At 73.8% G+C, this 228,008-nt stretch carries 216 protein-coding genes, 6 tRNA genes, 1 other RNA gene and 4 pseudogenes (2 of these 227 only partly in view); 120 read left to right on the top strand and 107 right to left on the bottom strand.

Annotated elements, in window-relative coordinates; all coding sequences use genetic code 11:
* The 3 genes in view from HL054_RS03165 to HL054_RS03175 are tightly spaced (at most 45 nt apart) and all read right to left on the bottom strand, a layout consistent with a single transcriptional unit that may run on beyond the window.
* On the bottom strand, positions 1 to 369 hold the 5' portion of the coding sequence (locus HL054_RS03165; protein ID WP_369137266.1) for a hypothetical protein. 372 nt of this gene lie to the left of the window's left edge; the window shows 369 of its 741 coding nt (coding positions 1–369); the start codon lies at positions 367 to 369; its stop codon lies beyond the left edge, outside the window.
* 45 nt (positions 370 to 414) lie between these two features.
* Entirely contained in the window at positions 415 to 1,086 is a 672-nt protein-coding gene (locus tag HL054_RS03170) for a response regulator (RefSeq protein WP_369137268.1), read from the bottom strand.
* On the bottom strand, positions 1,077 to 2,390 hold the full coding sequence (locus HL054_RS03175) for a sensor histidine kinase (RefSeq protein WP_369137269.1): 1,314 nt from the start codon (positions 2,388 to 2,390) through the stop codon (positions 1,077 to 1,079). The genes HL054_RS03170 and HL054_RS03175 overlap by 10 nt, the downstream gene beginning before the upstream one ends.
* Positions 2,391 to 2,624: 234 nt before the next feature.
* Between HL054_RS03175 and HL054_RS03180 the strand changes: the two genes are divergently transcribed.
* Positions 2,625 to 3,629, top strand: a complete 1,005-nt coding sequence (locus tag HL054_RS03180; protein WP_369137271.1) for a sigma-70 family RNA polymerase sigma factor — start codon at positions 2,625 to 2,627, stop codon at positions 3,627 to 3,629.
* A 7-nt stretch (positions 3,630 to 3,636) separates the two neighbouring features.
* On the opposite strand, the gene HL054_RS03185 is transcribed toward HL054_RS03180, so the two are convergent.
* Positions 3,637 to 5,073 carry an amidase family protein gene (locus HL054_RS03185; protein WP_369137272.1) on the bottom strand — a complete coding sequence of 479 codons (1,437 nt, stop codon included), beginning with the start codon at positions 5,071 to 5,073 and terminating at the stop codon, positions 3,637 to 3,639.
* Positions 5,074 to 5,168: 95 nt separating this feature from the next.
* On the opposite strand from HL054_RS03185, the gene HL054_RS03190 reads away from it, so the two are divergent.
* From HL054_RS03190 to HL054_RS03200, 3 genes are read left to right on the top strand one after another with little or no spacing between them, the layout of a single operon-like run.
* Positions 5,169 to 5,570, top strand: coding sequence for a VOC family protein (locus HL054_RS03190; protein ID WP_369137273.1), 402 nt, complete (start codon positions 5,169 to 5,171; stop codon positions 5,568 to 5,570).
* Entirely contained in the window at positions 5,570 to 6,124 is a 555-nt protein-coding gene (locus HL054_RS03195; RefSeq protein WP_369137274.1) for a dihydrofolate reductase family protein, read from the top strand. The genes HL054_RS03190 and HL054_RS03195 overlap by 1 nt, the downstream gene beginning before the upstream one ends.
* Before the next feature lie 25 nt (positions 6,125 to 6,149).
* Positions 6,150 to 7,118 carry a phosphotransferase family protein gene (locus HL054_RS03200; protein ID WP_369137275.1) on the top strand — a complete coding sequence of 323 codons (969 nt, stop codon included), beginning with the start codon at positions 6,150 to 6,152 and terminating at the stop codon, positions 7,116 to 7,118.
* Position 7,119: 1 nt separating this feature from the next.
* Here the strand turns inward: HL054_RS03200 and HL054_RS03205 are convergent.
* Positions 7,120 to 7,190, bottom strand: a tRNA-Gly gene (locus tag HL054_RS03205).
* A gap of 64 nt (positions 7,191 to 7,254) precedes the next feature.
* Between HL054_RS03205 and HL054_RS03210 the strand changes: the two genes are divergently transcribed.
* The 6 genes from HL054_RS03210 to HL054_RS03235 all read left to right on the top strand — a co-directional run bounded on the left by HL054_RS03210 (position 7,255) and on the right by HL054_RS03235 (position 13,251).
* A tRNA-Pro gene (locus tag HL054_RS03210) sits at positions 7,255 to 7,328 on the top strand.
* A 92-nt stretch (positions 7,329 to 7,420) separates the two neighbouring features.
* On the top strand, positions 7,421 to 8,935 hold the full coding sequence (tig, locus tag HL054_RS03215) for a trigger factor (protein ID WP_369137276.1): 1,515 nt from the start codon (positions 7,421 to 7,423) through the stop codon (positions 8,933 to 8,935).
* A 303-nt stretch (positions 8,936 to 9,238) separates the two neighbouring features.
* Entirely contained in the window at positions 9,239 to 9,889 is a 651-nt protein-coding gene (locus HL054_RS03220) for an ATP-dependent Clp protease proteolytic subunit (protein WP_440347911.1), read from the top strand.
* Between the two features lie 2 nt (positions 9,890 to 9,891).
* Positions 9,892 to 10,521: an ATP-dependent Clp protease proteolytic subunit gene (locus HL054_RS03225; protein ID WP_110551417.1), complete on the top strand. Its 630-nt coding sequence runs from the start codon at positions 9,892 to 9,894 to the stop codon at positions 10,519 to 10,521.
* A gap of 291 nt (positions 10,522 to 10,812) precedes the next feature.
* A complete protein-coding gene (gene clpX, locus HL054_RS03230) occupies positions 10,813 to 12,087 on the top strand; it encodes an ATP-dependent Clp protease ATP-binding subunit ClpX (protein ID WP_369137278.1) in 1,275 nt (424 codons plus the stop codon).
* Between the two features lie 318 nt (positions 12,088 to 12,405).
* Positions 12,406 to 13,251, top strand: coding sequence for a DUF559 domain-containing protein (locus HL054_RS03235; protein ID WP_369137279.1), 846 nt, complete (start codon positions 12,406 to 12,408; stop codon positions 13,249 to 13,251).
* Between the two features lie 19 nt (positions 13,252 to 13,270).
* Here HL054_RS03235 and valS read toward each other — a convergent pair whose 3' ends face one another.
* The gene (gene valS / locus HL054_RS03240) at positions 13,271 to 15,871 is read right to left on the bottom strand and encodes a valine--tRNA ligase (protein WP_369137280.1); all 2,601 of its coding nucleotides are present in this window, start codon (positions 15,869 to 15,871) and stop codon (positions 13,271 to 13,273) included.
* Between the two features lie 19 nt (positions 15,872 to 15,890).
* Between valS and HL054_RS03245 the strand changes: the two genes are divergently transcribed.
* The 3 genes from HL054_RS03245 (at position 15,891) to HL054_RS03255 (ending at position 18,098) form a co-directional block, all read left to right on the top strand.
* Positions 15,891 to 17,288: a bifunctional folylpolyglutamate synthase/dihydrofolate synthase gene (locus HL054_RS03245; protein ID WP_369137281.1), complete on the top strand. Its 1,398-nt coding sequence runs from the start codon at positions 15,891 to 15,893 to the stop codon at positions 17,286 to 17,288.
* Complete coding sequence (locus HL054_RS03250; protein WP_369137282.1) at positions 17,285 to 17,692, top strand: DUF4233 domain-containing protein; 408 nt, start codon at positions 17,285 to 17,287, stop codon at positions 17,690 to 17,692. Before HL054_RS03245 ends, HL054_RS03250 begins: the two co-directional genes overlap by 4 nt.
* 124 nt (positions 17,693 to 17,816) lie before the next feature.
* Positions 17,817 to 18,098 (top strand): hypothetical protein, encoded by a 282-nt coding sequence (locus tag HL054_RS03255; protein WP_369137284.1) that lies wholly within the window; start codon positions 17,817 to 17,819, stop codon positions 18,096 to 18,098.
* Between the two features lie 43 nt (positions 18,099 to 18,141).
* On the opposite strand, the gene HL054_RS03260 is transcribed toward HL054_RS03255, so the two are convergent.
* Together HL054_RS03260 and HL054_RS03265 are read right to left on the bottom strand one after the other, a co-directional pair.
* The gene (locus tag HL054_RS03260; protein WP_369137286.1) at positions 18,142 to 18,678 is read right to left on the bottom strand and encodes a Clp protease N-terminal domain-containing protein; all 537 of its coding nucleotides are present in this window, start codon (positions 18,676 to 18,678) and stop codon (positions 18,142 to 18,144) included.
* Position 18,679: 1 nt separating this feature from the next.
* Positions 18,680 to 18,901, bottom strand: coding sequence for a helix-turn-helix domain-containing protein (locus tag HL054_RS03265; RefSeq protein ID WP_369137287.1), 222 nt, complete (start codon positions 18,899 to 18,901; stop codon positions 18,680 to 18,682).
* 75 nt (positions 18,902 to 18,976) lie between these two features.
* Between HL054_RS03265 and ndk the strand changes: the two genes are divergently transcribed.
* From ndk to holA, 20 genes and pseudogenes are all read left to right on the top strand, one after another.
* On the top strand, positions 18,977 to 19,399 hold the full coding sequence (gene ndk / locus HL054_RS03270) for a nucleoside-diphosphate kinase (RefSeq protein WP_369137288.1): 423 nt from the start codon (positions 18,977 to 18,979) through the stop codon (positions 19,397 to 19,399).
* Between the two features lie 50 nt (positions 19,400 to 19,449).
* Positions 19,450 to 21,375: a TIGR03960 family B12-binding radical SAM protein gene (locus HL054_RS03275; protein WP_369137289.1), complete on the top strand. Its 1,926-nt coding sequence runs from the start codon at positions 19,450 to 19,452 to the stop codon at positions 21,373 to 21,375.
* Positions 21,375 to 22,142, top strand: coding sequence for a TIGR03936 family radical SAM-associated protein (locus HL054_RS03280; RefSeq protein WP_369137291.1), 768 nt, complete (start codon positions 21,375 to 21,377; stop codon positions 22,140 to 22,142). The genes HL054_RS03275 and HL054_RS03280 overlap by 1 nt, the downstream gene beginning before the upstream one ends.
* Positions 22,143 to 22,409: 267 nt before the next feature.
* Complete coding sequence (locus HL054_RS03285) at positions 22,410 to 25,727, top strand: Rne/Rng family ribonuclease (protein WP_369137292.1); 3,318 nt, start codon at positions 22,410 to 22,412, stop codon at positions 25,725 to 25,727.
* Positions 25,728 to 25,920: 193 nt separating this feature from the next.
* Entirely contained in the window at positions 25,921 to 26,244 is a 324-nt protein-coding gene (rplU, locus tag HL054_RS03290) for a 50S ribosomal protein L21 (protein WP_369137294.1), read from the top strand.
* A gap of 7 nt (positions 26,245 to 26,251) precedes the next feature.
* A complete protein-coding gene (gene rpmA / locus HL054_RS03295) occupies positions 26,252 to 26,539 on the top strand; it encodes a 50S ribosomal protein L27 (RefSeq protein ID WP_369137295.1) in 288 nt (95 codons plus the stop codon).
* A 154-nt stretch (positions 26,540 to 26,693) separates the two neighbouring features.
* Positions 26,694 to 28,181, top strand: coding sequence for a GTPase ObgE (gene obgE / locus HL054_RS03300; RefSeq protein ID WP_369137296.1), 1,488 nt, complete (start codon positions 26,694 to 26,696; stop codon positions 28,179 to 28,181).
* Positions 28,178 to 29,305 (top strand): glutamate 5-kinase, encoded by a 1,128-nt coding sequence (proB, locus tag HL054_RS03305; protein ID WP_369137297.1) that lies wholly within the window; start codon positions 28,178 to 28,180, stop codon positions 29,303 to 29,305. Before obgE ends, proB begins: the two co-directional genes overlap by 4 nt.
* A gap of 12 nt (positions 29,306 to 29,317) precedes the next feature.
* Positions 29,318 to 29,797, top strand: a complete 480-nt coding sequence (gene def / locus HL054_RS03310; RefSeq protein ID WP_369137299.1) for a peptide deformylase — start codon at positions 29,318 to 29,320, stop codon at positions 29,795 to 29,797.
* On the top strand, positions 29,797 to 30,390 hold the full coding sequence (locus HL054_RS03315) for a GNAT family N-acetyltransferase (RefSeq protein ID WP_369137301.1): 594 nt from the start codon (positions 29,797 to 29,799) through the stop codon (positions 30,388 to 30,390). Before def ends, HL054_RS03315 begins: the two co-directional genes overlap by 1 nt.
* 109 nt (positions 30,391 to 30,499) lie before the next feature.
* Positions 30,500 to 31,750: a glutamate-5-semialdehyde dehydrogenase gene (locus tag HL054_RS03320; protein WP_369137302.1), complete on the top strand. Its 1,251-nt coding sequence runs from the start codon at positions 30,500 to 30,502 to the stop codon at positions 31,748 to 31,750.
* 29 nt (positions 31,751 to 31,779) lie between these two features.
* Entirely contained in the window at positions 31,780 to 32,664 is an 885-nt protein-coding gene (locus HL054_RS03325) for an AAA family ATPase (protein ID WP_110554078.1), read from the top strand.
* A complete protein-coding gene (locus tag HL054_RS03330; RefSeq protein WP_369137303.1) occupies positions 32,664 to 34,115 on the top strand; it encodes a vWA domain-containing protein in 1,452 nt (483 codons plus the stop codon). Before HL054_RS03325 ends, HL054_RS03330 begins: the two co-directional genes overlap by 1 nt.
* A gap of 90 nt (positions 34,116 to 34,205) precedes the next feature.
* Complete coding sequence (nadD, locus tag HL054_RS03335) at positions 34,206 to 34,982, top strand: nicotinate-nucleotide adenylyltransferase (RefSeq protein ID WP_369137304.1); 777 nt, start codon at positions 34,206 to 34,208, stop codon at positions 34,980 to 34,982.
* The gene (gene rsfS, locus HL054_RS03340; protein WP_369137305.1) at positions 34,979 to 35,485 is read left to right on the top strand and encodes a ribosome silencing factor; all 507 of its coding nucleotides are present in this window, start codon (positions 34,979 to 34,981) and stop codon (positions 35,483 to 35,485) included. Before nadD ends, rsfS begins: the two co-directional genes overlap by 4 nt.
* Entirely contained in the window at positions 35,482 to 36,255 is a 774-nt protein-coding gene (locus HL054_RS03345) for a histidine phosphatase family protein (RefSeq protein WP_369137306.1), read from the top strand. The genes rsfS and HL054_RS03345 overlap by 4 nt, the downstream gene beginning before the upstream one ends.
* The gene (locus HL054_RS03350) at positions 36,242 to 37,126 is read left to right on the top strand and encodes a DegV family protein (RefSeq protein WP_369137307.1); all 885 of its coding nucleotides are present in this window, start codon (positions 36,242 to 36,244) and stop codon (positions 37,124 to 37,126) included. Before HL054_RS03345 ends, HL054_RS03350 begins: the two co-directional genes overlap by 14 nt.
* 162 nt (positions 37,127 to 37,288) lie before the next feature.
* Complete coding sequence (locus tag HL054_RS03355; protein WP_369137308.1) at positions 37,289 to 38,218, top strand: ComEA family DNA-binding protein; 930 nt, start codon at positions 37,289 to 37,291, stop codon at positions 38,216 to 38,218.
* A gap of 598 nt (positions 38,219 to 38,816) precedes the next feature.
* Positions 38,817 to 40,343: pseudogene (locus tag HL054_RS03360) on the top strand (ComEC/Rec2 family competence protein); the annotation flags it as partial.
* Positions 40,344 to 40,782: 439 nt separating this feature from the next.
* Positions 40,783 to 41,694, top strand: a complete 912-nt coding sequence (gene holA, locus HL054_RS03365) for a DNA polymerase III subunit delta (protein ID WP_369137309.1) — start codon at positions 40,783 to 40,785, stop codon at positions 41,692 to 41,694.
* Between the two features lie 51 nt (positions 41,695 to 41,745).
* Here holA and HL054_RS03370 read toward each other — a convergent pair whose 3' ends face one another.
* On the bottom strand, positions 41,746 to 42,330 hold the full coding sequence (locus HL054_RS03370) for an RBBP9/YdeN family alpha/beta hydrolase (protein ID WP_369137310.1): 585 nt from the start codon (positions 42,328 to 42,330) through the stop codon (positions 41,746 to 41,748).
* A 109-nt stretch (positions 42,331 to 42,439) separates the two neighbouring features.
* Positions 42,440 to 42,700, bottom strand: a complete 261-nt coding sequence (gene rpsT / locus HL054_RS03375; protein WP_369137311.1) for a 30S ribosomal protein S20 — start codon at positions 42,698 to 42,700, stop codon at positions 42,440 to 42,442.
* Between the two features lie 240 nt (positions 42,701 to 42,940).
* Between rpsT and lepA the strand changes: the two genes are divergently transcribed.
* The 4 genes from lepA (at position 42,941) to HL054_RS03395 (ending at position 47,897) form a co-directional block, all read left to right on the top strand.
* Positions 42,941 to 44,788 carry a translation elongation factor 4 gene (gene lepA / locus HL054_RS03380; protein WP_440347912.1) on the top strand — a complete coding sequence of 616 codons (1,848 nt, stop codon included), beginning with the start codon at positions 42,941 to 42,943 and terminating at the stop codon, positions 44,786 to 44,788.
* Positions 44,785 to 45,441, top strand: coding sequence for an MOSC domain-containing protein (locus HL054_RS03385; RefSeq protein ID WP_369137313.1), 657 nt, complete (start codon positions 44,785 to 44,787; stop codon positions 45,439 to 45,441). Before lepA ends, HL054_RS03385 begins: the two co-directional genes overlap by 4 nt.
* A 67-nt stretch (positions 45,442 to 45,508) precedes the next feature.
* Positions 45,509 to 46,210: an LppX_LprAFG lipoprotein gene (locus HL054_RS03390; protein WP_369137314.1), complete on the top strand. Its 702-nt coding sequence runs from the start codon at positions 45,509 to 45,511 to the stop codon at positions 46,208 to 46,210.
* Positions 46,179 to 47,897: an MFS transporter gene (locus tag HL054_RS03395; RefSeq protein ID WP_369137315.1), complete on the top strand. Its 1,719-nt coding sequence runs from the start codon at positions 46,179 to 46,181 to the stop codon at positions 47,895 to 47,897. The genes HL054_RS03390 and HL054_RS03395 overlap by 32 nt, the downstream gene beginning before the upstream one ends.
* Here the strand turns inward: HL054_RS03395 and HL054_RS03400 are convergent.
* The 6 genes from HL054_RS03400 to selD all read right to left on the bottom strand — a co-directional run bounded on the left by HL054_RS03400 (position 47,887) and on the right by selD (position 54,765).
* Entirely contained in the window at positions 47,887 to 48,852 is a 966-nt protein-coding gene (locus HL054_RS03400; RefSeq protein WP_369137317.1) for a zinc-binding dehydrogenase, read from the bottom strand. The two genes, HL054_RS03395 and HL054_RS03400, sit on opposite strands and share 11 nt — an antisense overlap.
* A 304-nt stretch (positions 48,853 to 49,156) precedes the next feature.
* Positions 49,157 to 50,269 (bottom strand): ABC transporter ATP-binding protein, encoded by a 1,113-nt coding sequence (locus HL054_RS03405; RefSeq protein WP_369137318.1) that lies wholly within the window; start codon positions 50,267 to 50,269, stop codon positions 49,157 to 49,159.
* 34 nt (positions 50,270 to 50,303) lie between these two features.
* On the bottom strand, positions 50,304 to 51,599 hold the full coding sequence (locus tag HL054_RS03410; protein ID WP_369137320.1) for an ABC transporter substrate-binding protein: 1,296 nt from the start codon (positions 51,597 to 51,599) through the stop codon (positions 50,304 to 50,306).
* 77 nt (positions 51,600 to 51,676) lie between these two features.
* Positions 51,677 to 52,579 (bottom strand): carbohydrate ABC transporter permease, encoded by a 903-nt coding sequence (locus HL054_RS03415; protein ID WP_369137322.1) that lies wholly within the window; start codon positions 52,577 to 52,579, stop codon positions 51,677 to 51,679.
* Positions 52,576 to 53,550, bottom strand: a complete 975-nt coding sequence (locus HL054_RS03420; RefSeq protein WP_369137323.1) for a carbohydrate ABC transporter permease — start codon at positions 53,548 to 53,550, stop codon at positions 52,576 to 52,578. Before HL054_RS03420 ends, HL054_RS03415 begins: the two co-directional genes overlap by 4 nt.
* Before the next feature lie 207 nt (positions 53,551 to 53,757).
* On the bottom strand, positions 53,758 to 54,765 hold the full coding sequence (selD, locus tag HL054_RS03425) for a selenide, water dikinase SelD (protein ID WP_369137324.1): 1,008 nt from the start codon (positions 54,763 to 54,765) through the stop codon (positions 53,758 to 53,760).
* A gap of 161 nt (positions 54,766 to 54,926) precedes the next feature.
* Here selD and HL054_RS03430 point away from each other — a divergent pair.
* The 3 genes from HL054_RS03430 (at position 54,927) to selB (ending at position 58,152) form a co-directional block, all read left to right on the top strand.
* A tRNA-OTHER gene (locus tag HL054_RS03430) sits at positions 54,927 to 55,022 on the top strand.
* Positions 55,023 to 55,105: 83 nt separating this feature from the next.
* Positions 55,106 to 56,416 carry an L-seryl-tRNA(Sec) selenium transferase gene (selA, locus tag HL054_RS03435; protein WP_369137326.1) on the top strand — a complete coding sequence of 437 codons (1,311 nt, stop codon included), beginning with the start codon at positions 55,106 to 55,108 and terminating at the stop codon, positions 56,414 to 56,416.
* Positions 56,407 to 58,152, top strand: coding sequence for a selenocysteine-specific translation elongation factor (gene selB / locus HL054_RS03440; RefSeq protein ID WP_369137327.1), 1,746 nt, complete (start codon positions 56,407 to 56,409; stop codon positions 58,150 to 58,152). The genes selA and selB overlap by 10 nt, the downstream gene beginning before the upstream one ends.
* A gap of 113 nt (positions 58,153 to 58,265) precedes the next feature.
* Here the strand turns inward: selB and HL054_RS03445 are convergent, their stop codons facing one another.
* Positions 58,266 to 58,424: a hypothetical protein gene (locus HL054_RS03445; protein ID WP_369137328.1), complete on the bottom strand. Its 159-nt coding sequence runs from the start codon at positions 58,422 to 58,424 to the stop codon at positions 58,266 to 58,268.
* 159 nt (positions 58,425 to 58,583) lie between these two features.
* Positions 58,584 to 59,369, bottom strand: a complete 786-nt coding sequence (locus HL054_RS03450) for an enoyl-CoA hydratase-related protein (RefSeq protein WP_369137329.1) — start codon at positions 59,367 to 59,369, stop codon at positions 58,584 to 58,586.
* Positions 59,370 to 59,408: 39 nt separating this feature from the next.
* Between HL054_RS03450 and hemW the strand changes: the two genes are divergently transcribed.
* On the top strand, positions 59,409 to 60,641 hold the full coding sequence (hemW, locus tag HL054_RS03455; protein WP_369137330.1) for a radical SAM family heme chaperone HemW: 1,233 nt from the start codon (positions 59,409 to 59,411) through the stop codon (positions 60,639 to 60,641).
* Between the two features lie 67 nt (positions 60,642 to 60,708).
* Here hemW and recQ read toward each other — a convergent pair whose 3' ends face one another.
* Positions 60,709 to 62,538: a DNA helicase RecQ gene (gene recQ / locus HL054_RS03460; RefSeq protein ID WP_369137331.1), complete on the bottom strand. Its 1,830-nt coding sequence runs from the start codon at positions 62,536 to 62,538 to the stop codon at positions 60,709 to 60,711.
* Positions 62,539 to 62,643: 105 nt separating this feature from the next.
* On the opposite strand from recQ, the gene HL054_RS03465 reads away from it, so the two are divergent.
* Genes HL054_RS03465 through HL054_RS03480 form a run of 4 tightly spaced genes read left to right on the top strand, consistent with a single transcriptional unit; the run spans position 62,644 to position 66,073 of the window.
* On the top strand, positions 62,644 to 63,570 hold the full coding sequence (locus HL054_RS03465) for an ATP-binding cassette domain-containing protein (protein ID WP_369137332.1): 927 nt from the start codon (positions 62,644 to 62,646) through the stop codon (positions 63,568 to 63,570).
* Positions 63,567 to 64,307 (top strand): ABC transporter permease, encoded by a 741-nt coding sequence (locus HL054_RS03470; RefSeq protein ID WP_369137333.1) that lies wholly within the window; start codon positions 63,567 to 63,569, stop codon positions 64,305 to 64,307. The genes HL054_RS03465 and HL054_RS03470 overlap by 4 nt, the downstream gene beginning before the upstream one ends.
* A 36-nt stretch (positions 64,308 to 64,343) precedes the next feature.
* The gene (locus HL054_RS03475; RefSeq protein ID WP_369137334.1) at positions 64,344 to 65,453 is read left to right on the top strand and encodes a sensor histidine kinase; all 1,110 of its coding nucleotides are present in this window, start codon (positions 64,344 to 64,346) and stop codon (positions 65,451 to 65,453) included.
* Entirely contained in the window at positions 65,450 to 66,073 is a 624-nt protein-coding gene (locus HL054_RS03480) for a response regulator (protein ID WP_369137335.1), read from the top strand. The genes HL054_RS03475 and HL054_RS03480 overlap by 4 nt, the downstream gene beginning before the upstream one ends.
* Positions 66,074 to 66,133: 60 nt before the next feature.
* On the opposite strand, the gene HL054_RS03485 is transcribed toward HL054_RS03480, so the two are convergent.
* Positions 66,134 to 66,484: a type II toxin-antitoxin system VapB family antitoxin gene (locus HL054_RS03485; protein ID WP_440347923.1), complete on the bottom strand. Its 351-nt coding sequence runs from the start codon at positions 66,482 to 66,484 to the stop codon at positions 66,134 to 66,136.
* Between the two features lie 292 nt (positions 66,485 to 66,776).
* Here HL054_RS03485 and hrcA point away from each other — a divergent pair, with 292 nt between their 5' ends.
* Genes hrcA through HL054_RS03500 form a run of 3 tightly spaced genes read left to right on the top strand, consistent with a single transcriptional unit; the run spans position 66,777 to position 69,699 of the window.
* Positions 66,777 to 67,799, top strand: a complete 1,023-nt coding sequence (gene hrcA / locus HL054_RS03490; protein WP_369137336.1) for a heat-inducible transcriptional repressor HrcA — start codon at positions 66,777 to 66,779, stop codon at positions 67,797 to 67,799.
* Positions 67,800 to 67,813: 14 nt separating this feature from the next.
* Positions 67,814 to 68,953 (top strand): molecular chaperone DnaJ, encoded by a 1,140-nt coding sequence (gene dnaJ / locus HL054_RS03495; protein ID WP_369137337.1) that lies wholly within the window; start codon positions 67,814 to 67,816, stop codon positions 68,951 to 68,953.
* Complete coding sequence (locus HL054_RS03500; RefSeq protein ID WP_369137338.1) at positions 68,950 to 69,699, top strand: 16S rRNA (uracil(1498)-N(3))-methyltransferase; 750 nt, start codon at positions 68,950 to 68,952, stop codon at positions 69,697 to 69,699. Before dnaJ ends, HL054_RS03500 begins: the two co-directional genes overlap by 4 nt.
* Before the next feature lie 94 nt (positions 69,700 to 69,793).
* On the opposite strand, the gene HL054_RS03505 is transcribed toward HL054_RS03500, so the two are convergent.
* The 4 genes from HL054_RS03505 to HL054_RS22310 form a co-directional block, all read right to left on the bottom strand.
* Positions 69,794 to 71,410 carry a PhnE/PtxC family ABC transporter permease gene (locus tag HL054_RS03505; protein WP_369137339.1) on the bottom strand — a complete coding sequence of 539 codons (1,617 nt, stop codon included), beginning with the start codon at positions 71,408 to 71,410 and terminating at the stop codon, positions 69,794 to 69,796.
* Positions 71,407 to 72,153 carry a phosphonate ABC transporter ATP-binding protein gene (locus HL054_RS03510; RefSeq protein WP_369137970.1) on the bottom strand — a complete coding sequence of 249 codons (747 nt, stop codon included), beginning with the start codon at positions 72,151 to 72,153 and terminating at the stop codon, positions 71,407 to 71,409. The genes HL054_RS03505 and HL054_RS03510 overlap by 4 nt, the downstream gene beginning before the upstream one ends.
* On the bottom strand, positions 72,150 to 73,058 hold the full coding sequence (locus HL054_RS03515) for a putative selenate ABC transporter substrate-binding protein (protein WP_369137340.1): 909 nt from the start codon (positions 73,056 to 73,058) through the stop codon (positions 72,150 to 72,152). The genes HL054_RS03510 and HL054_RS03515 overlap by 4 nt, the downstream gene beginning before the upstream one ends.
* 280 nt (positions 73,059 to 73,338) lie before the next feature.
* The gene (locus tag HL054_RS22310; RefSeq protein ID WP_440347913.1) at positions 73,339 to 73,560 is read right to left on the bottom strand and encodes a hypothetical protein; all 222 of its coding nucleotides are present in this window, start codon (positions 73,558 to 73,560) and stop codon (positions 73,339 to 73,341) included.
* Positions 73,561 to 73,680: 120 nt separating this feature from the next.
* Here HL054_RS22310 and HL054_RS03525 point away from each other — a divergent pair, with 120 nt between their 5' ends.
* From HL054_RS03525 to HL054_RS03560, 8 genes are all read left to right on the top strand, one after another.
* Positions 73,681 to 74,052 (top strand): HIT domain-containing protein, encoded by a 372-nt coding sequence (locus tag HL054_RS03525; protein ID WP_369137341.1) that lies wholly within the window; start codon positions 73,681 to 73,683, stop codon positions 74,050 to 74,052.
* A 92-nt stretch (positions 74,053 to 74,144) separates the two neighbouring features.
* Positions 74,145 to 75,272 (top strand): PhoH family protein, encoded by a 1,128-nt coding sequence (locus HL054_RS03530; RefSeq protein WP_369137342.1) that lies wholly within the window; start codon positions 74,145 to 74,147, stop codon positions 75,270 to 75,272.
* A 5-nt stretch (positions 75,273 to 75,277) separates the two neighbouring features.
* The gene (ybeY, locus tag HL054_RS03535) at positions 75,278 to 75,775 is read left to right on the top strand and encodes an rRNA maturation RNase YbeY (RefSeq protein WP_369137343.1); all 498 of its coding nucleotides are present in this window, start codon (positions 75,278 to 75,280) and stop codon (positions 75,773 to 75,775) included.
* Positions 75,772 to 77,115, top strand: coding sequence for a hemolysin family protein (locus HL054_RS03540; protein WP_369137344.1), 1,344 nt, complete (start codon positions 75,772 to 75,774; stop codon positions 77,113 to 77,115). The genes ybeY and HL054_RS03540 overlap by 4 nt, the downstream gene beginning before the upstream one ends.
* Positions 77,116 to 77,201: 86 nt before the next feature.
* Positions 77,202 to 77,534, top strand: coding sequence for a cytidine deaminase (locus HL054_RS03545; protein WP_369137345.1), 333 nt, complete (start codon positions 77,202 to 77,204; stop codon positions 77,532 to 77,534).
* A gap of 109 nt (positions 77,535 to 77,643) precedes the next feature.
* Positions 77,644 to 78,528 carry a UbiA family prenyltransferase gene (locus HL054_RS03550; RefSeq protein ID WP_369137346.1) on the top strand — a complete coding sequence of 295 codons (885 nt, stop codon included), beginning with the start codon at positions 77,644 to 77,646 and terminating at the stop codon, positions 78,526 to 78,528.
* On the top strand, positions 78,528 to 79,586 hold the full coding sequence (locus tag HL054_RS03555) for a sensor histidine kinase (RefSeq protein WP_369137347.1): 1,059 nt from the start codon (positions 78,528 to 78,530) through the stop codon (positions 79,584 to 79,586). Before HL054_RS03550 ends, HL054_RS03555 begins: the two co-directional genes overlap by 1 nt.
* Positions 79,583 to 80,242 (top strand): response regulator, encoded by a 660-nt coding sequence (locus HL054_RS03560; RefSeq protein ID WP_369137348.1) that lies wholly within the window; start codon positions 79,583 to 79,585, stop codon positions 80,240 to 80,242. The genes HL054_RS03555 and HL054_RS03560 overlap by 4 nt, the downstream gene beginning before the upstream one ends.
* A gap of 57 nt (positions 80,243 to 80,299) precedes the next feature.
* On the opposite strand, the gene HL054_RS03565 is transcribed toward HL054_RS03560, so the two are convergent.
* The gene (locus tag HL054_RS03565; RefSeq protein ID WP_369137349.1) at positions 80,300 to 80,902 is read right to left on the bottom strand and encodes a hypothetical protein; all 603 of its coding nucleotides are present in this window, start codon (positions 80,900 to 80,902) and stop codon (positions 80,300 to 80,302) included.
* A gap of 70 nt (positions 80,903 to 80,972) precedes the next feature.
* On the opposite strand from HL054_RS03565, the gene era reads away from it, so the two are divergent.
* Genes era through HL054_RS03585 form a run of 4 tightly spaced genes read left to right on the top strand, consistent with a single transcriptional unit; the run spans position 80,973 to position 83,706 of the window.
* Positions 80,973 to 81,890: a GTPase Era gene (gene era, locus HL054_RS03570; protein ID WP_369137350.1), complete on the top strand. Its 918-nt coding sequence runs from the start codon at positions 80,973 to 80,975 to the stop codon at positions 81,888 to 81,890.
* A 12-nt stretch (positions 81,891 to 81,902) separates the two neighbouring features.
* Positions 81,903 to 82,649 (top strand): DNA repair protein RecO, encoded by a 747-nt coding sequence (recO, locus tag HL054_RS03575; RefSeq protein ID WP_369137351.1) that lies wholly within the window; start codon positions 81,903 to 81,905, stop codon positions 82,647 to 82,649.
* Positions 82,646 to 83,422 (top strand): isoprenyl transferase, encoded by a 777-nt coding sequence (locus tag HL054_RS03580; RefSeq protein ID WP_369137352.1) that lies wholly within the window; start codon positions 82,646 to 82,648, stop codon positions 83,420 to 83,422. The genes recO and HL054_RS03580 overlap by 4 nt, the downstream gene beginning before the upstream one ends.
* Before the next feature lie 8 nt (positions 83,423 to 83,430).
* Positions 83,431 to 83,706 carry an antibiotic biosynthesis monooxygenase family protein gene (locus tag HL054_RS03585; protein ID WP_369137353.1) on the top strand — a complete coding sequence of 92 codons (276 nt, stop codon included), beginning with the start codon at positions 83,431 to 83,433 and terminating at the stop codon, positions 83,704 to 83,706.
* A gap of 1 nt (position 83,707) precedes the next feature.
* Here HL054_RS03585 and HL054_RS03590 read toward each other — a convergent pair whose 3' ends face one another.
* The 4 genes from HL054_RS03590 to HL054_RS03605 all read right to left on the bottom strand — a co-directional run bounded on the left by HL054_RS03590 (position 83,708) and on the right by HL054_RS03605 (position 87,551).
* A complete protein-coding gene (locus HL054_RS03590) occupies positions 83,708 to 84,286 on the bottom strand; it encodes a hypothetical protein (RefSeq protein ID WP_369137355.1) in 579 nt (192 codons plus the stop codon).
* Positions 84,287 to 84,384: 98 nt separating this feature from the next.
* Complete coding sequence (locus HL054_RS03595; protein WP_369137357.1) at positions 84,385 to 86,358, bottom strand: methyl-accepting chemotaxis protein; 1,974 nt, start codon at positions 86,356 to 86,358, stop codon at positions 84,385 to 84,387.
* Positions 86,359 to 86,475: 117 nt separating this feature from the next.
* Positions 86,476 to 87,138: a class I SAM-dependent DNA methyltransferase gene (locus HL054_RS03600; protein ID WP_369137359.1), complete on the bottom strand. Its 663-nt coding sequence runs from the start codon at positions 87,136 to 87,138 to the stop codon at positions 86,476 to 86,478.
* A gap of 59 nt (positions 87,139 to 87,197) precedes the next feature.
* On the bottom strand, positions 87,198 to 87,551 hold the full coding sequence (locus HL054_RS03605; RefSeq protein WP_369137361.1) for a hypothetical protein: 354 nt from the start codon (positions 87,549 to 87,551) through the stop codon (positions 87,198 to 87,200).
* Positions 87,552 to 87,701: 150 nt separating this feature from the next.
* Between HL054_RS03605 and HL054_RS03610 the strand changes: the two genes are divergently transcribed.
* The 7 genes from HL054_RS03610 to HL054_RS03640 all read left to right on the top strand — a co-directional run bounded on the left by HL054_RS03610 (position 87,702) and on the right by HL054_RS03640 (position 94,569).
* Complete coding sequence (locus HL054_RS03610; RefSeq protein ID WP_369137363.1) at positions 87,702 to 89,114, top strand: glycine--tRNA ligase; 1,413 nt, start codon at positions 87,702 to 87,704, stop codon at positions 89,112 to 89,114.
* Positions 89,115 to 89,319: 205 nt separating this feature from the next.
* Entirely contained in the window at positions 89,320 to 90,477 is a 1,158-nt protein-coding gene (gene dusB / locus HL054_RS03615; protein WP_369137364.1) for a tRNA dihydrouridine synthase DusB, read from the top strand.
* Positions 90,474 to 90,938, top strand: coding sequence for an Rv0361 family membrane protein (locus HL054_RS03620; RefSeq protein WP_369137366.1), 465 nt, complete (start codon positions 90,474 to 90,476; stop codon positions 90,936 to 90,938). Before dusB ends, HL054_RS03620 begins: the two co-directional genes overlap by 4 nt.
* 58 nt (positions 90,939 to 90,996) lie before the next feature.
* The gene (locus HL054_RS03625) at positions 90,997 to 91,626 is read left to right on the top strand and encodes a YdcF family protein (RefSeq protein ID WP_369137368.1); all 630 of its coding nucleotides are present in this window, start codon (positions 90,997 to 90,999) and stop codon (positions 91,624 to 91,626) included.
* A gap of 11 nt (positions 91,627 to 91,637) precedes the next feature.
* Complete coding sequence (locus tag HL054_RS03630) at positions 91,638 to 92,117, top strand: hypothetical protein (RefSeq protein ID WP_369137370.1); 480 nt, start codon at positions 91,638 to 91,640, stop codon at positions 92,115 to 92,117.
* Positions 92,117 to 94,006 carry a DNA primase gene (gene dnaG, locus HL054_RS03635; protein ID WP_369137372.1) on the top strand — a complete coding sequence of 630 codons (1,890 nt, stop codon included), beginning with the start codon at positions 92,117 to 92,119 and terminating at the stop codon, positions 94,004 to 94,006. The genes HL054_RS03630 and dnaG overlap by 1 nt, the downstream gene beginning before the upstream one ends.
* Positions 94,003 to 94,569: a hypothetical protein gene (locus tag HL054_RS03640; RefSeq protein ID WP_369137373.1), complete on the top strand. Its 567-nt coding sequence runs from the start codon at positions 94,003 to 94,005 to the stop codon at positions 94,567 to 94,569. The genes dnaG and HL054_RS03640 overlap by 4 nt, the downstream gene beginning before the upstream one ends.
* Positions 94,570 to 94,573: 4 nt before the next feature.
* On the opposite strand, the gene HL054_RS03645 is transcribed toward HL054_RS03640, so the two are convergent.
* Entirely contained in the window at positions 94,574 to 94,789 is a 216-nt protein-coding gene (locus HL054_RS03645; RefSeq protein WP_369137375.1) for a hypothetical protein, read from the bottom strand.
* Positions 94,790 to 94,922: 133 nt separating this feature from the next.
* Here HL054_RS03645 and HL054_RS03650 point away from each other — a divergent pair.
* Positions 94,923 to 94,995, top strand: a tRNA-Asn gene (locus tag HL054_RS03650).
* 97 nt (positions 94,996 to 95,092) lie between these two features.
* Here HL054_RS03650 and HL054_RS03655 read toward each other — a convergent pair.
* A complete protein-coding gene (locus tag HL054_RS03655) occupies positions 95,093 to 96,316 on the bottom strand; it encodes a site-specific integrase (RefSeq protein WP_369137376.1) in 1,224 nt (407 codons plus the stop codon).
* Positions 96,317 to 96,764: 448 nt separating this feature from the next.
* Positions 96,765 to 99,152, bottom strand: a complete 2,388-nt coding sequence (locus tag HL054_RS03660) for a protein kinase domain-containing protein (protein WP_369137378.1) — start codon at positions 99,150 to 99,152, stop codon at positions 96,765 to 96,767.
* 231 nt (positions 99,153 to 99,383) lie between these two features.
* On the opposite strand from HL054_RS03660, the pseudogene HL054_RS03665 reads away from it, so the two are divergent.
* A pseudogene (locus HL054_RS03665) lies at positions 99,384 to 100,550 on the top strand (IS3 family transposase).
* Positions 100,551 to 100,685: 135 nt separating this feature from the next.
* Here the strand turns inward: HL054_RS03665 and HL054_RS03670 are convergent.
* The 3 genes from HL054_RS03670 to HL054_RS03680 all read right to left on the bottom strand — a co-directional run bounded on the left by HL054_RS03670 (position 100,686) and on the right by HL054_RS03680 (position 102,410).
* Positions 100,686 to 100,985, bottom strand: a complete 300-nt coding sequence (locus tag HL054_RS03670; protein ID WP_369137380.1) for a hypothetical protein — start codon at positions 100,983 to 100,985, stop codon at positions 100,686 to 100,688.
* Between the two features lie 903 nt (positions 100,986 to 101,888).
* Positions 101,889 to 102,083 carry a helix-turn-helix transcriptional regulator gene (locus HL054_RS03675; protein ID WP_369137382.1) on the bottom strand — a complete coding sequence of 65 codons (195 nt, stop codon included), beginning with the start codon at positions 102,081 to 102,083 and terminating at the stop codon, positions 101,889 to 101,891.
* 144 nt (positions 102,084 to 102,227) lie between these two features.
* Positions 102,228 to 102,410, bottom strand: a complete 183-nt coding sequence (locus HL054_RS03680; RefSeq protein ID WP_369137383.1) for a hypothetical protein — start codon at positions 102,408 to 102,410, stop codon at positions 102,228 to 102,230.
* Between the two features lie 1,344 nt (positions 102,411 to 103,754).
* Here HL054_RS03680 and HL054_RS03685 point away from each other — a divergent pair.
* The 4 genes from HL054_RS03685 to HL054_RS03700 all read left to right on the top strand — a co-directional run bounded on the left by HL054_RS03685 (position 103,755) and on the right by HL054_RS03700 (position 109,940).
* Positions 103,755 to 104,462, top strand: a complete 708-nt coding sequence (locus HL054_RS03685) for a hypothetical protein (protein ID WP_369137385.1) — start codon at positions 103,755 to 103,757, stop codon at positions 104,460 to 104,462.
* A 483-nt stretch (positions 104,463 to 104,945) separates the two neighbouring features.
* Entirely contained in the window at positions 104,946 to 106,952 is a 2,007-nt protein-coding gene (locus HL054_RS03690) for a site-specific DNA-methyltransferase (protein WP_369137387.1), read from the top strand.
* A 2-nt stretch (positions 106,953 to 106,954) separates the two neighbouring features.
* Positions 106,955 to 109,645 (top strand): restriction endonuclease, encoded by a 2,691-nt coding sequence (locus tag HL054_RS03695; RefSeq protein ID WP_369137389.1) that lies wholly within the window; start codon positions 106,955 to 106,957, stop codon positions 109,643 to 109,645.
* Positions 109,646 to 109,751: 106 nt separating this feature from the next.
* Positions 109,752 to 109,940: a hypothetical protein gene (locus HL054_RS03700; RefSeq protein WP_369137391.1), complete on the top strand. Its 189-nt coding sequence runs from the start codon at positions 109,752 to 109,754 to the stop codon at positions 109,938 to 109,940.
* Here HL054_RS03700 and HL054_RS03705 read toward each other — a convergent pair.
* Entirely contained in the window at positions 109,922 to 110,185 is a 264-nt protein-coding gene (locus HL054_RS03705; protein ID WP_369137393.1) for a helix-turn-helix domain-containing protein, read from the bottom strand. The genes HL054_RS03700 and HL054_RS03705 overlap by 19 nt on opposite strands.
* Before the next feature lie 252 nt (positions 110,186 to 110,437).
* Here HL054_RS03705 and HL054_RS03710 point away from each other — a divergent pair.
* Positions 110,438 to 111,606, top strand: a protein-coding gene (locus HL054_RS03710; protein WP_369137394.1) for an IS3 family transposase whose coding sequence is annotated in 2 segments (ribosomal slippage) — positions 110,438 to 110,735 and positions 110,735 to 111,606 — 1,170 coding nt in all. Because the reading frame shifts where the segments join, the coding sequence is not laid out codon by codon here.
* 1,042 nt (positions 111,607 to 112,648) lie between these two features.
* Here HL054_RS03710 and HL054_RS03715 read toward each other — a convergent pair.
* The gene (locus tag HL054_RS03715; protein WP_369137396.1) at positions 112,649 to 113,593 is read right to left on the bottom strand and encodes a restriction endonuclease; all 945 of its coding nucleotides are present in this window, start codon (positions 113,591 to 113,593) and stop codon (positions 112,649 to 112,651) included.
* Positions 113,594 to 114,031: 438 nt separating this feature from the next.
* Complete coding sequence (locus tag HL054_RS03720; protein WP_369137397.1) at positions 114,032 to 114,535, bottom strand: MBL fold metallo-hydrolase; 504 nt, start codon at positions 114,533 to 114,535, stop codon at positions 114,032 to 114,034.
* A gap of 324 nt (positions 114,536 to 114,859) precedes the next feature.
* Here HL054_RS03720 and HL054_RS03725 point away from each other — a divergent pair, with 324 nt between their 5' ends.
* A complete protein-coding gene (locus tag HL054_RS03725; protein ID WP_369137399.1) occupies positions 114,860 to 115,831 on the top strand; it encodes an AAA family ATPase in 972 nt (323 codons plus the stop codon).
* 77 nt (positions 115,832 to 115,908) lie between these two features.
* Here HL054_RS03725 and HL054_RS03730 read toward each other — a convergent pair whose 3' ends face one another.
* On the bottom strand, positions 115,909 to 116,373 hold the full coding sequence (locus HL054_RS03730) for a MarR family winged helix-turn-helix transcriptional regulator (protein WP_369137401.1): 465 nt from the start codon (positions 116,371 to 116,373) through the stop codon (positions 115,909 to 115,911).
* Between the two features lie 211 nt (positions 116,374 to 116,584).
* On the opposite strand from HL054_RS03730, the gene HL054_RS03735 reads away from it, so the two are divergent.
* Genes HL054_RS03735 through HL054_RS03745 form a run of 3 tightly spaced genes read left to right on the top strand, consistent with a single transcriptional unit; the run spans position 116,585 to position 120,885 of the window.
* Complete coding sequence (locus tag HL054_RS03735) at positions 116,585 to 117,562, top strand: alpha/beta hydrolase (RefSeq protein ID WP_369137403.1); 978 nt, start codon at positions 116,585 to 116,587, stop codon at positions 117,560 to 117,562.
* Entirely contained in the window at positions 117,562 to 119,166 is a 1,605-nt protein-coding gene (locus HL054_RS03740; RefSeq protein ID WP_369137405.1) for a flavin-containing monooxygenase, read from the top strand. Before HL054_RS03735 ends, HL054_RS03740 begins: the two co-directional genes overlap by 1 nt.
* A 51-nt stretch (positions 119,167 to 119,217) precedes the next feature.
* Positions 119,218 to 120,885 carry a flavin-containing monooxygenase gene (locus HL054_RS03745; RefSeq protein WP_369137407.1) on the top strand — a complete coding sequence of 556 codons (1,668 nt, stop codon included), beginning with the start codon at positions 119,218 to 119,220 and terminating at the stop codon, positions 120,883 to 120,885.
* On the opposite strand, the gene HL054_RS03750 is transcribed toward HL054_RS03745, so the two are convergent.
* Entirely contained in the window at positions 120,872 to 121,528 is a 657-nt protein-coding gene (locus HL054_RS03750) for an MBL fold metallo-hydrolase (RefSeq protein WP_369137408.1), read from the bottom strand. The two genes, HL054_RS03745 and HL054_RS03750, sit on opposite strands and share 14 nt — an antisense overlap.
* Before the next feature lie 399 nt (positions 121,529 to 121,927).
* Between HL054_RS03750 and HL054_RS03755 the strand changes: the two genes are divergently transcribed.
* The gene (locus tag HL054_RS03755) at positions 121,928 to 122,794 is read left to right on the top strand and encodes a hypothetical protein (RefSeq protein WP_369137410.1); all 867 of its coding nucleotides are present in this window, start codon (positions 121,928 to 121,930) and stop codon (positions 122,792 to 122,794) included.
* 30 nt (positions 122,795 to 122,824) lie between these two features.
* Here HL054_RS03755 and HL054_RS03760 read toward each other — a convergent pair whose 3' ends face one another.
* From HL054_RS03760 to HL054_RS03770, 3 genes are all read right to left on the bottom strand, one after another.
* Positions 122,825 to 123,127 (bottom strand): VOC family protein, encoded by a 303-nt coding sequence (locus HL054_RS03760; RefSeq protein ID WP_369137412.1) that lies wholly within the window; start codon positions 123,125 to 123,127, stop codon positions 122,825 to 122,827.
* 221 nt (positions 123,128 to 123,348) lie between these two features.
* Positions 123,349 to 124,773, bottom strand: coding sequence for a rifampin monooxygenase (gene rox, locus HL054_RS03765; protein ID WP_369137413.1), 1,425 nt, complete (start codon positions 124,771 to 124,773; stop codon positions 123,349 to 123,351).
* Positions 124,774 to 125,038: 265 nt separating this feature from the next.
* The gene (locus tag HL054_RS03770; protein ID WP_369137414.1) at positions 125,039 to 125,638 is read right to left on the bottom strand and encodes a hypothetical protein; all 600 of its coding nucleotides are present in this window, start codon (positions 125,636 to 125,638) and stop codon (positions 125,039 to 125,041) included.
* A 201-nt stretch (positions 125,639 to 125,839) separates the two neighbouring features.
* On the opposite strand from HL054_RS03770, the gene HL054_RS03775 reads away from it, so the two are divergent.
* Positions 125,840 to 127,147, top strand: coding sequence for a HupE/UreJ family protein (locus HL054_RS03775; RefSeq protein WP_369137415.1), 1,308 nt, complete (start codon positions 125,840 to 125,842; stop codon positions 127,145 to 127,147).
* A gap of 22 nt (positions 127,148 to 127,169) precedes the next feature.
* Here the strand turns inward: HL054_RS03775 and HL054_RS03780 are convergent, their stop codons facing one another.
* Positions 127,170 to 129,683, bottom strand: coding sequence for an HAD-IC family P-type ATPase (locus tag HL054_RS03780; protein WP_369137416.1), 2,514 nt, complete (start codon positions 129,681 to 129,683; stop codon positions 127,170 to 127,172).
* A gap of 192 nt (positions 129,684 to 129,875) precedes the next feature.
* On the opposite strand from HL054_RS03780, the gene HL054_RS03785 reads away from it, so the two are divergent.
* The 3 genes from HL054_RS03785 to HL054_RS03795 are packed head-to-tail and all read left to right on the top strand — an operon-like array spanning position 129,876 to position 131,198.
* The gene (locus tag HL054_RS03785) at positions 129,876 to 130,244 is read left to right on the top strand and encodes an ArsR/SmtB family transcription factor (protein WP_369137418.1); all 369 of its coding nucleotides are present in this window, start codon (positions 129,876 to 129,878) and stop codon (positions 130,242 to 130,244) included.
* Positions 130,241 to 130,723: an SRPBCC family protein gene (locus HL054_RS03790; protein WP_369137419.1), complete on the top strand. Its 483-nt coding sequence runs from the start codon at positions 130,241 to 130,243 to the stop codon at positions 130,721 to 130,723. The genes HL054_RS03785 and HL054_RS03790 overlap by 4 nt, the downstream gene beginning before the upstream one ends.
* Before the next feature lies 1 nt (position 130,724).
* Positions 130,725 to 131,198 carry an SRPBCC family protein gene (locus HL054_RS03795; RefSeq protein ID WP_369137420.1) on the top strand — a complete coding sequence of 158 codons (474 nt, stop codon included), beginning with the start codon at positions 130,725 to 130,727 and terminating at the stop codon, positions 131,196 to 131,198.
* A 117-nt stretch (positions 131,199 to 131,315) separates the two neighbouring features.
* Here HL054_RS03795 and HL054_RS03800 read toward each other — a convergent pair whose 3' ends face one another.
* Complete coding sequence (locus HL054_RS03800; RefSeq protein WP_369137421.1) at positions 131,316 to 131,846, bottom strand: hypothetical protein; 531 nt, start codon at positions 131,844 to 131,846, stop codon at positions 131,316 to 131,318.
* A gap of 140 nt (positions 131,847 to 131,986) precedes the next feature.
* Between HL054_RS03800 and HL054_RS03805 the strand changes: the two genes are divergently transcribed.
* Positions 131,987 to 132,859 (top strand): helix-turn-helix transcriptional regulator, encoded by an 873-nt coding sequence (locus tag HL054_RS03805; protein ID WP_369137423.1) that lies wholly within the window; start codon positions 131,987 to 131,989, stop codon positions 132,857 to 132,859.
* Here HL054_RS03805 and HL054_RS03810 read toward each other — a convergent pair.
* The 27 genes from HL054_RS03810 to HL054_RS03945 all read right to left on the bottom strand — a co-directional run bounded on the left by HL054_RS03810 (position 132,796) and on the right by HL054_RS03945 (position 157,917).
* Complete coding sequence (locus HL054_RS03810; protein ID WP_369137425.1) at positions 132,796 to 133,716, bottom strand: alpha/beta hydrolase; 921 nt, start codon at positions 133,714 to 133,716, stop codon at positions 132,796 to 132,798. The two genes, HL054_RS03805 and HL054_RS03810, sit on opposite strands and share 64 nt — an antisense overlap.
* Positions 133,713 to 134,435, bottom strand: coding sequence for a DsbA family protein (locus HL054_RS03815; protein WP_369137426.1), 723 nt, complete (start codon positions 134,433 to 134,435; stop codon positions 133,713 to 133,715). Before HL054_RS03815 ends, HL054_RS03810 begins: the two co-directional genes overlap by 4 nt.
* On the bottom strand, positions 134,432 to 135,166 hold the full coding sequence (gene fabG / locus HL054_RS03820) for a 3-oxoacyl-[acyl-carrier-protein] reductase (protein WP_369137427.1): 735 nt from the start codon (positions 135,164 to 135,166) through the stop codon (positions 134,432 to 134,434). The genes HL054_RS03815 and fabG overlap by 4 nt, the downstream gene beginning before the upstream one ends.
* Position 135,167: 1 nt before the next feature.
* Entirely contained in the window at positions 135,168 to 136,094 is a 927-nt protein-coding gene (locus HL054_RS03825; RefSeq protein ID WP_369137428.1) for a 3-hydroxyacyl-ACP dehydratase FabZ family protein, read from the bottom strand.
* Positions 136,091 to 136,342, bottom strand: a complete 252-nt coding sequence (locus tag HL054_RS03830; protein WP_369137429.1) for an acyl carrier protein — start codon at positions 136,340 to 136,342, stop codon at positions 136,091 to 136,093. Before HL054_RS03830 ends, HL054_RS03825 begins: the two co-directional genes overlap by 4 nt.
* Before the next feature lie 5 nt (positions 136,343 to 136,347).
* Positions 136,348 to 137,763, bottom strand: coding sequence for an acetyl-CoA carboxylase biotin carboxylase subunit (locus HL054_RS03835; RefSeq protein WP_369137430.1), 1,416 nt, complete (start codon positions 137,761 to 137,763; stop codon positions 136,348 to 136,350).
* Positions 137,760 to 138,317 carry an acetyl-CoA carboxylase biotin carboxyl carrier protein gene (locus HL054_RS03840; protein ID WP_369137432.1) on the bottom strand — a complete coding sequence of 186 codons (558 nt, stop codon included), beginning with the start codon at positions 138,315 to 138,317 and terminating at the stop codon, positions 137,760 to 137,762. Before HL054_RS03840 ends, HL054_RS03835 begins: the two co-directional genes overlap by 4 nt.
* Complete coding sequence (locus tag HL054_RS03845; RefSeq protein WP_369137433.1) at positions 138,314 to 140,155, bottom strand: carboxyl transferase domain-containing protein; 1,842 nt, start codon at positions 140,153 to 140,155, stop codon at positions 138,314 to 138,316. Before HL054_RS03845 ends, HL054_RS03840 begins: the two co-directional genes overlap by 4 nt.
* On the bottom strand, positions 140,152 to 141,720 hold the full coding sequence (locus HL054_RS03850; protein ID WP_369137434.1) for an MFS transporter: 1,569 nt from the start codon (positions 141,718 to 141,720) through the stop codon (positions 140,152 to 140,154). Before HL054_RS03850 ends, HL054_RS03845 begins: the two co-directional genes overlap by 4 nt.
* The gene (locus HL054_RS03855; protein ID WP_369137435.1) at positions 141,717 to 142,883 is read right to left on the bottom strand and encodes a beta-ketoacyl synthase N-terminal-like domain-containing protein; all 1,167 of its coding nucleotides are present in this window, start codon (positions 142,881 to 142,883) and stop codon (positions 141,717 to 141,719) included. The genes HL054_RS03850 and HL054_RS03855 overlap by 4 nt, the downstream gene beginning before the upstream one ends.
* A gap of 19 nt (positions 142,884 to 142,902) precedes the next feature.
* Entirely contained in the window at positions 142,903 to 143,259 is a 357-nt protein-coding gene (locus HL054_RS03860) for a DsrE family protein (protein ID WP_369137436.1), read from the bottom strand.
* Between the two features lies 1 nt (position 143,260).
* The gene (locus HL054_RS03865; protein ID WP_369137437.1) at positions 143,261 to 143,671 is read right to left on the bottom strand and encodes a hypothetical protein; all 411 of its coding nucleotides are present in this window, start codon (positions 143,669 to 143,671) and stop codon (positions 143,261 to 143,263) included.
* The gene (locus tag HL054_RS03870) at positions 143,668 to 144,012 is read right to left on the bottom strand and encodes a hypothetical protein (protein WP_369137438.1); all 345 of its coding nucleotides are present in this window, start codon (positions 144,010 to 144,012) and stop codon (positions 143,668 to 143,670) included. The genes HL054_RS03865 and HL054_RS03870 overlap by 4 nt, the downstream gene beginning before the upstream one ends.
* Positions 144,005 to 144,961: an alpha/beta hydrolase gene (locus tag HL054_RS03875; RefSeq protein ID WP_369137439.1), complete on the bottom strand. Its 957-nt coding sequence runs from the start codon at positions 144,959 to 144,961 to the stop codon at positions 144,005 to 144,007. Before HL054_RS03875 ends, HL054_RS03870 begins: the two co-directional genes overlap by 8 nt.
* Complete coding sequence (locus HL054_RS03880) at positions 144,958 to 145,812, bottom strand: SDR family oxidoreductase (RefSeq protein WP_369137440.1); 855 nt, start codon at positions 145,810 to 145,812, stop codon at positions 144,958 to 144,960. The genes HL054_RS03875 and HL054_RS03880 overlap by 4 nt, the downstream gene beginning before the upstream one ends.
* A complete protein-coding gene (locus HL054_RS03885; protein WP_369137441.1) occupies positions 145,809 to 146,759 on the bottom strand; it encodes a beta-ketoacyl synthase N-terminal-like domain-containing protein in 951 nt (316 codons plus the stop codon). Before HL054_RS03885 ends, HL054_RS03880 begins: the two co-directional genes overlap by 4 nt.
* Positions 146,756 to 147,931 (bottom strand): beta-ketoacyl synthase N-terminal-like domain-containing protein, encoded by a 1,176-nt coding sequence (locus HL054_RS03890; protein WP_369137442.1) that lies wholly within the window; start codon positions 147,929 to 147,931, stop codon positions 146,756 to 146,758. The genes HL054_RS03885 and HL054_RS03890 overlap by 4 nt, the downstream gene beginning before the upstream one ends.
* The gene (locus HL054_RS03895) at positions 147,928 to 148,905 is read right to left on the bottom strand and encodes a hypothetical protein (RefSeq protein WP_369137444.1); all 978 of its coding nucleotides are present in this window, start codon (positions 148,903 to 148,905) and stop codon (positions 147,928 to 147,930) included. The genes HL054_RS03890 and HL054_RS03895 overlap by 4 nt, the downstream gene beginning before the upstream one ends.
* Complete coding sequence (locus tag HL054_RS03900) at positions 148,902 to 149,645, bottom strand: alpha/beta fold hydrolase (protein ID WP_369137445.1); 744 nt, start codon at positions 149,643 to 149,645, stop codon at positions 148,902 to 148,904. Before HL054_RS03900 ends, HL054_RS03895 begins: the two co-directional genes overlap by 4 nt.
* Positions 149,642 to 150,514, bottom strand: coding sequence for a beta-ketoacyl synthase N-terminal-like domain-containing protein (locus HL054_RS03905; protein WP_369137446.1), 873 nt, complete (start codon positions 150,512 to 150,514; stop codon positions 149,642 to 149,644). Before HL054_RS03905 ends, HL054_RS03900 begins: the two co-directional genes overlap by 4 nt.
* Positions 150,511 to 151,650: a beta-ketoacyl synthase N-terminal-like domain-containing protein gene (locus HL054_RS03910; RefSeq protein ID WP_369137447.1), complete on the bottom strand. Its 1,140-nt coding sequence runs from the start codon at positions 151,648 to 151,650 to the stop codon at positions 150,511 to 150,513. The genes HL054_RS03905 and HL054_RS03910 overlap by 4 nt, the downstream gene beginning before the upstream one ends.
* Positions 151,647 to 152,867, bottom strand: a complete 1,221-nt coding sequence (locus tag HL054_RS03915; protein WP_369137449.1) for a beta-ketoacyl-[acyl-carrier-protein] synthase family protein — start codon at positions 152,865 to 152,867, stop codon at positions 151,647 to 151,649. Before HL054_RS03915 ends, HL054_RS03910 begins: the two co-directional genes overlap by 4 nt.
* 12 nt (positions 152,868 to 152,879) lie before the next feature.
* Entirely contained in the window at positions 152,880 to 153,140 is a 261-nt protein-coding gene (locus HL054_RS03920) for an acyl carrier protein (protein ID WP_369137450.1), read from the bottom strand.
* Between the two features lie 466 nt (positions 153,141 to 153,606).
* Positions 153,607 to 154,794: a fumarylacetoacetase gene (fahA, locus tag HL054_RS03930; RefSeq protein ID WP_369137451.1), complete on the bottom strand. Its 1,188-nt coding sequence runs from the start codon at positions 154,792 to 154,794 to the stop codon at positions 153,607 to 153,609.
* Positions 154,791 to 155,654: a hypothetical protein gene (locus HL054_RS03935; RefSeq protein ID WP_369137452.1), complete on the bottom strand. Its 864-nt coding sequence runs from the start codon at positions 155,652 to 155,654 to the stop codon at positions 154,791 to 154,793. Before HL054_RS03935 ends, fahA begins: the two co-directional genes overlap by 4 nt.
* A complete protein-coding gene (locus HL054_RS03940) occupies positions 155,621 to 156,964 on the bottom strand; it encodes a homogentisate 1,2-dioxygenase (RefSeq protein ID WP_369137453.1) in 1,344 nt (447 codons plus the stop codon). The genes HL054_RS03935 and HL054_RS03940 overlap by 34 nt, the downstream gene beginning before the upstream one ends.
* Positions 156,965 to 156,987: 23 nt before the next feature.
* The gene (locus HL054_RS03945; protein WP_369137454.1) at positions 156,988 to 157,917 is read right to left on the bottom strand and encodes a LysR family transcriptional regulator; all 930 of its coding nucleotides are present in this window, start codon (positions 157,915 to 157,917) and stop codon (positions 156,988 to 156,990) included.
* Between the two features lie 154 nt (positions 157,918 to 158,071).
* Between HL054_RS03945 and HL054_RS03950 the strand changes: the two genes are divergently transcribed.
* Positions 158,072 to 159,277: an acyl-CoA dehydrogenase family protein gene (locus HL054_RS03950; protein ID WP_369137455.1), complete on the top strand. Its 1,206-nt coding sequence runs from the start codon at positions 158,072 to 158,074 to the stop codon at positions 159,275 to 159,277.
* A gap of 18 nt (positions 159,278 to 159,295) precedes the next feature.
* Here the strand turns inward: HL054_RS03950 and HL054_RS03955 are convergent, their stop codons facing one another.
* Entirely contained in the window at positions 159,296 to 160,927 is a 1,632-nt protein-coding gene (locus HL054_RS03955) for a glycoside hydrolase family 13 protein (RefSeq protein WP_369137456.1), read from the bottom strand.
* A gap of 158 nt (positions 160,928 to 161,085) precedes the next feature.
* Between HL054_RS03955 and HL054_RS03960 the strand changes: the two genes are divergently transcribed.
* Positions 161,086 to 161,340, top strand: a complete 255-nt coding sequence (locus tag HL054_RS03960) for a hypothetical protein (protein WP_369137457.1) — start codon at positions 161,086 to 161,088, stop codon at positions 161,338 to 161,340.
* 54 nt (positions 161,341 to 161,394) lie between these two features.
* Here HL054_RS03960 and HL054_RS03965 read toward each other — a convergent pair whose 3' ends face one another.
* Positions 161,395 to 161,601, bottom strand: a complete 207-nt coding sequence (locus tag HL054_RS03965) for a hypothetical protein (RefSeq protein WP_369137459.1) — start codon at positions 161,599 to 161,601, stop codon at positions 161,395 to 161,397.
* A gap of 175 nt (positions 161,602 to 161,776) precedes the next feature.
* Here HL054_RS03965 and HL054_RS03970 point away from each other — a divergent pair, with 175 nt between their 5' ends.
* Positions 161,777 to 162,607 carry a helix-turn-helix transcriptional regulator gene (locus HL054_RS03970; protein WP_369137460.1) on the top strand — a complete coding sequence of 277 codons (831 nt, stop codon included), beginning with the start codon at positions 161,777 to 161,779 and terminating at the stop codon, positions 162,605 to 162,607.
* On the opposite strand, the gene HL054_RS03975 is transcribed toward HL054_RS03970, so the two are convergent.
* Both HL054_RS03975 and HL054_RS03980 read right to left on the bottom strand, forming a co-directional pair.
* Entirely contained in the window at positions 162,546 to 163,766 is a 1,221-nt protein-coding gene (locus HL054_RS03975; RefSeq protein WP_369137461.1) for an acyl-CoA dehydrogenase family protein, read from the bottom strand. The genes HL054_RS03970 and HL054_RS03975 overlap by 62 nt on opposite strands.
* A gap of 40 nt (positions 163,767 to 163,806) precedes the next feature.
* Positions 163,807 to 164,316 (bottom strand): mycothiol transferase, encoded by a 510-nt coding sequence (locus HL054_RS03980; RefSeq protein ID WP_369137462.1) that lies wholly within the window; start codon positions 164,314 to 164,316, stop codon positions 163,807 to 163,809.
* A gap of 187 nt (positions 164,317 to 164,503) precedes the next feature.
* Here HL054_RS03980 and HL054_RS03985 point away from each other — a divergent pair, with 187 nt between their 5' ends.
* Positions 164,504 to 167,011, top strand: a complete 2,508-nt coding sequence (locus HL054_RS03985) for an AMP-binding protein (RefSeq protein WP_369137972.1) — start codon at positions 164,504 to 164,506, stop codon at positions 167,009 to 167,011.
* Between the two features lie 6 nt (positions 167,012 to 167,017).
* Here the strand turns inward: HL054_RS03985 and HL054_RS03990 are convergent, their stop codons facing one another.
* Positions 167,018 to 168,196 carry a serine/threonine-protein kinase gene (locus tag HL054_RS03990; RefSeq protein ID WP_369137463.1) on the bottom strand — a complete coding sequence of 393 codons (1,179 nt, stop codon included), beginning with the start codon at positions 168,194 to 168,196 and terminating at the stop codon, positions 167,018 to 167,020.
* Positions 168,197 to 168,314: 118 nt separating this feature from the next.
* On the opposite strand from HL054_RS03990, the gene HL054_RS03995 reads away from it, so the two are divergent.
* A complete protein-coding gene (locus HL054_RS03995) occupies positions 168,315 to 169,346 on the top strand; it encodes an ion channel (protein WP_369137465.1) in 1,032 nt (343 codons plus the stop codon).
* Here HL054_RS03995 and HL054_RS04000 read toward each other — a convergent pair.
* Complete coding sequence (locus HL054_RS04000; protein ID WP_369137466.1) at positions 169,295 to 169,813, bottom strand: GAF domain-containing protein; 519 nt, start codon at positions 169,811 to 169,813, stop codon at positions 169,295 to 169,297. The genes HL054_RS03995 and HL054_RS04000 overlap by 52 nt on opposite strands.
* A gap of 141 nt (positions 169,814 to 169,954) precedes the next feature.
* On the opposite strand from HL054_RS04000, the gene HL054_RS04005 reads away from it, so the two are divergent.
* Together HL054_RS04005 and HL054_RS04010 are read left to right on the top strand one after the other, a co-directional pair.
* The gene (locus tag HL054_RS04005) at positions 169,955 to 170,422 is read left to right on the top strand and encodes a MarR family winged helix-turn-helix transcriptional regulator (RefSeq protein ID WP_369137467.1); all 468 of its coding nucleotides are present in this window, start codon (positions 169,955 to 169,957) and stop codon (positions 170,420 to 170,422) included.
* Between the two features lie 59 nt (positions 170,423 to 170,481).
* Positions 170,482 to 170,952: a DUF5313 family protein gene (locus tag HL054_RS04010; RefSeq protein WP_369137468.1), complete on the top strand. Its 471-nt coding sequence runs from the start codon at positions 170,482 to 170,484 to the stop codon at positions 170,950 to 170,952.
* 4 nt (positions 170,953 to 170,956) lie between these two features.
* Here HL054_RS04010 and HL054_RS04015 read toward each other — a convergent pair whose 3' ends face one another.
* Both HL054_RS04015 and HL054_RS04020 read right to left on the bottom strand, forming a co-directional pair.
* Positions 170,957 to 171,337: a hypothetical protein gene (locus HL054_RS04015; protein WP_369137469.1), complete on the bottom strand. Its 381-nt coding sequence runs from the start codon at positions 171,335 to 171,337 to the stop codon at positions 170,957 to 170,959.
* Positions 171,338 to 171,357: 20 nt separating this feature from the next.
* Positions 171,358 to 171,834 carry a DUF2505 domain-containing protein gene (locus tag HL054_RS04020; protein ID WP_369137470.1) on the bottom strand — a complete coding sequence of 159 codons (477 nt, stop codon included), beginning with the start codon at positions 171,832 to 171,834 and terminating at the stop codon, positions 171,358 to 171,360.
* A 137-nt stretch (positions 171,835 to 171,971) separates the two neighbouring features.
* On the opposite strand from HL054_RS04020, the gene HL054_RS04025 reads away from it, so the two are divergent.
* Positions 171,972 to 172,577 carry a TasA family protein gene (locus HL054_RS04025; RefSeq protein ID WP_369137471.1) on the top strand — a complete coding sequence of 202 codons (606 nt, stop codon included), beginning with the start codon at positions 171,972 to 171,974 and terminating at the stop codon, positions 172,575 to 172,577.
* 29 nt (positions 172,578 to 172,606) lie between these two features.
* Here the strand turns inward: HL054_RS04025 and HL054_RS04030 are convergent, their stop codons facing one another.
* Both HL054_RS04030 and HL054_RS04035 read right to left on the bottom strand, forming a co-directional pair.
* Positions 172,607 to 173,998 (bottom strand): RNB domain-containing ribonuclease, encoded by a 1,392-nt coding sequence (locus HL054_RS04030; RefSeq protein WP_369137472.1) that lies wholly within the window; start codon positions 173,996 to 173,998, stop codon positions 172,607 to 172,609.
* A 68-nt stretch (positions 173,999 to 174,066) separates the two neighbouring features.
* On the bottom strand, positions 174,067 to 175,053 hold the full coding sequence (locus HL054_RS04035; protein WP_369137473.1) for an SDR family oxidoreductase: 987 nt from the start codon (positions 175,051 to 175,053) through the stop codon (positions 174,067 to 174,069).
* Positions 175,054 to 175,269: 216 nt separating this feature from the next.
* Between HL054_RS04035 and HL054_RS04040 the strand changes: the two genes are divergently transcribed.
* Positions 175,270 to 176,142, top strand: coding sequence for a helix-turn-helix transcriptional regulator (locus HL054_RS04040; RefSeq protein WP_369137474.1), 873 nt, complete (start codon positions 175,270 to 175,272; stop codon positions 176,140 to 176,142).
* Between the two features lie 12 nt (positions 176,143 to 176,154).
* Here the strand turns inward: HL054_RS04040 and chrA are convergent, their stop codons facing one another.
* The 3 genes and pseudogenes from chrA to HL054_RS04055 form a co-directional block, all read right to left on the bottom strand.
* A complete protein-coding gene (gene chrA / locus HL054_RS04045; protein ID WP_369137475.1) occupies positions 176,155 to 177,582 on the bottom strand; it encodes a chromate efflux transporter in 1,428 nt (475 codons plus the stop codon).
* 25 nt (positions 177,583 to 177,607) lie between these two features.
* Positions 177,608 to 178,038, bottom strand: a pseudogene (locus HL054_RS04050) (chromate resistance protein ChrB domain-containing protein).
* Positions 178,035 to 178,547, bottom strand: coding sequence for a Chromate resistance protein ChrB (locus tag HL054_RS04055; protein ID WP_369137476.1), 513 nt, complete (start codon positions 178,545 to 178,547; stop codon positions 178,035 to 178,037). The pseudogene HL054_RS04050 and the gene HL054_RS04055 overlap by 4 nt, the downstream one beginning before the upstream one ends.
* 97 nt (positions 178,548 to 178,644) lie before the next feature.
* On the opposite strand from HL054_RS04055, the gene HL054_RS04060 reads away from it, so the two are divergent.
* On the top strand, positions 178,645 to 179,172 hold the full coding sequence (locus HL054_RS04060; RefSeq protein ID WP_369137477.1) for a GNAT family N-acetyltransferase: 528 nt from the start codon (positions 178,645 to 178,647) through the stop codon (positions 179,170 to 179,172).
* A gap of 56 nt (positions 179,173 to 179,228) precedes the next feature.
* Here HL054_RS04060 and HL054_RS04065 read toward each other — a convergent pair whose 3' ends face one another.
* Complete coding sequence (locus tag HL054_RS04065) at positions 179,229 to 179,864, bottom strand: LysE family translocator (RefSeq protein WP_369137478.1); 636 nt, start codon at positions 179,862 to 179,864, stop codon at positions 179,229 to 179,231.
* Between the two features lie 155 nt (positions 179,865 to 180,019).
* On the opposite strand from HL054_RS04065, the gene HL054_RS04070 reads away from it, so the two are divergent.
* Positions 180,020 to 180,895 (top strand): alpha/beta fold hydrolase, encoded by an 876-nt coding sequence (locus HL054_RS04070; RefSeq protein ID WP_369137479.1) that lies wholly within the window; start codon positions 180,020 to 180,022, stop codon positions 180,893 to 180,895.
* A 106-nt stretch (positions 180,896 to 181,001) separates the two neighbouring features.
* Complete coding sequence (locus HL054_RS04075; protein ID WP_369137480.1) at positions 181,002 to 181,604, top strand: class I SAM-dependent methyltransferase; 603 nt, start codon at positions 181,002 to 181,004, stop codon at positions 181,602 to 181,604.
* A 347-nt stretch (positions 181,605 to 181,951) separates the two neighbouring features.
* On the opposite strand, the gene HL054_RS04080 is transcribed toward HL054_RS04075, so the two are convergent.
* From HL054_RS04080 to HL054_RS04090, 3 genes are all read right to left on the bottom strand, one after another.
* A complete protein-coding gene (locus tag HL054_RS04080; RefSeq protein WP_369137482.1) occupies positions 181,952 to 182,476 on the bottom strand; it encodes a DUF421 domain-containing protein in 525 nt (174 codons plus the stop codon).
* A gap of 232 nt (positions 182,477 to 182,708) precedes the next feature.
* Positions 182,709 to 183,422 carry a hypothetical protein gene (locus tag HL054_RS04085; protein ID WP_369137483.1) on the bottom strand — a complete coding sequence of 238 codons (714 nt, stop codon included), beginning with the start codon at positions 183,420 to 183,422 and terminating at the stop codon, positions 182,709 to 182,711.
* Between the two features lie 50 nt (positions 183,423 to 183,472).
* Entirely contained in the window at positions 183,473 to 184,834 is a 1,362-nt protein-coding gene (locus HL054_RS04090) for a DUF2254 domain-containing protein (protein ID WP_369137484.1), read from the bottom strand.
* Positions 184,835 to 185,283: 449 nt separating this feature from the next.
* Here HL054_RS04090 and HL054_RS04095 point away from each other — a divergent pair, with 449 nt between their 5' ends.
* Together HL054_RS04095 and HL054_RS04100 are read left to right on the top strand one after the other, a co-directional pair.
* Positions 185,284 to 185,676: a Na+/H+ antiporter NhaA gene (locus tag HL054_RS04095; protein WP_369137485.1), complete on the top strand. Its 393-nt coding sequence runs from the start codon at positions 185,284 to 185,286 to the stop codon at positions 185,674 to 185,676.
* Positions 185,652 to 186,119: pseudogene (locus tag HL054_RS04100) on the top strand (Na+/H+ antiporter NhaA); the annotation flags it as partial. The gene HL054_RS04095 and the pseudogene HL054_RS04100, both read left to right, overlap by 25 nt.
* Before the next feature lie 471 nt (positions 186,120 to 186,590).
* Here HL054_RS04100 and HL054_RS04105 read toward each other — a convergent pair.
* Positions 186,591 to 186,664, bottom strand: a tRNA-Ile gene (locus HL054_RS04105).
* A 344-nt stretch (positions 186,665 to 187,008) separates the two neighbouring features.
* On the opposite strand from HL054_RS04105, the gene HL054_RS04110 reads away from it, so the two are divergent.
* Complete coding sequence (locus HL054_RS04110) at positions 187,009 to 187,476, top strand: DUF3145 domain-containing protein (RefSeq protein ID WP_369137973.1); 468 nt, start codon at positions 187,009 to 187,011, stop codon at positions 187,474 to 187,476.
* Positions 187,477 to 187,679: 203 nt separating this feature from the next.
* Here HL054_RS04110 and HL054_RS04115 read toward each other — a convergent pair whose 3' ends face one another.
* From HL054_RS04115 to HL054_RS04140, 6 genes are all read right to left on the bottom strand, one after another.
* The gene (locus HL054_RS04115; protein WP_369137486.1) at positions 187,680 to 189,095 is read right to left on the bottom strand and encodes an acyl-CoA carboxylase subunit beta; all 1,416 of its coding nucleotides are present in this window, start codon (positions 189,093 to 189,095) and stop codon (positions 187,680 to 187,682) included.
* Positions 189,096 to 189,186: 91 nt separating this feature from the next.
* Positions 189,187 to 190,428 carry a beta-ketoacyl-[acyl-carrier-protein] synthase family protein gene (locus HL054_RS04120; protein ID WP_369137487.1) on the bottom strand — a complete coding sequence of 414 codons (1,242 nt, stop codon included), beginning with the start codon at positions 190,426 to 190,428 and terminating at the stop codon, positions 189,187 to 189,189.
* A gap of 116 nt (positions 190,429 to 190,544) precedes the next feature.
* Positions 190,545 to 190,790, bottom strand: a complete 246-nt coding sequence (locus HL054_RS04125) for an acyl carrier protein (protein ID WP_369137488.1) — start codon at positions 190,788 to 190,790, stop codon at positions 190,545 to 190,547.
* A gap of 88 nt (positions 190,791 to 190,878) precedes the next feature.
* Entirely contained in the window at positions 190,879 to 191,847 is a 969-nt protein-coding gene (locus tag HL054_RS04130; RefSeq protein ID WP_369137489.1) for a beta-ketoacyl-ACP synthase III, read from the bottom strand.
* Positions 191,844 to 193,103, bottom strand: a complete 1,260-nt coding sequence (locus tag HL054_RS04135) for an acyltransferase domain-containing protein (RefSeq protein ID WP_369137490.1) — start codon at positions 193,101 to 193,103, stop codon at positions 191,844 to 191,846. The genes HL054_RS04130 and HL054_RS04135 overlap by 4 nt, the downstream gene beginning before the upstream one ends.
* Positions 193,104 to 193,192: 89 nt before the next feature.
* Positions 193,193 to 194,359 carry a PucR family transcriptional regulator gene (locus tag HL054_RS04140; RefSeq protein WP_369137491.1) on the bottom strand — a complete coding sequence of 389 codons (1,167 nt, stop codon included), beginning with the start codon at positions 194,357 to 194,359 and terminating at the stop codon, positions 193,193 to 193,195.
* A 67-nt stretch (positions 194,360 to 194,426) separates the two neighbouring features.
* Here HL054_RS04140 and HL054_RS04145 point away from each other — a divergent pair, with 67 nt between their 5' ends.
* The 4 genes from HL054_RS04145 (at position 194,427) to HL054_RS04160 (ending at position 197,219) form a co-directional block, all read left to right on the top strand.
* Complete coding sequence (locus tag HL054_RS04145) at positions 194,427 to 195,125, top strand: phosphatase PAP2 family protein (protein WP_369137492.1); 699 nt, start codon at positions 194,427 to 194,429, stop codon at positions 195,123 to 195,125.
* Entirely contained in the window at positions 195,122 to 195,652 is a 531-nt protein-coding gene (locus HL054_RS04150; RefSeq protein ID WP_369137493.1) for a pirin family protein, read from the top strand. The genes HL054_RS04145 and HL054_RS04150 overlap by 4 nt, the downstream gene beginning before the upstream one ends.
* A 72-nt stretch (positions 195,653 to 195,724) precedes the next feature.
* Positions 195,725 to 195,970, top strand: coding sequence for a nickel-binding protein (locus tag HL054_RS04155; RefSeq protein WP_369137494.1), 246 nt, complete (start codon positions 195,725 to 195,727; stop codon positions 195,968 to 195,970).
* A gap of 43 nt (positions 195,971 to 196,013) precedes the next feature.
* The gene (locus tag HL054_RS04160; RefSeq protein WP_369137495.1) at positions 196,014 to 197,219 is read left to right on the top strand and encodes a M20 metallopeptidase family protein; all 1,206 of its coding nucleotides are present in this window, start codon (positions 196,014 to 196,016) and stop codon (positions 197,217 to 197,219) included.
* Between the two features lie 108 nt (positions 197,220 to 197,327).
* Here HL054_RS04160 and HL054_RS04165 read toward each other — a convergent pair whose 3' ends face one another.
* Positions 197,328 to 198,338, bottom strand: coding sequence for a type IV toxin-antitoxin system AbiEi family antitoxin domain-containing protein (locus HL054_RS04165; protein WP_369137496.1), 1,011 nt, complete (start codon positions 198,336 to 198,338; stop codon positions 197,328 to 197,330).
* Between the two features lie 206 nt (positions 198,339 to 198,544).
* Positions 198,545 to 201,358, bottom strand: coding sequence for a pyruvate dehydrogenase (acetyl-transferring), homodimeric type (gene aceE / locus HL054_RS04170; protein WP_369137498.1), 2,814 nt, complete (start codon positions 201,356 to 201,358; stop codon positions 198,545 to 198,547).
* A 325-nt stretch (positions 201,359 to 201,683) separates the two neighbouring features.
* On the opposite strand from aceE, the gene HL054_RS04175 reads away from it, so the two are divergent.
* The 5 genes from HL054_RS04175 to HL054_RS04195 all read left to right on the top strand — a co-directional run bounded on the left by HL054_RS04175 (position 201,684) and on the right by HL054_RS04195 (position 205,946).
* Positions 201,684 to 202,109: a DUF3052 domain-containing protein gene (locus HL054_RS04175; RefSeq protein ID WP_026845370.1), complete on the top strand. Its 426-nt coding sequence runs from the start codon at positions 201,684 to 201,686 to the stop codon at positions 202,107 to 202,109.
* Positions 202,110 to 202,162: 53 nt separating this feature from the next.
* Positions 202,163 to 202,630, top strand: coding sequence for a peroxiredoxin (locus HL054_RS04180; protein ID WP_369137499.1), 468 nt, complete (start codon positions 202,163 to 202,165; stop codon positions 202,628 to 202,630).
* Between the two features lie 61 nt (positions 202,631 to 202,691).
* Positions 202,692 to 202,763 (top strand) — tRNA-Val (locus HL054_RS04185).
* Positions 202,764 to 202,806: 43 nt separating this feature from the next.
* Positions 202,807 to 203,202 (top strand): rhodanese-like domain-containing protein, encoded by a 396-nt coding sequence (locus tag HL054_RS04190; protein ID WP_369137500.1) that lies wholly within the window; start codon positions 202,807 to 202,809, stop codon positions 203,200 to 203,202.
* Between the two features lie 89 nt (positions 203,203 to 203,291).
* Positions 203,292 to 205,946 carry a putative bifunctional diguanylate cyclase/phosphodiesterase gene (locus HL054_RS04195; protein ID WP_369137501.1) on the top strand — a complete coding sequence of 885 codons (2,655 nt, stop codon included), beginning with the start codon at positions 203,292 to 203,294 and terminating at the stop codon, positions 205,944 to 205,946.
* Between the two features lie 6 nt (positions 205,947 to 205,952).
* Here the strand turns inward: HL054_RS04195 and HL054_RS04200 are convergent, their stop codons facing one another.
* Positions 205,953 to 207,911, bottom strand: a complete 1,959-nt coding sequence (locus HL054_RS04200; RefSeq protein ID WP_369137502.1) for an FUSC family protein — start codon at positions 207,909 to 207,911, stop codon at positions 205,953 to 205,955.
* A gap of 104 nt (positions 207,912 to 208,015) precedes the next feature.
* On the opposite strand from HL054_RS04200, the gene HL054_RS04205 reads away from it, so the two are divergent.
* Positions 208,016 to 211,777: an ABC transporter ATP-binding protein gene (locus HL054_RS04205; protein ID WP_369137503.1), complete on the top strand. Its 3,762-nt coding sequence runs from the start codon at positions 208,016 to 208,018 to the stop codon at positions 211,775 to 211,777.
* 33 nt (positions 211,778 to 211,810) lie between these two features.
* Here HL054_RS04205 and HL054_RS04210 read toward each other — a convergent pair whose 3' ends face one another.
* The gene (locus HL054_RS04210) at positions 211,811 to 212,173 is read right to left on the bottom strand and encodes a hypothetical protein (RefSeq protein ID WP_369137504.1); all 363 of its coding nucleotides are present in this window, start codon (positions 212,171 to 212,173) and stop codon (positions 211,811 to 211,813) included.
* Between the two features lie 109 nt (positions 212,174 to 212,282).
* Here HL054_RS04210 and HL054_RS04215 point away from each other — a divergent pair, with 109 nt between their 5' ends.
* The 4 genes from HL054_RS04215 to HL054_RS04230 all read left to right on the top strand — a co-directional run bounded on the left by HL054_RS04215 (position 212,283) and on the right by HL054_RS04230 (position 216,235).
* On the top strand, positions 212,283 to 212,774 hold the full coding sequence (locus HL054_RS04215) for a GNAT family N-acetyltransferase (protein ID WP_369137505.1): 492 nt from the start codon (positions 212,283 to 212,285) through the stop codon (positions 212,772 to 212,774).
* 131 nt (positions 212,775 to 212,905) lie between these two features.
* Positions 212,906 to 214,279 (top strand): Nif3-like dinuclear metal center hexameric protein, encoded by a 1,374-nt coding sequence (locus HL054_RS04220; protein ID WP_369137506.1) that lies wholly within the window; start codon positions 212,906 to 212,908, stop codon positions 214,277 to 214,279.
* A 41-nt stretch (positions 214,280 to 214,320) separates the two neighbouring features.
* The gene (locus HL054_RS04225; protein WP_369137507.1) at positions 214,321 to 215,061 is read left to right on the top strand and encodes a zinc ribbon domain-containing protein; all 741 of its coding nucleotides are present in this window, start codon (positions 214,321 to 214,323) and stop codon (positions 215,059 to 215,061) included.
* Positions 215,062 to 215,140: 79 nt separating this feature from the next.
* Positions 215,141 to 216,235 (top strand): bifunctional RNase H/acid phosphatase, encoded by a 1,095-nt coding sequence (locus HL054_RS04230; RefSeq protein WP_369137509.1) that lies wholly within the window; start codon positions 215,141 to 215,143, stop codon positions 216,233 to 216,235.
* A gap of 131 nt (positions 216,236 to 216,366) precedes the next feature.
* On the opposite strand, the gene HL054_RS04235 is transcribed toward HL054_RS04230, so the two are convergent.
* The 3 genes from HL054_RS04235 to HL054_RS04245 are packed head-to-tail and all read right to left on the bottom strand — an operon-like array spanning position 216,367 to position 218,863.
* Positions 216,367 to 217,137, bottom strand: a complete 771-nt coding sequence (locus HL054_RS04235) for an amino acid ABC transporter ATP-binding protein (protein WP_369137510.1) — start codon at positions 217,135 to 217,137, stop codon at positions 216,367 to 216,369.
* Complete coding sequence (locus HL054_RS04240; protein WP_369137511.1) at positions 217,134 to 217,994, bottom strand: amino acid ABC transporter permease; 861 nt, start codon at positions 217,992 to 217,994, stop codon at positions 217,134 to 217,136. The genes HL054_RS04235 and HL054_RS04240 overlap by 4 nt, the downstream gene beginning before the upstream one ends.
* A 5-nt stretch (positions 217,995 to 217,999) precedes the next feature.
* Entirely contained in the window at positions 218,000 to 218,863 is an 864-nt protein-coding gene (locus HL054_RS04245) for an ABC transporter substrate-binding protein (RefSeq protein ID WP_369137512.1), read from the bottom strand.
* A 127-nt stretch (positions 218,864 to 218,990) separates the two neighbouring features.
* Here HL054_RS04245 and nadA point away from each other — a divergent pair, with 127 nt between their 5' ends.
* Positions 218,991 to 220,013: a quinolinate synthase NadA gene (gene nadA, locus HL054_RS04250; protein ID WP_369137513.1), complete on the top strand. Its 1,023-nt coding sequence runs from the start codon at positions 218,991 to 218,993 to the stop codon at positions 220,011 to 220,013.
* Between the two features lie 301 nt (positions 220,014 to 220,314).
* Here nadA and HL054_RS04255 read toward each other — a convergent pair whose 3' ends face one another.
* Positions 220,315 to 221,070, bottom strand: a complete 756-nt coding sequence (locus tag HL054_RS04255) for a sulfite exporter TauE/SafE family protein (protein ID WP_369137514.1) — start codon at positions 221,068 to 221,070, stop codon at positions 220,315 to 220,317.
* A gap of 24 nt (positions 221,071 to 221,094) precedes the next feature.
* Between HL054_RS04255 and HL054_RS04260 the strand changes: the two genes are divergently transcribed.
* Positions 221,095 to 221,454, top strand: a complete 360-nt coding sequence (locus tag HL054_RS04260) for a DoxX family protein (protein ID WP_369137515.1) — start codon at positions 221,095 to 221,097, stop codon at positions 221,452 to 221,454.
* Between the two features lie 111 nt (positions 221,455 to 221,565).
* On the opposite strand, the gene HL054_RS04265 is transcribed toward HL054_RS04260, so the two are convergent.
* Positions 221,566 to 222,564 (bottom strand): Lrp/AsnC family transcriptional regulator, encoded by a 999-nt coding sequence (locus HL054_RS04265; protein ID WP_369137516.1) that lies wholly within the window; start codon positions 222,562 to 222,564, stop codon positions 221,566 to 221,568.
* 99 nt (positions 222,565 to 222,663) lie between these two features.
* Here HL054_RS04265 and HL054_RS04270 point away from each other — a divergent pair, with 99 nt between their 5' ends.
* The 4 genes from HL054_RS04270 to HL054_RS04285 all read left to right on the top strand — a co-directional run bounded on the left by HL054_RS04270 (position 222,664) and on the right by HL054_RS04285 (position 225,931).
* Positions 222,664 to 224,184, top strand: a complete 1,521-nt coding sequence (locus tag HL054_RS04270) for an MFS transporter (protein WP_369137517.1) — start codon at positions 222,664 to 222,666, stop codon at positions 224,182 to 224,184.
* Positions 224,185 to 224,203: 19 nt separating this feature from the next.
* Positions 224,204 to 224,923 carry a PIG-L deacetylase family protein gene (locus HL054_RS04275; protein WP_369137518.1) on the top strand — a complete coding sequence of 240 codons (720 nt, stop codon included), beginning with the start codon at positions 224,204 to 224,206 and terminating at the stop codon, positions 224,921 to 224,923.
* 44 nt (positions 224,924 to 224,967) lie between these two features.
* Positions 224,968 to 225,378: RNase P RNA component class A (gene rnpB, locus HL054_RS04280), an RNA gene on the top strand.
* A gap of 427 nt (positions 225,379 to 225,805) precedes the next feature.
* Positions 225,806 to 225,931 (top strand): hypothetical protein, encoded by a 126-nt coding sequence (locus HL054_RS04285; protein ID WP_369137520.1) that lies wholly within the window; start codon positions 225,806 to 225,808, stop codon positions 225,929 to 225,931.
* Positions 225,932 to 226,076: 145 nt separating this feature from the next.
* On the opposite strand, the gene HL054_RS04290 is transcribed toward HL054_RS04285, so the two are convergent.
* The gene (locus HL054_RS04290; RefSeq protein WP_369137522.1) at positions 226,077 to 226,523 is read right to left on the bottom strand and encodes a MarR family winged helix-turn-helix transcriptional regulator; all 447 of its coding nucleotides are present in this window, start codon (positions 226,521 to 226,523) and stop codon (positions 226,077 to 226,079) included.
* A 65-nt stretch (positions 226,524 to 226,588) separates the two neighbouring features.
* Complete coding sequence (locus tag HL054_RS04295) at positions 226,589 to 226,795, bottom strand: hypothetical protein (RefSeq protein WP_369137523.1); 207 nt, start codon at positions 226,793 to 226,795, stop codon at positions 226,589 to 226,591.
* Between the two features lie 144 nt (positions 226,796 to 226,939).
* Here HL054_RS04295 and HL054_RS04300 point away from each other — a divergent pair, with 144 nt between their 5' ends.
* A protein-coding gene (locus tag HL054_RS04300) for a hypothetical protein (protein WP_369137524.1) crosses the window boundary here: on the top strand, positions 226,940 to 228,008 show its 5' portion. Its footprint extends 1,667 nt past the window's final position; only the first 1,069 of its 2,736 coding nucleotides appear in the window; it begins with the start codon at positions 226,940 to 226,942; the stop codon falls past the right edge of the window.

A 228,008-nucleotide genomic window follows, 5' to 3' on the forward strand; every position in this document is an offset into this window, starting at 1 on the left:
GACGTCGGCGACCAGCAGCGAGCGGGCGACCGGGCTGGCCGAGCGCAGCTCCGCCGAGAACACGCCGCCCGAGGCGGTCCGCACGCCGAACGCGACCGACCCGTCGGCCGCCGGTTGCGCGGCGATCCACTCGGTGTCGGGCCGACCGTCGCCGTCGACGTCCAGCGTCGGGGCGCTGGTGCTGCCGGCGGGCTCGGCCCCGCTGGCCGGGCAGCCCGCGGCGGCCGCGGCGGTCGTCGTCGGAGTCGGCGTGGTCGCGTCCGCCGTGGTGGCCGGGGAGGACGTGGAGCCGGCGTCGGTGGTGCCGGACGAGCACCCGGTCAGCAGGGCGAGGACCAGCAGGGCGGAGGCGAGCAGCGGACGGCGCACGTGCCCACCGTCGTCCCGGCCGTTGACCTGTGCAACCTCCGTGGCTCAGCTGCGCAGGTAGGCCAGGGTCGCGAGCACCCGGCGGTGCTGGTCCTCGTCGGGTGCGAGGTCGAGCTTGGCGAAGATGTGCTGGGTGTGCTTCTCCACCGCGCCGGGGGTCACCACCAGCCGGCGGGCGATCGCGCCGTTGGAGTGGCCCTCGGCGATCAGCTCGAGCACCTCGCGCTCCCGCGGGGACAGCGACCGCACCGGGTCGTCGCGGCGGCGGCGGGCGAACAGCTGCGCGACCACCTGCGGGTCGAGCACGGTGCCCCCGCCGACGACGTCGTCCAGGGCGCTGAGGAACTGGTCGACCTGGGCGACCCGGTCCTTGAGCAGGTAGCCGACCCCGCCGGCGCCGTCGGCGAGCAGCTCGTCGGCGTAGGCGACCTCGACGTACTGGGAGAGCACCAGCACCGCGGTGGTGGGCACGGCCCGCCGTGCCTCGACGGCGGCCCGCAGCCCCTCGTCGGTGTGCGTCGGGGGCATCCGGACGTCGACCACGGCGACGTCGGGGCGGTGCTCGACGACCGCGCGGACCAGGCTCGGCCCGTCGGCGACGGCGGCCACCACCTCGGCGCCGGCCTCGCCGAGCAGCCGGATCAGGCCCTCGCGCAGCAGCACGGAGTCCTCGGCCAGCACCACGCGGCGGGGCGCGGCCCCGGGGGTCACGGACACGGCAGTTCTCCGATCAGTCGGGTGGGGCCCCCGCGGGGGCTGTCGACGGTCAGCACGCCGTCCACGGCGAACAGCCGGTCGGCCAGGCCGGCCAGGCCGTGCCCGGGGGCGAGCACCGCCCCGCCGGGGCCGTCGTCCTCGACCTCGACCCGCAGCCGGCCGTCCTCCCGGACGACGGTGACCCGGGCGACGGTGGCGTCGGTGTGCTTGGCGACGTTGGCCAGTGCCTCGCTGACCAGGAAGTAGGCGCTGTTCTCCACCACCGGGGGCAGCCGCTGGCCGGTGGGCAGCTCGACGGCGAGCTCCACCGGCACCGGGGAGCGGGCGGCGACGGCGGCCAGCGCGGCGGCGAGCCCGCGGTCGGCGAGCACCGGTGGGGCGATCCCGCGGGACAGCGCGCGCAGCTCCTCGAGCGTCTCGCGGGTCATCGTCGCGGCCTCGGCCAGCGTGGTCCGGGCGCCGTCCGGGTCGCTGTCGATCATCCGCTGCGCGCGGTGCAGGTCCATGCTCAGCCGGACCAGCCGCTGCTGCGGGCCGTCGTGGATGTCGCGCTCCAGCCGGCGCAGCGCCACGGCCTCGGCCGCCACGGCGGCGTCCCGGCCCTCGGAGAGCCGGCCGAGCTCGGCCTGGGTGCCGGCCCGCAGGGTGAGCAGCGCCCGGGCCAGCTGGGCCTCCAGCAGCGCCGCCGCCCGGACGACGGCGGGCAGCAGCAGCGCGGAGACCAGGCCGACGGCGGTGTAGGTGAGCACACGGCTCGTCCGGGTGTCGTCCAGCCCGAGGAACTCCGGGAGCACGACGTCCTGCGCGTCGGTGCCGTAGGGGATCGACCAGTCCCAGGCGACCGACGTCAGCCCGCCGAGCGCCACGGCCCACCAGGTGACGACGACGACGAACGCCGGGATCGCGACCGCCATCCGCACCAGCGCGTGCACCACGTCCAGCCAGCACTGCGGGTCGCGCAGCGGCTCGACCAGCCGACGGGCCAGCGAGGCCTCCGGGGCCGCACGCCGGTAGACCGGCGTGGGCACGTCGTGCCGCAGCACCGCGGGGATGCGCATCCGCTCGACCGCCGCCAGACCCCGGGCCACCAGCAGGGTCAGCGTGAGCAGCGGCAACCCGACCCAGATGACCAGGGTGCCGACGCCGACGGCCAGCAGGGTGACCACCAGGACGAAGGCCGCGATCGCCAGCGGGAAGCCGACGAGCACGTAGCCGGAGTCGACGCCGAGCTGCCGCCACCAGCTGCGGTGCTGCCGGGCCGGGGCGCCGGTGGGGAGGGGGGTCTCGGCGGTGGAGGTGGTCACGCTGCCCAGCCTGGGCCGCCGCGGCGGCCGGACCCAGCCCGCAGGCTGGCGTCCACGGCGTCGGGCTGCCCCGACCTCGTCCCGGTCCGCTCGTCCATGTCGGACGGCGATGCTCCCCGGCGCGGGCGGGCGCTGTCCAGCACCGGCCACCCGGGCGAGGGGGCGGCCGCGGACTCCTTGGTTCTGTCGGTGCCCTCGGGCAGGATCGCCCTGACGTCGACGAGGGAGTCCGCGATGACCGGTCTGATCACCGAACGCCCTGCCGGGCAGGCCAGCGAGCTGGAACCGCGCCTGGCCGAGCACCGCCGTGAGCTCACCGGCTACTGCTACCGGATGCTCGGCTCCAGCTTCGACGCCGAGGACGCGGTGCAGGAGACGATGGTGCGGGCCTGGCGCTCGCTGGACCGGCTGCAGGGCGCCGGTGCGCTGCGCTCTTGGCTGTACCGGATCGCCACCAACGTCTGCCTGGACTCCCTCGACGGCCGCAAGCGCCGGGCGCTGCCGGTCGACCTCTCCGAGGACTCGTTCGCGCCGGTCGAGGCGTCGCTGGACGGCGTGCTGCCCGACGGCGCCTGGGTCGAGCCGGCGCTGGACCGGCAGCTGCTGCCGGTGGGCGGTGACCCGGCGGACCTGGCGGTGCAGAAGGAGTCGGTGCGGCTGGCCTTCGTCGCCGCGCTGCAGTTCCTGCCCCCGCGGCAGCGGGCGGTGCTCATCCTGCGCGACGTGCTGCGCTGGAAGGCCGACGAGGTGGCGGTGCTGCTGGAGACGTCGGTGGCCGCGGTCAACAGCGCGCTGCAGCGGGCCCGGGCCACCCTGGCCGCCCAGCAGTCGGCCGAACGGCCGGCCGCGCCGATGGTCGCCGAGGACCAGGCCGACCTGCTCGACCGCTACCTCGACGCCTTCACCCGCTACGACATCGAGGCGCTGGTCGAGCTGCTGCACGAGGACGCGGTGATGGACATGCCGCCCTACGCCATGTGGCTGCGCAGCTCGGCCGACATCGCCACCTGGTTCACCGGCCCGGGCGCGGAGTGCCGCGGGTCCCACGTCGTGCCGCTGGAGGTCAACGGCAACCCGGCGTTCGCGCAGTGGCGGCCCAGCGGGCCCGGCGGCACCTTCGAACCGTGGGCCATCCACGCCCTGGAGATGCACGACGGGCGGATCACCCGGATGACCGCCTTCCTCGGCCCCCGGTTGTTTGAGCAGTTCGGCCTGCCCCGCCACCCCACGCCCGGCTGACCGCCGGTCACCAGCCCGGTGGCCGGCGGAACCCGAGCAGCCCGGCCTGCTCGGCGAGCTCGGCCACCCGCAGCGGGGTGCGGTCCTCCAGGTAGGGGCCGAGCAGCTGGGCGCCGACCGGCAGGCCGCTGCGCGTCCCCGGCCCCAGCGGGACGACGGTGGCCGGCAGCCGGCCGAGGCTGGACAGCCGGCTCCAGTCCGACAGCGTGTCCACCGGCTCGGCGACGCCGTCCACCTCGACCGTCGCCGGGGTCCTGCCGTCCGGCCCGGGGGTGAGCGCGGGCCGGGACACCGCCGGGCAGAGCACCACGTCGACCCCGGCGAAGACCTGCTGCCAGCGCGCGGTGGCCGCCCGCTGCGACTCCAGGTCGTCCAGCGCGGAGCGCAGGTCCTGCCGGAAGAGCGCGGCGGCCGGGTCGCCGGCCGCGGCGCGGGCACCGGCCTCGGCCCACGCCTCGGCGTCCAGCCCGTGCACCACCTCCCCGGCCTGCAGCCGGGCGAACAGCGCCAGGTCGGCCGGCCCGCCCACCGGGGGAGCGGTCAGCTCGCCGACCCGGGCACCGGCGTCGGCCAGCCGGTCGGCGAACGCCCGGACGGCGGAGCGGGTCTCCGCGTCGACCCGGCAGGCGGGGTCGTCGGTCCACACCGCGGCCCGCAGCCCGCGCAGCGACCCCACCCGGGGCGGCGGCAGCTCCAGCCGCCAGCCCACCGCCTCGACGCCCTCCGCGCCGACCATCGACTCCAGGAACAGCGTGGTGTCGGCCGCGCTGCGGGTCATCGGGCCGACCGAGGACACCAGCGGCTCGAGCAGACCGCCCCGCGGCCAGGGCAGGTTGCCGAGCTTGGAGACGATGCCGTTGCTCGGCCGGTGCCCGAACAGCCCGCACCAGGCCGCGGGGATGCGCAGCGAGCCGGCGAGGTCGCTGCCCAGGTCGGCCACCGCCAGCCCCGCGGCGACCGCGGCCGAGGCGCCCCCCGACGACCCGCCGGAGGAGACCGCCGGGTCCCACGGGCTGACGGTGGCGCCGTCCTCGTCGTTCCAGGTGTGCAGGCTCGCCAGGTACTCCGGCACGTTGGTCTTGCCGAGCACGACGCAGCCCGCGGCGCGCAGCCGGCGGACCACCGGAGCGTCGACGTCGGCCTGCCGGGCGTCGGAGGCGCGGCCGTGCGAGCTGCGCAGCCCGGCGGCGTCGATCGAGTCCTTCACCGTGATCGGCAGCCCGGCCAGCGGGCCCAGCGGGCGCCCGGCGGCCCGGTCGGCGTCGACGGCCCGGGCCGCTGCCAGCGCGGCGTCGGCGTCCACCGTCACGACGGCGTTCAGCCCTGCGCCCGCACCGGCGATCCGGTCCAGGTGCGCGCGGGTGAGCTCCTCGGCGCCGAGCCGCCGGTCGGCCAGCGCCGCCAGCATCGCGGTGCCGGAGGACAGCAGGTCGGGGGCGGTCATGCCGCGGATCCTGGGCAGCCCGTGTTCCGCGGCCGCTCCCCGGAGGTGAACGGCGCGTTCCGATGAGTTCCGCGCCCGGGCACCGTCTGGTCTGCATGACCCAGACGACCCGACTGCTCAGCGACAGCCCGGCCTTCAGCGGCTTCTCCGTCGACGACCTCGACGCGGCGCGCACGTTCTACGAGGAGGTGCTCGGCCTGCGCACCAGCGCCGAGCCGGCGATGGGCGGGATCATGCACCTGCACCTGGGCGGCGACCGCGACGTGCTCGTCTACGCCAAGGGCGACGGGCACGCCCCGGCGACGTACACGGTGCTCAACTTCCCGGTGGCCGACGTCGACGCGGCGGTCGCCGAGCTCGCCGGCCGGGGCGTGCAGTTCCTGCACTACGACGAGCCGCCGACCGACGAGACCGGCGTGATGCGGGCCGGCGGTCCGCTGATCGCCTGGTTCGCCGACCCGGCCGGCAACGTCTTCTCGGTGATCGAGCAGAGCTGATGGCGCGGCTGCAGTACACGACCATCTGCTCGCTGGACGGCTACATCGCCGACGCCGACGGCGCGTTCGACTGGGCCGAGCCCGACCCGGAGGTGCACGCGTTCGTCAACGACCTCGAACGGCCGGTCGGCACCTACCTCTACGGCCGCCGGACCTACGAGACGATGGCGGTCTGGCAGACGATCGGCGGCCCGGAGCACCCCGCCGTGGAGAACGACTACGCCGAGGTGTGGCGGGCCGCGGACAAGGTCGTCTACTCCACCACCCTGGACGACGTCAGCACGCCGCGGACCCGGCTCGAGCGGTCCGTCGACCCGGCGGCGGTGCGGCAGCTGACCGACCAGGCCCCCCGCGACGTCGGCATCGGCGGCGCGACGCTGGCCGTCACCCTGCTGCGGGCCGGCGTGGTCGACGACCTGCGCCAGTTCCTGCACCCGGTGGTCGTCGGCGGCGGCACCCGGGCGCTCCCGGACGGCGTCCGGCTGGACCTGGAGCTGGTCGAGGAACGCCGGTTCGCGAGCGGCGTCGTGTACCTGCACCACCGCCGGCGCTGAGGCGCGGCCGCGGCAGGATGGCGTCGTGCAGGAGCCGCTGAGCCGCGCCGAGCTCGACCGGGTGGTGGGCGCCGCGGTCGGCGTGCCGTTGCACGCCGTCCGGCGGCTGACCGAGGGCACCTTCAACACCGCCTACGCGCTGACGCTCGGCGACGGCCGGGAGCTGGTGCTCAAGGTCGCCCCGCCGCCGAAGACGCCACTGCTGGGCTACGAGCACGACCTGCTCGCGACCGAGGCGATGTGCCTGGAGCGGTTCGCCGGCCGGGTGCCCGTCCCCGACCTCGTCGCGACCGGGACGACGCCCGGCGGCCGTGGCTTCCTGCTGACCTCCCTGCTGCCCGGGGCGTCGTGGCAGTCGCAGGCCGCCGCCATCGGCCCGGACGAGCGGGCGGTGCTGCGCCACCAGGTCGGCCGGCACGTCGCCGCGATGCACGGGGTGACCGGCGCGGCCGGGTTCGGCCACCCGGCCGGGCCGCTGGCGCCCAGCTGGCCCGAGGCGTACCGGCGGATCGTGGACGGGCTGCTGGCCGACGCCGAGCGGTACGCCGTGGCGCTGCCGGTGCCGGCCGGCGAGCTGCGCGACCGGGTGGCCGGGCCGGCCGTGGCGCTGCTGGGCGTCGTCACCACGCCGGTGCTGGTGCACTTCGACCTGTGGGACGGCAACGTCTTCGTCGACCTGACCGGGCCCCGGCCCGCGGTCACCGGCTTCATCGACGCGGAGCGGGCGCTGTGGGCCGACCCGGCCGCGGAGCTGGTGTCCCTCGCGCTGCTGGGCGACATCGCCGACGACGCGGACTTCCTGGCCGGCTACGCCGAGGCCGGGGGACCGGTGGTGCTGGACGACGCCACCCGGGCCCGGTTGCACCTGTACCGGGTGCTGCTGGCGCTGGTGATGGTGGTCGAGGCGGTGCCCCGCGCGACGGCGGTGCCGGCGCACGCGGAGTGGGACGCGCGGGTCGCCGACTGGCTGGTCCGGGAGCTGGGGGAGCTGTGAGAGCGGGTGACCGGGATCGAACCGGCATGGCCAGCTTGGAAGGCTGGGGCTCTACCATTGAGCTACACCCGCGGTGCACCCGACGGGTGCCCGCACAGGGTACCGGTCGCCGTCGTGCCTAGACTCGGCCCCGCCACGGGGTGTGGCGCAGCTTGGTAGCGCACCCGCTTTGGGAGCGGGGGGCCGTGGGTTCAAATCCCGCCACCCCGACACAGCAAGGACGTCTCTAGACTCGTGGGGTGCTGCGACGCCTCGAGGCGTCGCGCCCCACCGTCCGTCACCTTCCAGAGGAGCGCTGCGCAGTGAAGAGCACCATCGAGAACCTGGGCCCGACCCGGGTCCGGCTCGCGATCGAGGTGCCGTGGAGCGACCTGGACCACGCCTTCGGTGAGGTCTACAAGGAGCTGGGCAAGCAGGTCCGCGTTCCTGGTTTCCGCCCCGGCAAGGTCCCGAACCGCGTCCTCGACCAGCGGATCGGCCGTCCCGTCGTCCTCGAGCAGGTCGTCCAGCACGCCGTCCCCGAGGTCTACTCCGAGGCCGTCCGCGAGAACCAGGTCCGGGTCATCAGCCAGCCCGACGTCGAGGTCACCCGCCTCGACGACGGCGAGGCGCTGGCCTTCACCGCCGAGGTCGACGTGGCCCCCACGCTCGAGCTGCCCCCGCTGGACGCCCTCGCGGTGACCGTCGACGACGTCGAGGTCACCGACGAGGAGATCGACGCGCAGGTGACCGTCATGCGCGAGCGCTTCGCCACGCTCTCCGGGGTCGAGCGCGCGGCCGAGGACGGCGACTACGTCTCCATCGACCTGGAGGCCACGCTGGACGGCGAGGTCCTCGAGGACGGCAGCACCACCGGCATGTCCTACGAGGTCGGCTCCGGCGGTCTGATGGCCGGCCTCGACGAGGCCGTCCGCGGGCTGTCCACCGACGAGAGCGCCACCTTCTCGACCGCGCTGCTCTCCGGTGAGGACGCCGGCCGCGAGGCCGAGGTCACCGTCACGGTGCGTTCGGTCAAGGCCAAGGAGCTGCCCGAGCTCGACGACGAGTTCGCCTCGATCGCCAGCGAGTTCGACACCCTGGCCGAGCTGCGCGAGGACGTCCGCACCCGGCTGGCCCGCACCAAGGTGCTGCAGCAGGGGGCGCAGGCCCGCGACAAGCTGGTCGAGCACCTCATCGAGGCCATCGAGGTCCCGGTGCCGGAGAACATGGTCACCCAGGAGCTCGCCTGGCGCGGCCAGGCCATGGAGCGCGAGCTGGCCCAGGCCGGCATGGACTGGGACGCCTACTTCACCGCCGCCGGCGTCGAGGGTGGCCGCGAGGCCTACGACGCCGAGCTGCGCGAGAACGTGGAGAAGGCCGTCAAGACCCAGTTCATCCTGGACTCGATCGCCGACGCCCGTGAGGTCACCGTCGACAACGAGGACCTGTCCGCGCAGATCATGGCGCAGGCCCAGCGCAACCGGGTGAGCCCGGAGCAGTACGCGCAGCAGCTGCAGCAGGGCAACAACATCGCCGACTTCGTCGCCGACGTTCGCCGCACCAAGGCGCTGGCCCAGCTGCTGGAGGAGACCACGATCACCGACGAGTCGGGCAACGTGGTCGACCTCGAGGCGCTGCGCCCGCGCACGGTCGACGCCCCGGCCGCCGGTGACGGCGCCGACGACGACGAGCCGGCCGACGAGGTCGCGGCGGAGGCCGCCGCCGAGGCTGCCGACGACGCCAGCGCCGCCGCCGACGAGGCGGGCGCGGGCGACACGGTTGTCACCGACGCCGAGTCGGCCGTCGACGACGCCGAGGGCAGCACCGACAAGCCCTGACCCACCCCGGCACACCGCGCCGCCCGCACCCTCCCCGGGTGCGGGCGGCGCTGTCGTCCCCGGGGCCGTTCCCCCGGTGGCCTCCCGCGCCACGCTGCGCCCACGGCGAACACCGGCCCCGACCGGGAGGAACCGGTCGGGGGTGCGCGTTAGGGTCGACGTGACACCGAGGCGATCCCCCGGGGCCGCACCGACGACCGGCACGACGAGGCCGTCCGCGGCGTCGTCGATCGCCCCCCGACCACCGGCCAACCCGTTCCACGAGACCGACTGCACCGCAGTCCTACGGAGGTCACCGCACCCGTGAGCAACTCAGACCTGATCTCCGCCGGAGCGCCGCTGATGCGCGCCGGCGGCTCGATGATGAACCTCGGCGACTCGGTCTACGAGCGCCTGCTGCGCGAGCGGATCATCTTCCTCGGCAGCCAGGTCGACGACGTGATCGCCAACCAGCTCGCCGCCCAGATGCTGCTGCTGTCCGCCGAGGACCCCAAGCGCGACATCCACCTCTACATCAACTCGCCCGGCGGCTCGGTCACCGCGGGCATGGCGATCTACGACACGATGCAGTTCATCGACTGCGACGTCGCCACCTACGGGATGGGCCTGGCCGCCTCGATGGGCCAGTTCCTGCTCACCGCCGGCGCCAAGGGCAAGCGCTACGCCCTGCCGCACGCGCGGATCATGATGCACCAGCCCTCGGCCGGCGTCGGCGGCACCGCCTCCGACATCGCCATCCAGGCCGACCTGTTCCGGCGCACCAAGGCCGAGCTCAACGAGCTGCAGGCCTTCCACACCGGGCAGCCGGTGGAGCAGATCGCCAAGGACTCCGACCGCGACCGCTGGTTCACCGCCGCCGAGGCGCTGGAGTACGGCTTCGTCGACCACGTCGTGACCCGCGCCGACACCATGACCGCGACCGACAACCCGGTCACCGACGGACCGGAGAAGTGACCATGAGCAACTTCGAGATGCCCTCCAGCCGGTACATCCTGCCCTCCTTCGTGGAGCGCACGAGCTACGGCATGAAGGAGTCCAACCCCTACAACAAGCTCTTCGAGGAGCGCATCATCTTCCTCGGGGTGCAGATCGACGACGCGTCGGCCAACGACGTCATGGCCCAGCTGATCACGCTGGAGTCCAACGACCCCGACCGCGACATCACGATGTACATCAACAGCCCCGGTGGCTCGTTCACCGCGCTGACGGCCATCTACGACACGATGATGTTCGTCCGGCCGGACATCCAGACCGTCTGCATGGGCCAGGCCGCCTCGGCTGCCGCCGTCCTGCTGGCGGCCGGCACGCCGGGCAAGCGCCTGGCGCTGCCGTTCTCCCGGGTGCTGATCCACCAGCCCTCCGGCGAGGCCGGCGGCCAGGTCACCGACCTGGAGATCCACGCCGCGGAGATCGAGCGGGTGCGCACGCAGATGGAGAACATCCTGGCGCGGCACACCGGTCAGACCCCCGAGCAGGTCCGGGCCGACATCGACCGCGACAAGATCCTCACGGCCCAGCAGGCCAAGGACTACGGCATCGTCGACCAGGTCATCGCCAGCCGGAAGCTCAACGCGCTCCCTGCGTGATGCGCTGACGGGACGGGCCGGGGGTGCGCGTGTCGTGCTCCTGGCCCGTACCGTTCTCCCATCGCTCCCGGGTCACGGGAGGGGTGCGAGACGGGTGGTACGGGCTGGGTGACCCCGGGTGCGTCACTGCCCGGGAACGTCGGTGGAGCCGGGTAGGTTCGACGAACGCCCGATTCCCCGGTCAGCACCGCAGGGACGACGGACGCCGGACGAGCAGGCGTCGACAGGGCACAGAACGCACGTTCCAGGGGCAGCGCCAGTGCCGTCCCACTCGAGGTGGAGGTCAGCCAGGTGGCACGTATCGGTGAGAGCGGCGACCTGCTCAAGTGCTCCTTCTGCGGGAAGAGCCAGAAGCAGGTCAAGAAGCTCATCGCTGGCCCTGGGGTGTACATCTGCGATGAGTGCATCGACCTCTGCAACGAGATCATCGAGGAGGAGCTCTCGGAGTCGTCGGACCTCAAGTTCGACGAGCTGCCGAAGCCCAAGGAGATCCACGACTTCCTCGAGCAGTACGTCATCGGGCAGGACCAGGCCAAGCGCACGCTCGCGGTGGCGGTCTACAACCACTACAAGCGGATCCAGGCCGGCGGTGAGCGCGGCAGCCGGGACGACGGCGTCGAGCTCGCCAAGTCCAACATCCTGCTGATGGGCCCGACCGGCTGCGGCAAGACGCACCTGGCGCAGACGCTGGCCCGGATGCTCAACGTCCCGTTCGCGATCGCCGACGCCACGGCGCTGACCGAGGCCGGCTACGTCGGCGAGGACGTCGAGAACATCCTGCTCAAGCTGATCCAGGCGGCCGACTACGACGTCAAGCGCGCCGAGACCGGGATCATCTACATCGACGAGGTCGACAAGATCGCCCGCAAGAGCGAGAACCCGTCGATCACCCGCGACGTCTCCGGTGAGGGCGTGCAGCAGGCGCTGCTGAAGATCCTCGAGGGGACGACGGCGTCGGTGCCGCCGCAGGGCGGCCGCAAGCACCCGCACCAGGAGTTCATCCAGATCGACACCACCAACGTGCTGTTCATCGTGGGTGGCGCCTTCGCCGGGCTGGACCAGGTCATCGAGGCCCGCACCGGCAAGCAGGGCATCGGCTTCGGCGCCGAGGTGCGTGGCAAGAAGGAGATCGAGGCCGCCAACGCCTTCGCCCAGGTCATGCCCGAGGACCTGCTGAAGTTCGGCATGATCCCGGAGTTCATCGGCCGGCTGCCGGTGATCACCAGCGTGCAAAAGCTGGACCGCGAGGCGCTGATCAACATCCTCACCGAGCCGAAGAACGCCCTGGTGCGCCAGTACCGGCGGCTGTTCGAGCTCGACGGGGTGGAGCTGGAGTTCACCGACGACGCCCTCGAGGCGATCGCCGACCAGGCCATCCTGCGGGGCACCGGTGCCCGTGGGCTGCGGGCGATCATGGAGGAGGTCCTCCAGTCGGTGATGTACGACATCCCCAGCCGCGAGGATGTCGCCACCGTGGTCATCACCCAGGACGTCGTCCTGGAGCACGTGAACCCGACCATCGTGCCGCGCAAGCCCGCCCGCGCCCCCCGCGAGAAGTCCGCCTAGCCCGCACACCACCGACGGCCCGTTCCCACCTGGGAGCGGGCCGTCGCTGTTTGCCGCGGTCGGGGTCCGTGTGCGCGGACTGTTAGCCACGGCTCCGGCACCTGGCAGTCAGCGCCCGTCGTCCACAGATCGGCGACCTGGCCGCCACTCCGCGCCCCGGAGCGGCAGGCTGCTGGGGTGCGGCACGACGTCGGATCCTTGGTCGGGCCAGCCGGGTGGACGACCTGGGCGGAGCTGACGGCCCGGGTCAGCCCGACGACCGTCCGTTCGTGGGTGGCGGATGGCCGGTTGGTGCGCCTCGGTGGGGGCTGTTACGCCGTGCCGGGGCCGCTCGGCGACTGGCGGGTCCGGGTGGCCGCCGCCGTCCGGTCGCGGGACGCCGTGGTCAGCCACGCGACCGCCCTGGCGCTGTGGGAGCTGGCGCCGCCGCCCCGCGGACCGGTGCACGTCACCGTGGCGGCGGGCCGCAGCGGTCGGGGGACACCGGGCGTCGTGCTGCACCGGGTGGCCGACGCCGCGTGGCACGCGCGGTCGCTCGACGGCCTGCCGGTGACGTCGGTGGAGCGGTCGGTCGTCGACGCGTGGGGCGACCCGTCCGGGTTGGGTCGGCCGGCCGTCCGCGCGGCTGCGATCACCGCGGTCCGGCAGCGGCTGTGCTCGGCCCGGCAGCTCGCCGACGAGTTGGCTCGGCGCCCGCGGTTGCCCGGTCGGGCGGCGCTGGTCGAGTTGGTCCGCCTGCTCGCCGACGGCTGCCGGAGCGAGCTGGAGATCTGGGGTTGCCTGCAGGTGCTCAGGGCCCCGGGCCTGCCGGCCTTCGTGCAGCAGCGGCCGGTGCAGGTGGCCGGCGAGCGCTTCGTACTGGACGCAGCCTGCGATCAACTGCTCCTCGCGGTCGAGATGGACGGTGCCGCCCACCACGGGTCCCGCGAGCAGCGCGAGCGGGACATCCGGCGTGACGCACTGCTGGCCACCGTGGGCTGGCAGACGCTGCGGTTCAGCTACCAGCGCCTCACCGAGGCGCCTGCGAGCTGCCAGCGCGACATCGCCCGCACCGCCGCAGCCCGCCGCCGGCTGCTCGTCGGCGACGGCGTGCGCAAGGTGTCAGCTGCGGCCCGGGCACTTGGCACTCCGCGCACGCGGACAACCCCGGGCGGCGCTAGGTGAGGCCGGGGGAGCGCCGCGGTCACCCCTCGGCGGGCAGCTCGGCGAGCACCACGTCGACGGTCAGCGGGCCCTCGCCGGCGACCACGGTGAGCTCCTGGATCCGTCCCGCCGAGGTCAGGTCGCGCCGGGCCGACTCGACGACGGCCACCTGCGCGGCCGGCGCGGTCACCGTCGCGGTGGCGACGTCGGCCCGCATCGACTGCTTGGCCTCCGACTTCGCCTTGCGGACCGCGGCCAGCGCCTCCGCGGCCACCGCCGGCACCGCCCGGTCACCGCCGGTGGGCAGCTCGGTCGCGGTCGGCCACAGCGCCCGGTGCACCGAGCCGCCCTGCCACCACGACCAGACCTCCTCGGTGACGAAGGGCAGCACCGGCGCGAACAGCCGCAGCTGCACCGACAGGGCCACCGCCAGGGTCGCCTGCGCCGAGCGGGCCGCGTCGTCGTCGGCGTAGGCCCGGGTCTTGACCAGCTCGACGTAGTCGTCGCAGAAGGACCAGAAGAACGTCTCGGCGACCTCGAGGGCGCGGGTGTAGTTGTAGGCCTCCATCGCCGCGGTCGCCTCGTCGACGACCTGCGCGAGCTGGGCCAGCAGCCCGAGGTCGATCGGCTCGGTGACGTCCGCGGCCCCCAGCTCGGTCGAGGCGCCCAGCCCCAGCACGAACTTGCCGACGTTCAGGATCTTCATGGCCAGCCGGCGGCCGACCTTCATCTGCGCCTCGTCGAAGGGGGAGTCCGCCCCGGGACGTGCGCCGGCGGCCCGCCACCGCACCGCGTCGGTGCCGTACCGCTCCAGCACGTCGATCGGCGTCGTCGCGTTGCCCTTGGACTTCGACATCTTCTTGCGGTCGGGGTCGACCACGAAGCCGGAGATCGTGGCGTGCGTCCACGGCACCGCGCCGTGCTCGAAGTGCGCCCGGACGACGGTGGAGAACAGCCAGGTGCGGATGATGTCGTGCGCCTGCGGCCGCTGGTCCATCGGGAAGACGTGCGCGAACAGCTCCGGGTCGGTGTCCCAGCCCGACGCCACCTGCGGCGACAGCGAGGAGGTGGCCCAGGTGTCCATGACGTCGGGGTCTGCCATGAAGCCGCCGGGCACACCACGCTGGTCGGCGGTGAAGCCCTCCGGCACGTCGGAGGACGGGTCGACCGGCAGCGACGCCTCGGGCGCGAGCAGCGGCGCGGAGAAGTCCGGCTCGCCCTCGGCGTCGAGGCGGTACCAGACCGGGAACGGGACGCCGAAGAACCGCTGGCGGCTGATCAGCCAGTCGCCGTTGAGGCCCTCGACCCAGTTCTCGTAGCGGTGCCGCATGTGGTCGGGCACCCACTGGATCTCCCTACCGCGCGCCAGCAGCGCCTCGCGCAGGTCGCCGTCCCGGCCGCCGTTGCGGATGTACCACTGCCGGGTGGTGACGATCTCCAGCGGGCGCTCGCCCTTCTCGAAGAACTTCACCGGGTGGGTGATCGGCTTCGGGTCGCCGACCAGGTCACCGGACTCGCGCAGCAGCTCCACGACCCGCTGCTGCGCGCTGAACGAGGTCTTCCCGGCCAGCTCGGCGTAGACCTCGGCCGGCACCCCGGCCGGGGCGTCCGGCACGAACCGGCCGTCCCAGCCGATGACGGCGCGGGTGGGCAGCTGCAGCTCGCGCCACCAGGTGACGTCGTTGAGGTCGCCGAAGGTGCAGATCATCGCGATGCCGGAGCCCTTGTCCGGCTCGGCCAGCCGGTGCGCCACGACCGGCACCTCGACGCCGAACAGCGGCGTGCTGACCGTCTTCCCGAACAGCGGCTGGTAGCGGGCGTCGTCGGGGTGGGCCACCAGCGCGACGCAGGCCGGCAGCAGCTCGGGCCGGGTGGTCTCGATGAACACCGGGCCCTCGGGCCCGGCGAACCCGATCCGGTGGTAGGCGCCCGGGCGCTCCCGGTCCTCCAGCTCGGCCTGGGCGACCGCCGTCCGGAAGGTGACGTCCCAGAGGGTGGGCGCCTCCTGGGCGTAGGCCTCCCCGCGGGCGAGGTTGTGCAGGAACATCCGCTGCGCGGTGGCCCGCGAGGTCTCCGAGATCGTCCGGTAGACGTTGCCCCAGTCCACCGAGAGGCCGACCCGGCGCCACAGCTCCTCGAAGGCGGCCTCGTCGACGGCGGTCAGCTGCTCGCACAGCTCGACGAAGTTGCGGCGGGAGATCGGCAGCTGGTCCTTGGCCGCCTTCTCCGGCGGGGTGAACGACGGGTCGTAGGGGAGCGAGGGGTCGCAGCGCACGCCGTAGTAGTTCTGCACCCGGCGCTCGGTGGGCAGGCCGTTGTCGTCCCAGCCCATCGGGTAGAAGACGTGCTTGCCGCGCATCCGCTGGTAGCGGGCGACGATGTCGGTGTGGGTGTAGCTGAAGACGTGCCCCACGTGCAGCGACCCGCTGGCCGTCGGCGGCGGGGTGTCGATCGCGTACGTCTCGGCGCGGGGGGCGGCGAGCGCGGCGGCCCGGTCGAAGGCGTACGTGTCGCCCTCGGCCCAGCGGGCCACCCACTTCTCCTCGAGCCCGTCGATGGAGGGCTTGTCGGGTACGCCGACGAGAGCTCCCGGGGCGGTGCTGTCGGGGGCTGGTCCCAGGGTCGGGGCGTCGGCTGCCATGACTGGCATCCTAGGAGCGGTGAGCACCTCCCTTTCCCGTGACCTCGGCCGGGTCGAACAGGCGCTCCTGGCGCGGTGGCCGGAGAACCGCCTCGAGCCCTCCCTGACCCGCATCTCCGCGCTGGTCGACCTGCTGGGCTCCCCGCACCGCGCGTTCCCCGTCGTGCAGGTCACCGGCACCAACGGCAAGACGTCGACGGCGCGCATGATCGACGAGCTGCTGCGCGGCTTCGGGCTGCGGGTGGGCCGGTTCACCAGCCCGCACCTGGAGTCGATGCGCGAGCGGATCGTGCTGGACGGCGAGCCGATCGGGGCCGAGCGCTTCGTCGAGGTCTACGACGACATCGCCCCCTACGTGCAGATGGTGGACACAAGCAGCGACGCCCCGATGTCGTTCTTCGAGGTGTCCGTGGCGATGGCCTACGCCGCCTTCGCCGACGCCCCGGTCGACGTCGCGGTGGTCGAGGTCGGCATGGGCGGCACCTGGGACGCGACCAACGTCGCCGACGCCCGGGTCGCCGTCGTCACGCCGGTGTCGATGGACCACGCCGAGTACCTCGGCCCCGACGTCGCCACCATCGCCACCGAGAAGGCCGGGATCATCAAGCCCAGCACCGGTGACGGCGTGCTGCCCGACGGCCGTCCGGACGGCGGGGTCGTCGCGGTCCTCGCCCACCAGCCGGCCGGTGCCCTGGAGGCGCTGGTCCGGCGGGCGATCGAGGTCGACGCCACGGTGGCCCGCGAGGGCACCGAGTTCGGCGTGCTGGAGCGCCGGGTCGCCGTCGGCGGGCAGCAGGTGCGGCTGCAGGGCCTGGGCGGCGAGTACGACGAGGTGTTCCTGCCGCTGTTCGGCGCCCACCAGGCGCAGAACGCCGCCGTCGCGCTGGCCGCCGTCGAGGCGTTCCTCGGCGCGGGCGCGGCCACCGGGGTCATCGCCCAGGACGTCGTCCGGGAGTCCTTCGCCGCAGTCCGGTCGCCCGGGCGGCTCGAGCGGGTGCGCAGCTCGCCGACGGTGCTCGTCGACGCCGCGCACAACCCCGCGGGGATGGCCGCCACCGTCGCGGCGGTGCGCGAGTCCTTCGACTTCACCCGGCTGGTCGGCGTGGTGGGCTGCGTGCGCGGCAAGGACGTCAGCGGCATGCTCGCCGAGCTCGAGGGGCTGTGCGCGGAGCTGGTCGTCACCGAGAACAGCTCCGAGCGGGCGATGCCGGCCGACGAGCTCGGGGCGCTGGCGGTCGACGTCTTCGGCACCGACCGGGTCAGCGTCCACCCGCGGCTGACCGACGCCCTGGAGGCGGCGATCGAGCTGGCCGAGGCCGGCCCGGACGACGCGCTGGGCGGCTCGGGCGTGCTGGTCACCGGCAGCGTGATCACCGCCGGGGAGGCCCGCACCCTGCTCGCCGGCTCCCGCTCGTGACGGCGCCCGACCCGGTCCGCGCCGGGAAGGCCCTGGGCGGTGCCGCCGCGGCGATCCTGCTGCTGGAGGGGATCGCCGTGCTGTTCGTGCCGCGGGGCATCGCGCAGAGCGGCGACGGGCTCACCGGCTTCCGGCTGACCGTGCTCATCGTGCTGGCGGTGCTGCTGGTGCTGGCCAGCGGTGTGCAGCGGCGACCGCGGGGGCTGGTCATCGGCACCGCGCTGCAGGTGCCGCTGCTGCTCACCGGCTTCTTCGGCGCGGCCATGTGGCTGGTCGCCGGGTTGTTCGTGCTGATCTGGGCCTACCTGCTGCAGATCCGCAACGAGCTGCTGGGCAGCCCCTTCGGCCCGCCCCCGGCTGTCCCGCCGGCGGGGCCGACGGCGCCGTCGTCCCCTGCGGACTGACCGGCTCATCCGATCGGGTGGGCACCGGCGTGCGGCGGCTCCACCGGCGGGATGATGACGTCGACCTAGCGCAGAGTGATCGCGCGGTGACCGGGAGTTCCGGTCGCGGGGACAGGGGGACACCATGGCCAACCACGACCGCTGCTGCGGCAGCCGCCACGAGCGGCCGGAGCCGAAGCGGCGCGCCCGGGGCGACGACGCCGCGATCAGCGCGGGCGGCGCGATCAGCCAGACGATCGTGGAGTACGCCCACCGGGTCCGGCACCAGGTGCACGACGACCTGGTCGACCGGCACGCCCGCGAGCTGCACGCCCGGGCCAGCTACGACTGCTGGAACGGGCTCAGCGACACCGACCAGGAGCTGTGGCGCCACATGGCCCGGCTGGACCTGACGACCCGCTCCTGACGACCCGCTCCTGACGGCCCGCTCCTGACGACCGGAGCGGCGGTCAGGCCGCCGAGGCGCCGCCGAGCTGGTCGCGCAGCGCGGTCACCCCGGTGCCCAGCTGCTGCAGCACCCGGTCGACCACCGGGTCGGCCACGGCGAGCAGCCCGGCCAGCACCGCCGCGCTGTCGATGACCCGGGCCCGGCGGCGGCCCGCCTGCCGCAGCACGTGCCGCAGCGACTCCTCCAGCGCCCGCTTGCTGCCCGCGGCGAACGGGATGTGCCCCGGGCGGCCGTCGCCGGGCCGGTCCAGGGCGCCGGGCCCGAAGGCGGACTCCGCGGCCGCCCGCACCTGGTCCAGGTCGATGCCCACGGCGGCCAGCGCGTCGGCGTCCAGCGCGCCGCCGGAGCGGACCACCGCCGACCGCACCGACGCCGGGTCGGCGCCGGCCCCGCGCAGCACCTCGCCGCCGCGGCCGGGAGCCGCGGCCAGCGCCAGGAGCAGGTGCACCGGCTCGATCCGGTCCGCCCGCAGGGTGCGGGCCTCGTACTGCGCGAGGACGACGGCCGCGCGGGCCTCGTCGGTGAAGCGTTCGAACACGTCAACGGTCCCTTCTCGAGGTGGCGTGCTTCTTGTGGACGGCCTGCTTGCTGACGCCGAGCGCGTCGGCGATCTGCTGCCAGGACCAGCCGCGGTCCCGGGCGTTGGTCACCTGCAGGAGCTCCAGACGGTCGGCCAGGTCGCGCAGGGCGCGGACGGCGCGCAACCCGGTGTCCGGGTCGTCGGCCGCCGCGGCGGTGGTGACGTCGGTGGGGGAGGCCATGTCGTCAACATAGGTTGACACACGGTGCATGTCAACCTGGGTTGACGATCCGGCCGTCCCGTACGCTCCCGCACCGTGTCTGCACCCACTGCTGAGCGCTCCCTCGTCCTGGTCAAGCCCGACGGCGTCGCCCGTGGCCTGGTCGGCCAGGTCGTCACCCGTCTCGAGGCCAAGGGCCTGCGCCTGGTCGCCGCCGAGCTGCGCACGCTGACCGTGGAGGTCGCCGAGGAGCACTACGGCGAGCACCGCGAGCGTCCGTTCTTCGGCTCGCTGGTCGAGTTCATCACCGGCGGCCCGCTGCTGGCCCTGGTCGTCGAGGGCCCCCGCGCCATCGAGGCCTTCCGCGCGCTGGCCGGCGCCACCGACCCGGTGAAGGCGGCCCCCGGCACCATCCGCGGCGACTTCGCCCTCGAGGTGCAGAACAACATCGTGCACGGCTCCGACTCGCCCGAGTCGGCCGCGCGCGAGATCGCGCTCTTCTTCCCCGGCCTCGCGTGACGGACGGCGGGGCCCTCGCCCGGGGCCCCGCCGTCTACCCTGGGCGGGTCATGACTGTCGAGTCTCTCTACCCACGCCTCGAGCCGTTGCTCGCCCAGGTGCAGAAGCCGATCCAGTACGTGGGCGGTGAGCTGAACGCCCAGATCAAGCCGTGGGACGACGTCGCCGTCCACTGGGCGCTCATGTACCCCGACGCGTACGAGGTCGGGCTGCCCAACCAGGGCCTGATGATCCTGTACGAGGTGCTCAACGAGCGCCCCGACGCCCTGGCCGAGCGCACCTACGCCGTCTGGCCCGACCTGGCCGGGCTGATGCGCGAGCACGGCGTCGGCCAGTTCACCGTCGACGCCCACCGCCCGGTGCGCGACTTCGACCTGCTGGGCGTCAGCTTCGCCACCGAGCTGGGCTACACCAACCTGCTCGAGGCCCTCGACCTGGCCGACGTGCCGCTGCACGCCGTCGACCGGGACGAGACCCACCCGGTCGTCGTCGCCGGCGGGCACGCCGCCTTCAACCCCGAGCCGGTCAGCGACTTCGTCGACTGCGCCGTCCTCGGCGACGGGGAGCAGGTCGTCGGTGACATCACCGACGTCGTGGCCGCCTGGAAGGAGCAGGGCCGCCCCGGTGGGCGCGTCGAGCTGCTCGCCCGGCTGGCCCGCGTCGACGGGGTGTACGTGCCGCGCTTCTACGCGGTCACCTACCACGGCGACGGCACGATCGCGGAGGTCCTGCGCACCCGGGACGACGTCCCGGCGCGGATCGGCAAGCGCACGGTGATGGACCTCGACGAGTGGCCCTACCCCAAGCAGCCGCTGGTCCCGCTGGCCGAGAGCGTGCACGAGCGGATGAGCGTGGAGATCTTCCGCGGCTGCACCCGCGGCTGCCGGTTCTGCCAGGCCGGGATGATCACCCGCCCGGTGCGCGAGCGGACCATCACCGGCATCGGCTCGATGGTCGACGCGGGCCTCAAGGCCACCGGCTACGAGGAGGTCGGGCTGCTGTCGCTGTCCAGCGCCGACCACTCCGAGATCGGCCAGCTGGCCAAGGAGCTCGCCGACCGCTACGAGGGCACCAACACCGGCCTGAGCCTGCCCAGCACCCGGGTGGACGCCTTCAACGTCACGCTGGCCAACGAGCTGTCCCGCAACGGCCGCCGCTCCGGGCTCACCTTCGCCCCCGAGGGCGGCAGCGAGCGGATCCGACGGGTGATCAACAAGACCGTGTCCAAGGAGGACCTGGTCCGCACGGTCACCACCGCCTACGCCAACGGCTGGCGCCAGGTGAAGCTCTACTTCATGTGCGGTCTGCCGACCGAGACCGACGAGGACGTGCTGGAGATCGCCGAGCTGGCGGTCGAGGTGATCCGCGCCGGCCGGGAGGCCAGCGGGTCCAAGGACATCCGCTGCACCGTCTCCATCGGTGGCTTCGTGCCCAAGCCGCACACCCCGTTCCAGTGGGCCGCGCAGGCCAGCGCCGAGACGATCGACCACCGGCTGCGCATCCTCCGCGAGGCCATCAACGCCGACCGCCGGATCGGCCGCTCGATCGGGCTCCGCTACCACGACGGCAAGCCCGGCGTGATCGAGGGGCTGCTGTCCCGCGGTGACCGCCGGGTCGGCCGGGTCATCGAGCGGGTGTGGCGCGACGGCGGGCACTTCGACGGCTGGAGCGAGCACTTCAGCTTCCAGCGCTGGACGACGGCCGCCGCCGAGGAGCTGGCCACCTTCGGCCTGGACCTGGACTGGTACACCACCCGGGAGCGCACCGAGCACGAGGTGCTGCCCTGGGACCACCTGGACTCCGGGCTGGACAAGGAGTGGCTCTGGGACGACTGGCAGGACGCGATCTCCGAGGACGAGGTCGGCGACTGCCGGTGGACCGGGTGCTACGACTGCGGGGTCTGCCCGACCATGGGCACCGAGATCCAGATCGGCCCCACCGGCCGCAGCCTGATCCCGCTCACCGTGGTGCGCTGATGGCGCGGCAGCCCGACGGGCCTCCGCCGCCACCGACCGTGCAGAAGCTGCGGCTGCGCTACACCAAGCGCGGCCCGCTGCGGTTCGCCTCGCACCGGGACCTGGCGCGGGCCCTGGAGCGCGCACTGCGGCGCTCGCAGGTGCCGATGGCGTTCTCGGCCGGCTTCAGCCCGCACCCGAAGATCTCCTACATGGGCGCCGCGCCGACCGGGGCGGCGTCCGAGGCGGAGTACTTTGAGATCGGGCTGTCCGAGCGGCGTGACCCGGAGCAGGTGCGGGCCGCGCTGGACGCCTCGCTGCCCCCGGGCATCGACGTCCTGGAGTGCGTGGAGGCGGTCGAGGGCAGCGGTTCGCTCGCCGACCGGCTCGACGCCACCCGGTGGCGGATCGACCTGCCCGGGGTGGACGCCGACGAGCTGTCCGCGGCCGTGCAGGCGTTCCTCGCCCGCGACGTCGTGCTGGTGGCCAAGCGCACCAAGAACGGCACCCGGGACGTCGACGCCCGGGAGGCGGTCGTCCGCGCGGCGGTGGCCGTGGAGGCAGGTTGTGCCATACTGCAGGTGGTCGTACGGCAGCTCACGCCGACCGTTCGACCGGACGACGTGATGGCCGCGCTGGCCGCCGTCGCCGACCTGCGCCCGCCGTTGCCCCCCCGGGCCGTGCGTGAGGCGCAGGGCCGGCTCGACGCCAGTGGTGACGTCGCCGATCCGCTCGGGCCCGATCGTGCGGTGCGCTCCAGCTGCCAGGAGGAGCGCGCGCAGGTCTGAACCGGCGGGGCCGGTCGCCCGGCGTCGTCCGCGACACGTCTGCCAGCCGTGGCGCGACCCGCACCACTCGATCTTCGTGACACCGCACCACCCGCGTTCCGCACGCTGCACCACCGGGCCCCAGCCGCACCGGCCGGGGCGCGACACAGACTTCGCGGGAAGGGCAGCGCCGCCTCGGCGGTCGCCCGTCCCGCCCGAACCGCGTCCCTGCGCGGCCGCCAGTCGGAGACGATCGGCGCCCGGGGACGCACAGGAGGCGAGCCCTTCGTGGCCGACCGCATCGACGACGACACCAGCACCGCCACCACCGGGTCGGCGGGGGCTCCTGCTCCCGACGAGCAGCCCGGCCCGGCCCCGGACACCACCCCGGCCGAGAGCGGCCTCCTCCTGGACCCGGCCGAGCCGGTCGCCGAGGAGGAGGTCGAGCTCCCCGCCGCGGAGGCGGTGGCGGGCGACGACGTGCCGCTCAACCCGTCGCCCACCCCCATGCCCGACACCGGCTCCGAGCTGCCCCGGTTCGGTGCCCAGTTCAGCTCGCCCGAGCCCACCACCGTCACCGCCCGGCCCCGCCGCCGCGCGACCCGGCCGGTGCTGCCCGCCGACCCCGACTCGGTCGAGCCGGCGCCCGCCCCCGTGGCACCGGTGATCCCCGCCTTCGTGACGTTCGTGGCCCCCGAGCCCGACGCCGCACCCCCGCCGCGCCGGCGCAGCCGTCGTCCTGCGGAGTCCCCGGTCGAGGTCGACGCGACCCCCGCCGACGACGCTGACCGCGCCGAGGAGCCGGCCCCGCCGCGCCGCAGCCGGAACAGCCGCCGCCGCGAGGTCGAGCGTGAGGTCGAGGAGATGCCGGTCGAGGCCGTCGAGGCCGTCGAGGCCGTCGAGGTCGAGGACGTCGAGACCCCCGACGTCGACGACCGGGACGACGACGGCGAGGACCGCGACGGCGAGGACGGCGGTGCCTCCGGCAGCCGTCGCCGCCGCCGGGGCCGTCGTGGCCGCGGTCGTGGCCGCACCGGTGAGGACGCCGAGGGCGACGAGGACGGCGACGCGCCCGTTGCCTCCGGTGCCGACGAGGACGCCGGCGAGGACGCCGAGACCGACGCGCCCGAGGTCACCGAGGACGACGACGAGGACGACGATGCGGCCGAGGGCGGCGCGGGGTCGAGCACCCGCCGCCGGCGCCGCCGTCGCCGCCGGGGCACCAGTGGTGAGAGCGCCGTCGAGGAGCCCGTCGACGACGACGACCGGCCCGAGCGCGCCGGCCGCAACGGCCGCACCTCGAGCGACGACGACGTCCGCGGCGTGGCCGGGTCCACCCGGCTCGAGGCCAAGCGCCAGCGCCGCCGGGAGGGCCGGGACGGCGGGCGCAAGCGCGCGCCGATCCTGAGCGAGTCGGAGTTCCTGGCCCGCCGCGAGGCCGTGGACCGCGCCATGGTCATCCGCCAGCAGGGCGAGCGAACCCAGATCGCCGTCCTCGAGGACGACGTCCTGGTCGAGCACTACGTCACCCAGGCCCAGGCCACGTCCTTCGCCGGCAACGTCTACCTCGGCCGCGTGCAGAACGTGCTGCCGAGCATGGAGGCGGCGTTCGTCGACGTGGGCAAGGGCCGCAACGCCGTGCTCTACGCCGGCGAGGTGAACTGGGACGCCGCCGGGCTGTCCGGCAAGTCCCGCTCGATCGAGACCGCGCTGAAGTCCGGCGACAAGGTCCTGGTGCAGGTCACCAAGGACCCGATCGGCCACAAGGGCGCCCGGCTGACCCAGCAGATCAACCTGCCCGGCCGCTTCCTGGTCTACGTGCCCGGTGGCTCGATGACCGGCATCAGCCGCAAGCTGCCGGACAAGGAGCGCCAGCGGCTCAAGGACATCCTCAAGAAGATCGTCCCGGACGACGCCGGCGTGATCATCCGGACCGCCGCGGAGGGCGCCTCGGAGGAGGAGCTCACCCGCGACGTGGCCCGGCTGCAGGCGCAGTGGGAGGTCATCCAGACCAAGGCCTCCTCGACCTCATCTGCCCCGACGCTGCTCTACGGCGAGCCCGACCTCGCGATCCGGGTCATCCGCGACGTCTTCAACGAGGACTTCAAGCGGCTGGTCGTGCAGGGCGACGACGCCTGGGACACCGTCGAGGCCTACGTCGCGCACGTCTCCCCGGAGCTGTCCGAGCGGCTGCAGCGCTACGCCGGCACCGGCGACGTCTTCCGCGACCTGCGGATCGACGAGCAGCTGGCCAAGGCGCTGGACCGCAAGGTGTGGCTGCCCTCGGGCGGCTCGCTGGTGATCGACCGCACCGAGGCCATGACGGTCGTCGACGTCAACACCGGCAAGTTCGTCGGGTCCGGCGGGAACCTCGAGCAGACCGTCACCCGCAACAACATCGAGGCCGCCGAGGAGATCGTCCGCCAGCTCCGGCTGCGCGACATCGGCGGCATCATCGTCATCGACTTCATCGACATGGTGCTGGAGAGCAACCGCGACCTCGTGCTGCGGCGGCTCACCGAGTGCCTCGGCCGCGACCGCACCAAGCACCAGGTCGCCGAGGTCACCTCGCTGGGCCTGGTGCAGATGACCCGCAAGCGGGTCGGCCAGGGCCTGCTCGAGGTCTTCTCCGAGCCGTGCGAGCACTGCCGCGGCCGCGGGGTGCTGGTGCACACCGACCCGGTGGACGACAAGAAGCGCAACGGCGGCAACGGGAACGGCTCGGGCTCCGGCTCGGCCGGGAACGGCGGCGGGGGCAACTCCGGCAGCACCCCCGGTGGCGGGCGCAACCGCGACCGTGACCGCGGTGCCGACGCCAAGGACGCTGCGGCCAAGGACGCCGGCGGCCGGGGCGACCAGCCGCGCCGGGACGCCGCCGAGGCCCCCGACGCCGCGGTCGCCGACCCGGAGACCGGCGACACCGCCGAGCCGACGGAGCAGGCCGGGGGAGAGGGCCGCAGCGGCCGCCGCAGCCGGGGCCGTCGCGGCCGCGGCCAGTCCGGTGAGGCGCGTGCCGCCGAGGACGCCGCCGTGCTCGCCGCGGTCCGCGCGGACGAGCCCACCGAGGAGCCCGTCGAGGAGCCCGTCGAGGAGCCCGTCGAGGAGCCCGGTGACGGGCCCGCGGTGGACACCGGGGTCGCCGGCGTCGAGGTCGTCCCGGACGGTGTGCCGGACGCCGGCCCGCTGCCCGTGGGGGAGCCGGCCGCCGAGGTCGCCGACGAGCCCGCCGCGGCGGATGAGCCGGTGGCCGTGGAGCCGGCGGCCGACGCCGTCCCGGCGCCGGCCGAGCAGCCGACGCCGGACTCGTTCCTGGCCGCCGAGATCGTCGGCACGCCCGGTGACCTCGCCGAGGCGCCGATCGCCGAGCAGCTCCCCGCCGACGAGGAGCCGCCGCGCGTCGACCCCGTCCCGGCCGCGGAGCCGACCGTGGACCAGACCGTGGACCAGACGGTGGACCCGACCGTGGCCGACGTCGCGACCGCCGCCCCGGCGGTCGTCGTCGCGCCCCAGCCGGTCGCCGAGCCGGTCGCCGGGGACGCACCCCCGGTGGCCCGGCCGCGGCGCCGACGGGCCGCATCGCGGCCGGCCGGACCGCCGACCGCGTAGGACGGCACGACCCCGCCCAGTGCGGTTCGACCGGCGTACGTCGGCTCGGGTACGCTGGACGGGTTGCTCCGTGACGACGGGCCGCCTCCGGGTGTGCCGCGGGAGCGGGCAACTCGTCCAGCACTCGGCCGCGCGCCGGGATGTGCGCAGGACACAGTGCTGGATCAGCTTCAGACCGATCGAGGAGTCAGTGGTGTACGCAGTCGTCAAGGCCGGTGGAACGCAGCACAAGGTGGGTGTCGGTGACACGTTCACCATCAACCGCCTGCGCGGGGAGGCCGGTGACACCGTCACCCTCCCGGCGATCCTGCTGGTCGACGGCGACACCGTCACCACGGATGCGCAGGCGCTCGCGGGCGTGACCGTGACCGGCGAGATCGTCGAGCACGGCAAGGGCCCGAAGATCCACATCCACAAGTTCAAGAACAAGACGGGCTACCACAAGCGCCAGGGGCACCGTCAGCCCCTGACCAGCGTCGTGGTCCGGGCCATCGACACGGACATCACGAAGGGCTGACGACGACATGGCACACAAGAAGGGCGCATCGTCGTCCCGTAACGGCCGCGACTCGAACTCCCAGCGCCTGGGCGTGAAGCGCTTCGGCGGCCAGGTCGTCAAGGCCGGCGAGATCATCGTCCGCCAGCGCGGCACGCACTTCCACCCCGGCCTCGGCGTCGGCCGCGGCAAGGACGACACGCTGTTCGCCCTCGTCCCGGGCGCGGTCACCTTCGGGTTCCGCCGCGGACGTCGCGAGGTCACGATCACGACCGTCGGCGCCCCCGTGGCCGCCCGCGAGACCGTCTCCGCCTGAAGAAGGACCCCTCTGCAGGGCCCCACCACTCGCAAGCTCGCGGCGGGGCACTGCAGAGGGGCCGAACAGCTTTCCCGGGTGGTGGCGCCGATCCTGGCGCCACCACCCGTTTCCATTCCACCAAGTCCGGCCGTAGCGCAGAGAGGCGGCGACCATGGCCGCTTTCGTCGACCGTGTGACGGTCCACGTCACGGCAGGCAACGGGTCCCACGGGGTCAGCTCGGTCCACCGCGAGAAGTTCAAGCCGCTGGGCGGTCCCGACGGGGGCAACGGCGGTGACGGCGGCGACGTCGTCCTCGAGGTCGACCCCAACGTGCACACCCTGCTCGACTTCCACCACTCCCCGCACCAGAAGGCCGGCAACGGCCGGCAGGCCGCCGGGGACTACAAGAACGGTGGCCGCGGCGAGGACCGGGTGCTCCGCGTCCCGCCGGGCACCGTCGTCACGGTGGACGGCGAGGTCGTCGCCGACCTGATGGGCGCCGGCACCCGCCTGGTCCTGGCCCACGGCGGCAAGGGCGGGCTGGGCAACGCCGCGCTGGCCAACTCCCGGCGCAAGGCCCCCGGCTTCGCGCTGCTGGGCGAGCCCGGTGAGTCCGTCGACGCCGTCCTCGAGCTCAAGAGCATCGCCGACGTCGGCCTGGTCGGGTACCCCTCGGCGGGCAAGTCCTCGCTGGTCGCGGCGATGTCCGCGGCCCGGCCGAAGATCGCCGACTACCCGTTCACCACGCTCGTCCCGCAGCTCGGCGTGGTGCGGTCCGGCGACGTCACCTACACGATGGCCGACGTCCCCGGGCTGATCCCCGGTGCCTCCACCGGCAAGGGCCTCGGCCTGCAGTTCCTCCGGCACGTCGAGCGCTGCGCCGTCCTGGTGCACGTCGTCGACATGGCGACGATGGAGCCCGGCCGCGACCCCGAGAGCGACATCGTCGCCCTGGAGCACGAGCTGCGCGAGTACGGCGGCGACGAGCTCGACCTGGTCGGCCGGCTGCGGATCGCCGTGCTGAACAAGATCGACGTCCCGGACGGCCGCGAGCTGGTCGACCTGGTGCGCGACACCCTCGAGGCGCGCGGCCTGCAGGTCTTCCCGGTCAGCGTGGCCACCCACGAGGGGCTGGACCAGCTCGGGTTCGCCCTCGCCCGCGAGGTCGAGGAGCACCGCGCCGCCCAGCCCGAGGTCGAGCCGGTGCGGATCACGCTCACGCCCCGTGCGGCCAACGAGGAGGGTTTCACCGTGGAGCCCGACCCGCGCACCGGGGGCTGGCTGGTCCGGGGCACCCGGCCCGAGCGCTGGATCCGGCAGACCGACTTCACCAACGACGAGGCGGTGGGCTACCTGGCCGACCGGCTCAACCGGCTGGGCGTCGAGGAGGGGCTGGCCAAGGCCGGCGCCGTCCCCGGCGACGCCATCACCGTCGGCGACGTCACCTTCGACTGGGAGCCGACGCTGCCGGCCGGCACGCTCACCGTCGAGGAGACCGCGGGCCTGGGCGGCCGCGGTACCGACACCCGGCTGGAGGACAACACCCGGCTGTCCGCCGACGAGCGGCTGGCGGCCAAGAAGGCCCGCCGGCTGCCCTACGAGCTCGCCGGGGACGGCTGGGTCGACGCCGACCTCATCGACGACACCCGCAGCAAGTGAGCGGGCGCGGGGTGATCGCCTCCGCGCAGCGGGTGGTGGTCAAGGTCGGGTCGTCGTCGCTGACCACGATGCCCGGCGGCCTGGACGTCGACCGGCTGCGGGCCCTGGTCGACGTCCTCGGGGCGCTGCGGGCGGCGGGCCGGCAGGTCGTGCTGGTCTCCTCCGGTGCGATCGCCGCCGGGCTGGCGCCGCTGTCGCTGACCGGGAGGCCGCGTGACCTGGCCACCGCGCAGGCCGCGGCGAGCGTCGGGCAGCTGCGGCTGGTGCAGACCTACGCCGACGCCTTCGCCGACCACGGGGTGACCGTCGGGCAGGTGCTGCTCACCGCGGACGACCTCACCCGGCGCAGCCACTACCGCAACGCGCAGCAGACCATCGAGCGGCTGCTGGCGCTGGGCGTGCTGCCGATCGTGAACGAGAACGACACGGTCGCCACCGAGGAGATCCGGTTCGGCGACAACGACCGGCTCGCTGCGCTGGTCGCCCACGTCGCGGTGGCCGACGCGCTGCTCCTGCTCTCCGACGTCGACGGCGTCTACGACGGCGACCCGCGGACCGGGCCGGCCCAGCTGGTCGAGACCGTGCACGGGCCCGACGACCTGGCCGCGGTCACCCTCGGCTCGGCCAGCCGCAACGGCGTGGGCACCGGCGGCATGGCGACCAAGGTCGAGGCAGCGTTCATCGCCTCGGCCGCCGGGGTGCCGGTCGTGGTCACCTCGACCGCGCAGGCCGCGGCGGCACTGCGCGGCGAGCAGGTCGGCACGCTGTTCGCCGCCACCGGCCGCCGTCCCTCCGCCCGCCAGTTCTGGCTGCGCTACGCCAGCCGCCCGCGTGGCCGGCTGGTGCTCGACGACGGCGCGGTGCGGGCGGTGCGGGAGCGGCACGCCTCGCTGCTGGCCGCCGGGATCAGCGCGGTGACCGGCGAGTTCCTCGCCGACGACCCGGTCGAGCTGGTCGGCCTGGACGGCGTCGTGGTCGCCCGCGGGCTGGTGGCCTACGACGCCCGGGAGCTGCCGGCGCTGCTCGGCCGCAAGACCGCCGACCTGGACCCCGAGCACCGCCGCGAGGTGGTGCACCGGGACGAGATGGTGCTGGTCGGGCGACGGGCGCGTTCCGCGGGCTGAGAGACTGTCGCGGTGACCGTACGTCCCATCCGCGAGCTCGGTGACCCGGTGCTGCGCACCCCGGCCGACCCCGTCCGCGCCTTCGACAAGGACCTCGCCGCGCTCGTCCGCGACCTGGAGGAGACCGTCGACCACCCCGGCCGGGCCGGGCTGGCCGCCCCGCAGATCGGCGTGGGCCTGCGGGTCTTCTCCTACAACGTCGACGGGGTGATCGGCCACCTGGTCAACCCGACGATCACCGAGCGGTCCGCGGAGACCCAGGACGGCGACGAGGGCTGCCTGTCCATCCCGCACGTCTTCGCGCCGACCGTGCGGGCGATGCACTGCGTCGCCGAGGGCTTCGACGTGCGCGGCGAGCCGCTGCGGATCGAGGGCAGCGGGCTGATGGCGCGGTGCCTGCAGCACGAGGTCGACCACCTCGACGGGAAGCTGTTCGTCGACCGGCTGACCGGGGAGGCGCGCAAGACGGTGCTCCGCGCGCTGCGCAGCTGATGGCGCTGGAGCCGGTCACGCTGGCCGGGGAGGTGGTGACGCTGGAGCCGCTGCGCCGCGACCACGCCGGCGCGCTGGCCCTCGCGGCGGCCGACGGCCGGCTCTGGGAGCTCTGGTACACCTCCGTGCCCACCCGCGAGGGGATGGCGGCCGACGTGGAGGCCAAGCTCGCCCAGCGGGACGCCGGCACCATGCTGCCGTTCACGGTGCGCCGCAACGACACCGGCGCGGTGGTCGGCATGACCACCTACTGCAACGTCGACGCGGAGACCCCGCGGCTGGAGATCGGCTACACCTGGACGGCGGCATCCGCGCAGCGCACCGGGGTGAACAGCGAGAGCAAGCTGCTGCTGCTCGGCCACGCCTTCGACGTCCTGGGCTGCCTGGCGGTCGAGTTCCGCACGCACTGGCACAACACCCAGTCGCGGACGGCGATCGCCGCGCTCGGGGCCCGGCAGGACGGCGTGCTGCGCAACCACCGGCGCCAGCCGGACGGGTCGCTGCGGGACACCGTGGTCTTCTCGATCACCGACGCCGAGTGGCCCGCCGTCCGCAACGGCCTCCGGCACCGCCTCGCCCGCCACTCGGGGTGACGCCCCGGGATCAGGTCACCTGGTCCCGCGTGCTCCTGGCTCACCGCAGACGCTGAGCCAGGAGCACGCACGGTGAGCCAGGACGCCGTCGCCGCGTAGCCTCGTCGCCGTGTCCGCCGCTGACTTCCCGCTGATCGGAGCAGCCGCCACGCGCGCCCGCGAGGCCGCCCGCGTGCTGCGCACCCTGCCCACCGAGACCAAGGACGCCGCGCTCACCGCGATGGCCGAGGCCCTGCTCGAGCGGGCCGACGAGGTGCTGGCCGCCAACGCCGCCGACGTCGAGGCCGCCGCCGCGGACGGCACCCCGGCCGCGATGCTGGACCGGCTGCGGCTGGACCGCCCGCGGCTGGCGGGCGTGGCCGACGCGCTGCGCCACCTGGTCTCCCTGCCCGACCCGGTGGGGGACGTCGTCCGCGGCTCGACGCTGGCCAACGGGCTGCAGCTGCGCCAGGTGCGGGTGCCGCTGGGGGTCGTCGGCATCGTCTACGAGGCGCGGCCCAACGTGACCGTGGACGCCGCCGGGCTGTGCCTGAAGAGCGGCAACGCGGCGCTGCTGCGCGGCTCGGCCTCGGCGCACCGCACCAACACCGCCCTGGTCGCCGTGCTCACCGAGGCCGCGGAGAAGGCCGGGCTCCCGGCCGGGTCGGTCGCGCTGCTGCCCGCCGACCGCGCGTCGGTGGGGGAGCTGCTCAACGCCCGCGGGCTGGTCGACGTGGTCATCCCGCGGGGCGGTGCCTCGCTCATCGAGCGCGTCGTCCGGGAGTCGACGGTGCCGGTGATCGAGACCGGGGTCGGCAACTGCCACGTCTACGTCGACGCCTCCGCCGACCCGGCGACCGCCGAGGCTGTCGTCCTGAACTCCAAGACCCACCGGGTGAGCGTCTGCAACTCCGCCGAGACGCTGCTGGTGCACCGGGACGTCGCGTTCCTGCCCCGGCTGCTGTCCGCCCTGGCCGACGCCGGGGTGACGCTGCACGGCGACGAGGCGGCCGCCGGCGCCCACGACGGCGTCGTCCCGGCCACCGACGAGGACTGGGCCACCGAGTACCTGTCGCTGGACATGGCGGTGCGGGTGGTCGACGACCTGCCGCAGGCGCTGGACCACATCGCGCGCTGGGGCACCGGGCACAGCGAGGCGATCGTGGCCGACTCCGCCCGCGCCATCGCCGACTTCACCGCCGGGGTGGACGCCGCAGCCGTGCTGGTGAACGCCTCCACCCGGTTCACCGACGGCGGCGAGTTCGGGTTCGGCGCCGAGATCGGCATCTCGACGCAGAAGCTGCACGCCCGCGGACCGCTGGGGCTGCCGGAACTGACCTCCACCACCTACGTCGTCACCGGCAGCGGCCACACCCGCTGACGCCGGCCGCCGTCCCCTGAAGGAGCCGCATGTCCCGCACGCCGACCCACGCCGCCCAGTTCGCCGACGTGGCGGACGTGACGACGCGGCTGTCGGCCGCGGGGTACCTGCCCGACCACCAGATCGCCACGACGGTCTTCCTCGCCGACCGGCTGGGCAAGCCGCTGTTGGTCGAGGGTCCGGCGGGGGTGGGCAAGACCGAGCTGGCGAAGGCGATGGCGGCGGCGACCGGCGCGGAGCTGATCCGGCTGCAGTGCTACGAGGGGCTGGACGAGGCCCGGGCGCTGTACGAGTGGAACTACAAGAAGCAGCTGCTGCGGATCTCGGCGGCCGGCTCCGGCGGCGCGGACTGGGACACCGTCCACGACGACGTCTTCGGTGAGGAGTTCCTGCTCGCCCGGCCGCTGCTGACCGCGATCCGGCGCACCGAGCCCACGGTGCTGCTCATCGACGAGACCGACAAGGCCGATGTGGAGGTCGAGGGGCTGCTCTTGGAGGTGCTCAGCGACTTCCAGGTGACCATCCCCGAGCTCGGCACCATCACGGCCGTCCGCCGGCCGATGGTGGTGCTCACCTCCAACGCCACCCGCGAGCTGTCCGAGGCGCTCAAGCGGCGCTGCCTGTACCTGGCGCTGGACTACCCCAGCGCCGAGCGGGAGCGGGAGATCGTGCTGTCCCGGGTGCCGGAGCTGGCGCCGGGGCTGGCCGACCAGCTGGTCCGGACGGTGCGGGCGCTACGGGCGCTGGAGCTGAAGAAGGCGCCGTCGATCTCGGAGACGCTGGACTGGGCGCAGACGCTGCTCGCGCTCGGGCTGGACACCCTGGACGAGTCGGCGATGCGGTCGACGCTGGGCGTGGTGCTCAAGCACGCCAGCGACCAGGTCCGGGCCGCCGCCGAGCTCCGGCTGAACTGATGACCCCACCGGCGGGGCTCCCCTCGACGGTCGAGCCGGGCGGGCTCGCCGGGCACCTGGACGGCTTCGTCCGGGCGGTGCGCGAGGCCGGCGTGCCGGTCGGTATCAGCCAGGCCGTGGACGCTGCGGAGGTGCTCACCGTCATCGACCTGCTGGACCGGGAGCAGCTGCGGCACGGCCTCGCCGCGGTGCTGCTGCGCCGCGCGGCCCAGCGGCCGGCCTTCGACGTGCTGTTCGACCTGTGGTGGCCGCTCACCGACCGGCCGGTGCCCGCCGCCGACGGCGCGGACCCGGAGGGGGACGGCGACGCCGAGGGCGACCAGGCGGCCGACGGACCGCTGCCGGTCGGGGACCCCGGTGCGCTGACCGAGGCGCTGCGGGCCGAGCTCCTGCGCCTGCTGACCGAGGGCGACCAGGAGGCGCTGCGCCGGTTCGCCCGGCTCGCCGTGGACCAGCTGGGCGCCGGGGCGCCGTCGCCGTCGGGGCAGTCGTTCTTCAGCTACCGGGTGCTGCGGGCGCTCTCGCCGGACACGCTGGTCGCCCAGCTCCTCGCCGGCCTGCTCGGCGGCGCCGACCGGGGCGGGCTGGCCGAGCAGGTGGCCCGGCAGACGGCGAAGGAGCGGATCGCGGCGTTCCGGACCGCGGTCGAGGCGGAGGTGCGCCGGCGTACCGCGGCCGAGAAGGGGCGGGACAAGGTCGCCCGCAACGCCGTCCGGCCGCTGGCCGACCAGGTCGACTTCCTGCGGGCGCAGCAGTCCGACCTGGCCGAGCTCCGCCGGACCGTGGCGCCGCTGGCCCGGCGGCTCGCCGCGAAGCTGTCGGCCCGCCGCCGGTTGGGCCGGGAGGGCCGGCTGGACTTCCGCCGCACCGTCCGGGCCTCGCTGGCCACCGGCGGCATGCCGTTGGTCACCCACCACCGCCCGCGGGTGGTGCACAAGCCCGAACTGGTCGTGCTGTGCGACGTCAGCGGCTCGGTCGCCGGGTTCAGCCACTTCACGCTGATGCTCACCCAGGCGCTCCGCGAGCACTTCAGCGGCGTCCGGGCGTTCGCCTTCGTCGACTCCACCGACGAGGTGACCCGGTTCTTCACCCCGGGCGCCGACGTGGTCGACGCCATCGCCCGGATCGGCCGGGAGGCCGACGTGGTCAGCTTCGACGGGCACAGCGACTACGGCCACGCGCTGGAGGTGTTCGCCGAGAGGTGGCCGGCGGCCGTCGGCCCGAAGACCTCGCTGCTGGTGCTCGGCGACGGCCGGACCAACTTCCGGCACCCCGGCCTGCCCACCCTCGCCGACCTGGTGCGCCGGTCCCGCTCGGCGCACTGGCTCAACCCGGAGCCGCGGCGGCTGTGGGGCACCGGGGACTCCGCGGCCGACCGCTACGCCGAGGTCATCCCGATGGTCGAGGTGCGCACCGCGGCCCAGCTGGGCGCCTTCGTCACCACCCTCTGAGGCGCCGGCCGGTCTCTCTGCCGGCGCTGCCGGCGGTCGGCTGGTCGGTCCGCCGATCGGCTCCCGCGGCGCCGGGGCTAGGCTCGGTCGGTGGCAGCACGTCGACTCGGGGTGATGGGCGGCACGTTCGACCCCGTCCACCACGGCCACCTGGTGGCCGCCAGCGAGGTCGCCGGCCTCTTCGGGCTCGACGAGGTCGTGTTCGTGCCGACCGGTCAGCCGTGGCAGAAGTCCGACCGCGGGGTGAGCCCCGCCGAGGACCGGTACCTGATGACGGTGATCGCGACCGCCTCCAACCCGCGGTTCTCGGTGAGCCGGGTCGACGTCGACCGCGGCGGGCAGACCTACACCATCGACACCCTCACCGACCTGCGCCGCGAGCACCCGGACGCCGAGCTGTTCTTCATCACCGGCGCCGACGCGCTGGCCCAGATCGTGGGCTGGCGGGAGACCGACAAGCTGTTCCACCTCGCCCACTTCGTCGGGGTGACCCGGCCCGGCTACCAGCTGGCCGACGGCGACCTGCCCCGCGGCGCGGTGAGCCTGGTCGAGGTGCCGGCGCTGGCGATCAGCTCCACCGACTGCCGCGACCGGGTCCGCCGCGGGATGCCCGTCTGGTACCTCGTGCCCGACGGTGTCGTGCAGTACATCGAGAAGCGCGGCCTCTACCGCGGCGACCCCGTCCACCCGGGCGAGGTGCTCCCCGGCACCGCACTCCGGTCCCGCAGTGCCCCCGAGGCCCCGACCGCCCCCGATCACGACGGCGCCCCCCACCCGGACGGGCTGGGACCGGCCCGTCCCACCCCGACCGGCGCCCCAGCCGCCGGGGACACCCCGTCCCCCGACCTGCAGGAGACCCCCCGATGACCGCCTCGGCCGAGGCACGTGAGACCGCGCTGATCGCAGCGCAGGCCGCAGCCGACAAGCTCGCCACCGACGTCTCGATCGTCGACGTCAGCGACCGACTGGCGATCACCGACGCCTTCGTCCTGACCTCGGCGCCCAACGAGCGGCAGGTGCAGTCCATCGTCGACGCCGTCGAGGAGAAGCTGCGCGAGCACGGCATCAAGCCGGTGCGCCGCGAGGGCCTCGCCGAGGGGCGCTGGGTGCTGCTCGACTTCGTGGACGTCGTCGTGCACGTGCAGCACGCCGAGGAGCGCGCCTACTACGCCCTCGAGCGGCTGTGGAAGGACTGCCCGGTGATCCCCTTCACCGACAGCGCCCTGCCGGCGACCGCCCCGGCCGCGGCCGACACTGCCGCGGCCGACACCGCCGCCGACGACGCCCCGGACGCGGACGACGCCCCGGACGCACCTGCCGACGCCTCGACCGACCCGGTGGACGCGGGGCAGGGCGAGACCAGCCGGTGACCGCGGGCCCGGAGGCCCCGCCGGTGCGCCGCCTGCTGGTCTGGCGCCACGGACGGACCGCGTGGAACGCCACCGGGCGCTTCCAGGGCCAGCTCGACCCGCCGCTGGACGACGAGGGCCGGGCGCAGGCCGCCTGGACCGCGCCGCACCTGGTCGCCGCGCTGCACGGCACGGACGCGGTGCTCGTGTCCAGCGACCTGCAGCGGGCGGTCGACACGGCCCAGGCGCTGGCGCCGCTGCTGCAGGTGCCGGTGCGCATCGACGAGCGGCTGCGTGAGCACGGGCTCGGCAGCTGGGAGGGGCTGACCCGCGACGAGGTGGCGGAGCGCCACCCCGACCAGTACGACGACTGGCTCTCCGGCCGGCCGGTGCCCGGTCGGGGCGGGGAGGCGCAGGCCGACGTCGCCGCCCGCGCGCTGGCCGCCGTCGCGGACCTGCCGCCGGCCACGGCGGCCGTGCTGGTGACGCACGGCGGCACGGCGGGCCGTCTGCTGGAGGCGCTGCTCGGGCTCGGGCCGGAGCACCGCCGGATCTTCGGCCCGCTGGGCAACTGCCACTGGACCGAGCTGTCGTTCCAGGCGTCGGGGTGGCGGCTGATGCGGCACAACCTCTCCGCGCCAGCCTCGCAGGAGGGGAACCGGCGGGTGGCTGGTGACCGAGGGCCGTTCCCGGGGCCGTCGGCCTCCGACGTCCCGGATGCGCCGCGGACGGGGGCAACCCCGGAGGAGGGGCCGCCGGCTCCCGTCGAGGACGCCGATGCCGCCGGCTGACCCCGACCGCAGCGCGCTGCCGGTCGCGGTGGTCACCGACTCCACGGCCTACCTGCCCGCCGACGTCGTGGCGAGCCTGGGCATCGAGGTCGTCCCCCTCTACGTCGTCCTGGCCGGCCGCTCCGGGCGTGAGGGCAGCGACGTCACCTCCGCGGAGGTGGCCAGGTCGCTGGCCGCCCGGGGTGGCCACGTCTCCACCTCCCGCCCGACGCCCGGGGACTTCGTCGCCGTCTACCGGCACCTCCTCGACGGCGGGGCCGACCGGGTCGTCTCGGTGCACCTGTCCGGTGAGCTGTCCGGCACCTGGGACGCCGCCCGGGTCGCCGCCGGGCAGGTGGGTGAGCACCTGGTCACCGTGCTGGACTCCCGCTCGGCGGCCATGGGCACCGGGTTCGCCGTGCTGGCCGCCGCGCGGGCCGCGGCCGCCGGCGGCACTGCGGAGGGAGTCGCCGCGGCCGCCCGGGAGACGGCGCTGGCCACCCGAACCTTCTTCGTCGTCGACACCCTCGAGCACCTGCGCCGCGGCGGGCGGATCGGCGCCGCGGCCGCGCTGCTGGGCAGCGCGCTGGCCGTGAAGCCGGTGCTGCACGTCGCCGACGGCCAGGTGGTGCCGCTGGAGCGGGTGCGCACCTCCACCCGGGCGTTGGCCCGGCTGGTGCAGCGGGCCGTCGACGTGGCCGGTGACCGACCGGTCTCCGCGGCCGTGCACCACCTGGCCGCACCGGAGCGGGCCGAGCGCCTCGCCGAGCAGCTTCGGGCCCGGCTGCCCGGGCTGCGCGAGCTGTACGTCAGCGAGCTCGGTGCGGCCGTGGGCGCCCACGTCGGCCCGGGGGCCGTGGGCGTGGTCGTCGACCCGACCCCGCGCGAGTGACCCGACCCGGACGACGGCGAGAGCTGAGCGGCAGGTGGTCACCGCGCCACCCTGACCCTGCGCAGCGCCGGTCCGCCGCCGGTCGTCCACAGCCGCGACCTCCGTCCACAGCTGCGCCCCGACCGTGGCGGACCGCCGTCCGCGGCTCCTAGCGTCCGCCAGGTGCTGACCTCCGCCCGTGGCCGCGACGACGGCGACCTGATCCGGGCCCGACTCCGTGCGCTGCTCGCCGAGGGGCAGCGTGAGCCCGGCTGGGTCCCCGCGGAGGACGAGCCCGAGGACGGGCCGCGGGACGACGACCGTGACGATGACCGGGACGACGACCGCGACGACGAGCGCGACGACCTGTCGGACGACCGGGCCGCGGACGCCGGCCTGCCGTCGTCCCTCGGCCGGCACCGGGCCCCAGGGCGCACTGCCCGGCTGGACCCCGGCCGTCCGGCCGCGTGGGCGCTCTGGGGCGTGGCGGTGCTCGCCGCCGTCCTGCTGGTCGGCTGGACCTGGCTGGGCCGGCCCGACGTCGAGCCCGCCCCGGGCATCGAACCGGCCCCGGTGGCGACCCTCCCGACGGAGCAACCCCCGGCGGCCGACGCCACCGCCCCAGACACCACCACCTCGCCGGGCGCCTCTGCGGCCGGCCCGGGCGCCGCGGACCCCGGCGGCACCGTGGTGGTCTCGGTGGTCGGCCAGGTGGCGGCGCCGGGCCTGGTCACCCTGCCGGCCGGGAGCCGCGTCGCCGACGCGCTGGCCGCGGCCGGGGGACTGCTGCCCGGAGCGGATCCCGCGGCGGTGAACGGCGCGGCGGTGCTCGGTGACGGGCAGCAGGTCGCGGTCGGCGTGCCCGGCGCGGGACCGCCGGCCGGGGGTGGGCCGGTGCCGGCGGCCGCGGGCGCGGCCGGCGGGCTGCTGGACCTCAACACCGCGACGGCGGCCGACCTGGACGCGCTGCCCGGCATCGGCCCGGTCCTCGCCCAGCGGATCGTCGACCACCGCACCTCGCAGGGCCGGTTCACCAGCGTCGCGCAGCTGGACGACGTCAGCGGCATCGGTCCGGCGGTCCTCGCCGACCTCGCCGACCGGGTGCGGGTCTGAGGTGCCGCCCCCACGTGCCGGCGTCGCACGGGTCCGGGCCACCCAGCGCTGGTCGTGGCTCGACCTGCGGCTGGTGCTGCCCGCGGCCACCGCGTGGGCGGCCACCCTGCTCGCCCCGGCCCTGCCGGTCGCGGTGTCGTGGGGGACGGTGGCGGGGGCGGCGGTCGCGGCGGCGTTGCTGCTGCGCGGCCGGCGCGGCGTGCCGGGCACGGTGCTGGCCGGGTGCCTGGCGGTGCTCACCCTCGCGGGCGCGGTCGCCGCAGTACGTGGGCAGGCCCGGGCGGACTCGCCGCTGCCCGTGCTCGCCGCCCGGGGCGCCGTGGTGACCGTGGTCGTCGAGCTGTACGACGACCCGCGCGTGCTGGCCGGCGCCGGCGGACCCCGGGTGCTGGTGGACGCCCGGGTGACCGAGGTCGAGGGGCGGAACGGCGGCGGCGGGGCAGTGCTGCTGTTCGGGCCGGCCGAGGAGTGGTCGGAGCTGCTGCCCGGCCAGTCGGTGCGGGTGCGCGCCGCCGTGCGCGCCGCCGAGCCCGGCGACGAGGTGCTCGCGGTGCTCTCCACCCGAGGGCCTCCCGATCTCGTCGGCGGTCCCGGCCGGGTGCAGCAGGGCGCCGGCGAGCTGCGCGCGGGTCTGGCAGCGTCGGCCGCCCGGACGCTGCCGCCCCGGCCGGCCGGGCTGCTCCCCGGGCTGGTCGTCGGCGACACCAGCGCGATGGACCCGGCGCTGGTGTCGGAGTTCCGCCGGGCGGGCCTGGCCCACCTGACCGCCGTCTCCGGCGCCAACGTGGCGATCGTGGTGGCGCTGGTGCTCTGGCCGCTGCGCGCTCGCGGCAGCGACCGGCGGGTGCAGGCCGCCGTCGCCGCGCTGGCGATCGTGGGGTTCGTGGTGCTGGCCCGGCCGGGCGCCAGCGTGCTGCGCGCGGCGGTGATGGGCGGGGTGGCGCTGCTGGCGCTGGCGTCGGGGCGGTCCCGGGCCGCGGTGCCGGCGCTGTCGGCCGCCGTCGTGCTCCTGCTGGCAGCCGAGCCTGCGCTGGCCACCGACGCCGGCTTCGTCCTGTCGGTCGCCGCCACCGCGGGCATCGTGCTGCTCGCCCCCACCTGGTCGCGGCAGCTGCGGCAACGGCGGGTGCCCCGCCCGGTCGCCGACGCCCTCGCCGTGAGCGCGGCGGCCGGGCTGGTGACCGCACCGCTGGTGGCCGCGCTGTCCGGCATCGTCAGCGTCGTCTCGTTGCCGGCCAACCTGCTCGCCGCACCGGCGGTGGCCCCGGCGACCGTGCTCGGCCTGCTCGCGGCCCTGGTGTCCCCGGTCCTGCCCGGTACCGCGGACGTGCTGGTCTGGCTGGCCGGGTGGCCGGTGCGCTGGCTGGTCACCGTCGCCGAGCGGGCCGCCGCCGTGCCGGACGGTGCGGCCGGGTGGCCCGCCGGCGCCGGGGGAGCCGTGCTGCTCGGGCTGCTGCTCGCCGCCGCCGGCTGGTCGCTGGTCCGCTGGCCCCTGCTGCGCCCGCTGGCGCTGGCCGCCCTCGTCGGGCTGCTGGCCCTGGGCTGGCCGGTCCGGCAGGTCGCCCGGGGGTGGCCGCTGCCGGACACCGTGGTCGTGGTCTGCGACGTCGGGCAGGGGGACGCGCTGGTGCTGCCGACGGCCCCGGGGGAGGCGGTGCTGGTCGACGCCGGCCCCGACGGCGCGCTGGTCGCCGGCTGCCTGGACCGGCTCGGCGTGCGGCGGCTGCCGCTGGTGCTGCTCTCGCACCTGGACGCCGACCACGTGGGCGGCCTGGCCGGGGCGCTGGCCGGCCGCCGGGTCGACGTGGTCGCCACCGGGGCGCTCGCGCCGACCGACGAGCGGGCGCCGGCGCTGGACCGCGCAGTCGCCGCCGCGGACGCGGAGCACCAGGTGCTCACCCCGGGACAGCGCCGCACGGTCGGCCCGGCCGACCTGGAGGTGCTCGCACCCGACCCCCGCCGGGCCACCGCCGGTGCCGAGCCCAACGACCTCAGCCTGGTGGTCAGGGCCACCGTGCGCGGTGTGCGGGTGCTGCTCACCGGCGACCTCGGCGCGGGAGCCGAGGCCGGGCTCGTCGCGGCCGGCACGGACCTGTCCGCCGACGTGCTGAAGGTGCCCCACCACGGCAGCGCCGACGTCGACGCCGGCTTCGTCGCGGCCAGCGGGGCGGCGGTGGCCGTGGTGTCGGTCGGCTCGGACAACAGCTACGGCCACCCCGCCGCGCGACTGCTCGACCTGCTCGCCCACGAGGGCATGCGCACCTACCGCACCGACCGGGACGGCGACGTCGCGGTGGTCGGGCGCGCGGGGGAGTGGGGGGTCGCGGTGCGCGGCCCGGACGTCGTCCAGCGGGCGACGGCGAGCGCGGCAGGTGGGACGCCGGCGGCGATCACGGGTCGACCCGCGCACCCCGCAGCGGCCCGGTCCCGTCGGTCCCGCGTGACAGCATGGACCTGTGGCAGCACCCCAGGCAGCAGCGCCCGCACCGACGTCGCGGCTGCGGGTCGTCGTGGGCGAGGAGGAGCTGCTGCGCGCCCGGGCCGTGTCGGCGGTGCGGGTAGCGGTGCGCGAGCGCCACCAGGACAGCGAGGAGCACGAGCTGGCCGCAGCCGGCCTGCCCCTGGGCGACCTGGCCGAGGTGCTGGCGCCCTCGTTGTTCGGCGGTCACCGGCTGGTCGTCGTCACCGGCGTGCACGAGGCGGCCGCGGCGCTCACCGACCAGCTGCTGGCCTACGTGAAGGACCCGGACCCGGAGCTGACGCTGGTCGTCGTGCACCACGGCGGCAAGCGGAACGAGGCGCTGGTCAAGGCGTTCAAGGCGGCCGGGGCCGCGGTCGACGAGTGCCCGAAGATCAGCTCGGCCGGCGAGCGCATCGCCTTCGTGCGCAACGAGGTGCGGCACGCGGGCGGGAAGATCACCCCCGACGCGGCCACCGCGCTGCTGGACGCGGTCGGCAACGACCTGCGCAACCTGTCGGCGGCGGCCAGCCAGCTGGTGTCGGACTTCGGTGGCCTCGTGGACGCCGACGCGGTCGCCCGCTTCCACCGTGGGCAGGCCGAGGTCACCGGTTTCACGGTCGCCGAGCGGGTGCTGGTCGGTGACTCGGCCGGGTCGATCGAGATGCTCCGCTGGGCGCTGGACCGGGGGGTCGCGCACGTCCTCATCGCCGACGCGCTGGCCGACGGGGTCCGCACCGCGGCCCGGGTGGCCTCGCTGAACACGACCAACATCGGCGAGCTCGCCCGCCAGCTCAAGCTGCCGCCGTGGAAGGTGAAGAAGGCCCAGGGGCAGGCGCGGGGCTGGTCGATCGATGCCCTGCAGCAGGCGATCGGGGTGGCGGCCGAGCTGAACGCCGACGTCAAGGGCGCCGCGGCGAGCGCCGACTACGCCCTCGAGCGCGCCGTGCGCCGGATCGTCGCGATCCGGGCGGCCGGCGCCACCGGACGGGGCGATCGGCTCCGCTCCGGCCGCTGACCGGACCGGCCGCTGACCGGACCGGCCTCCCGGACCGGCCTGCGGGGCGGCTCAGACCCGCGGCGTCAGCCGGGTGGACGGGTCCCGGCACCATTCCTCCACGGCGGGCCAGCGCCCGTAGCCGGCGTCCAGGTCGAGGTGCGCGGCGCCCGGCAGGACGTCGGTGTCCAGGCCGAGCCCGGCGAACACCGCCGCCGCCCCACCGGGGCAGTAGGGGTCGTCGTCGGCGGCGGCCAGCCGGGTCGTCGTGGCCGCGCGGGCCAGCGCGGCCGGGTCCTGGGGCACGGAGGCGAAGCCGGCCACCTCGGGGTACCCGGCCAGCACCTCGGCCGACGGCGGGGCCACCAGCAGCACCCGGTCGACCCGCTCCCCGGCGCCCAGCGCGCTGGCCACCGACAGCCACAGCCAGCAGGCGAGCGAGTGGGCCACGACCACCCGCTCGCCCGAGCCCAGCTGTGCCAGCTCGGCGCGCACCAGCGCGGTCCAGTCGGCCCGCGACGGCGCGTCGGGGGAGGGGAACTGCGGGTACAGCACCTGCTCACCCTCGGCGCGCAGCGCCTCGGTCAGCTGCCACTGCCAGTGCCCGACCGGCCGGTGGTTCTGCCAGCCGTGCAGCACGAGGAACCGTCGTCCCACGGTGTGCTCCTCCCCGGATCGTCGTGACGGGCCGCCCGGGCCCCGGAACAGCGACGAGCCCCTCTCCCGGCGGGGGAGAGGGGCTCGTCGTCGAGCGGAGGGTGCAGCCTCAGAGGCTGGCGACCTTCTTGGCCAGCGCCGACTTGCGGTTCGCAGCCTGGTTCTTGTGGATGACGCCCTTGCTGGCAGCCTTGTCCAGCGCCTTGCTGGCGACCTGGAGAGCGGTCACGGCCGCGTCCTTGTCCCCGGCGTCGGCGGCCGTACGGAAGCGCCGGACCGACGTCTTCAGGGCAGACCGGACCGCGACGTTGCGCTTGCGCGCGAGCTCGTTGGTCTTGATCCGCTTGATCTGGGACTTGATGTTCGCCACGCGTGAGCCTCGGGTGATCGGAGGGAGGTGTCTGACAGTGCGTCCACCGCGCTCGCGAGCGCACTGCGGACCGGCCTCACAAGATACCAGCCCCACCGGGTCGGCCCAACCGGCGCAGGTGGGCCCCCGCCCGACCCGCCGCGCTGCGCCCCCCGCGCCGCCGCCCGGGCCCGGGCAACGGGCCGCCCGGCCCGGGCAATGGCTGGACGCACGCGCGGGGCATGGGACCATGGGGGCACTGTGACGACTCCTGCCTCCACCGATCCCGCCCGGATCCGGAACTTCTGCATCATCGCCCACATCGACCACGGCAAGTCGACGCTGGCCGACCGGATGCTCGAGGTGACCGGGCTGGTGGAAGGGCGCAACATGCGCGCCCAGTACCTCGACCGGATGGACATCGAGCGAGAGCGCGGCATCACCATCAAGGCGCAGAACGTCCGCCTGCCGTGGACCCCGCGCTCGGGCGAGGACACCACCACCGAGTTCGTGCTCGACATGATCGACACCCCCGGCCACGTCGACTTCACCTACGAGGTTTCCCGGTCGCTGGCCGCCTGCGAGGGCGCGGTCCTGCTGGTCGACGCCGCCCAGGGCATCGAGGCGCAGACGCTGGCCAACCTGTACCTGGCGCTGGAGAACGACCTCACGATCATCCCGGTGCTCAACAAGATCGACCTGCCCGCTGCCCAGCCGGAGAAGTACGCCGCCGAGCTCGCCCACATCATCGGCTGCGACCCCGACGACGTGCTGCGGGTCAGCGGCAAGACCGGCCAGGGCGTGCCGGAGCTGCTCGACCGGATCGTCCAGGAGATCCCCGCACCGACCGGCGAGGACGACGGCCCCGCGCGGGCGATGATCTTCGACTCGGTCTACGACATCTACCGCGGCGTCATCACCTACGTACGGGTCGTCGACGGCCGCATCTCCGCCCGCGACAAGATCAAGATGATGTCGACCGGAGCGACGCACGAGCTGCTGGAGATCGGCGTCATCTCGCCCGAGCCCAAGCAGGTCGACAGCCTCGGCATCGGCGAGGTCGGCTACTTCATCACCGGCGTGAAGGACGTCCGCCAGTCCCGCGTCGGCGACACCGTCACGCTGCAGCACAAGCCGGCCACCGAGTCGATCGGCGGCTACCGCGACCCCAAGCCGATGGTCTACTCCGGTCTGTACCCGATCGACGGCAGCGACTACCCGCTGCTGCGCGAGGCGCTGGACAAGCTGCTGCTCAACGACGCCGCGCTCACCTACGAGCCCGAGACGTCGGCCGCCCTGGGCTTCGGCTTCCGGGTCGGCTTCCTCGGCCTGCTGCACCTGGAGATCGTCCGGGAGCGGCTGGAGCGCGAGGCCGGCATCAGCCTGATCTCCACCGCCCCCAACGTCGTCTACCGGGTGGTCATGGAGGACGGCTCCGAGGTCACCGTCACCAACCCCAGCGACTGGCCCGGCGGCAAGATCGGCACCATCTACGAGCCGATCGTCAAGGCCACCATCATCGCGCCGAGCGACTACACCGGCGTGATCATGGAGCTGTGCCAGGGCCGCCGCGGGCAGCTCGGCGGGATGGACTACCTGTCCGAGTCCCGGGTCGAGCTGCGCTACACGCTGCCCCTCGGTGAGATCATCTTCGACTTCTTCGACGCGCTGAAGTCCCGCACCCGCGGCTACGCGAGCCTGGACTACGCCGAGGCCGGTGAGCAGGTCTCGAAGCTGGTGAAGGTGGACATCCTGCTGCAGGGCGAGGCGGTCGACGCGTTCTCCGCGATCGTGCACACCGACAAGGCCTACAGCTACGGCGTGCTGATGGCCGGCAAGCTGCGCGAGCTCATCCCGCGCCAGCAGTTCGAGGTGCCGATCCAGGCCGCCGTCGGCTCCCGGGTGATCGCCCGCGAGACGGTCCGCGCCATCCGCAAGGACGTGCTGGCCAAGTGCTACGGCGGTGACATCACCCGCAAGCGCAAGCTGCTGGAGAAGCAGAAGGAGGGCAAGAAGCGGATGAAGATGGTCGGCCGCGTCGAGGTCCCCCAGGAGGCGTTCGTCGCCGCGCTCTCCACCAACGAGTCGACCGCCAGCAAGCCCAAGTGAGCGGCCGGGTCGAGGCGGTCTGCGTCTCCGGCAGCGACCTGCTGCCGCTGCCGGACAAGCGCCCGGACCGCTCGGGCATCGACAAGCGCCCGGTGACCGGCCGGGTCGCCGTCCACGAGCTCGGTCTGGACGGCGACGTCCAGGTCAACCGCCGGCACCACGGCGGGGAGGGGCAGGCGGTCTACGCCTACGCCCAGGACGACGCCGACTGGTGGGCCGCCGAGCTCGACAGGGAGCTGCTGCCCGGCCGGTTCGGCGAGAACCTGCGCACCACCGGCCTGGACCTGCGCGGCGCCGTCCTCGGCGAGCGCTGGTCGATCGGCACCGCGCTGTTCGAGGTCACCGCCGGGCGCACCCCGTGCGCGAACTTCGCCCGCTTCTGGGGCGTCCCGGACCTGGTCAAGCGGTTCGCCGCGCACGGCGCCACCGGGGCCTACCTGCGCGTGCTGCAGACCGGCGAGGTCGGCGCCGGCGACCCGGTCGAGGTCGTCGCCCGGCCCGGCCACGGCATCACCGTGGAGACCGCCTTCCGGATCGCGACCACCCAGCAGTCGCGGCTGCCCGAGCTGGTCCCCGCGCTGCACCACCTGCCGGTCAAGGACCAGCCGAAGCTGCAGGCGAAGATCGACCGTCGGCTCGCCGCCCGGGTCTGATCCGGCCGCCGCGCTACTGTCCGCCGCGGGGTCCGGCCAACCGCCGGACACGACGGGGGAGGTCCGGTTGTCGCACCGCCGCGCACGCACCACGGTGCTCGCGCTCGTCCTGCTCCTGGCGCCGGTGGTCACCGCCTGCAGCAGCGAGCCCGAGGAGTCGGCGACCGACCTGCTGGACCGCGCCCGGACGACGCTGGACGAGGCAGCCACCGCGCACTTCGTGCTCGACAGCGAGGGGGCGCCGTCCACCGGCACCACGCTGGTCGGCGGGGAGGGCGACATCGCCCGGCCGGCGTCCTTCGCCGGCGTCCTCGAGGTGACCGCGCTGGGCGGCACGATCGAGGTCGACGTCGTCTCGGTCGACGGCACCGTCTACGCCCAGCTGCCCTTCGCGCAGTCGTACAGCGTGGTCGACCCGGCGCAGTTCGGCGTCGGTGACCCGGGGGCGCTGCTGGACCCGGACACCGGCATCTCCCAGCTGCTGGCCGGCGCGCAGGAGGCCGCGCTGGGGGAGGAGCGCCGGGTGGACGGCGAGGTGGTCCGCGAGGTCACCGCCACCATCCCCGGCGACCTGGTCGAGCAGGTGCTCACCAGCCAGGACCCGGCGCAGGACGTGCGGGCGCGGATGTCGATCGCCACCGGCAGCGGGCAGCTGCGCGAGGTGGAGCTGACCGGGCCGTTCTTCTCCGCCGACGCCGACGGCACCTACACCGTCGCGCTCAGCGACCTCGGGGCCGATGTCCAGATCAGCGCACCGCCCACCAGCTGACCTCCCGGCGCCGGCGGTGCCCCGGGCGGCGCTGGTCGTCCTGGCGGCGCTGGCGGTCCTGGTCACCGCGGCCGACACCTACGTCGTCGTCCTGGCGCTGCCCGACGTCCTGACCGGGGTCGGGGTCGGCCTGGACGAGCTGCAGCGGGCCACCCCGATCATCGGGGGGTTCCTGCTCGGCTACACCGCCACGCTGCCGCTGCTCGGCCGGCTGGCCGACCTGCGCGGCCGGGTGCCGGTCCTGGTGGGCTGCCTGCTGCTCTTCGCGCTGGGCTCGCTGCTCACCGCCACCGCCACCGACCTGGGGCCGGCCGTGCTGGGCCGGGGGCTGCAGGGCGTGGGCGCCGGCGGCCTGGTGCCGGCGACGCTGGCCCTGGTGGCCGATCGCTGGCCGCCGGAGCGGCGGGCGCTGCCGCTGGGCGTGGTCGGCGCGGTGCAGGAGCTCGGTGCGGTGCTCGGGCCGCTGGCCGGCGCGGCGGTGCTCGCCGTCGCCGACTGGCGGGCGATCTTCTGGCTGAACCTGCTGCTCGGCCTGGCCCTCGCGCTCGGCGTGCTGGTCACCGGCCGGGCCCGCCGTCCGGACGCCGTGGGGCTGGTGCTCGCGGTCGTCGCGGCGACCGCCCTCGGGCTGCGGCTGGCCGAGCCGCCCGCGCTGGCCGAGGACGTCACGCTCGGCCTGCTCTACGTGCCGGTCGCCGGGGTGACCCCGCTGGGATGGGTCGCAGTGCTCGCCGCCGCGGCGCTGGTGGCCCGCAGCCTGCAGCACCCGGCGGGTGCGGTGCTGCCGCTGCGCGGGCTGCCGGGCCTGGCCCGCGAGCTGGACCTGGTCGGGTCGGCGCTGGTCGTCGTCGCGCTGGGCACCCTGGTGTGGGCGTTCGCCGCCGCCGACCCGGCCACCGAGGTCGTCGCGCACGGCGGCGTGCTGCTGCCGGTCGCCGCGGCGGCCGCCGTCGCCTTCGTGCTCTGGGAGCGCCGCACGCCGGACCCGGTGCTGCCGCTGGCGGCGCTGCGCCCGGTCGGCGCCTGGGGCGCCCTGCTGGTCAACCTGCTGGTCGGGGTGGCCCTGGTGGCCGCGCTGGTCGACGTCCCGCTGTTCGCCCGGTCGCTGGGTGGCGCCGACCAGCTGGGCGCGGCGCTGGTGCTGGTCCGGCTGCTGGTCGCCGTCCCCGTCGGCGCCGTCCTCGGCGGCCTGCTGTGCCGGGTGGTCGCCGCGCGGGGTGTGGCCGCCGGCGGTGCGGCGCTGACCGCGGTCGCGCTCGCGGCGATGACCCGCTGGGACGCGCAGGCGCTGGACGGCGTCGGCTCGACCGTGGTGCTGGCTGCGACGGGCCTGGGCTTCGGGCTGGCGATCGCACCGGTGAACGCCGTCCTGCTCGCGGCCACCCCGCCGGCGGTGCACGGGAGCGCCGGGGCGCTGTCCGTCGTCGCCCGCACCGTCGGGATGCTCGTCGGGCTGGCGCTGCTCACCGCGGTGGCGCTGCGCCGGTTCACCGCCGAGGTCGGCCGGCTCGGCTCGCCGTTCGAGCTCTGCCCGCAGACGCCGACCGACTGCGCGGTCTACGAGCGGGGCACCGACGCCGCCGTGCTGACCCAGCTGCACACGGTGTTCGCCGGCGCCGCGGTCGCCGCCGGGCTGGCCGCGGTCGCTGCGCTCGTGCTGCTGCGCGCGCCGCGGGTCAGAGGGTGAAGACGATCTTCCCGGCGGTGCGGCCCTCGAGCATCCGTGCGAAGCCGTCGCGGGCCTCGTTCAGCGGCAGCTCGACGTCGATCTGCGGGCGCACGCCGGTGATCCGGCACATCTGGATGAGGGCGTCGAGCTCGTCGCGGGTGCCCATCGTGGAGCCGATCACCGACAGCTGGGTGAAGAAGACCCGGTTCAGCTCGGCGCCGGGGTTGAAGCCGGTGGTCGCCCCGCAGGTGACGATGACGCCGCCGGGCTTCAGCGACTTGACGCTGTGGCTCCAGGTGGCCTCGCCGACGCTCTCCATCACGCCGTCCACCCGCTCGGGGAGCCGGGCACCGGTCTCGAAGGCCTGGTCGGCGCCGAGCGCCAGCGCGGCCGCGCGCTTCTCCTCGGTGCGGCCGGTCACCCACACCCGGTAGCCGGCAGTGCTGCCCAGCCGGACGAGCGCGGTCGCGACGCCGCCGCTGGCGCCCTGCACCAGGATCGTGGAGCCGGGGCGCAGGCCGGAGCGGACGAACAGCATCCGGTAGGCGGTCAGCCAGGCGGTGGGCAGGCAGGCGGCCTCGGCGAAGCTCAGCTCGGCGGGCTTGGGGACGACGTTCCGCGCCGGGACGACGACCTGCTCGGCCATCGTGCCCTGGTGGACCTCGGAGAACAGCGACCGCTTGGGGTCCATCGTCTCGTCGCCGGTCCACCCGGGGCTGGCGATGACGCCGTGCACGACGACCTCGTTGCCGTCCGGGTCGAGCCCGGCCGCGTCGGTGCCCAGGACCATCGGCATCCGCTCCTGGGGCAGGCCGATGCCCTGCAGGCTGAACAGGTCGTGGTGGTTGAGCGAGACGGCCTTCACCGTCACCGTCGTCCAGCCGTCGGGCGCCTCCGGCTCGGGGCGGTCGCCCACCTCCAGCACCGACAGCGGGTCGTCCGGGGCAGGGGTGGAGACGAAGGCGGCGAGCATGCGTCGCAACGTAACCGAGTGCCCGTCCCGGTGCGACGCCGGTCACCATCGGGCGGAAATGGCCATGGTCGCCCCGGTGGGGAGGGGCGGACATGGCCATGATCGCCGCGACGGGTCGGCGGACGACGACGGCTGACCCCTGGCGCGCGACGAGCTCGCCGATGACCGGGGCGCCGGGCACCTCGCCGCCGAGCAGCAGCCCACCGGAGGTCTGCGCGTCGGCCAGCGGCAGCGTCTCGTCCTCGCACTCTGCGGCCGGGGTCGTCCCCACCGCCGGGCGGCGGTGGGGACGACGTGCCGCCCGTCAGCGCAGGGCGTGACCGTCGGCGTCGAAGACCAGCACCTCGGCCAGCTGGACGTGGAGCTCGAGCACCGCGCCGTCCTGCAGGTCCTGGCGCTTGTCCAACCGGAACACCATGTGCTCGGCCGTCCCTCCGGCGCCCTCGACCAGCCCGACCGGGTCGACGTAGGCGAACACCTCGGAGCCCAGCCGCTCCACGCGGGCCACCCGCACGGTCAGCCGGTCGTCCCGGGCGGACGGCCCCGCGGACCCGACCACGTCGGCGCCCTCCGGCCGGATCCCCACGGTGACCCGGTCGAGGGAGCGCGCCCCTCCCGCGGCGGGGAGCGGCACCTGCAGCGACTCCATCAGGACGGCCCGCCCGTCGCGGACCGGCACCCCGGTGACGAGGTTGATCGCCGGGGAGCCGATGAAGCCGGCCACGAACGTGTTCACCGGCCGCTCGTAGAGGTCGATCGGCGTGCCGACCTGCTGGAGCTGCCCGTCGCGGAGGACGACCACCCGGTCGCCCATGGTCATCGCCTCCGTCTGGTCGTGGGTGACGTAGACGGTGGTGGTGCCCAGCCGCTTCTGCAGGCTCGCGATCTCCGCCCGGGTGGAGACCCGGAGCTTGGCGTCCAGGTTGGACAGCGGCTCGTCCATGCAGAAGACCTTGGGGTCGCGCACGATCGCCCGCCCCATGGCCACCCGCTGCCGCTGGCCGCCGGACATCTTGGCCGGCTTGCGGTCCAGCAGCTCCTCCAGCTGGAGCACCCGCGCCGCCTCGGCGACCCGGGTGCGGATCTCGTCCGCGCCGACGCCGAGGTTCTTCAGCGCGAACGCCATGTTCTCCCCGGCCGTCATGTTCGGGTACAGCGCGTAGCTCTGGAACACCATCGCGACGTCGCGGTCCCGCGCCCGGCGTCCGGTGACGTCCTGCCCGTCGATGAGCACCCGCCCCGAGTCGATGGGCTCCAGACCGGCGAGCATCCGCAGGCTGGTCGACTTGCCGCAGCCCGACGGGCCCACGACGACGAGGAACTCGCCGTCCTGGACCTCCAGGTCCAGCCGGTCCACCGCCGGCCGGTCGGCCTGCGCGAACGACCGGGTCACCTCGTCGAAGGTCACCGACGCCATGCCGGGCACCCCCTCCCCGTCCAGCGGAGGCCGGTCACAGCTTGGGCTCGATGTCCCGCTCGAACACCGTCGTGGACTCCTCTTCCAGCTCTCCGAAGACCGTCTGGACGTCTTCGCCGCCGATGGTGATGCGGTCCAGGGCCGCCCCGATGCGCGCGCCGCCACCGGGGAGGAAGACCCGGGCGTAGTCCTGGGACTGGGTCACGTCCAACTGCTCCAGCGCGGTGCGGGCGTTCGGCCGCTCCTCGAGGAAGGTCTGGGTCGCCGGGTCGTCGACGGCGTCCTTGCGCACCGGCATGTACCCGGTGGCCTGGGTGAAGGTGATCGTGTTCTCGGTGTTCGTCAGGAAGGCGAGCAGCTCCATCGCCTTCTCCTTGCGCTCGTCGGAGATCCGCTGCGGGATGGCGAGGCCGGCGCCACCGGTCGGGCACCCGGGGGGCGGGCCCGGCAGGAAGGCGGTGCCGAAGTCGAAGCCGGCGGTCTCGGACAGCCCGCCGAGTGAACCGGTGGACTGCAGCAGCGAGGCGGCCTGGCCGGCGCCGAACACGCTGTTCGGGTCGTTGTTGATGGCCAGGTGCCCCTGCTTGAACTGGTCCTGCAGGTACTGCCCGGCCTCGAGGGACTCCGGCGAGGTGAAGGTCGGCGTCCACTCGTCGGAGTAGGCGCCGCCGAAGGTCCAGATCATCCCCTGGAAGTGCCAGTCGAGGTAGTTGCTGCCGTCGGGCAGCGCCAGGGGCGGGATGCCCGGGTTGGCGGACGCCAGCCGGGGCGCCCACTCGGCGAACTCCGCCCAGGTCTCCGGCCCGCGGTCGGGCAGCCCGGCCGCAGCCCACATCTGCTTGTTGTAGTAGAAGAGCGGCGTCGACCGGGCGTAGGGGAGCGCGTAGTTCTTCCCGTCGAACTCGTAGTCGGAGACGAGGGACTCGACGTAGCCGTCGACGTCCAGGTCAGCAGCCGACCACAGGTCGTTCATCGGGGTGATCGCCTCGTTGAGGGCGAAGTTGAACCAGGTGACGTCCGAGGCCACCACGAGGTCGGGCAGCTCGCCGCCGGAGAGGGCGGCGTTGAACTTCTGCGCGACCTCCTCATAGGTGGCGCCCGCCGTGACCAGCTTGACGGCGATGCCCGTCTCGGCGGTGAAGGCATCGAGCAGCTCGGTCTCGACCGGCTTGGACTCACCCGGGTGGTTGGACCACATGGTGAGGCTCTCGACGGGACCGTCCTCGCCGGCGTCCTCGGAGGAGCCCGTGCCGGCGCAGGCGGCGAGGCCGGCGGCGGTGAGGGTGATGCCGGTCAGCTGGAGGAACCGTCGGCGGTCGAGCTCGGTCATGGTGGTACTCCCGTTCATCCGGTCAGTGCGCAGTACGTGCAGTTCGGTGGTGGCGGTGGGGAGAGCGCCCCGGTGGCTCAGCCCTTGACCGCCCCGGCGGTGAGTCCCTTGATCATGTGCCGCTGCAGCAGCAGGAAGATCACCAGGATGGGCAGCATGGTGATGACCGTGCCGGCCATGACCGGGCCCCAGTTGGTGAGCCCGGCGGTGTCCTGCAGCTGGGCGAGCCCCACCGGTAGCGGCGCGGTGGAGGAGTCATCGGCCATCAGCAGCGGCCAGAGGTACTGGTTCCACTCGTTGACGATGGTGATGAGCGTGAAGGCGATCAGCGTGGGCCACGACATGGGCAGCACGACCCGCCACAGCATCTTGACCGGTCCGGTCGCGTCCATCTCCGCCGCTTCGATGATCTCCTTGGGCAGCGACAGGAAGTGGTTGCGCATCAGGAAGGTGCCGAACGCGACCCCGGCCAGCGGCACGATGATGCCGGTGAAGGTGTTCCGCCAGCCGAGCTGGGCGACCAGCGCGTAGTTGCTGATCACGGTCACCTGGTTGGGGACCATCAGGCTGGCGATGACGAACAGCAGCACGAGGGTGCGGCCGGGGAAGCGCAGGAAGGACAGGGCGAAGGCGGACAGCACCCCGAGCGTGACCTCGACGACGGTCAGCACCGTCGTGATGATGATCGAGTTCCGCAGGTAGTCGGTGAACGAGACGCCGGTGCCGACCGCCTGGAAGTTGTCGCTGGTGAACGGGTCGGGCAGCCAGGTGACCGGAACCGTGTAGATGTCCGGGCGCTCCTTCAGCGCGGTCACCAGGATCCAGTACAGCGGCAGGGCGACGAGCACGACCACCAGCAGCAGCCCGAGGTACCCACCCACCCGGGACAGCGGGCTGGTCCGCTGGTGCGGTGCGGTGTCGGCGTGCGTCCCGCGCCGGGGTGCGGCGTCGGTCTCCGGTCGGGGGGCGACGGTGGTCACGACTCCCGCCCCCGCTCCATGACGCGGACCTGGACCAGGGTGATGACGAGCAGCGCGAGGAACATGATGGTGGCCACGGTGGCGCCGTAGCCGGCCCGCTGGTTCACAAAGGTCTCCTGGTAGATCTGGTAGACCATCGTCGTCGTGCCGTTGCCGAGCGGTCCGCCGCGGGTCATGACGCTGATGACGTCGAAGACCTGGAAGCTGTTGAGGAGCACGGTGATGAGCAGGAAGAACGTCGCCGGCCGCAGCTGCGGCCAGGTGACCTGACGGAACTTCGTCCAGGTCGAGGCGGCGTCGATCTCCGCGGCCTCGTCCAGCTCGACCCGCCGCGCCTGGAGCGCGGCGAGGTAGATGACGAAGGTGTACCCGAGGTTCTTCCAGATGTAGGTCACCGTGACCATGAACAGCGCCCAGTCCGGGTCCTGGTAGAACTGCGGCGCGTCGATCCCCATCCTGGCCAGCAGGTCCTGCACCAGGCCGAAGGTCGGGTCGAAGACGAACTGGAAGGCCACCCCGACGGCGGCCCCGGCCAGCACGAACGGGGCGAACACGAGGGAGCGCACCGCGTTGCGGCCGAAGAGCTTCTGGTCCAGGAGCAGGGCCAGGACCAGGCCGAGCACCATCGTGCCGATGACCGCCGACCCGGTGAAGACGACGGTGTTCCACAGGACCTGCCGGCTGGAGTCGCTGGTGAACCACTCGACGTAGTTGTCGAAGCCGATGAAGGACGCGGTGGGGGAGGAGATGTTCCAGCTGGTGAAGGACAACCGGATGTTGTCCAGCAGCGGCCGGTAGGTGAAGACCGCCAGCAGCACCAGGTTGGGCACCAGGAAGGCAGCGGCGATGAGCAGGTCGCGGCGCCGGTTGCCGGGCGGGTTCGCCGACCTCCTGACCCGGGTCGGGCCCTCGGACGGCGGGACCGGGACGGGTGCCGTGACCGGCGCAGCGGACATCGGCTCGGCGCTCACAGGCGAGGACCCTGTCCGGAGCTGGTGAACGAGGAGTGGATCCCCGGCTCCGGAGAGCAGCCCCAGCGGTGAACAGGCCCGCTGTCTTGCCGTCCCAGGACCCGTTCAGAGGTGCTCACGGCGAGAAGATAACTCCCGGACCGTGACGTGGCCCACAGATGCGCCCGAGTCGTCCGGGGCGGGCCCGGGTCCGCCCCGGACGGCGACTCAGCGGACGACGACGGCGAACTCCTGCTGGGCGACGAACTCGCCGATGACCGGGGCGCCGGGCACCTCGCCGCCGAGCAGCAGCCCACCGGAGGTCTGCGCGTCGGCCAGCAGCAGCGCCTCGTCCTCGGACACGGCGGACAGGTCGGCGTACGGGCGCACCCAGTCCAGGTTGCGGCGGGTGCCGCCGGAGACGTACCCGTCTGCGACGGACTGCCGGGCGCCGGCCAGGTAGGGCACCGCGGCGGCCTCGACGACCGCGGTCACCCCGCTGGCCCGGGCCATCTTGTAGAGGTGCCCGAGCAGGCCGAAGCCGGTGACGTCGGTCCCGGCCCGCACCCCGGCGGCGACGGCGGCGACGGACGCCGCGGCGTTCAGCCGGCTCATCGAGTCGACCGCCTCGGCCGACACCTCGCCGGTCGCCTTCATCCGGTTGTTCAGCGTCCCGACGCCCAGCGCCTTGGTCAGCGAGATCGGGGTGCCGGCGGTGGCCGCGTCGTTGCGGATGAGCGCGTCCGGGTCGACCAGGCCGGTGACCGCCATCCCGTAGGTGGGCTCGGGGGAGTCGATGGAGTGCCCGCCGCCGACGTGGCAGCCGGCGGCCTGGGCCACCTCCAGCCCGCCGCGGAGCACCTCGGCGGCCAGCTCCATCGGCAGCACGTCGCGCGGCCAGCCCAGCAGGTTCACCGCGACGACCGGCGTGCCGCCCATCGCGTAGACGTCGGAGAGGGCGTTGGCCGCGGCGATCCGGCCGAAGGTGTAGGCGTCGTCGACGACCGGGGTGAAGAAGTCGGTGGTGAGCACCAGCCCCTGACCGCTCGCCAGCCGGACCACCGCGGCGTCGTCCCCGTCGTCCAGGCCGACCACGAGCTCGGCTGCCGGGTCGGTGGGGCCGGTGTGGGTCAGCCCGGCGACCACCGCCTCCAGCTCGCCGGGCGGGATCTTGCAGGCGCACCCGCCGCCGTGCGCGTACTGGGTGAGCCGGACGGGGAGCGTGGTCGTGGTCACGCCTCAGGAATGTAGGCCCCGGCCGCCCGCGCCCGGGACGACGGCCTGCGGTGCGGCCTGCGGTGGGGCCGGCGGGACCGCGCCTCGCCCCGCTGGGCCACGGCCGACCGCGGCCGGTGCCGCCCGGCACGCCGGCCGGGGTGGGTCCTAGGCTCACCCGTGGAGACGTCAGGGTGTCTGGTGACCTCCGCGGCCTCTAAAGCCGACGTGGCCGAGCATCTCGGTCAGGCGGGTTCGATTCCCGTCCGTCTCCGCCAGTCGTCCGCGGGGCCGGCCTCCCCGGGCCGGCCCCGCACCGGCGCCGCGGCCCCGGGAGTCAGCGTCCTAGGCTGGCCCGATCATGACCGGAGACCCCCGCCGTTCGGTTCCCCGCACCGACGCCGTGCTGGCCGAGCCGCCGGTGGCGGCCGCGGCCGGGCGGCTGGGCCGCGAGTTGGTGAAGGCCGCGGTGCAGGCAGCGCAGCAGCGGGTCCGGGACGGCGACCTGTCCCCGGACGGCGTCGTCCCCGCGGTGCTCGCCGCCCTGCCCGGCACCGCGAGCAGCCTGCGCCCGGTGCTGAACGCCACCGGGGTCCTGGTGCACACCAACCTCGGCCGGGCGCCGCTGTCGCCCGCGGCGGTGGAGGCGGTCGTCGCGGCCAGCGGCACCACCGACGTCGAGCTGGACCTCGGCACGGGCCGGCGCGGCCCGCGGGGCGAGGGGGCGCTGTCGGCGCTGCTGGAGGCGGTGCCCGCCGCCGGTGCGGCCCTGGTGGTGAACAACTGCGCCGCCGCGCTGGCCCTGGTGGCCACGGCGCTGGGCGGTGAGCTGGTCATCGCCCGCGGTGAGCTGGTCGAGATCGGCGACGGCTTCCGCATCCCGGACCTGCTGGTCAGCACCGGCGCCCGGCTGCGCGAGGTGGGGACGACGAACCGGGTCTCGGTCGCCGACTACACCGACGCGGTCGGCCCGGACACCGGTGCTGTGCTCAAGGTGCACCCGTCGAACTTCGTCGTCCGCGGGTTCACCCGGGCCGTCGAGGTGGCCGAGCTCGCCCCGGCGCTGGCCGGCACCGGCGTCCCGCTGGTCGCCGACGTGGGCAGCGGGCTGCTGCGGCCGCACCCGCTGCTGCCGCACGAGCCGGACTTGCAGACGACGCTGGCCGCCGGTGCCGACCTGGTGCTGTGCAGCGGCGACAAGCTGCTCGGCGGGCCCCAGGCGGGCCTCGTGCTCGGCCGCGCGGACCTGGTCCAGCGGCTGCGCCGGCACCCGCTCTACCGCGCGCTGCGGGTCGACAAGACGGTGCTGGCTGCGCTGGAGGCGACGCTGCGCGGGCCGGTGCCGCCGGTGAGGCAGATGCTGGGCGCCGACGTCGCCGGGCTGCGGTCCCGGGCGGGAGCTGTCGCTGCCGCGCTGCAGGCCGGCGGGGTGGGGGCCGCCGTCGTCGACTCGACCGCGCGGGTCGGCGGGGGAGGGGCGCCGGAGTTCCCGCTGCCCAGCGTGGCGGTGGCCGTGGACGTGCGGTTCGCCGAGCCGCTGCGGCTGGCCCCGGTGCCGGTGGTCGGCTACGTGGAGGAGGGCCGCACGCTGCTCGACCTGCGGAGCCTCGCGCCGGTCGACGACGAGGCGCTGGTCGCCACGGTGCTGGAGGTGTCCCGACGGTGGACGTGATCGCGACCGCCGGTCACGTCGACCACGGCAAGTCGACGCTGGTCAAGGCGCTCACCGGGATGGAGCCCGACCGCTGGGAGGAGGAGCGCCGGCGCGGGCTGACCATCGACCTGGGCTTCGCCTGGACGACGCTCGCCTCGGGGCGCCGGCTCGCCGTCGTCGACGTGCCCGGCCACGAGCGCTTCGTCGGCAACATGCTGGCCGGCGTCGGCTCGGTGCCCGCGGCGCTCGTCGTCGTCGCCGCGGACGACGGGTGGTCCGCGCAGACCGCCGAGCACGTCGCGGTGCTGGACGCGCTGGGCGTGCGCACCGGGCTGCTCGCGGTCACCAAGGCCGACCTGGCCGACCCCGCCCCGGTGCTCGCCGACGCGCTGGACCGGCTGGCCGGGACGTCGCTGGGCCGGGTGCCGGCGGTGGCGGTGAGCGCGCGGTCCGGGGAGGGGCTGCCGGAGCTGTCCGACGTCCTCGAGTCGGTGCTCGCCGGGCTGCCCGCCCCCGACCCGGCGGCCCCGGTGCGGCTCTGGGTCGACCGCGCGTTCACCATCCGCGGGGCCGGCACGGTGGTCACCGGCACGCTGGCCGCCGGCACGGTGACCACCGGCGACCGGCTCGACCTGGGCGGCCGCCCGGTGACGGTGCGCGGGCTGCAGTCGCTGGGCGCGGCCGTGGACTCCGCCACCGCCACCGCCCGGGTGGCGCTCAACCTGCGCGGTGTCGCGGTGGAGGAGATCGCCCGCGGCGACGCCCTGCTCACCCCCGGTGCGTTCCGGCGCACCGCGGACCTCGACGTCTCCCTGGTCACGCCGGTGGAGGAGCGGCTGCCGGCGGAGCTCGTCGTCCACGTCGGCTCGGCGACCGTCGCCGCGCGCGTGCGGCCGCTGGACGGCGCCGCGCTGCGGTTGCGGCTGGCCGAGGAGCTGCCGCTGCGCGTCGGCGACCGGCTGCTGCTCCGCGACCCCGGGGCGCGGCGGGTGTTCGGCGCGGACGTGCGGGACGTCGACCCGCCCGAGCTGCGCCGCCGGGGCGCGGCCCGGTCGCGGGCCGCGGAGCTGGCCGAGCAGCCGCTGGGCGAGGCCGGCGCACGCGCGGACCTGGTGCGCCGGCGGTTCGTGCGCCGGGCGGACTTCGTGGCGATGGGCTGGCCGGTGCCGGCCGAGGCGACCGCCGTCGGGCCGTGGCTGATCGCGCCGGGGCTGGCCGACGAGCTGGCCGCCCGGGTGCCGCAGGTGGTCGCCCGGTACCGGCAGCTGCGGCCGCTGGAGCCCGGCCCGCCGATCGCGGTGCTGCGCTCGGCCCTGGAGCTGCCCGACGCCGAGCTGGTGCCCGCGGTGGTGCGGGAACCGCTGGCGCTACGCGACGGCCGGGTGGTCTCCGGTGGCGCCGCGCTGCCGCCGGAGGTGCAGCGGGCCGTGGACACGATCCGCGCCCGGCTGGCCGAGGCGCCGTTCGGGGCTCCCGAGGCCGGTGACCTGGCCGCGGCCGGGCTCGGGCCGCGGGAGCTGGCCGCCGCGGCGCGCGACGAGCAGCTGGTGCGGATCGCCGAGGGCATCTACCTGGCGCCGGGCATCGCGGAGCTGGCGCGGGACCGGCTGGCCGGACTGGCTCAGCCGTTCACCCTGAGCGACGCCCGCAAGGCATGGGAGACCACCCGTCGGGTCGCCGTCCCGCTGGCCGAGTGGCTCGACGCCCGCGGCGTCACGGTGCGCCAGCCGGACAACACCCGCCGGCTGCGCTGACCGGCGCGGCGGCCGCGGTCAGCTCTGGACGCCGCCGACCGCCGGCACGTCGAGGTCCCTGGCCGGCTCGGGTGGTCGCGACCTCCGTGTCCCGGCCCGCGTCGGGGGCCAGGTCAGGGGACGGAGCCGTGCAGGGCGGTCCGCCACGCCTCGGCGATCTCGGTCTCGACGACCTGGATTGTGCCGGCGTCCGAGGTCTCGACCAGCTCCTCGCGCTGCACCCGCTCGGGCAGCTCGCGGAACCGGGCCCGGGGGTCCACCACCTCGCTCATGCACCGAGCATCGCGCGCCGGCCCCGACCCGACAAGAGGTCCGCGGCGGGTAGAGCCCTGCCCACAGCAGTGGGCAGGGCTCTACTGGCGGCGGGGACATGCCGCTGCGCCTCCTCGAGCCCTGCCCACAGGAGTGGGCAGGGCTCGACCGTGCGGGGGTCAGTCGCCGGCCGGCACCCAGCGGGCCGGGCGCTTCTCGCGGAACGCGGCGATCCCCTCCTGGCCCTCCTCGCCGGCGAAGAACCGCGCCGACAGCTCCAGCAGCTCCGGCACCTGGGCGGCCAGGTCGGTGCCCGAGCGCAGCAGCCGCTTGGTCTCGGCCAGCGCGGACGGCGCCCCGGCGGCCAGCGCGGTCACCTGCGCGGCGACGGTGGCGTCCACCTCGTCGTCGGCCACCGCCAGGTCGACCAGCCCGCCGCCGGCCGCGGTCGCCGCGTCGAACACCTCGCCGGTCAGCATCAGCCGGTGCACCACGTTGGCCTGCATCCGCGGCCGGCAGACCAACGAGATCACCGCCGGAACGAGGCCGATCCGGACCTCGGTGAAGGCGAACGTCGCGCTCGCCCCCGCCACCACCACGTCGCAGGCCGCGGCGAGCCCGACGCCACCGGCCCGGGCCGGCCCGCGGACCACGGCCAGCACCGGCTTGGGCGCCGACCAGATCAGCTGCAGCAGGTCGGGGAACTCCTGCACGCCCTGGTCGGCCGCGGAGCCGCCGGCCGCCTCGGACAGGTCCATGCCGGAGCAGAACACCCGGCCGGTGTGGTCGAGCACCACCACCCGGACGGCGTCGTCGGCGAGGGCCGCGGTCAGCGCGGCCCGCAGCTGCGCGCGCATCGCGCGGGAGAGGGCGTTGCGGTTGGCGGGGGAGTCCAGGGTCAGCCGGGCGACCCCGGCGGACACCTCGACCCGGAGCACGCGGTCGGCGTCGGTCGCGGAGGTCACGCCGTCATCTTGCCGGGAGCAGTCACACTGGGAGCAGCGATGACGACCACCCTGCCTCTGCTCGGCCAGAGCCCCGCCCTGCCGGCCGCCCCCTCGATGCTCCCCGCCGCCGCCCGCGAGGGCCTGGCCGGCACGCCGTTCGGGCTGTACGTGCACGTCCCGTTCTGCGCGACCCGCTGCGGCTACTGCGACTTCAACACCTACACCTCCGACGAACTCGGCCCCGGCGCCAACCGCAGCGAGTACGCCGGCACCGCGATCGCCGAGCTGCGGCTGGCCGCCGAGGTGCTCGGGCCCGACCGCCCGGCGGTGCAGACGGTCTTCGTCGGCGGCGGCACCCCGACCCTGCTGCCCGCGGACGACCTGGTCGCGGTGCTGGACGCCGTCCGCGAGCTCTTCCCGGTCGCCCCGGACGTCGAGGTGACCACCGAGGCCAACCCCGAGTCGGTCACCCCGCGGTCGCTGGCCACCCTGCGGGCCGGCGGCTTCACCCGGATCAGCCTGGGCATGCAGTCCGCCGCCCAGCACGTGCTGGCCGTGCTGGACCGCCGGCACACCCCCGGCCGCGCCGTCCAGGCCGCCGCCGAGGCGCGGGCGGCGGGCTTCGAGCACGTGAACCTCGACCTGATCTACGGCGCACCGGGGGAGACCGACGCCGACTGGCAGGCCTCGCTGGACGCCGTGCTGGCCGCGCCGGTCGACCACGTCAGCGCCTACGCGCTGATCGTCGAGCAGGGCACCCGGCTGGCCCGCCGGGTCACCCGCGGCGAGCTGCCGATGCCGGACGACGACGTGCTGGCCGACCGTTACGAGCAGGCCGACCGCGCGTTCGGCGGCGCCGGGCTCGGCTGGTACGAGGTGTCGAACTGGGCCCGGGACCGCGCGGCCCGCTGCCGGCACAACGAGCTGTACTGGGCGAACGCCAACTGGTGGGGGATCGGGCCGGGGGCGCACTCGCACGTCGGCGGGCTGCGCTGGTGGAACGTCAAGCACCCCGCCGCCTACGCCGACCGGCTCGCCGCCGGACTGCACCCGGCCGCGGACACCGAGCTGCTCACCCCGGCCGACCAGGCGCTGGAGCGGGTGATGCTCGGGCTGCGGCTCCGCGACGGGCTGCCGTTGACCGCGTTGAGCGAGGCAGGCGGGGTCCGGGCGGCCGACGCCGTCGTCCGGGGGCTGCTGGAGGCCGGACCGCACACCGACGGCCTGGCCGTGCTCACCGACCGCGGCCGGCTGCTCGCCGACGCCGTCATCCGCGACCTGACGGACTAGACGAAGGACCCCGCTGCCCCCACCGCTCGCAGGCTCGCGGCGGGCCCCTGCAGCAGGGCCGAGGAGCTCACGCGTGGAGGGCGGCGAGGAGCCCCTCGCCGTAGCGCTCCAGCTTCGCCGCGCCGACGCCGCTGACGGTGCCCAGGGCGGCCAGGGTGGCCGGCTCCTCGGTGGCGATCTGCCGCAGCGTCGCGTCGTGGAAGACGACGTAGGCCGGCACCCCCTGCTCCTTGGCGGTGGCCGCGCGCCAGGCCCGCAGCCGCTCGAACGTGCCGGCGGCCGAGGCCGGCAAGTCGGGTGCGGCGGTCGCCCGGTCCTTGCGTCCCGACCGCCCGGAGCGTGCCGGGCGGTCGGGGTCACGGCGCATCAGCACGGTCTGCTCCCGGCGCAGCACCGGCCCGCTGGCCTCGCTGAGCGCCAGCGTCCCGTACTCGCCCTGCACCGCGAGCAGCCCCTGGGCCAGCAGCTGCCGGGCGACGCCGCGCCACTGGCCCTCGGTCAGGTCGGTGCCGATGCCGAAGACGGTCAGCTCGTCGTGGCGGTGCTGGGTGACCTTCTCGGTGCGCTTGCCCAGCAGGATGTCGATCGACTGGCCGGCCCCGAACGACTGGCCGCGCTCGCGCTGCAGCCGCAGCACGGTGGACAGCAGCTTCTGCGCGGGGACGGTGGCGTCCCAGGACTCCGGCGGGGTCAGGCAGGTGTCGCAGTTGCCGCAGGGCGTGCTCTCCTGGCCGAAGTGGGCCAGCAGCCGCACCCGCCGGCAGTCGACGGTCTCGCAGAGCGCCAGCATCGCGTCCAGCTGGGCCGACAGCACCCGCCGGTGCGCGGCGTCGCCGTCCGAGGTCTGGATCATCTTCCGCTGCTGGACGACGTCGGCGAGCCCGTAGGCCAGCCACGCCGTCGACGGCAGCCCGTCGCGGCCGGCCCGGCCGGTCTCCTGGTAGTAGCCCTCCACCGACTTCGGGAGGTCCAGGTGGGCGACGAACCGGACGTCGGGCTTGTCGATGCCCATGCCGAACGCGATGGTCGCCACCATCACCAGGCCGTCCTCGCGCAGGAAGCGCGACTGGTTCCGCGCGCGCACCTGCTGGTCGAGGCCGGCGTGGTACGGCAGCGCGGGGATGCCCTGGCCGACCAGGAACTCCGCGGTCTTCTCGACCGAGGCCCTGGACAGGCAGTAGACGATGCCGGCGTCGCCGGGGTGCTCGGTGCGCAGCAGGTCCAGCAGCTGCTTCTGCGGGGAGTCCTTCGGCGCGATCCGGTACTGGATGTTCGGCCGGTCGAACCCGGCGACCACGTGCAGGGCGTCGTCGAGTTGCAGCCGGGTGCTGATCTCGGCGTGCGTGGTCGGGGTGGCCGTCGCCGTCAGGGCGATCCGGGGGACGTCGGGCCAGCGCTCGTGCAGCATCGACAGGGCGAGGTAGTCGGGCCGGAAGTCGTGCCCCCACTGCGCGACGCAGTGCGCCTCGTCGATGGCGAACAGCGCGATCCGGCCGCGCTCCAGCAGCCGGGCGGTCGGCGAGGCGCCGCCGCCCAGCGACTCCGGCGCGACGTAGAGCAGGTCGAGCTCCTCGGCGAGGAAGGCCTCCTCGACCTGCCGGCGCTCGGCGCGGTCCTGGCTGGAGTTGAGGAAGCCGGCGCGCACGCCCAGGGCGCGCAACGTGTCGACCTGGTCCTGCATGAGCGCGATCAGCGGGGAGATCACCACGCCCACGCCCTCGCGCAGCAGCGCCGGCACCTGGTAGCAGAGCGACTTGCCGCCGCCGGTGGGCATCAGCACCAGCGCGTCGCCGCCCGCGACGACGTGGTCGACGACCTCGCGCTGCGGGCCGCGGAAGGCGTCGTAGCCGAACACCCGGCCGAGCACCTCGAGAGCAGGGTCCTCGATCACGTCCACCCGGCGAGCGTAGGCGGGCCGCGGCCGGCGGACTGACATCCGTCACGGGGTGTGGACGACGTCCGGCACTCCCGCCGGGCACCGCCGCCGGGTCAGGCTGCTCCCATGTCCGCCACACCCGCCCTGCAGGTCGAGGGACTGACCGTCCGGTACGGCGCGACGCTCGCCGTCGACGCGCTCGACCTGCAGATCGCCCCCGGGGAGACCGTCGCGCTGCTGGGCGCCAACGGCGCCGGCAAGTCCTCCACCCTCAACGCCGCCCTCGGCCTCTTCCGGCCCACCGCCGGCCGGGTGCTGCTGCACGGCCGCGCGCCGGCCGACGCGATCCAGGCCGGCGGGGTGGGCGCGATGCTGCAGCACGGCGGCCTGCCGAGCGAGACCCGCGTCGGCGAGGTGATCGGGCTGGTGCGCCGCCGCTACGACAGCCCCTGGCCGCTGGCGGACCTCGTCGTCACCGCCGGCATCGGCGGGCTGCTGGACCGCGCGGTCGACGCGCTGTCGGGTGGGCAGCGCCAGCGGGTGCTGCTCGCCCTCGCGCTGGCCGGGGCGCCGCCGCTGCTGCTGCTCGACGAGCCGACCTCGGCCATGGACGTCGAGGGCCGGCAGGCGTTCTGGACGACGATGCGCGACCTCGCCGGGCGCGGGCACACCGTCGTCTTCGCCACCCACCACCTCGACGAGGCCGACGCCGTCGCCGACCGGGTCGTGGTGGTCGCCGGCGGGCGGGTCGTCGCCGACGGGACGGCGGGCTCGATCAAGTCGCGCATCGCCGGGCGCACCGTCCGCTTCCGCTGCCCCGGACCGCGCGAGGACCTGCCCGGGCTGCCCGGCGTCACCGGCGTCGGCGGGTCCGGGGAGCTGGTCGAGCTCACCACCTCCGACGTCGAGGCCACGCTGCGCGCGCTGCTCACCGACCGGCCCACGCTGCCCGACCTGGAGGTGCGCGGCGCCAGCCTCGAACAGGCCTTCCTGCACCTCACCACGCAGCCGGACACCACGCAGCCGGACACCACGACGGGGGCCCTCCGATGACCGACCTGCTGCTGTTCCAGCTCCGCCGGGTGGGGCGCAACAAGCAGTACCTGTTCTTCACGGTCCTGCTGCCCGCGCTGTTCACCATCTTCTTCACCAAGGTGATCGGCGGGCAGGTGCCGGCCGGCGACTTCCAGGACCTCGCCGGCTCCGTGCTGGTCTCGATGATGGCCTACGGGGCGATCAGCGCGGCCCTCGGCGCGACGATCCGGATTGCCTTCGACCGGTCGTCCGGCTGGCTGCGGCAGCTCCGGGTGACACCGGTGCCGGCCGGGTCGGTGCTCGTGGTCGACGTGGTCGTCGGGGCACTGCTGGTGCTGCCGAGCCTGGTCGTCGTCGCGCTGGTCGGCCGGTTCGTCAACGGCGTCGAGCTCGGACTGGGCACCTGGCTCGCGCTCGTCGGGTCGCTGTGGGCCGGCTCGGTGGTGTTCGTGGCGCTCGGCGTCGCCGTGGGCCTGGCCCTCGACGCGCAGGCCGCCGGCGCCGCGATCGGCATCCTCGGCACGGTGCTCGCCGCCCTCGGTGGCCTGTGGTTCCCGGTGGAGATTCTGCCCGACGGGATGGTCACCCTGGCCCGCGCGCTGCCGTCCTACTGGTTCGCCGAGCTGGGCCGCGACGTCGCCGCAGGTGCGCCGTCCGTCGTGCCGGTGCTGGTGCTCGCCGGCTTCGGCGCGGTCTTCGCTGCGGCCGCGCTGGGAGTCGCGCGCCGCCGTCCGCTGCACGCCGTGGCGGGCTGAGCCGTGGCCGCGTCCCGGGGCGCTACCGTCCGCACGGTGATCAGGGGGAGCCGGTGGGCGCAGGCGGCCTGGGCCGCGCCGTGGCTGCTGTTCCAGGTCTTCCCGATCACCGACATCGTCACCACCGACCGCCCTGCGCCGGCCCGGTGGGTGGCCGCCGCCGGACTGATCGCCTTCACCGTCGCCTACCTCAGCGTGATCGGTCAGCTGGGCCGGCCCCGGGCGCTGCGGGCGGACTTCGTGGTGATGACGCTGCTGGCCGTCGGCCTGGCGCTGGCCTACGGCGCGAACTGGTCCGGCCTGATGATCTACGTGTCGGCGGCGGTCGCGGCGACCCTGCCGATGCGCTGGGTGTGGCCGGCGGTCGTCGTCGCCGCCGTCTTCTGCGGGGCGGTGGTGCTGGCCGACGACGCCTCCGGCCTGTTGTTCCTGCCGCCGATCTGCCTGCTCACCGCCTTCGCCATCCGCGGCACCGGCTACCTGATCACGGTCAACCGGGAGCTGCAGGAGGCCCGCGAGGAGCTGGCCCGCAACGCCGTCGCCGAGGAGCGGCTGCGCTTCGCCCGCGACCTGCACGACCTGCTCGGCCACTCGCTGTCGCTGATCGCGCTGAAGAGCGAGCTGGCCCGGCGGCTCGCCGTGGTCGACCCGGCGCGGGCCGCCGGTGAGATGGCCGACGTGGAGGAGGCCGCCCGCCGGGCGCTGGCCGAGGTGCGCGACGCGGTCAGCGGCTACCGGCAGGTCACCTGCGGCCAGGCGCTGGCGGAGGCGCGGGCGGCGCTCACCGGCGCGGGCATCGCCGTCCGGCTGCCCGACGTCGTGCCGGTGCTGCCGGGCACGGTGGACGCCGCGCTGGGCTGGGTGGTGCGCGAGGCGACCACCAACGTGCTGCGGCACAGTGGCGCGGGCCGGGTGACCGTCGAGCTGACCGAGGGCGAGGGACGGGCGGTGCTGACGGTGACCGACGACGGCGCGGGGACGGGCGAGCGGGTGCGGGTGCTCGGCGGGTCGTCCGGCACCGGGCTGGCCGGGCTGCGCGAGCGGGTCGGGGCGCTGGGCGGCGCGCTGGACGCCGGGCCGGTGGACGGCGGGGGCTACCGGGTGCGCGCGGTGGTGCCGCTGCTGCCGGCCAGGGTGACCGTGTGAGCGGCGACGGCACGACGATCCGGGTGCTGCTGGCCGAGGACCAGACGCTGGTGCGGGGTGCGCTGCGGGCGCTGCTGGACCTGGAGGAGGACATCGAGGTCGTCGCCGAGGTCGGCCGGGGCGACGAGGTGCTGGCCGCCGCGCGCGAGCACCGGCCGGACGTCGCGCTGCTGGACATCGAGATGCCGGGCAAGGACGGGCTGGAGGCGGCCCGCGAGCTGGCCGCCGAACTCCCCGCCGTCCGGGCCGTCGTGCTGACCACGTTCGGCCGGCCGGGCTTCCTGCGCCGGGCGATGGAGGTGGGCGCCGCCGGGTTCCTGGTCAAGGACTCGCCGGTGGCCGAGCTGGCCCGGGCGATCCGGGCGGTGGTGGCCGGCGAGCGGGTGATCGACCGCGACCTGGCCGCCGCGGCGCTGGCGCTGGGGGCGACGCCGCTGTCCGGCCGGGAGGCCGACGTGCTGCGGGCCGCGGCGGACGGCGCGACGGTCGCCGACATCGCCGGGCGGATGTTCCTGTCCGAGGGGACGGTGCGGAACTACCTGTCCTCGGCCATCGGGAAGACCGGCGCGCGGACCCGGGTGGAGGCCGCCCGGGTGGCGCAGGAGAAGGGCTGGCTCTGAGCGGACCCCCTCGCCCCCCACCCCTCGCTCCGCTCGGGGCGGGCCCCTACGAGGGAGCCGTCAGCGCGCGTCGGCCGGTGCGCCCTCGGCGGGCTGCTCGGTCTGCGCCGGCATGAGCGCGTCGAGGTCCAGCACCCGCACGTGGATGACGTTGCGCTGCTGCAGAGCCGCGCGCAGCGCACGGTGCAGGCCGTCCTCGAGGTACATCTCCCCGTGCCACTGGACGGCGTGCGGGAAGAGGTCGCCGTAGAAGGTCGAGTCGTCGGCGAGCAGCGCGTCGAGGGCGAGCTCGCGCTTGGTCGTGACCAGGGTGTCCATCCGGATCTGGCGGGGCGGGATCATCGCCCAGTCGCGGGTGGAGAAGCCGTGGTCGGGGTAGGGCCGTCCGTCCCGCACCGCTTTGAAGATCAGGGCCCGGTCCTCCCGCTCCCCGGACCCTGCTGCTGGAGTCCGTCGACGCCGACCACCCTAGTGGGGTCCACGAGGCCCCGCCGACGGTCCCCGACCGGGATCGATCCCATGTCGCCGCCCCGCCGGGAGCCCCTCCGCCGGGCCCGCGGGCCCGGCCGGCCGACGTCACCTGCGAGCCGGGGGACGGCGGGCGCGGTCGGTCGTATGCTGGCACTCGGTCCGCGCGAGTGCCAGGCTCCCGCCCGGGACGACCAGCGCCGACCACGTCGAACCGGTACGGGAGGTGTCAGCCGTGGCGCACGACGACCGGCGCCTGCAGGTGCTGCGGGCGATCGTCCAGGACTACGTCTCCACCAACGACCCGGTGGGCAGCAAGGCCCTGGCGGCCCGCTACGACCTGGGCGTCTCGCCGGCCACCATCCGCAACGACATGGCGGTGCTGGAGGAGGAGGGGTACATCACCCAGCCGCACACCAGCGCCGGCCGGGTGCCCACCGACAAGGGCTACCGCTTCTTCGTCGACCGGCTCAGCGCCGTCAAGCCGCTGAGCGCCGCCGAGCGCAAGGCGATCGAGAAGTTCCTCGACGGCGCCGTCGACCTGCACGACGTCCTGGGCCGCAGCGTCCGGCTGCTGGCCCAGCTCACCCGGCAGGTCGCCGTCGTCCAGTACCCGACGCTGTCCCGCAGCGCCGTCCGGCACCTGGAGCTGGTGCCGCTGTCGACGTCCCGGCTGCTCATGGTGCTCATCACCGACACCGGCCGGGTCGAGCAGCGCATCGTCGAGGTGCCGGTCGACACCGAGGCCGACACCGTCGCGGACCTGCGCAGCCGGCTCAACGCCGCCTTCACCGGGGCCAAGCTCGCCGAGGCCAGCGACAAGGTAAGCGACCTGGTCGACAGCTCCCCGCCGCAGCTGCGCCCGCTGGTCGCCGCGGTCAGCGCCACCCTGCTGGAGACCCTGGTCGAGCCCTCGGAGGACCGGCTGGTCATCGGCGGGACGGCGAACCTGGCCCGCGGCAGCGCGCTGGACTTCCCGGGCACCGTCCGGCCGCTGCTCGAGGCGCTGGAAGAACAGGTGGTGGTCCTGCGGTTGATGGCCGAGGTGGGGCCGAGCACCGTGACGGTGAGCATCGGCGAGGAGAACGAGCACGAGGCGCTCACCGGTGCCTCGTTCGTCTCCGTCGGGTACGGCTCGGGCGACCAGGCCCTCGGCGGCCTCGGCGTCGTCGGCCCGACCCGGATGGACTACGCAGGGAACATCGCCGCGGTACGAGCCGTGGCCCGCTACGTCGGCCACCTGCTGGCCGAGAGCTGAGGACGAGAAACTGCATGGCAACCGACTACTACGGCGTGCTGGGCCTCAAGCCCGGCGCCAGTGACGCCGACATCAAGCGCGCCTACCGCAAGATGGCCCGCGACCTGCACCCCGACGTCAACCCCGACGCGGGTGCGAAGGACCGGTTCCAGGAGGTCAGCCGCGCCTACGAGGCGCTGACCGACCCGGAGAAGCGCCGCATCATCGACCTCGGCGGCGACCCGTACGAGTCCGGTCGCGGTGGTGCCGGTGGCAACCCGTTCGGCGGCGGCGCCGGCTTCGGCGGCCTCAACGACATCATGGACGCCTTCTTCGGCGGCGCGGCGACCCGCGGGCCGCGCAGCCGCGTCCGGGAGGGCGAGGACGCCCTCATCCGGGTCGACCTCGACCTGAGCGAGACCGTCTTCGGGACGACGACGGACATCACCGTCGACACCGCGGTGCTCTGCGACGTCTGCACCGGGGCCGGGACGGCGCCGGGCACCCACCCGGAGACCTGCTCCACCTGCGGCGGCCGCGGCGAGGTGCAGAGCGTGCAGCGCTCTTTCCTCGGCCAGGTCATCGCCAGCCGCCCGTGCCCCACCTGCCAGGCCACCGGCCAGGTCATCCCGAGCCCCTGCCCGCAGTGCGCCGGCGACGGCCGGGTCCGCTCCCGCCGCACCATCCCGGTCAAGATCCCGGCCGGCGTCGAGGACGGCATGCGCATCCGGCTGGCCGGCTACGGCGAGGTGGGTCCCGGCGGCGGCCCGGCCGGCGACCTCTACGTCGAGGTGCACGAGCGCCCGCACGACGTCTTCACCCGGGACGGCGAGGACCTGCACTGCCGGGTCACGCTGCCGATGACCGCCGCCGCGCTGGGCACCACGCTCAAGCTGGAGACGCTCGAGGGCAACGAGGACATCACCATCAAGCCGGGCACCCAGTCGGGCAACTCGCTCACCCTGCGCGCGCACGGCGCCCCGCGGCTGCGCGGCACCGGCCGGGGCAACCTGGTCGTGCACCTGGACGTGCAGACCCCGACCCGGCTCGACGACCGCCAGTCCGAGCTGCTGCGCGAGCTCGCCGCGCTGCGCGGCGAAGACCTCACCGAGGGCGGCAGCGCCAACCACGGCGGCCTGTTCTCCCGGGTCCGCGACGCCTTCAACGGCCGATGAGCGAGGCCCCCGACGCCGACGGCGCGCCGCTGTTCCTGGTCGAGGAGCTGCCGGCGGGTGACGTGCTGACCGTCGACGGCGCCGAGGGCCGGCATGCGGTCGACGTGCTGCGGCTCGGGGTGGGGGAGCGGGTGCGGGTCAGCGACGGGCAGGGACAGCTCGTCGTCGGCTCGGTGCTCGCCGCGGCGGACTCGGCGCTGCAGGTGCAGGTGCTCACCCGGCACGACGTGCCCGCGCCGGACCCGACCTTCGTGCTGGTGCAGGCGCTGCCCAAGGGCGACCACGGGCCGCTGGCGGTCGACCTGGCCACCGAGCTCGGCGTCGACCGGGTGGTGCCGTGGACGGCGGCCCGCTGCGTGACGCGGTGGCGGGACGACCGGGTGGAGAAGGGCCTGGCCAAGTGGCGGTCCGCGGCGCGGGCGGCCAGCAAGCAGGCCCGCCGGCCGCGGGTGCCCGAGGTGACCGAGCCGATGAGCACCCGGCAGGTCTGCGGCATGCTCGCCGACGTCGACCTGGCGCTGGTGCTGCACGAGCAGGCCCGGCAGCCGTTCACCAAGATCGACGTCCCGCGCTCCGGCACGATCGCCGTCATCGTCGGCCCCGAGGGCGGGCTCACCGACGGCGAGGTGGTCGCCTTCCGCGCGGCCGGTGCGCACTCGGTCCGGCTCGGCGCCGAGGTGCTCCGGACGTCGACCGCCGGCGCCGCCGCCCTGGCCGCGCTGTCCGCCCGCACCCGCTGGGCGTAGCGCACCGCGGCCGCTCGGCGTCGATCATCGGCGAGTGGCCGCCCGGCACGCAGACGTCGGCAGCCACACGCCGATGATCACCGCGGCCCGCCGATCACCGGAGGGCGGCCCGCGCCCGGGCGCTGACCAGGTCGACTGCTGCGGTGAGGACCACCAGCGCGGCCAGCACCGTGGTCACCGCGCCCCAGTCGAAGCGGGCCACCTGGGTGGCCAGCAGCGCTCCCAGCCCGCCGGCGCCCAGCAGCCCGACGAGCACGGTGTCCCGGATCGCCACCTCCCACCGGTACAGCGCGAACGCCAGCACCGGCCCGGTCGCCCGCGGCAGCACGCCGTAGAGCCACCCGCCGACCGGCCCGGCGCCCAGCGCGGTCAGCGCCGCCCGCGGCCGGGGGTCCAGCTCCTCGGTCGCCTCCGCCGCCAGCCGGCCCAGCACCCCCAGGGTGTAGATGCCCAGGGCCAGCGCGCCGGGCAGGATCCCCGGCCGGAGCACGAACAGCAGCACCAGCGCCCACACCGGCGGCGGCACCGCGCGCAGCAGCAGCAGCGCCAGCCGGACGGCGGTCCCGCCCAGCCGCCGGGCTGCCGGGGCGCCCCGCGGCGGGTGCGCCGCCACCCCGGCCAGCAGCACCGCGCCGACGGTGGCCACCGCGATGGCGATCACCGACATCTGCACCGTGTCGACGGCGGCGCCGGCGACCGCCCGGAGCAGCGGCCCGTCGGTGTCCGGCGGCCAGGCGTTCGAGAGCACGTACCGCAGTTGCTCGCCGGTGCGGTCGGAGACCAGCGTGGCCGGGGACAGCGCGAGGTACCACGCCGACCAGACCACCCCGGCCAGCGTGACGGCCACGGCGGCGCTGAGCACCCGGTCGCGGCGCAGCCGGCCGCCCGACGACCGCGGCGAGGCCAGCCGCCGCCGCACCGCCCGGCCGGCCACCTCGGCGACCAGGCACAGCAGCGCGAGCGCGTAGACGCAGGACCACACCTGCGGCCACCGCAGCGAGCTGAACGACAGCGACAGCTGGTAGCCCAGCCCGCCGGCGCCGATCAGCCCGAGCACGACCGCCGAGCGCACCGCGCACTCCAGCCGGTAGAACGAGTACGAGAGCAGCCCGCCCGACGCCGGCGGCAGCAGCCCGTAGAGCGCGGCCGGCACCCGGCCCGCCCCGCTCGCCAGCAGGGCGGAGTACGCCCCGCGCGGCACCTCGTCGAGCAGGTCGGCGAAGACCTTCGCGGTCACCGCGCCGTACGGGATCCCGATCGCCAGCACGCCGACCCACGGGTCCAGGCCGAGCAGGTTGACCAGCAGCAGCCCCCACACCGCCTCGTGCAGCCCGCGCGGGACGGCGAGCGCGCCGCGCGCCAGCGTCCAGCCCGCGCGTCGCCGGCCCCACGTCGTCCGGGCGACCGCCACCGCACCGAGCGCCCCCAGCGCGACCGCCAGGGCGGCGCCGAGCGCGGCGTAGGCGACGGTGACCCCGACCGAGGAGGCGAGCACCCGGAGGAACTCGCCGTCCCGGGCGGGGGAGAGCGCGGCCGAGGCGAACCGGCCGAACTGCGCCGGCCCCGCCGCGTTGACCACCGGGCCGGAGAACAGCCCGGCACCGGCCAGCGACCACACCACCACGGCGGCCGCCCCCAACCCCCACCCCCAGCGGGCCCGCGCCCGCCGCAGCGGCGGCACCACCGCGGGCCGGTCGAGGACAGCGGTCACCGCGGGGCGCCGTAGAAGTCGGCCAGGTCGCCGACGGTCAGCCGTCCGGTCGGCGCGTCCAGCACGACCTCGCCGGCGACCAGGCCGACCACCCGGGTGCAGTGCCGCAGGGCCAGCGCCGGGTCGTGCAGCGAGGCGACGAGCGCGCCGCCGCGGTCGGTGGCCAGCCCGGCGAGCAGGCCGAGCACCCGGTCGGCCAGCACCGGGTCCAGCGCCGAGGCGGGCTCGTCGGCCAGCACCAGCTCGGGGCGCTGCACCAGCAGCCGGGCGACCGCCACCCGCTGCTGCTGGCCGCCGGAGAGCCGGTCGGTGCGGTCGAACACCCGGTCGGCCAGCCCCACCCGGGTCAGCGCTTCGAGCACCTCGGGCAGGCCCTGCGGCCGGGCCAGCGACCACGCCGCCCGCCAGGCCGGCCAGCCGGCGAGCCGGCCGGCGTTGACGTTGTGCACCACCCGCAGCTGGTCGACCAGCTCCAGCTGCTGGTGCACCGTGCCCACCCGGGCCCGCAGGGTGCGCAGCGCCCGCCCGCGCAGCTGCCCGGGGGAGATCCCGAGCACCTGCACCGCGCCGTCGGTCGGCAGCAGCGAGCCGTTGGCCACCGCGAGCAGCGTCGACTTGCCGGCGCCCGAGGGCCCGACGACGGCCACCCGCTCCCCGGCGTCGACGGTGAGGTCGACGCCGGTGAGGGCGGTGCTGGTGCCGAAGCGGACCCCGACGCCGTCCAGCCGCAGGACCGCGGTCAGCTGACCAGTCCCAGCTGCCGGCCGATCTCCTCGATCTGGGTGTAGTTGTCCGCCTCGGTCTCCACGAACGACCCGGCGCCGAACAGGGTCAGCACCTCGTCGTCGGCGGGCAGCCCGGTGAACCAGTCGGTCAGCCGGCCGGCCAGGTCCTCGCCGCCCAGCCGCTCCACCGCCTGCGGACTCAGCAGCCAGTGGTAGTCGTGGTAGGCCGGGGTGCGGGCGTACTCGACCACGGCCGGGTCGACCGAGCCGTCGGCGGTCCGGGAGGTCCACACCTGCTCGTTGAGCACCCCGGCCTGGTAGGTGCCGGACGCGACCAGGGCCAGCGTCGCGTCGTGCGACCCGGAGAAGCCCGGCCCGCCGGGGAAGCCCTGCGGGTCGATGCCCTGCTGCTGCAGGAACCACGCCGGCATCAGCCGCCCCGACGTCGAGGTCTCGCTGCCGTAGGTGAACCGCAGCTGCGCCAGCGGGGTCAGGTCGTCCGCGGGGGCCAGCCCGGTCGCGGTGTTGACCACGAAGACGGAGTGGAAGTCGGCGTCGATGTCGCGCTGGGCGATCGGCTCGGCGCCGGGGGTCTGCAGCCGCGCCTGCACGCCGGTCAGCCCGCCGAACCAGACCAGGTCGAGGTCGCCGGTGCGGAAGAGGGACACCGCGGCGCCGTAGTCGGTGACGGGCCGGTAGACGACGTCCAGGTCGAGGGCCGCGGACATCGAGTCGGCGACCGTGCCGTAGAGCCGCTGCAGGACCTCGGGGTCCTGGTCGGGGATGGCGCCGATGCTCAGCGTGCCGCGGGCGCCGGAGCCGGTCGAGCCGCCGGACGACGACACGGGGGAGGTGCGGCCGCAGGCGGCGAGCCCGGCGGCGAGGACGGCGGCGCCACCGGCGAGGAAGCCGCGCCTGCTCACTGCGAGTTCTCCGAGGCCACCCGACCGGACGGCGCGACGACGGGTGCTCACTACGTCCTCGGGTGGGGCTGGGGGACGGACACGGGGCACCTCCGGGGGACGACGGACGGGACCCGCCCATCCTCACCCACCGCCTGCCGGGGCGCCCGGAAGGGACGGCGGGCCTCGCGCGACCGCCGGCGGACGGGTCACCCCCGCTGCAGTAGAGCCCTGCCCACAGTTGTGGGCAGGGCTCTACTCGCGGCGGTACCCCGCCGCGACCGGGGACGGCGCCGCCCGGTCAGCCCAGCTGGACGATGCTGCGGGTCACCGCGGCCTGCTCGGTGAGCACGCCGCCGATCAGGTGCTGCGTCTCGTTGATCCGCTCGCCGATGTCCCGGATCGAGGTCAGCGCCCCGACGACGGCCTGCACGTCGGCCTGGATGGCCGCCACCCGGCTGTTGACCTCCTCGGTGGCGTGAGCGGTCTCCCGGGCGAGGTCCTCGACCTCGGTGGCGACCACCGCGAAGCCCCTGCCGGCCTCCCCGGCCCGGGCCGCCTCGAGTGCAGGCGAGCCATTGAGTTGTGCACGTTCCGACGGACTTCCTCGTTCCGTTGACCTGCACGTCCTAGAGTCCGGGGCATGACCGAGGCACCCGAGGACTGCCTGTTCTGCCGGATGGTTGCCGGCGAGATCTCGCCGGACGTCGTCCGGGAGACCGACCGGACGCTGGCCTTCCGGGACATCAACCCGCAGGCGCCGACGCACGTGCTGGTCGTCCCGAAGGAGCACCACGCCACCCTCGGCGCGCTGGCCGCCGCCGACCCGGGCCTGACCGCCGAGCTGGCCGCCGCCGCGCACGCGGTCGCCGTCCAGGAGGGGCTGGCCACCCCCGAGGGACCGGAGCCGGGGTACCGGCTGGTCGCCAACAGCGGCCCGCAGGCGGGGCAGACGGTGCACCACGTCCACCTGCACGTGCTCGGCGGTCGCGACCTGCGCTGGCCGCCCGGCTGACCCCATCGGGTCGAGCGCGGTTCCTGGGTGACGGGCGCGGGTAGACTCGCCGAGGTCACAGCCCCGTCGCAGGAAGGCAGGGTCGAGCGTCTTTGCCCGACACCTCACCAGACGCCGTCCCGGAGACCATCGCGTCCTCCCGTGAGCTGTCCGCGCGTGCCGCGGCAGCCGGCGTCCCGGACGGTCCGGCCAGCGCGGCCGCCGTCCGCACCTCCATCACCGTCCCCGACTCCGTCTCGATGGTGGCCCTGCTGGGCTCCGGGGACGAGCTCCTCCGCCTCGTCGAGCAGGAGCTGACCGCCGACGTCCACGTGCGGGGCAACGAGATCGCGATCACCGGCCAGCCGGGCGACAACGCCTTCGCCGTCCGGGTGTTCGACGAGCTGATCGCGCTGCTGGCCACCGGCCAGACGCTGCGCCCGGACTCGGTGCGCCGGGTCGTCGCGATGCTGCGGGCCGGTGGCTCCGAGCGCCCGGCCGACGTGCTCAGCCTGGACATCATCAGCCGGCGGGGCCGCACCATCCGGCCCAAGACGCTGAACCAGAAGCGCTACGTCGACGCCATCGACACCCACAGCGTCGTCTTCGGCATCGGCCCGGCCGGCACCGGGAAGACCTACCTGGCGATGGCCAAGGCCGTGCAGGCGCTGCAGACCAAGCAGGTCAACCGGATCATCCTGACCCGGCCCGCGGTCGAGGCCGGCGAGCGGCTGGGCTTCCTGCCCGGTTCGCTGTCGGACAAGATCGACCCCTACCTGCGGCCGCTGTACGACGCGCTGCACGACATGGTCGACCCCGAGTCGATCCCGCGGCTGATGGCCGCCGGCACCATCGAGGTCGCCCCGCTGGCCTACATGCGCGGGCGCACGCTCAACGACGCGTTCGTCATCCTCGACGAGGCGCAGAACACCACCGCCGAGCAGATGAAGATGTTCCTGACCCGGCTGGGCTTCGGCTCGAAGATGGTCGTCACCGGCGACGTCACCCAGGTGGACCTGCCCGGCGGCGCCCAGAGCGGGCTGCGCATCGTGCGGGAGATCCTCGAGGGCATCGACGACGTCCACTTCTCCCTGCTCACCAGCACCGACGTCGTCCGGCACCGGCTGGTCGGCGACATCGTCGACGCCTACGAGCGCTGGGACGCCAGCCGGCAGCCCGCACCCACGGGCCCGGCCCGGGCCACCCGGCCCGCCCGCAGCCCTCGCCAGCAGGGGAGCTGATCGGCGTGCCCGTCGAGGTCGCCAACGAGTCCGAGATCGCCGTCGACGAGACCGCGCTGGCCGGGGTCTGCCGGTACGTGCTCGACGCCATGGAGGTCAGCCCGCTCGCCGAGCTGTCCGTGCTGTGCGTGGACGTCGACTACATGGCCACCCTGCACGAGCGGTGGATGGGCGAGAAGGGCCCCACCGACGTGCTCGCCTTCCCGATGGACGAGCTGGACACCGCCCGCCCCGACGACCCGGACCCCGGTCCGGCGCTGCTCGGTGACGTGGTGCTCTGCCCGGCCGTCGCCGTCCGCCAGGCCCGCGCCGCCGGCCACTCGATGGCCGACGAGCTGCTCCTGCTCGCCACCCACGGCGTGCTCCACCTGCTCGGCTACGACCACATGGAGCCCGACGAGGAGAAGGAGATGTTCGGCCTGCAGTCCACGCTGCTGGAGGGCTGGCGCTCCGTCCCCCGTGAACCGGTCACCGGCGAACCGAAGGAGCCGGAGCAGCGATGAGCGCGACCGCGATCGTCCTGCTGGTGATCGCCGTCGTCCTGGTGCTGGTCGCGGGTGTCTTCGCGATGCTCGACGCCGCACTGCAGCGGCTGAGCAAGGCCCGCGTCGACGAGCTCCGCCGCGACGGGGCCAAGCGCGCCGCTTCGCTGGCCGTGGTCATGGAGGAGCGCGCGCGGCACGTCGCGCTGCTGCTGCTGCTCCGGATCGCCTGCGAGACCGCGGCAACCGTGCTGGTCGCCCTGGTCGTCTACCGGCTCGTCGACGGGCTGCCGGTCGCCGCGCTCACCGCGATCGCGGTCATGACGGTGGTCAGCTACGTGCTGATCGGCGTCGGCCCGCGCACCCTGGGCCGGCAGCACGCCTACCCGATCGCGCTGTCGGCGGCCCCGCTGATCCGGCTGCTGGGCCGGGTCCTCGGGCCGATCGCCACGCTGCTGATCCTCATCGGCAACGCCATCACCCCCGGCCGCGGCTACCGCGACGGCCCGTTCAGCAGCGAGGTCGAGCTCCGCGAGCTGGTCGACATGGCCGAGGAGCGCGGCGTCGTCGAGGCCGGCGAGCGCAACATGATCCACGGCGTCTTCGAGCTCGGCGACACCATCGCCCGCGAGGTGATGGTGCCCCGCCCCGACGTCGTCTGGATCGAGCGCGGCAAGACGCTGCGCCAGGCGCTGGCGCTCTGCCTGCGCAGCGGGTTCAGCCGGCTGCCGGTGATCGGCGACAACGTCGACGACATCATCGGCGTGGTCTTCATGAAGGACCTGGTCCGCCGGTCCCAGGGCTCCTCGGACTCGCGGGCCAGCGAGCCTCGGGTCGAGGACCTGCTCCGCCCGGCCACCTTCGTGCCCGAGTCCAAGCCGGTCGACGAGCTGCTGCGCGAGATGCAGGCCTCGCGCACCCACATGGCCGTCGTCGTCGACGAGTACGGCGGCTTCGCCGGGCTGGTCACGATCGAGGACATCCTCGAGGAGATCGTCGGCGAGATCGACGACGAGCACGACACCGTGCAGCGCCCGCCGGTCGAGGAGCTGGAGGACGGCTCGGTGCGGATCACCGCCCGGCTGCCGGTCGAGGACCTCGCCGACCTGTTCAAGGTCGAGCTGCCCGAGGACGACGGCGTCGAGACCGTCGGCGGGCTGCTCGCCCGCGAGCTGGGCGTGGTGCCCATCGAGGGCTCCGAGGCCGTGGTCGGCGGGCTGCGGCTGGTCGCGGAGAGCACCGGCGGCCGGCGCAACCAGATCGACACGATCCTGGTCTCCCGGGTGTCCGACGAGCACCGGGACGACGAGGCGGCCGAGGACACCGCCCGCCAGCCCGAGCCCGCCACCGTGGAAGGCTGAGGGAGGACCCTCCCGCCCCCCACCGCTCGCGACCTCGCGGCGGGCCCCTGCGGCAGGGCCGGACCGACGGACAGGAGAGTGACCCGGTGACCGAGCTGGACCCCGAGGACGCCAAGCTCGTCACCCTGGCCCGGTCGGCGCGCGGCCGGACCGGGGCCGCCGAGGGCGCCGCCGTCCGGGACACCGACGGGCGCACCTACCTCGCCGCGACGGTGGCGCTGCCCTCGCTGCAGCTGTCCGCCCTGCAGGCGGCCGTCGCCGCCGCGGTGTCCAGCGGGGTGACCGGCCTGGAGGCGGCGGCCGTGGTCAGCGCCGCAGACGCCGTGGAGGAGGCCGGGCTGGCCGCCGTGCACGACCTGACCGCGACCGCCCCCGTGCTGCTCGCCGGGCCGGACGGCGAGGTCCGCAGCCGGGTCTGACCGGTACGGCGGCCACGCGTCGCCGAGGTCAACGTGCATCGAAGGGTGTAGGACCGCTACACCCTTCGGGGGGCGCCCAGGGCGGGGGTCGTGAGCAAGGCTGACCATCGTGCCCGTCGCCCAGCGAACACCATGGCGGGTCGCGCGGCTGCTGTGGGCCGAGACGCGCCCGGTCGTGCAGACGATCTTCGCCGTCCGCTACTGGGTGGGCGCCGTGGTGGTGCTGGCCGCCGACGGCGCGTTCGGGCCCGCGACGGTCCTGGGTGCGGCCGGCTGGCTGCTGCTCACCATGAGCACCTACCTGGTCAACGGCGTCTCCGACCTCACCGCCGACCGCGCCAACGGCTCGACCCGGCCGCTGGCCCAGGGCCTGGTCGGCGCGTCGGGTGCGGTCCGGGTGGCGTGGGCGCTGGCCGTCGGCGGGCTGGTGCTCACCGCGCTGACCGGCACCGTCGCGCTCGTGCTCTGCGCGGTGGCGATGGGGGTGCTGGGCTGGGCGTACAGCGTCGGGCCGCGCCCGTTGAAGTGCTCGGTGGGCGGCACCGCGCTCGCCTCGGCCGGGGGTGGGCTGCTCACCTACCTGGCGGGTGCTGCGGCCGCCGGCGCCGCACCGGCCGCGCCGCACCTCGCCGTCTTCGTGCTGCTGGCCCTGTGGATGGCGGTGGCCGGCGCGACCAAGGACCTCGGTGACCGGGCCGGTGACCAGGCGGCCGGGCGCCGCACGCTGCCGGTCGTGGCCGGGCACCGGGCCGCCACCCAGCTGATCGCCGCCGGGTGCCTGCTGCTGGGCCTGGTCACCGTGGTGGTCGCCGACACCTGGCCCGAGGTGCTGCTGCCCGCCCTGGTGCTCGGCGCCGGCGCCGTGGTCGTGGCGGTGCTCGCTGTCCGCTCCGCGGAGGACGCGCCGCGGGCGGCGGTGCGGCGGCCCTATCGTGCGTTCATGGTCACCCAGTACGCGGTCAACCCGGTGCTCGTCCTGAGCGTGCTGGCCTGATGCCGGGTGCAGCCGGCACCGGGGTCGACGCCGCCGTCGACGCCGCCGTCGACGCGGCCGCCGTCGCCGACTTCGTCGCCGAGGTGAGCGTGGTCGCCCCGCGGCTGGCGTCGGACGCCGTCCGGCTGGAGCAGCTGGGCGGCCGGGCCGGCGCCGTCCTGCAGGTGGTGCACGCCCGGCTGCGCGGCACGCCGCTGCCCGAGGCGCCCGCCGGCACCGGTGACGTCGGCGCCGCCCGGGCGCGCACCGGCGTCCACCCGTCGGAGTCGCTGCGGGCCGCCGGCGTGCTGTTCCGGCGGTCGCTGCCCCGGCTCGTCGCGCACCACCCCGAGCTCCCGGCCGAGCAGGTGGCGCTGGTGCTGCACGAGGTGATCGACGAGCTGGTCGTGCCGGCCGCGGTCACCTACGTCGACGTCCTGCTGGCCAGGATCAGCGACGCCAACCGCGACGAGCGGCGCCGGGTGGCCCGCGACCTGCACGACCACACCAGCCACGGCATCGGCGCCGCCATCCAGGGCATCGACCTGGTGCTGCACCTGCTCGACGCCGGCCGCGACCCCGACGTCGCCCGGCTGGAGGCCACCCGGCGGGTCCTGCTGGACACCCTCAACGGCGTGCGCGACATGGCCACCCGGCTGCGCGACGTGGTGGGGGAGCGCAGCCTCGCCCAGGCGCTGCACGAGTACCTGGCCTTCACCGCGCCGGTGGGGCTGGACGTCACGCTCACCGAGGACGGCGAGGCTGCCCAGCCGCTGCCCGCCCACGTCAAGGAGGAGAGCTACCTGATCGTGCGCGAGGCGGTGCGCAACTCACTGCTGCACGGCGAGGGCGCCACCCGGCTGGACGTCGCCGTGCTGGTCGCCGACGGGCACCTGCAGGCGACGGTCGACGACGACGGCCGCGGCTTCGACCCGCTCGTCGTCGACACCACCCGCACGGTCGGGCTGGCCTCGCTGCGGGAACGCGCCGAGGGCCTGGGCGGCAGCGTCGTGCTGCAGACCGGGCCCGGCGGCGTGCGGGTGCACCTCACCGTGCCGCTGACGTCGGCGGCGGCGTGACCGGGTCCCGGCAGCCGCTGCAGGTGCTGCTCGTCGACGACCACCGGCTGTTCCGGGAGAGCCTGGGCGCGCTGCTCGGCGTGCACGAGGGCATCGAGGTGGTGGCCGAGGCGTCCAACGGCGAGGAGGCGGTGCGGCTGGCCCGCCAGCACCGCCCGGACGTCGTGCTGCTGGACGTCGAGATGCCCGGCCAGTCGGTGCTGACGTCGCTGGTCGAGATCCGCAGCGCGTCGCCGACGACCCGGATCGTGGTGCTGACCATGCACGAGAACACGACGCTGGCCCGCCAGCTGCTGCTGCGCGGCGCCTCGGCCTACCTGATCAAGACGATCGGGCACCACGAGCTGGTGGCTGCGATCCGGGCGACCGCCGAGCGGGGCACCGACATGGTCACCCTGTCCGTCTCCCGCGGTGGGCTGGCCGGTCTGGCCGCCTCGGGTGCGCCGGTGCTGTCCGACCGCGAGCTGGAGGTGCTGGCGCTGGTGTCCCGGGCGCACAGCAACGCCAGCATCGCCCAGGAGCTGCGGATCAGCGAGGGCACCGTCAAGCGGCACCTGAGCAACATCAACACCAAGCTCGGGGCGACCTCCCGGCTGGACGCCGTCCGCCGCGCCACCCGCGCCCGGCTGCTGACGCCGGGTCTGCTGGAGGACTGAAAGGACCTCGTCCTCCCCACCCTTCGCGAGCTCAGGGCGGTGCCCTGGACGAGGCCGTCAGGGCAAGGGCAGCGGCCGGCCCAGGGCGTCGGCGACGGCGGCCGGGTCGCGCACCCAGACGGTGAACGCCTTCTCGGTGAGCCCGTCGAGGTCCAGGTGCCGCACGCTCAGCAGCCGCCGGCCCGGCCACCAGCCGCCGCGGCTGCGCGCCTTCGGCCAGCCGGCCGGCGGGCGCCCCTCGACGACCTCGGCCACCAGCACCAGCGGGACGACGCGGAAGGACGACGTCTGCCGCAGCCCGGCGATGTCGCTGGACACGGCGTGGTCGCTGATCGTGAACCGCGCGGTCGCCCCGAGGACGACGACCAGGCCAAGCCCGATGGCCAGCGGCAGCTCGCCGGTCACCGCAGCGCGGCCGTCGCGCCAGCCGAGGAACGCCAGCCAGGCGACGACGGCCAGCACGGTCGCCGCGACCACCCAGGGCCGCGCCGGGTCGTACTGCCAGTAGCGCAGCGGCCGCGGCGTCACCGTGACGTACCGCTTGGGGCCGCGGGCGGCGAAGTAGCCGTAGCTGGTGACCTGGTTGACGTGCCGCTCGCGGTCGACCGCCGCGCGGACGACCAGCGGCTCACCGTTCTCGCGTCGGGACCGGGGAGGCATGCCGCCATCGTCCCAGGTGCCGCGGGCCGGTCCGGCGGTGCTGTCGGTGCCGGGTGGGAGACTGGACGGCGTGACCACTCCCGATCAGCCGTCGTACCGCAGCGGCTTCGCTGCCCTGGTCGGGCGCCCCAACGCCGGCAAGACCACCCTGACCAACGCGATGGTCGGCGAGAAGGTCGGCATCGTCAGCAACCGGCCGCAGACCACCCGGCACGCCATCCGCGGGGTGGTGCACCGCCCGGCCGGGCAGCTCGTGCTCGTCGACACCCCCGGGCTGCACAAGCCGAAGAGCCTGCTCGGCCAGCGGCTCAACGACGTCGTCCGGGACACGCTGAGCGACGTCGACGTCATCGTGTTCTGCATCCCCGCCGACCAGCCGGTGGGCGCCGGTGACGCGTTCATCGCCCGGCAGCTGAAGGCGGTCTCCACCCCGGTCGTCGTGGTGGTCACCAAGACCGACGCGGCGAGCAAGAAGGCGATCACCGAGCAGCTGGTGGCCGCCAGCGGGCTGGTCGAGGCGCGCGAGGTCGTGCCGGTCAGCGCGGTGTCCGGCGACCAGGTCGGTCTGCTCGAGGAGCTGCTGATCGGGATGCTGCCCGAGGGGCCGCCGATGTACCCCGACGAGCAGACCACCGACGAGGACGTCGAGCGGCAGATCGCCGAGCTGGTGCGGGAGGCGGCGCTGGAGAAGGTCCGCCAGGAGGTGCCGCACTCGCTGGCGGTCACCGTCGAGGAGATCAACCGCAAGCCCGACCCGCGCGACCCCGCGGCCGTCTTCACCGAGGTGCACGCACTGCTGCACGTCGAGCGGGCCAGCCAGAAGCCGATGCTGCTGGGCAAGGGCGGTGCGACGATCAAGGCGATCGGCAGCGAGGCCCGGGTCGGGCTGGAGACGCTGCTGGGCGGCCGGGTGCACCTGGCCCTGCACGTGACGGTGCTCGGCGAGTGGCAGGACGACCCGAAGAAGCTGCACCGGCTTGGCTACTGAGGTGGCGGGTCGGTGAGCACCACACCGCAGTCCCTGTACCGGGACGAGGGCATCGTGCTGCGCACCCAGAAGCTCGGCGAGGCCGATCGGATCATCACCGTGCTCACCCGCCGCACCGGCAAGGTGCGGGCGGTGGCGAAGGGCGTGCGGCGCACCAAGAGCAAGTTCGGCGCCCGGCTCGAGCCGTTCAGCCACGTCGACCTGCAGCTGTACACCGGCCGCAACCTCGACATCGTCAGCCAGGCCGAGTCGATCCGGCCCTACGGCAACGAGATCGTCGGCGACTACCGGGCCTACACGGCCGGCACCGCGGTGCTGGAGACGGCCGACCGGCTGACGGCGGAGGAGAAGGAGCCGTCGCTGCGGATGTTCCTGCTCGTCGTCGGCGCGCTGCGCACCCTGGCCGAGGGCGAGAAGCCGGCGCCGCTGGTGCTCGACGCGTTCCTGCTGCGGGCGATGTCGGTGGCCGGCTGGGAGCCGGCGCTGGGCGACTGCGCCCGCTGCGGCGAGGCCGGTCCGCACCGGCACTTCTCCGTGCCGGCCGGGGGCACGGTCTGCCCGTCCTGCCGGCCCACCGGTTCGGCGATGCCGAGCCCGGTCACCGTGGAACTGATGGAGGCGCTGTTGTCCGGCGACTGGACCCGGGCCGTGGCCAGCCAGGGGATCAACCGGCGGGAGGGCAGCGGCCTGGTCGCGGCCCTGCTGCAGTGGCACCTGGAGCGCGGCCTGCGGTCGCTGCCGCTGGTGGACCGCACGTGAGCAGACACGCCAGGCGCGAGGTGCGGGCGCCGTCCCCGCACCCCTCGGGTGCCCGGCCGCCGGAGCTGCCGGTGGACAAGGTGCCGCACCACGTGGCGATCGTGATGGACGGCAACGGCCGCTGGGCCTCTTCTCGCGGGCTGCCGCGCACCGCCGGGCACGAGGCGGGGGAGGCCTCGCTGTTCGACTGCGTCGAGGGGGCCATCGAGCTGGGCATCGGGGCCATCAGCGCCTACGCGTTCTCCACCGAGAACTGGCGGCGCAGCCCCGACGAGGTCCGCTTCCTGATGGGCTTCAACCGCGACGTGATCCGCCGCCGGCGCGACGAGATGCACGAGCTCGGGGTCCGGGTGCGCTGGGCCGGGCGCCGTCCGAGGCTCTGGCGCAGCGTCATCAAGGAGCTCGAGGTCGCCGAGGAGCTGACCCGGGACAACGACGTGCTGACCCTGACGATGTGCGTCAACTACGGCGGCCGGGCCGAGATCGCCGACGCCGCAGCCGCCATCGCCCGCGAGGTGGCCGCCGGCCGGCTGGACCCGGCGAAGGTCGACGAGAAGACCGTCGCCCGGTTCCTCGACGAGCCGGACATGCCCGACGTCGACCTGTTCGTCCGCAGCTCGGGGGAGAACCGGACCAGCAACTTCCTGCTCTGGCAGTCCGCCTACGCCGAGCTGGTCTTCCTGGACACGCTGTGGCCGGACTTCGACCGCCGGCACCTGTGGCAGGCCGTCGAGGAGTACGCCAGCCGGCAGCGCCGCTTCGGCTCGGCCTGAGGGCGCCGGTGTTCGCCGTCACCCGGTTGCGGGTCCCTGCCGACGACGTCCCCGCCGTCACCGCGGCGGTCGGGGTGCTGCTCGACGCGCTCGCCGCCCGCCCCGGCTTCCGCACCGGTGAGCTCGGCCGGGCCGCCGACGACCCGGAGCTGCTCGCGCTGTGCACCATCTGGGACGGCGTGGGCGCCTACCGCCGGGCGCTGTCGGCCGCCGAGGTGAAGATCGCCGGGGCGCCCGTGTGGCTGCACGCCCTCGACGAGCCCGGCGTCTACCTCACCGACTGACTCACACCCACGGCACCGAGCTCGGCTGGCCGACCAGCAGCTCGTAGCGGACGTCGAGCACGAAGCCGTGGCCGTCGCCGCCGGTCACGTGCACCTCGTGCGGGCCCGGCGGCAGCGCGGGGACGAGCTTCCACAGCCCGGACGTCGTCATGGGCACCGGCTTCGTGCGCCCGGTCATCGGGTTGAGCCGGGCGCCGGAGACCAGGAACGGCACCGGCGTGGCAATCCAGTCGGGCTCCGCCGGGACGCCGTCCACCGCGATCGAGCCGTGCGCGCCGGGCATCGGCTCCGGCGGTCCGGCCGGCTTCTTCTCGAAGGTGCAGAACGCCGGCACGAACAGGTCGCGACCGGCCGGCACCACGCACCGGCGGGTCAGCCGCTCGCCGTAGGACCCGGCCAGGAAGAACACGTCGGTCGGCTGGTTGGCCGCGGCGTTCTCGCCGGTCTCGTCGGCGATCGGGTTCAGGTCGACCCGGGCGGCGGCGACCCACTGCACCCAGCGCGCGGCCAGGCCCTCGGGTGAGCTCGGGTGGAAGGGCAGCGGCGCGACCTCGGCGGGCCGGCGGGTCAGGAACGGCATGCCGGGATCCTCACCTCGCCGGGGCGGCCACCCGGGCCCGGCACGCTGTGCGGATCCGCCGACGTCGACGCGCACAGCTGTGCGATGTCGACCACCGGTCAGGGCAGCTCGAAGCGGGACACCAGCCCGCGCAGCTCGTCGGTGATCGACGACAGCGCGGCCGCCGTCTCGCGGGTCGACTCGGTGGAGCGGGCCGTGGAGCGCGCCGCCTCGGTCACCGAGCGCACGTCGGAGCGGACGCCGTCGGTGCCGCTGGCGGCCTCGGCGACGTTGCGGCTCATCTCCGCGGTTGTCGCGCTCTGCTCCTCCACCGCCGAGGCGATGGTCTGCTGGAAGTCGTTCACCTGGGCCACGACGGCCGCGATCTCGGCGATGGACGACGCGGCGCCGGCGGTGTCGGCCTGGATCGCCTCGACCCGCCGGACGATGTCCTCGGTGGCCCGCTGGGTCTCGGCCGCGAGCTCCTTGACCTCACCGGCGACGACGGCGAAGCCCTTTCCCGCCTCCCCGGCCCGGGCCGCCTCGATGGTGGCGTTGAGCGCGAGCAGGTTGGTCTGCTCGGCGATCGAGGTGATGACGCCGACGACGTCCCCGATCTGCCGGGAGCTCTCCCCGAGCCGGGCGACGACCGCGGTGGTCTCCTCCGCGGCGGTCACCGCCGAGGCGCCGACCCGGGCGGCCTCGGAGGTGGAGTGCGCGATCTCCCGGATCGAGGCGCCCAGCTCCTCGGCGCCGGCGGCGACGGTGGCCACGTTGCCGCTGACCGCCTCCGTGGCCTCGCTGGCGGTGGTGGCCACCGCCGTGCCGCGGGCGGCGTCCCGGGCCACGTCGTCGGCGAGCCCGCGGAGCTGGTCGGAGGCCCCGGAGAGGTCGCCGGTCCGGTCCCGGAGCGCGCCGAGCGCACCGCCCATGTTCTCCAGCGACCGGTTCACCGCGCCGGCCAGCGTGCGCAGCTCGTCGGTGCCCGACTCCGGCAGCCGGGGCCGCAGGTCGCCGTCGGCGACCAGCTCCAGCGCCTCGACGGCGCGGTCCAGCGGCCGGGTCAGCGCCCGGGCGACGAACAGCGCGATCACCGCGACGACGGCCGCGACGACGACGGCCACCAGCAGCACCGCCTTCAGCAGCGCTGACGCGGGCGCGACGGCGTCGGACAGGTCCTCGCTGAGCACCACGCCCCAGCCGTAGCCGGCGAACCCGAGCGCGCCCTGCGACGCCGACCAGCCGCGCACCTTCTCCACGTCGTCCCCGGTCCCGTCGGCGAGCTCGTCGGAGCCGTGCCCGGAGGCGCCGCCGGTCAGCGCGGTGGCCGCGGGGGAGCCGGCGCCGGCCAGGTCGAGCTGCTCGTCGGCGCCCGGCCCGACCAGGACGACGCCGTCGCTGCGCAGCATCTGGGCGGTGACGTCCAGGCCGCGGCCGGCCAGCCCGGCGACCTGCTCGTCCATGATCTGGCCGACCACCCGGGGCACCGAGGCCCAGTTGACCCACAGCCGCTGGGCGCTTCCGTCGGGGCCGTAGACCGGGGCGGCGAACACCAGGGTGGCGTCGTCCCGGCCGGTGGCGGCGCTGACCAGCGGGTCGACCTGCGGGTCCTGCACGTACGTCTGGCCGGCCGGCAGCGCGAGCGCCTGCCGGAACCACGGGTAGGCCGACAGGTCCGCGCCGGCGTAGCTGGCGGTGGCGACGGCCGCGCCGTCCCCGGTCACGCTGTTGCCGCCGACGACCCGGCCGGTGGCGTCGACGACGAGCAGCAGGTCGTAGATGACGTAGTTGCGGCTGTAGAAGTCCGCCGCGCGGGCCACCGTGGCCGGGTCGGCCGCGGCGTCGGGGTTGAAGGCGAAGGCCTGCACGTCGCCGTAGCGCTCGAAGAGGTTCCGGTCGATCTTGTCGATCGTGGAGCGCGCCTCGCTCTGCAGCAGCTCACCGGAGTTGGTGACCCAGTCGCCCTCGCTGCGCTGCCAGGCGAAGACGCCGAGGCCGGCGAGCGGGACGGTGGAGCAGGCGAGGACCACCAGCACGAGCAGCACGCGCAGCGAGCGCAACCGCAGGACGGTGGTGAGGCGGTGGCCGGTCATCGTCGGACCTCTCGGGACGACACCCCGCACGGTTCCGGGTCGTGGGCGCGGGTCTGCGCCTGGTTCATCGGCAGTCGGCGACTGTCCCGTGAGCCGAAAGCGAGCTGACCTGGACTTTCAGGCGGAGAACCGGTCGGTCCCGATCCGTTCGACTCGGCCGGGCGGCTGCGACTCGACGGCCAGGACGGCGTAAGGACGCCGGTCGCCCTCCCCGGCCCGGTGCACCCGCTCGACCTCCGCGAAGCCGGCCGCGGTCAGCCGGCGGGCGAGCTCGTCGGCCGGCCACCGGTGCGCCTCGACGACGCGGTGGGCGAAGGGTTCGCAGGTGGGGCCGTCGAAGAACCCGAGCACCAGCGCGCCGCCGGGGGCCAGGACCCGGCGCAGCCCGGCGAGGACGTCGTCCAGCCGGTCGGGGTGGAGGTGGATGAGGGAGAACCAGGCCAGCACGCCGGCCACCGAGCCGTCCGCGCGGTCCAGCTCGGTGAGCGATCCGACCTCGAACGGCACGTCCGGGTGCGACCGCCGGGCGTGCGCGACGAACTCGGGCACCAGGTCGATGCCCGTGACGTCGGCACCCGCGCCGGCCAGGAAGCCGCTGAGGTGCCCGGGCCCGCAGCCGAGGTCGAGCACCGGACCGGTCAGCCGGCCCAGGTGGGCGTCGATCAGCCGCAGGTCGTCCGGGTGCACGCTCGCCACGGACCCGAACAGCTCGATGTACCGGTCCGCCAGGGCGGCGTAGGCCCGCCCGACCGGCTGGTCCGTCGGGTGCTCGGCCGTCATGGCGGCGGACCCTACGCAGCCGGTGGCCGGTGGCCGGTGGCCGGTGGCCGGTGGTGCAGTCAGACCTGGCCGGTCTCCTCGCGCAGTTCCTCCGCCCGGCGCTCGAACTGGGTGGCTGCGGTGCCCAGCACCTGCTCCACGCCCCCGGTCCGTTCCGCTGCCCGGGCCACCTCGATCTCCAGCTCGGCGAGCCCGCGGTCCAGGTCGGCGGTGTAGGCCGACCACGCGGCCGCGTCGGCAGCCTGGCAGTCCTGGTGCAGTCGCCGCAGCCGGTCGCGCAGCGGGGCGAGGACGCCGCGGACCGTGGTGGCGTGCGCGGGGTGGTCGCGGCAGAGGGCAGCGGTCGCCCGGGCCAGCTGCTGGTCGACGACCGCGGGGCGGGAGGCGGTCGTGCCGGGTGCGGAGGCGGTCACGAGAGCACGGTAGGGACGCCGTGGCGCCGCGCTCCACCGGCGCCCGGTGAACACCCGGTGTCAGGTCGGGGAGGAGGGCCGACTGGAGCTTCGCCCCTGACGACTACCGTCATGGGGTCACTCGCCGACCGCCAGCCGGATGGAGCCCCCGTGCCCAGCGACACCGCCCCTGCCCGCACCGCCGACCCCGCTCGCCTCGAGAAGGTGGTCAACCTCTGCAAGCGCCGGGGGTTCGTCTTCCCCTCCGGTGAGATCTACGGCGGCACCCGTTCGGCCTGGGACTACGGCCCGCTCGGCGTCGAGCTCAAGGACAACATCAAGAAGCAGTGGTGGCGCACCGTCGTCCAGGGCCGGGACGACGTCGTCGGCCTGGACTCCTCGGTGATCCTGCCCCGCCAGGTGTGGGTCGCGTCCGGCCACGTCGGGGTCTTCACCGACCCGCTGACGGAGTGCCAGAACTGCCACAAGCGGTTCCGCGCGGACCACCTCGAAGAGGAGTTCGAGGAGAAGAAGGGCCGCGCCCCGGAGAACGGGCTGGCCGACATCACCTGCCCGAACTGCGGCGTCAAGGGCCAGTGGACCGAGCCCCGCGACTTCAACATGATGCTGAAGACCCACCTCGGCCCGATCGAGGACGAGTCCGGCCTGCACTACCTGCGCCCGGAGACCGCGCAGGGCATCTTCGTCAGCTTCGCCAACGTGATGGGTGCGGCCCGGAAGAAGCCGCCGTTCGGCATCGGCCAGATCGGCAAGTCCTTCCGCAACGAGATCACCCCGGGCAACTTCATCTTCCGCACCCGCGAGTTCGAGCAGATGGAGATGGAGTTCTTCGTCCAGCCCGGCACGGACGAGGAGTGGCACCAGTACTGGATCGACGAGCGCACCCGCTGGTACACCGACCTGGGCATCTCGGCGGACAACCTGCGGCACTACGAGCACCCGAAGGAGAAGCTGTCCCACTACTCGACGCGCACCGTCGACATCGAGTACCGGTTCGGCTTCCAGGGCTCGGAGTGGGGTGAGCTGGAGGGCATCGCCAACCGCACCGACTTCGACCTGAAGACGCACTCGGAGCACTCCGGCACTGACCTGTCCTACTTCGACCAGGCCACCAACGAGCGCTGGACGCCGTACGTCATCGAGCCGGCGGCCGGCCTGACCCGCTCGCTGATGGCGTTCCTCGTGGAGGCCTACACCGAGGACGAGGCGCCGAACGCCAAGGGCGGCGTGGACACCCGCACGGTGCTCCGGCTGGACCACCGGCTCGCGCCGGTGAAGGCCGCCGTGCTGCCGCTGTCGCGGAACGCCGACCTCTCGCCCAAGGCCCGGGACCTCGCCGCCGCGCTGCGCAAGAACTGGAACGTCGACTTCGACGACGCCGGTGCGATCGGCCGCCGCTACCGCCGCCAGGACGAGGTCGGCACGCCGTTCTGCCTCACCGTCGACTTCGACACCCTGGACGACGACGCGGTGACCGTGCGGGAGCGCGACAGCATGACGCAGGAGCGGGTCGCCCTGGACCAGGTCGTCTCCTACCTCGCCGCCCGCCTCCCCGGCTGCTGACCCCGGGGGTGCTGCTCCCGTCGTCCGGCGCGGGCGGTGGCGCCTGACAGGTGACCCGGCGGTGCTTGTGCTCTGCTCACCATGGTGAGCAGAGCACAAGCGCGCGAACACCCTGGTTGCCTGCTGAGGTTGCCCCCGGGTCGACCCGGGGGCCTCGCTCGGCCGTGAGCCCGGGCACACAGCGCGGGCACCTACCCTGGGGACCGTGACCAGCACCCTCGAGCGCGCGACGGCGCTGCCGCCGCTGCAGCTCGGCGGGCTCACCGTCGACCCGGCCGTCGTGCTCGCGCCGATGGCCGGCATCACCAACCCGGCGTTCCGCACGCTGTGCCGCGAGTTCGGTGCCGGCCTGTACGTCTGCGAGATGATCACCACCCGCGCGCTGGTCGAGCGGAACGTGAAGACGCTGCACATGGTCAAGGCCGCGCCGGGTGAGGCCGACGCGTTCTCCGTCCAGCTCTACGGCGTCGACCCGGCCACGGTCGGCCGCGCGGTGGAGATGCTGGTCGACGAGCAGGTCGCCGGCACCCGCCCGGCGCACATCGACCTCAACTTCGGCTGCCCGGTGCCCAAGGTGACCCGCAAAGGCGGCGGCTCGGCCCTGCCCTGGCGGCGGGTGCTGTTCGGCAACATCGTCCGCGCGGCGGTGCGTGCCGCCGGCGACGTCCCGGTGACGGTCAAGACCCGCATCGGGATCGACGCCGACCACGTCACCTACCTCGAGGCCGGCCGGATCGCCGAGGACGAGGGCGCCGCGGGGATCACCCTGCACGGGCGCACCGCCGACCAGCTCTACAGCGGCACCGCCGACTGGACGCACATCGCGCGGCTGGTGGAGACCGTCGACATCCCGGTGCTCGGCAACGGAGACCTGTGGGAGGCCGACGACGCGCTGCGGATGGTGGCCGAGACCGGCTGCGCCGGCGTCGTGGTCGGCCGCGGCTGCCTGGGCCGGCCGTGGCTGTTCGGCGACCTCGCCGCGGCCTTCGCCGGGTCGACCCAGCGCACGATGCCCAGCTTCCGCGAGGTCGCCGCGATCATGCACCGGCACGCCACCCTGCTGGCCGCCGACCACGGCGAGCAGCACGGCTGCGCCGACTTCCGCAAGCACGTCGCCTGGTACCTCAAGGGCTTCTCGGTCGGGTCCGAGGTGCGCCGGGCGCTGGCGATGGTCTCCGCGCTCGACGAGCTGGCCGAGCTGCTCGACCGGATCCCCGACCAGCCCTACCCGGAGGCGGTGCTCGGCGAGCCGCGCGGGCGCACCACCCCGCCGCGGCCGGTGGCACTGCCCGACGGCTGGCTGGCCGACCGGGACGACCCGCGCCCCCCTGCGGGCGCCGAGCTCCTGGTGGGTGGCGGATGAGCGCTCCGCAAGGTCCGTTCCTCTACGACGACGACCCGATGCCGCTGCACACCGGGGAGGCGCGCAACCGCAACGGGACGCTGATCGCGCTGCTCAGCGCCACGGTGCTGGTGGCGGTGTTGATGGTCGGCGGCATGGTGCTGTTCAAGGGCAGCGCGGGCGACCAGGCCGAGGAGGTCGCCGGGGTCTTCACCGCGGCGCTGGCGGCTGACGACATCGAGACGGCCTACGGCCTGATCTGCGACACCGAGCGAGCCCGGATCACCCCCGACGAGCTGGCCGACGAGTACCTGCTGCCCGGCACCCCGGAGGTCACCGGCTCCCGCGGCGAGCGGGTCGACGGCGAGCCGGTGCGGCACGTGCAGGTGCGCTGGGAGGGCGCCGGCGGCACCCGCACCAGCGAGCTCACCGTCGTCCCCGAGGGCGGCACCAAGGTGTGCGGCACCGCAGCTGAGGGCTGACCGGCCCGCCGTCCCCAGGGGGCACACCGGCGTCGGCAGGGCGTGGTACCCATGACGCGTGGGATCGTGGGCGGGGCGGCTGGTCGCCCGGGCGGTGGGGGCGGCGCTGACCGCGGTGCTGCTGCTCGTCGCGTCGACCGCACTGGCCATCTGGTGGACCGCGCGGCAGGACGCCCGCCCCGCCTCCGACGCGATCGTCGTCCTCGGGTCCGCGCAGTACAACGGCGTCCCGTCGTCGATCTTCGAGGCCCGGCTGGAACACGCGATGGAGCTGTTCGAGGAGGGCGTCGCCCCGGTGGTGGTCACCGTGGGCGGCCGCGCGGAGGGCGACGAGTTCAGCGAGGCGCAGGCGGGCCGGCAGTACCTGGCCGACGCCGGGATGCCCGACGACGCGCTGCTGGCCGTCGAGGAGGGCGTGGACACCCTGGAGAGCATGCGGGCGGTCGCGGCCGAGTTCGACGGCCGCGGCTGGTCGAGCGCCGTCCTGGTCACCGACCCGTGGCACGCGCTGCGCGCCGAGCGGATGGCCGAGGACTCCGGGCTGGAGGCGACCAGCTCGCCCACCCGGCAGGGGCCGGCCGTGCAGACCCGGGCCACCCAGTTCCGCTACATCCTGCGGGAGACCGCCGCGTACCTGCTCTACCGCGCGACCGGCGAGAGCGTCGCCGGCGCACCGGGCATCGGCTGAGGAAGGGCATCGTGCTGGAGCTGGGCAAGAACGGGTCGCACGACGTCGGGAAGGGCACCCTGCCGGTGCTCTCCGGGGACGCCGTGGTCGCCACCCTGCGCGCCTCGTCGTGGAAGGAGGCCGCCACCGCCGACGTCCAGGGCCGGTCGTGGGAGTTCCGCCGCGCCGGCAGCCGGGAGCTGACCGCCCGCTGGACGGTCGACCCGGAGGACGCCGTCCGGCTGCGGGCGCGGCAGCTGTCGATGTGGAAGGGCACCTGGGCGGTCGAGCTCGACGGCACCCCGGTGGAGGTCGTCAGCACCTCCTGGTGGAAGCACACCCACCGGTACACCGCGCAGGGCCGGACGCTGGCGGAGAGCGGCTCGACCGGCGGCTGGTCGCCGCGGCCGACGCTCGAGCCGGCGGCCGGGCTGTCGCTGGACCACGCCGTCTTCCTGCTCTGGTTCGAGCTGGTGCTCAGCCGGCGCAGCGCGGCCGCGGCGGCCGCCTGATGGCCGGGCGGGGCCGCATCCGGGCCGCGGACATCGCGCTGGTCCGCGAGCGGACGAAGATCGACGAGATCATCGGCGAGCACCTGCAGCTCAAGCGCGCCGGCGGCGGCAGCCTCAAGGGGCTGTGCCCGTTCCACGACGAGAAGTCGCCGTCCTTCCAGGTCACGCCTTCGCGCGGGCTCTACCATTGTTTTGGTTGTGGGGTAGGCGGCGACGTCATCCGCTTCATCCAGGAGATCGACCACCTGTCGTTCTCCGAGGCCGTCGAGCTGCTCGCCGGCCGGGCCGGGGTGGACCTCAAGTACGAGGACGACGGCGGCCGCGCCACCGCCGGTCCCGACCGGGCGCACGCCGGCCAGCGGGCCCGGCTGGTCGCCGCCAACAGCGCGGCCGCCGACTTCTACGCCGCCCAGCTGATGACGCCGGACGCCGCCCCGGCCCGCACGTTCCTCGCCGAGCGCGGCTTCGACCGGCAGGTGGCACTGGACTTCAACTGCGGCTACGCCCCGGGTGGCTGGGACACCCTCACCCGGCACCTGCGCGGGCTCGGCTACACCCAGGAGGAGCTGGTCACCGGCGGGCTGGCCAAGGAGTCCTCCCGCGGCACGCTCATCGACCGGTTCCACCGCCGGCTGATCTGGCCGATCCGCGACCTCACCGGCGACGTCATCGGCTTCGGCGCCCGCAAGCTGATGGACGACGACCCGGGCCCGAAGTACCTCAACACCCCCGAGACGCCGCTGTACAAGAAGAGCTCGGTCCTCTACGGCGTCGAGCGGGCCAAGCGGGACATCGCCCGCAACCACCAGGCCGTCGTCGTCGAGGGCTACACCGACGTGATGGCCTGCCACGTCGCCGGCGTCACCACCGCGGTCGCCTCCTGCGGTACTGCGTTCGGCCCCGAGCACATCAACGTGCTGCGCCGGCTGCTGATGGACCAGGACGAGTTCCGCGGGGAGGTCGTCTACACCTTCGACGGCGACGCGGCCGGTCAGGCGGCGGCGATGAAGTCGTTCAAGGAGGACCAGCGCTTCGTCGCGCAGACCTTCGTGGCGGTCGAGCAGGAGGGCCGCGACCCGTGCGAGCTGCGCCAGGCGCACGGCGACGCCGCCGTCCGTGACCTGATCGCCCGGCGGACGCCGCTGATCGAGTTCGTGCTGCGGACGACGCTGGAGGGCTACGACCTGGACACGGTCGAGGGCCGGGTCGCCGCGCTGGACAAGACGGCACCGCTGCTCGCCCAGATCAAGGACCACGCGCTGCGGCCGGCCTACGCCCGCCGGCTGGCCGGCCTGCTCGGGCTGCCCGACGAGACCGAGGTCGTCGCCCGGGTGCGCCAGCTGGCCGGTGGGGACGGCGGGGCGGAGCGGCCGCGATCCCGGCCGCGGATGCCGCAGCGCTCACCGGACGACGCCGCGATCGAGGTGGAGCGGGAGGCGGTGAAGGCGGCGCTGCAGTGCCCGGAGATCGCCGGGCCGCAGTTCGACGCGGTCGAGCCGAGCGCCTACACGCACCCGGACTACGCGGCGGTGGCTGCTGCGGTGGCGGCGGCCGGGGGAGCGGCGGCGGCCACGGACAGCGGGCCGGCGTGGCTGGACGAGGTGTCGGCGCACTGCGACCGGGAGTCGGCGAAGGCGATGCTCACCGCGCTGGCGGTCGAGCCGCTGCACGCGGTGGGGGAGAACGACCCGCTGTACGTCAACGCGCTGATGGCCCGGCTGCACGAGATGGCCACGGTGCGCGAGATCGCCGCGCTCAAGGGCAAGCTGCAGCGCACCAACCCGGTTGAGGCGCAGGACGAGTACATGCGCTCGTTCAAGAAGCTGATGGACCTCGAGCAGCTGGCGATCTCGCTGCGCAAGCGCGCCGCCGGCGGCCTGACGCCGTGAACCTCGTCGAGCGGGTGCGGGCCCGGTTCGCCCGGCCGCCGGAGCCGGTGCGGGCCGCGCTGGCTGCGGACCCCGACGAGCGGGTGCTCGCGTGGGGGGAGCGGGTCGACGGCGACTGGACGGTCGCGACGTCGCGCGGGCTGCGCGTCGTCCCGGCCGACGCGACCGACCCGGCCGAGCTGCCGCTGCTGCCGTGGCACGAGATCGCCACCGCCCGGTGGGCCGCCGCCGGTAGCGGCGGGACGTTCACCGTGGTGCCGCTGACCGAGGTGGAGCCCGGCGTGCAGGCGCGGCTGGCGCCGCAGCGGCACGTGCTGCGGGACGCCGGCGACCTGCCGCCGGCGCTGCGCGACCGGGTCGACCGCACGGTCGTGACCAGCCAGCGGCACCCGCTGCCCACCGGGGGAGCGGTGCTGCTGGTGGCGCGCCGGGTGCCGGGTCAGGCGGCCCGGGAGTGGACCGTGGTGTTCGACGAGGACGCCGACCGGGAGGACCCGGCCGCGCGGCAGGTGGCCCGGGAGCGGCTGGCGGCCGCCGTCGACGCCGACGACCCCAGCCACTGACCGGTCAGCGGCTGGTGCCGGTCTCGCTGCCGAGGCGGGTCTTGACCGAGCTGACGGCGGCGTCGGCACGGGCCTGGGCCAGGCCGGCGGCGCTCTGCAGACGCGGGTCGTCCTTGGCGTGGTTGTAGGCGCGACGGATCTGCTCGTAGCGCTCGCGCCCGGCCTTGGCGCCGAGGACGTAGCCAGCGCCGAAGCCGGCGATGAAGGACAGCTTGGCCACGAGGGACCTCCTGGGTTCGGACGGAGAGGCGAACGCTACCGGCCGGTCTCGGATCCGACGCGCCGAGAGCCCCCTCCTGGACGACCCGGCGGGGTGAGGTAGCCTTGACGACGCACGGGCCACGGCTCGTCGGTCCCTCGTAGCTCAATTGGCAGAGCATGCGACTGTTAATCGCAGGGTTATAGGTTCAAGTCCTATCGAGGGAGCAAGCCAAGGCCCTGACCAGCTTCAATGCCGGTCGGGGCCTCTTCTTTTGCTGCGCCGAGTCGGCGATCCCCCGGTAACCCCCCGCTTTGCTCGCCGTTAGCTGCCCAGCGTCAGCAGCTCGGCCGCACGGTCGGAAATCGTGCGACGGCTCATGTAGACGTCCTGGGTCATGCTCGCGTGCTTGTGCCCGAGGTGGTTGGCGATCTCCCGGGCCGACAAGCCCGCCAGGTCCAGTGTGGTGGCGACGGTGTGCCGGAAGGTGTGGGCGGTCGCCCACGGGTACCCGGCGGCGGTCAGCATTTCGCTGACGTCGCCGCAGGTGTTGCTGGTGTCGCGCAGGTGGCCCCGTGCAGAGGTGAACACGACGTCCCAGTCGTTGCGTGGCGCGTTCACCTGCCTGGACATGAGCCTGGCCACCAGGTCGGCGGGCAGCTTGATCGTGCGCGTGCTGGTGTCGGTCTTGCCGTCGTCCTGCACGTGGAGTCCCTTGCCCTTCTCCCGCACGACCACCGGACCGAGCTTGGCGGTCCCTTGGGCCAGGTCCAGAGCTGACCAGCGCAGCCCACACGCCTCACCGATACGTGCACCCGTACCCGCAAGGAAGGCCAGCAGGTCGGCCAGGTCGCGCCGTTGGGCGACCTTGTCGCTCGCGGCGTAGGCCAATACCGCCTCCTGCTCCTTCAGGGTGAACGTTCGCTCGGTGTCCCGGGTGCCCTTCCTCGTGGTCCGCACGGAGATGGGACCAGCCGATCGGACGGGGTTGAGGGCGATGGCATCGTGCTTAGTGGCCATGTCCAGCACACCCCGCAGAACGGTCCGGGTCATCTTGGCCGCACCGGGGCCGCTGGTCTTTGCGATCTCGGTTAGTGCCCGCTCGACACCCCCGGCGGTCACCTCCCGAACGGTCAGGTTGGCCAGGGAGGCAGGGGCCTTCTCGGTACCGATCACATGCAGGTTGCACGTGGAGGCGTAGACCTGCCTGGTGTTCACCGCGCGGTCGGAGTCAGCCAACTCGGCCAGCCACACCCGTGCGGCGTCCTTCACCTTCGTGGTCGGCTTGACGGCGGCGTGCGCCGGGGCCGGCTGGACGCGCTCGCGCAGCTTGTCGGTCAGTGCTCGGCGTGCTGCCGCCTCCGTCTTCGCCCAGCTCTCGACGTCCCGCACCTTGCCGTCCAGGTCGCGAACCTTGGCCCGTGCCCGCCATGTGTCGGCCTTCCGGGAACCCTTGGGGAGGCTGCGAGCCTTGCCGTCCTCGTCGTACTTGTGAGGAGTGGTGGCGATGTTGCCCCACTCGCCCACCTTCATCATCGGTCGCGCCACCGGTCGTCCTCTCGCCTCAGCTAGTGCGCGGGTGGGGGGTCCTCCCCGCGCTCGTGACCAGCGTAGCGGTGATAAAGGGGGATAGCTACTTGGTTAATCAACCCCGGTGGGAGTGCCTCCCGCCCCGGAACGTCCGGCCCTGTCGTCCCCACTGATGCGGTCCACAGTCACCCCGGGCGTCCCCGGGTGGCCGTGCTCGTGACCGTGCCCAGGGGGCAACCGGGAGGGTGGGGGGTTGACCCCTTCCGCCCTTACACGGGGACCGTTCCGTGATAGCAGGCGCCGAGTTGCCCGGGTTAGAAGGCCGCCGAAACCAAGCTCGCCTGCACTCCGTTGACACCGCCGCTACTGCGAGGACGCGCGTCGATGGCGACGGAGCCGCCAGTGGAGGGCTCCCAGCGGTCTGCTCCTGAACGACACGGTGACGAGGAATGCGGCAGCGTGCCGCCTACATGGGTGTGGGACCGAACTGCATCGCGTCTAGAGCGTTCTCAGTCGCTGTGGCCAACTGAGCAATTCTTCGCGCCACGGGCGATGCGTTGATAGTGCAGCGAAGACTCAAATCGCTTGCACCAACGTTTTCGTGAACGATCCGCCACCCGGCCGAAGACAGGCGGGCGGATAGCGTCTGCGCGTTCCTGCGCACGAATTTCGTCAAGCCCGTTCGCTGTTCGACGCCTGTGCGATTCCATTCGACCGACAGTTTGATCAGGTCACCCACCTCATCCGCCTGGAGAGCCAGGCTAAGTCCGGTGGGCGACGACTTCTTGGCCGTCAAGGTGTCGGCTTCCCAGGAATACCCCCCAAAGGCCCGAAGACCTGTAGCCAGTTCCTCGGTGATCAGCTCTGCCGATGCAACCGTTCGAGGGTCGTCGTTAGCGGCTCGAAGCCTTCCAATCTCACCGGCAATTTGCGACAGATCCCAACGGTCCGACTGGTGCTCTGCTGTGGCCGCGAGTACGAGTCGTGTGAAGCGGGCGGGGAGTGACTTCCACGTCACACCTGTTAACGACGACACTCCAGCCGCAACACGCTGCGGGTAGTCGGCGCGCTGCTGTTCGTTCAGCACGGGATCAACTCCGCTGCAAAGGAAGTTGAGTGTTGTGCCGATGCCGAAAGCGTCTACGGCGGCGCTACGAGTTGAGGCACCGGCCTGATGCGTCACCTGTTCCGGTGCCAAATAGCCCATGGCTGTCGAGTAGACGACCGACTTCTCGCTAGCCCCCCGATGCCAGGATAGGTCGAAGTCCAGCACGACAACGTGCCAGGTGTCGTCTGTGTAGTAGCCAGAGAGCATTACGTTGGCAGGGCGGAGGTCGCGATGCAGGATCCGATCCGGAAGAGCGTGGGCGCTTGATATCACAGCCACCAACTCCTGCGCTACGCGCAGAAGTGTCGGCCAATCATCGATATATCCGCTCTGCTTTGCCTGAAGCAGATTGGGGCCGTCCACCCAATCCATCACGACGAACGCGGGTATCTCGGACGCCTCCTTATAGAGGACCATCCCCTGCAAGCGGTGTTCCCCAATGATGCGCATAGACTGCACTCCGCGTCGGAAACTCTGGAGGAGCCCCATATCCCTGCGAATCTCCTCCAGGAGGACCTTCACGGCGACGGTGTTTCCGTCCGGGTCCGTGGCTCGATAGACCCGCCCGAAGGCACCCCGTGCGATCTGCTCGTGCAGCGTGTAGCCCAGTAAGTCGTTGTGACCTTGCCGGTCACTCGTGTACCAAGCCCGGTATATGGGCTCATCGAAATCACGGGAGAAGGATTCGTAAGCGGACCAGGCCGAAGCTCCTCCTGGAGCGAGGATCTCCGAGGCCCGGGCGTTCAGGTAGGAGCGAAGCTCGGGTGCGCCCCAGTTGATCAAACTTTCGGGTTGAAGGTCACCTGAATCTGTCGAGGCTGTTGACGCGCTTTGTTGGCCTAGTGAGACTGGCGGGAATTGTGTCGCTTCTGGTGCGGGCACCGCCGCCAGGAGTGAATTAAAGAATTGGGACATGGGGCCTTCGTGCCCGGTCTCGTCCTTCGTGTAGCGGACGATCTGAATTCCCAGGCTTTGCGCCCAATCGTCCGTCGCCGAGTCGGTCCGGTTTGTCACCCAGAAATGCGGGGGGTGGCTAACGTTGAGGCTCTTGAGCTTCTGTAGGTGACGACTGATCGCTACATCGTCAGCGCCGACACCAATAAAGACGTTGGTGAAGGTACCAAAACAACTCTGCATGAGGGCCAGGTAGGCGTCATCTTTCTGCAATTTTCCGAGTTCATCGTTGGTGAAGACCCACGACGCCGCATCTTCACTTATTCCATGCAGATTGGCAACGAAGGGTTGGCGGCCATGCAGAAGGCCGGGAAGCCTTGCGAGTTTCAAACCCTCAAATTCCAGCAGGGCGTCGCCGGGGTGCTCTTCGGAGAAGGCTCGCGTGGCTAGTCGATCGATGTTTAGATTCAGTACACCCGCAACGTTTAGCCGCCAGATGTATCGATATGTATTGGGGATCTGACAGGAAACGGCACTCCCGAGAGCCCTGCGGATCACCGACTCATAGGACGCCTGGCCCATCACAACTTTGAGCCGCTGAAACGCGACCCATGGGTCCTTTTCCGACGAGATGCTTTCGATCCTTTGGGACCTCGCCGATGCTTCCCTTGGGTCGAACGTAGCTGCGTTACTGTAGGCGGCTTCCATTAGGCGCTGCCGAAGTTGAGACCAAACAGGTAGGCCTGCGCTGGCGCTAAGTCCCGCGCCAGTCCAGACGAGGATGGGGGCGGTCCTCTCCGCAACAATCTCTTTGAGCGCCACATGGCTGTCTTGTGCTTCGTTGAAAGTCATCGTCCGCGCTCTCCCCCGTTGGCAATGTTTCGGAACATAGTCGGCCGCACCGCATGGTGTCCAGGCGGTCGCGACATGTCGGTTGAGTGGCAGGCTAGGACCAGGGTGGGGGATGACCCGCGACCCCTGTAGGAAGACCCGCTCCGTGATAGCAGGTAGACACGGGGACTGCCCCCGGTTCGGTTGACTCCTCACCTGTGAGGCTGCGGCCTCGCTGGAAGGATGAGCATCGTGCCCAAGCCGTATCCGGCGGAGTTCCGTCGTGACGTGATCGCGGTGGCCCGCAAGAGCGAGGCGTCGGTCGCCCAGGTGGCCAAGGACTTCGGGATCTCGGAGACCTGTCTGCAGCGCTGGCTGAAGATCGCCGACCGCGAGGACGGACTCGCGCCGGCCGCCTCCGGTGACCGCGGTGGCGGGCCGAAGGACGCCGATGTCGAGCTGCGGGAGCTACGCCGGCGCAACAAGCTGCTCGAGCAGGAGAACGAGATCCTGCGCCGGGCGACGGCCTACTTCGCCCGCGACGTCCTCCCAAAATGATGTATCCGCTGGTCCGTGAACTCGCCGCCGACGACATCCCCGTCGCGGTGACCTGCCGGGTGCTGGGCTTCTCCAAGCAGGCCTTCTACAAGTGGCAGGCCGACCCCGTCAGTCAGCGGGACTGGGATGACGCGCACCTGATCAACGCCGCGGTCGACATCCACCACGACGATCCCGCCTTCGGCTACCGGTTCATCGCCGACCAGATCCACGAACGCGGACTCACCGCCGGTGAGAACCGGGTCGCCCGACTGTGCTCCCAGCAGCGGATCTGGTCGGTGTTCGCCAAGAAGCGCGGCCTGAACCGCAAGGCCGGCCCGCCGGTGCACGACGACCTGGTCGACCGCCAGTTCACCGCCACGGCGCCCAATGCGGTCTGGCTGACCGACATCACCGAGCACCCGACCGCCGAGGGCAAGCTCTACCTCTGCGCGATCAAGGACCTGCACTCCGGGCGGATCGTCGGCTACTCGATGGACGCCCGGATGACCGCCGCCCTGGCGGTGACCGCACTGCGCAACGCCATCGCCCTGCGGGGGCCGGCCGGCACGATCGTGCACTCCGATCGCGGCAGCCAGTTCCGCTCCACCGCCTTCGTCACCACGCTCAAGAGCCCATGGCCTGACCGGCTCGATGGGCCGGGTCGGTGCCTGCGGCGACAACGCCGCGATGGAGTCCTTCTTCGCTCTGCTGCAGCGCAACGTCTTGGACAGGCAGCGCTGGGCCACCCGCGAGGACCTGCGGCTGGCGATCATCACCTGGATCGAAAGGACCTACCACCGGCGCCGCCGGCAACGCCGCCTGGGACGACTCACACCCATCGAATTCGAGACACTGACCCAGGCCGCTCACGCGGCCTGACCGCCCCTACCAACTCGAGTCAACCGAAGTGGGGGCAGTCCCCCGCGATTGACGTGCCGAGTGACTGCCGGTGCCCGCAAGCGGCCCACTAGGGGACACCAGGGTGGAGGACCGGGCGGCGAGCGGTTGGCGGAGTCAGTCGTCCGTGCCGTGGACCTTGTTCCAATCGGCGATGTGTCTGCCGCGCTTGTCGAGGCGTCGGTTGTGCTCCTCGATCTCGTCCGGGTGGTCGAGACTCGCGGTTCGAAGCGCACGGACGCAGCGGTTCCAGTAGAACGGGTGCCAGTTGGCACTCTTGGGGTTGCGGGAGAACGTGATCCAGAGGCCAGGTCGTTCACCGTTCGCGTCGGTGAAGGTGGGGTCGCCTGTGACGAGGTGGATCTCGTCAGGCTGGTCCGGAAACCAGAGAACTTCGAAGGGGCCTGGTGCAGGCATCCGGGATGAGGTCGTGGGCATTGAAGATGCCGCCTCTCTTGGGCCGCGTCGACCCGTTGTGCCTTGCTCCCCGCCGGGTGGCTGGAGCGCGTACGACGTTAGATCGACCAGTGCGTGTTGTCACGGAATCGGCGCTACACGCCTGTGGACGCGGGGAGCCGGGCCAGGTTGGCGTACTGGGCTCTGTGGTGTCCTGGGTCCGGCGGGAGTGGTACGCGACCCGTCGGCTCTTGCCGGTGCCGCCGTTTATGGTCGACGTCTCGGCGGTGCGGTGCTTGGCTGGCAGGCGCGCCGGTCGTATTGGAGGCCGACGAGTTGTGCACGGAGCCGACATGGCAGTGGCTCGGACAGCGCTGGGCGTGTCGTGGAAGAAGAACCAGGCATCACCCGGGACGGTGGACAGTTGGGCCGGTGCACCAAGCGGCCTGGGCCCTCGCTGCTTGAAGCAGGCCGCCGAGCGGCGACGGGAAAGGAAGCAGGAGGAATGCGACACGAACCGAGCAGTGGCATCGAGGACCTCAGTCTGAACTATCGGGTCACGTGGAAGCCCATAGACGGAAGTGGGGAGGTTCGCGAGAGAGTTTTTACCAGCAGGGATCAGGAATGGGACTTCTATCAAGACATGAAGAAGTCGGCGCACGCCTACGGGGCGACCTGGGAACACATCCCTGCCCAGTGAAGGTGAGCAGGAGGCGGCCGGGGCGCGCGGCTTCACTAGAACCGGACCGTCAGCCGCACTCCTCAGTTGCCGGCGGACCGGAGTTTCTCGACGACTTTGGTCTTGATGCGACCGCGAAAGCACGCCAGTCGATGGGTGCTGGTGGCGGCACTGGGTGCTTGCAACCGGATTGGGATGCGAAGCGGGTTCTCGTGCGCGGACGGGAGATCCGGACCTCCGTCTCCTCAGCGGTCGCCGCGCCGCGCCGCGGCCACCTTGGTTTCCCACCATCGGTCGCACTCCGCCTCGTCGTAGAGCACACGACGGCCGGCCTTGACCCCGGTGGGGCCGAGGCCGATGTGGCGCCAGTACCGGACGGTGGCCGGGCTGGTGCGAAATCGCGCTGCCACCTCCTCGGTGGTCAGCAGACGGATGGCCATGGCATCTCCTCGGTACGACGACGAGTGGAGCTGGTCGCTTCGAGTAGGCGCCGGCGTCGTGCGGTTGCTGCCAACAGCGTTGGGGTGACATTCAGCTGGCCGACGTCACCCCGGGCTGACTGGCACGTCACCCCGGCGTCGTGGTTAGTGCGGGCGGGATGCAGTACGGCTGCGGATGTAGAGCCGGCGGGTCATCGAGACGCCGACCGCGGCCAGGGCGACGGACAGCTCGTCCAAGTCCCGGTTGTAGATGCGGCCGGTATCAAGCTGGGTGACGAGTTCACCGAGCAGGCGAGGCCAGTCGTGGCAGGTCGGCGGGATGGGCACCGGGGTCTCCACGAGTCGCTCAACGATCCCCACCGCTGAGAGCCCGGACGAGGCCGCGCGTGCCTGCTCCCATGCGCGCTGCCGGCATGACGCCGAGCACCACCTGGGGAGCCGCCCCGTCGCTTTGACGGTGATCGGCCCACCGCGCCACCCGCATGTCGACGCGGCTCGCCGACGAGGCTGCGCTGTGGACTCGATTCCTCGGCCCGGATTTGCTCGCGGTTCATCGGACGGCGAAGTGTTCGGCCGCCGTACCTGCTGCCTCGTTGCTCGGCGCTGGGCCTACGACCGCCCTACTGCGCTGCGACGTCTGCTCATGCTGGCCACCATCCGGATCGATGTCCCAGCCGACGTCACCCCGACGCGTCACGACGGAACGGGAGGCCTGGGTGCAAGAGGTGTGAGGCACGCTGATCTTGATGTCTCCAGTGATGCTGGGGCGGCGAGGTTGCTCTGCTCACGCGGGTCACGAGCGATGCCTTGCTGGGGCCGGCAAACCCGCGGTTAAGTTGGCTAGCCGTCCTTTGCGCGTCAGGCGCGCGGCAGCGTCGAGCCCAGCATGGCGGCGCGTACGGGTCAGTTAACATTCGTGGCGATGCCGACACCGCAGCGCCGGTCCGACCCGGTCGGCCGTAGCACCGATGAGACGACCCCCGACTCTGCCGGCGCCGGGCCGACGAAGGCGCTCCAACATGACGGGACAGCGGTTCGCCCGAGTGGTCCCGGGATGTATCTTCACTGGGACGGTCGAAAGCACTATCGGACACGGATGCCCGCGCCACGCGTCCTGGAGCCGTCTGATCGCAACTCGTACGGGCGCGACAACGGTTCTCGAGTTATAGAGGGCGACAACCTACAGGTTATGGTCTTGCTCCGAAGCCAGCTTCGCTCGGGCGTCGATCTAGCTTACCTCGACCCGCCATTCAACACCGGACGCAATGACTTCCGACATTCCGATCGACGGTTTATTGTGCGCGGTGATGTTGACTCAAAGTGCGAGCGGACCACGGGGATTGACGGGTGGTCAGTCGTAGTTTCGCGAGCCGCCGGCCGGCCGCTCTCGGAGCATCTTGACGATTTGCACACCGCATCTTTCGCCCCTTCTTCAACCGTCCGTTTTGTAACGCCCCGCGACAAATGACTCAGCGAACCGCGCGGGATGACTGGTTCACGCAAGGCCTTTCCCAACTGCAGGGGGTCTTCGTGAGCGGGAGTGCCAGGTTCGCTGAACGGGTTGGTCTACAAAGGGCTCCGGTGCTGCGAGCGGCGGGGCATTGGCCAAGCGGGATGGTCCCGCCTAAGGGCGAGAAGGCGGCTAGTTGGCTACCGCCGTACTACCGAATTATGTCGCTGTTCTTGACATTCGAGGTTGATGCCGTCGAACCATTCGCATCGTTTGCCCCCAGTGGTGCCGAACTGAGCATCCTGGCCTGGGTCCGGCAGCATTTCAGTCCGATACCTGTCGCTCTCGTCGCGTATCCGGCGACTTACGACGATGGCGGTCTCTTTGCCACGCTCTGGATCGACGATCCGTCCGGGCTTCGGGGGTTCTTTTCGCCGCAGGCCTACGCGGACTTCCTCAACCGTGAGCGCGCGGGCGTGCCAGACGAAGAGCCCGCTAGCGTCAAGGAGGTCAACCGATCAATCAACGACCCCTTTCAGCGGTGGACACGCAGCCTGCTTACAAAACAGCTCTCGTTCAATGACTTAGATGTTGTTGTGACGGTTGGGCACACGATCGCTGTTGTCGAACTGAAACGAAGCAATCAGCGCCTGTGGGCGCCCTACGTTGACGATGTGCCCAACTTTGCCCTGTTGCGCTCGCTGAGCCGGGCCGTCCCGGACGTCTTCGATGTGCTCATTCAGTACAGCGAGCTTATCGAAACGAGTGTTGACGTACATCACGTACTGTCGTTCGACTGGGAAAGAATCGTCGGCTATGCCGTCCAACTTGTCGGTCCGAACGGGGAATCCGTCGTCGATACGGTAGCCAACTATCTCAGAACGCCTCCTCCACGAGCATACACATCTACAAATCGCCGACACCGATAGGATGGGGCAGGCTCGCATGTCACCTCACTGCGGCAGGCGCTCAGCTTCTCCGGCCCCTCCACCAAGTCGACCGCGAAGCGGATCGCCCGCTCACGCATGTCGTCGGGGTACTCCCTCGGTGCCGCCATGACTTCCATCCTCCGGGGGTTGAAAGCCTCCATCAATCCCGGGGTGGGACACTCTGCGGTGAACTCATCGAGAGCCCCCGCGCCCGTGGTGCGGGACATCGGCCCGCCTCGCCAAGCGCGCAGTTGACGTCATGTATACCCATGGAGTCATTCGGCTCCCGGGCTGTCGCCACGGGGTGCCGCGACGAACGCTGTCCACGCTGCGCGCTAGCGATCAGGGCGGCTGGGCCGCTCAGTACGGGCAAAGGCTCGGCTTGCCGGGTCAGGCGCAAGGCGGCGCACGTTGCGGGCCTCGGTATCGCCACGAGGCGCCCTCAGACATAGCCACGCTGTCAACCCTCAAGGATTTGAATCAATGACCGAGCCAGAGCGCGTAGACCTCGCCATCCCGAGCGAGGCCGAGCGCCGGATCGAGGCCCTGCGGGATCTGCTGCCGGAGGCTTTTTCAGAGGGTGTGCCCGACCTTGCCCGAATCGGCGAGATCCTCGGGATCGGGCCGGGGCCGGAAGAGCGTTACGGCCTGTCCTGGGCAGGTAAAGCGGACGCCCTGTCTGCACTGCGCACAGGCAGCAGTGCGACCCTTCGGCCGGATGAGGATGCGTCCATCGGCTTCGATCAAGCAAAGAACGTCCTGATTGAGGGGGACAACCTCGAAGTCCTCCGACTCTTGCAGCGCGGCTACAACGACAAGATCAACCTGATCTACATCGACCCCCCGTACAACACCGGCAAAGACTTCGTCTACAGCGACGATTTCCGCGACGGTCTCGGCGCCTACCTCGAACTGACAGGCCAGGTCGCCGCGGACGGTACCCGTCTGAGCAGCAACAGCGAGACCTCCGGCAGGTATCACTCGGCATGGCTCACGTTCATGTATCCACGACTCGCCTTTGCTCGCAATCTCCTCGCGCAGGAAGGCGTGATTCTCGTGTCGATCGACGAGCACGAGGTTCACAACCTGCGTCTGCTCATGGACGAGGTGTTCGGCGCAGAGAACTTCATCGCCGAGTTGGTCTGGGAGAAGACCCGCAAGAACGACGCCACCTTTTTCTCCGTCGGTCACGAGTACATGCTCGTGTGGGGTCGCAACAAGGAGTTCCTCAAGAACAGCGGCCCAAAGTGGCGTGAGGAGCGTCCAGGGGCGCGAGAAATCCTCGACAAGGTGGCGGTACTCCGCGCTGCCCACGGCGGCGACGACGCCACCGTGCAAGTCGAACTGCGAGCATGGTTCGCAAGCCTTCCCAAGACGCATCCCTCGAAAGCGCTCAGTCGCTACAAGAACATCGACGAACACGGGCCCTGGCGTGACCGTGACATCTCCTGGCCCGGGGGCGGCGGACCGCGCTATGACGTCATCCATCCGACCACTGGCGAGCCGTGCGAGGTGCCGCCCGACGGCTGGCGCTTCGCGAGCCCGGAAACTATGGCGGAGCAGATCAGTCTCGGGTTGGTCGAGTTCCGCGAAGATCACACCAAGCCGCCATTCCGGAAGGCATACCTGATTCCTCGCCCCGATGAGTCTGAGGTTCTGCTGGAAGACGACGTCGCTGACCAGAGCGACGAGGATGATGACCAGTTGGTCGGCCTGCAGGTCATGCCGAGCGTCCTGTCGAAGCAGGCGCAGGTCGCCGCCAAGCACCTGCGTGCCCTCATGGGCGCCAAGGTCTTCGAGAGCCCGAAGGATCACGAAGTTCTGGCCCGGCTGATCAACTACTGCACTCGTGGCAACAAGTCTGCCGTCGTGCTCGACTTCTTCGCAGGCAGTGGAAGCACCGGCGAAGCCGTCCTCTCTTTGAACGCGACTGATGGCGGCGATCGTCGGTTCATCGGTGTCCAGTGGCCCGAGCAGACGCCGGAGAAGAGCGTGGCCCGCCGCGAGGGATACGAGACGGTCTTCGACGTGTGCTTGGAGCGAATCCGCCGTGTCATCACCGGCACCGAAGACGCCAGTGGTCTGCGCGTTCTCCGGCTGAGGCGAAGCAACTTCAAGGTCTGGGATCCGGCGAGCGCGCCCGCGGACGGCGACGGACTTGCGCTGCACCTCAACTTGTTCGCCGACAGCCTGGCCGACGACGCCACGGATGACGGCATCCTCATCGAGGTTCTTCTCAAGGAGGGCATCTCCTTGAACGCGCCGCTCACGCGGCACGAAATCGCGGGCGAGCAGGTCGTCAAGGTTGCGAAGGCAGCCCTCACGGTCTGCCTTGCCCGCAAGGTCGCCGATGACCTTGTCTCCGGGCTGATCGCCCTCGGCTCCCCGCGCGTCGTGATGCTGGAGACCGCCTTCGCCGGAGATGACGCGGTCAAGAGCAACGCCTTCTACCGACTGCGAGACGCCTCCATCACTCTCAGGACGGTCTGACCGTGGCCGTCACCTCCACCGCTGTCGAGATCAAGTTCGATCCCGACCAGTCCTTCCAGCACGACGCCATCACCGCCGTCTTGGACCTGTTCAAGGGGCAGCCGCTGGCTTCCACGACCTTCGAGATCCACGACACAGGCGAGCAGACCAGCCTGCAGACCGAGTACGGCATCGGCAACGTCTTGCACGTTGCCGACGAGCAGATCCGCGTCAGCCTGGACGAGGTCCAGAGACGCAACGACATTCCCGCGGCCTTTCGTGGTGATGCTGGCGACGAGCCGCTCATTAGCCGCGACTTCTCCGTGGAAATGGAGACGGGTACCGGGAAGACCTACGTGCAGATCCGCACCGCATTCGAACTGAACCGCGTGTACGGGTTCACCAAGTTCGTGGTCGTCGTTCCCAGCGTGGCGATCCGCGAGGGCGTCGAAGCGAACCTGCGCCTCCTCAAGACCCACTTGGCGGCCCTGTACGACGGCGTGCAGTACAACACCATGACCTACGACTCCAAGAACCCCACCCGGCTTAGGTCCTTCGCGCAGGCCAACCACCTCCAGATCCTCATCATCAACATCGACGCCTTCAACAAGGCCGACATCAACCGGATCTACCAGTCCCAGGACCAGATGATGGGTCACGCGCCCATCGACTTCATCCAAGCCTGCGCGCCGATCGTCATCCTCGATGAACCGCAGAACATGGTCTCGGATACGGCGAAAAGGGCGATCGCGTCGCTCAATCCGCTGGTGACCCTGCGGTACTCGGCCACCCACCGTGAGACCTACCACCAGGTGTATCGCCTGACCCCTGTCGATGCCTACAACCTGGGTCTGGTCAAGCGCATCGACGTCTGGTCGGTGATGGAAGACGACAACACCAACCGTCCGCACATTCGGCTCGCGAAGATCACCGCTGCGAAGCGGGGGGTCTCCGCCCAAGTCGAGGTTGACGCCCTCAGCCAGAACGGCGTTACCCGAAAGAAGATCACCTGCGGTCCTCTCAAGGACTTGAAGAAGGCGACCGACCGCGACATTTACGCCGGGTACGTCGTAGAAGAGATCAACGCTGCTACCCAGACCCTGCTCTTCACCAACGGCGTGGAAATCAAGGCTGGGGAAACCATCGGTCCGGACAGGAACCTCGTCCAGCGCACTCAGATCCGCACCGCCATCGCCCAGCACCTAGACCGCGAACTGGACATCCGCCGTCGAGTCGAAGCAGGGGAGATGGCCCCTACCAAGGTCCTGAGCCTCTTCTTCATCGACCGGGTTGCCAACTACTGGCCCGCCGACGGGAAGTTCCGCACCTGGTTCGAGGAGGAGTACAGCAAGGCGGCGGCACTCCCTAAGTACGCCAGCCTGTCCCTGCCGCCGGTGTCAGAGGTCCACGACGGCTACTTCGCTGTCGACAAAAAGGACGTCGCCAAAGACACCAGTGGTGCAACCAAGGACGACGACCGCGCGTACGAATTGATCATGCGAGACAAGCAGCGCTTGCTGTCCGTCGACGAGCCGTTGCGGTTCATCTTCAGCCATTCGGCCCTGCGGGAAGGCTGGGACAACCCCAACGTCTTCGTCATCTGCACCCTCAACGACACGCATTCAGAGACGAAGAAGCGACAGGAGATCGGGCGGGGACTCAGGCTGCCAGTCACCGCTGACGGCACACGCTGCACCAACCCGGATGTCGCTCGACTCGCCGTGGTCGCGAACGAGTCCTACGAGGAGTTCGCCAACACGCTTCAGCGCGAGATCGAGGACGACACTGGCGTCGCCTTTCCCCGGAGCAACATCAAGAAGGGCAAGGACCGCAAGACCGTCAAGGTCCGTAAGGGATACGACACCGACCAACACTTCATCGACCTGTGGAACAAGGTCAAGCACCGCACCACCTACAAGGTCGTGTACGACACCGATGACCTCATCAAGGCAGCGGGGGAGGCCCTCGCCGCCAAGCCGACGCTCGCCGGGTCCTACATCCGGGCCCAGAAGGCGACCGTGTCCATGGACGCTAAGGAAGGCGTCACGACCCAGTGGACGGCAGAAAAGACGCCGGTGGAGGTGCAGAGCGCCTACCCGATTCCCGACCTGCTTGGCCACCTCAGCCGTTTGCTACCGGTCAGCCGCTCCACCATCGCGCAGATCCTCATCCAGTCCGGCCGTCTGGACGACGCAGCCATCAACCCTCAGCAGTTCTTGGACTACGCCAAGGACGCGATCAGCCATGCCCTTGCCGAACTCCTGGTGGATGGCATCACGTACGAGCGTCTCGGGGACGGCCCTGACGCCGTCTACGAGATGCGCCTGTTCGAGCAGCGCGAACTGACTGGCTACGTGGACAACCTCGTCCCGGTCAACCGGAGCATCTACCAGGAGGTCGTGTACGACTCCGACCCGGAGAAGGACTTCGCCGAGGCCCTGGACGTCCGCGAGGACATCAAGGTCTTCATCAAACTGCCCGGCTGGTTCACCGTGGAGACGCCAGTCGGCCCGTACAACCCTGACTGGGCCATCCTCAAGGAGGATGAGGACGGGACTAACCGCCTGTACCTGGTCGCTGAGAGCAAGCCGACCCGCGACGTCAGCAAGTTGCGGGCCGACGAACGACTGAAGACGCAGTTCGGTGAAAAGCACTTCAACGCCATCGATGTGCACTACAAGGTCGTCAAGGTCGCTTCGGACATCGACGACTGACCGCACCCTCGCTCTAGGGGGCGAGCTGCGCAAACGAGTACGACCTGCGACGATCGGCAGGCCTACCACTGTCCCGCCCCGGGTCTGATGGAGGCTCTCAATCCACGTGAGCGACGAGAAGCTGTCAAAGCACGCTGCCGACTTCGTCATCGACACGATTGCGCGGTCAGAGTCGTACGACAGCACCATGGCTGAGCCGACACCGGACTTGCTTCCGGTGAGCTACGACGGCGCTGCGATCTCCGAGTACCTGGCTGAGATCGGGCCTGAGAGTGATCACGAAGGCGAAGACTGATCGGTGCTGGCCAGGGGTTGAGCTCCTGATCCACGTCGCTTGATGCCGTGCTTGTCGAGGATCTTGCGGACGGCTGAGAACGAACGGTCGGTCAGCTCGGCCAGCTCGCGCAGTGAGCGGCCCTCGGCGTACTGCTCCAGGACGAAGCGCTCGACCCGTGCCTGAACGGCTCTGTCGGGCTGAGGGCTTGCCGTGCCGGCGAACTCTGGCAGCGGCCTGAGCAGCGGACGGGGCGGATACGGCACGCCGGGAGCGTAGTCATTGCCTCTACTCCTGTATTGGAGTCCCCGCCGAAAGGGCCATTCCGTCGCGCCGCGAGGGCTTCCGCAACACCCGACGTCGGCACTCGCGACTCGGGCATGTGAGGCCCGCCGACTACGAGCAGCGAAACCTGGCACAGAACGAGGTGTCCGCTCGACGCGAGTCGCTTGGGACTGCCCCCGGTTCGGTTGACTCCTTGCCCGTGAGGTTGCGGCCTCGCTGGAAAGATCAGCAGCGTGCCCAAGCCGTATCCGGCGGAGTTCCGTCGTGACGCAATCGCAGTGGCCCGCAAGAGCGAGGCATCAGTCGCCGAGGTGGCCAAGGACTTCGGGATCTCCGAGACCTGCCTGCAGCGCTGGCTAGAGATCGCCGACCGGGAGGACGGCCTCGCGCCACCGACCTCGAGCGATCGTGGTGGCGGCGGGACGACCGACGACTCGGCGGAGCTACGCGAGTTTCGCCGGCGCAACAAGCTGCTCGAGCAGGAGAACGAGATCCTGCGCCGGGCGACGGCCTACTTCGCCCGCGACGTCCTCCCAAAATGATGTATCCGCTGGTCCGTGAACTCGCCGCCGACGACATCCCCGTCGCGGTGACCTGCCGGGTGCTGGGCTTCTCCAAGCAGGCCTTCTACAAGTGGCAGGCCGACCCCGTCAGTCAGCGGGACTGGGATGACGCGCACCTGATCAACGCCGCGGTCGACATCCACCACGACGATCCCGCCTTCGGCTACCGGTTCATCGCCGACCAGATCCACGAACGCGGACTCACCGCCGGTGAGAACCGGGTCGCCCGACTGTGCTCCCAGCAGCGGATCTGGTCGGTGTTCGCCAAGAAGCGCGGCCTGAACCGCAAGGCCGGCCCGCCGGTGCACGACGACCTGGTCGACCGGCAGTTCACCGCCACGGCGCCGAACACCATCTGGCTGACAGACATCACCGAGCACCCCACGGCCGAGGGCAAGCTCTACCTCTGCGCGATCAAGGACCTGCACTCCGGGCGGATCGTCGGCTACTCCATGGACGCCCGGATGACCGCCGCCCTGGCGGTGACCGCGCTGCGCAACGCCATCGCCCTGCGGGGGCCGGCCGGCACGATCGTGCACTCGGACCGCGGCAGCCAGTTCCGCTCCACCGCCTTCGTCACCACGCTGAAGAACAACGGGCTGACCGGCTCGATGGGTCGGGTCGGTGCCTGCGGCGACAACGCCGCGATGGAGTCCTTCTTCGCTCTGCTGCAGCGCAACGTCCTGGACCGGCAGCGCTGGGCGACCCGCGAGGACCTGCGGCTGGCGATCATCACCTGGATCGAGAAGACCTACCACCGGCGCCGACGGCAACGACGCCTCAGACGACTCACACCCATCGAAATCGAGACACTGACCCAAGCCGCTCACGCGGCCTGAACGCCCCTACCGAACCGAGTCAACTGTAGTGGGGGCAGTCCCCCTCCCCGGTCAGTACAACTAGCGCGGGGCGAGAAGGCTGCTGATGGATCTGGCGGGCTCCCTGGCCGGCCGTCCCAGCTGGCGCGGAGCCCTTGCCGCTGTGGTCGTCGGATTGGCCGTCACCGTGACCCGGTCGCTGAGCCAGGGCAGTGGATGGCCGGGGGAGTCCTGGCCTCCGTCGGGTTGGCCGCGGTGCTCTGTCCCGTGGCGGACGCTGCAATCAGCCGACGGGCCGAGTTCGCCGCCGACCTCTTCGCGGCCGACCACGGCCTGGCATCGGAGTTGGCCGTCGCACTCCGCGCACTCGATGACTGCCAACCTGCAGCTCGGGGATGGTCGCAGCGGCTCCTGGCCTCCCATCCGACTTTCGACCAACGCACCCGCGCGCATCTCGCTGCGGCCACGGCTCTCGACGATTGAGGCCCGCCCGCAGCGACCTCGACCCGACGTCGCACCGGGATGTCTGCACGTCAGCGGTTCAGCTTGCAGGTGGCGAATACGGCACGGTGTCGTGGTGCCCGACTCCGGCGACTCGCGGAGACGCGTGATCGTCCGGTCGCGACATCCGGATGGGCACTCCTTAGGCACTCAATATAGCCGTTAATCATATAGCCGTTAATCGCGTTTATAGGTTCGGCATAACCAACGTTGAAACCGGCCTTGAGCTGCACTTATACTGCATGGCCAACGCCATCCAACGGTTCAAGATCGAATCGCAGGGTTATAGCTTCAGGTCCTATCGAGCGAGCATACCAAGGCCTTGACCAGCGAAGACGCTGGTCAGAGCCTGTTCTTTTGCCCGGCTTGTAGCACCCTGGCACCTTCGGGTACTCAGTATCGAGGGCCAGAGGTGCCCCGTGGGCCGTCCACCGCTGCCGTCGGGCACCAGCGGTAAAACGACCCCTCGGGAAGCGAACGCCTTACGTTCGTGGCGCGTGATGCAGCCACAAGTCCAGTCCTGAACCTGAGGGGGGAAGGACTCTTGCGACCATGTGATCAGTTACGCAAAGAAGTCCTCGTCTATCTCTGCAATTGCGTAAGTCTCGCTAGTCTGCACACCAACGTTAAACTGAATCATGAGACTGGTGAGTCGCTTCCCGTCGATCAGCACTATTCGGGTCGGCGAAGAGGCGACGTAGTCACGAGCGCCCTGCGAGAAGTGGCTTGTCGTAATGAAGACTCCACTGTCTGCTCTGCCGTGTAGCGCACCGACGAACCCTTGGACGTCCGGACGACCAACGCCGTTTCCGTCCGCGTAGCGCTTAGCTTGGATGTACACGCGACTCAGTCCAAGTATGTCTTGATCTATAACTCCGTCGATCCCTCCGTCGTTCGACAGTTGAGTGACCGAGCCATTGCCATTAGCACCCCCGTAACCCATCGCTAGTAAGAGACTAACGACCGCTTGCTCAAAGAAGCCCGGGTTTTTGTCCTGTAGTCGTTGCAGCAGCTCGTTCGCGACCTCGTCGTGAATTCGTCGAACGCCGCTTTGTACTTGCTCGATCGGTGTGAGCGTCGAGGTATCGATGGGCGAGTCGGTGACGGGCAACTTCTTATTGACCGTCGCGACGTACGGGCGGATGGGCGAGGAGGTATCTTCACCGAGTGCATTGACGTCCCGCTCGGAAAAGCCATCGGGAAATCGTTCGAGAAGGTACTTGCCGGCTTCAGTGATCGTGTAGTTGCCCCGGCTTGGACGTGCGAGGGCCCCGACGTTTGTGAGGAAGGACAAGCCCCAGCCGATTCTGTTCTCGAACGTTGGCTGTCCAGATCCCAGCGTCTCCTTCATTTGTTCTTCCGTCAGATCGCTTTCGCGAGCGACCAGCGGTCGAATCTCTCTCCGTGTGCGGACGATTCCATCACTCAGCACCTGGAGGGTGGGGGCCATGAACGCTTCCCAGGTCGGTATCCTGTTCAACTTCCTGTCATGTTCCAAGTCGTTCATAATCGGTTCCCGTCCTGGTCAATCAGTGTCTGGCAGCTAGCTCGAACGCTCACGCCCGTGTTGTCGTCCTCTTGCGCCTTCGTTCCGTGTCGAGGCTCGCGGCGATGATCCCACGGCCGGCGAAGTCTCACTCCTGCAGTATGTCCAGTCACCGCGGGCTGCGTCGCTCGAGCTCGTGCCGCACTGTGATGCCAGCTTGCCGTAGCGCGTTCTGCACTTCGGTAGGGCCGTTGCTGAATCAATCACCGATTCGCGTCAGTGACCATCCCTAGTCGTACAGAGGGATCGCCTTCCGTACTTGCTCATCCCTCGGCTCCCTGGTGGAGCGGCCGGCCTAGTGGTCGGCAGCGAGCTGAGCGACGCCGTCCGGCCCCGAGCCGGTCCTCGGCCCTTCGCCGCTGTTGTGGTGGGCGTGACGGAAGGGACTGGCAGTGACCGTCAGGCTGCCACCAGTTGCTTGGACCAGGCCGCCATGTCGCCGCCGATCACGAATGCCCGCCCGCCCGTCTCGACGACGACCACCTGCGAGCCCGCCGTGTGGCCCGGTGTCGGGACGGGCCGCACGGCCGGCAGCAGCTCGGACTCACCGTCCAAGGGCACTGACTGCAGGGCGGGCGCCTCGACCCATTCGCGGATCGTGTGGTCGTCCAGGCTGCGCGCGTCGTCGAGCTCCCGGCGCTGGACGTAGATCGGCTTGCCGGCAAGGAGGTGGTTGCCGCCGCAGTGGTCGAAGTGCAGGTGCGTGTTGATCACGATGTCGATGCCGGCCAGGTCGACGTCCCACTCGGTCAATGGGACCAGGCGCGGGTCGATGTCGGCCACGGCCGGGTGCAGCTCCGTCAGGCCGGTGTCGACGAGCACGCGACCCTCGGGGTGGTCGATGACGTGCACGTACACCAGCAGCACCTCGTCCGGGGGAACGAGCAACTCGGCCACCCGCACCGCCGTGATCGTCGGCGGCGGCACCCAGGTCGCGGATCACTCATCGCGGACGCGTCCTGCAGGTGTTTCGTTCCGGCTGGTTGCCGTCCTCGGTGGTCCTGGATGTGGCCATGTCGCGTTCTCCTCGACGGCGATGGGCCGCTGGGCGCGGCTGCCAGGACCACGACTCCGAGGCTGCACGTGAGTCATCGGCGCAGGCTTCGACGACGTCGTCGCCTTCGGGACTCGACAGCGGGAGCCGCAGCCGCCCCGTGTCGGCCACCGCTGCCGCCCGGCAGTGGCTCGCGACGGGCCGCACGTCTCTAGGGCGCTTACGCTCGCGGCATGGCGTCCAACCGCAGGCCGCTGGACGACCTCCGGGAGACCGTCGGCCGCCTGAGCGACCAGCTCCCGCGGCCCGGTCGCGTGGACGACCTGGTGAGCGACCTCTTCGGCGGCCGCCCTGGGCCGGCCCGGCCGCTGGCGGAGGTGCAGGCGGAGCTCGATGAGCTCATCGGGCTGGCGGCGGTCAAGGAGCAGGTGCAGGGGCTCGTGGCCTTCCTGCAGGTGCAGGCCCGCCGCAAGTCGCACGGCCTGCCCGAGGTCGCGACGTCCCAGCACCTCGTGTTCCTCGGAAACCCGGGCACGGGCAAGACCACGGTGGCGCGGCTCCTGGCCGAGATGTACCGGGCGGTCGGGTTGCTGCAGAAGGGCCACCTGGTGGAGGTCGACCGGGCCGTGCTGGTCGGGCAGTACGTCGGCTCGACCGCGATCAAGACCGACCGCGTCATCCGCCGGGCACTCGACGGCGTCCTGTTCATCGACGAGGCCTACTCGCTGTCCCCGGAGGGCGACGGCCGGATGGACTTCGGGCCCGAGGCCATCGAGGTCCTGCTCAAGCGCATGGAGGACAACCGGCACCGCCTGGTGGTGATCGTGGCCGGCTATCCCGACCTGATGGAGCAGTTCCTGCTCTCCAACCCCGGACTCCGCTCGCGGTTCGCCCGGGAGATCGAGTTCCCCGACTACTCGACGGACGAGCTCCAGGCGATCTTCGCCACCATCGTGGCCCAGCACGAGTACGTGCTCGAGCCCGACGCGGAGACGACGCTCCGCCGCACCCTCGCGAACCTGAACTCCGACCAGGAGTCGGGCAACGCGCGCTTCGCGCGCACGCTGTTCGAGCAGGCGCTCAACCGCCAGGCGTTGCGGCTCGCGCGCGGCACGGGCCGGAGCGTGGACGCGCTCGACCGCACCGAGGTGATGACACTGACGGCGAGCGACATCGCCGAGGCTGCCCGCACGCTGGGCGAGTAGCCAGCCCGGCACGTCGAGCTCCACGCCGAAGCTGCCGGCAGGAGCGCCGTGCGGGGATGGACCGATGCCCGGTGCACTCAGTCCAGAGGGGTCGACGGCTTCAGGTTCCGGTACATGCGGAGCAGGTAGCCCATCAGCTCGCTGCGCTCCTCCTGGGTGAAGCCGGCGAAGAGCGTCTCTTGGCGGTCGAGCGCGGTCGGCAGCACCCGGTCGTAGAGGTCGAGCCCCTGGTCTGTCAGGTAGAGGCACCGGGCGCCGTCGGACTCCTCGCTGCCGACGAGTCCCTCCTCGGCCAGGTACGTCGTGCTGCGGCTCACCACCGACTTGGTCAGGCCCAGGAGCTGGGTCAGTCCCCCGGAGGTGAGGCCCGGCCGCATGGCCAGAGCCGCGATCACCCGCCAGTCGTTCAGGCCGATGCCGAACGTCTCCCGCAGCAGGGCGGACGTGCCCCACGACATCGCGTTGGACACCAGCGCCAGGTACGCCGGCGCGTACTGGTCCGTCTGCAGCGCACCGGGGGCTGCGTCGCGGTGGAGTGGCACGGGGGGCCCGTCCTTCCGCCGTCGGGTGGCACGGGGAGCGCGCCGGTCCGGCTCAGTCTGGCCTGGCCGTGCGGTCGTGGTCGTCACCGGTCAGGCACCCGACGGACCCGCGCTGTGACGGTTGACACAGCTCGTACCGTTGCCATGTTCGCATGCGAACAACGGCGATGGCGCAGCGTCCGTCACGGCACCTGCTCGCGAGGGAGCGTGGATGACACCCGACTCGACCACCGTGGCGAGGCCCCCGCTCGACCCGGCCAGCCGGCAGGTGCTCGACCTCATGGCCGCGGCCGGACGACGTCCCCTGCACGAGGGCACCGCCGAGGACGCGCGTGCCCTGGCGCCGGCCCGCATCGCGCTCAACGGCGAGGGTCCGGCGATGGCCGACGTCCGCGACCTGACCGTCCCCGTCGACGACGGCCACGCCGTCCCGGTCCGCGTCTTCGTGCCCGAGCAGCAGCCCCGGGGGATCGCCGTCTACCTGCACGGCGGCGCCTGGGTCGTCGGGTCGATCGCCGAGTCCGACACCTTCGCCCGCCGCGTGGCCGCGGGCAGCGGCTACGTCGTCGTGGCCGTCGGCTACCGGCTCGCTCCCGAGCACCCCCACCCGGCCGCGGTGCACGACACCGACGCCGTCGTCCGGTGGGTCGCGCAGCAGCGGGAGGCCCACGGCCTCGGGGCCGACGCGCCGCTGGTCCTCCTCGGCGACAGCGCGGGCGGCAACCTCGCCACGGTGGCCGCCCGCCGGGCCCGGGACCAGGGCGGCCCGGACATCGCGATGCAGGTCCTCGTCTACCCCGTCACGGACGCCGACACCGCGACGGCCTCCTACCTCGACCCGGACAACCAGCTGCTCGTGTCGCGGAACGCGATGGAGTGGGCCTGGGACCAGTACGTGCCCGACGTGACCACCCGTCGGCACCCCGACGCGTCGCCGCTCCAGACCGAGGACCTCGCCGGCATGCCGCCGACCGTGCTGATCGCCGCCGGCTACGACCCGCTGCTCGACGAGGGCCTGGCCTACGCCCGGCGCCTCCGGGACGCCGGCGTCGAGGTCGACGTCTTCGAGCACCCCGACCAGATGCACGGGTTCTTCACGATGCTCAACCTGCCCGCCAGCACGGTCGCGATCGACCAGGTCGTCGCCGCGTTCGACCGGGCAGCAGCCGGCAGCTCGAGGGCCTCCTGATGACGCACCCAGCGCATGTCGACGTCGTCGTGGTCGGTGCCGGGATCGCCGGCCTCTACGCCCTGCACCGCCTCACCGAGGCCGGTCTCACCGTCCAGGGGTTCGAGGCCGGGGACGGCGTCGGCGGCACCTGGTACTGGAACCGCTACCCCGGCGCGCGCTGCGACGTCGAGAGCGTCGACTACTCCTACTCCTTCGACGAGGACCTCCAGCAGGAGTGGGACTGGACCGAGCGGTACGCCTCGCAGCCGGAGATCCTGCGCTACCTCGAGCACGTCGCCGACCGGTTCGACCTGCGCCGGCACATCGCCTTCGGCACCCGGGTCGACGCCGCCTCGTTCGACGCCGCCACCCACCGCTGGACCGTGACGACGGACGCCGGGACGACGACCGCCTCGTTCCTCGTCCTGGCGGTCGGCTGCCTGTCCGCCGCGCAGGTCCCCGACTTCCCCGGGCTGGACACCTTCCGCGGCGAGGTGCTGCACACCGGGCAGTGGCCCGCCGACGGCGTCGACCTGGCCGGCCGGCGGGTCGGGGTCATCGGCACCGGCTCCTCCGCCATCCAGGCCATCCCGGTCATCGCCGAGCAGGCCGCGGAGCTCATCGTCTTCCAGCGGACGCCGAACTACAGCGTGCCCGCCGGCAACCGCCCGCTCTCGCCGGACGAGCTCGCCGCGGTGAAGGCCGGTTACGCCGAGCACCGGCGGCGGGCGCGCGAGACCTTCTTCGGGTTCGTGTTCCCCCTGTCCGAGCTGAGCAGCCGTCCGGCGCTGGAGGTGCCGGCCGCCGACCGGGACCGCGAGTTCCAGACCCGCTGGGACCGGGGCGGCGCCGGCATGACCCGCGCCTTCGCCGACATCCTCACCGACCGGCAGGCCAACGAGACGGCGGCGGAGTTCATCCGCTCGAAGATCCGCGAGCAGGTCACCGACCCCAGGACGGCGGAGCTGCTGGTCCCCGTCGACCACCCGTTCGGCACCAAGCGGCCGCCGATCGACACCGACTACTACGACACCTTCAACCGCGACGACGTCACCCTGGTCGACGTCCGGTCCGACCCGATCGTCGAGGTCGTGCCGTCCGGCGTCCGGACCGGCGCGGCCACCTACGACCTCGACGTCCTCGTGCTGGCCACCGGCTTCGACGCGATGACCGGCCCGCTGCTGCGGATGGACATCCGCGGCGTCGGCGGCCGGGAGCTGCGCGACAAGTGGGCGGCCGGCCCGGTGACCTACCTGGGACTGGCGACCGAGGGTTTCCCCAACATGTTCGTCGTCGCCGGTGCCGGCAGCCCCTCGGTGATGAGCAACATGATGGTGTCGATCGAGCAGCACGTGGACTGGATCGTCGCGTGCCTGCAGCACCTGCGGGCTGAAGGCCACACCGTCATCGAGGCGTGCGCCGACGCCGAGCAGGCCTGGGTCGAGCACGTGAACGCGACCGCGGCCACGACCCTCTACCCGGAGGCCAACTCCTGGTACCTGGGAGCGAACGTCCCCGGGAAGCCGAGGGTCTTCATGCCGTACGTGGGCGGGATCGTCGACTACCGCAAGCGGTGCGAGGACGTGGCAGGACGTGGCTACGCGGGCTTCCAGCTGGCCTGACCGAGGGGCCAGGCACGGACGAACACCCAGCACGACGACAGGGAGCAGTACATGTCCGACGGTCAGAGCCGACCGGAGCACGACGGGTCCGCGGGGGTCCGGGAACTCGATGCGCTGGTCATCGGAGCAGGGGTCAGCGGCCTGTATGCCCTGCACCGGCTGCGGGGGATGGGCCTGACCGTCCGGGTCTACGACCGGGCCGGCGAGGTCGGCGGCACGTGGTGGTGGAACCGCTATCCCGGAGCGCGGGTGGACTACCCCGGCGGCCCGTTCTACTGCTACACGTTCTCCGAGGAGCTGGTCCGCGCGTGGGACTGGGTCGAGCGGCAGCCCGACCAGCCGTCCGTGCTCACCTACCTCAACCACGTGGCGGACACCTTCGACCTCCGCCGGGACATCCAGCTGCACACGACGGTGCAGTCGGCGGTCTTCGACGAGGCGGCGCAGCGGTGGTCGGTCGAGACCAGCGACGGCGAGCGGATCAGCGCCCAGTTCCTGATCGCCGCCGTCGGCACCCTCTCCGCCCCCAACAAGCCGGACATCCCCGGCCTGGACGACTTCGCCGGCGAGGTGTTCCACACCGGGAACTGGCCGCAGGAGGAGCGCGTCGAGCTCGCCGGCAAGCGGGTCGGCGTCATCGGCACCGGCTCGTCGGGAGTGCAGGTCATCCCGCACATCGCCCGCGAGGCCGAGCACCTGACCGTCTTCCAGCGCACCCCGCAGTTCGCCCTGCCCGCCCGCAACCAGCCCCTCGACCCCGAGCTCGTGCGCGACAGCAAGGAGAACTGGGGCGAGGTGCGCCGCCAGATCCGGGAGTACGGGCGGCCGCTGCACATGGTGCCCTCCACCCGGTCGGTCCACGAGGACTCCGAGGAGGAGCGGCTGGCGGTGTTCGAGGACGCCTGGCAGCAGGGTGGGCTGGCGCTGCGCGAGTGCTACCGCGACCTGCTCACCGACCCGGTGGCCAACGGCTACGTCTCCGACTTCGTCCGCGCCAAGATCCGGGAGACCGTCCAGGACCCGGCCGTCGCCGCGAAGCTGATGCCCGACTACTACTTCGCCACCAAGCGCCAGGTGATGGACGAGGGGTACTTCGAGACCTACAACCGGGACGACGTGACCCTCGTCGACCTCCGCGACGAGCCCATCGAGACGTTCACCGCCGACGGCGTCCGGACGACGGAGGGCGAGTACCCGCTGGACGTCCTGGTGCTGGCCACCGGCTACGACGCGATCACCGGCGCCCTGCGGCGGATCAATCCCGTCGGACGGGACGGCCTGCAACTCGAGGAGAAGTGGGCCGCCGGCAGCCGCACCTACCTGGGGCTGAGCATCGTGGGCTTCCCGAACCTGTTCATGTTCCACGGGCCGGAGTCGCCGTCGGTGATGTTCCACCAGTTCTACGGGACCGAGTCCCAGGGCGACTGGATGGCCACCTGCATCGCGCACATGCGCGAGCACGGCCTGGCGACCATCGAACCGGTGCCCGAGGCGGAGGCGGCGTGGGGTGCCGAGGTGCAGGAACGAGCCAACCGCACCCTGTACCCGCAGACCGACTCGTGGTTCACCGGCGCGAACATGCCGGGCAAGCCACGCGAGTTCATGGTCTACATCGGTGGTTCGCAGTACCACCAGCACCTGCACGAGCTGGCCGCGAACGGCTACGACGGCTTCGTCTTCGAGCCCGCACGCTCGGTCGCGCCGGTCACCCAGGCGTGACCGGGGGCCGCCAGGGCTCGTGGGTGTGCGAGAGCCAGACGAGCTCGGGGTCCAGGGAACGCACCAGCCGCTGACCCTCGTCGCGCGGCTCGTCGAGCTCGCCGAACCACACGGCCATGTCGCCGCCGATGACGGCCGGGCGGCCCCCGTTCTCCACGACGACCACCTGGGAGCCCGCCGTGTGGCCCGGCGCCGGCACGAGCCTGATCCCGGGCAGCAGCTCGAACTCGCCGTCCACCGGCACGTACTGGATGCCGGGGGCGTCCACCCACTCGCGGATCGTGTAGTCGGCCAGGCTGCGGGCGTCGTCCAGCTCCCGGCGCTGCACGTAGGTCGGCCTGCCGGCGAACAGGTGGTTGCCGCCGCAGTGGTCGAAGTGCAGGTGCGTGTTGACGACGGCGTCGACGCCGGCGAGGTCGCACTCCGGCTGCTCGCTCAGCGGGAACAGCCGCGGGTCCAGGTCGGCCCCGGCCGGGTGCAGCACCGTCATGCCGGTGTCCACCAGCACACGCGCGTCCGGGTGCTCGATGACGTGCACGTAGACCGGCATCACCTCGCCCTCGACGGCCAGCTCGGCCACCAGCACCGGCGTGATGGTCGGGGCACCGGCGTGGTCGCTGTCCGTGCTGGTCACTGTGGTCATGCTCCCTCGTCCCTGACGTCGGTGGGCCGCTGCGAGCGGCTGCCACTACGACTCCGGCGCGGGGCAGGAGTCATCGGCGCACGGCGACTGCGAGTTGACCGCGCGGTCCCGCGAGCGACCTCGGCTTCGAGTTGACCGGGGATCGACCGGTCGAGTAATCGGATGAAGACTCGGGCGTCTCCCGCGCGTCGATTCGAAGCGGTCGAGATCTCCTGCCGCTGTCGAATAGTCAGCGCACCCACCAGTGCCGGGCAGGAGTTCGGTCGGCCTACGGCGCGGTGGCCATTTCCGGCCGTGTGTGTTTTTGAACCAGTGACTTCATTTGCGCATGGACACGGTGCGATTACCGAGTACGCTGCCGCCACTGCGGAAATGCACGCGCGTCAAGGCGGATGTCTCATGAGTGAGTTCATCGTCCGGCGGGAGCCGCTGGGTACCAGTGCATGGCTGGTCGTGACGCCGGCCGGTCTGGAGCTCGCTCGACTGCCTGACCGCTCCGCAGCGGTCGAGCGCGCCAAGCGAATGCTCCAGGGCATGGGCGGCGGCACGGTACGAGTGGAGACCGAGAGCGGCGTGCTGGGGACGCCGATCGAGGTCGGCCGGCCGGCGGGCGCGGACGATCCAGAAAAGGGCGTCCCCTGGGAGACGTTGGCCGAGAAGGCGGCCGGGGTCGCGGACGATGCCACTGGCCGGGCTGAGGCACCGAAAGGCGGAGTCCGCGGCGAGGTGGATGACCTCTCGATCGATCAGGTGCTCCCGGCGAAGCTGGCAGCTAGCACGACGGTCAAGATCTTCAACCACAGCGTCTCGGCCGCGGCGGCGATGATCGCCTTCGTCGTGCTCGTGGCGGGCAGCGGCACTTTCTCGGCGGTCGTGACTCCGGCAGTCCAGTCGATGGGCAACAAGGCGACCGTCGGGTCGTACATCACCGTCGGCCAGGCCTTCTGGACGACGCTTGCTCTGTCGTTGTGCGCGGCTGTCGCCGTGTACGGCCTCCGGAGCGGGTGGTTCACGTCCTACGGCAGCGTGAGCGTGTTCTTCATCGGGATGCTCGTCATCGTCTGGTTCACCTATGGAGCAGGTTTCGCCGGTCCGACGCCGTCCGCTGTCCTCGATGCCACGAACAGCATGAGCAATCCGATCGCGAAGGTGCTGGGGGCCTTCGGCGTCTTCTTCGCCTTCTACGGCCCGGTCCCGTTCGCGTCAGGCGCGATCGCGGGCGGATGTGCAGGGCACATCGCCTTCGAGGTCGAGCGAGCAACCTGAAATGCGCTCCTCGCCGCGGCCGTGTGCCAGTCAGGCGACGGCTCCCTGCGCGGCGACCGCGGACTCCTCGGTGCCCGGCTGCCCGACGGTCGGGTCCATCCACATCACCTGCCAGCCGTGGCCGTCGAGGTCAAAGAAGCTGCGTGAGCACATGAAGCCGTGGTCCTCCAGGCCGTCCGCCTCCACGCCCCCGGCAGCCAGCGCAGCCGCACCGACCGCGTCCACCTCCTCGCGGGACGAGACGCTGAAGGAGTAGAGCGCCAGCGTGGAGGTGGCCGCATCGGCGAGCGGCAGCTTCGAGAACTCCATGAACTTCGCCCGCTCGAGCAGCATGACCCTGGCCTGCCCCCCCGAGCAGCATGCAGGCGGCGGTCGCATCGGTGAAGGCGGGGTCGAAGCCGAACCCGAGCGCGTTCAGAACGCCGTGCTCCGCTCCACGTCGGCCACGGGCATGGACACGAACAGCGTGCGGCCGGCGTGCGCAGGGGTCATGGGGGATCTCCAGTCGACGGTCGGGTGGGTACGTCACGGAGGACCGGCGCGACCGGCAGAACTCATCGGGCGGCGCCGAACCAGGTGGGCAGGTGGTCGAGCAGGTCCTGCTGGTCGTCACCGACCCAGGCCACGTGCCCGTCCGGCCGCAGCAGCGCCGCCGGCACGTCCAGCTCCGCAGTGACGTCGACGACGGAGTCGACCCGGTCGCCCCAGCCGGCCACCGACAGCCGGCCGGTCTGGTCCAGCAGCAGCCCCCGGCCGGCGTGCATCAGCCCGTACAGCCTTCCCGGCCCGAGTGCGACGTCCCGCAGCCGCCGGCCCACCAGCGGGTGCCCACCGCCGAGGTCGTAGCGGACCCCGATCGCGGTCACCTTCTCGACCAGGTACCGGTTCACCTCCTCGATGCCCATCAGCTCGGTCAGCAGCCGGCGCACCGCCTGCGGGCCCGGCTCGGTCGACAGCAGCTCGGCGGTCGCCCGGGCGGTGGTCAGCACGTCGGCGGCGACCGGGTGCCGCTCGGTCTGGTAGCTGTCCAGCAGCCCGTCGGGTGCCCAGCCGGCCACGGAACCGGCCAGTTTCCAACCCAGGTTGAACGCGTCCTGCAGCCCGAGGTTCAGGCCCTGGCCGCCGGTCGGCGGGTGGACGTGCGCGGCGTCGCCGGCCAGCAGCACCCGGCCGGCCCGGTACCGCTCGGCCAACCGGGTCGCATCGCCGAAACGGGTGATCCAGCGGGGGGAGTGCACGCCGAAGTCCGTCCCCGCGACCACCCGCAGCCGCTGCCGCACCTCCTCGATCGTCGGCGGCACCGCGCGGTCCTCGGCCACGTGCGCGGCCGGCACGACCACGCGGAACAGCCCCCCGCCGGAGGGCCCGACGCCGAACCCCTTCTCGGTCTCCCGCACCCGGGTCACCACCGCGGTCACCTCCTCCGGGGACGCGGTGAGCTCCACCTCGCCGGACAGCCACTCGCGCTGCGCGGGCTCGCCGGGGAAGCCGATCCCGGCCAGCCGGCGCACCGTGCTCCGGCCGCCGTCGCAGCCGACGACGAAGGACGAGCGGAGCCGGGTGCCGTCGGCCAGGTCGACGGTCACCCCGTCGTCGTCCTGGCTGAGCCCGGCGACCTCGCACCCGCGCCGGATCTCCACGCCCAGTGCGACGGCGTGCTCGGTGAGCAGCCGGTCGGTGGTCGGCTGCGGGATGCCCAGCAGGTACGGGTGCGCGGTGTCCAGCTGCGCGGGTTCCGGCGCGGGGATGCCGGCGAAGCCGCCGACCGGGTACCGCGTGCCGGCGGCCAGGAACTGCGCCAGCAGACCGCGCTGGTCGAGCAGTTCGATGCTGCGGGCGTGCAGGCCGAGCGCCCGGACGACGCGGGTGGGCTCCGCGTCCCGTTCCAGCACGAGCACCCGGACGCCGTGCAGCCGCAGCTCCGCGGCCAGCAGCACCCCCGTCGGCCCGGCACCCACGATGGTCACGTCGACGTCCACAGCGCCTCCCGGTCGGTTGCTCCGGCCGGGCACTCTGCCCCTCCACCGGGGGCTTGCCGCAAGCCCCGGGGTCCGTGCGAACCTGGAGGCAACGGGACACCGCGGCGGTCAGGGCACCCCGTACGCGTCCTGCAGCATGGCGCGGCCGACGAGGACCCGTGACGGGACGAGTCCCCGGAGAACGCCGCTGCTCGTCATCGGGCGCGGCCGCGAGCCCAGCTCCGCGCAGCCCGCGCCGTCCGCGGGAGGGTGAGCCGGCCCGGGGTCAGGCGTCCAGGCCGGAATAGGTCGGCGTGGCCGCCTCGCCGTCCCAGGTGACCCGGAAGTCGAACGCCTCCTCGAGGTCGGTGAGGTACTGGTCGGCCTCCTCCTGCGTGATGGTGCCGCTGGCCAGCAGCGTGTCGATCGCCACGCCGTACTCGGCGACCATGCCGTCGATGAGCTCCTGCGGGTCGATGCCCAGGTCCTCGGCGACCTCAGCCAGGCCCTGCCCGGCCTCCATCCGGACGTGCAGCTCCTCGTGGGAGATGCCCAGCACCTCGTCGAGGACGTCCTGCACCGGCTGGTGACCGCGGTGCAGGTCGAGGCTGGGGTCGCCGTAGGCGTCCTGGATCAGCTCCACCAGCTGCTCCTCGGTGGTGACCGACGAGACGTCGACCGACCCGCCGGGTCCACCCTGCCCGCCGCCTGGCATTCCTCCGCCGAGTGCCGGCGTCTCGGACGTCGACCCGCTGGAGGCGGTCGACTCGGTGGAGGTGGTCGACGTGCTGGCGGTGGCCGAGTCGTCGGAGGCCCCGCAGGCGGCGAGGGGGAGGGCGAGGGAGAAGGAGAGGGCCAGGGCGGCCACGGCCTTGCGGATCTTCACGAGAGGTCCTGTCGGTCGGGGTCGTCGGGAGGACGACTCGGGTGGTGTGCTGCTCACGACTCGGGTGGTGTGCTGCTCACAGTGGGTCGCTCTCCCCAGCGCCGGACATGTGGTCGCTGTGCGTTGGCTGGGTGATGTCTGGACGGCGACGCACACGTCGTGCTCAGCGAGGACACAGCTGAGCCGGTCACGGTCAGCGGCATGACGACGACGCGCCGCACCCGCGCCCTGCTGACAGCCGCCCTCGCGTGTGCGTCAGCCGTGGGCCTGACGCTGCTCACCGGCGCCACCGCCCAGGCGCACAGCCTCACCAGCAGCACGCTGGCCGTCCGGGTCGGCGAGGACTCGGTCGAGGCGACGGTCTCGGTCGCCGCCGACACCCTCGACGCGCTGGTCGGCGGGTCCGCGACCGACGCCGCCGTGGTCGGCTACCTCGCCGAACACCTGACGGTCACCGGGAGCGACGGCAGCACCTGGACGGAGACGTGGTCCTCGGTGACGCGCGAGACGGTGGAGGGCATCGACTCCTACAGCGTCGACGTCGTGATGGACGCCGGCGGCGCCGACCCGGCGTCGTTCACCCTGGCCTACGACGGCGTCATCGAGGCCGATGCCTCGCACGAGGCAGTCGTCGTGCTGACCGACGCCGCCGGCGACATCTCCACCGCCGGGGTGCTCACCGCCACCGACGACACCCTCACCGTCGGCAACACCGCCGCCAGCGCGGCCGACACCGGCTGGACGGACATGGTCGGGTACGGGCTGCACCACGTGCTGGAGGGCGCGGACCACCTGCTGTTCCTGCTCGCCCTGCTGCTGGTCGCCCCGGTGGCCGCGGTCGCCGGCCGGTGGCGGCGACGCGACGGGGTGCGCCCCACCCTGCGATCGGTGCTGGCGGTGGTCACCGCGTTCACCGTCGGGCACTCGCTGACCCTGCTCGCCTCGGCACTGCGCTGGGTGACCGCGCCCAGCGCGCCCGTCGAGGTGCTGATCGCGGTCTCGGTCGGCGTCGCCGCCGTGCACGCCCTGCGCCCGCTGGCCCGACGCGGCGAGGTGCTCGTGGCCGGCGGCTTCGGTCTGGTGCACGGCCTGGCCTTCGCCGGCATCCTCACCGACCTGGGCCTCGAGGGCGCCACCTCGGTGCCCGCGCTGCTGGCGTTCAACGTCGGCGTCGAGCTGGCCCAGCTGCTCACCGTCGCACTGGTCTTCCCGTCGCTCTACCTGCTCTCCCGCACCCGCTGGTACCCCTGGGTGCGGACCACCGGCGCCTGGATCGCCCTGGTGGCGGCGACGACGTGGGCGCTGGACCGGCTGGGCTGGCTGGCCGACCCGTTGGCCGGTGCGGAGGAGGCGCTGGTGTCCCACCCGTGGTGGGTCGTCCTCGGCATGGCCGTCCTGGCCGCGGCCGGCTGGGTGGCCGACCGGCCGGTCCAGGACCAGCCGGTCGACCGTCCTGGCCGGACCGCTCCCAGCGATGACCGTGCTCGGGCGCTGGTCCAGCGACGGTGACCTCCCAGCACCGCACCTGCGCTCAGCGGGCCGGCAGCTCCCGCAGGCCGAGCAGGCGGTCCAGCAGCCGGAACCGGTAGGCCGCGCCCAGGGCGAGGAACCAGACGGCGAGCACCGGGAGCACGGTCGTGTACACCGGCGGCGCCGCGCCGGTCAGCCCCAGGTACCCGGAGGTGACCGGCGTGACCAGCGCGGCGAGCAGCACGACCAGCAGCCCGGCCACCAGCAGCCCGGTGCGCCGGTCGGTGACCCGGGTGAAGACGGCGAACACCCGGGCCGGCGGCACGAGGAACAGCACCAGCAGCACCGAGGCCAGCGACACGAAGGTGTTGAGGCCGGTCTGCGCCCCGATCGTGGCGGCCGCCTCGGCGAAGTCCGCGTCGGTCCCGTAGACCAGGCCGGTGTAGCTCTCGAACTCGGTGACGACGAAGTCCGGTGGGCGCCCGGTCGTGAAGACCTCCGTCACCGTCGTGTACAGGAAGGCGTAGACGGTGACGCCACCCGCAGCGGTCAGCAGTGCGGCCGGGACGACGAACCGGCCGAGGGTGCCCAGCAGGTCCGGGTCCGGCGGCACGGGCCGCGCCCAGGCGGTGAGCACCAGGGTGGGCAGCCCGACGGTGAACAGCGTCAGGCCACCCTGGGCGGGGGAGTAGGGGAACCCCAGGCCGAGCATCGTCACGGCGACGATCACCAGGGCCTGGGTGGCGACGCGGGCCAGGAACAGCTGGGCGGAGGTGGTGATGCCGGCGATGAGGCGCCGCCCCAGCCGGCGGGCGGGGACGAGGGCCGCCAGCGAGTCCTCGGTGAGCACGATGTCGGCGACGTCGCGGGTCACCGCGCTGCCGCTGGCCATGGCGACCCCGATCTGCGCGGCCTTGAGCGCGCGGGCGTCGTTGACGCCGTCGCCGACCATCGCCACGTAGCGGCCCTGCCGCCGCAGCGCCACCACCACCCGCTCCTTCTGCTCCGGCGCCACCCGCCCGAACACCGAGCTCGTCGCGAGGACGGCGTCCAGCTCGGGGTCGGTCAGCTCGGCGAAGCCCCCGGCGTGCACCGGGACGGTGTCGCGCAACCCGGCGCGGGCGGCCAGGGCGGCGACGGTGCCGGGGTCGTCGCCGGACAGCACCGTCACGGCGATGCCCTCCTCGGCGAAGCGCTGCAGGGTGGCGGGCACGTCGGGTCGCAGCTCGTCGGCCAGCGCCACGAGGGCCAGCGCTTCCAGGCCGGGCAGCGTGGGCCGCCCTGCGGCGTCCCGCAGCGGGGCCGACGGCTCGGCGGTGCGGGCGAACACCAGCACCCGCAGCCCCTGCGCCGTCCGTGCGGTGACCTCCGCGGCGGGGAGAGCGGACCGCAGCGCCGGGGCGAGCGCCTCCGGGGCGCCCAGCACCCACGTCGCTGCGGCCGTGCGCACCGCGCTCCACCGCAACGCGGAGCTGAACGGCACCTCCTCGGCCACCTCGACCGGATCGCCGGGGAGCGCGCCGGCCAGCGCCGCGCTGGTCAGGTTGGGCGCGCCGGTGCTGTGCGCCATGGCGGCCAGGGCGGCGGTGACGGTCGCGGCGTCGTGCCCGCCCAGCGGCAGCACCTCGGCGACGGTGAGCCGCCCGGTGGTCAGCGTCCCGGTCTTGTCGGTGCAGACGACGTCGACGTTGCTCACCGACTCCACCGCGTTGACCCGCTGCACGAGCGCGCCCTGCCGGGAGCTGGTGACCGCTCCGGCGGTGTAGGCCAGCGCGATGAGGAAGAACAGGCCGTAGGGCACCAGCCCCGACAGCACCGCGGTGGTCTGCACGACCCGCACCAGCGACAGCCCCTCCAGCGCCGCCTGCGCCAGGATCGCGCCGCTCATCAGCACCACCAGCAGCATCGTCAGCCGGACGACGAAGGCGATCCGCCGCTGCAGCGGGGTGGTGTCGGTGGTGGCCTGCCGGGCCTCGGCGGTGAGCCGCTGGGCGTGGCTGGCGGCGCCGACGTCGCGGGCCAGCTGCACCCCTGCGCCCCCGGTCACGACGCTGCCCGACAGCAGGTCCCCTCCCGGGGTGCGCAGCTGGGCGTCGGACTCCCCGGTGAGCAGCGACTCGTCCACCTCGGCGTGCCCCTCCAGGAGCGGGCCGTCGACGACGACCTGGTCGCCGGGCCGCACCCGGACGGCGTCGCCCCGCACCACCTCCTGCGGTCCGACCTCGACGTCGGCCCCGTCACGGACGACGACCACGGTGCTCCGGGCCAGCAGCTGCAGCCGGTCCAGCTGCCGTTTGGCGCGAACCTCCTGGAGGGTGCTGATGGCCGCGTTCAGCACCCCGATACCGACGCTGATCAGCGCGTCGCCGGGCCGGCCGAGTGCCAGGAGCGCGATGCCGAGGGAGAAGAGGATCGAGTTGTAGAGGTTCAGCAGGTTGGTGCGCACGATCCGCGCGTACGTGCGGGACGACCGGGTCACCGCGTCGTTGCCCTCTCCCCGGCGGCGCCGGGCGACCGCCTCCCTGCTGGACAACCCGAGGGTCGGCACGTGCACGGCCACGGGGCTGGAGGTCACCGGCCCAGGATGACGGCCCCGCGGGGCACCCGCTGGCGGACACGGACCGGCTGCGCAACGTCACAGCGGCTGCGCTGCCGGGTCACCGCCGGTCCACATCTCCGCTGTGCGGTGGCACGCACGGCGTCGTCAGCTGCTGTGCGGGCTCCGCCACCTTGACGAACGACTTGTGTAAGTCGAGACTCACCGTTCGTGGACGCTTACCGCTCGGGCGATGCATGGAGCGCCCTGGGCGATGCCTCGCGGCGAGCCATCGTCGAGCGGCTGGCCGAGCGACCCCAGGCGGTCGGCGAGCTGGCCGACGCGCTGCCGATCAGCCGCCCGGCGGTGTCCCAGCACCTGAAGGTGCTCAAGGACGCGGGCCTGGTCGCCGAGCGGGTCGCCGGCACCCGGCGGATCTACCGGCTCGACCCGGCCGGCGTCGCCGCCATGCGCGACCAGCTCGACACCTACTGGAACCGGGCGCTCGCCGGCTACCAGGACGCTGTCGCTCCCCCCGGCGACACCGAGGAACAGCACGTCGTCCACCCAGGAGCCGAACCAGGACAGGAGAGGTCATGACGCAGGCAGACGCCGCCGCCGTCCGCAAGCAGGTCGTCGTCGAGGCGCCCCAAGAGCGGGCGTTCGCCGTGTTCACCGAGAGGTTCGGGGACTTCAAGCCTCGCGAGCACAACCTCATGGCCGCGCCGATCTCGAGGACCGTCTTCGAGCCGCGGGTCGGCGGGCACATCGTCGACATCGCGGAGGACGGCAGCGAGTGCCGCTGGGCGCGGGTGCTGGCCTACGAGCCGTACGAGCGGGTCGTGTTCAGCTGGGACATCGGTCCCGACTGGCAGCTCGTGGCCGGCCCGGAGAACGCCAGCGAGGTGGAGGTGCGGTTCATCGCCGAGACACGGCATCGCACCCGCATCGAGCTGGAGCACCGCAGGATCGACCGGCACGGCCCCGGCTGGGAGGCCGTCCGGGACGGGATCGCCGACGACGCCGGCTGGCCGCTGTACCTGGACCGCTACGCCGCCCTGCTGGTCGAGGGGCGCTGACGTGCCCCCGATCCTCGCCACCGCCGAGGTCGACCGCTCTGCCGACGACGTCTTCGCCTTTGCCACGGACCCAGCGCGCTTCGGCGAATGGCAGGCAGGCGTGGTCAGCGGCCACCTGGACGGCGGTGCGGCCGAGGTGGGCGGCCGGTGCACCACCGTGCGCCGCATCGGCGGCGCGGAACGGGCCTCGACCTCGGAGCTGGTGCACCTCGACCCACCGCGGACGTGGCGCATCCGGGGCATCGACGGGCCGATCCGCGCCGCCGTCGACGTCACCGTCGAACCGCTCGGCCAGCACCGGTCACGCGTGGACATCGCCGTCGACTTCGTCGGTCATGGCCTGGGACGGCTGCTCGTGCCCCTCGTCGTCCGCCGCGAGGCGCGCAGGGAGATGCCGGCCAACCTCGCCCGACTCAAGGAGCTCCTCGAGCAGCGCCCCCGTGGGCCGGTTCCCCACCGGGGCGCCGGGGGGTGAGACGCAGCGTCGGTACCCGACCCGACCCGGGCGGGCGGTGTCGCGGAGGCGCCCCGGGAGCCGGCGCCGACCCGTGGTCGCCCACCGCGGAGGTGAGCCGCATGACGGCCGCGCCGCTCAGCCGCCCGCCTCGGCGAGCCGGGCGAGGGTGAGCAACTGCTTGCGCATCATCAGCAGGTCCCCCCAGGCGAGCAGGCGACGACGTACCGACGACATCCGCCCGTCCTGCCGGTGACCGATCCGCAACACTGCCACCAGGCGGCTGCCGCCCGGGGTGGCGATCACCCGGTAGGTCACCGCCACCGGCCCGAAGACCTGCTCCGCGACGCCCGGCCGGATGGTGACGGTGAGGTCACGGCCGGGCGTGTGGTGGACCAGCTCGAAGATCGTCATCACCCGCTGGCCGGCGGCCAGCTCCTCCAGGCCCGGGACCAGTCGCCGTGGACTCGTCCGGCCGAAGTTGTCCAGCCAGTCGTAGCTGTACGGAGCCACCCGGAGCTGGCACAGCCAGCGGTAGACCTCCGGAGCGGCCGCTGCGCTGGTCACTGCGCGCACCAGCCGATGGCCGTCGGGCGCCAGCTCGTCGCAGCGGTACCCCGCCTGCAGCTCCGCGGGGGTGGCCCCCCAGCTGTCCGGCAGGCCGGTCACGGTGCACTCCGCACGATGGCAGATCGATGCACTGAGTAGCTGTGTCGTAATCGCACGGTCACCTTGCCTCCATCGCCGGGCTACACCTCACCGTTACCGTGATCCCCGACGGGGCCACGACGGCGTCCGAGAGGAACTCGATGACCGAACAGAGCGGTCCAGGCGTCGAGGACATCATCGGCCAGACCGAGCAACTGCTGGCCAGCCTGCGGGACGTCGCCGGCCACCCCATGGTCGGGCTGGACACGATGTCGGTACAGGACATCGACGACCTCGGCGCGCAGGCGGCCACCGACGCCACCTCCTCGGTCGTGGTGCTGGCGACGGCCGCCCTCTCGTCGATCGAGTCGACGCCGGCCATCTTCGAGGCGCTCTGCGCCGCTGCCCGCATGCGGCGGCGGGTGCGGCTGCTGATCGGCCCGCACGACCTCACCGATCCGCTCTCCCGCGCCCGCATCGACACCCTGGTCCAGGCCGGCGCGGTGGTCCGGGTCGCTCCGCAGGCCCACTCGGTCATGGTGCTCGTGACCGACAACGACCTGGCCCTGCTGCGGCCGCTGTCCTCGGGTGCGCCGGGGATGGTGGTCCGTGCCCGACCGCTGGTCACGAACCTCATCGGCATGGCCGACGTCCTGCTCCGCCAGGGGCGCGACGCACGGCTCCTGCCACCCCTCGACGGCGCCTGCGGATGCCTCACGACGGCGCAGCGGCGCCAGATCCTCTCCTCGCTGGCACTGGGGGAGAAGGACGAGGTGGCCGCGCGGACCCTCCAGGTCTCGCTGCGCACCTACCGGCGGTACGTGGCCGTCCTGCTGGAGGAGCTCGGCGCGACGTCCCGCTTCCAGGCCGGGGTGTTCGCCGCCGAGCGCGGGTGGCTGGACTTCTTCCACCAGCCCGGCGGACAGCGGCTGGAGGGCGGTGCGCTGGGGCCGCCCACGGGCCGGCGGGCTCACCCGGCGCGGCCGCTGGGGGCAGCGGCGCCGGCGAGGAAGCCGAGCACCGCCGCGCGGTAGCCGTCCGGGTCGTCCTTGAGGCCGCGCAGGTGCCCCCCGCCGACGACGACGTGCTGGGCGAGCGGGAAGCGGTCGGCCAGTGCGGCCACCTCGGCGACCGGGACGATCGGGTCGTCCCGGCCGACGAGGAAGAGCATCGGCGTCCGGTCGAAGCGACCGAGGTGCGCCGGTGGCGGCCACGCGGTCGACAGCATGGCGGTGGCGACCCGGGCGCAGGTGCGGGCGACCTGGTCCAGGGTGCCGGGGCCTCGCAGCAGGGCGGGCACGGGCAACGCCCCGGCGCGGAGGAACCCCTGGAACAGCGGCGCGAGCGTGGCCGCCGGCCCGCTGTCGCAGAGCACCGCGTCGACCGGCACCGCCGGGTCCCGGAGCACGTACACACTGGGGAACGAGGAGAACGAGAAGCCCCACACCAGCGTCCTCCTGGGCTCCGGCACCTGGGCGCGGGCGAAGGCGACGCACGCCTCGACGTCCAGGGTGAACCGGCGCGAGAGCCCGGACACCGAGCGGTCGCGCCCGGAGGCCCCGTGGTTCCGGTGGTCGAAGAGGACCACCGTGAACCCCTGGTCGTGCAGCAGCCGCGCCTGGGCCAGGCTCGCGGACTTGGTGAGCCCGATGCCGTGTCCCACGACCGCGACGTCCGGGCCGTCGCCCGCGATGGTCCACACGTCCAGCGGCACACCGTCGGCGGCCCGCACCGTGCTCGCCCGGTGGGCGAGAGCGACGTCGGCCGGCGAGCGGTGGTGCGGCCGGCGGGGCGGGTGGAACAACCGGTGGGCCAGCACCGCGCCGTACAGCACCGCGACCGGTGCCCGCAGCGCCCGGCCGAGCGGGCCGGCCAGCGGCACGCCGCTCACCCGCACCCCCCGGCGTGGTCACCGTCGGGGACCGTCCCGGCGCCCATGCGCTGGTCGCCGCGGCCGGGGGCCCGCCGAGCGGCGTGCGCGGCTGCGGCGTCGGCGAGCCGGTCCAGTCCCCAGAACGGCTCGCGCCCGACCACCACGTACGGCACCCCGAAGACCCCGTCCTCGTGCACCGCCCGCAGCGCCGAGACGCCGAGCTCACGGGCGGCCGGGTCGTCGACGCTGTTCCCGAGGTCGGGGGACAACCCGCACTCGGTCGCGCACCGGGCGACCACCTGCCGGTCGCAGATGTCCTGCGCCTCCTCCCAGCGTGCCCGGGTGAGCCGCAGGGCCAACGCCCGCCCGGCTGCGGGGTCGGACCGGAGTGCGACCAGCACCGGCAGGCTGGGCACCTCCCAGACCGGGTCGCGGTCGACCGGCCAGGTGGGCCGCAGGCCGCGCTCGCGAGCCAGCCGGGCGACGTCCCGCAGGATGTAGAGGTGCTTGGCCCGGGACATCGGGACGTAGGGGACGGCGGCGCGGTGCGGCTCGAGGTCGGCCCGGGTGCGATCGTCGGGTTCGAAGAAGACCCGCAGCTCGCAGTCCCGCCACAGGTCGGGGTGGCGGGACGGCGCGTCGTGCAGGGTCAGCCACGAGTAGGGGCTCCGCAGCGAGAGGTACCACCGGGGCTGCGTGACGACCGCCGGTCTCCGCGCGGTGAGGGCCCGCGTCACAGCGCCAGCCCCCCGTCGACGCCGAGCACCTGGCTGGTGACGTAGCTGCTGGCGGGGGAGACGAGGAAGGACACCGTCGACGCCACCTCGGTGGCCGTGCCGAACCGGTGGGCCGGGATCCGCTCCACGGCCGCGGTTCGCAGCTTCTCCGGGAGCCCGCCGGTCATGTCGGTGTCGATGAACCCGGGCGCCACCACGTTCACCCGGATCCCGCGGCCGGCCACCTCCTTGGCCAGGGACTTCCCGAAGCCGATGATCCCAGCCTTGGAGGCGGCGTAGTTGGTCTGCGTCGCGTTCCCGTAGACCCCGGCGACCGAGCTCATCAGCACCACGGACCCGGCCTTGCGCTTCATCAGCGAGAAGATGACGCTGCGGCACGCGACGAAGGTGCCGGTCAGGTTGACGTCCAGCACCTGCTGCCAGTCCTCCGGCGACATCAGCAGCAGCGGGTTGTCCCGGGTGATGCCGGCGCAGGTGACGAGTGCGTCGATCGGCCCCAGGGTGTCCTCGGTGGTGGTGACGAACTGCTTGAAGCGGTCGGCGTCGGTGACGTCCACCTGCTCGGCCAGCACGTCGGTGCCCCGTTCCCGCACCGCCTTCTCGACCTCCTGGGCGGCATCACCGCGGGAGGAGTAGCAGAAGGCGACGTCGTAGCCGTCGTCGGCGAGCCGCTCCACCACGGCGCGGCCGATGCCCCGGGAACCCCCGGTCACGAGTGCGACCCGGCCCATCTCAGGCGTCCCCCGTCCCGGTGAGCACGGACGCCGGGCGGCGCACCATGGTGATCCGTTCGACCCGCATCACGAGCGCTCCGTCGGAGGCCCGGGTCGTACCCGCCACGATCTGGGTCCCGGCGGCCTCCCGGACCAGCTCCGCCTGGTGCACGAGGAACTCCCCGGGGTGCGGGGCCCGGTGCAGCTCGATGCCGGAGATGCCGCCGAAGAGCATGACGTCCCCGGTGAGGACGTCGGGGTTGGGTGCGGTCCAGGCCGCGAGCAGCCCGGCGGACTGGCACCACGACTCCACCGTCAGGGGCCAGGGATAGGCCGCCGTCGTCGGTTCGTCGGCCATGCACGGTTCACTGACCGAGATCGCCTTGACGGTCTCGATCCACAGCCCCGGCACCACCCGCGTCACCCGGTCGACCAGCAGGATGGGGTGGCGGTGCGGGAGGACCGAGCGCAGGTCACGGTGCGGGCAGGGGTACGCCACCGGGTCGGGCGACGGGTCCGCCGCCGGCCGGCCGGCGGCGGGGGAGTCCGGCGCGAGCGGACCGACGAAGACCAGCCGCACGTCGGCGACCGGGCGTCCACCCACGGTCAGGACGCAGCGGGCGGTCGTCCCACCGACGCCGGACTCCTCGAGCCGGACGTCCACCAGGACGGCGTCCCCGGGCAGCACCGGGCTGCGGAACCGGGTGGCGGGGATGCCGGTCCAGCGCATCGCCGGCTGGGCGGCGAGGGCGCGGGCGGCCTGCTCCGCCACCTCGACCAGGAGCACCCCCGGCACGATCGGGAACCCGGGGTAGTGCCCGGCGAGGACCGGGAGGTCGACCGGGAAGGTCGCGGAGACGAGCCCGCCGTCGGGCCGGTGGTCGACCACGCGCACCGGGACCCGGGACGCGCGGGCGGTCCGGCCGGGACTGGTCGCCGTGGTCATGCCCGCTGCCCGGTGTGCTCGAGCAGCAGGTCGTAGGCCCGCTGGAAGGAGGTCATCTCCGGCAACCGGCTCTCGTCCAGCTTGACCCCGTAGGTCCGCTCCAGGACGACCATGACCTCCAGTGCCATGAGCGAGTCGACGTCCAGCTCGTCGGTGAAGTGGGCGTCGTCCGTCACCTCGGTGACGTCGACGTCCAGCGTGCCGGCGATGGTGCGGCGCAGCTCTTCCTTGTCGACAACAGCGTTCATCTCGGTCATCTCCCTGTCAGGTGGGTGGGCGTGCTGGGGGTCGTGGTGGGGGTCGTGGTGGCGGGCCGGGCGGTCGTGGGCTGGCTCGACAGCTGGGCGGACAGCCGTCCGGCGAGGTCGACGTCGTGGGTGCCGGCCGCGAACTCCGGGCTGGCCAGCACGGCGGCGAGGAAGCCGGTGTCGGTGGTGATCCCCTCGACCTCGACCTCGCCGACGGCGCGCAGCAGGCGGGTGCGCGCCTCCTCACGGGTGCTGCCCCAGGCGATCACCTTCGCCAGCAGCGAGTCGTAGAGCGGGGACACCACCGAGTTGGACTGCAGGTGGCTGTCGACGCGCACCCCGTGGCCCCCGGGGAGGTGGACCCGGCCGACCGGCCCGGCGCTGGGCAGCCAGCCGCGGGCCGGGTCCTCGGCCACGACGCGGGCCTCCATGCACCACCCGCGAGGGCCGGGCGCACGAGCGGGGAGCCGGCCACCGCGGGCGATGTCGATCATGGCGGCCACGAGGTCGACGTCCCAGCAGTGCTCGGTGACCGGGTGCTCGACCTGGAGCCGGGTGTTCATCTCGATGAAGTAGGGGGCGCCGGCCCGGTCGACGACGAACTCGAAGGTGCCCGCGCTGCGGTACCCGATGCTGCGGGCCCCGCGTTCGGCCGCCTCCCGGAGCAGCTCGACGGTCCGGCCGGGCAGGTTCGGGGCAGGGGACTCCTCGACGAGCTTCTGGTGCCGGCGCTGGACCGAGCAGTCGCGCTCGCCGAGGTGCATGACGTCGGTGCCGTCGCCGAGCACCTGCACCTCGACGTGCCGACCAGCCTCGACGTAGCGCTCGAGGAACACCCGGGCGTCCCCGAACAGGCTGCGCGAGGTCGCCGCGATCTCGCTCCAGGCGGCGTCCAGCCCGGCCGAGGACGCCACGACGGCGATCCCGCGTCCGCCACCGCCGGCGGCGGCCTTCAGGATCACCGGGTAGCCGACGGCGTCGGCCACGGCACGGGCCTCCCGGACGTCGCGCAGGGCGCCGGGGGAGCCGGGCAGGATGGGCACGCCGGACTCGGCCATCAGGGCGCGGGCGCCGATCTTGTCGCCCATCATGCCGATGGTCTGCGCGGTGGGGCCGATGAAGGTCAGCCCGACGTCCTCGCAGGCCGCGGCGAAGACCGGGTCCTCGGCGAGGAAGCCGTACCCCGGGTGCACCGCGTCCGCTCCGACCCGGGCGGCGGCGTACAGCAGCGCCGGGATGTTGCGGTACGACTGGGCGACCGGCCCCGGACCGATGCAGAACGCCCCGGTGGCCAGCCGGACGGCGAGACCGTCGCGGTCGGCCTCGGAGTGCGCGACGACGACCTCCAGCCCCAGGTCGAGGCAGGCTCGCACGATCCGCACCGCCACCTCACCACGGTTGGCGACGAGCACCCGCTTCACGGCGCCACCGGGTGCGGCCGGATGCTCACCAGCGACTGCCCGTACTCCACGATCTCGGAGTCGGGGACGTGCACGGCGAGCACGGTCCCGGCCACCGTCGCGGGGACCTGGTTCATCATCTTCATGGCCTCGACGATGCCGATCGGGTCGCCCACGGCCACCTCGGCACCGACCTCGACGAACACCGGCTCGTCGGGCGTCGGCCGGCGGTAGAAGACACCCACGAGCGGCGCGGCGACGACGACGGCGCCTGGCTCCCCGGCGGTCGCCGGTGCGCCGGCGGGTGGTCCCTCGGCGACCGGCGCGGCCGGCGACGGGTCGAGCGCGGCCGGCGCGGGCGTGGCGCGCCCGTCGGCGTGCACGGGCCCGCCGACCGCACCGCCGCCGGCGCGGAGGTGCAGCTCGAGCCGGGCACCGCCGCCCTCCTCCGCCCCCAGCCGGACGACGACCTCCTGCAGGCCCAGCTCGCGCACGGTCCGGCCGAGGTGCTCGACCACCGGCTGCAGCCGCACCACGGTCGCCACGTCGTCGGCCGGCACGGCCAGGTCGGTCACCGGACACCGCCGGGGACCTCGGTCGGGCGGTGGCTGGCGCGCGCCCGGATGGCCCGGCGCCGGGCCCGGACCAGCTCCTCGGGGCCGACCCCGTCGAGGGCGTCGAGCTCGGCGGCGACGGCGTCCGCGACCGCCTGGACGGTCGCCGACGGCGGGGCGCCGGTCGGGGGTTCGGGTATGACGCCGTCCAGGACGCCGAGGTGGCGCAGCTCGCCGGCCCGCAGGTGCAGCGCGTGGGACATCCGCGGCGCCTCGCTGGCGTCCCCGAACAGGATGCTCGAGCAGCCCTCGGGACTGATCACCGACAGCACCGCGCCCTCCAGCGCGAGGAGCCGGTCGGCCGTGGCGAGCGCCAGGGCGCCGCCGCTGCCGCCCTCCCCGATGATCACCGCGACGACCGGCGTGCGCAGCGCGGACAGCGCGAGGATCGCCTCGGCGATGGCCGCGCTCTGGTTGTGCTGCTCCGCCTCGACCCCGGGGAAGGCGCCCGGGGTGTCGATGAGGGTCACCAGCGGGATCCCCCAGCGTTCGGCGAGCCGGGCCACGCGCACCGCCTTGCGGTAGCCCCACGGCTGGGCCATCCCGAAGTTGTGACCGAGCCGGTCGTGCACGTCGCGGCCCTTGCTCTGGGCCACCACGGCGACGGGGCGCCCCCGCAGCAACCCGATCCCGGCCAGGACCGCCGGGTCGTCCGCCCGCGCGCGGTCCCCGCGCAGTTCCAGGAAGCCGTCGACCATCTCCTCGACGTAGCGCTGACCGGTCGGCCGGGAGGGGTCCCGGGCGGACCGCACGGCCTGCCAGGCGCCGCCGTCGTCCGGCCGGTCGCGGGGGGCCGGTGGGGGACTGGACGTCTCCTCCTCCGGTGCGGCAGCGGGCGGGCGCGGCGTGGGCGCCCGGACGTCGGAGCTCGCGATCAGCAGCAGCCGGGAGAGCACGGTCCGCAGCTGCGGGCGACCGACGACCATGTCGACCTGCCCGTGCTCGGCCAGGAACGCCGCGGTCTGGAACCCCGGCGGCAGCTCGGCCCGCACGGTCGAGGCGATCACCGCAGGCCCGGCGAACCCCGCGCGGGCGCCCTGCTCCGCGATGATCACGTCGGCCAGCGAGGCGAAGGACGCGGCCACGCCGCCGTACACGGGGTCGGTCAGCAGGCAGATGCTCGGCACCCCGAGCTCGCGCAGCACCCCGAAGGCGGTCGACGTCCGCGCCATCTGCCACAGCGACAGCGGCCCTTCCTGCATGCGGGCCCCGCCGGAGGCGGCCACGACGACGACCGGCACCGGCGCGCCCGTCCCGGCCGCACCGCCCCCGGCGGCCAGCTCCGCCGCGCGGACGACCTTCTCGCCGACGACGACGCCCATGCTCCCGCCCATGAACCGGAAGTCCATGACCGCCAGCACCAGCGGGGACCCGTCGATGGTGGCGGTGCCGACGACCACCCCCTCCTGCAGGCCGGTGGCGCGTCGGGCGCCGGCCAGCCGCTCGACGTAGGGCAGCCGGTCGACGAACTGCAACGGGTCCGTGCTGGTCAGGTCGGCGTCCACCTCGGCGAAGCTGTGCCGGTCGACGAGGGAGCCGATCCTGGCCCAGGCGTCCAGCCGCGCATGCGCACCGCAGCCGCCGCACACGCCGTGCTGCTGCTCCCGGTGCGCGCGGGGGCTGAGGGCGCCGCAGGCCGGGCAGCGGGCCCAGCCGTCGTCGGTGAGGGCGTCGATGCGGGCGACCGGGTCGTCGCGCCACGTGGTCGGGGGCGGCTCCGGACGGGTGGTCGGCGGAACGGCGACCGGGGGTCCCCCCGGTGCGACCGCGGTCGGGGTGTCGAGGTGCTGGGTGCTCACTGCTGCCTCCCGTTGACGAGTTCGGTCCACCGCGCACGGCGTGGCATGGCGACGGCGACGGCGACGGCACCGAGGAGTGCGACGGCGGCGGCGACGACGGTGGTGGTGTGCATGGCGTCGATGAAGGCGACGTCGATGGGCGGGACGAGCTCGGGGGTGTCCGCGGCCGCGGCGGCGGCGCGGCCGGCCTCGGCGGACTCCCGGATCGCGCCGGCCAGGGCCGGTGGCTGCGAGTCGGCGAGGTCGGCGACGTCGCGGCGGTACCCGCTGACCAGCAGCGAGCCGAGCACGGCCACCCCGAGGACGGCGCCCACCTGGCGGAGCACCGAGGTCGCCGCCGCGCCGGCCGCGGCCCGGGCCGCCGGCAGCACGGTCACCACCGCGTCGGTGAGCGGTGCGATGGCCACGCCCATGGCCAGGCCCTGGACGAGGAGGAGGACGCCGTACTGCCACAGCGGCGTGTCCTGCTCGAGCACGGCGTACCCGAGCAGGCTGATCGAGACCACGACGAGCGCCGGGGCCGCGGCAGCGCGCGGCCCGACGGCGCGGGCCAGCCGGATCCCGAGCGGTGCGCCGGCCAGCACGCCGACGGCCACCGGGGCCAGCACCACGCCGCACTCGAGCGGGTCGAGCGACCGCACGCCCTGCAGGTAGAACACCGAGTAGTACATCGAGCCGACCAGGCCGAAGAAGGTCAGCGCGACACCGATGCTGGCGGCCGCGAACGTGCGGTCGACGAAGAGCAGGACGTCGAAGCTGGGCGTGCGGGTCCGCAGCTCGAACAGCACGAAGGCGGCGAGCACCAGCAGCCCGCCGAGGACCGCTCCCCACACCTGGACCTCGAGCCAGTCGCCGCGGCGTCCCCCCTCGATGATCCCGTAGACGAGCAGGCCCAGACCGGTCGCCGAGAGCAGCACGCCCACCAGGTCGAAGTCAGCCTGCTCGGCCGGCCGCACCTCCGGCACCACCAGCAGCGCGCCGATCACGGACACGACGACCACCGGCACGTTGACCAGGAAGACCGAGCCCCACCAGAAGTGCTCCAGCAGGAAGCCGCCGAGCAGCGGACCGATGGCGATCGCCAGCCCGCTCGCCGCCGACCACAGCGCGACCGCCCGGGTGCGCGCGGCGCCGTCGAACAGCGAGCGGATGAGTGCCAGCGTGGCCGGCACGACGAGCGCGCTGCCCACCCCCATCACGGCCCGCGCGGCGATCAGCACACCGGTGCTGGTCGACCAGGCGGCCCACGCCGAGGCGAGACCGAACACGATCATCCCGGCGACGAGGGCGGTGCGGCGGCCCAGCCGGTCGCCCAGGGCGCCACCGGCCAGCAGGCAGGCGCCGAACGAGAGCGTGTAGCTGTTCAGCGACCACGCGAGGGCCTCCGGCGACGCGCCGAGCCCGACGACCGGGTCGGCCAGCGTCTTGAGCGCCACGGTGAGGATCGTGTTGTCGATCCAGATCGTCAGCTGGGCGCCGACCAGCACGGTGAGGACCAGGCCCGGGCGCCGGAGCCGGTCCGCGTCCTGCTCGCCGCGGCGCCGGTCGGTGGCCAGGTGCGTCATCGGGGGGCGTCCTGCCACTGGTGGCGGAGCAGCAGGGCACCGACGACGCCCTCGGTGTCCAGCGACGTCACCAGGGCGTAGCCGTCCCGGCCGGTCGACCGCAGGTGCAGGGCGCCCAGGGCGACCTGGGTCTGCAGGACCGCCGACGCCGCGCCGGAGTCCCCGAGCGTCGTCGTGGTCGGGAGCACCCGCGGCCGGGGGCGTCCGCCCAGCGCGGCGGTCAGCGCGTCGGCCTCGACCGAGCCCGGCCGGTCGTCGTAGGGGGCGTGCACGTCCAGCACGGCGCCGGGGGGGAGCGCGTCCAGGGCGGCGGCGGCGACCCTGCCCAGCACCCGCCGCGTCGCCTCCGGGGAGGCGGCCAGCCCGGTCTCCACCGCGACCACGTCCCCGACCGGACCGGCGGTGCCGGTCTCGGCGGGCTCGAGCAGCAGCACGCCGCAGCCCTCGCCCAGCAGCCGTTCCGGGCCGCCGGGCAGGTGGCTCTCCAGCCAGCCCCGCTGGGGCGACAGCTCCTCCACCGCCCCGGTGATGACCCGTCGGGCGTGGCCCAGGGTCAGCAGGCGGATGGCGTAGCGGACGGCGGCCACCCCGGTGACCCGGCCGGCGATGACCGTGGCGTTCGGCCCGCGCAGTCCGTGCCAGATGGCGCACTGCCCGGCCGCGAAGTTCATCACGGTGTTCGGGAACCGGGCGGGGTCGACGAGGTAGGGCCGGTCGCCGGTGAGCGCGTCCCGGGTGAAGTCCATGGTGCTCTGCACGCTGCCCATCGCGGTGCCCAGCACCAGGCCGGTGCCGACCGCGTCCGGCCGTCCGTGCCCGACGACGTCCGGTCCGAGACCGGCGACGGTGGCGACGGCCAGGGCGGTCGCCCGGTCCATGGTGCGGGTGCCCTTGCGGCCGAGGGACCGCACCCGGTCGAAGTCCGGGACCCGGCACGCCCGGGCGTACGGCCCGGCCGTCGCGGGGTCGACGGCGCTCGCGCAGCTCGCCCCGGCCAGCACGCTCTGCGCCGCCGCGGGGGGCGTGTCGCCGGCCGGGCTGTGCATGGCCCAGCCGGTGATCCGGGCCAGGACCTGCGGCTTCGTCCGGCTCCGGGCGTCGTCCGGGTGCTCGTCCCGCAGCTGGGTGCCGGCCGGGCCGGGCAGGGTGGGCACGATCGTCATCACGGTCTCCTTGGCAGGGTCAGAGGAACCACACGGCCTGGTACTGGTGCCAGCTCCGGGCGTGCTCGCCGGACGTGACCTGGACGCCGGCGAGCAGGTCGGCCCGGTCGAGTCCGAGCCGGTCGAGGTCGTCGCCGTCCAGCAGGACGTCGACGCCGTCGTCGAGGAGGTGCTGCAGCGCCGCGGTCGGGTCGGCGGCCGGGCCCTCGCCCTGCAGGGCGACGAGCACCGCCTCCCCACGCAGCAGCAGGTCGAGGTCGCCGAGCTGGGCGTTGAGGACGCGGGCCAGGTAGAAGCAGTCCACGTAGGCGCGCTCGGTGGAGCCGCGGTAGGGCTGCTCGACCACGCCGAGCACGGCGACGGGGGTGCGGGCCATCTCAGGTCAGCCCCACGAAGACGGTCTTGGCCGACTCCCGCACGTGCGAGCCGAAGCTCAGTGCCGGGCGCAGCCGCACCGCATCGATGTGGTCGAGGGCGCCGCGCTCGGTGCTGCAGAAGCGGCAGGACGACCACTGCAGCGTCGGCCGCTCGGCGAGCAGCTGCTCGATCCGGCCCCGGGCGGTGGCGTGCTCCCGCGTCCGGTCCAGGGGGTTGGGTTCCTTGACCGGGCCCGTGCTGCGCTGGGTGAGCAGCGTGGCGTAGCCGCAGGTCCAGACCTGGACGCGGGCGTCCCGGCGGGTGGCCGCGTCGACCCAGCGCAGCACCGTGCTCGTGGCGTCGCTGTCGTACGGCGCACCCATCACCGCCACCAGCAGGTCCCAGTCGGCCGGGCGGTCCGGTGCGCTCACCGCCACACCGTCCGGAGCGCGGGGTCCAGGAGCAGCGCGGCGACCTCGTCGTCGGTGGCGCCGCAGGGTCCGCCCGCGGTGCCCGCCGGCAGCCGCCCGGCGAGGTTGCGCCGTTCGGCGGCGTGCGAGTCCACGAGCACCGTCACGCCGGCGGCCACCGCACCCGGGACGCCGCCCAGGCCCAGGACCGCCTCGGCGCAGACGTCGTCGGTGGCGATGACGGTGACCGCCGCGCCGGTGCGGCGCAGCGCGGTGGCATCCGCCCAGAGGTCGCCGGTGTGCGGCGCCGGCGGACGGCTGGCCACCAGCAGCCACCCGGCGGGGGCGGCTGCCTCAGGCACCCCGCACCTCGCGGTCGGCGCCGGACCGGGCGCCCAGGTGCTCGCCCAGGAAGTCGGTGACGGTCGCCCGGTACCCGTCCGGGTCGGCGCGCAGGCCGTGCACGTGCAGCGCCCGCGGCACGGTCCAGGACCGTGCGCCGGGCAGGACCTCGGCCAGGGCGGCGACCTCGGCGCCGGGCAGGATGCGGTCCCGCCCGCCACCGATCAGCAGCAGCGGGCAGCCGGGAGCGGCGCGCGGCGGCCAGCCGCGGACGGCCAGCACGGCCATCCCGGCGGCGCGGGCGGTGGCGACGAACGCGCGTTCACCGGCTGAGCCGGACCCCAGCCGGGGGAGGGTGAGCGCCTTGAGGCGGGCGAGCCGGGCGAAGGCGCCGCCGATGTCGGCGACCGGCCCGCTCTCGCACACCACGGCGTCGATGGCCATCCGGTGGCGGCGGGTCGCGTACACCGCCGGCCAGGTGGAGAAGGAGAACGCGAGGACCCCGACGCGTCCGGGGACCCGCGGGTCGGCGCGCACCGCGGCCACCGCGTCCTGCAGGTCGCGGGTGTACCGCTCGGCCATGTTCCAGGTCCGCCAGGTGCCGCCGCTGGCACCGTGGTTGCGCAGGTCGTAGGCCAGCACGGAGTGCCCCGCGTCGTGCAGCAGGCGCAGGTGCGGCAGCACCGCCTGGCGGGACCGGCCCATGCCGTGGGACAGCACCACCGCGGTGGGGCCGCTGCCGGGCACGAACCACCCGCTGGCCTGCAGCCCGTCGCGGTGGGTCTGCCACGTCCAGTCCTCGTAGCGGAGGCCGTGGTCGGCCGGGGTGGCGGTGCCGGACTCCCGCGGCGGGTGGTAGACCCGCCAGGCCAGGGCGAGACCGGCGGCCAGGCCGTAGCCGGTCGAGGCGGCGCCCTGCCCCAGCCGGCCCGCGAGCCGGGCCGGGGTGCCCCGCGGGGGACCGCTCACGTGGTCAGCCCCTCGCCGCCGTCGACCGCGACGACGTTCCCGGTGACCCACCCGCTGCTGCTGGCGGCCAGCGTCAGGGCTGCCTCGGCGACGTCCTCGGGGGTGGTCAGCCGGCCGTGGGGGTTGGCCGCGCGGGCGACGTCGACGAGCCGCGCGCTGCCCGGGATCCGCTCCAGGGAGGGGGTCAGCGTCACGCCGGCGCGCAGCGCGTTGACGCTGATCCGGGAGGGGGCCAGCTCGACCGCGAGCTGCCGGCAGTGCGCCAGCAGCGCCGACTTGGCCGCCGACACCGCGCCGTAGGACGGCGCGACCCGGGAGTCACCGGCGCTGGTCATGGCCAGGACGTGCGATCCGGGCAGCAGCACGCCGGCCGCCAGCAGGTCGCGGACCCACCAGACCAGGCTGTGCGCCATCACCTCCAGCGTCATCGTCATCTGCTTGGGCGACAGCAACGCCGCGTCGTCCGCGCCGTCCGGTCCGGGCACGTAGGGCAGCAGCGAGCCGAAGGCGAGGGAGTGCAGCACCAGCCCCACCCCGCTGCCCGCGCAGCGCTCGCGCAGCTCGGCCACGGCGAGCTCACGGGTGGCCGCCCCGGCCGCGTTGCCGTTGACGAAGTGCACCGAGACGCCGTGCCCCTCGAGCTCGGCGACCTGCGCGGCGATGTCGTCCTGCCGGCTGGCGGTGTCCAGGTGCACCCCGAACACGTGCATGCCCTCGGCCGCTGCGCGCAGCGCCACGGCCCGGCCCATCCCGCTGGAGGCACCGAGCACCACGGCCCACTGCCCGGCCCGCACCCCGGTCGCCGGTGCGACCGCGGTCGCCGCCTCCCGTCCGTTGAGCAGTGCTGTCATCGGTCCGTCTCCCTGTCGTCGTGCGGCCGCACCAGGACGGCGGCGAGATGGCCCATGGCCCCGGCCACGAGGACGATCCGGGGCGCCCCGTCGAGGACGGCCGCCGCGACCGCCGCCGCCGGTGCGAGACCGCCGGCGGTGACCGCGGTGAGGCGCACCGGGACGCCCAGGTGGTCGGCGAGCCCGGCGTCGGCGATCAGCGCGTGGGCCTGCGGGACGGCGTGCAGATCGACGGCCACGGGGGCCGGCCCGGCGACGCGGACGTGCTCCTGGACGAGCGAGGACACGTCGTCGAGGAGTGTGTCCGGTCGCCACGAGCCGCGGCGCACGGTGACGTCGGCCAGGCCGGGGACCGTGGTCCCGGCGGGCGCGTCCACCACGGAGAAGGCGACCGCCCCGGCCGCCTCTCCCTCCAGCGGTGGCTGCCCGGCCGCGGGCGGCACCTCCACCGAGACGACGACCGCACGCGCGCACCTCCCCAGCCGCAGCGCGGAGGCGGCGGCCGCGAGGGCGTCCAGCCCGGCGGTCGTGGGCGTGGTGAAGGTGGTCGCCCCGCCCCGCGCCTCGAGGTCCGAGGCGAGCCGCCCGGCCATCAGGTTCACCGAGAAGTACGGCGCGGCCGCGGGGCTCAGCTCGTCGGAGCTGCTCTGCCGGATGGTCGCGTCGAGAGGTGCGTGCACCCGGGACGCCGACGAGGCGGTGCCCAGCCACAGGGTGCGCTGCTCGGGGGGCAGCGCCGGGTCCGCGCCGACGGCGGCGTCCCGGCCGGCGGCGATGGCGAGCTGGCTGGGCAGCGGCAGGTACCGGTACCCCCGGCGGCCGAGGCGCTCGGTGACGTCGAACCAGTCCTGGTCGCGGACCGGGCCGACGCCGGCCGGCGCGCCGTCGACGCTGAGCGCCGCGGGCAGGCACTGGCCGACCCGGGTGACGGTGACGGCGGCGGTCACGGGGCACCCGCGAGCACGAGGGTCGCGTTGTTGCCGCCGAAGGCGTACGCGTTGACCACGACGGCGCCGGCGGCGGGCGTCGGTGACCGGTCGACGCGCACCCGGGACTCGGGGTCGAGGTCACCGACGTCGACGTTGGCGGGCACCTCGCCGTGCCGCGCGATCTCCACCGCGGCGACCGCGGCCAGCGCTCCGGCTGCGCCACCGGTGTGGCCGACCAGCGCCTTGAGGCTGTAGAGCGGGACGGGCCGGCCGTCGAACGCCGTCCGCAGGACGTCGGCCTCGACCGCGTCGTTGAGCTGGGTACCGGTCCCGTGCGGCAGCACGGCACCCACGTCGGCGGGCTGGACCCCGGCGCTCTCCAGCGCCTCGCGCAGCGAGCGGGCGGCCTGCTCCCCGGCGGGGTCCGGTGCGGTCGGGTGGCCGGCGTCGCAGCTGGTGGCGACCGCGAGCAGCTCGGCCAGCACCGGCGCGCCGCGGCGGCGGGCGTCCGCGGTGCGCTCGAGCACCAGCGCTGCGGCCGCCTCGCCGAAGACGGTGCCGGCGCGCTTCTCGGCGAACGGGCGGCAGCCCAGCGGGTCGACCGCCCCCATCCGGTTGAAGCAGCCCAGCGCCACCCGGGAGTAGGACTCGGCGCCCAGCACGAGGACCGCGTCGCACTCCCCGTCGAGGAGCATGTCCGCCGCCAGGGCGATGGCGTAGGCGCTGGCCGCGCAGGCGTTGCTGACGCTGACCGCCGGCCCGCGGGCACCGATGGCGTGGGCGACCTCGGCCGCGACGCCGAACAGCGGCTGGTCCGCGCTGGCCGAGGTGGGCGCGCCCTCCCGGCGCCGCTCGTGCTCGCCGGACTCGCCCATCCCCGTCCCGACCACCACGCCGACCCGGCGGGGGTCGACCGGCTCGGCGTCCGGACCCGCCGCGGCCAGGGCCTCGCGGGCGGCGGTGGCGGCCAGCGCCGCCGTCCGGCCGGCGGTGCCCGGCCCGGTGGCCGAGGGCAGGGCAGCGACCTCGGCGTCCACCGCGTGCAGGATCCGCACCGGCATGTGCGCGAACTCGTCGCCGACCTGCCGCACGGTGGGGAGCCCGAGGCCCATGGCCGCCCACATCGCGTCCACGTCCGCGCCGGCCGAGCTCACCGCACCGGTGCCGGTGACGGAGATCCCGAGGCTCACCGCGCGCCGACCGCGGTGAGCATGCGCTCGTCGAACGCGACGAGGGACCAGTCGCCGCGGCCGTCGATGTGGGCGTAGCCGTGGGTGATGCGGCCGGTGGCGACCTGCACCAGCTCCTCGCCCCGGACGACGTAGCAGTCCATCCGGGCGTCGTAGGTCGCGGTCTTGAACACGTGGTCGACCTCCAGCACGGTGACCAGGTCCTCTTCCATGAGCGCCTCGCCCAGCATCGTGATCGACGAGTGCGGCACGACCGGGATCCAGTCCTGCTCGTCGAGCAGGGTGCGGATGCTGACGCCCCGCTCGGCGAGGAACAGGTCGACGACCTCCTCCATCTGGCGCAGCAGGCCCGACATCTGCAGCCGCACGGTGGCGTGGCAGTAGAAGTAGGGGATCCGCCAGCGCCAGGCGATGGCCGGCCCAGTGCCGGTGCGCAGCTCCGCCGGCACGTCCTGGGTGACGGCACCGCGGCCGGTCTCCAGCGCCAGCGCGCCGAGCGGGACCCGCCGGCTGTCGTCGCCGACCCGGGCGACGGCGTGCGCGGCCAGCTCCGCGGGGACCGGCTGGGGCGCGCTGCCGTGCCGGTCGTCGATCCGCAGCTGCACGCTCACCCGGGAGGACACGGCCTTCACCGCGCCGCCGGGGCGGTCGGCCTCGATGGCCACCCGCAGCCGCATCGCGCCGTCCCGCTCGGGCCTCGCCGTGACCGTGGCCCGGACCTCGTCGTCGTAGTGCAGGGCGTGCAGGATCCGGGTGTCGATGGCGGTCAGCTCCACCCCGAGGCCGTACTGCTCGAACAGCGTCCGGGCGGCCCAGCCGCGCTGCCGGAGGTGGTCGAGCACGGCTTCCTCGACGAGGTAGTTGACGTGCTTGAAGCCGGTCCAGGTGCAGATGTTGGTGCCTTCGAACCGGGGGCGCAGCGTGGTGCTGGTGGCCGGGGCGGCGGTCGGCTGGACGTCGGTGACAGCGGTCATGCGGGAACTCCTTCGGGAACGGGGCGGGAGGGGGCCGGTGGCTGGTGGACGGCTGCGGCGACGACCCGGGCGAGCAGCGGGGCGTCGTCGAGCATCGGGAAGTGGCCGCTGGTGGCGGCCTCGACGAGTCGGGCGTCGGGGAGTGCGGCCCGCAGGGCGTGCGCGTCGGACAGCAGGGCGGCGGCGTCGTGCACCCCGTGCACCACGTGCACCGGCTGCAGCAGTCCGCCGAGGTCGAGGGTCGGGGTGGCGAGGTAGGCCTCGAAGAAGCGGGTCCAGGCGTAGGGGCCGACCCGGGCCCGGACCACCACGGCGATGTCCATCAGCAGGTCGTCGGCCATCGAGCGCCGGGACGCGGCCCGCACGCCCTCGGCGAGGATCTCGTGGAAGTCGACGAGGTAGTGGGTGATGGTCGACCAGTCGAAGTCCGCCGTGCTGCTGCGGTAGAACGGCGAGACGAGCACCACCCCGGCGGGCTGCGGGCCGGACCCGGCCGCGAGCTGGGCGAGCAGCAGGGTCGCCGCGAACGAGTGCGCGACCAGGACGTCCCCGTCGCGGTGGCTCCCGGCGAGGGCGGCGGCCGCATCGCCCGGCCGGTGCGCCCACCGGCCGTCGGCGGCGGCGTGCCAGGGCAGCTCGGGCGCCGTGACGCACCACTCCGCCGGCAGCTGCCCGCGCAGCTGCTGCCACATGCGGGGCGACCCGGCCAGGCCGTGCAGCAGCACGACCCGGGCCGTCACGGCAGCACCGCCCAGTCGCCTTCGCCGGGCCCGCCTCCGCAGGTGACCGCGGACCCGGTCTCCCGCGCCCGGGCCGCGGCCCGGGCGATCACCAGCAGCCCGTGCACGGCGGCGAGCTCGTGGCCGGGCAGCGGCGTCTCGTCGCCCGGCGCCCCGCCCGGACTCCGGACCGGGACCGCCGGGGCGTCCCGCGCGGTCAGCAGCACCGCCACCGCGCCGTCGACCAGCGGTGCGGCGGCTCCCCGCAGCTGCTGCTCGTGGGGCGAGGGCGCCTCCACCGCGACGACCAGCACGCTGCTGCTGCGTCCGGCGGAAAGCAGGGACATGCCCCAGCGCAGCGCCGCCCAGCCGCTGGCGTGCCCGTTGCACACGGTGAGGACGACGCCCTGCAGCTTCCGGCGGATGCTGATCTCGGTCGCCACCACGTTGCTGCTGGCGTTGGGCAGGGCCAGCGGGCTCAGCGAGGAGACCCCGGCCCGGTCGATCAGCTCGGCGTTCTCGCAGACTGCGGAGAGGTTGCCGTAGCAGCTGGCGACCAGCAGGCCGATGTCACTGCGCGGCACCGTGCGGTCCACGGCCGCGGCGTCCAGGGCCTGCGCGGCCGCGGCCACGCCCAGCAGCGTCGCGCGGTCCTTGTAGCGGGTGCCCTTGCGACCCAGCACCGCCACCGGGTCGAAGTCCGTCGGCTCTCCCGGGTGCAGGAGCTGGTCGGCGTGCGCGATGCCGTGGGCCGGCAGGACGGCACCCACGGAGACGATGCGGGCACTGCCCCAGGGGCCCGTCAGGAGGGCGGCCGGCGGGGTGGCGGACAGGGGGTTCCCGGACAGGGGGTCGCCGGAGCGGGCGGGGGCCGGCTGCAGGGTGGTCATCGGGTGTCCGCCCGCTGCAGCATGGCGACCGCGTTGAGGCCGCCGAAACCGAAGGCGTTGACCTGCACGACGGAGTGCCCGGGCAGCTGCCGGGGCAGGGCGGAGACGCCGAGCCCGCGGGCGGCCTGGTGCACGGCACGGAGGCCGCTGATGCCCGGGACCCGCCCGTGCTGCAGGCCCAGCACGGCCATCACCAGGCTGAACAGCCCGGATCCGCCCGAGGTGTGGCCGGTCGCGCCCTTGACCGCGGCGATCGCCGGCCCGCAGTCGCCGTTGCCGAACACCAGGGCCAGGGCCTGGGCCTCGGCCTGGTCGTTGAGCACCGTGCCGGTGCCGTGCGCGTAGACGACGTCGACGTCCACGGCGTCGACCCCGCTGGCCTCGTGCCCCGCGCGGATGGTGCGTTCGATGCCCAGCGGGTCGGGAGCGGTGACGTGGAAGGCGTCGCAGCCCAGGGCCACCGCCGACAGCCGGGCCAGCGCGGGGCGTCGGCGGGACAGCACGACCGCGGCCGCGCCCTCGCCGAGCACGACGCCCTTGCGGTCGCTGTCGAAGGGGCGCACCCGGTCCGGCGGGTCGGCGTGCACCCGGTCCAGCAGGCCGACCATGCTCGCCGTCAGCACGTCCACCCCGGCCACGACCACGTCGGGGGCGCCGCCCTCGACGAGGTCCGCTCCCAGGGCCAGTGCGTACAGGGAGGCCGAGCAGGCGTTGGAGAAGGTGTGCACGTCCCGGGCGCCGAGCTCGTCGCCGAGCACCCCGCCGAAGTGCAGCCGGTCGGGGTCGACGGTCGTGCGCGCGGCCCAGGCCAGCTCCGCGGTCCGTTGCTCCCGCAGGCCGGTGCCGACCAGCACGGGCACGTCGGTGAGGTCGTCCAGCCCGGCCTGCTCGGCGGCCTGGCGGACCGCGGTGACGAGCAGGTCGCCGGCCCGACCGGGCCGGTCGGTCCGGTCGGGGCGGTCGTCGACCTCGTAGGCGGACGTGACGTTGTACCGGTCCGGGTCGAAGACCCGCAGCGGCGCGAGGCCCGTCCGGCCGTGCAGCAGGGCGTCGAAGCAGGCGTCCGGGGAGCCGCCGATGCTGGTGACGCTGCCCAGGCCGCAGATCGCGGTGCCGACGGGCGGGGCCGGGGTCACGCCGGGACCTCGTCGGCGACCCGGCCGAGCACCAGGACGGCGTTGTTGCCGCCGAAGGCCAGGCCGTTGTTCTGCACCACGGACAGGTCCGCGTCGACGCTGACGTTGGGCACGCAGTCGACCGGGCAGTCGAGGTCGGTGTCGCGGTGGTTGATCGTCGGTGGGATGAACTGGTGTCGGAGCGCCAGCGCGCTGGCGGCCGCGCCCAGTGCGCTCGCCGCACCCATCGAGTGACCGAGCATGGACTTGATCGAGATGGTGCGGGGGAGTGCCTGGCCGAAGACGGCGGACAGCGCGCCGACCTCGGTGACGTCGTTGGCCCGGGTGCCGGTCCCGTGGGCGGAGACCAGGTCCACCTCGTGCGGGGCGACGCCGGCGGCATCGAGCGCGACGGAGATGCAGCGGGCGATGCCCGGACCGTCGGGGGCGACGGCATGGGTGGCGTCGCAGGCCAGTCCGTAGCCGAGCACCTCCGCGTAGATCCGTGCCCCCCGGGCCAGCGCGACGTCCATCGGCTCGAGCACGAGGATCCCGGCTCCCTCGCCGGTCAGGATGCCCTCGCGGTGGGCGTCGAAGGGCCGGCAGACGTCCGGGGCGATCGTGCCCAGCCGGTAGAAGCCGGTGAACGTCTTGCGGCACAGCGCGTCGGCGCCACCGGCCAGCGCGACGTCGGCCTCGCCGGACCGGACGGCGTCGTAGCCGTAGCCGATGGCGTAGTTGCCGGCGGCGCAGGCGGTGGCCAGGGTCAGCACGTCGGCCCGCTCGGCGCCGAACTCCCGGGCGATCGCCGCCGACATGCGCAGCGGCTGCACCCGGTCGACGACGGCCGGGTCCATCGCCTCCGGCCCGTCGGCGCACTGCTGCGCGGTCAGGTCGTCGAGGTCCCGGCTCTCCCCGTCGGTCGTGCCCACCGCGATGGTCACCCGCTGGGCGGCGATGTCGGCCGGGGAGAGGCCGGCGTCGTCGACCGCGAGCCGGGCGGCGTCCACCGCGAACTGGGCCGAGCGGCCGCGGTCGGTCGCCGGAGCCGTGCGGTTGGGCACCTCGCAGCCGTTGGCGTAGTCGAACCCCTCGGTGTCGAAGGCGGAGATCGGCCGCGCCGCCGAGGTGCCGGCGCGGAGGCCCGCCAGGAACTCGTCGACGCCCAGCCCGATCGCGCTGACGATCCCGAGGCCGGTGACGGCGACGCGCCGCCGTCCGTCAGGACGTTCCCGCACGGGGGGCACGGTTCAGCGCCCCTGCGCGGCGAGTGCGGCGGAGACGACGGCGTAGATGCCCTCGAGGTTCACCATCTTGGCGAGCTCGGCCTGGTCGAGGGTGATGCCGTACATCCGCTCCAGGCTGGCCAGGATCTCGATGGCGCGGAGGGAGTCGGCGTCGTGGTCCTCCTTGAACAGGCTGACGCGGGTCACCTCGTCCGGCTCCACCTCGAGGATGTCGCAGACGGTCTCCTTGATCTCGTTCTCGATGTCCGTGGTCACGGGGGGCATGACTTCTCCTCGGGTCGCGGCGTGCCAGGGGCCCCGGTCGAGCGCGGCTGTGCGGCGCTCGCGTCGATCGACCAGTGGGGCGTCGGGCCGGGATGGACCAGGCCGACGCCCACGACCCTGGACGGGCACCGTCCGGAACGGAACCGCTGTGGCAGCTCCCTGCCAGGCCGTTCACCTGGCCGACACCGACGTGGCAGCAAGCTGCAGGAGAGGGGCGAGGAGGCGCGCACCGGTCCGCACCGCCCGGGTCCGGCGCGCGGGTCGGGCACGTCGTCGACGTCGCCGAGGACTACAGCGCATGCCGCTGGACGCGGTGACGGTCTACGAGCCGTACGAGCGGGTCGTGCTCAGCGTCGGTCTGCTGGAGCACCAGGACCACTACCCGCTCGAGCTGTCCGGTGGCCAGCAAGCGATGGAGCCGCGCCTGATGCTCTTCGACCAGCCCACGTCGGCGCTCGACCCCGAACTAGCGCGCGGGCAGGACCTGGCCGGTCACCTCGCCGAAGCCGATCCGGCTGTCGTCGGGGCCGGGCGCGGTCGCGCTGATCGTCACGACGTCGCCGTCCTCGAGGAAGGTGCGGGTCGACCCGTCCGCGAGGGTGAGCGGCTCCGCACCGCCCCAGCACAGCTCGATGAGCGAGCCGCGCTCGCGCGCGCCGGGGCCGGACACGGTGCCCGAGGCGAACAGGTCGCCGGTGCGCAGCGACGCCCCGTTCACCGTCAGGTGCGCGAGCTGCTGGGCCGCCGTCCAGTACATCTCGCGGAACGGCGGTGAGCTGACCAGCTCCCCGTTCAGCCGCACCTCCAGCGTGATGTCCAGCCCCCACGGGTGGTCGTCGTCCCGCAGGTAGGGCAGCGGCTGCGGGTCCCGCGCCGGCGGGGCCACCCGGGCGGGCTCCAGCGCGGCCAGCGGCACCACCCACGGCGACACCGAGGTGAGGAACGACTTGCCGAGGAAGGGCCCCAGCGGCACGTACTCCCAGGCCTGCAGGTCGCGGGCGGACCAGTCGTTGACCAGGCACACGCCGAAGACGTGCTCGGCGAAGTCGGCCAGCGGCACGGCGGTGCCCAGCGGCGAGCCGACGCCGACGAGGAAGCCGACCTCCGCCTCGATGTCCAGCCGCTGCGAGGCACCCAGCACCGGGTCGGCGTCGGCCGGCTTCCGCTGCCCGCACGGCCGGACCACGGGCGTGCCCGAGACGGCGACGGTGCCCGCCCGCCCGTGGTAGCCGATCGGCAGGTGCTCCCAGTTCGGCGGCAGCGGCGGCGATCCGGGGCGGAACATCCGGCCGAGGGCCTCCGCGTGGTGCCGGGAGCTGTAGAAGTCGACGTAGTCGGCCACCTCGACGGGCAGCTGCAGCGTGACGTCGGCGCGGGGGAGCAGGTGCGGCTCGACCGTCGCCCGGTGCGCGGGGTCGCCCAGCCGCTCCTGCAGCTGCCGCCGCACCGCCGCCCACGCCGACGGACCCCGCGCCATGAAGGCGTTGAGGCTGCCGGTCGCGTGCACGTCGTCGCCGGTGGCCGCGGCCAGGTCGAGCACCTGATCGCCGACGGCGACCCCCGTGCGGGGGGCGGTGCCCGGGGTGGAGAAGACGCCGTACGGGAGGTTGTCCAGGCCGAAGCCGCTGTCGGCAGCAACGGGCAGCCAGCTCACGCGGGCACCGGCGCCGTCAGCAGCCCCAGCGCGACCAGGTCGGTGACCGGTTCCAGCACGCTGCAGGTGCCGAACGAGGTGAACGCCGCCCGGGCCCGCGCGACCCGGTCCGCCGGCCAGCCGAGCACCGCGGCCGCCAGCGCGAGGCCGTCGTCGCGGCGGAGCCAGGAGGCGGCGGCCGGCGCGGGCTCCCCGGCCAGCAGCGCGTCCACGGCGACCAGCACGTTGAGGAAGCCGTGGTGCTCGAAGCCGGTGGCCGGGTCGGTGTGCCGGACGGCGGCGTGCAGCCCGGCGGTGCACTTGACCGCGACCTGCCGGTCCAGGCAGGCGTGCAGCGTCGACGCCAGCTCCGCGGCGGAGGGGAACAGCTCGGCGCGCAGCCCGCCGGTGCGCAGCTTGGCTCGGGCGCCGGTGCCGGCCAGCACGTCGAGGACGGCGTCCCGCGCGGCGGTGCGCGGCAGCTCCACGGCCGCCGTCACCCCGCCGGGGAGCGCGGCGCCCAGCACCCCCACGGCTTCCGCCGCCGCCGCGTCGTCCAGCACGCCGGGCACCTCGACCGCGACGAGCGCGAGCCGCGGCTCGGCCACGACCCGGTCGACGGCGGCCGCCAGCTCGGGAGCCGGGGCGATCACCGAGACCGGCAGGGCGTCCCCGTCGTCCAAGCAGCCGGCCAGCTCGGCCAGCCGGCTCGCGGGGACGACGAACGGCCCGACCAGCGCGCCGAACCGGACCACCAGGTCGCGGTGGGCCGGCACGGCGACGGCCATCGGCGCGTCCCCGGGCGGGAACAGCGCGGCGTCGTCGAAGAACCCGTCGAACAGCGCGCTCATGCCGACGGCCCGCGGCCGGACCAGGACCACGCGTACCGGCCGTCGTCGGCCGCCGTCCCGCCCTCGCCGAGGGACAGCGGCCGGAAGGTGTCGACCATGACGGCGAGCTCGTCGAAGCGCTCGGCGCCCAGCGACGCCTCGATCGCGCTGGGCTGCGGCCCGTGCGAGTGGCCGCCGGGGTGCAGGGAGACCGATCCCTTGCCGATGCCGGAGCCCTTGCGTGCCTCGTAGTCGCCGTCGACGTAGAACATGACCTCGTCGGAGTCGACGTTGGAGTGGTAGTAGGGCACCGGCACGGCGAGCGGGTGGTAGTCGACCTTGCGGGGCACGAAGTTGCAGATGACGAAGCCGCCGCCCTCGAACACCTGGTGCACCGGCGGGGGCTGGTGCACCCGGCCGGTGATCGGCTCGAAGTCGCCGACGTTGAACACGTACGGGTAGAGGCAGCCGTCCCAGCCGACCACGTCGAACGGGTGCTCCGGCGTCACGTGCACGGTGCCGGCCAGCCCGCCGGGGCCGTCGCCGCGGTGCTTGACGTACACCTCGACGTCGGTGCCCTCGGCCAGCAGCGGCTCGGCGGGGGAGCGCAGGTCGCGCTCGCAGTAGGGGGCGTGCTCGAGGAACTGCCCGTACCGGGACAGGTACCGGTGCGGCGGCGTGATGTGCGAGTTGGCCTCGACGGCATAGGTGCGCAGCGGCTCGGCGCCGGTGGGCACCCAGCGGTGGGTGGTGGCCCGCGGCACGACCACGTAGTCGCCGGGGCCGACGTCCAGCGCGCCGAAGACGGTCTCCACGGTGGCGGTGCCGCGCTCGACGAACACGCACTCGTCGCCGGTCGCGTTGCGGTAGTACGGGCTGGTCAGCGAGGAGATGGCGTAGGAGATCCGGACGTCGGCGTTGCCCAGCACCAGCCGTCGTCCGGTGACCGGGTCGGCCCCCTCGTGCTCCTCGCCGGGGAACAGCGCGTGCAGCCGGAGGTGCCGGGGCAGCAGCGGCGCGTTCGGCGACAGCGTCTGGTCGGGCAGCTCCCAGGGCCGGGCGTCGACCAGCGCCGAGGGGATGCCGCGGTGGTACAGCAGCGCGGAGTCGGCGGAGAAGCCCTCCTCGCCCATCAGCTCCTCGGCGTACAGGCCGCCGTCCGGACGACGGTGTTGGGTGTGCCGCTTGGGCGGGACGCTGCCCACCTGTCGGTAGAACGCCATCGCGATCGCCTCCTGGAGGGGCCGCCGCTCTGCGGACCCCGCACGGCGCGAGCATGGGCGCACCGCGCCCTGCGCGTCCACCGTCCCCACCCCGAAGATGGCCATCTCCGGGGTCCGGGCCCCCCCGAAGATGGCCATCTTCGCCCTGGGTGAGTAGGCGGTCAGTCCGCCGGGGGGCCGTAGAGGCGGCGGGCCAGTGCGACCAGGGCCTCGACCCGCGGTGACGGGCGGACGTCGCGCGGCCAGGCCAGGACGACGGGGCAGACCGGCAGCGGCGGCTCGACCTCCCGCTCGATGATCGGCAGCCCCTCGTAGCTGGCCTTGTTGAGCGGGCGCTGGACGAGGATCGCGTAGGTGTGCCCGCGGGCGACGATCGAGCGGGTCAGCTCGTAGCTCTGGGTGCGGTGCCGGACGTGCGGCACCAGGCCGACCGCGTCGAAGGCCGCCGTCACGTAGTCGGTGCTCGGTGGCTGGTCGAACAGCACCAGTGGCTCGGCGGCCAGGTCCTCCAGGGTGATCGTCGTCCGGCGGGCCAGCGGGTGCCCCTCGCCGACCAGGACGTGCCCGCGGGCCTCGTAGAGCACGACCGTGTCCAGCCCGGTCAGCCCACCCATGTCGTACATGACCGCCAGGTCCAGCCGGCCCTGGTCGAGGGCCTCCCGAAGCACGTCCTGCGGGCCCTCCAGGAAGTCCAGCGTCACCTGCGGGTGGGTGGCCTCCAGGTGGCTGAGCAGCCGGGGGAGCACGGTGGGCGCCAGCGTGACGAAGCAGCCGATCCGCAGCGGCCCGGCCAGCTCCCCGCCACCGCCGCGCGCCAGGTAGGCCAGCTCCGCCGCGTCGTCGAGCAGCCGGCGGGCCTTGTCCAGCACCAGGCGACCGAGCGGGGTGAGGGTCACGCCCTGGGCGCGCCGGCGGACGGTGAGGTCGGCGCCGAGGAGCCGCTCCAGCTCGGTGAGCGACCCGGACAGCGCCGACGGCGACATGTAGAGCCGCTCGGCCGCGGTGGTGATCGTGCCGGCCTCGGCGATCGCCACGAAGTGCGCCAGCTGCCGGAGCGAGAAGTCGCCGGGAGGGGTGTCCGCCAGGTTCACGTCCCGATCCTCGCCCAGCGCCGTCCCCGCCCAACCACGGCTGGACCGCAGTTCCTCCGCGGAAGCCCCTGTTTGACCCCTCCGAGCGGCCGTGACGACACTCACAGCGAGCGCCGCCCCGCAGGTGCGGACGGCGCCCGACGAGAGGACCACCGTGACGAGCACGCTCACCCCGGACACCACCGAGCTCCCCTCCGCGCCGGACCCCACGCTCACCGCCGACGACGTGCTGGCGGCCGCCGAGCGGCTCGTGCCGGTGCTGCGCGAGCGGGCCGCGGAGACCGACCGGGAGCGGCGGATCGCGCCGGAGACCTTCCGGCTGCTGCAGGAAGCCGGGCTCTTCCACGTGCTCAAGCCCAAGGAGTACGGCGGCCTGGAGCTCAGCGAGCACGACCACGCCCGGGTGACGATGACCCTCGCCCGCGGTTGCGCGTCCACGGCGTGGGTGTTCTCCATCCTCAGCTCGGACAACATCGCGATCGTCGCGTTCCCGCAGCAGACGCAGGACGAGATCTGGGGGGCCAACAGCTACGCCACCCTCGCCGGCAACACGAACCTGAACCAGAAGGCGACGGCGGAGCGCGTCAGCGGCGGCTGGCGGCTGACCGGCCGCTGGGGCTTCTGCAGCGGCTCGGACTTCTCCGAGTGGCTGGTGTTCAACGCCCCGGCCGGGGACGACGGCGTCGGGCACATGTTCCTCGTCCCGCGCGAGGACACCACCCGGATCGACGACTGGCACCCCACCGGCCTGCGCGGCACGGGCAGCCGCACGATGGCGGTGGACGGCGTCTTCGTCCCCGACCACCGCGTCCAGTCGACCAAGGACACCGTCGACAAGATCGCCGAGCGCCGCGAGCTGCACCCGACCTTCGACACCATGTACGCGCCGTGGCCCTCGCCGGGCAAGTTCCCGTTCGCAGCGGTCGCCGTCGGCGCCGCCCTGGGCGCGGCCGAGCACTTCGCCGGGACGGCGGCGTCGAGCACCCGGGTCGCCAACGCGCTGGGCGGTGCGGTGCGGCTGGCCGACCAGGACTACGTGGCGACCGAGTTCGCCGAGGCGTCGGGGGAGGCGGAGATGGCCCGGCTGATGGTGGAGGCCGGCAGCGCCGAGGCCGCCGAGCGCGCCCGGCGGCACGAGGTGCCCACCCAGCAGGAGCTGGCCCGCGGGCTGCGGGACAACGCGCTGGTCACCCGGGCGTCACTGCGGTCGGTCTCCCGGGTGTACTCGCTGATCGGGGCCAAGGCCGGCTTCCCCGACCACCCCGTCTCCCGCGCCAAGCGGGACGTCGAGATGGTCTCCCACCACGTCACGCTCAACTGGCGGCAGAACGCCCTCGCCTACATGGCGGCGCACGTCTGAGCAGCGCCGCCCGGGACGTCAGTCCTCGGTGAGCCAGACGGCGGTGTCGGGCGGCAGGGCGACGCTGCCGGCCGAGGAGCGCACGTGCGTGGACGACGCCAGCAGCACCGAGCCGGGGTTGGGCACCAGGACCGTCTCGGTGCCCATGTTGAGCACACAGCGGACGGTCTCGTCGGCCCCGGTGCAGCGCACGGTCAGCACGTCGCCGCTGGTGCTGACGGTGGCCTCCGCCGAGCCCAGCGCCGGGTGCGCCGCCCGGAGCGCCAGCGCGCGCCGGTACAGGGTGAGCATTGAGGCGCCGTCCCGGGTCTGCCGGGAGACCGCGTAGCGGTCCCACTCGGCCGGGATCGGCAGCCACGGGTCGGCGGCGCCGTCGGGGGAGAAGCCGACGCCGTCGGTGTCGTTCCACGGCATCGGCACCCGGCAGCCGTCGCGGCCGGCCCGGGCGCCGCCGCTGCGGTGGAAGATCGGGTCGAGCTTCGCCTCGTCGGGCACGACCGCCTGGGGCAGCCCCAGCTCGTCGCCGGCGTAGAGGTACGGCGACCCCGGCAGCGACAGCACCAGCAGCGCCGCCGCGCGGGCCCGGGCGGTGCCGAGCGCGCCGCCGCCGAACCGGGTGACCTGCCGGTCCTTGTCGTGGTTGCCGAGCACCCAGGAGACCGGCGCGCCGACCGCGCCGAAGGCGTCCAGCGCCGACTGCACGCCGTCGGCGAAGGCGGCGGTGTCCCACGGCGACTTCAGCAGCCGGAAGGAGAACGACTGGTGCATCTCGTCCGGCCGGGAGTACAGGGCGACCTGCTCCAGGTCGGCCAGGCACACCTCGCCGACCAGCATGGTGTCCGGGTACTCGTCGCAGATCGACCGCCAGCGGCGCCACACGTCGTGCACCTCGGGCTGGTTCCAGGTCATCGCCTGCTCCGGGCCGTGCCCGAACAGGGTGGGGGAGTAGGAGCCGGGGTTGTCCCGCAGCCCGGCGTCCTTGAACAGGCCGTAGGCGACGTCCACCCGGAAGCCGCTGACGCCGCGGTCCAGCCAGAACCGCAGCGTCCGGTCGAAGTCCTCGGCGACGGCGGGGTCGCGCCAGTTCAGGTCGGGCTGCGCGGGGGCGAACAGGTGCAGGTACCAGCGGCCGTCCGGCGTCCGGGACCAGGCCGGCCCGCCGAACAGCGACTGCCAGTTGTTCGGCGGCTCCTCCGACGGCGGGGCGAAGTGGTAGCGGCCGGCCTCCGCGCAGTCCGGGTCGGCGAGCGCCGCCCGGAACCAGGGGTGCTGGTCCGAGGAGTGGTTAGGGACGACGTCGAGCACGACCCGCAGCCCGAGGCGGCGGGCGTCGGACACCAGCGCCTCGAGGTCGGCGACGTCGCCGTAGTCGGGGTCGACGGCCCGGTAGTCGACGATGTCGTAGCCGCCGTCCGCCCCGCCCGAGGGGTAGTGCGGGTTGATCCACAGCGCGTCGACGCCGAGCCAGGACAGGTAGGGCAACCGGGAGCGCAGGCCGGCCAGGTCACCGATGCCGTCGCCGTTGCCGTCGGCGAACGAGCGCAGGTAGACCTGGTAGACGACGGCCGAGCGCCACCACTCCGCGGGCGCCTGGCCGGGCGTGACCTGCGGCCTGCTGGAGGTCCGCACCGTTGCGAGCCGAGTTGCCATGTGTCCAGCATCGGCAGTCGGACCGGCGATGGATGTGGCGCGCGTCACTGATGTTCCGCGCAGGACTTGGCAGAACCCGCCAAGCCGGGGTGCCCCAAGGCCCGCGACAGCCCGCAAGCAGATGATTGAGACGATGTGTCGTGGGGCACACCGTCCACGTGAGCACGTACGCCGCCGGATTCGCCCGGCCCGACCGCCGCTCCTGGGCGCAGCCGGCCGAACAGCCCATGTCCTGGCACGCCGTCGAGGCGCACCGCCCGACCGACGAGTTGGACGGGGAGGTGGAGCTGGCCGTCTGCGGGGCCATCGTGCAGGTCTGGGGCTCCCAGCAGTGGGGCCGGCTCAGCGCCGGCCGCTCGGCCTGCGCGGAGTGCCAGCGGCGGACCGCGCCCGCGCTCAGCCAGGCCGGCTGACCCGGTCCGCGATCGCTGGACCGCCCCGGCCGTGGTGGTCCCTCCCCCGGGCACTCAGCAGGCGGTGTGCGGTCGGGCTCCCGCGCAACCGGCGTCGTGGGCGGGCAGCGTCGGTGAGGTCCCCGCCACCGTGGCGTCGCCGGTGAGCAGGACGACGGCGAGCACGACGACGGCCGCGACGAGGGCCGTCACGAGGGCGAGGACGACGAGGCGGTGGGTGGCGGCCCAGGCGGCGCCCGGGACGTGTGCGACGGCGGACATCGGGGGTCCTTCCGGCCGGGTGCGGCCACGGTGAGCAGGGCGGGCGGTGCTGCACCGGGGTCCCGGCGCAGCACCAGGCTCCCCAGCCCGTCGCCCCCGGGACATACGTCCTCGGGCGTATTCCGCCCGGCGGCGTCCCCGGCCTACCGTCGGGTCACCGTCCGGGGGAGGGCCCATGACGACCGGCGAGCTGTACGCCGCGGACGCCGAGGCGCTGGTGCACGTCCTGGAGGACGCCCGGCAGGACGAGCCCGGTCCGGGCCTGCCCTGGGCGCTGCTCGAGGGGCTGCTGCACCTGGTGCCGTGCGACGTCGAGGTCAGCTACCAGCACCACCAGTACTCGGCGTGCCGCACCCTGCTGCTCCAGGGGGTCCAGCCGGGCGGAGCCCGCTGCGGGCCGTTCGGCACCGCGGCGGACCCGGACGACCCCTTCTGGCGGTACTGGTGGCACGGTCCCTGCTCCTGGCCGCAGCGCAGCGGTGACCTGCGGCGCGTCACCCTCGTCCGGGACTTCTTCCCGACCGAGCGGGACTGGCTGGCCGACCCGATGAGCGAGGTGCTCGGCCCCGAGGTGCGCGAGTGCATGCTGGTCTCGCTGCCGGCCGCGCCGGGGGAGGCGCGTCGGATCTGCTTCATGCGGGGGAGGGGGTCGACCTTCTCCGAACGGGAGCGGCAGCTCGCGATGCTCGTGCGGCCGCACCTGCAGGAGATCTGGCTGGACGCCGAGCGCCGCCGGTCCGGCGTCCCGCAGCTGACCGCACGCGAGTGGGAGGTGCTCGCCCTGGCCGCCGACGGGATGCCCTACGCGGCCATCGCCGGCCAGCTGTCCATCTCCGTCGGGACGGTGCGCAAGCACATGGAGCACGTCCGCGAGCGGCTCGGCGTGCACAGCATCGCCGCCGCGGCCGCCCTCGCGATGCCGCACGCCCCGGCCCACCTCCCGGTCAGATCGACTGCGGCGGCTCCGCCGGCTTCTCGGTCGCCCGGGCCGGCCGCCGGCCGGTGATCGCCGACAGCCCGGTGATCTCCCGGCCCACGATCAGCGCCTGCACGTGGTCGGTGCCCTCGAAGGTGTAGATCGCCTCGATGTCAGCGTGGTGCCGGGCGACGTGGTGCTCCAGCAGGATGCCGTCGCCGCCGAACAGGTCGCGGGCGTCGGCCAGGATCGCCCGGGCCTTCTTGCAGTTGTCCATCTTCGCCATCGATGCCATCGCGGCGGTCATCCGACCCTCGTCGGCGAGCTTCGACAGCCGCCAGCTCACCAGCCACATGCCGGTCAGGTTCGCCAGCATCCGGGCCAGCTTGTCCTGCACCAGCTGGTAGCCGGCGATCGGCTGGCCGAACTGCTCCCGCTGCAGGGTGTGCGACAGCGCCAGCTCGTAGGCGGCCTCGGCGATGCCCAGCGCGCGCCAGGCGACGGTGTACCGGGTGCGGTCGAGCACCACGGAGACGTCCTTGAACGAGTGGCAGTTCGCGAGCTTGTTCTCCGCCGGCACCCGCACCTCGTCCAAGGTGATCTCGGCCTGCCACACCGCCCGCAGCGCGGTCTTGCCGGTCATCCGGGTCGCGGTCCAGCCGATCGACCCCTTCGGGACGACGTAGCCGCCGACGTTGCCGTCCTCGCCGCGCGCCCAGATCAGCACCAGGTCGGCGATGGTGCCGTTGCCGATCCACTTCTTCCGGCCGCTGAGCACGTACTCGTCGCCGTCCCGGCGCGCCGAGGTCGACAGCGCGACCGCGTCCGAGCCGTGCTCGGGCTCGGTCAGCCCGAACGCGCCGATCGTCTCCATCCGGGCCATCGCCGGCAGCCAGCGCTCGCGCTGCTCCTCGTCGCCGAGCAGGGCTATCGACTGCATGGCGAGGAAGCTGTGCACGCCGTAGAAGGTGCCCATGCTGCCGTCGGCCCTGGCCCACTCGGCGGCGACCAGGCCGGCGGCCACGGCGCTCATCCCGGCCGAGCCGTAGCCCTGCACGGTGCCCCCGGCGATGCCGAGCGCGGCGATGCCCGGGATCAGCTGGTGCGGGAACTCGGCCCGCTCCCAGTGGTCGCCGATGATCGGGGTGACCTCGCGGGCGCAGAAGTCGCGCACCCGGTCGCGCACCTCGATCTCGGCGGGCTCCAGCAGGTCGTCGAGGGCGTAGAAGTCGGAAGCGGCTCTGCTCACCGTTCGACGCTACCTGCCGCCGGCGCCCGGCCGCGTGTGCTCACCGCCGCTCGAGCAGGCCGCGGAGCAGGGCTGCCTGCCCAGCGTGCTGGAGGTCGTCGCCGATGACGCTGACCAGCCGGACGCCGAGGGTGACCGGCGGGTCCCAGCTCCGGTCGACGACGCGGTCGAGGTCGGCCGGGGTGAGCGTCCGGAGGAACGCGGCGGTCCGGCGGTGCACGTCGGCGTGGTAGTCGACCAGCAGCTGCGGGTCGGTGACCACGGTCCGGCCGACGTCCGCGCTGCTGAAGCCGTACCCGTGCGCGCTCGGCGGGAAGGGCAGCGCGAACCGGTCGGCCCAGCCGGCAGCGGTCCAGGCCTGCTCGGTGCCGGCCACCTCGGCCACGTGGTCGTCCTGCACCCGGGTGAGGTGCCACACCAGCCAGGCGATCGTGTTGGCGTCCGGGTCGAGCCGCGCGGTCAGCAGCGCGGGGTCGATCCCGTCCAGCGCGCTCCGGACCACCGTCTCGACGTCGTCGAACGCGGTCAGCAACAGGTCACGGCTCTCCATGGGCCGCGCGTACCCCACGGGGAGTCAGCCGTACACCCGTCCGGAGGACGTCGAGCTCGCGTCGTGGCACCAGACGCTTCCGGACGGTAACTTCCGGAGTCGGTCACGGGGGGTCGAGGAGAGGTACATGCGGTCTACCGCGAGATCGTCCGACGGGCTGGTCCCCCTGAGCGAGTCGACCGTGGACATGCGGGTCGTCGACCGGGTCGTCGACGTCGGCACGTCCCAGCCGGAGACCCTCGCCATCGCCGACGGTCGGCGCTCCGTCACCTACGGGCAGCTGCTCGCCGGGGCCGACGTCGTCCGGCGCGCCGTGCTCGATGTCCGGGTGGCCGACGCCGCGGTCGCCGTCCTCCGGTCGCCCGGCGCCGGCGCGGCCGTCGCCGTGATCGGCGTGATGGCCACCGGCTCGCCGGTGCTGGTCCTGGACCCCACCACGCCGGCCGAGCGGCTGCGCCACTACGTGTCCGGGGCCGGGGTGTCCGTCTGCGTCGCCGACGCCGCGCACGCCGACGTCGCCGCCGAGCTGTGCGCCTCGGTGGTCGTCCCGGACGACGACGTCGCCGCGCCCGCCGACCTCGCGGCCGTCGGCGTCGCGCTCCGGTCCGCCCCGACCGGCCCGGACGACCCCGCGGTCGTCGTCTTCACCTCCGGCTCGACCGGCCGCCCCAAGGGCGTGCTGACCGGCTCGCGCACCCTGCTGCACGACGCCTGGACCAACTCCGTCGGCACCGGGCTGTACGGCGCCGGCGACGTGGTGGGCAACCTGATGCCGCTGGCCTTCGACGCCGGGATGAAGGCCGTGCTCGCCGGGATGCTCGCCGGCGCCACCCAGCAGCTGTTCGACCCCCGCACCCGGCCGGTCTCCGAGCTCGCCGGCTGGCTGCGGGAGCAGCAGGTCACCGTGCTGCTGGCCAGCCCGGCCATCCTCCGCGGCCTGGTCTCGGCGCTGCGCCCGGGCGAGCACCTGGACACCCTCACCGCGGTCACCATGGGCGGCGAGATGGTGCACGGCAGCGAGCTCGCCGCCTTCCGCCGGGTGGTCGGGCCGCAGTGCGTGCTCCGCAACCGCTACGGCTCCACCGAGACCGGCCTGCTGTCGGACTTCGTGCTGCGCCCCGAGGACCCGTCCCCGACCGGGGCGACGCCGGCCGGCTGGCCGGTGCCGGGCGTCCGGTTCCAGGTGCAGGACGCCGACGGCGTGCGCGCCGACAGCGGCACCGGCCGGCTCGTGGTGTCCTCCCGGTGGCTGGCGGAGGGGTACCTCGGCCAGCCGGAGGTGACCGCGTCGGTGTTCAGCGACGGCGCCGACGGTGTGCGCACCTACCTGACCAGCGACACCGCGAGCATCGACGACGACGGCCTGACCCGGTTGCTGGGCCGCACCGACCACAGCGTCAAGGTCCGCGGGCACCTGGTCGAGCCCGGGGAGGTCGACGCGGTGCTCTTCGCCCACCCCGAGGTCCGCGAGGCCGTCGTGGTCGGCGCCCCCGACCCCGCCACCGGCCGGATCCGGCTGGTCGCCTACGTCGTGCCGGCCGTCCCGCGGCTGGACGCCTCGACCGTCCGCCGGGTGGTCCGCGACGCGCTCCCGCCGTTCATGGTCCCGCAGGAGGTCCTCTTCCTCCCGGCCCTGCCGCGCACCGAGCGGGGCAAGCTGGACCGCTCGGCGCTGCCGCCCCCGCCGCCGCGGGCGACCGCCCGGCCGCCCCGCACCGACTGGGAGCGGGTGGTGGCTGCGCTGTTCGCCCGGGTCCTGGAGACCGACGAGGTCGGCCTGGACGACGACTTCTTCTCCCTCGGCGGCGACTCGCTGGCCGCGGAGGCGCTGCTGGCCGCGGTCGGTGACGAGCTCGGCGTCAGCGGCGACGTGCTCAGCACCGGGCTGCTGGTCGAGGCGCCGACGGTCGCCCGGTTCGCCGACGCCGTCCGGCAGGCCCGCCGGCCCGAGCACCCGACGCTGGTCCGGCTCGCCTCCGGCGGCAGCCGGGTGCCGCTGTTCTGCGTCGCCGGCGCCGGCGGGGTCGCTCTCGGGTTCCGGGCGCTGGCCCGCGAGCTGGGCGACGACCAGCCGGTCTGGGGACTGCAGGCGCACGGGCTGGAGAACCGCGGGCTGCCGGACTGGTCGGTGCGCGCCACCGCCCGGCGGCACGTGGCGACGCTGCGCACCGTGCAGCCGGCCGGCCCCTACCGGCTGGCCGGGCACTCGCTGGGCGCGGTCATCGCGCTGGAGATGGCCCACCTGCTGCGGTCGGAGGGGGAGGAGGTCGAGCTGCTCGCCGTGCTCGACTCGTTCCCGCCGGACCCGGCGCTCAGCCCGCCGGCCCTGACCGGCGGCCCCTACCAGCGGGTCAAGGGCGCGGTCGCGCTGGCGACCACCGGGCTGCTGCCCGACTCCGGGCTCGGGCACTACCTCCGCTTCCACCGGCAGGGCATGGCCCTGCAGCGGCGGCACCGGACCTCGCCCTACCCCGGCCGGACGCTGGTGCTGGTCGCCCGGGACGACCCGGACTCGGCGGTGCGCGCGCTGTGGGCGCCGCACCTGACCGGGCAGTGGTCCATGCACGAGGTGCCCGGTGACCACGTCGGGATGCTGCACGAGCCCAACGTCACCGAGGTCGCGCAGCTGCTCGCCGCGGAGCTCGACGCCCTCGACGGCGCCCGCCCGGACCCGGTGGAGGCGCTCCGCGACTGACCCCGGTCAGGACAGCTCGATGACCCCGGTGACCAGCAGGGCCAGCGCGCCGAGCAGCACCACGGCGAGCAGGGTCAGCAGCACCACCGGCACGACCACCCAGCGCCGCTTGAACCGGAAGCGGCGCTGCTTGGCCGCCGCCCGGCGCTCGCGCCGGGACAGCGCCGGGTCGTGCCGGCGGCCGGTCACCTCGCGCGCCTGCGACCGGACGTCGCGGACGACGGTGCCCAGCACGGCCTTGGACGACGAGGCGAGGGAGAGCAGGTCGGCGACGTCGAAGCGCTGCACGTCGCCGCCGTGCGGGACCGACCGCGGGCCGGCGGGGGCGGCCGGGGCAGGGGCCTCGGCAGGCGCGGGGTCGGCGAGCACCGCCGCCAGCTGCTCCCGGGCCTGCGCGGCCGTCGTCCGGGAGGCCGGGTCCTTGGTCAGCAGCCCGCGGAGCACCGGCTCCAGCGGGCCGGCCGCCACCATCGGCGCCGGCTCCTCGCCGACGACGGCCAGCAGGATGGCCATCGACTCCGGCCGGTCGAAGGGCGTGCGGCCCTCCACCGCGGTGTACAGCGTCGCGCCCAGCGACCACAGGTCGACCGCCGGTGTCGGCGGCTCGCTGTGCGCCCGCTCCGGCGCCATGTAGGACGGCGAGCCGAGCACCGCCCCCTGCGCGGTCAGCGAGGAGTCCTCGGTGGTGGTGGCGATGCCGAAGTCGGTGAGCCGGGCGTGCCCGTCCTCGGAGACCAGCACGTTGGCGGGCTTGACGTCGCGGTGCACCATGCCGGCGGCGTGCGCCACCTCGATCGCCGACAGCACGTCCAGGCCGATCCGGGCGGTCTGCGCGGGGGAGAGCGGGCCGTCCTCCTCCAGGATGCGCTGCAGGCTGCGGGACCGGACGTGCTCCATCACCAGCCACGGCCGGCCGTCCTCCTCGACGACGTCGTGGATGGCCACCACGTGCGGGTCCTCGAGCCGTGCGGCCGCCCGGGCCTCGCGGAGGGTGCGCTCCCGCAGCACCGCGCGCTCGGCGTCGGTGAGGTGCACCGGGTAGGTGATCTCCTTCAGCGCCACCTCGCGGTGCAGCACGCGGTCGGTGGCCAGCCAGACGACGCCCATGCCGCCGCGGCCCAGCTCGCCGGCGATCTCGTAGCGACCGCCGACGACCCGTTCGTCCTCGCGGGGCCCGGTCGTCATGGTCGGGAGAGTAGGCGCCGGGCGCGCGGGTCACACGCCCGAGGCGCCCGGTTCCGCCTGCACACCGGCGGTCGGGCAGGCGGTAGGTTCGCCCGGCGTCCGTCCCGGCAGGAGGCCCGTGATCTTCTTCCTCTCCCGGCTGTCCCGTCTGCTGGGCAGCCGGCTGCACGGCTGGCGGCTGCCGCTGGTCGTCATCGTGCTGGTGTTCCTCACCAGCTGGCTGGCGATGGCGCTGGTGGAACCGGCCGACAGCCCCATCGTCGCGCCGGGCAACTACTGGTGGTACTTCGTCGTCACGGCCGCGACGGTCGGGTACGGCGACTTCTTCCCGGTCTCGACCGCCGGCCACGTGGTCGGCACCTACGTCATCGTCGGCGGGATCGTCACGCTGACCCTGTTGTTCACTCGGCTGGCCGACTACCTGCAGTCGGCCCGCGGAAAGCGCCGGAGGGGTGTGGTGGCACTGGACCTGGCAGACCACGTCGTCGTGCTGGGCTACGTGCCCGGCCGGACCGAGCGGATGCTCACCGAGCTGTCGGCGGAGTCGTCCACCCGGGTCGCGCTGTGCGCGTGGGACGACGTGCCGGAGAACCCGGTGCCGGAGAACGCCTGCGTCTCCTTCGTCCGCGGCGACCTCGCGCACGCCGACGTGATGGCCCGCGCCTGCGTCGCCCGCGCCCGGACCGTCGTCGTCGACGGCCGGGACGACAACGAGACCCTGGCGATCGCCGTCGCCGTCGACCACGCCAACCCGGGCGTGCACATGGTGGCGGCGCTGCGCGACCTCGGCCGGCGGGACAACCTGCGCTACGTCAACCCGCGGATCGCCTGCGTGCAGTGGCACATGCCCACGCTGATCACCGAGGAGGCGCTGGACCCCGGGATCACCGACGTCTACAGCGACCTGATGAGCGAGGGCGGCCACGGCAACACCTACTCGCTGCGGCTGCCCGACGGGCACGGCTTCGCCACCTTCGGCGACTGCCAGGTGCACCTGGGCCGGACGTTCGGGGCCACGGTGCTCGCCGTCCGCACCGCGGAGGGGCTGACCGTCAGCCCGCCCTGGGACACCCCGGTGGAGCGCGGGGCGACGCTGTACTACGTCGGGCGGTCGCGGATCACCGCGGGCGAGCTGACCAGCGCCCGCTGACCCTGCGGCTCCCCGGCCAGCAGGGTGCTCAGCAGCCGGGCGGTCATCTCCACCAGCGGCAGGTGCCGGGCGAGGACACGTGGCTGGGCGCGGGAGGCGACCCCGCACAGGGTGCCGAACACCTCGCCGTCGCGGGTGACCAGCGGGACGCCGATGTAGGCCGCGACCCGCTGGGGCAGGCCGGTCCGCAGGTCGCGGTAGGCCGGCGTCGCGGCGGCGACCGTGGCCACCCGGGGGCCGGCGCCGGCCACCATGGCCCGGCAGAAGCTGCGGTCCCAGAGGATGGTCGTGCCCGGTGGGAGGAGCTCCGAGGGGTGTGCGTGCAGCACCACCTGCTGCGGCTCGACGAGCTGGGTGACCATCCAGACGTCGAGCCCCACGGTCCGGTGCAGGAACGCGAGCGAGGCCCGCGCAGCGGCCGGCCAGTCGGCGAAGGGGACCATGTCGTCCACCACCAGCGCGTCCATGACTCTGGTTACGCCCGTGCAACTCGTCCGTCAACTCGTCCGGTCGCGGGAGATCCGGTACCGCCGTGATCCACCCGTTCGGTGGTCACCCCACCACGCTGCGCAGTCGATTGGTGCCCCACGCATCGGTACGGTGAGGCCATGGCGACGAGCGACGTCCGGGCCCCGGCCGACCCCCTTGCCCTCGAGCACCAGGTCTGCTTCGCCCTGTCGGTGGCCGCCCGCAACGTCGTCGCGGTGTACCGGCCGCTGCTGGAGCCGATGGGCCTGACGCACCCGCAGTACCTGGTGATGCTGGCGCTGTGGCAGCACGGGCAGCTGTCGGTGAAGGACCTCAGCAGGCTGCTCCAGCTCGACCCGGGCACCCTGTCGCCGCTGGTCAAGCGGCTGGAGAACGGCGGGCTGGTCAGCCGCGGGCGCGACCCGCGGGACGAGCGGTCGCTGGCGATCACGCTGACCGACGCCGGGCGCGCGCTGCGGGAGCAGGCCGAGCGGATCCCGGCCGGCATCGTCGAGCGCCTCGGCATGGACGTCGACGGCCTCACCGCGCTGCACGCCGCGCTGACCGAGGTGATCGAAGCGTCGCAGCAGGCGCTGCGGACCGACTGACGCATCACATGGTGCCCCAACCGTTGGACCCCCACGCGTCGACCGGGTACACAGGAGTGGTGCCCATCGAGGAGCCGGTGACGACCGACCAGACCGCCCGCGCCGACGGCGGGCTGCACCGACCCGGCGTCCTGCGCTGGCTCTGGTACGCCCTCGGCGGCGGGCTGCCCGGGCGGCACCGCGCGTGGGTGCTGCACGACACGACCACCGGCAACTGGGGGGTCCGGCACGTGCTGCGGGCCGTCGTCCAGATGTCGGTGCCGATCGCGCTGGTGCTGCTGTTCGTGCCCGGCCCGTTCTGGATCCGGGGGATGGCCGCGCTCGGCGGTCTGGCGCTCGGGCTGATCTTCTCCGTCGCCTACATGACCGAGACCACCGAGCACCGGGTCAAGAAGGCCGGCTACCCCGTGGGCACCGCCCAGGCCGTGCGCGACGAGGCCCAGCGGGCGCGCAGCGCCGAGCGCACCGTGAAGCTGCGGGCGGCCGCCGCGAAGCGGGCCGCCCGCTACCGCGAGCGCCAGGGCCGCTGAGTCGTCACCGCCGGTCGAAGAGGGTCACCTCGTCGGGCTGCACGAGGAACGGGTTGGCCCACTCCGACGGCGTGCCGGTGATGGGCTGGGCGTCGGTGACCACGACGAAGGGCGTACCGGGGTAGACGGCGAGCACCCGGGACGCCGAGGACAGCGCCTCGGTGCGCTCGAGCAGCTCGCCGCGGCGCAGCTGCTGCGTCGTCCGGACGCCGGTCAGCTCCTCGCCGACCGTCGCCGTCCACCGGGCGCCGTCCTGGGTGAAGCTGATGGCGGCGACCCGGGCACCCGGCGGGGCGGGCTCGCAGCCGGCGAACTCGGCCAGCGCCTCGTAGAGCCGCTCGGCCTGCTCGTCGTCGCTGGCCCGGGGCAGGAAGAAGGCGACCACGGGGTGATCCTCCCCCGGGGCTACGACAACCGGCGCCGGAGCAGCTCGTCCTCCCGCTTGAGCACCACCCCGACCAGCTCGCGCACCGCGCCCTCGGCCTGCCGGCCGATCAGCGGCGCGTCGACCCGGGCGTCCCCGGTGACGGTCGAACGGGTGCCCGGGCCGGCCGCGGTGAGCCGCCGCTCGCCGGTGACCTGGACGGTGCGCCCGAACACCTCGGCCCGGACGTCGAGCGGAGAGCGGTAGCCGTCGCCGTCGGCGACCCAGTCGGCGCGCTCGACGACGGCCACCGACGAGCCGACGAAGCGGGCGAAAACCGGCGGGATGCCGGCGGTGGGGGCGGCCAGCCGCACGGTGCTGCGGTGGCCGTCGACGGTGACCTCCTGCGCCTGCGCGCCGAGCGCGGTGGCCCGCTCGCGGAGGAAGTCCTCCGCGGTGAGCAGGGCGAGGACGGCGTCCGGCGGGGCGGCGTACTCGGTGGTCGTGTCGATGGCCATGCCGCCATCCTCGCCCGGGCGCTCGTGCCGGGCTTGCGGAGATCGTGCGGTCCGGTCCAGCCGGGCTTGCGGGAGCCACCGGAGGCTCGGTCCTGTCGCCGGACGTGCCGGCGACCCGACCGCCCCAGGGAGTGCCCGTGTCCGCCACCACCCGCCGCCGCCCGGCCGCCAGGGTCCTCGGCTCCGTCGCCGTCCTCGCCGCGGCGGCCACCGTCGCCGGGACGGGCACCTTCGGCACCTTCACCGACAGCACCACCCCGCTGGCGGCCGAGGTCGGCAGCGGCACGGTGTCCATCGACGTGGCCGCCCCCGCCCAGGAGGTCGCCTTCGCCGACGTCGAGGGGGGCTGGAAGCCGGGGGACCGCTCCAGCCTGGCCCTGGACCTGGTCAACACCGGCAGCGCGGACCTGTCCTCGATCACCCTGGACGTCACCGCGGTGGTCTCCAGCGTGCTGGACACCGACACCGTGTACGGCCTGCAGGTCAGCATCGACTCCTGCGACCAGCCCTGGGCCACCGACTCGGGCCACCACAGCTGCCACGGCACGGGCAGCACCCTCTACGAGGGCCCGGTGGTGACGAGCGTGCAGCTGCCGACGGCCGCCAGCCTCGCCGCCGGCGGCGTCGACCACCTGCTCGCCACCGCCACCCTGCCCACGGGGGCCGGCAACACGTTCATGGGCGCCGAGTCCACGCTCAGCATCCTGTTCACCGGCACCCAGCGGACCGGCACCGCCCGCTGACCGTGTCGTCCGCGGCGGTCGCCGGCCGGTCAGTCCTCGGCGGGGGCGAACCGCACGGTGCGGGTGGCCGGGTCCGCGGCGGTCAGCCGCACCCGCACCCGCTCGCCGGGGGTCGACCGGCCGTCGCAGCGGGCCTGCACGGCCAGCTCGGTGAGCACCACGGTCGACCGGTGGTCCTCGGCGTCCAGCACGACGGCGTCGAAGACCTCGCCGACCCGGCCGGCCAGCAGCGTCGCCTCGACGAGGTCGACCACCGCGCGCTCGACCTCGCGCGTGCGCCGGTCGGAGGCGGCCATCAGCGCGGGCAGCTCCGGCAGGGCGGCGCGCAGCTCCGCGGAGGGCTGCTCACCAGCGGCCAGCGCCAGGCAGACCTCGGTGCCGAACCGGTCGACCAGCCGGCGCAGCGGCGCGGTCACGTGCGCGTAGGGGGCGCCGACGCCGCCGTGGCCGGGCTCGGCGGGCGGCGGGCCGTCGAACGCCGTGTAGGCCGCACCGCGCAGCAGCGAGGCGGCGGCGTCCAGGAAGCTCGCGTGCCGGGGCTGCGCCGGGTCCAAGCTCGCGACGACCTCGCCGGGCCCGGCGCCCTCGGGCCAGTCGACGCCGAGGCCGGGGGCGAGCCGGCGGAGGGTGTCGACCGCGCCCGGGTCGGGCGGCGGCAGCGTGCGCAGCACCCCGACCCCGCCGTCCAGCATCAGCCGGGCCGCGCAGCGTCCGGTGAGCAGCGAGATCTGCGCGTTCCAGCCCTCGACGTCGGACTGGCCGCGGAACACCACCGTCCAGCCGCCGTCGGGTCCGGGCTCGACCTCCTGCGACGGCGTGCCCAGCTCGATCGCGCCGCGGTCGCGGGCGCGGGCCTGGAGCAGCCGGCCGATCTCGGGCAGCAGCTCCAGCTCCCGGGGCACCTGCGTGCCGACCGACTCGTAGTCCAGCTGGGCCCGGCTGCGGACCCGGGCCCGGCGCAGGTCGACCGCGGTGACCTCGCCCTCGGCGTCCAGGTCGATCGTCCACAGCGCGGCCGGCCGCAGCTGGCCGGGCAGCAGGCTGGCCGCCCCCTCCGACAGCTGCGGCGGGTGCAGCGGCGTCCGGCCGTCGGGGGAGTAGACCGTCTGCCCGCGGCGCCGGGCCTCGGCGTCGATCGCGCTTCCCAGCGGCACGAAGGCGCCGACGTCGGCGATCGCGTAGGAGACCCGGTAGCCGCCCGCGGTGCGGGCCAGGTGCACCGCCTGGTCCAGGTCGCGGGCACCCGGCGGGTCGATGGTCACCAGCGGCAGGTCGGTCGCGTCGTGCGCGGGCAGCGGCGGGTCGGCGGCCACCCGGTCGGCCTCGGCCAGCACGGCCGCCGGGAACTCGTCGGGGACCCCCGCCTCCGCCCGGATCGCGGCGAAGTCGAGGGGGACGGACACCGTCAGCACGCGAGCCACGCCGCCACCGTGTCACAGCGCGCCGTCCGCCGCGGGTCCTGGACCGGCCGGCCCGGGGCCGGACCCGCTCACCGGGCCCGGTGCATGAGCCGGCCGTCGTCCGGGTCGCCGGTGCGGCCGTCCGGGAACGACACACCGGCCAGCTGCTCCGACAGCTGCCAGATCCGTTCCGCGTCCTCGGTGCTCCGGAGCCGCCGGTAGAGCTGCTGCTCGGCCGGTGCCCCGCTCATGTGCTGGAACCGGCTGGGGCCGTAGAACCGGCCGCCCGCCGCCTCCGGTGACGTGGCGGCGAGCAGCGCGGGGAGCGCGGCGGTCTCCGGCGTCCCGGCGATGCCCAGCGCCGACAGCCGCCGGATCAGGCGGATCTGGCCCGACTCCCGGGGCCGGCCGATCTCCGGCCGGGGCGCCAGCAGCGCGGTCGGGGCGATGCCGGGGTGGGAGGTGTTGCTGGTGACGCCCCAGCCGTGGGCCGCGCTGCGCCGGTCGAGCTCCAGGGCGAACAGCCCCAGCGCGATCTTCGACGAGCTGTAGGCGCGCATCGCGGAGTAGGAGCGGGTCCAGTCCAGGTCCTCCCAGTGGACCGCGCCGGAGTTGGCCGCCACGCTCAGCTGGGTCGTGACCCGGGCCCGGCCCGCGCTCAGCAGCGGCATCAGCCGAGCCACCAGGGCGACGTGGCCGAGGTGGTTGGTGCCGAACTGCAGCTCGTGGCCGTCGACCGTCGTCTGCCGTTCCGGGGGTGTCATGACGCCGGCGTTGTTGACCAGGACGTCGATCGGCCGGCCCTCGGCCAGCAGCACCGTGGCGAAGGCAGCGACCGACTCCAGCGAGGACAGGTCCAGCGCGTGCAGCGTGACGCGCGCCCGGGGGACCCGCGCCCGGATGCCGGCGGCCGCCGCCTCGCCCTTGCCCCGGTTGCGGACCGGGAGCACCAGGTCGGCTCCGGCCGCAGCCAGGCGGCGGGCCAGGACGAGGCCGATGCCGTCGCTCCCGCCGGTGAGCACCGCCCGCCTGCCGGTCAGGTCGGGGACGGTGATGTCGATCGTGGGGCGTGCCATGGTGGGCTCCTCTGCTCAGCGGGGCGCCGGGTGCGCCGTGGCCCCACCGTCTCCGGTCCGGCGGCGGCCAGGGAGGGCCCGTCGATCCCCCCGTGCAAGCCGGCTGTCCCGGCTGCCGGAGAGGGGGATCGACGGGCCGTGGCTGCCGCGGGGCCGGGCCGGTAGACACAGCGGTGCCGGCCCGCGGGGGCCGGCACGACGCGCGGGAGGACGGACGTGGGCATCGATCGAGCCGGGCTGGCGGGGTTCCTCCGGGGTCGCCGCGAGTCGCTGCAGCCCGAGGACGTCGGCCTGCCCCGCGGGGCGCGCCGCCGGGCCACCGGACTGCGCCGCGAGGAGGTCGCCGTCCTCTGCCACATGTCGACCGACTACTACTCCCGCCTCGAGCGGGAGCGCGGTCCGCACCCCTCGGAGCAGATGGTCGCCTCGATCGCGCAGGGGCTGCACCTGTCCCTCGCCGAGCGCGACCACCTGTTCCGGCTCGCCGGGCACCAGCCGCCGCTGCGCGGCACGAGCAGCGGGCACGTCAGCCCCGGCCTGCTGCGGATCCTCGACCGCCTCGGCGACACCCCCGCGGAGATCGTCACCGAGCTGGGGGAGACCCTGCGCCAGACCCCGCTCGGGGTGGCGCTCACCGGTGACACGACGGGCTTCACCGGCCCGGCACGCAGCAAGGGGTACCGGTGGTTCACCGACCCGGCCTCCCGCGAGCGGCACGCGCCGGAGGACCACGCGTTCCTGTCGCGGATGTACGCCTCTGGCCTGCGGGGGATCGTCGCGAGGCGGGGACCGGGGTCGCGGGCGGCGCAGCTGGCCGACCTCCTCCTGGAGCGCAGCCCGGAGTTCCGCGCGCTGTGGGAGCGGCACGAGGTCGGCGTGCACCCGGGCGAGGTCAAGCGGTACCAGCACCCCGAGGTCGGCCGGCTCGAGCTGAACTGCCAGACGCTGGTCGACCCGCACCAGGCCCACCACCTGATGGTCTACACCGCCGTGCCGGGCACCGAGAGCCACGACGCGCTCGCGGTCCTCGCGGTGATCGGTGCCCAGCCGCTGGCCACCGGCGACGCGGTGCCCGCCGTCCGCCGGTGAGCCCCTCCCCGGTCAGGCGAGCGGGAGGCCGGCCAGCCCGGCGACCAGGCCGAGGACGGCGCAGACACCGAGGGTGCGCAGCACCGACCACTTGACCCGGAACAGCAGCACCGCGGCCACCAGCGCGATGACCAGCGGCACCGGTCGCAGGGTGCCGAGGTCGGGCAGCTCGAGCGACAGCGGCCCGCCGTCGACGTCGACGGTCCGGGAGAACAGCGTGTGGACGGCGAAGTAGACGCCGAGGTTCGCAATGACGCCGACGACGGCGGCGGTGATGCCGGTGAGCGCCGCCGACAGCGACCGGTTGCCGCGCAGCCGCTCCATGTACGGGGCGCCGAGCAGCACGAACAGGAAGCTGGGCACGAACGTCACCCAGGTGACCAGCAGCGAGGCGAGCACCGCGGCGACCCACGGGTCGAGGTCGCCCGGGGCCCGGTACGCGCCGAGGAAGGCGACGAACTGGACCACCATGATCAGCGGCCCGGGCGTCGTCTCGGCCAGCGCGAGGCCGCGGACCATCTCGCCGGGGGACAGCCAGCCGTAGACGGCGACGGCCTGCTGGGCGACGTAGGCCAGCACCGCGTAGGCGCCGCCGAAGGTGACCACCGCGGCGCCGGAGAAGAAGAGCCCCTGCTCGGTGAAGACGCTGGAGGTGCCGGTCAGCACGGCGACCGCCGCGAGCGGCAGCCCCCAGACGACCAGCCCGACCAGGAGCACCCGCAGCGTGCGGCGCCCGGTGGGGGCCTCGTGGTGCAGGACGTCGTCGGAGATGGCCGGGGGCGGGCCGGCGTCGGGACCGTCGGCGGCCTTCTTCTGCGGCAGCGCGGACGGCCGCCACCGCCCCAGCGCCCAGCCGGCGACCCCGGCGAGGGCGACGACCACCGGGAACGGCACGCCGAACACGGCCAGCGCGAGGAACGACACCACGGCGAGGACGACGAGGGCCCGGCTGTCCAGCGCCTTCCCCGCCACGCGCAGGACGGCCTGCACGACGATCGCCAGCACCGCCGCGGCCAGCCCGGTGAACACCGCGGTGACCACGGTCGTGGTGCCGAAGGCGACGTAGACCGCCGACAGGGCCAGCAGCGCGACCACCCCGGGCAGCACGAACAGCCCGCCGGCGACGAGCCCGCCGGCGGTGCCGTGCATCAGCCAGCCGATGTAGGTGGCCAGCTGCTGGGCCTCCGGGCCGGGCAGCAAGGTGCAGTAGTTCAGCGCGTGCAGGAACCGGCGCTGGCCGATCCACCGCTTCTCGTCGACCAGGGCGCGCTGCATGACCGCGATCTGGCCGGCCGGCCCGCCGAAGGTCTGCAGCGAGATGCCGAACCAGGTGCGCACCGCGGACCGGAACGGCACCATCGTCTGTTCCTGCGGCGGGCTGGTCTCGGGGGTGGTCGACGGCAGGGCGGGGTCCGGCGGGGGTGCTGCCTCGCGGGTCATGGGGGTCCTCGTCGGTGGGTGCGGGTCAGGCCGGTTCGCGGCCGAGCAGCAGGCGGCGGCGGTGGAACTCGTAGAGGCCGTCGAAGACCGGGCCGGAGACGGCGAGGGTGCGCTCGTCGTCCCCGGTCATCGACAGCCCGCGCAGGACGACGTCGAGGCCGGGTGCCTCGGGGGCGTCGAACCGCTGGTCGTCGAGGTCAGCCTCGTGGACGATCTCGGCGATCTTCCACAGCACCGGGTCGGTGAGCTCGTGGCGGCGCAGGACGGTCTCGAAGCTGCAGTCGCCGCCGTGGTGGCCGAGTCGACCCCGCGGATGTCGAACGGCGTGGCACCGGTCGGCACCTCGGCCGGGTCGCTGACGAACACGAACTCGGCGTCCGGGTCGAGGAACCGGCGGATGAGCCAGGCGCAGGCGGCGCGGTCGATGTGCACCCCGCTCCGGGTCGCCCACCTCACGACGCGATCTCTGCGGCCGCCGTCGACGCGACGGCGTCGGCGAGCTCGCGGAGCGCCGCTGCGGCGAGCTCGCGTTCGGCCGGCGGGAAGAAGTCGCGGCGGTCGATGGCCCGCCACTCGGCCCGCAGCCGGCGGAGCGCCCGGGCCTGGTCCGGCCGGCTCGCGGACGTCGCCTCCCGGCAGGCGGCGGTCAGCTCCCGGTACTCCTGCGCACGGAAGGCGGCCATCCCGGCAGCCAGGTCGCGTTCCTGGGCCGGCGTCGTCGGTCGGGCGACCCAGATCCCGGCCGTGCCGTCCGCGGCCAGGACGTCGTCCGCCAGCCACTCCAGCGACTCGCGGGTGCGGGCATCGGCGGGCAGCGCCACGAGCCCGTCGGACAGCTGGGCGACGCCCAGCCGCTTCAGCCGTCGCCACAGCGTCGTGCGCGGCCCGGACGGCTCGCGCGGCAACCGGTAGGAGAGGAGGACCCACTCACCGACCGCGTGCGGGCGGGCTTCCGGCTCGGGCACGAGCGCATGCAACCACGGTTGCACCGGGCGGTCCAGTCCCCGTGCTGCCCGTGGCGGCATCGACGGGGTGCCCAAGCTGCGCCCTTAGCCTCCCGGTGTGGACGTACCCGACAGCCCGCGTCTCCGGTTCCGCAGGATGTCCGACGACGACCTGGACCTGATGGAGTCCCTGCTCGGCGACCCCGTCGTGATGACGCACTACGACCACCCGAAGTCACGCAGCGAATGCCAGGGCTGGATCGACTGGAACCTGCGCAACTACGCCAGGGACGGCTTCGGGCTCTGGATCATCGAGACCGGGGACGGGGACTTCGTCGGCGACTGCGGCCTGACGTGGCAGCCGATCGACGGGGAGTCACTCGAGGTCGGCTACCACGTCCTGCCGCGGCACCAGGGGAAGGGCTTCGCCACCGAAGCCGCCCGAGCCGCCACGGACTTCGTGCGGCGGCGCGGCGGCGTGGACCACGTCATCGCCATCATCGACCCGGAGAACACGGCGTCCGTCCGTGTCGCCGAGAAGGCGGGGCTGGGCTTCTGGAAGCGAGCCGACTACCACGGCCGCGAGGCACTCGTCCATCGCGCCGACCTGACGACCCACCCTCAGTCGTGGCCGAAGTCGCCCTGAAGTCGCCCTGAAGCCGCCCTGAAGCCGCCCTGGCGCACACCGCCGAGACACCAGCCCTATCGGCTCGAGAGGGCCAAGCGGGCACCGAAGCCGATCAGAGCGATCCCGGTCGTGCCCTCCACCGTTCGACTGACCCGTGGACGCTGCAGCCAGCGCCGCGCAGCGTTCGCGCCGAGGACGAGGACGGTGAACCAGGCGAGGCTCAGCGCGGCGTGCACGCAGGCCAGGAGGAGGCCCATGCCGAGCGCCGAGGTGCCGGGCGGGATGAACTGCGGCAGCGCAGCGACGTAGAACGCGCCCACCTTCGGGTTGAGCAGGTTGGTCAGCAGGCCGGTGCGGGCGGATCGCCAGACGCCCGCCGCTCGTGCCGGACCGTCGTCGCTGACCGACTCGGCACGGCGACGGGCCAGCCGCCAGAGGATCCGTCCTCCGAGCCACACCATGTAGGCGGCACCGACGAGACGGAGGACGGCGTAGGCGATGCTGGAGGCGGTCACCAGTGCCGACACCCCGACTGCGGCCGCAGCGCCCCAGGCCACCACCCCGCCGATGACCCCCAGCGCTGTGGCGAGACCGTCGCGGCGCCCCCGCGTGATGGCGGCACGGAGGACGAGTGCGGTGTCGAGGCCGGGGGTGATCGTCAGCAACAGGGCGATCAGACCGAAGCCGACCACGGCCTCCGAGGTGGTCACGACTGCGCACGCGAAGCGGAAGACACGCGGCGAGGCTAGTGCGTCGCGGCATCACCACGGCGCTCGTGCGTGCGATCAGACGGGGCGCGATGCGCGGCCCACTTCGCGCCCCCGATCGGCGATGACTTCCGCGGGCAGGTGGGGTCTGCACCACCATGACGACGACGATCACCACCCGCACGCTGGACGCGCCCGAGGCATCGCTGGCGTACGACGTCCGTGGTCCGCTGCCGACGGCGGACGGGCGGCCGCCGCTGTTCCTCATCGCGGCGCCGATGGACGCCAGCGGCTTCGGCACGCTCGCGGGACACTTCACCGACCGCACGGTGGTCACCTACGACCCGCGCGGCCTCGGTCGCAGCACGCGGACCGACGGGCGGACCACCCACACGCCGCAGCAGCACGCCGACGACGTCCACCGCATCATCGAGGCGGTCGGGGAGCCGGTGGAGATGTTCGCCAGCAGCGGGGGCGCGATCACCGCGCTGGCCCTGGTGGCGGCGCATCCGGACGACGTGACGACGCTCGTCGCGCACGAGCCCCCGCTGCTGCAGGTCCTCCCGGACGCCGACCGCGCGATGGCTGCCACCCGTGCGGTGCAGGCGGTCTACGAGGCGAAGGGCTGGGGACACGGCATGGCCGCCTTCATCGCGCTCACCTCGTGGCGGGGCGAGTTCACCGACGACTTCCCGGCCACCGCCGCCGCGGACCCGGCTGCCTTCGGGCTCCCGACCGAGGACGACGGGTCGCGCGGCGATCCGCTGCTGTCGCACGACTCCGACGCGATCACCGCCTTCCAGCTCGACGTCCCGGCGCTGACGGCGGCACCGACCCGGATCGTCGTCGCCGCCGGCACCGAGTCGAAGGACACCCTCACCTGGCGGACCGCGGTCTCGACCGCCCAGGCGCTGGGCCAGGAGGTCACCGTCTTCCCGAGCGACCACGGTGGGTTCCTCGGTGGCGAGTTCGGGCAGCACGGCCAGCCGGAGGCGTTCGCCGCACGCCTGCGCGAGGTACTCGGCGCGCGGTGACGCGTTCGCTCCACGCGCCCGCAACGCGACGGGGCCAGTCGCCTGGCTCAGCGCCCCTACAGTCGCCCGAAGCGACGGCGACGTGGGCGGTGCAGCGGGAGGGACGATGGCGCACTTCGACGCCCCCGGGGCGTGGAGCCGGTACAACGCCACGCAGGTGCACCGCCCACCGCGCGCGCTCGTCACCACCCTGCTGGACCACGCCGGGGAGGGCCGCGGTCGTCTCGCCCTCGACCTCGGCTCCGGGGCCGGCGTGGAGAGCGCTGCGCTACTCGACCGGGGCTGGCGTGTGCTGGCAGTCGACGGCGACCCCGCAGCGGAACGGCTGCTCCGAGCGCGGGTGCCCGCCGCACAGGCGCAGCGGCTGACCGTCCGGACGCAGGCATTCGCCGAACTCGACGACCTCCCGCCGCTCGACCTGGTGCACTCGGCCTGGTCGCTGCCCTACGCCGGGGCCCAGCTGTCCCAGGTGTGGGATCAGCTCCTGGCGGCCCTGGTCCCCGGCGGCTGGCTGGCGTGCGACCTCTTCGGCGAGCGCGACACCACCGCCGATGCCGACGACGTCGCACGGCTGACCGCCGCCGAGGTCGACGGACTGCTCGCCGGGCTGGACGTCGTCCACCGCGACGAGCAGGAGGCCGACGGTGAGTCGTACGGCCGGCCGACGCACTGGCACGTGCTCTCCGTGGTCGGCCGCCGTCTCGGGTGAGCCACCCCGCAAGTCACCGTGGCGCGTCGGCCACCTGTCGAGAAGTTGCGCCCGACGGTCCGTCCTCATGGGCTGCCGTCGGCGATGCCGCCCGTCGCGGTTGCCTTCGATCGCTGACAGCTGGGTGCTGTTCAGCGCGGTGGGTCGCCCAGGTGTCGCGCCATGACGCGACGGACCGCTTACGACCGTCGTCGCTGCTCAGCGCGCTGATCGAGTCCGCGCCCGGTTGCACCTCCGCGCCCCCGTGTCGCGCGTTCGTGCCCCTCTTGTGCCCATCGGCAGTCCCCGCGGCAGTGGGCGTCAGGCCGATGTCGTGACGACAAGCGTTGTTGACCAGGGGAGTGGGGTCACTGCCTGTCTTCGGTCAGTCTCGCGATGCCTTCGAGTGCCGATCGGTTCCCCGCCTGCTGCGTGGAGATGACGCTCATCGACCCGTCGGTCTCCAGCACGACGGCGGCCACCGAGGACAGGTCGCCGGAGCCGGTGGCGCGGATCGCCTGGCGCAGTTCGCTCATGGTGATCCTCTGCCGATGGAGCGCCTCGGGGATGGGGCGGCCGTCCTCCAGCAGGAGGGTGGGTTGAGCGGTGACCACACTGCGTCCCCCGGGGAGCCAGGTCGTCGTCCCCGCGACGACGAACTGCAGGGCGGCAAGCAGCGCCATGGCAACGGCTCCCTCACTCCAGGAGACGTCGCTGCTGAGGAAGATGGTGGCCAGGGTGGAGCCGAGAGCCACGCTGACCACCAGGTCGAAGGCGTTGAGCTTGGCCAGTGTCCGCTTGCCCGAGACGCGGAGAAGGATCACGAGGGCGACATACGCCGCCGCCCCGACGAAGAGGATCCGGATGATGTCGGACCAGGAGTCGAACCACATGTCGACTTCCTTACCCAAGCATCGTCCGGCTACTGGACGTGCGGCGGGTGACCGGGGCGCTGGATGCGTGCGACCCCGGGTGGGCGGTCCGGCGGTCCGGCGCCCGCCGGCCCCAGGGCGACGCACGCGAGCTGTCCGAGCAGTGGCGCGGAGATCGTGCCCCACCTCAGGCGCTCGACAGGCGGCGACGCCATCCTCAGAAGCCCGCCGGCGAGCATGACGAGGTCCGTCGTCACGCTGCACCCGTCTCCGCGGCCGGACTGTTCGATGCGATGGGCTCGGACACCTCCGGCGGAGCGCCGGCCCGGTGCCGCTCGTCGACGAAGTAGGCGCCCAGCGCCCCGGCGAGCGTGGCGAAGACCGCCACCGAGTAGACGGCGAGGACGACCTCGAGCAGGCGGGCAAGGCCTCCCTCCGCGGACAGCGGCTGCCCCGTCACGGTCGCGAGGGCGGTCTCGTGCAGGGCTGGCGCGTACTCCGCGTAGGCGCCACCGACGTAGAGGAGTTGGCTGCTGGCGAGCACTACGACCCCGGTCAGCGCGGCGAGCCACCCGATGCGACCGGAGAGCAGCCGGCCTGCCGATCTCGACGCCCGGACGGCAGCGGAGACAACGCCGCCCAGCCGCGCGGCCCTGAGCAGGGTGAGGGCCCGGGCGAACCGGAGGAACGGGAGTGCGAGGAAGAGCACCTGCCACCAGTTGCGGGCCCAGAACCGACGCCGGTCACGGGCTCGCAGTGCGCGTTGGAGGAACTCGGCGACGAAGACGCCCCAGCACAGCCACCCCACCACGGTCAGTACGGTGACCAGCCACGGCTCCTTCGCCAGCGACTGGCCCAGGACGACGAGGATGAACACGAGCCCGAGGACACCCATCGGCTTGTCCAGTCGTCGGGCGAGCCCCTCCTGCTCGGGGGAGTCCACGTCGACCGGGATGTCGTTGCGCATGTTGAGCGCCTACCCGCTGCGTCGCGACGTACCGCGCACGCGCGCCCCGGTCATTCCGGACGGTCGGCGGGCCACACGTCGATGAGAGCCGAGTCGAGCGCCTCCTCCCAGGAACGACGTTCCACGGCGGTGATCTCGGTGGACTCGGCGGCGAGGTCGACGGCGTGCCGGAGCCGGTCGCGCAGAGCGTGGTCGACGAGGCCCCGAGGCGCGCGCCAGGCGACCTCGCGCAGTAGGGCGGCGATCCGGCGCAGGACGGCCGGTTGACCCGAGGCGTAGTGCAGGGGCTCCTCCAGGACGAGGTCGACCAGGTCGTCGGGGGTCCACTGCGGCACGACCAGGCGCACGACCCCGTCGGCGTCGGCACGGCGATCCGGCCACAGCGGTCGGGAGACGAGGTCACCGAGCAGAGCCGAGGCGTGGGACAGGGCGTGCACCGCCGTCGTCGGGTCGTTGATGCCGGGCGACAGCGCACGGACGGTGATGTCGACGACCTTGCGCAGGCTGTAGGCGATGTCGCGAGCGGGCGAGCGTTCGAAGTCCAGTCGTACCGAGCGGCCGAGGGCCTCTTGCAACGCCGCAGTGTCCGTGGCGTGACCGCCATCCCCGGCCCAGACGTGCGCGAGGGGCGTCCCGGTCACCACGGAGTCGCCGATCCGGGCGGCCATGAGGACCACGACATCGGAGCGCGCCGCAGCGGACACGAGGCGCTCCTCGTCCAGGTCGATGAGGAAGCCGCTGGACGTGGCGGCGATCGGTGTCCCGGGTCCGGACGGCAGCCGGACGGGATCTGGGTGCTCGAGGCCTCCAGGCAGCACCCGATCGAGGGTGGCGCCGGCCTCGTCGTGGACGTCGCGGAGCATCGTCTCGACCCGGAGTGCGCGGGCGAGGTGCCCGAGGAACAGCACCACAGCCAGGACGCTGCCGAGTGTGAGTAGGTAGGCAACGGTGATCGAGAGACGGGGGACGAACGCGGTCTCGGTCTCGGTGGCGCTTTCGGTGCGAACGGTCCGCAGCACGGTGAGGGCGTAGACGAACGTCGCCGTCAGCTGGGCCAGGGTCAGCTGGACGACGCGGTCGGTGGCGAAGGTCTGCAGCAGCCGGGGCGAGTACTGGCTGCTGCCCAGTTGGAGGGCCACCACGGTGAGCGAGAAGATCAACCCGGTCACGGAGATGAGCGATCCGGCGATCGCGGCGAGCAGGTCGCGTGCAGCGGACGGTCCGCCGCCGAAGACGAAGGTCAGGGGATGCCCTGAATCGCTGCTCTCGAGCAGTGCGTCCACCGCCGGCAGTCCGATGCCGATGCCGACCGCGACCACGATGGCGATGGCCGGGATGGGCCAGAGGGCCCCGCGCAGCCACGTGGTGACCGCAAGGAGGGGACCGCGTCGCCTGCGCTTGCTCGCGTTCACCGGGGGGACCCATCGCAGGCTTCGATCAGCACGCTGCGAGCGTCCCGCAGTGGTGGGGCTCCCGCTTGACCACGCCGGAGTCCCGCTGTCGTCGCGGGAGGGGGCTCCTGGTCGGACTGCCTCGCTCGGCCGAGCCCTGGAACGCCGAGGGGGTGGCCAGCATGGTCGCCGCCGCCGCAGCACCTGCTGTGGAGCGTTCCCGCCGCTACGGCCGCCGGGACTCGACGGCCCGAGCTCCGCGGGGAGCCGCGCGCGGGATGTGTCTTGTTGAGCAGGGCCCTACGGCCGCGGCGGCCGGGCCGAGCGACGACGTCAGCCGAGACCGCTGATGCGTCGCGGACGTCGGCGCCATCCCCCGGACGCGGACTGCGAACGCGCCAGCTGGGCAATATCATGGTGGTGTGCCGGGTTAGTCGACCCCCGCTCCCTCCGTCCGGGGTCGATGCCTCGTGCCTACCCCTGCGCCCACCTCGTTCAGCCTGTTCAACCGCGGCTCGTGGCCGGAAGCGAGCCGTCTGGCCTGCATCCTCCGTAGGGAGACCGTCGGCGGGATCTTGCTGATGATCGGCGCCGCGGTCGCGCTCGGGTGGGCGAACAGTCCCTGGGCGGGAGCCTACGAGTCCCTGCGCGACACTCGGGTCGGCCCGGCCAGCGTGCACCTGGACCTCACCCTCGGCACCTGGGCCGCCGACGGGTTGCTCGCGATCTTCTTCTTCGTCGCGGGCCTGGAGCTCAAGCGCGAGTTCGTCGCCGGTGACCTGCGCGACCCACGTCGGACGGCACTGCCGGTCGCCGCCGCGGTCGGCGGCATGGGGCGGTGCCGGCGCTGCTGTACTGGCTGATCAACGCCGGCGCTGGTAGCGGTGCGCTCGCCGGCTGGGCCATTCCGACCGCCACCGACATCGCCTTCGCACTCGCTGTCCTCGTGGTCATCAGCACTCACCTGCCGGTCGCGCTGCGCACCTTCCTGCTCACCCTCGCAGTCGTCGACGACCTCCTCGCCATCACGATCATCGCTGTCTTCTACACGGCGTCCCTGAAGGTCGTGCCTCTGCTGCTGGCGTCGATCCCGCTGGCGGTCTTCGGCTTCCTCGTGCAGAGGCGGGTCCGATCCTGGTGCTTGCTGCTGCCCCTCGCGGTGCTGACGGGGGTGCTGGTCCACGAGTCGGGCATCCACGCCACGGTCGCTGGGGTGCTGCTGGGGTTCACCGTGCCCGTGGTCCGCAGTGAGGCCGCCGGCGGTCCGGACGCCGGTCCGGGGTTGGCGGAACACTTCGAGCACCGGATCCGCCCGATCTCTGCCAGTGCCGCGGTGCCGGTGTTCGCGTTCTTCTCCGCCGGCCCGTCGACCACCGATGTTGCACCGCGTGGGCACAAGGGGGGCACGCCGGCGCTCGTCCCAGACAGCGCCTCTCAGCGGTTTGACCGCCTGGTGGCCCGTGCCGGCCTGCCGCCGGTGTGTCTCCACGCCCTCCGGCACCTGGCCGCCTCGCTCAGCTACCGGGCGACGAAGCATCTGAAGCTCACCAGTCAGATGCTCGGGCAGTCGTCGGCGACGATCACCGAGCAGGTCTGTCTGTCGTGTTCGAGGACGTCGAGCGGGAGGCCGCCGAGCAGGCCGCGGCGCTGGTTCCCCGTGCCCACGTTGTGCGCACCGTGTCGTCGGCTGACGCGGATGTGCCCACCTTGTGCCCACCTGGGCCTCGCGCGTGCGCGGGGGTACCGGCGAAACTGGCGAAACGGCAGAGAACTGCGGTGGGGCGGGTGGGGCTCGAACCCACGACCCAGGGATTATGAGTCCCATGCTCTGACCGGCTGAGCTACCGCCCCGGTGGTCTCACGCTAGCGTTGGGCCCGGCGCGGTCGGCGAGGTGCTCCGACGGTGCGCGACAGCTGGACGATCAGGGGCAGTTTCGTCCACGTGTCGCGGCACGACCCGCCGTGACCTGCGCAAATGATCGCCACAGTGGACGTCTTGCACCCCAGATGTCCCATTCGCCCCAACTCGGGCTGGCGCAATCAGGTCACGATCCGGCAAACTCTGCACCGGTTGCTCTGAGAGCCGCCGAGGTACGCGAGCACGACGTCACACGACAGGTCCGTTGGGGAAGACAGACCAGTCGAGTCGATGGAGGTGTGCCGTGCAGCGACGGTCAACCCAGGGTGTCGTCTTCGTGCACGCGTGCCCGAAGGCGCTCTGCCAGCATGTCGAATGGGCGCTCGAGCGCGTCATCGGCACGCCGGTGTCCTTGTCATGGGGCGAGCAGCCCGTCACCCACGGGTCCTACCGTGCCGAGGTGGCCTGGACGGGTGTGCCCGGGACCGGGGCGAAGCTGGTCGCTGCCCTCAAGCAGTGGCCGATGCTGCGCTTCGAGGTCACCGAGGAGGCCAGCCACGGCACCGACGGTGAGCGGATGTCCTACGTCCCCGGCTACGGCGTGCACCGCTCCTCGGTGAGCGCGAACGGCGACATCATCGTCAACGAGCAGCAGCTCCGGCACCTCGCCGCCACTGCCTCCTCCGTCGAGGCCTTCCGGCACGGCGTCGACGACCTGCTCGGCGCCGCCTGGGACGCCGACCTCGAGGCCTACCGCTACGCCGGCGACGGCACGCAGGTCACCTGGCTGCACCAGGTCGTCTGAGGGCAGGCGGGGCGGCGGCGCGCTGATCCGCCGCCGTCCTCGTGCCTCGGCGACCGTCCTCCTGCACCGAAGGCCGTCCTCCTGCACCGACGTTGGTGCGGGGGGACGGCCTTTGATCAGGTGACCTGATCGAAGCCCGCCCCACGACGACCAGCGGCCCGGCGCCCCTTCGCGGGGGTGCCGGGCCGCTGGTCGTCGTCCGCCTAGAGCGGGATGTTGCCGTGCGCCCCGCGGCCCGAGGGCGCCTCGGCCAGCGCCGCGACCAGCCGGCGCTTGGTCTGCGCCGGGTCGACGACGTCGTCCACGACCCCGATCTCCCGGGCGCGGTTGACCCCGCCGGCGATCAGCTCGTGCTCGGCGGCCAGCTGGGCGTGCAGCGCCTCGCGCTCACCCGGCTGGGCGGCGGCGAGCTTCTTGCGGTGCAGGATGCCGACCGCGGCCTTCGCACCCATGACGGCGACCTCGGCCCCCGGCCAGGCGAAGACCGCGGTGGCGCCGAGCGAGCGGGCGTTCATCGCGATGTAGGCGCCGCCGTAGGACTTGCGGGTCACCAGCGTCACCCGCGGCACCACGGCCTCGGCGAAGGCGTGCAGCAGCTTGGCGCCGCGGCGCACGACGCCGTCCCACTCCTGGCCGACACCGGGGAGGTAGCCGGGGACGTCGACGAGCACGACCAGCGGCACTCCGAAGGCGTCGCACATCCGCACGAAGCGGGCCGCCTTCTCCGCCGACGCGGAGTCCAGGCAGCCGCCCAGCCGCAGCGGGTTGTTGGCGATGACCCCGACGGTGCGGCCGGACAGCCGGCCCAGCGTGGTGATGATGTTGGGCGCGAACCGCGGGTGCAGCTCCAGCCCCGGTGCGTCGAGCAGCGCCGCGACCACCGGCTTCACGTCGTAGGCCCGGTTGCGCTGCTCGGGCAGCAGCGCCATCAGGTCGACGGCGGGGGACTCGTCCGCGGGGGCGAAGCTGCCCTGGGCGGCGAGCAGGTCGACCGCCGTCCGGGCCGTCTCCAGCGCCTCGGCTTCGGTGTCGGTGACCACGTGGACGACGCCCGAGCGCCGGCCGTGGGTGTCCGGCCCGCCGAGCTGCTCCTGGTCGACGACCTCGCCGGTGACCGAGCGGACGACGTCGGGACCGGTGACGAACACCCGCCCGGCCGGGCCCATGATCACCAGGTCGGTGAGCGCGGGACCGTAGGCGGCGCCGCCGGCGGCCGCGCCGAGGACGACCGAGATCTGCGGCACCCGGCCCGAGGCCCGCACCATGGCGGCGAAGACCTCACCGACCGCGTGCAGGGCCGTGACGCCCTCGGCCAGCCGCGCGCCGCCGGAGTGCCAGATGCCGACGACCGGCACCCGTTCGCGAAGCGCGGCGTCGATCGCGTCGACGATGTGCCGGCAGCCGTCCACGCCCATCGCGCCGCCCATGATCGTGGCGTCGGTGCAGTAGGCGATGGCGGGGGAGCCGGCCACCGTGCCGCGGGCGGCGAGCACCCCGGAGGTGTCCCGGGGGGCCAGCGTCTGCATCGACCCGGCGTCGAAGAACCGGGCGAGCCGGTCCTCGGGGTCCCGCGGGTCGACGGTGGGGGTGGTCGGCGGTGCCGCGGAGATGGTGGTCATGAGCAGCTCCTCGGGGCGGCGGTCACGGCGTGGCCCCGTTGCAGGGGCCCGCCGCGAGCCTGCGAGTGGTGGGCGGCACCGGAGTCCTTGCTCATGCCGTCGTGAACACCAGGGCCATGTTGTGTCCGCCGAAGCCGAACGAGTCGTTCAGCGCGGCGGTGAAGCTCGCCTTCCGCGGCTCGCCGCGGACGATGTCGAGGGACTGGACGGCGGGGTTGTCGTCGACGTCCTCGAGGTTGGCGGTGGCCGGCACGAGCTGGTCGCGCAGCGCGAGCACGGCGAACACCGACTCGAGCGCGCCGGCCGCGCCGAGCAGGTGCCCGGTCTGGCTCTTCGTGGCCGTCACCAGCACGTGGTCGCCGATGGCGTCGCGGATCGCGGTCGCCTCGGCGGTGTCACCGAGCGGCGTGGAGGTGGCGTGCGCGTTGACGTGGCCGATGTCCGACGCGCTCAGCCCGGCGTCGCGGATCGCGGCACCGATCGCCCGGGCCGCGCCCTCGCCCTCCGGGTGCGGGGCGACGAGGTCGTAGCCGTCGGAGGTGCCGCCGGCGCCGGCCAGCCGGGCGTAGACCTTCGCGCCGCGGGCGGCGGCCGCGTCGGCGCGCTCCAGCACCAGGGCGGCCGCGCCCTCGCCGAGGACGAAGCCGTCGCGGCCCTTGTCGAACGGCCGCGAGGCGCGCTCGGGCTCGTCGTTGCGGGTGCTCATCGCGCGCATGGCGGCGAAGCCGGCCATCGGCAGCGGGTGCACGCAGGCCTCCGTGCCGCCGACGACGACCATGTCGGCGCGGCCGTAGCGGAGCAGGTCCAGGCCCCAGCGGATCGCCTCGGCGCCGGACGCGCAGGCGCTGACCGGTGCGTGGACGCCGGCCCGGGCGCCGACGGCGAGGCCGACGGCGGCGGCGGGCCCGTTGGGCATGAGCATGGGGATGGTGAAGGGCGAGACCCGCTTGGGGCCCTTCTCCTCCAGGATGTCGTCCTGGCCGAGCAGGGTCAGCGCACCACCGATGCCGGTGCCGAACACGACGGCGAGCCGCTCGGGGTCGATGCCGGAGTCGGCGCCGGCCGCGTCGCGCCAGGCCTCCTCGGCGGCGATGACGGCGACCTGCTGGCTGCGGTCGAGCCGGCGGGTCCGCACCCGGTCGAGCTGCTCGGCCGGGTCGTTGGCCAGCCGGGCCACGAGCTGGGCGGGGAACTGCTTGACCCAGTCGTCGCTGATCCGGCTGACCCCGGACCGACCGGCCAGCAGTGCCTCCCAGGTGGAGGCGACGTCACCACCGAGGGGGGTGGTGGCACCGAGCCCGGTGACGACGATGTCGGCGGTGGGCGTGCTCATGGACGTTTCCTTCCTGGGACTGACTGGCCGGTCGGCCGGGGATGACGTGCTGGAACGGCCCCGCTGCAGGGGCCCGCCGCGAGCGTGCGAGTGGTGGGGGGCAGCGGGGTCCTTCTTCAGCCCTGGTTCTTCTCGATGTAGGACATGGCGTCGCCGACGGTCTTGATGTTGGCGAGCTCGTCGTCCGGGATGGCCACGCCGAACTTGTCCTCGACGGCGGTGGCGATCTCGACCATCGACAGGGAGTCGACGTCCAGGTCGTCGGTGAAGGACTTCTCGGGGGTGGCGTCGGCAGGGGCGACGCCGGCCACCTCCTCCAGGATCTCGGCGAGACCGGCCTGGATGTCTGCGGTGCTGGGCACGCGGGGTCCTCTCTCTGAAGATGGTGACGCCGGTCCGTGGAGGGCCGACGCCGTCGTCCGGGACGGGTGTCCCGGCAGTGTGGGTGCCTTACGGCAGGCGGAGCACCTGGCCGGCGAAGGTGAGCCCGGCGCCGTAGCCGAGCACCAGGGCGAGGTCGCCGGACTCGGCCTCGCCGGACTCCATCAGCGCGGTGAGCGCCAGCGGGATCGAGGCGGCTGAGGTGTTGCCGGAGACGACGACGTCGCGGGCGATGACGGTGTCCTCGCCGAAGCCGAGCTTCTTGGCCATCGACTCGACGATCCGCAGGTTGGCCTGGTGGGGCGCGAAGACGTCGATGTCGGCGGCGGTGACGCCGGCCTTGTCCATCGCCTCGACCAGCGTCTCGGTGAGCTTGGTGGTCGCCCAGCGGTAGACCGCCTGGCCGGCCATGGTCATCGTCGAGCGGCCCGCGGCGATCTCGATGGCGGTGTACTGGTCGCCGTCGCTGCCCCAGGCGACCGGGCCGATGCCCGGCTCGTCGGACGGGCCGATCACCGCGGCACCCGCGCCGTCGGCGAAGATCACCGCGGTGCTCCGGTCGGTCTGGTCGGTGACGTCGGTGAGCCGCTCGACGCCGACGACCAGCACGTGGGTCGCGTCGCCGGTGCGGATGGCGTCCGAGGCGACCCCGAGCGCGTAGCAGAAGCCGGCGCACCCGGCGTTGAGGTCGAAGGCCCCGGGCCGGACGACGCCCAGCCGGTGGGCCACCTGCGGGCCGATGCCCGGGATGGGCGCGCGGAGGCTGGCGCTGGCGACGATGACCAGGTCGACCTGGTCGGGCGCCAGACCGCTGGCGGCCAGCGCCTTGCCGCCGGCCGCGACGGCCATCTCGACCAGCGTCTCGTCCTCGGAGGCCCAGCGCCGCTCGGCGATGCCGACCCGGCTCTGGATCCACTCGTCGTTGGTGTCCATCACCTGGGCGAGCTCGTCGTTGGTCACCCGGCGCCGCGGGCGGTAGCCGCCCAGGCCCAGGATGCGGGCGCCGGGCGCGCCTTCGCGCAGCGTGATGGTCGTCATTCCGACACCTCCGGGTAGAGACGGGCGATCGGGTCACCGGCGTCGACCAGGTCGCCGTCGTGGACGAGCCACTCGGCCAGCACGCCGTCGTAGCCGGCGGACACGTTGACCTCCTCGCGTCGGCTGCGGATGCAGCCGAGCGGGCTGCCGGCCGGGAGGCGGGTGCCCTCCGGGACGTCGGCGGGGCTGACGGTGCCGCGCACAGGCGAGACGACGACCCGCCAGTCGGGGGAGTGCTCGGCCTCCGCGCGGCCGCGCTCGGCGGCGATCAGCTCGCGGGCGCGGTCCAGGTCGGCCGGGCTGGTCAGCGCCAGCACCTCGATGTCCGAGCCCTTCCACTCGCGCTTGGCCAGCCCGGCCAGCGCACCGGCCGGGGGCAGCTCGAGGACGGCGGTGACGCCCAGCCCACGCAGCGTCGCGAGGCACGCGTCGAAGCGGACCGGGCTGGTGACCTGGCTGACCAGGCGCGAGACGACCTCGGCGCCGGAGTCGACGGCCGCGCCGTCGGCGTTCGACAGCAGCAGCCGGCTCGGGGCGGTCGGGCGCAGGCCGCCGACCAGGCCCTCCAGCTCCTCGCGCGCCGAGGCCATGTAGTGGGTGTGGAAGGCGCCGGCCACCGACAGCGGCATGATCCGGGCCTTCGCCGGCGGGTCCGCCTTGAGCGCGGCGAGCGCGTCGAGGGCACCGGCGGCGACGACCTGGCCGCCGCCGTTGCGGTTGGCCGGCACGAGGCCGTGCCGCTCGATCGCGGCGAGCACCTCGTCGGGGTCACCCCCCAGGACGGCGGACATCCCGGTCGGCGTCTGCGCGCAGGACCGGGCCATGGCCCGGCCGCGGACGGCAGTGAGCGCGATCGCCGCCTCGACCGAGAGCACCCCGGCCAGGGCGGCGGCGGTCAGCTCGCCGACGCTGTGGCCGGTGATGACGACGTCGCGGCCGGCGTGCGGGGTGTGCAGCACCGGGCCCGGCATGCCGCCGAGCTCCTGGGCGATGAACAGGCTCATCGCGACCACCAGCGGCTGGGTCACCGCGGTGTCCTTGATGGCCTCCGCGTCGCCCGTCGTGCCGAGGGTCAGCAGGTCGGCGTCGGCGATCGCACCGGCCCAGCGGAAGAAGGGCTCCGCACCGGGCAGGTCGAGCCAGTCGGTGAGCATCCCGGGTTTCTGGGCACCCTGTCCGGGGGCGAGTACGGCCAGCACGTGTTCACCGTGCCAGGCGCGGGGGATCCGCGGGCGGCCAGCGCCCACGAACAACACCCGGAGATCTTTGGAGGATCCCTACAACCGGCGGCTCGTCAACCCGAGCGCCCGCCGCGTGTCGGTGGACAAGGCCACAACAGCGCCGGTCAGTGCCAGAGCGAGTGGTCGCCCTCGAGCTGGGCCAGCGCCAGGGCCAGCTGGAGGGTCCAGGCGCCCCGGGGTTCGGTGGCCGAGTAGCCGGTGAGCTCGGTGGCCCGCTTCAGCCGGTACCGGACGGTGTTGGTGTGCACGAACATCGCCCGGGCGGTCGCCTCGAGGTTGCCGCCGTTGCCCAGCACGGTGCGCACCGTCTCCAGCACGCCGCCACCGGCGTCCTGCAGCGGCGCGGCCACCCGCTCGGCGAGCGCGCTGCGGGCCAGCGGGTCGCCGTCCAGCGCCCGCTCGGGCAGCAGCGCCTCGGCGTCGACCGGGCGCGGGGCGTCGGGCCAGGCGGCCGCGGCGTGCAGCCCGGCCAGCGCGGCGGTCGCGGACTCACCGGCGTGGGCCAGCGAGTCGACGCGGGGGCCGAGCACGACCGGGCCCGGCCCGAACTCCCGGCAGACCCGGGCGGTCACCTGGGCGAGGTCCTGCGCGCCGCCGAGGACGACGACCAGCTCGTCGGCGTGCACGCCGACCAGCACCTCGCAGCCCACCGAGCGGGCGGCCCGGCGGACCGCGGCACGGGAGTCCTCGTCGCCGGGCGGTGCCGAGCCGACCAGCACCGCGACCGGCTCGGTCTCCGTCCAGCCCAGCGCGGCGGCCCGGCCGGGCAGCTCGTCGGGGCGGTCACCGCGGACCAGCGCGTCGACGACCAGCGCCTCCAGCCGGGCGTCCCAGGCGCCGCGGTTCTCGGCGAAGCTGGCGTACACGTGCGCCGCGGCGAAGGCGATCTCCCGGCTGAACTGCAGCACCGTGAGCCGCAGCCGCTCGGCGTCCCCGGGCTCGGCGACCTGCTCGACCCGGTCCTCGACCACCTCCACGGTCACCTTGATCAGGTCGACCGACCGCTTCAGCGGGACGGCGTGCATCAACTCGCGCGGGGCGGCGCCGAAGACCTCGCCGGTCAGCCGCGGCGGGCGGCCGGGGTTGCGGCACCACTCCACCAGCGAGGCGATGCCGGCCTGCGCGACCAGCGTGACCCAGGAGCGCTGGGCGGCGGGCATGGCCCGGAACCAGGGCAGCTCCTCGTCCATCCGGGCCACGGCCTGGGTGGCGAGGGCGCCCGAGGAGCGCTCCAGCCGGCGCAGCGTCGCCTCCGACGGCGCGCCGCTCACCTGGCCCTCCACGCTTCGTGCACCCGGTCAGCGTGTCACGGCGCGCGGCGTCGGGGACCCTGGAGGCGTGCGCACCGCCCTCCCGGGTCACCCGGACGCCCCCGCCGTGCCGCTGGCGCGGTCGACCGGCGGGGCACTCGGCGCCGGAGCGGCGTCGGCGCTGGTGGTCGTGCTGCTCGGCTGGGCGGTCGCCGCCGGCTGGGCGCCGCTGCTGCGGGTCGACGGCGCCGTCCGGGACGCGTCCTACGCCGGCGACGACCGGTCCGGCGCCGTCGAGGCGCTGCTGCAGGCAGCCACCGCGCCCGGGCTCTCGGTGACCCGGGGCGTCGTCCTGCTGCCGGTGCTGGTCTGGTTGCTGCTGCGCCGGTGCTGGTGGACGGCGACCTGGGTGGTCGCCGCCGCAGGCCTGGTCAGCCCGCTGACCACGGCGCTCAAGGAGCTCGTCGGCCGGCAGCGGCCGCAGTTCGCCGAGGGCGGTGCGCGCTACGAGTCGCTGAGCTTCCCCAGCGGGCACTCCTCGGGCATCGCCGCGCTGGTGACCGTGGCGCTGGTGCTGGCCTGGCCGCTGCTGGCCCCGGCGGCGCGGCGGGCGTGGCTGGCCGTCGGCGTGGCGCTGGTGCTGCTGGTCGGGCTGACCCGGATGTGGCTCGGCGTGCACTTCCTCTCCGACGTGCTCGCCGGCTGGGCGGTCGGGCTGGGCTGGGCGCTGCTGCTGGCGGTCGCCTTCGGGGTGCTGCCGGGCGGCCGCGCGGCGGTGCGGCGGTGAGCGGCTTGGACTCCCGGGTGCTCCTCGCCCCGGACGACGGCTCGCTCGGCCCGCTGCTGCGGATGGCGGACGACCGGCTCGGCCCCGGTGCCGGCTACGGGCGGCACGCGCACGCCGACGTCGACGTGGTCGCCGTGCTGGTCGAGGGCTCGCTGCGGCACGCCTGGGGGCGGGAGGCGGTGCTCGGGCCCGGCGACGTCGCGGTGCTGCGGTCCGGCCGTGGGCTCGAGCACGACGAGGTGGCCGGTGCCGGCGGCGCGCACGTCGTCCAGACGTACCTGCGGGCGGCGCAGCCGGGCGCCGTCCCGACACACGACATGCTGCTGCAGCCCACCGGCTGGGTCGACCTCGGGCGGGCCGACGCCCGGCTGTGGGTGGGTCCGGCGGGGGACGACGTCCCGCCCGGCCTGCGGGTCGTCGTCCGGGACGGCGAGGTGACCGCCGAGCCGGGGGAGGGGCCGGTGCCCGGCGCCGGACCGGTCTGCGTGTGGCAGCTGGACGCCGCCCGCCCGGCCTGGGCGGAGTAGCGCCGGGACATCTGGACACGGTCCTGCGGCCAGGTGCACAGTGCCCGTACGGGGCCGACCGAGGGAGACGACATGCCCACGTTCATGGACTTCCACGACGACCTCAGGCTGCCCGCCGCGGACATCGCGGCGATCGGCGAGGGCGCCCGGGCCGGCGTCCGGGACCAGTTCGGCGTGCGCCAGATCGAGCTCTTCCACAACCCGGAGGGCAAGGTCTACTGCCTGCTGGAGGCCCCGGACGAGGTCGCCGTCCGCCAGCACCACGAAGCACTGGGCGTGCCCTGCGGCGACGTGCACCAGGTCGACCAGCTGCGCTGACCGGCAGGCGGCCGGGTCCTGAGCGGTGCTACAGACTGGGGCCATGCCCGCAGACGCCACCGCCCTGCTCGCCGCCGCCCGCGCCGACGCCGACCGCACCGTCGACCTGCGCCGCCGGCTCCACCGCCGGCCGGAGGTCGGGCTGCACCTGCCGGAGACGCAGGCGGCCGTGCTGGAGGCGTTCGCCGACCTGCCGGTCGAGGTGACCACCGGCCGCAGCACGAGCTCGGTGGTGGGCGTGCTGCGGGGCGCCCGGCCGGGCCCCACCTACCTGCTGCGCGGGGACATGGACGCGCTGCCGGTGCAGGAGGACACCGGGCTGGACTTCGCCTCCGAGGTGCCCGGCGTGATGCACGCCTGCGGCCACGACACCCACGTGGCGATGCTGCTCGGGGCCGCGCGGCTGCTCGCCGAGCGGCGGGACGCGCTGGCCGGGCAGGTCGTGTTCATGGTCCAGCCGGGGGAGGAGGGCTTCCACGGTGCCCGGCACATGCTGGACGAGGGCCTGGTTGACGTCGTCCCGGAGGCGCCGGTGAGCGGGGCGTTCGCGCTGCACGTCTCGACCATGTGGCGCAGCGGGACGGTCAACGTGCGCGGTGGGGCGATGATGGCCTCGGCCGACCAGTGGACGCTCGTCGTGCACGGCCGCGGCGGGCACGCCTCCACCCCGCACCTGGCCGCCGACCCGGTGCCGGTCGCAGCGGAGATCGTGCTGGCGCTGCAGTCGATGGTCACCCGCCGCGTCGACGTCTTCGACCCGGCCGTGGTCACCGTCGGCCGCCTCGAGGCGGGCACCACCGACAACATCATCCCGGCGACCGCGCTGCTGCACGGCACCATCCGCACCCTCTCACCGGAGCGGCGGGCCGACGTCCTGGCCGCGGTGCAGCGGGTCGGCGAGCACGTGGCCCGGGCGCACGACATGACCGCGGAGTTCGTCCGGATCGAGGGCTACCCGGTGACCGTCAACGACGCGGGCGTCGCCGCGCAGGTGACCGCAACGGCTTCCGCCCTGCTCGGCGAGGACCGCAGCTCGGTGATGCCGGTGCCGTTGATGGGCGCCGAGGACTTCTCCTACGTGCTCGAGCAGGTGCCCGGCGCGATGGCGTTCCTGGGCGCCTGCCCACCGGAGCTCGACCCGGAGACCGCGCCGGGCAACCACTCCAACCTGGTCCGCTTCGACGAGGACGCGCTGCCCGCCGGCGTCGCCCTGTACGCGCAGATGGCCCTGCAGGCGCTGGGCGGGTGAGGGTGCGGGGGGCGCGACTTTGATCAGGTCACCTGATCACCGGCCGTCCTCCCTCACCGACGCTGGTGCGGGAGGACGGCGATTGGTGGGGGCGGACGTGGTCGCGGGTCAGGCAGCGGCGGGCCGTGGCGCCCGGAGACCGCCGTTGTAGGGCTCCGTCCGGTAGCGCGGATCGGAGGTACGGCCACGCTCGAACAGGCCCCGCAACCGCCGGACCTTGTCGTCCAGGTGCAACCGGACGTCGTCCGGCATGAACCGGATGCCGTGGAGGTCCAGGTCGAGGAGGTCGTCCTGGCGGCGCTTCTCCGCGCGCAACGCCTCCATGCCCGAGCGGCCCTGCCACGGTTCGGAGTACTTCACCATGCCGTCGCACTCGGCGAAGACGCCGCGGTCGGGCCAGTACATGTCCAGGACCGCGACCAGCCGTGGACCGATGAACACCGCCTGTTGGAGCAGCGGCTCCGGCAGGCCCGCTGCCCGCAGCGCCAGCCGCGTCCTCGTCTCGTGCGGTGAATGCGCCCCCACGCGGGCCAGGGAGACGGCGCGGGCAGCACTCCCGCAGCCGACCCAGTGCGTCTGGGCCAGGTGCGCGGCTCTGAGCTCCTCGCGGGTCGTCCGCCCGTCGGCGAGTGCGTCGTCCAACGCCACGACGGTGTCGACGACGTCCCACTCACGACCGACGTCGGCCAGTGTCCGGGGGAGGGTGGTGAGCGGCAGCCCGTCCTGGGCCTCGACGTCTCCAGGGGGCAGCGTCGCCTCGCTGATGCGGTAGCCACGCCCCACCCGGAACTGCTCGGGATCGGTCAGCCTGATCTCCGCGCTCAGGGAGTGGGGCAGCACCAGACCGTGCAGCCGGGCAGCCGACGCATGGCTGACCACGACCGAGTCCCGCCCGAGCCGGCGCAGTACGGCGGCGCACTCCAGCCGGTGGAGGCGCCCCTCGCGAGCGTGCTGGGACCACACCTCGCCGGTCGTGTAGACGCCGTACCGGACACGCCGCCACGCACCTGAGCGCAGGAGGGGCCCGATCGCCTTGCGATCGACCCCTGCGGCCAGGGCGTCGGAGGTGGCGAAGACGCCGGCATGGCGGGTCATGGCGCTGCGCAGGATGGGCTCCACCCGGCCACTGTCACCGGACGGGAGCGAGTGCGGGAGCCGGTGGCGCCGGCTGTGGACGGCTGGTCACGCTGTGGACGGCCGGCTGCCGCGACGCACGGCTGTCAGCCACGATGTCCTCCCGCAGCAAAGGCCGTCCTCCCGCACCAGCGTTGGTGCGGGAGGACGGCCTTTGATCAGGTCACCTGATCAAAGCCCGGGAACCGGCCTCAGGCCTCGGGCTGCTGGTCGGGGTCGGTGCTGGTGTCCTCGGGGGCCGCCTGCACGTCGCCGATCCGGTACTTCTCGACGGCCTGCTTCACGACCTCCCGCTGCACGTCGCCGCGCTGGGCCAGCGAGGACAGCGTGCGTACGACGATCGACTCGGCGTCCACCCGGAAGTGCCGGCGCAGCGCCGGGCGGGTGTCGGACAACCCGAACCCGTCGGTGCCCAGGCTCGCCATGCCGCCCGGGACGAACGGCGCCAGCAGGTCCGGCACCGCCTTCATCCAGTCCGACACCGCGACGACCGGGCCGGGGGCGTCCGCCAGCCGCTGGGTGACGTAGGGGACCTTGGGCTCGTCGGCCGGGTTGAGCAGGTTCCACTCCTCGGCCTGCACCGCCTCGCGGCGCAGCTCGTTCCAGGAGGTCACCGACCACACGTCGGCCGACACGCCCCAGTCGTCGGCGAGCAGCTCCTGGGCCCGCAGCGCCCACGGCACCGCGACGCCCGACGCCAGGATCTGCGCCTTGGTGCCGTCGGGGACCTGCGGGCCCTCGGCGTACCGGTACATGCCGGCGAGCAGCCCGGTGACGTCGAGGCCCTCGGGCTCGGCCGGCTGGACGTAGGGCTCGTTGTAGACCGTCAGGTAGTACATGACGTCGGGGCTGCGGTGCCCGCCGAGCGGGGCGCCCGGGTCCTCGCCGTACATCCGGGCCAGGGCGTCCTTGATGATGTGCCCGACCTCGTAGGAGAACGCCGGGTCGTAGGCGACGACCGCCGGGTTGGTCTCCGCCAGCAGCAGCGAGTGGCCGTCCTCGTGCTGCAGGCCCTCGCCGTTCAGCGTCGTCCGGCCCGCGGTGGCCCCCAGCAGGAAGCCGCGGGTCATCTGGTCACCGGCCGCCCAGAACGAGTCGCCGGTGCGCTGGAACCCGAACATCGAGTAGAAGATGTAGATCGGGATCATCGGCTCGCCGTGCGTCGCGTACGACGTCCCGGCCGCGATGAACGACGCCGTGGAGCCGGCCTCGTTGATCCCCTCGTGCAGGATCTGCCCGGTCGTGGACTCCTTGTAGGCCAGCATCAGCTCGCGGTCGACCGAGGTGTAGTTCTGGCCGTGCGGGTTGTAGATCTTCTTCGTCGGGAACAGCGAGTCCAGACCGAAGGTGCGCGCCTCGTCCGGGATCACCGGCACGTAGCGGGGGCCGAGCTCGGGGTCCTTGATGAGCTCCTTGAGCAGCCGGACGAACGCCATCGTGGTGGCGACCTCCTGCTTGCCCGAGCCCCGCCGCACGACCTCGAAGGCCTTGTCGTCGGGCGCCTTGAGCGGCTTGGCCGCGTACACCCGCCGGGGTACCGAGCCGCCGAGCTGACGACGCCGCTCGAGCATGTACTGCATCTCGTCGGAGTCGGCGGCCGGCTTGTAGTAGGGCGGCAGGGTCTTGTCCAGCTGCTCGTCCGGGATCGGCAGGTACAGCCGGTCGCGGAAGTTGGCCAGGTCCTCCGCGGTCAGCTTCTTCATCTGGTGCGTGGAGTTGCGGCCCTCGAAGTGGCTGCCCAGCGTCCAGCCCTTGATGGTCTTGGCGAGGATGACCGTGGGCTGGCCCTTGTGCTCCATCGCGGCCTTGTAGGCGGCGTAGACCTTGCGGTAGTCGTGCCCACCGCGCTGGAGGTCCCAGACCTCCTTGTCGCTCATCCCCTCGACCAGCTTGCGGGTGCGCGGGTCGCGGCCGAAGAAGTGCTCGCGGACGTAGGCGCCGTCCTCGGCCTTGTAGGTCTGGTAGTCGCCGTCCGGCGTCTGGTTCATCAGGTTGACCAGGGCGCCGTCGCGGTCGGCGGCCAGCAGCCGGTCCCAGCCGCGGCCCCACACCACCTTGATGACGTTCCAGCCGGCGCCGCGGAAGAACGACTCCAGCTCCTGGATGACCTTGCCGTTGCCGCGCACCGGGCCGTCGAGCCGCTGCAGGTTGCAGTTGACGACGAAGGTGAGGTTGTCCAGCTCCTCGCGGGCGGCCAGGCCGATCGGGCCCAGCGACTCCGGCTCGTCCATCTCGCCGTCGCCGAGGAAGGCCCACACGTGCTGGTCGGAGGTGTCGGCGATGCCGCGGTCGTGCAGGTAGCGGTTGAACCGCGCCTGGTAGATCGCGTTCATCGGGCCGAGGCCCATCGAGACCGTGGGGAACTCCCAGAAGTCCGGCATCAGCCGCGGGTGCGGGTAGGACGACAGCCCGCCGCCGGGGTGGCTGACCTCCTGGCGGAACCCGTCGAGCTGGTGCTCGTCGAGCCGGCCCTCTAGGTAGGCGCGGGCGTACATGCCGGGGGAGGCGTGGCCCTGGAAGTAGATCTGGTCGCCGCCGCCGGGGTGGTCCTTGCCGCGGAAGAAGTGGTTGAAGCCGACCTCGTACAGCGACGCGGACGACGCGTAGGAGGAGATGTGGCCGCCGACGGCGATCCCGGGCCGTTGCGCGCGGTGCACCATGATCGCGGCGTTCCAGCGGATGTAGGCGCGGATCCGGCGCTCCACGTCCTCGTCGCCGGGGAACCACGGCTCCTGCTCCGGCGGGATCGTGTTGATGTAGTCGGTGCTGCGCAGGGCAGGGACGCCGACCTGCTGCTCACGGCTGCGCTCGAGCATCCGGAGCATGAGGTAGCGGGCCCGGTTGCGGCCGGCGTGGTCGACGACCGCGTCGAGCGAGTCGAGCCACTCCTGGGTCTCGTCCGGATCGGTGTCCGGGAGTTGGCTGGGCCGCCCGTCGGTGATGACCGCGCGAGGGGTGCCGTTCGTGCGGGCGGGGTCTCCGTCCGACTGCTGCGGTGCGCTCATGCCCCCATCGTCTCCTGTCCGGCCGCTCGGCGTCACGCCACCCACGCCCGATGTCCTGACGAGCGGGACGACGGCGGTGCCCGACGCCGCGGCCGGGCCCCTCGCGCGGGGTCGCCGATGCCCCTACGCTCCGCGCGGACGGGCCCCGGGGGTGCCCGCGGACGGGGGTGCGGGGTGGTCGGGACGGTGCGCCTGCCGGTGGCCGGGTATCGCAACCGGCGGTCCAACCAGCACACTGTCGGTCCGCGCCGGACGTCGTCCGGCGGATCGCCGTGCACGGACGCGGCGGATTCGGTTCACTGAGCTACATGGAGGACGAGCAGGGATGAGCGTCGACTCGGGCAGCACCAGCATGGCTGCCCGGCTGGGGATCAAGCCGGGCATGGTCGTGCAAGAGCTCGGCTGGGACGAGGACGCCGACGAGGACCTGCGCGACTCCGTCGTGGAGCTGTCCGGCGGGGAGATGGTCGACGAGGACTCCGACGAGGTGGCCGACGTCGTCCTGCTGTGGTGGCGCGAGGAGGACGGCGACCTGATCGACGCCCTCGTGGACTCCATCGCCTCGCTGGCCGAGGACGGCGTCGTCTGGCTGCTGGTGCCCAAGTCCGGGCGCCCCGGCCACGTCGAGCCCGGTGACGTCACCGAGGCCGCCCCCACCGCCGGGCTGCAGCAGACCTCGAGCATCTCCGCCGCCAAGGACTGGTCGGGCATCCGGCTGGTCACCCCGAAGGCCGCTCGCTCCCGCCGGTAGCAGCGGAGGGCCGCCGTGCGCGGCCTCCGGGCAGGTGCGGCACCATCGGGGGCATGAGCCTCTCCGTCGGTGACGTCGCGCCCGAGTTCAGCCTGCCCGACCAGGACAAGCAGGTCGTGTCGCTCTCCGGGCTGCGCGGCGCGCCGGTCCTCGTCGTCTTCTACCCCTTCGCCTTCTCCGGTCTCTGCACCGGCGAGCTGTGCGAGCTCCGCGACGACCTGGCCGCCTACACCGGCGCCGGGGTGCAGGTGGTGGCCATCTCCACCGACCCGACCTTCGCGCTGAAGGCCTTCCGCGAGAAGGAGGGCTTCTCCTTCCCGCTGCTGTCGGACTTCTGGCCGCACGGCGCCACCGCCCAGGCCTACGACGTGTTCAACGACAAGGCGGGCATGGCCGTCCGCGGCACCTTCCTGGTCGACGCCGAGGGCACGATCGCCTTCACCGAGGTCAACGGCCCCGGTGACCCGCGGGCGCAGTCCGGCTGGAAGGACGCCGTCGCCGGGCTCCCCGCGGCCGCCTGATGAAGGACCCCGTCCTCCTCACCCCTCGCAAGCTCGGGGCGAGCCTCGGGACGGGGCCGACGGGCGCGTAGCTCAGCGGTAGAGCTCTCGCCTTACAAGCGAGCGGTCGCAGGTTCGAACCCTGCCGCGCCCACCCGGTCCGCCGACCGCCGCAGCCCGTCGGGCACGCTGCGGTCGTGGGCATCGACGACGTGCTGGCCGCCAGCCGGGCCGGTGTGCACCGGCTGACGCCGCACGAGCTGGTCGCCGCGGTCGCGGCCGGCGCCCTGGTGGTCGACACCCGGACGGAGTCCCACCGCCGGGTCCAGGGCGAGTTCCCCGGTGCCCTGGTCATCGACCGCACCGTCCTGGAGTGGCGGCTGGACCCGGCCTCGCCGTGGCGGGTGCCGGAGGCCACCGGGCCGGACCTGCAGGTGGTCGTGGTCTGCCGGCACGGCTACAGCTCCAGCCTGGCCGCCGCCTCGCTGCGGTCGGTCGGGCTGCACCGGGCCACCGACCTGGCCGGCGGGGTCGAGGCCTGGGTCGCCGCCGGCCTGCCGATGTCCGACGGCCCGGCCGACGTCCGGGAGTGAGGCCCACCGCCGACGTCCCGGTGTGACCGGCCTCACCCGGACGGGTCAGGCGGCTCAACGTCCGGTCCCGGACGGTCGATGCGACTGCTGTGACGTCCCCCCGGTCGACGTGCGTCCGCAGCAGGCGCCGGGCGCCGCTGTGGGCGTACCTCACCGCGCTCGTCCTCGTCCCGCTCATCGGCGTCGGCGTCCTGACCTGGGGCATCGTCCGGCTGCGCACGGAGGAGGCGGCCAGCGCCGTCCGCGCCGCGGCGGCGGTGCACGCGGTGGCGATGCTGGACGCCGTCCGCAGCAGCGTCGAGGAGGAGGTCGTGCCGGCGCTGTCGCTGGCCGTCCTGGACACCACCGACGCACCCGGCCGCACCCCGGCCGTGGACGCGGCCGACCGGCTGCAGGCGGAGGTCGCCTTCGGCCGCGCGCAGCGGACGACGGACCGGGCGCTGGCCCTGCTGTCGGCGGGGTCCGCCGGTGCCGCGGCCGGTGACCGCGCGGCCGGCCACCTGGCCACCGTCCGCGAGCAGGTGGCCGCGGCCGGGCTGGGGGTGGTCGACGCCTACGTCACCTACCTCGACGTCATCAAGGGCCTGATGAACGCCGAACGCGCCGCAGCCGCGGCGGCGAACGCGGAGGAGGCCCCGCTGGCCACCTCCCAGGCGACCCGAGACGTGGAGCTGGTCGCCGCCCTCACCCAGCGTGCCGGTCAGGTGGTGCCGCTGTTCCTGAGTGCGCAGCTGGCCGGCGGCAACCCCGTGGGCTACGCGGCGCTGTCCTGGGAGAACGCCTGGGTGGACTACGTCAGCGCGTACCGGCAGCTGGACGAGCTGTCGCAGAGCGACCTGCGGGTGGCCTGGGCGAGCGGCCGCGCCTCACCCACCTTCACCGCCGTCGACGAGGTGCTGACCCGGTACGCCGGCGACGGCGTCACGGCCATGCCGGTCGAGGAGGCGCTGGAGCTGGTGCGCGCCCACGTGGCCCGCAGCTCGCTGCTCGCCGACGTGCTGGACGTCGCCGTCGACGACGCCCAGGCGCTCGCCGCGGCCGACCACCGGGCGGCCGACGCGGGCCGGGCGACGGCGCTGGCGCTGGGCGCCGGCCTGCTGCTGCTGTCGGTCGCCGGCGCCTTCCTGCTCGGCCGCACCGTCTCCCGCTCGCTCGGTCTGCTGGCCGGGCAGGCGGAGCAGGTCAGCCGCGGGTCCCTGGTGGACGTCGAGGTCGACGGCCCCTGGGAGGTGCGGACCGTCTCGGCCGCCCTCGGCGCGGCGGTGGCCAGCCTGCGCCGCATCCAGGACCAGGCCCGGGCCGTCGCCCACGGCGACCTGTCCAACGCCCTGCTCGACCAGCCGCTGCCCGGTCCGCTCGGCGAGGTCGTGCACGCCTCGGTCCGGCAGATCGTCAGCTCGGTCCGGCAGCGCGAGGAGCTCCAGTCGGCGCTGGCCCACCAGGCCACCCACGACCAGCTGACCGCGCTGCCCAACCGGGGCCAGGCGCTGCAGCTGACCTCAGCCGCCCTCGCCCGCGGCCGCCGGTCGGGCTCGATGACCGGCCTGCTGTTCCTGGACCTCGACGGGTTCAAGACGGTCAACGACCACCACGGCCACGCCGTCGGCGACGACGTCCTCAAGGAGGTCGCCACCCGGCTGGGAGCCGTCGTCCGGGCCGGCGACACCGTCTGCCGGCTGGGCGGGGACGAGTTCGTCGTGCTCGTCGAGCCGGTGGACGGCGAGGGCGACCTGCTGGAGCTCGCCGGCCGGCTGATCACCGCCGTGGGCGACCCGATCGCCGTCGGCGACCACGTCGTCCGGGTCGGGGCCAGCGTGGGGGTGGCCGTCAGCCGGGACGGCTCCGTCGACGCCGACGTGCTGCTCGCCGAGGCCGACACCGCCACCTACCGCGCCAAGCGGCTCGGGCGCGGCCGTGCCGAGGTCTTCGACGACGTGCTCCGCGCCCAGCTCGCCGACCGCGCCGAGATGGAGGCCGCCATCGCCTCCGCCCTGGTGGCCGGCGAGATGGAGCTGCACTACCAGCCGGTGGTCGACGTCGCCGACGGCCGGCTGCACGGCTTCGAGGCCCTCGTCCGCTGGCAGCGACCGGGCCACGGCTGGGTGTCGCCGGACGACTTCGTGCCGGTCGCCGAGGCCTCCCGGCTGGTCTGCGACCTGGACCGCTGGGTGCTGGCGGAGGCGACCCGGCAGCTGGCCGCCTGGCGGCGCGCCCTCCCCGCGGTGCCCGGCGTCCCCGAGCCCACGGTGGCGGTCAACATCTCCGGCCGGCACCTGGCCGACCGCCGGGTCGTGCAGGACGTGGCCGACGTGCTCGCCGCCTCCGGGCTGCCCCCGGCACTGCTCGTGCTGGAGGTCACCGAGACCGTGCTGGTCGACGACCCCGTGGCGATCGAGAACCTGGCCGCGCTGCGCCGGCTGGGCGTCGCGGTGGCCATCGACGACTTCGGCACCGGCTACACCTCGATCGGCCAGCTCCGGCACATGCCGGTCGACACCGTCAAGATCGACCGCAGCTTCATCGGCTCCCGTGACCACGGCCACCGGGAGCTGGTCGCGCTGATGATCCGGGCGGCGCACACCTTCGGCCTGACCGTGGTGGCCGAGGGCGTCGAGGAACCCGGCCAGCTGGAGCGGCTGCGGCGGGAAGGCTGCGACCAGGCCCAGGGCTTCCTGTTCCACCGGCCGCTGCCCGCCGCCGCGGCCGCGGCGCTGCTGGCCGGCCTCCAGCCCGCGACGGGCTGACCCCGGTCAGTCGTCGGGACCGTGGACCCCCACCGGTCGTCCCGGTGCGGTCTCCCGCACCAGGCGGCGGGCCGCGTCGACCTCCCGGGCCACCGGGGCCAGCACCCCCTCGGCGTCGATCTCGGCGTCGTCGGGGAGCCGGTGCTCGCGCAGGTCCGCCTCGAGCTGCCGGACGGCCTTGCGCAGCACGTCGACCTGCGCCCGCTCGGGCTGCGGCTCTCCGGCGCGCATCGCGATGACCGCCTCGGTGACGGCGTCCGACGTCCGCTCCAGCTGGACGATCACCGGCCACCACGCCGCGGCCCGGGTGCTGATCGGCGGCGGCTCGGCCAGCCGGCGCTGCAGCTGGGTCTGCAGCTCGGTCAGCGCGCGGTAGCTGGCCCGGCGCGCCCGCCGGGTGTCCGCCGGGCTCTCGTGGAAGGCGGCGTGCAGGAACCGGTCCAGCGCCAGGACCGCGCCCCGCAGGGCGTCGTCCAGCGGCGCCTGCCAGGTCTGCGGCCACAGCAGGTAGCCGAACACCAGCACGATGGCGCAGCCGATGAGGGTGTCCACCAGCCGGGCGCCGACCAGCTCGGCGCCGCTGGGGGTGGCCAGGTCCAGCAGCAGGATGACCAGCGGGGTCTGGAAGACCGAGAACAGCCCGAAGCTGCCGTTGCGCGCCCAGGGCAGCGCGCCGGCGGCGACCGCCATCGGCAGCAGCACCCACGCGTCCCGGGACAGGAAGGTCAGCAGCAGCGAGCCGATCAGGACGCCGAGCAGGGTGCCGACACCGCGGTGCACCGCCCGGGCGAACACCGATCCGTAGTCGGGCTTGAGCACGATCGCCACGGTGAGCAGCACCCAGTAGGGCCGCTCGATCGGCAGCAGCTGCCGGGCCACCTCGGCGATGGTCATGCACAGCGTCAGCCGGACGACGAAGGCGCGGGAGTCGGCGTTGCCCACGGTCTTGTCCTGCAGGTCGTGCAGCCGCACCCGCCAGTCCAGCTGGGCCGGCCGGACGGCGGCCCGGGCGCGCTCCTCCGGGTCGCCGACGACGTGCCACACCAGCCGGAGGCCGTGCCGCACCGCCCGGCGCGGGGCGGGGCCGTCCTCCACCCGCGGCGGCCGCTCGCCGAGGACGGGGCGCCGCTGGGTGACCGCCGCGGCCAGGGCGCGGGCCGCGCCGACGTCGCGGGAGTCGACGGCGACCTCCCCGCGGGCGCTGGCCACCGCCGCCTCCACCAGCGGCGCCGCCGAGTTGAGCACCCCGGCCAGCTCGGCCAGCTCGCGGCTGCGGCCGGCTGACCGGCTGCGGGTGTGGATCACCCGGTCGTAGCCCTCGTTGAGCGCGGCGACCAGCGCGCGGCGGCTGTCCTCGGCACGGTCGGTGCCCACGGCCTCGAGCAGGTCGGCGACCCGGTCGAACACCGCGCCCACCGAGGCGCGGTCCGGGTCGAGGGCCTCGGTGCGCGACTGCACCAGGACCGCGAGCGCGGCCCAGGCGCAGCCGGCGAGGAAGAACCCCACCTCCGCCGCGGGCGGCAGCGGGGTCTCCAGACCGGAGCTGATCGCGGTGTAGACCAGCAGCTGCAGGGCGCCGAGGGAGAACGCGCCGCTGATCGAGCTGAGCAGGGCGGCGACCGCGGCGACGACGGCCATCAGCACCACCGGCTGCCAGCCGCCCCCGCTCAGGCCGTGCCCGACCACCAGGCCGGCGCTGCCCAGCAGCGACGCCGCGGCGACCCGGCGCACCCGCACCCGCAGCGGCCCCGACTGCGGGGCCAGGGTGGCCGCCAGCGAGCCCATCGTCGCGAAGACCCCGGCGCCGAGCGCGCCGCCGGCCATCCCGCCGACCACGATCGCCAGCGCCAGCGGGGCGGGGACGACCAGGGCGAACCGGGCCACGTCCCGCCACGGCACCGGCGGGCGGCTGGTCCGCACCAGCTCCTCCAGCCAGGCCGGTGCCCGCAACCCCCGCTCCACCACGCTGCGAGCCTGCCACCCCGGTCGCGGCGCGACCGCGCAGGTCGTCGCACACTGGACGGCGTGCCGCTCCTCCCCGTCGTCCCGCCCGGGACGGCGGGCACCCCGTGACGGCCCCCGTCGCCGAGGTCGCCAGCACCCGCGGCGAGGCCGCGGCACCGCCGCCGGAGGGCGGCTGGCTCGCCCGGCTGGTCGGCTACTGCCTGCGGCACCGCGGCGACCTGGTCGGCGCCTTCGCCGCCGCGCTGGTCGGCTCGGTCATCGCCGCGGTGGCGCCGCTGCTCACCCGGGCGGTGGTCGACCGGGTCGTCGCCGCGGCGGGGTCGGACCGGGCGGCCCACGTCACCCCGTTCATCGTCGCGCTCGTGCTCGCCGGCGCGCTGCGGTTCGCCGCCGGCTTCGTCCGCCGGTACCTGGCCGGCCGGCTGTCCCTCGACGTCCAGATGGACCTGCGCAACGACCTGGCCGCGGCGCTGTCCCGGCTGGACGGGCCGGGGCAGGACCGGCTGCAGACCGGGCAGACGGTCAGCCGGGCGATCAGCGACGTCACGCTAGTGCAGGGGCTGCTGGCCTTCCTGCCCAACCTGACCGGGAACGCGTTGCTGTTCGTCGTCTCCCTCGGCGTGATGGCCTGGCTGTCGCCGTTGCTCACCGTGGTGGCCCTCGCCGTCGGCCCGGCGCTGTGGTGGGTGGCCCTGCGCTCGCGGCGCGACCTGTTCCCGGCGAACTGGGCCGCCCAGCAGCAGGCCGGGGCGGTCGCCGGCGACGTCGAGGCCGCGGTCACCGGCGTCCGGGTGGTCAAGGGCTTCGGGCAGGAGGACCGCGAGCTCGACCGCATCGACGAGGGCGCCCGGCGGCTGTTCGGCGCCCGGATGCGCGTCGTCCGGTTCACCGCCCGCTACAACCCGCTGCTGCAGGCCATCCCCGCGCTCGGCCAGGTCGGGGTGCTCGCGCTCGGCGGCTGGCTGGCGCTGCGCGGCACGATCACCCTCGGCACGTTCCTGGCCTTCGCCACCTACCTCGCCGCGCTGGTGTCCCCGGTGCGGCAGCTGGCCGCCGTGCTCACCATCGGCCAGCAGGCCCGGGCCGGCGTCGAGCGGGTGCTGGAGGTCATCGACGCCCGGCCGACGCTGGTGTCCGGCACCGGGGCGCTGCCCGACGGCCCGCTGACCGTCGAGCTGGACGACGTCACGTTCGCCCACGACAACGACCGGCCGGTGCTCAGCGGCGTCTCGCTGCGGGTCGAGCCGGGGGAGACCCTGGCGCTGATCGGCACCGCGGGGTCGGGCAAGTCCAGCGTGGTGGCCCTGCTGCCGCGGTTCTACGACGTCGCCGCCGGGGCGGTACGGATCGGCGGCCGCGACGTCCGCGACCTGGACACCACCGAGCTGCGCGCGGCGATGGGCGTCGTGTTCGAGGACAGCTTCCTGTTCTCCGACTCGGTGCGGGCCAACATCGCCTTCGGCCGCCCCGACGCGACCGACGAGGAGGTGCGCGCCGCCGCCCGCGCCGCCCAGGCCGACGGCTTCATCGGCGAGCTGCCCGACGGCTACGACACCGTCGTCGGCGAGCAGGGGCTGACGCTGTCCGGCGGGCAGCGGCAGCGGGTGGCGCTGGCCCGGGCGCTGCTGGTCGACCCGCGGGTGCTGGTGCTCGACGACGCCACCTCCGCCGTCGACGCCGCCGTCGAGGCCCGCATCCACGAGGCGCTGCGCACCGCGACCCGGGACCGGACGACGCTGCTGGTCGCCCACCGCCGCTCCACGCTGGCGCTGGCCGACCGGGTGGCGGTGCTGGACGCCGGCCGGGTGGTCGACGTCGGCACCGCCGCCGAGCTGGAGGCGCGCTCGCCGCTGTACCGGCTGCTGCTGTCCGGCGAGGACCCCGGCCTGGCCCCGCTGGAGCCCGCCCCGCCCGGCGGCACCACCCCGGCGGCCTGGCCCGCCCCCGACGGGGACGACGCGGACGCCGACGCCCCGGTGCGCGCCCCGGCTGCCTCGATCGGCGGGCGCGGTGCCGCGATGGCCGCGGCGGCACCCACCGCGGCGCTCCGCGAGCTGGTCGACCGGCTGCCCCCCACCGTCGACGAGCCGGACGTCCCGGCGACCCGGGCGCGGGCCGCGGACCGCGCGTTCACCCTGTGGCGGCTGGTCCGCCCGTTCCGCTGGCCGCTGGCCGCCGCCCTCGTCCTGGTCGCCGCCGACACCGCCGCGCAGCTGGCCATCCCCGCGCTGGTGCGCACCGGCGTGGACGACGGCATCGCGGCGGGCTCGGTGTCGCTGCTGCTCGGGGTGGCCGGGATCGCGCTGGCGGTCGTGCTGGCCGACTTCGCCGTCGCCCGGGGCTCGGCCTGGCTGACCGGGCGCACCGGCGAGCGGCTGCTCTACACGCTGCGGGTGAAGACCTTCGCCCAGCTGCAGCGGCTGGGCCTGGACTACTACGAGCGCGAGCTCGGCGGCCGGATCATGACCCGGATGACCACGGACGTCGACGCGCTGTCGGCGTTCCTGCAGACCGGGCTGACCACCGCGGTGGTCAGCGTGCTCACCCTCGTCGGGGTGCTGGTCGCGCTGTTCCTCTTCGACGTCGAGCTGGCGCTGGTGCTGGTCGCCACCCTGCCGGTGCTGGTGGTCGCCACGGTCTGGTTCCGCGCGCGGTCGGTGCCGGCGTACACCGAGGCCCGCGAACGGGTCAGCGCCGTCAACGCCCGGCTGCAGGAGGACGTCGCCGGGGTGCGGGTGACCCAGGCGTTCAACCGCACCGAGCACTCCACCGCCGTCTTCCAGGCCCACGCCCGCAGCTACCGCGACGTCCGGCTCCGCGCCCAGCGCTACATCGCCACGTACTTCCCGTTCGTGGAGTTCCTCTCCGAGGTGGCCGCCGCCGCGGTGCTGGCGGTCGGTGCGGCCCGGCTGTCGTCGGGCACCATCACCGCCGGCGTGCTGATCGCTTTCGTGCTCTACGTCGACACCTTCTTCGCCCCGGTGCAGCAGCTGTCCCAGGTCTTCGACAGCTACCAGCAGGCCTCGGTCGGCCTGCGCCGGCTCCGCGACCTGCTGCGCACGCCGGAGTCGACGCCGGCCGCCGCCGACCCCCGCCCGGTCGGCCCGCTGCGCGGGGAGGTGCGGCTGGCCGACGTCACCTTCGCCTACCGCGGCGCGCCGACCCCGGCGCTGCGGGACGTCTCGCTGTCCGTCGCGCCGGGGGAGACGCTGGCCCTGGTGGGGGAGACCGGTGCCGGCAAGTCGACGGTGGTGAAGCTGGTCGCCCGCTTCTACGACCCGACGTCCGGGGCGGTCTGCGTGGACGGCGCCGACCTGCGCTCGCTGGACCTGCTGCAGTACCGGCAGCGGCTGGGCGTCGTGCCGCAGGAGGCGTACCTGTTCGCCGGCACCGTGCGGGACGCGATCGCCTACGGCCGCCCGGAGGCCACCGACGCGGAGGTCGAGGCCGCCGCGCGGGCGGTCGGCGCGCACGAGGTGGTGGCCGGGCTGCCGCAGGGCTACCGGACCCGGGTGGGGGAGCGGGGCCGGGCGTTGTCGGCCGGGCAGCGGCAGCTGCTCGCGCTGGCCCGGGCCGAGCTGGTCGACCCGGACGTGCTGCTCTTCGACGAGGCCACCGCGTCGCTGGACCTGGCCACGGAGGCCGCGGTCACCCGCGCGGCCGACGCGGTGGCCCGCCGCCGGACGACGCTGGTGGTCGCCCACCGGCTCACCACCGCCGCCCGCGCCGACCGGGTCGCGGTGCTCGACCACGGCCGGGTGGTCGAGGTCGGCACCCACGACGACCTGCTCGCCGCCGGCGGGGCGTACGCGGCGCTGTGGGCGGCGTTCACCGCCGACGAGGACGCCGACCCGCTGATGGACTGACGCAGCCGGGTCCGGGACGGTCGGCGGCCGGTCTCAGTCGAGCTGCCAGGTGGTCACGGCGGTGCCGGCCGGGGACGCGAACCAGACCACGACGGCCAGCGCGCACAGGGCGAGGACGGCGAGCGCGCCGGCGGCGGCCGGCGTCACCGTCCGCCGGTCGGAGGAGGAGACGGCCAAGAGCTGCAGCACCGCGCCGCCCAGGGCCAGCAGCGCGCCGAGCGGTGCGAGCAGCAGCGCGGCGTACCCGACCAGCAGCTGCCCGCCGCCGTGGTCGTACGGCCGCAGGACGGTGACCACGTAGACCAGGCCCGGGACGACGAGGAGCGGCGCCAGCACCGCCACCGACCGCCAGGTCACCCGGTCCGTCGACGTCCGCTGCGCCACCGTCGTGTCCACGGTGCGGAACCTCCCAGCGCCCCGGGCGCCGGTCAAGGGTCCCCGCCCGCCGGGCCCCGCCGGCTACAACCCGCTCGACCGGTGTCGCCGGGCGGGGCAGGGTGGCCGGGTGACCGAGGTGCGCACCGCCGACGCTGCTGACCTGGCGCAGCTGGCCGCGGTGGAGGCCGCGGCCGACGAGCTGTTCCGGCCGCTGGGGATCACCGACCTGCCGCCCCCGCCGCCGGCCGGGGAGCGGTCCCGCGCCTGGCGGGTGCTGGTGGCCGGCCGGCCGGTGCGGGGGTTCGCCGTGCTGGAGCTCGTCGACGGCGCCGTCCACCTCGAGCAGCTGTCCGTGCACCCCGCCGCAGGCCGCCGCGGCATCGGCGGTGCCCTGCTCGCGGCGACCGTGGCGGCGGCCCGGGAGCACGGCGCGGACCGGGTGACCCTCGTCACCTACGCCGACGTCCCGTGGAACGCGCCGTTCTACGCCCGGCACGGCTGGCGGCCCCTCGACCAGCCCACGCCCGGGCTGCAGGAGCTGCGGCGGCGGGAACGGGCACTGGGCCTGGACCGGCACGGGCAGCGGACCGTGATGGTCCGCTCGCTGTCCGGCCGTTAGCCGGGCGCCCCACGGGGGCACCACCGGAGCATGACCAGGACGACCCCCACCCGGTGAGCACCACCTCCGAGCCGACAGCTGACCCGGCGGACCGCCCATCCGGTTGGGGGCCCGCGCGCGAACGCCGGGCGATGACCACGACCTCACCCGAGCTGTCCGGACGGCCGCTGAGCAGCTCCTCGGCAGGTGCCTCGCGCACGACAGGCCGTCCGTGGCGGGCCGACGCCCAGTCCGAGCTCGTGGCCCTCCCGGGGCAGGAGGACCGGACGGCGACGGTCCGCGAGCTGCCGCTGCCCGGCCTCGCGCTCGGCGAGGTGATCGCCGCCCTGGACGCCCGGTACGACCCCGCGCTGGCCGAGGACTGGGACGCCGTCGGACTGGTCTGCGGCGACCCCGAGGAGCCCGTCCGCTCGGTGATGTTCGCCGTCGACCCGACGGCCGCCGTCGTCGACGAGGCCGTCGCCGCCGGCGTCGACCTGCTGGTCACCCACCACCCGCTGCTGCTCACCCCGGTGCACGGGGTGCCGGCCAGCGACCCCAAGGGCCGGCTGGTGCACCGGCTGGTGCGGGCCGGCGTCGCGCTGTTCACCGCGCACACCAACGCCGACCGGGCCCCCGACCACGGCGTCAACGACGCGCTCGCCACGGCCCTCGGGCTGGGCGACGTCCGCCCGCTGGAGTCGGTGTCCGCGCCGGAGACCGACACGCTGGTGGTCTTCGCGCCGGTGGGCGTCAGCGACCAGCTCGTCGACGCGCTGTCCGCGGCCGGCGCCGGCGTCATCGGCGACTACACCCGCTGCGTCTGGCAGACCACCGGCACCGGCACCTTCATCCCCGGCGAGGAGACCCACCCGGCCATCGGCCGGCGCGGCGAGGTCGAGCGGGTGCCGGAGATCCGGCTGGAGATGGTGGTGCCCCGCGCCCGCCGCGCCGCGGTGCTGCGGGCGCTGCTCGACCTGCACCCCTACGAGGACCCGGGCTACGCCTTCTTCGAGAACTCCGCGACCCCGAGCCGCGCGGGCCTGGGCCGGGTCGGCGAGCTCCGCCGGCCGGTCCTGCTGCGCGACTTCGCCGACCGGGTCGCCGCGGCGCTGCCCGGCACCCCCGGCGGGGTGCGCATCGCCGGCGACCCGGACCGGCTCGTGCGCACCGTGGCCGTCTGCGGGGGCAGCGGCGCCTCGATGCTGGACGCCGCCACCGCGGCCGGTGCCGACGTGTTCGTCACCAGCGACCTCAAGCACCACGCCGCCTCCGACGCCACCGAGAGCACCGGGCCGGCGCTGGTCGACGTGGCGCACTTCGCCTCCGAGTGGCCGTGGCTGCCGGTCGCCGCGGACCTGCTGCACCGCGACCTGGCCGGCCGGGTGCAGGTCGCCGTCTCGGCCCGGCCCACCGACCCGTGGACCTGGCAGATCGGCCAGCAGCAGCCCGCCGGGCGGGACGAGCACGGGCACGGCGACGTCGAGGGCACCCGGCTGCGGTCGGCCGAGGAGCAGACCGACTGATCCGGGGGAAGGGCGGCGGCGCGCGCGGGTAGGTTGGCCGGGTGCAGGCTGACCACTTCGACCAGCAGAAGCTGCTGGCCCTCGCTGCGGAGGACGTCGCCCTCGCGCAACTCGCCCACCGCCAGCGGACCCTTCCCGAGCTCGCCGCCGTCGAGGCGGCCCAGGAGGCGCAGCGGACCCTGTCCGACGACGTCGTCCGGGCCGAGACCGAGGTGCGCGACCTCGACCGCGAGCAGAAGCGGCTGGAGGGCGACGTGGACACCGTCCGGCAGCGCGCCGCGCGCGACCAGTCGCGGATCGACTCGGGGAGCGCGACGCCCAAGGAGATCACCGGGCTGCAGCACGAGCTCGAGTCGCTGCAGCGCCGGCAGTCCGACCTCGAGGACCAGGTGCTCGAGCTGATGGAGCGCCGCGAGGCCGCCGACACCGCGCTGGCCACGGCGCAGGGCGGGCTGGCCGGTGCCCAGGCCGACCAGGACGCCGCCGAGCAGCGCCGCGACGCCGCCCTCGCCGACATCGCCCAGGCGATGGCGCAGCACCGGGCGACCCGGGACGAGATCGCCGGCGCCGTGTCCGCGCCGCTGCTGGCGCTGTACGAGCGGATCGCCAAGCAGACCGGCGGCACCGGCGCGGCGCACCTGCACGCCGGGCGCTGCGAGGGCTGCCGGATCGAGTTCTACGGCACCGAGCTGGCCGCCTACCGCAACGCCGACCCGCACACCGTGCTGCGCTGCGAGAACTGCGGCCGGATCCTGGTGCGCAACGCCGAGTCCGGGCTGTGAGGACGACGGGCGAGCGAGCATCGCAGGGAGCGCCAGCGACCGAGGAGCGGAACGAGTCCGGAGCCGGACGGGGTGCGCTGTGACGCGGCGGTTCGTGGTCGAGGCGGACGGCGGATCGCGGGGCAACCCCGGGCCGGCCGGCTACGGCGCGCTGGTCCGGGACGCCGACACCGGCCGGCTGCTCGCCGAGCGTGCGGAGTCGGTCGGGCGGGCGACCAACAACGTCGCGGAGTACGGCGGGCTCGTGGCCGGCCTGCAGGCGGCCCTCGACCTCGACCCGACGGCGAGCGTCGAGGTGCGGATGGACTCCAAGCTCGTCGTGGAGCAGATGTCGGGCCGCTGGCAGATCAAGCACCCGGACATGAAGGCGCTCGCCGTCCAGGCGCGGGACATCGCCCGGCAGCTGGGGTCGGTGCGCTACACCTGGGTGCCGCGCGCGCAGAACGGTGCGGCCGACGCGCTGGCCAACAGCGCCATGGACGGCCGGCCGGTCCGCCGGGACCTCGCCACCGAGCCGGTCGTGGTCGAGGACGACGTCCAGCCGGTCACCGAGCCCGCGCCGGTCGTCGTCACCACGCTGCACCTGCTGCGGCACGGCCGCACCGAGCACACCCCGGAGCGCCGGTTCAGCGGCAGCAGCGACCTGCCGCTGTCCGACCTCGGCCGCGCCGACGCCGCCGCGGCGGCCCAGCACCTGGCCGGCCGCGGCATCGACGTCATCGTCGCCTCCCCGCTGCAGCGCACCCGGCAGACCGCCGAGGCCGCCGCAGCCGTCCTCGGCGTCCCGGTGGAGGTGGACGGCGACCTGCGAGAGCTGGACTTCGGCGCGTGGGAGGGGCTGACCGCGGCCGAGGCGCAGGCGAAGAGCCCGCTGGCCTACCGTCGCTGGGCCGGGGACACCACGGTCCGCCCGCCGGGTGGCGAGTCGGTGGCCGACGTCTCCGCCCGGGTCGCCCGCGCGCGTGCCCGCGTGCTGGAGCGGCACGCCGGGGCGACCGTGCTGCTGGTCAGCCACGTCACGCCGATCAAGCTGCTGCTCGCCGCCGGGCTGGGCGTGGGCGACGACATCGTGCACCGGGTGTTCCTGGAGGCGGCGTCGCTGTCGACGGTGACCTGGTCCTCCGACGGCCGCACCACGGTGCGCCTGGTCAACGACACGTCCCACCTGGCCTGACCACCCCCGCGCGCGGGACCGCGCGTGGGAAGGCGCGCGAAACCGCGCGTGGGAAGGCGCGCGAAACCGCGCGTGGGAAGGCGCGCGAAAGCGCGTGTGGGTAGGCGCGCGGGAGCTCGCGGACGGCGGGGTCAGAGGCGGCCGGCGTCGATGACCCGGGCCAGGAACTGGCGGGTGCGGGCTTCGACCGGGTCGCCCAGCACCTGCGCGGGCGGGCCGGACTCCAGCACCACGCCGCCGTCGAGGAACGCCACGGTGTCGGCGACCTGCCGGGCGAAGCCCATCTCGTGGGTGGCCATCACGATGGTCATCCCCTGCGCGGCGACCTCCCGGACGACGCGCAGCACCTCACCGACCAGCTCGGGGTCCAGCGCGCTGGTGATCTCGTCGAGCAGCAGCACCCGGGGCCGCACCGCCAGCGCGCGGACGATCGCCACCCGCTGCTGCTGGCCGCCGGAGAGCCGGTCGGGGTACTCGGCGGCCTTGTCGGCCAGCCCGATCCGCTCCAGCAGGCCCAGCGCCTCCTCGCGCACGTCGGCCTTCGGGCGGCCGTGCACGACGGTGGGCGCCAGGGTGACGTTGTCCAGCACCGACAGGTGCGGGAAGAGGTTGTAGGCCTGGAACACCACGCCCAGCCGGCGGCGGACGGCGTCGGCGTCCACCCGCGGGTCGGTGACGTCGTCGCCGTCGAGCAGCACCTGGCCGTCGTCGACGGTCTCCAGCAGGCTGGCGCAGCGCAGCAGCGTCGACTTGCCCGAGCCCGAGCCGCCGATCAGCGCCACCACCTGGTGCTCGTCGACCTCGAGGTCCACCCCGCGCAGCACGACGTTGGTCCCGAAGGCCTTGACCACACCGCGGACCTCGAGCACCGGCTGCGGCGTCGTCCGGGGGGTGGTCGTCACAGGAGGCTCCCTGACTGCTGGCGCCGGCGGGCGCGCGCCGAGACGGCGTCCGCCAGCCGCGCGGAGGGCACGGCCAGCAGCACGAACAGCAGGCCGGCCACCACGTACGGGGTGAAGTTGAAGCTCTGCCCGACCTGGATCTGCGCGGACCGGACGGCGTCGATCGCGCCGAGCACGGAGATCAGCCCGACGTCCTTCTGCAGCGCGACGAAGTCGTTGAGCAGGGCCGGGGTGACCGTGCGCATCGCCTGGGGCAGCACCACGATCCGCATGCTCTGCCGGTGGGTGAGGCCCAGCGACCGGGCAGCGGCGCGCTGGCTGGGGTGCACCGACTCGATGCCGGCGCGGAACACCTCGGCGACGTAGGCCGAGTAGGTGAGCACGATCGCCGCCGTGCCCAGCACGAAGGGCGAGGTGGGCATGCCCTGCAGGCCGAGGGCGGGGAACCCGAAGCCGACGAGGTACAGCACGATGATCAGCGGGACGCCGCGGAAGAGGTCGACGTAGGCGGTCGCCACGATCCGCACCGGCGCGAGCGCGGGCCCGCGCAGCGTCCGCAGCACCGCCACGGCCAGCCCGCAGACCAGCACCAGCAGCCCGCCGACCACCAGGACCTGCAGGTTCAGCAGCAGCCCGCGGGCGATGTCGGGCAGCGACTCCCACGCCACCTGCGGGGAGAAGAACGTCGCCTGCACCCGCGGCCAGCCCGGTGACCGGGTTACCGCCAGCCAGGCGACCACCGCGAACAGCAGCGTGGAGCCCAGCGCGACCAGCGTCGACCGCCGGGCCCGGCTGCGGCGCCAGGCCCGGCGGGAGAGCTCGAGGTCGCTGGGCGGCGGGAGGGCGCCGTCCGGCACGGGGGTCAGGACAGGACGGGGGCGTCGGCGACGTCGGACAGCCACTCCTGCTCGAGGTCGGCGAGCGTGCCGTCCTCGCGCAGCGCGTCGACGGCCTGGCTGACGCAGTCGGTGAGCGGGCTGTCCTTGGCCAGCACCAGGCCGAACTGGTCGGCGGCGGTGCCGGAATCGGCGACCTGGCCGACGATCACGCCGTCGTCGAGCTCGGCCGCGGTGATGAAGAAGGCGGTGGGCAGGTCGACGACGATCGCGTCGACCTGGCCGTTCTGCAGCGCGAGCTTGGCGTCGTCGTTGGTGTTGAAGACCACCGGGTCGCTGTCCGGGGCGATCGTCTCGATCAGCACGTCGAGGCTGGTGGTGCCCACCTGGGCGCCGAGCCGCAGGCCGGCGAGGTCGGCCAGGCTGGTCGCGCCCTCGGCGGCCGAGCCGGCGGTGGTGATCACGGCCTGGCTGACGTCGTAGTACGGCGAGGAGAAGTCGACGGCCTGGCGGCGCTCGTCGGTGATGGAGAACTGGTTGACGTCGAAGTCGAAGGACTTCGCGCCGGGCTGGATGACGCTGTTGAACTGGGCGGTCACCCAGGTGACGTCGTCCTCGGCGTAGCCGAGCTCCTCGGCCACCGCGTAGGCGACGGCGGACTCGAAGCCCTCGCCGTTGGTCGGGTCGTCGCCGCTGAACCACGGCTCGTAGGCCGGGGCGTCGGTGCCGATGGTGAGCGTGCCGTCCTCGAGGGTGGGCAGGTCGCCGGGGGTGCAGCTGCCCGAGCCGGACGACGCCGTGTCGTCGGCGGTCTCCTCCGCGGCGCAGCCGCTGACGGTGACGGCCGCGGCGGCCAGGAGCGCCAGCGTGGCGAGCGGACGACGGCGCATGAGAGGGATCCCCGATCGGTGCTTGAACGTTGTACGAGCAGCTGCATCCTAGGGGTGGCCCGGAGCCCCGCCGGTCCGGGGGACACTGGTGGGGACAGGTGGACAGCCAGCAGCCGGGAGCACCTCGATGACCGCGACGACCAGCACCGCCCGCGTGACGGGTGACCGGACGATGTCCGACGCCGAGTACGAGGCCTGGGCCGCCGAGGTGCGGCAGCTCGCCGACGCCCGCGGCGCCGTCGTCCTGGCGCACAACTACCAGGTGCCCGAGATCCAGGACGTCGCCCACTTCACCGGGGACTCGCTGTACCTGTCCCGGGTGGCCGCGGAGACCGACGCCCGCGAGATCGTCTTCTGCGGCGTGCACTTCATGGCCGAGACCGCGAAGATCCTCTCCCCGGACAAGACGGTGCTGCTGCCCGACCACGCCGCGGGCTGCTCGCTGGCCGACAGCATCACCGCCGAGCAGCTGCGGGAGTGGAAGGCCGAGCACCCCGGCGCCGTCGTCGTCAGCTACGTGAACACGACCGCGGCGGTCAAGGCCGAGACCGACATCTGCTGCACGTCGTCCAACGCCGCCGACGTCATCCGCTCCATCCCGGCGGACCGGGAGGTGCTGTTCTGCCCCGACCAGTTCCTCGGCGCGCACGTCAAGCGGGTGACCGGCCGGGAGAACATCTACATCTGGGCCGGGGAGTGCCACGTGCACGCCGGGATCAGCCCCGCCGACGTGCGCTCGCAGATCGCCGCCCACCCGGGTGCGGAGATCCTGGTGCACCCCGAGTGCGGCTGCACCACCTCGGTGCTGGACCTGGTCAGCCACGGCGACCTGCCCGCCGACCGCACCCGGGTGCTGTCGACCGGCGGCATGGTCGAGGCGGCCGCCGCGACCAAGGCCCCGCAGGTGCTGGTGGCCACCGAGATCGGCATCCTGCACCAGCTGCGGTCGCTGAACTCGGGCACCGAGTTCATCCCGATGAACCAGCGGGCGTCCTGCCGCTACATGAAGATGATCACCCCGGCCAAGCTGCTGCACACGCTGCGCACCGGTGAGGGGGCCATCGACGTCGACCCGCAGGTGGCCGCCAAGGCCCGCCGCGCGGTCGAGGCGATGGTGTCCATCGGCGAGCCAGGCCGCGGCGGGGAGTAGCCGAGCCGCCGTTGATCATCGGCGAACGGCTGCCCCTGCCCGCGTGTCGGCCCGCCGATCGCCGATGATCAACGGGCTCAGACCTGCAGGGCCGCCCACAGCGCGGTGGTGGCGACGGCCAGGGTGAGCGGCACGGTGGCCAGCCCGACGGCGCTGAGATCCGCAGCGCCACGAGGAGCAGCGCGCCGGGTACGGCGATCAGCGCGCCGGGAGTCATGGGCGGCGGCGGCCAGCGTGCCGACCAGCTGGGCGCCGGCCAGGGCGACCCCGAGCCAGGGCGACCCCGAGCAGGCCGACCACCTCAGCCGCGGAGGAACAGGTAGACCGCCACCGCGACGCCGAAGACCACGATCAGGACCCGCAGCGGGGTGCTCGGGATGCGGGTGGCGACCTTGGCGCCGAGGAATCCGCCGACCAGGCTCGCCGGGGCGCAGACGGCGACGTACTCCCAGGCGACGTCGGCCCAGATGCCGAAGACCACCACGGTGACGGTGGCGGTGATCAGCGAGATGGCGCTCTTCATCGCGTTGGCCAGCTTCAGCCGGCCCAGGCCCAGGCCCAGGACGCCGACCAGGATGACCCCCAGCGCCCCGCCGAAGTAGCCGCCGTAGACGGTGGCCAGGAACAGTGCGACGTAGAGCCACGCCGGGTCGCCGGTGCGGCCGTCGTCCTCGCGGCGGCGGAGCCGTCGGGTGATCAGCGGCTGGAAGGCCAGCAGGATGCTGGCCAGGAACACCAGCACCGGGACGACGGAGTCGAACGCCTCGCTCGGGGTGGTGAGCAGCAGCACCGAGCCCACCGTCCCGCCGACGACCGCGGTGAGGCCGAAGCGGACCAGCCGCCCGCGCTGCCCGGCGTACTGCGCGCGGAAGCCGAGCACCCCGCCGACGTAGCCGGGCCACTGGGCGATCGAGTTGGTGACGTTGGCCTGCACCGTGCCCAGCCCCAGCGCGACCAGCGTGGGGAAGAGGATCAGCGAGCCGCCGCCGGCGATGGAGTTGACCCCGCCGGCCAGCAGCGCGACCCCGGCGGCGATCAGCAGGTCGACAGCGGACACGTCCGCGGACCCTACGGTGTGGGCATGGGGACTGACGGACGGGCGCTGGTGATCGCGGCGGGGTTGGCCGGCAGCGGCGCGCTGCACCTGGTCCGGCCGCGGACCTACGACTGGATGATCCCGCCGGAGCTCGGCCCGGCCCGGCCGTGGGTGACCGGCAGCGGCGTCGCCGAGCTGGCCACCGCGGCGCTGCTCGCGGTGCCCGCGACCCGGCGGGCCGGGGGCTGGGCCGCGGTGGCGGTGCTGGCCGGGGTGCTGCCCGCGCACCTGCAGACCGTGCGGTCGCTGCGGCACGACCGGCGGAAGCTCGCGGTGGCCGTCGCCCGCATCCCGTTCCAGCTGCCGATGCTCCAGGCCGCCCTCCGCGTCGCCCGCGGTGGTTGACGGGGGTGGCGGCGTTGGGATCAGGTCCCCTGATCGAACGCCGTCCTCCCGCAGCAACGTCGGTGCGGGGGGACGGCCTTTGATCAGGGGACCTGATCCAAAGCCAAGCGCTCAGCGGCCGCGGACCGGGGGAGGCTCGGGGTCGGTCAGCCGCGGGCCGTCCATCAGGCTGCCGGCCTGCTTGACCCGGCGCAGCACCGTCGAGGTCTCCAGCGTGCGCACCGGCAGCGCGCCGACCCGGTCGGTGAGGAAGCGGTACAGGTGCGCGGTGTCCCGGCAGGTGACCGCCACCAGCACGTTGACCGGCCCGGTGACGACCGCGGTGAAGGCGGTCTCCGGCTCGCGGGCCAGCGACTCCCCGACGTGCGCGATGTCGGCCGGGGCGACGCCGAGCCAGAGCAGCGCGCTCACCGGGTGGCCGAGCAGCTCGGTGGCGATCTCCAGGTCGAAGTAGAGGGTGCCGGCGGCCCGCAGCGCGTCGACCCGGCGGGCCACCCGGCTCTCCGACCAGCCAGTGACGCCGGCCAGTTCCGCGTAGCTGAGCCGGCCGTCGGTGGCCAGCGCCGCCAGCAGCAGGTCGTCGTCCGGGTCGAGGGCGAGCGGTGTGCCGCCGGTGGCCGGGTGCCCGGAGTCCAGGGCGGTGATCTGCTCGGCGGTGAGCGGGTCGTCGAACCCGGTCCACTCGTACACCCCGCCGACGTAGGCGTGCAGCACCGAGAACGCGGTCAGGTCGATCACCTGCACGGTGCGCGGCAGCCGGTCCAGCAGCAGCGCGTCGCGCTGCCGGGGGGTGCGCGGCTTGGTCGAGCAGGTGATCTCCGCGCCGCCGGCGGTGAGGCTGACCCACGAGACGTCGGGACGGCGGGCCAGCGCGTCGGCGACCGCGCCCGCCGCGGCCGGCTGGACCCGGACCCTGATGTGCCAGCTCGGCTCGGTCGCCTCCGGGGTGGTCAGCCCCAGCACCCGGACGACGCCGTCGGCCCGCAGCCGCCGCCAGCGCCGGGCAACGGTCTGCTCCGAGACGCCCAGCACGGTGGCCACCCGGCTGAACGGGGCCCGGCCGTCGACCTGCATGGCATGCACGATCTGACGGTCGATGGCGTCGATCACGTCGTCATCATGCACGAGTGGCCCGGGGCGTGGAGGATCGCGTCAGCGTCGGCCGTCCGAGTGGTCGGTGGGGCACAACCGGTCGCAGAGTGTGCAGTCATGCGCAAGTGGTTGCCGCTGGTCGCGATCTGCACCGGCACGTTCATGCTCCTCGTCGACGTCACCATCGTGAACGTCGCCCTCCCCGACATGGCCGTCGACCTCGGCACCAGCTTCGGCCAGCTGCAGTGGGTGGTGGACGTGTACGCCCTCGGCTTGGCCGCGCTGGTGCTCGGCGCCGGCTCGCTGGCCGACCTGTACGGCCGGCGCCGGGCCTACGTCGTCGGGCTGGTGCTCTTCGCGCTCGCCTCGCTGGCCTGCGGCCTCGCCCCGAACGCCGAGCTCTTGATCGTGGCGCGGGCGGTGCAGGGGGTCGGCGGTGCCGCGATGCTGGCCACCACCATCGCGCTGATCAACACCAGCTACGAGGGCCGGGACCGCGGCACCGCGTTCGGCGTCTGGGGTGCGGTGGTCGGTGCCGCCGCGGCGCTGGGCCCGATCCTCGGCGGCGCGCTCACCGAGCTGTCCTGGCGGTGGATCTTCTTCGTGAACCTGCCGATCAGCGTGTTCGCCGTCGCGGTGACGCTGGCCGCCGTGCAGGAGTCCCGCCAGCCGCACGCGCCGGCGCCCGACGTCCCGGGCATCGCCCTGTTCACCCTGGGCGCCGGTGGCATCGTCTTCGGCCTGGTGCGCGCCGCCGCCGACGGCTGGGGCGCGCTGGTCGCCTGGGGACCGCTGGCCGCCGGGCTCGTCGTCCTGGCCGGGTGGGTGCTGGTCGAGCGCGGTCGCCGGGCGCCGATGCTCGACGTCTCGCTGTTCGGCAACCGGTCGTTCACCGGGATCATGCTGGGCGCCCTGCTGCTGAACGCGGCCGCCTTCTCCGCCAGCCTCTACACCTCGCTGTGGCTCCAGTCGGTGCTCGGCCTCTCCCCGCTCCAGGGCGGGCTGGTCTTCATCCCGCTGTCGGTCTGCAGCTTCGTCGTCGCCGCGCTGGCCGGGCGGTCCCTGCAGACGATGGCGCCGCGGTGGGTGCTCGGCGGCGGGCTGACGCTGGTTGGCGTCGCCTCCCTGCTGCTGGCCCTGGTCGACGCCGACTCGACCTGGCGGGTGCTGGTGCCCGGGCTCGCGGTGCTCGGCATCGGGGTCGGCGTCGCCAACCCGACGCTGGCCTCGGCGGCGCTGGCGACCGTGCCCCGGGAGCGCAGCGGGATGGCCTCCGGTGCGGTGAACACCGCCCGCCAGCTCGGCTTCGCCCTCGGCGTGGCCGTGCTGGGCAGCGTCTTCACCGCGCAGGCGACAGCAGCGCTGCGGGACGGCGGGGCGCCGGACGCCGCGGGCACCGCCGCCGCGCTGACCGCGGGCCAGGCCGGCCAGCTGGTGGGCGCCGCGCCGGCCGCGGACCGGGCGACCCTGGCCGACCTGCTGGGCACCGCCTACGCCAGCGGACTCCGCGACGTCTACCTGGTGTGCGCTGCCGCCGGCATCGCCGGCGGGCTGCTGGTGCTCTGGCTGGTGCGGGCGGCCGCGCCGTCGGGGCAGCAGCGGGCGACCGCCGAGCCGGAGGCCGCCACCAGCCGCTGAGCCGGGGCAGACTCGGCACATGGCCGCCTCCCCGTTCCCCGACGACTGGCAGCGCGCCCTCGTCGTCGCCGCCCACCCCGACGACATCGAGTACGGCATCGCCGCGGCGGTGGCGGTCTGGACGGCGGCCGGCAAGGACGTGCACTACGTGCTGGCCACCCGCGGCGAGGCCGGGATGGAGGGGGTGGCCCCGGACGTCGCCGGCCCGGTGCGCGAGGAGGAGGAGCGGCGGTCGGCCGCGGTGGTCGGGGTGACCGAGGTGGAGTTCCTCGACCACCGGGACGGCGTCCTCGTCGGTGGGCCCGACCTGCGCCGGGACCTGGCCGGGGCGATCCGGCGGCACCGCCCGGAGCTCGTCGTCACGGGCTACTTCGGCCCGACGTGGACCCCGCCGGGGGTGTCGCCGGCCTACCTGAACTCCGCCGACCACCAGGCGCTCGGCCAGTCCGTGCTCGACGCGGTCGCGGACGCCGCCAACGAGTGGATCTTCCCGGACCTGACCGAGCCGCGGTGGACGGGCGTGCAGTACATCGCCGTGCAGGACATGGCCGACCCGCCGCACGAGGTCGACGTCGCCGACCAGGTCGAGGCCGCCGTCCGGTCGCTGGTCGAGCACCGCCGCTACCTGGAGCTGCTGAGCGCCGTCCCGGTCGAGGAGCAGGCGCGCCAGGTCATCGACATGTCGACCCTGACCGAGGACGAGCGGCGGCGGGTCGGCTTCCGGCTCTACTGGGGCTGACCGCTCCACCGGGCGGCGCCGGGTAGGGTCCCGGGCACGACGGACGAGTCGGCTGGGCGGTCGCGTCGGCGGGGGAGACCCTGCCGCCGAGGAACGTCCGGGCTCCACAGGGCAGGGTGGTCGTCAACAGCGACCCGGGGTGACCCGCGGGACAGTGCCACAGAGAACAGACCGCCAGTGCTCGCACTGGTAAGGGTGAAACGGCGGTGTAAGAGACCACCGCACACCGGGTGACCGGTGTGGCTCGGTAAACCCCACCCGGAGCAAGGTCGAGAAGGGACGACGGACGGAGCGATCCGACCGCCGTCCTGCGCAGGCGTTCGAGGGCGGCCCGCCCGAGCCTGCGGGTAGACCGCTCGAGCCTGCCGGCAACGGCAGGCCTAGATGGATGACCGCCCATCGGGAGGCCGTGAGGCACCCGGGGACAGAACCCGGCGTACAGGCCGACTCGTCCGTCGCCCCCGCTCCACCTGTGCCGCCGCGGGGCGCGGCCCCGCGGCGCCGGGGCCGGCCCCGGGCTCGGGCCGCTGCCGGGCCACCTCGGCCAGGAAGGCCCGCGGGTCGTCGGCGAACAGCCGGATGGTCCGCACCGCCGCGGCGCCCTCGGGCACCCGGACCTCGAGCGGCCGGTCGAGCGTGAGCTCGACGGTGGTCTGGTCGTGCATCCACAGCTGCAGGGTCACCGTGCCGTCCTCGCCCGGGAGCACCCGCGGTGACTTGTCCGCCCGGACCTGCGTCCGCCGGGTGACCCGGTCGATCGCCTCCCACGGCACCTGGACCTCCACGTCCGTCGCGTACCGGACGGTGATGCCGGCCGGGCCGACGGCGTGCGGCCGGGTGACCATCGCGGCGAGGAGTCCGCACATCCAGGTGAGGCCCCAGATGCCGAGGACCAGCAACGGGACCCGGACGAGCGGCCAGCGCTGGACGAGGACGTCGACGGCGACCAGCTCGATCGCGGACACCACGATGAAGGTGACGAGCACCGGCAGCACGACCCGGTGGTAGCTGAACGCGGTCGCGCCCGCCGGCACCCGCGGCCGGCGCAGGAGGAACCTGTAGAGGCTCAGCCAGACCCCGATCTCCAGCTGGACCGCGCGCACGGCGAGGTGGCGGACCGTCTGCCAGGGCGTGCGGCCGGGCCCGGTCGTGCTCATGACGGGGCCGCCACGTCCATCAGCTCGTGCAGCCGGTCGGTGACGGTGTCCAGGTCGGTGCAGAACCGTTCGAGCCGGTCGGCGGGGAAGCCGGCCACCAGGTGGGCCGCGATCCGGCGGTGGCTGGTCGCCATCTCGGCCGTCGTGCGTGCGCCCAGCTCGGTGAGCGTCACCAGCGTGACCCGCCGGTCGGTGGGGTGCTGCTCGCGGCGGACGAACCCGCGCTCCTCGAGCGCGTCGACCAGGCCGGTCACGTTCCGGGGGCTGACGTCCAGCGCCGTGGCGAGCGCCCGCTGGCTGCAGGGGCCGCGGTGGTGCACCTCCCAGAGCAGGTGCGTGCGCGCCGGCGTGAGACCGGCCGGCTCCAGCTCCCGGCCCATGTCCTGCTGCACGAGCAGGGCGATCTCCAGCAGGCGGTCGAAGACGTGCACGTCCGAGGCCATGATCGTGATGCTACTACACGGTTACCTCACTTCACGATCTCCGACCGGCCCGCGCCGGCGGGTGGTCAGCGCAGCGAGTCGGGGGCGACGTCGGCCACGATCGCCCGGAACGTGCTGGTGTCCACCTCGTCGTCGACGGTGACCCGGACGATGTCGGTGACCTGCTGCCGCGACGTCGAGCGGGCGGCGCTCACCCGGGCGGCGGCGATGAGCTTCAGCTGGTGCAGCCGGGCCGTGGAGCCGGGGACCGGGGGGAGCTGGTTCTCGCGCATGGACGGACGGTAGGCAGATCGTCCAGGCGTCCGGGGGAGGCGCGGGGACCGTGTCCGACTGCCCCGCCCCGGCCGCCCCACCAGGACCACCCCGTCACGTCCGTCGCGGTGCCCGGCGGCCTCCCCGGTCGCTACCCTCCGCCGATGGGCCCTCGGCGCTCCGCCTCCGGTGTGCTGCGCCGGCTCCGGATCGCGCTGGTCCCCGACCCCGGGCAGTCGCTCGGGCTGGCCGCGCTCGTCGCGGTGCTCACCGCCGCGCTGGTCTCGGTGCCGCTGGTGCTGGGGTCCGCGGAGCAGGGGGCGTGGCAGGAGCAGCGGCGGGCGCAGTCGGCCGCCGGTATCGGGGCCACGCTGTCCTCCGCCGCCAAGCCCGCCCAGCCCGAGGGCGCACCGACCGCCCCGGGGGCGGCCGACGTGCAGACGGTGCCGGCCGGACCGCTCGCGCTCGTCCCCGACCTGGACGCCGCGGTCGCGGAGGCGGCGGCGGCCACCGGCACCGGCACCCCGGAGTCCCTGGCCAGGTTCCGCGTCCCGCTGTTCGCGCCGGCCCGGGCCGACTTCGTCACCCGTGCGCAGCTGCTGCACCGCGATGGCGCGGCCGGCCACGTCGAGGTGGTCGACGGCAGCGCCGACACCCGCGGGGTCCTGCTGCCGCGCCGGCTGGCCGACGAGCTGGGGCTCGGCCCGGGGGACACCTTCGCCGCCGAGTCCGCCGAGGGGCTGCCCACCGCGCTGCCGGTGGCCGGCGTCTACGCCGACCTCGTCGACCCGCTGCCGACCTGGTGGGAGGGGCAGCGCGAGCTGTTCGTGGCCCGCCGCGACCCCGAGTCGGGCACCGACGTCCTCCCGCCGCCGGTCGTCCTCGCTCCCCGGGACGTCGTGCTCGCGGCGGCCGAGGACGTCCAGCAGGACCTGTTCCTCCGCTGGTCGCTGCCGCTCGCCGAGGGCATCGGCGTCGGCGAGGCGCGCGCCGCGGCCCGGCGGCTCGAGCAGCTGGGCGTGGTCCTGGCCGACCCGGCCTCGCCGGTCGCGCAGCTGGTGACCACGGCCGACTTCCCGCGTCCCCGTCCCGCCTCCGAGCTGCCCGCCGCCCTGGCGGTCGTGGACAGCACCGTGGCGCTGCTCCGGCCGCAGGTCGGCGCGGTGGGCACCGGCGGCGGGGCAGCGGCGCTGGTCCTCGTCGGGGCCTGGGCGGGGTGGCGGACCCGGCGGC

Origin of the sequence: Modestobacter versicolor, from assembly GCF_041028285.1 — a bacterium.
Lineage (GTDB): Bacteria > Actinomycetota > Actinomycetes > Mycobacteriales > Geodermatophilaceae > Modestobacter > Modestobacter versicolor_A.

Coding starts and splice junctions, on each gene's coding strand:
- obgE (WP_369137296.1), top strand. CDS start 26,694: ATGGCCGCTTTCGTCGACCGTGTGACGGTCCACGTCACGGCAGGCAAC.
- HL054_RS03990 (WP_369137463.1), bottom strand. CDS start 168,196: ATGACGACCGGGCCCCGCGAGGACGAACGGGTCGTCGGCGGTCGCTAC.
- HL054_RS03825 (WP_369137428.1), bottom strand. CDS start 136,094: ATGACCACGGCGACCAGTCCCGGCCGGACCGCCCGCGCGTCCCGGGTC.
- HL054_RS03500 (WP_369137338.1), top strand. CDS start 68,950: ATGAGCGAGGCCCCCGACGCCGACGGCGCGCCGCTGTTCCTGGTCGAG.
- HL054_RS04175 (WP_026845370.1), top strand. CDS start 201,684: ATGAGCGTCGACTCGGGCAGCACCAGCATGGCTGCCCGGCTGGGGATC.
- HL054_RS03255 (WP_369137284.1), top strand. CDS start 17,817: ATGGCCAACCACGACCGCTGCTGCGGCAGCCGCCACGAGCGGCCGGAG.
- HL054_RS03970 (WP_369137460.1), top strand. CDS start 161,777: ATGACGACCGGCGAGCTGTACGCCGCGGACGCCGAGGCGCTGGTGCAC.
- HL054_RS04035 (WP_369137473.1), bottom strand. CDS start 175,053: ATGGCACGCCCCACGATCGACATCACCGTCCCCGACCTGACCGGCAGG.
- HL054_RS03670 (WP_369137380.1), bottom strand. CDS start 100,985: ATGCCTGCACCAGGCCCCTTCGAAGTTCTCTGGTTTCCGGACCAGCCT.
- HL054_RS03895 (WP_369137444.1), bottom strand. CDS start 148,905: ATGACCGCTGTCACCGACGTCCAGCCGACCGCCGCCCCGGCCACCAGC.
- valS (WP_369137280.1), bottom strand. CDS start 15,871: ATGGCAGCCGACGCCCCGACCCTGGGACCAGCCCCCGACAGCACCGCC.
- HL054_RS03985 (WP_369137972.1), top strand. CDS start 164,504: ATGCGGGTCGTCGACCGGGTCGTCGACGTCGGCACGTCCCAGCCGGAG.
- HL054_RS03965 (WP_369137459.1), bottom strand. CDS start 161,601: ATGTCCGCCGTCGCACACGTCCCGGGCGCCGCCTGGGCCGCCACCCAC.
- HL054_RS04245 (WP_369137512.1), bottom strand. CDS start 218,863: ATGCGCCGTCGTCCGCTCGCCACGCTGGCGCTCCTGGCCGCCGCGGCC.
- HL054_RS03855 (WP_369137435.1), bottom strand. CDS start 142,883: ATGACGATCGTGCCCACCCTGCCCGGCCCGGCCGGCACCCAGCTGCGG.
- selA (WP_369137326.1), top strand. CDS start 55,106: ATGACCGGAGACCCCCGCCGTTCGGTTCCCCGCACCGACGCCGTGCTG.
- HL054_RS03745 (WP_369137407.1), top strand. CDS start 119,218: ATGTCCGACGGTCAGAGCCGACCGGAGCACGACGGGTCCGCGGGGGTC.
- HL054_RS03180 (WP_369137271.1), top strand. CDS start 2,625: ATGACCGGTCTGATCACCGAACGCCCTGCCGGGCAGGCCAGCGAGCTG.
- HL054_RS03315 (WP_369137301.1), top strand. CDS start 29,797: ATGGCGCTGGAGCCGGTCACGCTGGCCGGGGAGGTGGTGACGCTGGAG.
- HL054_RS03525 (WP_369137341.1), top strand. CDS start 73,681: ATGACCGAGGCACCCGAGGACTGCCTGTTCTGCCGGATGGTTGCCGGC.
- HL054_RS04085 (WP_369137483.1), bottom strand. CDS start 183,422: ATGCGCAACGACATCCCGGTCGACGTGGACTCCCCCGAGCAGGAGGGG.
- dnaG (WP_369137372.1), top strand. CDS start 92,117: ATGGCCGGGCGGGGCCGCATCCGGGCCGCGGACATCGCGCTGGTCCGC.
- HL054_RS03940 (WP_369137453.1), bottom strand. CDS start 156,964: ATGGCCATCTTCGGGGGGGCCCGGACCCCGGAGATGGCCATCTTCGGG.
- HL054_RS03405 (WP_369137318.1), bottom strand. CDS start 50,269: ATGGCGTCGGTGACCTTCGACGAGGTGACCCGGTCGTTCGCGCAGGCC.
- HL054_RS03325 (WP_110554078.1), top strand. CDS start 31,780: ATGTCCCGCACGCCGACCCACGCCGCCCAGTTCGCCGACGTGGCGGAC.
- HL054_RS04000 (WP_369137466.1), bottom strand. CDS start 169,813: ATGGACGCGCTGGTGGTGGACGACATGGTCCCCTTCGCCGACTGGCCG.
- HL054_RS03905 (WP_369137446.1), bottom strand. CDS start 150,514: ATGACCACCCTGCAGCCGGCCCCCGCCCGCTCCGGCGACCCCCTGTCC.
- HL054_RS03980 (WP_369137462.1), bottom strand. CDS start 164,316: ATGGAGAGCCGTGACCTGTTGCTGACCGCGTTCGACGACGTCGAGACG.
- HL054_RS04270 (WP_369137517.1), top strand. CDS start 222,664: ATGCGCAAGTGGTTGCCGCTGGTCGCGATCTGCACCGGCACGTTCATG.
- HL054_RS03735 (WP_369137403.1), top strand. CDS start 116,585: ATGACACCCGACTCGACCACCGTGGCGAGGCCCCCGCTCGACCCGGCC.
- fabG (WP_369137427.1), bottom strand. CDS start 135,166: ATGGGCCGGGTCGCACTCGTGACCGGGGGTTCCCGGGGCATCGGCCGC.
- HL054_RS03195 (WP_369137274.1), top strand. CDS start 5,570: ATGGCGCGGCTGCAGTACACGACCATCTGCTCGCTGGACGGCTACATC.
- HL054_RS03185 (WP_369137272.1), bottom strand. CDS start 5,073: ATGACCGCCCCCGACCTGCTGTCCTCCGGCACCGCGATGCTGGCGGCG.
- HL054_RS03410 (WP_369137320.1), bottom strand. CDS start 51,599: ATGACCGAGCTCGACCGCCGACGGTTCCTCCAGCTGACCGGCATCACC.
- HL054_RS04080 (WP_369137482.1), bottom strand. CDS start 182,476: ATGTGGTTCGACTCCTGGTCCGACATCATCCGGATCCTCTTCGTCGGG.
- HL054_RS03595 (WP_369137357.1), bottom strand. CDS start 86,358: ATGACCGGCCACCGCCTCACCACCGTCCTGCGGTTGCGCTCGCTGCGC.
- HL054_RS04180 (WP_369137499.1), top strand. CDS start 202,163: ATGAGCCTCTCCGTCGGTGACGTCGCGCCCGAGTTCAGCCTGCCCGAC.
- chrA (WP_369137475.1), bottom strand. CDS start 177,582: ATGACCCGCGAGGCAGCACCCCCGCCGGACCCCGCCCTGCCGTCGACC.
- HL054_RS03755 (WP_369137410.1), top strand. CDS start 121,928: ATGAGTGAGTTCATCGTCCGGCGGGAGCCGCTGGGTACCAGTGCATGG.
- HL054_RS03955 (WP_369137456.1), bottom strand. CDS start 160,927: ATGGCAACTCGGCTCGCAACGGTGCGGACCTCCAGCAGGCCGCAGGTC.
- rsfS (WP_369137305.1), top strand. CDS start 34,979: ATGACCGCCTCGGCCGAGGCACGTGAGACCGCGCTGATCGCAGCGCAG.
- HL054_RS04285 (WP_369137520.1), top strand. CDS start 225,806: ATGCCGAGGACCAGCAACGGGACCCGGACGAGCGGCCAGCGCTGGACG.
- HL054_RS03750 (WP_369137408.1), bottom strand. CDS start 121,528: ATGACCACAGTGACCAGCACGGACAGCGACCACGCCGGTGCCCCGACC.
- HL054_RS03350 (WP_369137307.1), top strand. CDS start 36,242: ATGCCGCCGGCTGACCCCGACCGCAGCGCGCTGCCGGTCGCGGTGGTC.
- HL054_RS04155 (WP_369137494.1), top strand. CDS start 195,725: ATGCCCACGTTCATGGACTTCCACGACGACCTCAGGCTGCCCGCCGCG.
- HL054_RS03880 (WP_369137440.1), bottom strand. CDS start 145,812: ATGACAGCACTGCTCAACGGACGGGAGGCGGCGACCGCGGTCGCACCG.
- HL054_RS03600 (WP_369137359.1), bottom strand. CDS start 87,138: ATGACGGCCGAGCACCCGACGGACCAGCCGGTCGGGCGGGCCTACGCC.
- HL054_RS03225 (WP_110551417.1), top strand. CDS start 9,892: ATGAGCAACTTCGAGATGCCCTCCAGCCGGTACATCCTGCCCTCCTTC.
- HL054_RS04115 (WP_369137486.1), bottom strand. CDS start 189,095: ATGACCACCATCTCCGCGGCACCGCCGACCACCCCCACCGTCGACCCG.
- nadA (WP_369137513.1), top strand. CDS start 218,991: ATGACCGCGACGACCAGCACCGCCCGCGTGACGGGTGACCGGACGATG.
- HL054_RS04120 (WP_369137487.1), bottom strand. CDS start 190,428: ATGAGCACGCCCACCGCCGACATCGTCGTCACCGGGCTCGGTGCCACC.
- HL054_RS03590 (WP_369137355.1), bottom strand. CDS start 84,286: ATGCCGTTCCTGACCCGCCGGCCCGCCGAGGTCGCGCCGCTGCCCTTC.
- aceE (WP_369137498.1), bottom strand. CDS start 201,358: ATGAGCGCACCGCAGCAGTCGGACGGAGACCCCGCCCGCACGAACGGC.
- HL054_RS03690 (WP_369137387.1), top strand. CDS start 104,946: ATGACCGAGCCAGAGCGCGTAGACCTCGCCATCCCGAGCGAGGCCGAG.
- HL054_RS04160 (WP_369137495.1), top strand. CDS start 196,014: ATGCCCGCAGACGCCACCGCCCTGCTCGCCGCCGCCCGCGCCGACGCC.
- HL054_RS03555 (WP_369137347.1), top strand. CDS start 78,528: ATGCCGGGTGCAGCCGGCACCGGGGTCGACGCCGCCGTCGACGCCGCC.
- HL054_RS04220 (WP_369137506.1), top strand. CDS start 212,906: ATGACCACGACCTCACCCGAGCTGTCCGGACGGCCGCTGAGCAGCTCC.
- HL054_RS03760 (WP_369137412.1), bottom strand. CDS start 123,127: ATGCTGCTCGAGCGGGCGAAGTTCATGGAGTTCTCGAAGCTGCCGCTC.
- HL054_RS04295 (WP_369137523.1), bottom strand. CDS start 226,795: ATGCGCGAGAACCAGCTCCCCCCGGTCCCCGGCTCCACGGCCCGGCTG.
- HL054_RS03620 (WP_369137366.1), top strand. CDS start 90,474: ATGAGCGCTCCGCAAGGTCCGTTCCTCTACGACGACGACCCGATGCCG.
- HL054_RS03330 (WP_369137303.1), top strand. CDS start 32,664: ATGACCCCACCGGCGGGGCTCCCCTCGACGGTCGAGCCGGGCGGGCTC.
- HL054_RS04020 (WP_369137470.1), bottom strand. CDS start 171,834: ATGGCCATCGACACGACCACCGAGTACGCCGCCCCGCCGGACGCCGTC.
- rpmA (WP_369137295.1), top strand. CDS start 26,252: ATGGCACACAAGAAGGGCGCATCGTCGTCCCGTAACGGCCGCGACTCG.
- HL054_RS03805 (WP_369137423.1), top strand. CDS start 131,987: ATGACCGAACAGAGCGGTCCAGGCGTCGAGGACATCATCGGCCAGACC.
- HL054_RS03445 (WP_369137328.1), bottom strand. CDS start 58,424: ATGAGCGAGGTGGTGGACCCCCGGGCCCGGTTCCGCGAGCTGCCCGAG.
- HL054_RS04130 (WP_369137489.1), bottom strand. CDS start 191,847: ATGACGACCATCACGCTGCGCGAAGGCGCGCCCGGCGCCCGCATCCTG.
- HL054_RS03775 (WP_369137415.1), top strand. CDS start 125,840: ATGACGACGACGCGCCGCACCCGCGCCCTGCTGACAGCCGCCCTCGCG.
- HL054_RS04260 (WP_369137515.1), top strand. CDS start 221,095: ATGGGGACTGACGGACGGGCGCTGGTGATCGCGGCGGGGTTGGCCGGC.
- HL054_RS04070 (WP_369137479.1), top strand. CDS start 180,020: ATGACGACGACGATCACCACCCGCACGCTGGACGCGCCCGAGGCATCG.
- HL054_RS03660 (WP_369137378.1), bottom strand. CDS start 99,152: ATGACTTTCAACGAAGCACAAGACAGCCATGTGGCGCTCAAAGAGATT.
- HL054_RS03675 (WP_369137382.1), bottom strand. CDS start 102,083: ATGGCCATCCGTCTGCTGACCACCGAGGAGGTGGCAGCGCGATTTCGC.
- hemW (WP_369137330.1), top strand. CDS start 59,409: ATGACGACCACCCTGCCTCTGCTCGGCCAGAGCCCCGCCCTGCCGGCC.
- HL054_RS03850 (WP_369137434.1), bottom strand. CDS start 141,720: ATGACGCACCTGGCCACCGACCGGCGCCGCGGCGAGCAGGACGCGGAC.
- HL054_RS03685 (WP_369137385.1), top strand. CDS start 103,755: ATGTCGCTGTTCTTGACATTCGAGGTTGATGCCGTCGAACCATTCGCA.
- HL054_RS03715 (WP_369137396.1), bottom strand. CDS start 113,593: ATGAACGACTTGGAACATGACAGGAAGTTGAACAGGATACCGACCTGG.
- HL054_RS03470 (WP_369137333.1), top strand. CDS start 63,567: ATGACCGACCTGCTGCTGTTCCAGCTCCGCCGGGTGGGGCGCAACAAG.
- HL054_RS03565 (WP_369137349.1), bottom strand. CDS start 80,902: ATGCCTCCCCGGTCCCGACGCGAGAACGGTGAGCCGCTGGTCGTCCGC.
- HL054_RS03275 (WP_369137289.1), top strand. CDS start 19,450: ATGACTGTCGAGTCTCTCTACCCACGCCTCGAGCCGTTGCTCGCCCAG.
- HL054_RS04075 (WP_369137480.1), top strand. CDS start 181,002: ATGGCGCACTTCGACGCCCCCGGGGCGTGGAGCCGGTACAACGCCACG.
- HL054_RS03740 (WP_369137405.1), top strand. CDS start 117,562: ATGACGCACCCAGCGCATGTCGACGTCGTCGTGGTCGGTGCCGGGATC.
- HL054_RS03400 (WP_369137317.1), bottom strand. CDS start 48,852: ATGCTCGCCGCCTTCGTCTCCACCCCTGCCCCGGACGACCCGCTGTCG.
- HL054_RS03790 (WP_369137419.1), top strand. CDS start 130,241: ATGACGCAGGCAGACGCCGCCGCCGTCCGCAAGCAGGTCGTCGTCGAG.
- HL054_RS04275 (WP_369137518.1), top strand. CDS start 224,204: ATGGCCGCCTCCCCGTTCCCCGACGACTGGCAGCGCGCCCTCGTCGTC.
- HL054_RS03190 (WP_369137273.1), top strand. CDS start 5,169: ATGACCCAGACGACCCGACTGCTCAGCGACAGCCCGGCCTTCAGCGGC.
- HL054_RS03830 (WP_369137429.1), bottom strand. CDS start 136,342: ATGAACGCTGTTGTCGACAAGGAAGAGCTGCGCCGCACCATCGCCGGC.
- HL054_RS03465 (WP_369137332.1), top strand. CDS start 62,644: ATGTCCGCCACACCCGCCCTGCAGGTCGAGGGACTGACCGTCCGGTAC.
- HL054_RS03920 (WP_369137450.1), bottom strand. CDS start 153,140: ATGCCCCCCGTGACCACGGACATCGAGAACGAGATCAAGGAGACCGTC.
- HL054_RS03725 (WP_369137399.1), top strand. CDS start 114,860: ATGGCGTCCAACCGCAGGCCGCTGGACGACCTCCGGGAGACCGTCGGC.
- dnaJ (WP_369137337.1), top strand. CDS start 67,814: ATGGCAACCGACTACTACGGCGTGCTGGGCCTCAAGCCCGGCGCCAGT.
- HL054_RS03540 (WP_369137344.1), top strand. CDS start 75,772: ATGAGCGCGACCGCGATCGTCCTGCTGGTGATCGCCGTCGTCCTGGTG.
- HL054_RS03280 (WP_369137291.1), top strand. CDS start 21,375: ATGGCGCGGCAGCCCGACGGGCCTCCGCCGCCACCGACCGTGCAGAAG.
- HL054_RS04290 (WP_369137522.1), bottom strand. CDS start 226,523: ATGGCCTCGGACGTGCACGTCTTCGACCGCCTGCTGGAGATCGCCCTG.
- HL054_RS03265 (WP_369137287.1), bottom strand. CDS start 18,901: ATGGCCTCCCCCACCGACGTCACCACCGCCGCGGCGGCCGACGACCCG.
- HL054_RS03395 (WP_369137315.1), top strand. CDS start 46,179: ATGTCCAGATCAGCGCACCGCCCACCAGCTGACCTCCCGGCGCCGGCG.
- HL054_RS04005 (WP_369137467.1), top strand. CDS start 169,955: ATGGCGACGAGCGACGTCCGGGCCCCGGCCGACCCCCTTGCCCTCGAG.
- HL054_RS03860 (WP_369137436.1), bottom strand. CDS start 143,259: ATGGCCCGCACCCCCGTCGCCGTGCTCGGCGTGGTCGAGCAGCCCTAC.